The organism is Acinetobacter sp. ACNIH1 (genome assembly GCF_002934695.1).
Lineage (GTDB): Bacteria > Pseudomonadota > Gammaproteobacteria > Pseudomonadales > Moraxellaceae > Acinetobacter > Acinetobacter variabilis.
In genome coordinates this window covers 1,960,124-2,190,809 of the sequence record NZ_CP026420.1, presented here as the reverse complement: position 1 = coordinate 2,190,809, position 230,686 = coordinate 1,960,124, and the positions used below count along the sequence as shown (strand labels likewise).

The 230,686-nt window shown below is 40.7% G+C and carries 193 protein-coding genes, 2 tRNA genes and 7 pseudogenes (3 of these 202 running past the window's edge); 115 read left to right on the top strand and 87 right to left on the bottom strand.

The window, feature by feature from the left end:
- Positions 1-8: the end of a hypothetical protein gene (locus C3F22_RS10715; protein ID WP_213064456.1), read on the top strand. Its footprint begins 454 nt before the window's first position; only the last 8 of its 462 coding nucleotides appear in the window; the start codon falls outside the window, past its left edge; its stop codon occupies positions 6-8.
- Here C3F22_RS10715 and C3F22_RS10710 read toward each other — a convergent pair.
- Positions 1-787 (bottom strand): IS5 family transposase gene (locus C3F22_RS10710; protein ID WP_085064288.1). Its coding sequence is split into 2 segments (ribosomal slippage): positions 1-405 and positions 407-787, totalling 822 coding nucleotides (it extends 36 nt beyond the left edge of the window); the frame shifts between segments, so codons are not numbered across the junction. The genes C3F22_RS10715 and C3F22_RS10710 overlap by 44 nt on opposite strands.
- 41 nt (positions 788-828) lie before the next feature.
- Here C3F22_RS10710 and C3F22_RS10705 point away from each other — a divergent pair.
- Complete coding sequence (locus C3F22_RS10705; protein ID WP_158651689.1) at positions 829-1,596, top strand: AAA family ATPase; 768 nt, start codon at positions 829-831, stop codon at positions 1,594-1,596.
- 23 nt (positions 1,597-1,619) lie between these two features.
- Positions 1,620-4,745 carry a type I restriction endonuclease subunit R gene (locus tag C3F22_RS10700; RefSeq protein WP_104426539.1) on the top strand — a complete coding sequence of 1,042 codons (3,126 nt, stop codon included), beginning with the start codon at positions 1,620-1,622 and terminating at the stop codon, positions 4,743-4,745.
- A gap of 108 nt (positions 4,746-4,853) precedes the next feature.
- Here the strand turns inward: C3F22_RS10700 and C3F22_RS10695 are convergent, their stop codons facing one another.
- Positions 4,854-5,606: an IS5 family transposase gene (locus C3F22_RS10695; protein ID WP_104426538.1), complete on the bottom strand. Its 753-nt coding sequence runs from the start codon at positions 5,604-5,606 to the stop codon at positions 4,854-4,856.
- Between the two features lie 229 nt (positions 5,607-5,835).
- Between C3F22_RS10695 and C3F22_RS10690 the strand changes: the two genes are divergently transcribed.
- From C3F22_RS10690 to C3F22_RS10665, 6 genes are all read left to right on the top strand, one after another.
- The gene (locus C3F22_RS10690; RefSeq protein WP_228203545.1) at positions 5,836-6,591 is read left to right on the top strand and encodes a hypothetical protein; all 756 of its coding nucleotides are present in this window, start codon (positions 5,836-5,838) and stop codon (positions 6,589-6,591) included.
- 94 nt (positions 6,592-6,685) lie between these two features.
- The gene (locus tag C3F22_RS10685) at positions 6,686-7,654 is read left to right on the top strand and encodes an IS30 family transposase (protein WP_265735218.1); all 969 of its coding nucleotides are present in this window, start codon (positions 6,686-6,688) and stop codon (positions 7,652-7,654) included.
- Between the two features lie 39 nt (positions 7,655-7,693).
- Entirely contained in the window at positions 7,694-8,569 is an 876-nt protein-coding gene (locus tag C3F22_RS10680) for a PspC domain-containing protein (RefSeq protein WP_228203544.1), read from the top strand.
- 17 nt (positions 8,570-8,586) lie between these two features.
- Complete coding sequence (locus tag C3F22_RS10675) at positions 8,587-9,549, top strand: hypothetical protein (RefSeq protein WP_104426536.1); 963 nt, start codon at positions 8,587-8,589, stop codon at positions 9,547-9,549.
- Positions 9,550-9,559: 10 nt separating this feature from the next.
- Complete coding sequence (locus C3F22_RS10670) at positions 9,560-12,079, top strand: Hsp70 family protein (RefSeq protein WP_104426535.1); 2,520 nt, start codon at positions 9,560-9,562, stop codon at positions 12,077-12,079.
- Between the two features lie 7 nt (positions 12,080-12,086).
- The gene (locus tag C3F22_RS10665) at positions 12,087-13,799 is read left to right on the top strand and encodes an AAA family ATPase (RefSeq protein ID WP_104426534.1); all 1,713 of its coding nucleotides are present in this window, start codon (positions 12,087-12,089) and stop codon (positions 13,797-13,799) included.
- 292 nt (positions 13,800-14,091) lie between these two features.
- Here the strand turns inward: C3F22_RS10665 and C3F22_RS10655 are convergent, their stop codons facing one another.
- The 4 genes from C3F22_RS10655 to C3F22_RS10645 all read right to left on the bottom strand — a co-directional run bounded on the left by C3F22_RS10655 (position 14,092) and on the right by C3F22_RS10645 (position 17,774).
- The gene (locus C3F22_RS10655; protein WP_079255106.1) at positions 14,092-15,120 is read right to left on the bottom strand and encodes a transposase; all 1,029 of its coding nucleotides are present in this window, start codon (positions 15,118-15,120) and stop codon (positions 14,092-14,094) included.
- 39 nt (positions 15,121-15,159) lie between these two features.
- The gene (locus tag C3F22_RS18275; protein WP_158651678.1) at positions 15,160-15,300 is read right to left on the bottom strand and encodes a hypothetical protein; all 141 of its coding nucleotides are present in this window, start codon (positions 15,298-15,300) and stop codon (positions 15,160-15,162) included.
- Between the two features lie 165 nt (positions 15,301-15,465).
- The gene (locus tag C3F22_RS10650) at positions 15,466-16,893 is read right to left on the bottom strand and encodes a hypothetical protein (RefSeq protein ID WP_104426533.1); all 1,428 of its coding nucleotides are present in this window, start codon (positions 16,891-16,893) and stop codon (positions 15,466-15,468) included.
- A 26-nt stretch (positions 16,894-16,919) separates the two neighbouring features.
- The gene (locus tag C3F22_RS10645) at positions 16,920-17,774 is read right to left on the bottom strand and encodes a hypothetical protein (RefSeq protein ID WP_104426532.1); all 855 of its coding nucleotides are present in this window, start codon (positions 17,772-17,774) and stop codon (positions 16,920-16,922) included.
- 325 nt (positions 17,775-18,099) lie between these two features.
- On the opposite strand from C3F22_RS10645, the gene C3F22_RS18585 reads away from it, so the two are divergent.
- Positions 18,100-19,965, top strand: coding sequence for a hypothetical protein (locus tag C3F22_RS18585; RefSeq protein WP_228203543.1), 1,866 nt, complete (start codon positions 18,100-18,102; stop codon positions 19,963-19,965).
- A gap of 157 nt (positions 19,966-20,122) precedes the next feature.
- Here the strand turns inward: C3F22_RS18585 and C3F22_RS10630 are convergent, their stop codons facing one another.
- The 7 genes and pseudogenes from C3F22_RS10630 to C3F22_RS10595 form a co-directional block, all read right to left on the bottom strand.
- Positions 20,123-20,854, bottom strand: coding sequence for a Fic family protein (locus tag C3F22_RS10630; RefSeq protein WP_104426531.1), 732 nt, complete (start codon positions 20,852-20,854; stop codon positions 20,123-20,125).
- Positions 20,855-21,227: 373 nt separating this feature from the next.
- A pseudogene (locus C3F22_RS18580) lies at positions 21,228-21,699 on the bottom strand (tyrosine-type recombinase/integrase); the annotation flags it as partial.
- A 52-nt stretch (positions 21,700-21,751) separates the two neighbouring features.
- Positions 21,752-22,686, bottom strand: a pseudogene (locus C3F22_RS10615) (IS5-like element IS17 family transposase).
- A gap of 278 nt (positions 22,687-22,964) precedes the next feature.
- The gene (locus C3F22_RS10610) at positions 22,965-24,308 is read right to left on the bottom strand and encodes an OprD family outer membrane porin (protein WP_104426529.1); all 1,344 of its coding nucleotides are present in this window, start codon (positions 24,306-24,308) and stop codon (positions 22,965-22,967) included.
- Between the two features lie 183 nt (positions 24,309-24,491).
- Positions 24,492-26,069 (bottom strand): aldehyde dehydrogenase (NADP(+)), encoded by a 1,578-nt coding sequence (locus C3F22_RS10605; protein WP_104426528.1) that lies wholly within the window; start codon positions 26,067-26,069, stop codon positions 24,492-24,494.
- Between the two features lie 21 nt (positions 26,070-26,090).
- Entirely contained in the window at positions 26,091-27,878 is a 1,788-nt protein-coding gene (locus tag C3F22_RS10600; RefSeq protein WP_104426527.1) for an IlvD/Edd family dehydratase, read from the bottom strand.
- Positions 27,879-28,006: 128 nt separating this feature from the next.
- Positions 28,007-29,182, bottom strand: a complete 1,176-nt coding sequence (locus C3F22_RS10595; RefSeq protein ID WP_104426526.1) for a fumarylacetoacetate hydrolase family protein — start codon at positions 29,180-29,182, stop codon at positions 28,007-28,009.
- 111 nt (positions 29,183-29,293) lie between these two features.
- Between C3F22_RS10595 and C3F22_RS10590 the strand changes: the two genes are divergently transcribed.
- Positions 29,294-30,223 (top strand): LysR family transcriptional regulator, encoded by a 930-nt coding sequence (locus tag C3F22_RS10590; RefSeq protein WP_004782551.1) that lies wholly within the window; start codon positions 29,294-29,296, stop codon positions 30,221-30,223.
- Positions 30,224-30,277: 54 nt separating this feature from the next.
- Here C3F22_RS10590 and C3F22_RS10585 read toward each other — a convergent pair whose 3' ends face one another.
- Positions 30,278-31,156 (bottom strand): SMP-30/gluconolactonase/LRE family protein, encoded by an 879-nt coding sequence (locus C3F22_RS10585; protein WP_104426525.1) that lies wholly within the window; start codon positions 31,154-31,156, stop codon positions 30,278-30,280.
- A gap of 351 nt (positions 31,157-31,507) precedes the next feature.
- On the opposite strand from C3F22_RS10585, the gene denD reads away from it, so the two are divergent.
- The 4 genes from denD (at position 31,508) to C3F22_RS10565 (ending at position 36,401) form a co-directional block, all read left to right on the top strand.
- The gene (denD, locus tag C3F22_RS10580; protein ID WP_104426524.1) at positions 31,508-32,500 is read left to right on the top strand and encodes a D-erythronate dehydrogenase; all 993 of its coding nucleotides are present in this window, start codon (positions 31,508-31,510) and stop codon (positions 32,498-32,500) included.
- A 14-nt stretch (positions 32,501-32,514) separates the two neighbouring features.
- On the top strand, positions 32,515-33,888 hold the full coding sequence (locus C3F22_RS10575) for an MFS transporter (protein WP_104426523.1): 1,374 nt from the start codon (positions 32,515-32,517) through the stop codon (positions 33,886-33,888).
- Between the two features lie 3 nt (positions 33,889-33,891).
- Positions 33,892-34,770 carry an NAD(P)-dependent oxidoreductase gene (locus tag C3F22_RS10570; protein WP_104426522.1) on the top strand — a complete coding sequence of 293 codons (879 nt, stop codon included), beginning with the start codon at positions 33,892-33,894 and terminating at the stop codon, positions 34,768-34,770.
- Between the two features lie 311 nt (positions 34,771-35,081).
- Complete coding sequence (locus tag C3F22_RS10565; protein ID WP_104426521.1) at positions 35,082-36,401, top strand: MFS transporter; 1,320 nt, start codon at positions 35,082-35,084, stop codon at positions 36,399-36,401.
- A gap of 133 nt (positions 36,402-36,534) precedes the next feature.
- Here C3F22_RS10565 and C3F22_RS10560 read toward each other — a convergent pair whose 3' ends face one another.
- The 3 genes from C3F22_RS10560 to C3F22_RS10550 all read right to left on the bottom strand — a co-directional run bounded on the left by C3F22_RS10560 (position 36,535) and on the right by C3F22_RS10550 (position 40,053).
- A complete protein-coding gene (locus tag C3F22_RS10560) occupies positions 36,535-37,485 on the bottom strand; it encodes an NAD(P)-dependent oxidoreductase (protein WP_004782540.1) in 951 nt (316 codons plus the stop codon).
- Positions 37,486-37,522: 37 nt separating this feature from the next.
- Positions 37,523-38,239, bottom strand: a complete 717-nt coding sequence (locus C3F22_RS10555; RefSeq protein WP_104426520.1) for a FadR/GntR family transcriptional regulator — start codon at positions 38,237-38,239, stop codon at positions 37,523-37,525.
- Between the two features lie 80 nt (positions 38,240-38,319).
- Positions 38,320-40,053, bottom strand: a complete 1,734-nt coding sequence (locus C3F22_RS10550; RefSeq protein ID WP_104426519.1) for an IlvD/Edd family dehydratase — start codon at positions 40,051-40,053, stop codon at positions 38,320-38,322.
- 167 nt (positions 40,054-40,220) lie between these two features.
- Between C3F22_RS10550 and C3F22_RS10545 the strand changes: the two genes are divergently transcribed.
- From C3F22_RS10545 to C3F22_RS10535, 3 genes are read left to right on the top strand one after another with little or no spacing between them, the layout of a single operon-like run.
- Complete coding sequence (locus C3F22_RS10545; RefSeq protein ID WP_213064455.1) at positions 40,221-41,531, top strand: MFS transporter; 1,311 nt, start codon at positions 40,221-40,223, stop codon at positions 41,529-41,531.
- A gap of 4 nt (positions 41,532-41,535) precedes the next feature.
- Positions 41,536-42,534 carry an AraD1 family protein gene (araD1, locus tag C3F22_RS10540; RefSeq protein WP_104426518.1) on the top strand — a complete coding sequence of 333 codons (999 nt, stop codon included), beginning with the start codon at positions 41,536-41,538 and terminating at the stop codon, positions 42,532-42,534.
- 11 nt (positions 42,535-42,545) lie between these two features.
- Entirely contained in the window at positions 42,546-44,120 is a 1,575-nt protein-coding gene (locus tag C3F22_RS10535; protein WP_104426517.1) for an aldehyde dehydrogenase (NADP(+)), read from the top strand.
- A gap of 108 nt (positions 44,121-44,228) precedes the next feature.
- On the opposite strand, the pseudogene C3F22_RS10530 reads toward C3F22_RS10535, so the two are convergent.
- Positions 44,229-45,160: pseudogene (locus C3F22_RS10530) on the bottom strand (IS5 family transposase).
- Between the two features lie 400 nt (positions 45,161-45,560).
- On the opposite strand from C3F22_RS10530, the gene C3F22_RS10525 reads away from it, so the two are divergent.
- The 4 genes from C3F22_RS10525 to C3F22_RS10510 all read left to right on the top strand — a co-directional run bounded on the left by C3F22_RS10525 (position 45,561) and on the right by C3F22_RS10510 (position 48,651).
- Positions 45,561-46,790: a tyrosine-type recombinase/integrase gene (locus C3F22_RS10525; RefSeq protein WP_104426516.1), complete on the top strand. Its 1,230-nt coding sequence runs from the start codon at positions 45,561-45,563 to the stop codon at positions 46,788-46,790.
- 149 nt (positions 46,791-46,939) lie between these two features.
- The gene (locus C3F22_RS10520) at positions 46,940-47,899 is read left to right on the top strand and encodes a hypothetical protein (RefSeq protein WP_104426515.1); all 960 of its coding nucleotides are present in this window, start codon (positions 46,940-46,942) and stop codon (positions 47,897-47,899) included.
- 129 nt (positions 47,900-48,028) lie between these two features.
- On the top strand, positions 48,029-48,244 hold the full coding sequence (locus C3F22_RS10515) for a hypothetical protein (protein WP_004815244.1): 216 nt from the start codon (positions 48,029-48,031) through the stop codon (positions 48,242-48,244).
- 2 nt (positions 48,245-48,246) lie between these two features.
- Entirely contained in the window at positions 48,247-48,651 is a 405-nt protein-coding gene (locus tag C3F22_RS10510; protein WP_104426514.1) for a hypothetical protein, read from the top strand.
- Here C3F22_RS10510 and istB (C3F22_RS10505) read toward each other — a convergent pair.
- The gene (gene istB / locus C3F22_RS10505) at positions 48,648-49,421 is read right to left on the bottom strand and encodes an IS21-like element ISAba8 family helper ATPase IstB (protein WP_075167882.1); all 774 of its coding nucleotides are present in this window, start codon (positions 49,419-49,421) and stop codon (positions 48,648-48,650) included. The genes C3F22_RS10510 and istB (C3F22_RS10505) overlap by 4 nt on opposite strands.
- On the bottom strand, positions 49,421-50,440 hold the full coding sequence (gene istA, locus C3F22_RS10500) for an IS21 family transposase (RefSeq protein ID WP_104425964.1): 1,020 nt from the start codon (positions 50,438-50,440) through the stop codon (positions 49,421-49,423). Before istA (C3F22_RS10500) ends, istB (C3F22_RS10505) begins: the two co-directional genes overlap by 1 nt.
- 97 nt (positions 50,441-50,537) lie before the next feature.
- Here istA (C3F22_RS10500) and C3F22_RS10495 point away from each other — a divergent pair, with 97 nt between their 5' ends.
- The 11 genes from C3F22_RS10495 (at position 50,538) to C3F22_RS10445 (ending at position 56,838) form a co-directional block, all read left to right on the top strand.
- Entirely contained in the window at positions 50,538-50,801 is a 264-nt protein-coding gene (locus C3F22_RS10495; protein ID WP_228203542.1) for a hypothetical protein, read from the top strand.
- A gap of 4 nt (positions 50,802-50,805) precedes the next feature.
- Positions 50,806-51,021 (top strand): helix-turn-helix domain-containing protein, encoded by a 216-nt coding sequence (locus tag C3F22_RS10490; RefSeq protein ID WP_104426513.1) that lies wholly within the window; start codon positions 50,806-50,808, stop codon positions 51,019-51,021.
- Positions 51,018-51,527 carry a Bro-N domain-containing protein gene (locus C3F22_RS10485; RefSeq protein WP_104426512.1) on the top strand — a complete coding sequence of 170 codons (510 nt, stop codon included), beginning with the start codon at positions 51,018-51,020 and terminating at the stop codon, positions 51,525-51,527. Before C3F22_RS10490 ends, C3F22_RS10485 begins: the two co-directional genes overlap by 4 nt.
- Positions 51,517-51,885 (top strand): hypothetical protein, encoded by a 369-nt coding sequence (locus tag C3F22_RS10480; protein ID WP_104426511.1) that lies wholly within the window; start codon positions 51,517-51,519, stop codon positions 51,883-51,885. Before C3F22_RS10485 ends, C3F22_RS10480 begins: the two co-directional genes overlap by 11 nt.
- 9 nt (positions 51,886-51,894) lie before the next feature.
- Positions 51,895-52,203 (top strand): hypothetical protein, encoded by a 309-nt coding sequence (locus C3F22_RS18575; RefSeq protein WP_104426510.1) that lies wholly within the window; start codon positions 51,895-51,897, stop codon positions 52,201-52,203.
- Between the two features lie 121 nt (positions 52,204-52,324).
- Positions 52,325-52,606, top strand: a complete 282-nt coding sequence (locus tag C3F22_RS10470) for a hypothetical protein (protein ID WP_104426509.1) — start codon at positions 52,325-52,327, stop codon at positions 52,604-52,606.
- A gap of 2 nt (positions 52,607-52,608) precedes the next feature.
- A complete protein-coding gene (locus tag C3F22_RS10465) occupies positions 52,609-53,013 on the top strand; it encodes a hypothetical protein (RefSeq protein WP_104426508.1) in 405 nt (134 codons plus the stop codon).
- Positions 53,006-55,120: a DUF3987 domain-containing protein gene (locus C3F22_RS10460; protein ID WP_171284727.1), complete on the top strand. Its 2,115-nt coding sequence runs from the start codon at positions 53,006-53,008 to the stop codon at positions 55,118-55,120. The genes C3F22_RS10465 and C3F22_RS10460 overlap by 8 nt, the downstream gene beginning before the upstream one ends.
- A gap of 583 nt (positions 55,121-55,703) precedes the next feature.
- Positions 55,704-56,030, top strand: coding sequence for a single-stranded DNA-binding protein (ssb, locus tag C3F22_RS10455; RefSeq protein ID WP_104426507.1), 327 nt, complete (start codon positions 55,704-55,706; stop codon positions 56,028-56,030).
- 121 nt (positions 56,031-56,151) lie between these two features.
- Positions 56,152-56,406 (top strand): hypothetical protein, encoded by a 255-nt coding sequence (locus C3F22_RS10450; protein WP_104426506.1) that lies wholly within the window; start codon positions 56,152-56,154, stop codon positions 56,404-56,406.
- 126 nt (positions 56,407-56,532) lie between these two features.
- On the top strand, positions 56,533-56,838 hold the full coding sequence (locus C3F22_RS10445; RefSeq protein ID WP_104426505.1) for a hypothetical protein: 306 nt from the start codon (positions 56,533-56,535) through the stop codon (positions 56,836-56,838).
- Positions 56,839-56,956: 118 nt separating this feature from the next.
- Here C3F22_RS10445 and tnpC read toward each other — a convergent pair whose 3' ends face one another.
- The 3 genes from tnpC to tnpA form a co-directional block, all read right to left on the bottom strand.
- Entirely contained in the window at positions 56,957-58,582 is a 1,626-nt protein-coding gene (gene tnpC, locus C3F22_RS10440; protein WP_104426504.1) for an IS66 family transposase, read from the bottom strand.
- Positions 58,583-58,656: 74 nt separating this feature from the next.
- Positions 58,657-58,992 (bottom strand): IS66 family insertion sequence element accessory protein TnpB, encoded by a 336-nt coding sequence (gene tnpB / locus C3F22_RS10435; protein ID WP_004282310.1) that lies wholly within the window; start codon positions 58,990-58,992, stop codon positions 58,657-58,659.
- Entirely contained in the window at positions 58,989-59,372 is a 384-nt protein-coding gene (gene tnpA / locus C3F22_RS10430; protein ID WP_005094709.1) for an IS66-like element accessory protein TnpA, read from the bottom strand. Before tnpA ends, tnpB begins: the two co-directional genes overlap by 4 nt.
- A gap of 60 nt (positions 59,373-59,432) precedes the next feature.
- On the opposite strand from tnpA, the pseudogene C3F22_RS10425 reads away from it, so the two are divergent.
- Together C3F22_RS10425 and C3F22_RS10415 are read left to right on the top strand one after the other, a co-directional pair.
- Positions 59,433-59,615: pseudogene (locus C3F22_RS10425) on the top strand (terminase small subunit); the annotation flags it as partial.
- A gap of 1,097 nt (positions 59,616-60,712) precedes the next feature.
- Positions 60,713-61,381, top strand: coding sequence for a hypothetical protein (locus C3F22_RS10415; RefSeq protein WP_228203541.1), 669 nt, complete (start codon positions 60,713-60,715; stop codon positions 61,379-61,381).
- Between the two features lie 89 nt (positions 61,382-61,470).
- Here the strand turns inward: C3F22_RS10415 and C3F22_RS10410 are convergent, their stop codons facing one another.
- The gene (locus tag C3F22_RS10410) at positions 61,471-61,692 is read right to left on the bottom strand and encodes a kynureninase (RefSeq protein WP_104426503.1); all 222 of its coding nucleotides are present in this window, start codon (positions 61,690-61,692) and stop codon (positions 61,471-61,473) included.
- Positions 61,693-64,332: 2,640 nt separating this feature from the next.
- Here C3F22_RS10410 and C3F22_RS10395 point away from each other — a divergent pair.
- The 15 genes from C3F22_RS10395 to C3F22_RS10325 all read left to right on the top strand — a co-directional run bounded on the left by C3F22_RS10395 (position 64,333) and on the right by C3F22_RS10325 (position 81,326).
- Complete coding sequence (locus tag C3F22_RS10395) at positions 64,333-64,653, top strand: Arm DNA-binding domain-containing protein (protein ID WP_005234424.1); 321 nt, start codon at positions 64,333-64,335, stop codon at positions 64,651-64,653.
- A gap of 7 nt (positions 64,654-64,660) precedes the next feature.
- On the top strand, positions 64,661-65,593 hold the full coding sequence (locus C3F22_RS10390; RefSeq protein ID WP_104426403.1) for an IS5-like element IS17 family transposase: 933 nt from the start codon (positions 64,661-64,663) through the stop codon (positions 65,591-65,593).
- Positions 65,594-65,840: 247 nt separating this feature from the next.
- A complete protein-coding gene (locus tag C3F22_RS10385) occupies positions 65,841-67,181 on the top strand; it encodes an MFS transporter (RefSeq protein WP_005234426.1) in 1,341 nt (446 codons plus the stop codon).
- 40 nt (positions 67,182-67,221) lie between these two features.
- On the top strand, positions 67,222-69,768 hold the full coding sequence (nirB, locus tag C3F22_RS10380; protein ID WP_104426502.1) for a nitrite reductase large subunit NirB: 2,547 nt from the start codon (positions 67,222-67,224) through the stop codon (positions 69,766-69,768).
- 24 nt (positions 69,769-69,792) lie between these two features.
- Positions 69,793-71,403 carry a nitrite reductase small subunit NirD gene (gene nirD, locus C3F22_RS10375; protein WP_005234429.1) on the top strand — a complete coding sequence of 537 codons (1,611 nt, stop codon included), beginning with the start codon at positions 69,793-69,795 and terminating at the stop codon, positions 71,401-71,403.
- A gap of 185 nt (positions 71,404-71,588) precedes the next feature.
- Complete coding sequence (locus tag C3F22_RS10370) at positions 71,589-74,369, top strand: nitrate reductase (protein WP_005234430.1); 2,781 nt, start codon at positions 71,589-71,591, stop codon at positions 74,367-74,369.
- A complete protein-coding gene (mobA, locus tag C3F22_RS10365; protein ID WP_005234432.1) occupies positions 74,366-75,004 on the top strand; it encodes a molybdenum cofactor guanylyltransferase in 639 nt (212 codons plus the stop codon). Before C3F22_RS10370 ends, mobA begins: the two co-directional genes overlap by 4 nt.
- A 135-nt stretch (positions 75,005-75,139) precedes the next feature.
- On the top strand, positions 75,140-76,192 hold the full coding sequence (moaA, locus tag C3F22_RS10360) for a GTP 3',8-cyclase MoaA (RefSeq protein ID WP_005234435.1): 1,053 nt from the start codon (positions 75,140-75,142) through the stop codon (positions 76,190-76,192).
- Between the two features lies 1 nt (position 76,193).
- Positions 76,194-76,445, top strand: a complete 252-nt coding sequence (locus C3F22_RS10355; protein ID WP_005234437.1) for a MoaD/ThiS family protein — start codon at positions 76,194-76,196, stop codon at positions 76,443-76,445.
- Between the two features lies 1 nt (position 76,446).
- Entirely contained in the window at positions 76,447-76,995 is a 549-nt protein-coding gene (locus C3F22_RS10350) for a molybdenum cofactor biosynthesis protein MoaE (RefSeq protein WP_005234438.1), read from the top strand.
- Positions 76,996-77,044: 49 nt separating this feature from the next.
- The gene (gene moaCB / locus C3F22_RS10345) at positions 77,045-77,968 is read left to right on the top strand and encodes a bifunctional molybdenum cofactor biosynthesis protein MoaC/MoaB (protein WP_005234440.1); all 924 of its coding nucleotides are present in this window, start codon (positions 77,045-77,047) and stop codon (positions 77,966-77,968) included.
- Positions 77,968-79,197 carry a molybdopterin molybdotransferase MoeA gene (locus C3F22_RS10340; protein ID WP_005234442.1) on the top strand — a complete coding sequence of 410 codons (1,230 nt, stop codon included), beginning with the start codon at positions 77,968-77,970 and terminating at the stop codon, positions 79,195-79,197. Before moaCB ends, C3F22_RS10340 begins: the two co-directional genes overlap by 1 nt.
- A 14-nt stretch (positions 79,198-79,211) precedes the next feature.
- The gene (gene modA / locus C3F22_RS10335) at positions 79,212-79,973 is read left to right on the top strand and encodes a molybdate ABC transporter substrate-binding protein (RefSeq protein ID WP_005234443.1); all 762 of its coding nucleotides are present in this window, start codon (positions 79,212-79,214) and stop codon (positions 79,971-79,973) included.
- Between the two features lie 26 nt (positions 79,974-79,999).
- Positions 80,000-80,683: a molybdate ABC transporter permease subunit gene (gene modB, locus C3F22_RS10330; protein ID WP_005234445.1), complete on the top strand. Its 684-nt coding sequence runs from the start codon at positions 80,000-80,002 to the stop codon at positions 80,681-80,683.
- Position 80,684: 1 nt separating this feature from the next.
- On the top strand, positions 80,685-81,326 hold the full coding sequence (locus C3F22_RS10325; RefSeq protein ID WP_005234447.1) for an ATP-binding cassette domain-containing protein: 642 nt from the start codon (positions 80,685-80,687) through the stop codon (positions 81,324-81,326).
- Here the strand turns inward: C3F22_RS10325 and C3F22_RS10320 are convergent.
- Positions 81,316-83,868: an EAL domain-containing protein gene (locus C3F22_RS10320; protein ID WP_104426501.1), complete on the bottom strand. Its 2,553-nt coding sequence runs from the start codon at positions 83,866-83,868 to the stop codon at positions 81,316-81,318. The two genes, C3F22_RS10325 and C3F22_RS10320, sit on opposite strands and share 11 nt — an antisense overlap.
- Positions 83,869-84,018: 150 nt before the next feature.
- Positions 84,019-84,300 (bottom strand): GGDEF domain-containing protein, encoded by a 282-nt coding sequence (locus C3F22_RS10315; protein WP_228203540.1) that lies wholly within the window; start codon positions 84,298-84,300, stop codon positions 84,019-84,021.
- Between the two features lie 41 nt (positions 84,301-84,341).
- Between C3F22_RS10315 and C3F22_RS10310 the strand changes: the two genes are divergently transcribed.
- Positions 84,342-85,274 (top strand): IS5-like element IS17 family transposase, encoded by a 933-nt coding sequence (locus C3F22_RS10310; RefSeq protein ID WP_000743268.1) that lies wholly within the window; start codon positions 84,342-84,344, stop codon positions 85,272-85,274.
- Positions 85,275-85,303: 29 nt separating this feature from the next.
- Here C3F22_RS10310 and C3F22_RS10305 read toward each other — a convergent pair whose 3' ends face one another.
- Together C3F22_RS10305 and C3F22_RS10300 are read right to left on the bottom strand one after the other, a co-directional pair.
- Complete coding sequence (locus C3F22_RS10305; RefSeq protein WP_228203539.1) at positions 85,304-86,194, bottom strand: cache domain-containing protein; 891 nt, start codon at positions 86,192-86,194, stop codon at positions 85,304-85,306.
- A 504-nt stretch (positions 86,195-86,698) separates the two neighbouring features.
- Complete coding sequence (locus C3F22_RS10300) at positions 86,699-87,196, bottom strand: Dps family protein (protein WP_104426500.1); 498 nt, start codon at positions 87,194-87,196, stop codon at positions 86,699-86,701.
- Between the two features lie 665 nt (positions 87,197-87,861).
- On the opposite strand from C3F22_RS10300, the gene katE reads away from it, so the two are divergent.
- The 7 genes from katE to C3F22_RS10265 all read left to right on the top strand — a co-directional run bounded on the left by katE (position 87,862) and on the right by C3F22_RS10265 (position 94,826).
- On the top strand, positions 87,862-89,985 hold the full coding sequence (katE, locus tag C3F22_RS10295; RefSeq protein ID WP_104426499.1) for a catalase HPII: 2,124 nt from the start codon (positions 87,862-87,864) through the stop codon (positions 89,983-89,985).
- Between the two features lie 57 nt (positions 89,986-90,042).
- On the top strand, positions 90,043-90,252 hold the full coding sequence (locus tag C3F22_RS10290) for a hypothetical protein (protein ID WP_104426498.1): 210 nt from the start codon (positions 90,043-90,045) through the stop codon (positions 90,250-90,252).
- Positions 90,253-90,303: 51 nt separating this feature from the next.
- Positions 90,304-91,287: an acyl-CoA dehydrogenase gene (locus tag C3F22_RS10285; protein ID WP_104426497.1), complete on the top strand. Its 984-nt coding sequence runs from the start codon at positions 90,304-90,306 to the stop codon at positions 91,285-91,287.
- Complete coding sequence (locus C3F22_RS10280; RefSeq protein WP_104426496.1) at positions 91,275-92,060, top strand: PIG-L deacetylase family protein; 786 nt, start codon at positions 91,275-91,277, stop codon at positions 92,058-92,060. The genes C3F22_RS10285 and C3F22_RS10280 overlap by 13 nt, the downstream gene beginning before the upstream one ends.
- Positions 92,050-92,664 carry a class I SAM-dependent DNA methyltransferase gene (locus C3F22_RS10275; protein ID WP_104426495.1) on the top strand — a complete coding sequence of 205 codons (615 nt, stop codon included), beginning with the start codon at positions 92,050-92,052 and terminating at the stop codon, positions 92,662-92,664. The genes C3F22_RS10280 and C3F22_RS10275 overlap by 11 nt, the downstream gene beginning before the upstream one ends.
- On the top strand, positions 92,661-93,374 hold the full coding sequence (locus C3F22_RS10270) for a glycosyltransferase (protein ID WP_034170394.1): 714 nt from the start codon (positions 92,661-92,663) through the stop codon (positions 93,372-93,374). The genes C3F22_RS10275 and C3F22_RS10270 overlap by 4 nt, the downstream gene beginning before the upstream one ends.
- 204 nt (positions 93,375-93,578) lie before the next feature.
- A complete protein-coding gene (locus tag C3F22_RS10265) occupies positions 93,579-94,826 on the top strand; it encodes an MFS transporter (protein ID WP_104426494.1) in 1,248 nt (415 codons plus the stop codon).
- Between the two features lie 30 nt (positions 94,827-94,856).
- Here the strand turns inward: C3F22_RS10265 and C3F22_RS10260 are convergent, their stop codons facing one another.
- The 4 genes from C3F22_RS10260 to C3F22_RS10245 all read right to left on the bottom strand — a co-directional run bounded on the left by C3F22_RS10260 (position 94,857) and on the right by C3F22_RS10245 (position 99,211).
- Complete coding sequence (locus C3F22_RS10260) at positions 94,857-96,290, bottom strand: alpha,alpha-trehalose-phosphate synthase (UDP-forming) (protein WP_104426493.1); 1,434 nt, start codon at positions 96,288-96,290, stop codon at positions 94,857-94,859.
- The gene (otsB, locus tag C3F22_RS10255) at positions 96,283-97,125 is read right to left on the bottom strand and encodes a trehalose-phosphatase (protein ID WP_104426492.1); all 843 of its coding nucleotides are present in this window, start codon (positions 97,123-97,125) and stop codon (positions 96,283-96,285) included. The genes C3F22_RS10260 and otsB overlap by 8 nt, the downstream gene beginning before the upstream one ends.
- 609 nt (positions 97,126-97,734) lie before the next feature.
- Positions 97,735-98,943 carry an IS256 family transposase gene (locus C3F22_RS10250; RefSeq protein ID WP_004672268.1) on the bottom strand — a complete coding sequence of 403 codons (1,209 nt, stop codon included), beginning with the start codon at positions 98,941-98,943 and terminating at the stop codon, positions 97,735-97,737.
- 73 nt (positions 98,944-99,016) lie between these two features.
- Positions 99,017-99,211, bottom strand: a complete 195-nt coding sequence (locus tag C3F22_RS10245) for a hypothetical protein (protein ID WP_004783113.1) — start codon at positions 99,209-99,211, stop codon at positions 99,017-99,019.
- A 514-nt stretch (positions 99,212-99,725) separates the two neighbouring features.
- Between C3F22_RS10245 and sbmA the strand changes: the two genes are divergently transcribed.
- The 8 genes and pseudogenes from sbmA (at position 99,726) to C3F22_RS10205 (ending at position 111,069) form a co-directional block, all read left to right on the top strand.
- Positions 99,726-100,919, top strand: coding sequence for a peptide antibiotic transporter SbmA (gene sbmA, locus C3F22_RS10240; protein ID WP_034170398.1), 1,194 nt, complete (start codon positions 99,726-99,728; stop codon positions 100,917-100,919).
- A 319-nt stretch (positions 100,920-101,238) separates the two neighbouring features.
- Positions 101,239-101,985: an IS5 family transposase gene (locus C3F22_RS10235; RefSeq protein WP_005234608.1), complete on the top strand. Its 747-nt coding sequence runs from the start codon at positions 101,239-101,241 to the stop codon at positions 101,983-101,985.
- Positions 101,986-102,395: 410 nt separating this feature from the next.
- Complete coding sequence (locus C3F22_RS10230; RefSeq protein WP_228203537.1) at positions 102,396-102,959, top strand: hypothetical protein; 564 nt, start codon at positions 102,396-102,398, stop codon at positions 102,957-102,959.
- A gap of 554 nt (positions 102,960-103,513) precedes the next feature.
- A complete protein-coding gene (gene ltrA / locus C3F22_RS10225) occupies positions 103,514-105,175 on the top strand; it encodes a group II intron reverse transcriptase/maturase (RefSeq protein ID WP_005265392.1) in 1,662 nt (553 codons plus the stop codon).
- 101 nt (positions 105,176-105,276) lie between these two features.
- A pseudogene (locus C3F22_RS10220) lies at positions 105,277-105,723 on the top strand (hypothetical protein); the annotation flags it as partial.
- 412 nt (positions 105,724-106,135) lie between these two features.
- Positions 106,136-108,175 carry a M13 family metallopeptidase gene (locus tag C3F22_RS10215; RefSeq protein ID WP_104426491.1) on the top strand — a complete coding sequence of 680 codons (2,040 nt, stop codon included), beginning with the start codon at positions 106,136-106,138 and terminating at the stop codon, positions 108,173-108,175.
- A gap of 194 nt (positions 108,176-108,369) precedes the next feature.
- Entirely contained in the window at positions 108,370-110,418 is a 2,049-nt protein-coding gene (locus C3F22_RS10210) for a M13 family metallopeptidase (RefSeq protein WP_005234467.1), read from the top strand.
- A 156-nt stretch (positions 110,419-110,574) separates the two neighbouring features.
- The gene (locus tag C3F22_RS10205; protein ID WP_104426490.1) at positions 110,575-111,069 is read left to right on the top strand and encodes a hypothetical protein; all 495 of its coding nucleotides are present in this window, start codon (positions 110,575-110,577) and stop codon (positions 111,067-111,069) included.
- A gap of 42 nt (positions 111,070-111,111) precedes the next feature.
- Here the strand turns inward: C3F22_RS10205 and yddG are convergent, their stop codons facing one another.
- The 6 genes from yddG to gatC form a co-directional block, all read right to left on the bottom strand.
- A complete protein-coding gene (gene yddG, locus C3F22_RS10200; protein WP_104426489.1) occupies positions 111,112-112,047 on the bottom strand; it encodes an aromatic amino acid DMT transporter YddG in 936 nt (311 codons plus the stop codon).
- Between the two features lie 567 nt (positions 112,048-112,614).
- Positions 112,615-113,220: a hypothetical protein gene (locus C3F22_RS10190; protein WP_104426488.1), complete on the bottom strand. Its 606-nt coding sequence runs from the start codon at positions 113,218-113,220 to the stop codon at positions 112,615-112,617.
- 179 nt (positions 113,221-113,399) lie between these two features.
- On the bottom strand, positions 113,400-114,086 hold the full coding sequence (locus tag C3F22_RS10185; RefSeq protein ID WP_104426487.1) for a DUF2971 domain-containing protein: 687 nt from the start codon (positions 114,084-114,086) through the stop codon (positions 113,400-113,402).
- A gap of 74 nt (positions 114,087-114,160) precedes the next feature.
- Positions 114,161-115,636 carry an Asp-tRNA(Asn)/Glu-tRNA(Gln) amidotransferase subunit GatB gene (gatB, locus tag C3F22_RS10180; protein WP_034703392.1) on the bottom strand — a complete coding sequence of 492 codons (1,476 nt, stop codon included), beginning with the start codon at positions 115,634-115,636 and terminating at the stop codon, positions 114,161-114,163.
- Positions 115,636-117,114 carry an Asp-tRNA(Asn)/Glu-tRNA(Gln) amidotransferase subunit GatA gene (gene gatA, locus C3F22_RS10175; RefSeq protein WP_104426486.1) on the bottom strand — a complete coding sequence of 493 codons (1,479 nt, stop codon included), beginning with the start codon at positions 117,112-117,114 and terminating at the stop codon, positions 115,636-115,638. Before gatA ends, gatB begins: the two co-directional genes overlap by 1 nt.
- Positions 117,115-117,166: 52 nt before the next feature.
- Positions 117,167-117,481: an Asp-tRNA(Asn)/Glu-tRNA(Gln) amidotransferase subunit GatC gene (gene gatC / locus C3F22_RS10170; protein WP_104426485.1), complete on the bottom strand. Its 315-nt coding sequence runs from the start codon at positions 117,479-117,481 to the stop codon at positions 117,167-117,169.
- A 133-nt stretch (positions 117,482-117,614) separates the two neighbouring features.
- Here gatC and C3F22_RS10165 point away from each other — a divergent pair, with 133 nt between their 5' ends.
- The 6 genes from C3F22_RS10165 (at position 117,615) to C3F22_RS18365 (ending at position 122,367) form a co-directional block, all read left to right on the top strand.
- Positions 117,615-118,661, top strand: coding sequence for a rod shape-determining protein (locus C3F22_RS10165; protein WP_005234480.1), 1,047 nt, complete (start codon positions 117,615-117,617; stop codon positions 118,659-118,661).
- Positions 118,662-118,677: 16 nt separating this feature from the next.
- Positions 118,678-119,535, top strand: a complete 858-nt coding sequence (mreC, locus tag C3F22_RS10160; protein WP_104426484.1) for a rod shape-determining protein MreC — start codon at positions 118,678-118,680, stop codon at positions 119,533-119,535.
- Positions 119,522-120,013 (top strand): rod shape-determining protein MreD, encoded by a 492-nt coding sequence (mreD, locus tag C3F22_RS10155; protein WP_005234482.1) that lies wholly within the window; start codon positions 119,522-119,524, stop codon positions 120,011-120,013. The genes mreC and mreD overlap by 14 nt, the downstream gene beginning before the upstream one ends.
- Positions 120,001-120,567, top strand: a complete 567-nt coding sequence (locus tag C3F22_RS10150) for a Maf-like protein (protein ID WP_034581127.1) — start codon at positions 120,001-120,003, stop codon at positions 120,565-120,567. Before mreD ends, C3F22_RS10150 begins: the two co-directional genes overlap by 13 nt.
- A 39-nt stretch (positions 120,568-120,606) precedes the next feature.
- Positions 120,607-122,061 carry a ribonuclease G gene (rng, locus tag C3F22_RS10145; protein WP_005234484.1) on the top strand — a complete coding sequence of 485 codons (1,455 nt, stop codon included), beginning with the start codon at positions 120,607-120,609 and terminating at the stop codon, positions 122,059-122,061.
- Between the two features lie 132 nt (positions 122,062-122,193).
- The gene (locus tag C3F22_RS18365; protein ID WP_171284726.1) at positions 122,194-122,367 is read left to right on the top strand and encodes a PA1571 family protein; all 174 of its coding nucleotides are present in this window, start codon (positions 122,194-122,196) and stop codon (positions 122,365-122,367) included.
- Between the two features lie 157 nt (positions 122,368-122,524).
- Here C3F22_RS18365 and C3F22_RS10140 read toward each other — a convergent pair whose 3' ends face one another.
- A complete protein-coding gene (locus tag C3F22_RS10140) occupies positions 122,525-123,907 on the bottom strand; it encodes a WS/DGAT/MGAT family O-acyltransferase (RefSeq protein ID WP_104426483.1) in 1,383 nt (460 codons plus the stop codon).
- A 172-nt stretch (positions 123,908-124,079) separates the two neighbouring features.
- A complete protein-coding gene (locus tag C3F22_RS10135) occupies positions 124,080-124,814 on the bottom strand; it encodes a phosphoadenylyl-sulfate reductase (RefSeq protein ID WP_004783085.1) in 735 nt (244 codons plus the stop codon).
- Positions 124,815-125,022: 208 nt separating this feature from the next.
- Between C3F22_RS10135 and thrH the strand changes: the two genes are divergently transcribed.
- Positions 125,023-125,640: a bifunctional phosphoserine phosphatase/homoserine phosphotransferase ThrH gene (gene thrH / locus C3F22_RS10130; protein ID WP_004783083.1), complete on the top strand. Its 618-nt coding sequence runs from the start codon at positions 125,023-125,025 to the stop codon at positions 125,638-125,640.
- 70 nt (positions 125,641-125,710) lie between these two features.
- Here the strand turns inward: thrH and C3F22_RS10125 are convergent, their stop codons facing one another.
- The 4 genes from C3F22_RS10125 to C3F22_RS10110 form a co-directional block, all read right to left on the bottom strand.
- Complete coding sequence (locus C3F22_RS10125; protein ID WP_104426482.1) at positions 125,711-126,928, bottom strand: OmpP1/FadL family transporter; 1,218 nt, start codon at positions 126,926-126,928, stop codon at positions 125,711-125,713.
- Positions 126,929-127,249: 321 nt separating this feature from the next.
- The gene (locus C3F22_RS10120) at positions 127,250-128,578 is read right to left on the bottom strand and encodes an OmpP1/FadL family transporter (protein WP_004783080.1); all 1,329 of its coding nucleotides are present in this window, start codon (positions 128,576-128,578) and stop codon (positions 127,250-127,252) included.
- Positions 128,579-128,915: 337 nt separating this feature from the next.
- Positions 128,916-128,991: transfer RNA gene (locus C3F22_RS10115), tRNA-Arg, on the bottom strand.
- 90 nt (positions 128,992-129,081) lie between these two features.
- Positions 129,082-130,434, bottom strand: coding sequence for an amino acid permease (locus C3F22_RS10110; RefSeq protein ID WP_004783078.1), 1,353 nt, complete (start codon positions 130,432-130,434; stop codon positions 129,082-129,084).
- 332 nt (positions 130,435-130,766) lie between these two features.
- Here C3F22_RS10110 and prpF point away from each other — a divergent pair, with 332 nt between their 5' ends.
- Both prpF and C3F22_RS10100 read left to right on the top strand, forming a co-directional pair.
- Positions 130,767-131,957, top strand: a complete 1,191-nt coding sequence (gene prpF / locus C3F22_RS10105; protein ID WP_004783077.1) for a 2-methylaconitate cis-trans isomerase PrpF — start codon at positions 130,767-130,769, stop codon at positions 131,955-131,957.
- A 224-nt stretch (positions 131,958-132,181) separates the two neighbouring features.
- The gene (locus C3F22_RS10100; RefSeq protein ID WP_004783076.1) at positions 132,182-133,090 is read left to right on the top strand and encodes a polyprenyl synthetase family protein; all 909 of its coding nucleotides are present in this window, start codon (positions 132,182-132,184) and stop codon (positions 133,088-133,090) included.
- Between the two features lie 82 nt (positions 133,091-133,172).
- Here the strand turns inward: C3F22_RS10100 and putP are convergent, their stop codons facing one another.
- From putP to C3F22_RS10075, 5 genes are all read right to left on the bottom strand, one after another.
- Positions 133,173-134,684 (bottom strand): sodium/proline symporter PutP, encoded by a 1,512-nt coding sequence (putP, locus tag C3F22_RS10095; RefSeq protein WP_004783075.1) that lies wholly within the window; start codon positions 134,682-134,684, stop codon positions 133,173-133,175.
- Between the two features lie 213 nt (positions 134,685-134,897).
- Positions 134,898-135,749, bottom strand: coding sequence for an SPFH domain-containing protein (locus tag C3F22_RS10090; RefSeq protein ID WP_004783074.1), 852 nt, complete (start codon positions 135,747-135,749; stop codon positions 134,898-134,900).
- 3 nt (positions 135,750-135,752) lie between these two features.
- Positions 135,753-136,235 carry an NfeD family protein gene (locus tag C3F22_RS10085; RefSeq protein WP_004783073.1) on the bottom strand — a complete coding sequence of 161 codons (483 nt, stop codon included), beginning with the start codon at positions 136,233-136,235 and terminating at the stop codon, positions 135,753-135,755.
- Between the two features lie 101 nt (positions 136,236-136,336).
- A complete protein-coding gene (locus C3F22_RS10080; protein ID WP_004783071.1) occupies positions 136,337-137,254 on the bottom strand; it encodes a patatin-like phospholipase family protein in 918 nt (305 codons plus the stop codon).
- A 64-nt stretch (positions 137,255-137,318) separates the two neighbouring features.
- Positions 137,319-137,948: a 1-acyl-sn-glycerol-3-phosphate acyltransferase gene (locus tag C3F22_RS10075; protein WP_004783069.1), complete on the bottom strand. Its 630-nt coding sequence runs from the start codon at positions 137,946-137,948 to the stop codon at positions 137,319-137,321.
- A gap of 133 nt (positions 137,949-138,081) precedes the next feature.
- Between C3F22_RS10075 and C3F22_RS10070 the strand changes: the two genes are divergently transcribed.
- From C3F22_RS10070 to C3F22_RS10060, 3 genes are all read left to right on the top strand, one after another.
- A complete protein-coding gene (locus C3F22_RS10070; protein ID WP_104426481.1) occupies positions 138,082-139,323 on the top strand; it encodes an MFS transporter in 1,242 nt (413 codons plus the stop codon).
- Positions 139,324-139,459: 136 nt separating this feature from the next.
- Positions 139,460-140,587, top strand: coding sequence for a porin (locus C3F22_RS10065; RefSeq protein WP_005234516.1), 1,128 nt, complete (start codon positions 139,460-139,462; stop codon positions 140,585-140,587).
- A gap of 136 nt (positions 140,588-140,723) precedes the next feature.
- A complete protein-coding gene (locus tag C3F22_RS10060) occupies positions 140,724-141,425 on the top strand; it encodes an HAD family hydrolase (protein WP_104426480.1) in 702 nt (233 codons plus the stop codon).
- Here the strand turns inward: C3F22_RS10060 and C3F22_RS10055 are convergent.
- Positions 141,422-142,099: a DUF421 domain-containing protein gene (locus tag C3F22_RS10055; RefSeq protein ID WP_104426479.1), complete on the bottom strand. Its 678-nt coding sequence runs from the start codon at positions 142,097-142,099 to the stop codon at positions 141,422-141,424. The genes C3F22_RS10060 and C3F22_RS10055 overlap by 4 nt on opposite strands.
- Before the next feature lie 478 nt (positions 142,100-142,577).
- Between C3F22_RS10055 and C3F22_RS10050 the strand changes: the two genes are divergently transcribed.
- From C3F22_RS10050 to C3F22_RS10035, 4 genes are all read left to right on the top strand, one after another.
- Positions 142,578-143,264 carry a carbonic anhydrase gene (locus C3F22_RS10050; RefSeq protein WP_104426478.1) on the top strand — a complete coding sequence of 229 codons (687 nt, stop codon included), beginning with the start codon at positions 142,578-142,580 and terminating at the stop codon, positions 143,262-143,264.
- A gap of 142 nt (positions 143,265-143,406) precedes the next feature.
- Positions 143,407-144,450 (top strand): molecular chaperone DnaJ, encoded by a 1,044-nt coding sequence (locus C3F22_RS10045; RefSeq protein WP_104427013.1) that lies wholly within the window; start codon positions 143,407-143,409, stop codon positions 144,448-144,450.
- A 193-nt stretch (positions 144,451-144,643) separates the two neighbouring features.
- Positions 144,644-145,006, top strand: a complete 363-nt coding sequence (locus C3F22_RS10040) for an endonuclease domain-containing protein (RefSeq protein WP_034580853.1) — start codon at positions 144,644-144,646, stop codon at positions 145,004-145,006.
- Positions 145,007-145,544: 538 nt separating this feature from the next.
- Positions 145,545-146,735, top strand: coding sequence for a hypothetical protein (locus tag C3F22_RS10035; protein ID WP_005234524.1), 1,191 nt, complete (start codon positions 145,545-145,547; stop codon positions 146,733-146,735).
- 41 nt (positions 146,736-146,776) lie between these two features.
- Here the strand turns inward: C3F22_RS10035 and C3F22_RS10030 are convergent, their stop codons facing one another.
- Entirely contained in the window at positions 146,777-149,671 is a 2,895-nt protein-coding gene (locus tag C3F22_RS10030) for a valine--tRNA ligase (RefSeq protein ID WP_005234532.1), read from the bottom strand.
- A 175-nt stretch (positions 149,672-149,846) separates the two neighbouring features.
- Here C3F22_RS10030 and C3F22_RS10025 point away from each other — a divergent pair, with 175 nt between their 5' ends.
- From C3F22_RS10025 to C3F22_RS10015, 3 genes are all read left to right on the top strand, one after another.
- Entirely contained in the window at positions 149,847-150,542 is a 696-nt protein-coding gene (locus tag C3F22_RS10025; RefSeq protein WP_005234535.1) for a hypothetical protein, read from the top strand.
- A complete protein-coding gene (locus tag C3F22_RS10020; protein WP_104426477.1) occupies positions 150,542-151,348 on the top strand; it encodes an SDR family oxidoreductase in 807 nt (268 codons plus the stop codon). The genes C3F22_RS10025 and C3F22_RS10020 overlap by 1 nt, the downstream gene beginning before the upstream one ends.
- A 266-nt stretch (positions 151,349-151,614) precedes the next feature.
- Complete coding sequence (locus tag C3F22_RS10015) at positions 151,615-152,889, top strand: glutaminase (protein WP_104427012.1); 1,275 nt, start codon at positions 151,615-151,617, stop codon at positions 152,887-152,889.
- A 120-nt stretch (positions 152,890-153,009) separates the two neighbouring features.
- On the opposite strand, the gene dhaK is transcribed toward C3F22_RS10015, so the two are convergent.
- On the bottom strand, positions 153,010-154,740 hold the full coding sequence (dhaK, locus tag C3F22_RS10010) for a dihydroxyacetone kinase subunit DhaK (RefSeq protein WP_104427011.1): 1,731 nt from the start codon (positions 154,738-154,740) through the stop codon (positions 153,010-153,012).
- A gap of 274 nt (positions 154,741-155,014) precedes the next feature.
- On the opposite strand from dhaK, the gene C3F22_RS10005 reads away from it, so the two are divergent.
- On the top strand, positions 155,015-155,389 hold the full coding sequence (locus C3F22_RS10005) for an endonuclease domain-containing protein (RefSeq protein WP_104426476.1): 375 nt from the start codon (positions 155,015-155,017) through the stop codon (positions 155,387-155,389).
- A gap of 229 nt (positions 155,390-155,618) precedes the next feature.
- On the opposite strand, the gene C3F22_RS10000 is transcribed toward C3F22_RS10005, so the two are convergent.
- The 5 genes from C3F22_RS10000 to metH all read right to left on the bottom strand — a co-directional run bounded on the left by C3F22_RS10000 (position 155,619) and on the right by metH (position 164,411).
- Positions 155,619-156,647: an IS701-like element ISAba11 family transposase gene (locus C3F22_RS10000; protein WP_081402725.1), complete on the bottom strand. Its 1,029-nt coding sequence runs from the start codon at positions 156,645-156,647 to the stop codon at positions 155,619-155,621.
- Between the two features lie 39 nt (positions 156,648-156,686).
- On the bottom strand, positions 156,687-157,253 hold the full coding sequence (locus tag C3F22_RS18410; protein ID WP_213064454.1) for a hypothetical protein: 567 nt from the start codon (positions 157,251-157,253) through the stop codon (positions 156,687-156,689).
- A 329-nt stretch (positions 157,254-157,582) separates the two neighbouring features.
- Positions 157,583-158,791 carry an IS256 family transposase gene (locus tag C3F22_RS09990; protein WP_004672268.1) on the bottom strand — a complete coding sequence of 403 codons (1,209 nt, stop codon included), beginning with the start codon at positions 158,789-158,791 and terminating at the stop codon, positions 157,583-157,585.
- 259 nt (positions 158,792-159,050) lie between these two features.
- A protein-coding gene (locus tag C3F22_RS09980) for an IS3-like element ISAba22 family transposase (RefSeq protein WP_087748731.1) occupies positions 159,051-160,216 on the bottom strand; the annotation gives its coding sequence in 2 pieces (ribosomal slippage) (positions 159,051-159,958 and positions 159,958-160,216; 1,167 coding nt in all).
- A gap of 508 nt (positions 160,217-160,724) precedes the next feature.
- The gene (gene metH, locus C3F22_RS09970) at positions 160,725-164,411 is read right to left on the bottom strand and encodes a methionine synthase (RefSeq protein WP_104426474.1); all 3,687 of its coding nucleotides are present in this window, start codon (positions 164,409-164,411) and stop codon (positions 160,725-160,727) included.
- Positions 164,412-164,927: 516 nt separating this feature from the next.
- Between metH and C3F22_RS09965 the strand changes: the two genes are divergently transcribed.
- Positions 164,928-166,547, top strand: coding sequence for an inorganic phosphate transporter (locus C3F22_RS09965; RefSeq protein ID WP_104426473.1), 1,620 nt, complete (start codon positions 164,928-164,930; stop codon positions 166,545-166,547).
- A gap of 451 nt (positions 166,548-166,998) precedes the next feature.
- Here the strand turns inward: C3F22_RS09965 and C3F22_RS09960 are convergent, their stop codons facing one another.
- From C3F22_RS09960 to C3F22_RS09950, 3 genes are all read right to left on the bottom strand, one after another.
- The gene (locus C3F22_RS09960) at positions 166,999-168,540 is read right to left on the bottom strand and encodes a hypothetical protein (RefSeq protein ID WP_104426472.1); all 1,542 of its coding nucleotides are present in this window, start codon (positions 168,538-168,540) and stop codon (positions 166,999-167,001) included.
- Between the two features lie 167 nt (positions 168,541-168,707).
- Positions 168,708-169,652 (bottom strand): ABC transporter substrate-binding protein, encoded by a 945-nt coding sequence (locus C3F22_RS09955; protein WP_104426471.1) that lies wholly within the window; start codon positions 169,650-169,652, stop codon positions 168,708-168,710.
- A gap of 113 nt (positions 169,653-169,765) precedes the next feature.
- Positions 169,766-170,383 carry a rhomboid family intramembrane serine protease gene (locus tag C3F22_RS09950; RefSeq protein ID WP_104426470.1) on the bottom strand — a complete coding sequence of 206 codons (618 nt, stop codon included), beginning with the start codon at positions 170,381-170,383 and terminating at the stop codon, positions 169,766-169,768.
- Positions 170,384-170,541: 158 nt separating this feature from the next.
- Here C3F22_RS09950 and nfuA point away from each other — a divergent pair, with 158 nt between their 5' ends.
- The 5 genes from nfuA to C3F22_RS18565 all read left to right on the top strand — a co-directional run bounded on the left by nfuA (position 170,542) and on the right by C3F22_RS18565 (position 174,286).
- Complete coding sequence (gene nfuA / locus C3F22_RS09945) at positions 170,542-171,180, top strand: Fe-S biogenesis protein NfuA (RefSeq protein WP_004783039.1); 639 nt, start codon at positions 170,542-170,544, stop codon at positions 171,178-171,180.
- 178 nt (positions 171,181-171,358) lie between these two features.
- On the top strand, positions 171,359-171,697 hold the full coding sequence (locus C3F22_RS09940; RefSeq protein WP_104426469.1) for a hypothetical protein: 339 nt from the start codon (positions 171,359-171,361) through the stop codon (positions 171,695-171,697).
- Positions 171,679-172,425 carry an IS5 family transposase gene (locus C3F22_RS09935; RefSeq protein WP_104426455.1) on the top strand — a complete coding sequence of 249 codons (747 nt, stop codon included), beginning with the start codon at positions 171,679-171,681 and terminating at the stop codon, positions 172,423-172,425. Before C3F22_RS09940 ends, C3F22_RS09935 begins: the two co-directional genes overlap by 19 nt.
- Positions 172,410-173,237, top strand: coding sequence for a TonB-dependent receptor plug domain-containing protein (locus C3F22_RS18570; RefSeq protein ID WP_228203536.1), 828 nt, complete (start codon positions 172,410-172,412; stop codon positions 173,235-173,237). Before C3F22_RS09935 ends, C3F22_RS18570 begins: the two co-directional genes overlap by 16 nt.
- A 29-nt stretch (positions 173,238-173,266) precedes the next feature.
- The gene (locus C3F22_RS18565; RefSeq protein WP_228203535.1) at positions 173,267-174,286 is read left to right on the top strand and encodes a TonB-dependent receptor domain-containing protein; all 1,020 of its coding nucleotides are present in this window, start codon (positions 173,267-173,269) and stop codon (positions 174,284-174,286) included.
- Positions 174,287-174,324: 38 nt separating this feature from the next.
- Here C3F22_RS18565 and C3F22_RS09925 read toward each other — a convergent pair whose 3' ends face one another.
- Positions 174,325-175,332: a hypothetical protein gene (locus C3F22_RS09925; protein WP_104426468.1), complete on the bottom strand. Its 1,008-nt coding sequence runs from the start codon at positions 175,330-175,332 to the stop codon at positions 174,325-174,327.
- A gap of 14 nt (positions 175,333-175,346) precedes the next feature.
- Positions 175,347-176,384: an alpha/beta fold hydrolase gene (locus C3F22_RS09920; protein WP_104426467.1), complete on the bottom strand. Its 1,038-nt coding sequence runs from the start codon at positions 176,382-176,384 to the stop codon at positions 175,347-175,349.
- A 309-nt stretch (positions 176,385-176,693) separates the two neighbouring features.
- Between C3F22_RS09920 and C3F22_RS09915 the strand changes: the two genes are divergently transcribed.
- Positions 176,694-177,308, top strand: coding sequence for a carbonic anhydrase (locus C3F22_RS09915; protein ID WP_004783034.1), 615 nt, complete (start codon positions 176,694-176,696; stop codon positions 177,306-177,308).
- Positions 177,309-177,342: 34 nt separating this feature from the next.
- On the opposite strand, the gene C3F22_RS09910 is transcribed toward C3F22_RS09915, so the two are convergent.
- Complete coding sequence (locus tag C3F22_RS09910; RefSeq protein WP_104427010.1) at positions 177,343-177,972, bottom strand: arylesterase; 630 nt, start codon at positions 177,970-177,972, stop codon at positions 177,343-177,345.
- Positions 177,973-177,983: 11 nt separating this feature from the next.
- Here C3F22_RS09910 and C3F22_RS09905 point away from each other — a divergent pair, with 11 nt between their 5' ends.
- Both C3F22_RS09905 and C3F22_RS09900 read left to right on the top strand, forming a co-directional pair.
- Complete coding sequence (locus tag C3F22_RS09905; protein ID WP_104426466.1) at positions 177,984-178,709, top strand: ABC transporter ATP-binding protein; 726 nt, start codon at positions 177,984-177,986, stop codon at positions 178,707-178,709.
- A gap of 1 nt (position 178,710) precedes the next feature.
- On the top strand, positions 178,711-181,206 hold the full coding sequence (locus tag C3F22_RS09900; RefSeq protein WP_104426465.1) for an ABC transporter permease: 2,496 nt from the start codon (positions 178,711-178,713) through the stop codon (positions 181,204-181,206).
- A gap of 8 nt (positions 181,207-181,214) precedes the next feature.
- Here C3F22_RS09900 and C3F22_RS09895 read toward each other — a convergent pair whose 3' ends face one another.
- Complete coding sequence (locus C3F22_RS09895; RefSeq protein WP_104426464.1) at positions 181,215-182,042, bottom strand: rhomboid family intramembrane serine protease; 828 nt, start codon at positions 182,040-182,042, stop codon at positions 181,215-181,217.
- A 77-nt stretch (positions 182,043-182,119) separates the two neighbouring features.
- On the opposite strand from C3F22_RS09895, the gene mtgA reads away from it, so the two are divergent.
- A complete protein-coding gene (gene mtgA, locus C3F22_RS09890) occupies positions 182,120-182,794 on the top strand; it encodes a monofunctional biosynthetic peptidoglycan transglycosylase (protein WP_104426463.1) in 675 nt (224 codons plus the stop codon).
- Positions 182,795-182,843: 49 nt separating this feature from the next.
- Here the strand turns inward: mtgA and C3F22_RS09885 are convergent.
- Positions 182,844-184,066, bottom strand: a protein-coding gene (locus C3F22_RS09885) for an IS3 family transposase (RefSeq protein WP_104425744.1) whose coding sequence is annotated in 2 segments (ribosomal slippage) — positions 182,844-183,730 and positions 183,730-184,066 — 1,224 coding nt in all. Because the reading frame shifts where the segments join, the coding sequence is not laid out codon by codon here.
- A gap of 153 nt (positions 184,067-184,219) precedes the next feature.
- Here C3F22_RS09885 and ppk1 point away from each other — a divergent pair.
- Positions 184,220-186,301, top strand: coding sequence for a polyphosphate kinase 1 (ppk1, locus tag C3F22_RS09880; RefSeq protein WP_104426462.1), 2,082 nt, complete (start codon positions 184,220-184,222; stop codon positions 186,299-186,301).
- Between the two features lie 50 nt (positions 186,302-186,351).
- Here ppk1 and C3F22_RS09875 read toward each other — a convergent pair whose 3' ends face one another.
- From C3F22_RS09875 to rubA, 5 genes are all read right to left on the bottom strand, one after another.
- Entirely contained in the window at positions 186,352-186,948 is a 597-nt protein-coding gene (locus C3F22_RS09875) for a response regulator transcription factor (RefSeq protein WP_104426461.1), read from the bottom strand.
- A 231-nt stretch (positions 186,949-187,179) separates the two neighbouring features.
- Positions 187,180-188,088, bottom strand: coding sequence for a LysR family transcriptional regulator OxyR (gene oxyR / locus C3F22_RS09870; protein ID WP_104426460.1), 909 nt, complete (start codon positions 188,086-188,088; stop codon positions 187,180-187,182).
- Between the two features lie 13 nt (positions 188,089-188,101).
- Positions 188,102-189,040 carry an esterase EstB gene (gene estB / locus C3F22_RS09865; protein WP_104426459.1) on the bottom strand — a complete coding sequence of 313 codons (939 nt, stop codon included), beginning with the start codon at positions 189,038-189,040 and terminating at the stop codon, positions 188,102-188,104.
- Between the two features lie 57 nt (positions 189,041-189,097).
- Entirely contained in the window at positions 189,098-190,276 is a 1,179-nt protein-coding gene (gene rubB, locus C3F22_RS09860) for a rubredoxin reductase RubB (RefSeq protein WP_104426458.1), read from the bottom strand.
- 88 nt (positions 190,277-190,364) lie between these two features.
- Positions 190,365-190,529: a rubredoxin RubA gene (gene rubA / locus C3F22_RS09855; protein WP_004783011.1), complete on the bottom strand. Its 165-nt coding sequence runs from the start codon at positions 190,527-190,529 to the stop codon at positions 190,365-190,367.
- Between the two features lie 478 nt (positions 190,530-191,007).
- Between rubA and C3F22_RS09850 the strand changes: the two genes are divergently transcribed.
- The gene (locus tag C3F22_RS09850) at positions 191,008-191,550 is read left to right on the top strand and encodes an adenine phosphoribosyltransferase (RefSeq protein WP_104426457.1); all 543 of its coding nucleotides are present in this window, start codon (positions 191,008-191,010) and stop codon (positions 191,548-191,550) included.
- Positions 191,551-191,589: 39 nt separating this feature from the next.
- Here the strand turns inward: C3F22_RS09850 and C3F22_RS09845 are convergent, their stop codons facing one another.
- Positions 191,590-192,084 carry a YqiA/YcfP family alpha/beta fold hydrolase gene (locus C3F22_RS09845; RefSeq protein ID WP_005234593.1) on the bottom strand — a complete coding sequence of 165 codons (495 nt, stop codon included), beginning with the start codon at positions 192,082-192,084 and terminating at the stop codon, positions 191,590-191,592.
- A gap of 386 nt (positions 192,085-192,470) precedes the next feature.
- On the opposite strand from C3F22_RS09845, the gene lysS reads away from it, so the two are divergent.
- The 3 genes from lysS to C3F22_RS09830 all read left to right on the top strand — a co-directional run bounded on the left by lysS (position 192,471) and on the right by C3F22_RS09830 (position 196,685).
- Entirely contained in the window at positions 192,471-193,997 is a 1,527-nt protein-coding gene (gene lysS / locus C3F22_RS09840) for a lysine--tRNA ligase (protein ID WP_104427009.1), read from the top strand.
- Between the two features lie 156 nt (positions 193,998-194,153).
- A complete protein-coding gene (locus tag C3F22_RS09835; protein WP_004282326.1) occupies positions 194,154-195,035 on the top strand; it encodes an IS982-like element ISAba9 family transposase in 882 nt (293 codons plus the stop codon).
- 198 nt (positions 195,036-195,233) lie between these two features.
- Complete coding sequence (locus tag C3F22_RS09830; protein ID WP_104427008.1) at positions 195,234-196,685, top strand: capsule assembly Wzi family protein; 1,452 nt, start codon at positions 195,234-195,236, stop codon at positions 196,683-196,685.
- Between the two features lie 347 nt (positions 196,686-197,032).
- On the opposite strand, the gene trpS is transcribed toward C3F22_RS09830, so the two are convergent.
- A complete protein-coding gene (trpS, locus tag C3F22_RS09825) occupies positions 197,033-198,046 on the bottom strand; it encodes a tryptophan--tRNA ligase (protein WP_104426456.1) in 1,014 nt (337 codons plus the stop codon).
- A 192-nt stretch (positions 198,047-198,238) separates the two neighbouring features.
- On the opposite strand from trpS, the gene C3F22_RS09820 reads away from it, so the two are divergent.
- The 3 genes from C3F22_RS09820 (at position 198,239) to C3F22_RS09810 (ending at position 200,971) form a co-directional block, all read left to right on the top strand.
- The gene (locus tag C3F22_RS09820; protein ID WP_104426455.1) at positions 198,239-198,985 is read left to right on the top strand and encodes an IS5 family transposase; all 747 of its coding nucleotides are present in this window, start codon (positions 198,239-198,241) and stop codon (positions 198,983-198,985) included.
- Between the two features lie 108 nt (positions 198,986-199,093).
- Entirely contained in the window at positions 199,094-200,020 is a 927-nt protein-coding gene (locus C3F22_RS09815) for a DUF808 domain-containing protein (protein WP_104426454.1), read from the top strand.
- 48 nt (positions 200,021-200,068) lie between these two features.
- Complete coding sequence (locus C3F22_RS09810; RefSeq protein ID WP_104426453.1) at positions 200,069-200,971, top strand: neutral zinc metallopeptidase; 903 nt, start codon at positions 200,069-200,071, stop codon at positions 200,969-200,971.
- Between the two features lie 49 nt (positions 200,972-201,020).
- Here C3F22_RS09810 and C3F22_RS09805 read toward each other — a convergent pair whose 3' ends face one another.
- Positions 201,021-201,575, bottom strand: a complete 555-nt coding sequence (locus C3F22_RS09805; protein ID WP_104426452.1) for a hypothetical protein — start codon at positions 201,573-201,575, stop codon at positions 201,021-201,023.
- A 302-nt stretch (positions 201,576-201,877) separates the two neighbouring features.
- Entirely contained in the window at positions 201,878-203,086 is a 1,209-nt protein-coding gene (locus tag C3F22_RS09800) for an IS256 family transposase (protein WP_004672268.1), read from the bottom strand.
- 30 nt (positions 203,087-203,116) lie between these two features.
- Here C3F22_RS09800 and C3F22_RS09795 point away from each other — a divergent pair.
- Positions 203,117-203,656 (top strand): annotated as a pseudogene (locus C3F22_RS09795) (cation:proton antiporter); the annotation flags it as partial.
- Positions 203,657-204,087: 431 nt separating this feature from the next.
- Here C3F22_RS09795 and istB (C3F22_RS09790) read toward each other — a convergent pair.
- From istB (C3F22_RS09790) to C3F22_RS09755, 8 genes are all read right to left on the bottom strand, one after another.
- Positions 204,088-204,861 (bottom strand): IS21-like element ISAba8 family helper ATPase IstB, encoded by a 774-nt coding sequence (gene istB, locus C3F22_RS09790; protein WP_075167882.1) that lies wholly within the window; start codon positions 204,859-204,861, stop codon positions 204,088-204,090.
- A complete protein-coding gene (gene istA, locus C3F22_RS09785; protein ID WP_104426451.1) occupies positions 204,861-205,880 on the bottom strand; it encodes an IS21 family transposase in 1,020 nt (339 codons plus the stop codon). Before istA (C3F22_RS09785) ends, istB (C3F22_RS09790) begins: the two co-directional genes overlap by 1 nt.
- A gap of 71 nt (positions 205,881-205,951) precedes the next feature.
- A complete protein-coding gene (locus C3F22_RS09780) occupies positions 205,952-206,170 on the bottom strand; it encodes a hypothetical protein (RefSeq protein ID WP_158651677.1) in 219 nt (72 codons plus the stop codon).
- 121 nt (positions 206,171-206,291) lie between these two features.
- Positions 206,292-206,687 (bottom strand): hypothetical protein, encoded by a 396-nt coding sequence (locus tag C3F22_RS09775; RefSeq protein WP_104426449.1) that lies wholly within the window; start codon positions 206,685-206,687, stop codon positions 206,292-206,294.
- Positions 206,684-208,534: a hypothetical protein gene (locus C3F22_RS09770; protein WP_104426448.1), complete on the bottom strand. Its 1,851-nt coding sequence runs from the start codon at positions 208,532-208,534 to the stop codon at positions 206,684-206,686. The genes C3F22_RS09775 and C3F22_RS09770 overlap by 4 nt, the downstream gene beginning before the upstream one ends.
- The gene (locus C3F22_RS09765; protein ID WP_005804963.1) at positions 208,527-209,495 is read right to left on the bottom strand and encodes an IS30 family transposase; all 969 of its coding nucleotides are present in this window, start codon (positions 209,493-209,495) and stop codon (positions 208,527-208,529) included. Before C3F22_RS09765 ends, C3F22_RS09770 begins: the two co-directional genes overlap by 8 nt.
- A 212-nt stretch (positions 209,496-209,707) precedes the next feature.
- Positions 209,708-211,483: a hypothetical protein gene (locus C3F22_RS09760; RefSeq protein WP_104426447.1), complete on the bottom strand. Its 1,776-nt coding sequence runs from the start codon at positions 211,481-211,483 to the stop codon at positions 209,708-209,710.
- Positions 211,484-211,486: 3 nt separating this feature from the next.
- Positions 211,487-212,902: a site-specific integrase gene (locus C3F22_RS09755; RefSeq protein ID WP_104426446.1), complete on the bottom strand. Its 1,416-nt coding sequence runs from the start codon at positions 212,900-212,902 to the stop codon at positions 211,487-211,489.
- 72 nt (positions 212,903-212,974) lie between these two features.
- Between C3F22_RS09755 and C3F22_RS09750 the strand changes: the two are divergent.
- A pseudogene (locus tag C3F22_RS09750) lies at positions 212,975-213,949 on the top strand (cation:proton antiporter); the annotation flags it as partial.
- Positions 213,950-214,014: 65 nt separating this feature from the next.
- A complete protein-coding gene (locus C3F22_RS09745; RefSeq protein WP_104427007.1) occupies positions 214,015-214,311 on the top strand; it encodes an MGMT family protein in 297 nt (98 codons plus the stop codon).
- Between the two features lie 39 nt (positions 214,312-214,350).
- On the opposite strand, the gene C3F22_RS09740 is transcribed toward C3F22_RS09745, so the two are convergent.
- Together C3F22_RS09740 and C3F22_RS09735 are read right to left on the bottom strand one after the other, a co-directional pair.
- The gene (locus tag C3F22_RS09740; RefSeq protein WP_104426445.1) at positions 214,351-214,791 is read right to left on the bottom strand and encodes a universal stress protein; all 441 of its coding nucleotides are present in this window, start codon (positions 214,789-214,791) and stop codon (positions 214,351-214,353) included.
- Positions 214,792-215,208: 417 nt separating this feature from the next.
- Entirely contained in the window at positions 215,209-215,622 is a 414-nt protein-coding gene (locus C3F22_RS09735) for a hypothetical protein (protein ID WP_104426444.1), read from the bottom strand.
- Positions 215,623-215,947: 325 nt separating this feature from the next.
- Between C3F22_RS09735 and C3F22_RS09730 the strand changes: the two genes are divergently transcribed.
- Positions 215,948-216,024: transfer RNA gene (locus C3F22_RS09730), tRNA-Met, on the top strand.
- Between the two features lie 204 nt (positions 216,025-216,228).
- On the opposite strand, the gene C3F22_RS09725 is transcribed toward C3F22_RS09730, so the two are convergent.
- From C3F22_RS09725 to gltA, 3 genes are all read right to left on the bottom strand, one after another.
- Entirely contained in the window at positions 216,229-217,854 is a 1,626-nt protein-coding gene (locus tag C3F22_RS09725) for an NAD+ synthase (RefSeq protein ID WP_104426443.1), read from the bottom strand.
- Between the two features lie 373 nt (positions 217,855-218,227).
- On the bottom strand, positions 218,228-218,731 hold the full coding sequence (locus C3F22_RS09720) for a hypothetical protein (protein WP_034170521.1): 504 nt from the start codon (positions 218,729-218,731) through the stop codon (positions 218,228-218,230).
- A gap of 170 nt (positions 218,732-218,901) precedes the next feature.
- A complete protein-coding gene (gltA, locus tag C3F22_RS09715) occupies positions 218,902-220,176 on the bottom strand; it encodes a citrate synthase (RefSeq protein ID WP_104426442.1) in 1,275 nt (424 codons plus the stop codon).
- A gap of 1,002 nt (positions 220,177-221,178) precedes the next feature.
- Between gltA and sdhC the strand changes: the two genes are divergently transcribed.
- The 7 genes from sdhC to lpdA form a co-directional block, all read left to right on the top strand.
- Positions 221,179-221,577: a succinate dehydrogenase, cytochrome b556 subunit gene (gene sdhC / locus C3F22_RS09710; RefSeq protein WP_034705238.1), complete on the top strand. Its 399-nt coding sequence runs from the start codon at positions 221,179-221,181 to the stop codon at positions 221,575-221,577.
- The gene (sdhD, locus tag C3F22_RS09705) at positions 221,577-221,942 is read left to right on the top strand and encodes a succinate dehydrogenase, hydrophobic membrane anchor protein (RefSeq protein ID WP_004782980.1); all 366 of its coding nucleotides are present in this window, start codon (positions 221,577-221,579) and stop codon (positions 221,940-221,942) included. The genes sdhC and sdhD overlap by 1 nt, the downstream gene beginning before the upstream one ends.
- Positions 221,943-221,954: 12 nt before the next feature.
- Positions 221,955-223,853: an FAD-binding protein gene (locus C3F22_RS09700; protein WP_104426441.1), complete on the top strand. Its 1,899-nt coding sequence runs from the start codon at positions 221,955-221,957 to the stop codon at positions 223,851-223,853.
- 14 nt (positions 223,854-223,867) lie between these two features.
- Entirely contained in the window at positions 223,868-224,578 is a 711-nt protein-coding gene (locus C3F22_RS09695; protein WP_034170519.1) for a succinate dehydrogenase iron-sulfur subunit, read from the top strand.
- 822 nt (positions 224,579-225,400) lie between these two features.
- Entirely contained in the window at positions 225,401-228,223 is a 2,823-nt protein-coding gene (locus C3F22_RS09690) for a 2-oxoglutarate dehydrogenase E1 component (protein ID WP_005234618.1), read from the top strand.
- Positions 228,224-228,241: 18 nt separating this feature from the next.
- Positions 228,242-229,462, top strand: coding sequence for a 2-oxoglutarate dehydrogenase complex dihydrolipoyllysine-residue succinyltransferase (odhB, locus tag C3F22_RS09685; protein WP_005234619.1), 1,221 nt, complete (start codon positions 228,242-228,244; stop codon positions 229,460-229,462).
- Positions 229,463-229,522: 60 nt separating this feature from the next.
- Positions 229,523-230,686, top strand: the 5' portion of a protein-coding gene (lpdA, locus tag C3F22_RS09680) for a dihydrolipoyl dehydrogenase (RefSeq protein WP_104426440.1). The gene runs 270 nt beyond the window's last position; 1,164 of the gene's 1,434 nt are visible here — the first part of the coding sequence; its start codon is at positions 229,523-229,525; the stop codon falls past the right edge of the window.

Sequence of the window (230,686 nt, the reverse complement as noted above, 5' to 3'; positions counted from 1 at the left end):
TAAGTTAATGCGTAAACCGAATCTTTTCCGTCTATTTCGATAGCGTTCACTTAGTATTCTAAATCTTTTCAATTGACTGTTAATATGTTCGATTACAACTCGTATTTTTCCAATCATTTTATTGTAATTTTTCTCAGCATCAAATAAGGGTAAATTCTTCTTTTTCTTTATTGGCATCAATAATTTAAAGCCATCTTGCTCTAACCCATAGTACCCTAAATCGGTCATAACATAGTCACAATGTTTGAATTTCTTAACTGTTTTTCTTGCCAATTTAATATCATGCTGACTGCCAGACGATATATCTACTCCTATGATTTGTTTGCTCTTCGGATGATAGATCACTTGGGCTTTTAACGTATGTTTCTTCTTTTTACCACTGTAGAACTTACTCTGATTTTTTTTTCGGGCGTTCTATTAAACATTCTGTCGCATCAATAATTACCCAGTTAAATTGTTCGTCTGCTGTGGTAATGCTTCGTTTTGGCAGGGTAAAACGTCTTGATTTCATTAATGCATCTTCAACCTTTTTAATAGTTCGATTCACATTACTTTCAGCGATATGGTAATTTGCCGCCAATTCCAATTGGGTGTTGTAGCTCCGTAAGTAATTGAGTGTTAATAATAATTGATCCTCTATAGCTAAAGTATGAGGACGCCCTAATTTCTTTTTAAGTGATTCTGCTTCTTTTAAAACTTCGACCATTTCACTAAAAACTGCTCGAGGTACACCAACCAAGCGCTGGAATTCAGAATCTGAAAAACGATTTAATTTCTGATATTTCATGAAATCTATATTGAGGCAGTTTTTACTTTCGCAAGAGGTCTATTATAAAAGCTTTTTCTGAAGTTACTTTTACTCTAGAGCGCGGTGATGATGAAAACAAAGAACTGCTTAAAATATCTAAAGGTGAAGAAAGTAGTTTTATTTGGAGTGTATTTTATACACTGTTAGATCAAGTGGTCTCGATACTCAATGTTGCCGATCCAGCAGATCGAGAAACTAATCAATTTGATCAATTAGAATATGTTTTTATTGATGACCCAGTGAGTTCCTTGGATGAAAATCATTTGATTAAATTAGCGATTGATTTAGCGCGATTAATAAAGTCGAGTAATTCAGATCTTAAATTCGTGATTACTACACATAACCCATTATTTTATAATGTAATGTATAACGAGTTTAGTCGTGCAAACAAATATATATTGCGAAAATCTGAAAGTGATACGATAACCTATCAATTAATTAAACAGGATTATGATTCACCTTTTTCATATCATCTTTACTTGAAAAATGAACTACTAGAGGCTGCAAACTCTGGTGATATACATAAATATCACTTTAATTTTCTACGTAATGTTCTAGAAAAAACTTCTACATTTTTAGGTTATAACGAATGGGGGGAATTATTACCGGGTGTTGAAGGTAGTAATTCTGTGAATAGCCCGAACCCTTATGCGCGAATTATCAATTTGTATAACCATGATAAGCATTCGGCTGATGAAATTAAAGAAGTACATGATGATCACAAACGAGTATTCAAGTTTTTGGTTGGTGAGTTAGATAAAATTTATAAGGGAAATAGACAGTATTAAAATACTGCCTTTAAGGGGTGCGCATGAGTAATTATTCAACAGTTGCTGAATCTAACCATTTTATTGTTCTTGATAAATATGTTAAAGAATCTCAAGCAATAGATAGCTATCAAACGGAAGCTGACTTAGAGCGTGAACTCATTCAAGATTTGACTAATCAGGGCTATGATTTTTTATCTAATATCAAAAACGCTCAAGCTATGTTGAATAATGTGAGAGAGCAATTACAGTTACTCAATAATGTGCATTTTTTAGAGAGTGAATGGTCGCGTTTTGTTGAAACATATTTGGATAAATCAAGCGATAGTATCGTAGATAAAACTAGAAAAATTCATGATGACTATATTCATGATTTTGTTTTTGATGATGGTCGTATTCAAAACATCTATTTACTTGATAAAAAAAACATTGCTCGTAATAAAGTTCAAGTCATTAAACAGTTTGAACAAAAAGGTAATCATGCCAACCGTTATGATGTCACCATTTTGGTTAATGGTTTGCCATTGGTACAAGTTGAATTGAAAAAGCGTGGTATGGCGATCCGTGAAGCATTTAACCAAGTACATCGTTACAGCAAAGAAAGTTTCAATAGTGAAAACTCACTGTATAAATACTTACAACTATTCGTCATTTCCAATGGGACAGATACTCGCTATTTTGCCAATACCACAGCACGTAATAAAAACAGCTTTGATTTTACGATGAACTGGGCGAAGTCAGATAACAGTCTCATTAAAGACCTAAAAAACTTTACCGCAACTTTTTTCCAAAAAAATACCTTACTCAATGTGTTGTTGAATTACTCCGTATTTGATGTAAGCGATACTTTGCTGGTCATGCGTCCTTATCAAATTGCTGCAACAGAACGTATTTTATGGAAAGTTAAAAGCTCATTTGAAGCTAAGGGTTGGAGTCAAGCCTCAAGCGGTGGATTTATTTGGCATACCACTGGTTCAGGTAAAACCTTAACGAGTTTTAAAGCGGCTCGTTTAGCAACAGAACTTGATTTTATTGATAAGGTTTTTTTTGTAGTCGATCGTAAAGACCTTGATTATCAAACTATGAAGGAGTACCAACGTTTTTCTCCTGATAGTGTAAACGGGTCTGAAAGTACGGCTGGATTAAAGCGAAACTTGGATAAAGATGATAATAAAATTATCGTAACAACCATCCAAAAGCTAAATATCTTGATGAAAACTGAAAATGATTTGCCGATATACAATAAGCAAGTCATGTTTATATTTGATGAATGTCATCGTAGTCAGTTTGGTGAAGCACAGAAAAATTTAAAGAAAAAATTTAAAAAATTTTACCAATTTGGTTTTACTGGCACTCCGATTTTTCCAGAAAATACATTAGGTAATGAAACTACTGCTAGTGTATTTGGTACATACGACAAGGACAAGAATAGGGGAGCTTTGCATGCTTATGTCATCACTGATGCAATTCGTGATGAAAAAGTCCTCAAATTTAAAGTGGATTATAATGATGTACGTCCACAATTTAAAAATATAGAAAAAGAACAAGATGTCAAAAAACTAAGTGCTTATGAAAATAAACAAGCTTTATTGCATCCAGATCGCATACGTGAAATTAGTCACTACATCCTGACTAATTTCCGTCAGAAAACGCATCGTTTACAAATAGCCAGTAAAGGCTTTAATGCCATGTTTGCAGTGAGTAGCGTAGATGCTGCTAAGTTGTATTATGAATGCTTAAAAGAGTTACAAAAAAATAGTGATAAGCCTTTAAAGATAGCGACAATTTTTTCATTTTCAGCTAATGAAGAACAGGATGCCGTGGGTGATATTCAAGATGAAAGTTTTGATGTATCAGCTATGAATAGTAGTGCTAAAGAGTTTTTAAGTTCAGCAATTGCAGATTATAACTCAATATTTAAAACGAACTTTAGTGTTGAAACTAAGAGCTTCCAAAATTATTATCGTGATTTAGCAAAACAAGTCAAAGCTCGAGAAATTGATTTGCTGATTGTCGTTGGTATGTTCTTAACAGGTTTTGATGCACCAACTTTAAACACTTTATTTGTTGATAAAAATTTACGTTATCATGGTCTTATACAAGCATACTCACGAACTAACCGTATTTTTGATGCGACTAAAACATTTGGCAATATTGTAACTTTCCGTGATTTAGAACAGCCAACGATTGATGCTATACGATTATTTGGTGATCCAAATACGCAGAATATTGTTTTAGAGAAAAGCTATGAAGAATATATGGAAGGCTTCACCGATGTATTAACTGGAGAAGCAAGAAGAGGCTTTATAGAAGTAGTCAAAGAGTTGGAACAACGTTTCCCTAACCCCGATGAAATTTTTAAAGAGTCAGATAAAAAGGCGTTCGCTAAATTATTTGGTGAATACTTGCGAGTAGAAAACGTACTGCAAAATTATGATGAATATGCGAGTCTAAAAGAATTACAAACTGTTGATTTGAATGATGCTAGTGCCGTCGAAGAATTTAAAAATAAGCATTATTTAAGTGATGACGAGTTAGCACAGCTCACAGCGATTGATATGCCAGCTGAACGCAAAATCCAGGACTATCGCTCTAGTTATAATGATATACGTGATTGGTTGCGTAGGAAGAGATTAGCGGAGCAAAAAGAAGAGTCTACGATTGACTGGAACGATGTGGTTTTTGAAGTTGATCTATTAAAATCACAAGAAATCAATTTAGACTATATTTTAGAACTTATCTTTGAAAGCAATAAAAAGATCAGGGATAAAGTTGCTTTGGTTGATGATATGCGACGTGTGATTCGTTCAAGCTTGGAGAGTCGATCTAAAGAAGGTTTGATCGTCGATTTTATTAATCATACTGATTTAGATAAGATTGAAGATAAAGCTAGTGTAATGGATTCTTTTTACACTTTCGCTCAAATAGAACAGCAGCGTGAGGTTCAGGAACTGATTCAGGATGAAAACTTGAATGAGGGCGCCACTAAAAGATATATCATGGCTTCATTGAAGAGGGAATTTGCAAGTGAAAACGGCACTGAACTTAATGCAATTTTGCCTAAAATGAGTCCATTAAACCCACAATATTTAACTAAAAAACAAAATGTTTTCCAGAAAATTTCGATTTTAGTTGAGAAGTTTAAAGGTATTGGTGGTAATTTAAAATAAAAATCAGATCTCTTAGCTAACTACCTGTGGCAGGACAGGTAGTTAGCATTGGTGGGTTAAATTGGGTAAAGCTAGAAGTATTTAATATAGGAATATTAGGGCGTGTCCTCATTTGGCTTTACACCAAATAAACATGCAAACAATGTAAATCATAGACTGGTAATTTCGTGCAAGCTTATCAAATCGGGTTGCAATCGCTCGGAAATGCTTCAATCTCGCAAAAGCATTTTCAACTAAATGTCTTAATTTATATAGATATTTATCAAATTCCTTATTCGATTTCTTACTGTTTGATCTCAATGGAATAATGGGAATCATATCCTTGTTCTGGGCATATATTCTAATGTGCTCAGCATCATACCCCTTATCAGCAATGAGATAAGTTGCCTCGCCTACAGTATCAATCAGTTGTTTTGCAACTTGACTGTCGTGGACGCCACCCCCAGTGATTTTAAAATCAATCGGTAATCCATTCGCGTCGGTTGCAAGATGTATTTTTGTTGTTCGTCCACCACGTGATTGTCCAATTGCTCTTTCGAAACCATTCCGAGCTCCACTTGCATGTTGATGCACGCGTATGTAGCTTCCGTCAATGAATACCCATTCTTGATCCAAGACGCCTCGTAATCTAAAAAAAAATTTATTCCATAATCCCTTGCTTGCCCAACGATTAAAACGATTATAAGCAGTTTGCCAAGGACAAAATTCTTGAGGAATATCACGCCATGTGGCGCCTGTACGCAGTTTCCATAAGATCGCTTCCATGATATTTCTACTATTCTTTGAACGGTAGCAACCATGTAATCGCATAGTATCTTGAATTTGCTGCCAGATATCATCGGTAAGAAGAGTACGTGCCATTGAAAATATAGAAATAAAAATAACTTAAAGGAGGATTTTAAGTATTTAAAACCAATTCTTCAAATGAGGACACGCCCTAGACTATTACATGTTGGGTTAAACTGCCACCACCGCACCATCAAAGATCTTGTTCTTAATAATTTAAAGTGCAATTATCTACTAATAAATTGTTATTTTTATGTAAAAATGTGATTAAATTACTAAAAATTAAATATTAGTAGAGGGTAACTTGCAGTTCATAATTAATAATCCTTACCGTATTTTGGGACTCACTGCAAATGCTTCATCAAGAGAAGTGGCAAAAAGAGTAGCTGATTTAGAAACATTTGCTGAGTTTGGTAAGTCAAAAAAATACTCCCTTGATCTAACTGAAATAGCACCTCTTACAAGAACAGTGGATGCAATTCAGCAAGCTGCAAAAGATATAGAAAATGATACTGACAAATTGGTATATGCTTTCTTCTGGTTTGCAAAAGTTGATAGTGTTGATGAATTAGCAATTGAATGCATTGAAAACAATCAAGTTCAAAAAGCTTTCGAAATATGGGATCAGCAAATTAATAAAAATGGAAATGATGCTAAATTTTCATGGCGGCTTAATCGAGCAGTTATTTCATTATTTAGATGTCAGATTTCCAATTTTAGTACTGAAAATTTCGAATCAGCATTAGAGGATTTAGGATATCTAACCGATGACCATTTTCAGGATGTCCAAAGATTTGTATTTGGGGAAAATAATTTAAAAATTGATAGAGAACAAGTTAATAAAAAAATTAGTGATGAGATCATTAGCTTTGTAGGTATTTTAGAAGAACAACCTTATGGTGAATATTGCATTGGTCTTTTGAATGAGTTTTGGGCGTTTTCATCTAGTACAAAAGATTATGTAGAGACAAAATTATTTGCACCTTGTATTAATCAGATAGAGACTGCGATCCAAAAAAGTCAGCAGTTACGGGATGATGAAAGGCAGAGTAAAACTTGAAGTGCGACATAAACCACCTAATTAATTTAAAGGGTTTATGGAGTATATAAAATTGTCATACCATCATCTTAACTTTGAAGATCGTACTGCATTAATGCTTGAGTCAAGAAAAGAAGGCTTTTCACCCAGAAAATTTGCTGAACTTATTAAAAGACATCCTAGTACGATCTATCGTGAGCTTAAAAGAAATAGCATCAATGACGTTTATCAAGCTCAATATGCTTCTGATAACACCTTCGCTAGACGTAGACGTGGTCACAGAAAACTCAAAATCGATTCAATCCTCTGGAAATTTATTGTTGAAGCGATCCGTTGTTTATGGTCTCCTCAGCAAATATCGAAGCGTTTAAAGAGATTTCCTGATTTGGATCAAACAATGAATGTAAGCCATACAACGATTTATTCAACGATACGAGCATTACCAAAGGGTGAGTTGAAAAAAGACTTACTATCCTGTCTGCGTCATGAAAATAAAAAGCGAAAAGCTAACGGTGAACCTAAAAAAGATTCTATATTACAGGATATTAAAACTATTCATGAGCGCCCAGCTGAAGTTCAAGAAAGAAAAATACCGGGTCATTGGGAGGCCGATTTAATTAAAGGTAAAGACAATAAAAGTTCGATAGCAACACTTATTGAACGAAATACACGGCTCTGTATCTTGGCAACATTACCTGATGCAAAGGCAGAATCAGTGCGCAAGGCTTTAACTGAAGCTCTGAAATATTTACCCGCAGAACTGCGTAAAACATTGACCTATGACCGTGGACGTGAGATGTCAGAACATAAAATCCTCGAAGAAGATTTAGGCATAGATGTATATTTCTGTGACCCACATTCACCATGGCAGAAAGGCACATGCGAAAATATGAATGGTTTAATTAGGCAATATTTACCTAAAGGGATTGATTTAAACCAGGCAGATCAGCATTATTTAAATCAAGTTGCCATGTCACTGAATACTCGCCCTAGAAAAGCGTTAGATTGGCTTACACCATTAGAGAAGTTTGCTCAGCTTGTTGATTATCATAAGGCTTTTGAAACTGTCGCACCTCATGTTTGAATTCGCCAAAATTCAAGTTCTATAAATCAATATAATGGTTTGAAAGAAGTTGAAGATCTGATTTATGAAATAGATGAATTTTCGGAAAATTATAAAATACAGAATATTATCAATGAATATGCCAATGAGGTGAGAAGATGCTCACTATATGCATATAATCAGATTGATAACCGTGATTTGGCTTATGAATTGATTATATGGGCAGAGGAACTGCCATCCTATGGGCAGGTGGCTCAAGATATTGAGAAAAATAAAGAAGAATTAGTTGATTTAATAGAAAGCGATAAATTTGAAGAGATATATGCAACTATTACTGAGTATATAAAGCGAGATTTGCATTCCATAGATGATGCTAGAAAAGTTTTAAATGTCTTTAAAATTGAACTGGCAAAAGTAGATGTACATAACGAAATGTACTATACAGTCTCATCATACTGTGTAACCAAAATTTTGAATTTCTTAATTGATGAATTTAATGAAGCAAGTGATCGATTAGAACGAGATAAAAATTTAGAAAGTTTTTATAGAGTTGCTGTTTCGGTTCGTGATGTTATGGCACAACTTAGGAATTTTGAAAAAAATTCAGAAGTTAAAGAACAATTAGAAAATAATTATCAAAGTATCAGTTCACAGGCTGATGAAGCGAATAGATTTTTAGAATCCATAAATAGAAATGTAAGCTCAAGTCATTCCAATGATAACTCAACATATCCTTCAACTTATAGAGAGCCTGGGTTCTATAAGTCAGATAAAGATATTGTATTTAGTGGGGCGCTAGGTGGTTTAGCTGAACTTTGGGGGTGGAATGCTGGTTTTCTACGAATTTTGTTTGTTGTAGTTAGCTTGTTTATGTCTATTTGGCCAGGTGTAATTGCATACATCGTACTTAATATGATCATGCCTAAAAGAAATTAATAATTGAGTGTTTAAAAATGAAAAATTCAATGAAAAGAATTGCTGTATTTATTGTATTGGCTGGGATGTTAGGACATGTATCAGCGGCATCTAATGAGCAAATACCGCAAGACGTTGAAGTTAAACTGGTGGAACTTGAAAAAATAAACAGACAAACACTAGAGAAATTTGACCAGTTTAAAACAGATAGTCTTAAACAACAAAAAGCTTTAACAGTAAAAATTAGTGAACAAGACAAACAGCATCAACTGGAAATTAAAAAGTTAAATGAAAATATTGGCATTTTAGAAAATAGATTACAGGAAAGCATCAAAGCTCAACAACAAACTGTAGATCAGCTCAATCAGCTTGATAAAACAACAGCACAAACTACGGCAACAATTTATGACAGCATTACTGCACGCACGATAGCTGCTTTGATTGGACTTATTTTTGCTGTGGGTTTAATTGCGGCAAGTTATCTTTTACTTCGTAAGAAGCAATCACAATCGAATGAAGATCTATCATCTCAGGTGAAGTTAGCGTTGGATAATGTGCGGCAAACTGAAGAAAATATTGTGAAGTCTGATATCCAGCTTGTTGACCGTTTACATGAAGTATTAACTCAGTTAAAAGAACAAGCGAAGATAGTCCCAGTAGTCCAACAAAATAATGAACCGGATCATAGTTTACCTTTAAAACTCGCAGATGAAATTCATCGTATGCGTAAACGTCTTGCAGCACTTCCTGATGATACAAAGGGATTGAAACCACTCAGCAAGTCGTTAGAGCGCTTAGAAGATGAATTGTCAGAGCAAGGTTATGAAATTATTGATCATACTGGTACTAAATATATAGAAAATATGTCTATGAAAGCTCAGATTATACCAAGTGATGAACTAGAAAATGGTCAAAGTATTATAACCAAGGTTATTGTCCCACAAGTGAATTTCCAAGGGGTAATGATTCGTATGGCAGATGTAGAAGTAAGTGTGGGTTAAGGAAATAAAAATGCGTCAAAAAATTGATTATGGTATTGATTTAGGTACTACAAACTCAGCAATTGCCCGTATGGAAAATGGTGAGAGTGTAATTATTAAAAGTGATGATAATCAGATGGATACAACACCATCAATTGTTTCATTTAACAAAAAGCAAACTGTTTTTGTAGGGCTAAGCGCCAAGAATGCACTAGAGAGAGAAGCCGTCAGTTTTCATAAAAATCGAAAAAAAGCCGAGCCAAATGGTTATCAAGAATTTAAAAGGACAATGGGGACAGATCACCATTATAATTCTTCAAATATGCAGAGATCTTATACTTCGGAAGAGTTATCTGCTGAAGTATTAAAAAAGCTTAAAGGTTATTTCCGTGATGAGGATATAAACTCTGCTGTCATTACAGTTCCTGCAATGTTTAGGCAGAGTCAATTAGATGCAACACAGCGTGCTGCTGAACTTGCAGGATTTAGCTATTGTGAATTACTGCAAGAGCCAATTGCTGCTTCGATTGCTTACGGAATTAAAGCTAACTCTACTACTGGTTATTGGTTAGTATTTGACTTTGGTGGAGGAACTTTTGATGCTGCATTAATGCATGTTGAAGAAGGGATAATGAAAGTAGTAGATACCGAAGGGGATAACCATCTTGGTGGTAAAAATTTAGATAATGCTATTGTTGATCAGTTATTAATTCCAGAATTAGAAAAGCAATGCGAATTAAATGATACCCTCGAAAATGAAAGTACTAAAAAGCTACTTCAAGACGCATTAAAAAAATATGCTGAAGAAGCAAAAATCACTTTATCTTCTAAAGAGAAATGGGGGTATTTCCTTGAAGACCTAGGTGAAGATGATGAGGGAGAAGAAATTCAAGCTGATCTCGATATTAGTTTAGAGCAGTATGAAAAGGTAGTCAGTCCAATTTTCCAACGTGCAATTGATATAGTTAAGAATGTATTAGTGCGTAATAACTTAAGTGGAAGTGATTTAGAGTCACTGATTTTAGTTGGTGGTCCAACTTTCCAGCAGACATTACGTCGTATGCTTAAAGAGCAAGTGACTGATAAAGTAGATACTAGTATTGATCCAATGACAGCAGTTGCTAAAGGTGCTGCTTTATTTGCTTCAACAAAAGACATCCCTCGTGAATTACAAAAACGCGATAGTTCAAAAGCTCAGTTAAGTTTGAAATATCCAGAAACGACTGTAGAAACCCAGGAAAATTTAGGGATACGTATCGATCGTGAACAATCAACAGCGAATTTACCCGCTACCTTTACTTTAGAAATCATTCGCGGAGATAGTGGTTGGTCTTCTGGTAAGGTGTTAGTTGAAGGCGATGTAGAAATTATAGAATTAATGTTGAATGAAGGAAAAACCAACCAATTTAATATTAAGCTCTCTGGTCCAGATGGTTCGAATATTCCGTGTGAGCCAAACTCAATTACCATTATTCAGGGTATGAAAATTGCCAATGCAACACTGCCATATCACGTTGGTATTGAAGTTTACGATACGGTAGATAATAAGCAAGGTGTATATCCTTTATCCGGACTAGAAAAAAATAAGACACTGCCAGCAAAAGGTAAAGGTTCTTTCAAAACCATGAAAGATATACGTCCAGGTCTTAAGGAAGATCAGATTCTAATTCCAATATATGAGTTAAGTCGTGGAAATGATGGATCACGGGCAATTCTAAATACTTTTTTTGGTAAATTTGCTATAACAGGCCAAGATATTTCAGCTTTCCTTCCAGCAGGTAGCGATGTTGAAGTTACTTTAAATATTGATGCATCACGTCGTGGTAAGCTGTCGGTGTATCTACCTGCATTAGATGAAAGCTTTGATGTTGTGATTGAAACCACAATTGAAAAAGATATTAAAAAAGAAGAATTACAAAAAGAGATTGTGGTAGCAAAATCTACTGCACAACGTCTTGCTAATGAAGGGAGTTCAGAAGCTGAGAAGCAGCTTGTACAGTTGGATGAGGCTGAACAAGTGTTAAATGAACGAGGTCATGAGCGTTCTAGTAAAGAGGAAGTAAAAGCTAAACTTCAAGACTCCTTAATTGAATTGGATAAGCAAGAAGCAGAAGGCGAGTGGCCAAAAGTGAAGCAAGAGCTTCAAGAGGCACTGAACGATTTAATCATGCAAAATAAACGATATGGCAATGCTCAGACAAATCGCATCGTTGAAGAGTCAGAAGAGCATGTACGTCAAGTAATTGCTGCTAGAGATATTCAGTCTGCGAAGAAGTTAACGGACCAATTATCATCAATGGCTTTTGAGCTACAGGGGCAAGATATTAGTTTCTGGGTAGGCGCTGTATATTATTTAGATGAGTGTTTTGAGGATATTAAATGGACAAATCGCTCAGAAGCCTATCGTGGAGTACAGAATCTCAAACAACTACTCAATATGAACCCTAATAAAGATCGACTTGAGCAAGCTGTATGGGAAGTTGTGCAATTGATGAGTCCTGAAAGTAAAGCGGCTATGCAGAATGTAAATAGTGATCTGTTGAGACGTTGAGGTTAAGATGACACGAGTCGGTACATTTCCAAAAGAATCTATTATTGCTAATCGATATCAAGTACAAACATATCTTGGTGAGCATGATTGCTGTGAAGTGTACCGCGTCGTTGATATTGAAACTTGTGACCTGAAGTTACTTAAAATTATTCAAAATAAACAGCTCCCAAGTATAGATTTAGATTTATTAGAAAAAACCTTACTTAAATATTCGAAATTACGACATCAAAATTTGATAATTCAATCTGAATTGAAAAATTTTATTGATAATCAAATAACATATTACTATTTTCTTAATAATTATATTTCAGGTGAACCACTCGAAGATTTATTAAGACGAAAACTTAAATTAAGTATATTTGAGAGTTCAGAAATTTTATTTCCAATTTTGGACACATTAGATTATTTGCATTCACAGAAAATAATGCACAAAAATATTAATCCTAGTTATATATACTTAGATTATAGTTTAAATAAAATTAATAGTTTTTTATGTTTGGTTAAAGTTAGTGAATTTAGTTCAGAAGAAGCTAAAAAAATTTACTTGGCATACCAATCTAATAACCGTCTTCTTAAAAAGAATTATATTGGAAACGACGTTTTTTCATGGATGATTATATTTTATAAATCTATTACAGGTGTTCAACCATGGAATTATGATATTGATTGGGAAATTGACGATATTACTTCAATTAGGCAGCGTATAGAACTTCATAGAGCTAGCTATTCATCAACCCCTTTATCTTTTTATGAAATCACCTATGAAAAGGTAGATAGTGTTTTTAAAATAGTTTTCGATAAAAATTGCCAAAATTTATTTTTAAATTTTCAAGAATTAAAATCAGATTTAATATCTGGATTTAATTTGGATTCTAAGTATCAGTTTTTAAAAATGATAAATAAAAAAGAATCTAACGCTAATTTTCAAATCAAAAATAGTAAGATCGAGAATAAAAAAGGATTACAGAAAATTGCTGGTATGGATGATCTAAAACAACAGTTAGATATAGATGTTATTCAACCTTTAATCCAAAAGGATAAATATCAAAAATATGGAGTGGAACCATTAACCGGTATACTACTTTATGGGCCTCCAGGTTGTGGTAAAACATTTATTGCACAATGTCTAGCAGAGGAAATAGGTTATTCATATTTTGAAATTAAACCATCTGACTTAGCTAGTGTATATATACATGGTACACAAGAAAAGATAGCTAAGTTGTTTAGAAAAGCGGAAGAGAGTAATCCTTCGCTTATTTTTATTGATGAAATTGATGCATTATTACCTAACCGAAGTCAGGAAAATTTGACTCACCATTACGCAAGTGAAGTGAATGAGTTTTTATCACAAATAACAAATTGCGGTGAGAAGGGTATTCTTGTGATTGGAGCCACAAATCGCCCCAAAGCTATAGATCCTGCGATGTTAAGAACAGGACGATTAGAAAAGCATATTTATATAGATTTTCCAGACTTTAATGCTCGATTGGGAATGCTAAAACAGTATTTAGAAAATAGACCTTGTTCTGATGATTTGGATTTGTTCAACTTAGCTATATTAATGGTTGGTTATACTTCTAGCGATCTCAGATATATAGTAAATGAGACTGCTAAATTAGCATTAAAAGAAGATTGTCAGATTAACGATATATTCTTTAAAACGATCATTGAGAAGTATAAACCATCTGTAAGAAATGATGATAGGTTCAGTCAGTTTTAAAAATAATAGATAGTTTGATATTCCAAACTATCTATTATTACTATTAATTATTTTATCAGTTTATCAATACTGTCTCTGAGTCCATCTGCGCTGCGGCCTTCTTCGAGACTGATTTTTTCACGTAGTCTTGTGAGAGCCCGTTTTGCGTCTTCATCATTTCTTAATAGTTCACGAGCTTTATATTGATTTTGGTTATTTATGGCTGCTAAAGCTAAAGCTCGGTTACTTGCATTACTACGTTCTGAAGTATTATTTTGCTTATAGAAATCAATAAGTTAGGACTTACGCACTATTATTTATAGATTCTCTGTGGTAGCAGATGATTTTTATCGAGAATAAAGTCATCAATGAAGTTTTTGATAACTGGTCTAAATAATTTCTTCTGCCAACGATATACATTTTCAAAGATCCGCTCAAACTGGTTCTTTTGTATCTCAACGTAGGCCATCAAGGCTGAAAAAATATGATTCAAAATCAGTTTAGATCGTCTTACTTGAAACTTTTCAATATGACAAACCTGTTTAATCACCCGGTGATATTGCTCTATTTTCCAATGACTTGAATGTAATTCATGAAAACCCTCAAAGGACAATAAATCATCTTCATCTTGATGCACAATATAAAACCTCTGCTGTTCTTTTAACTGAGTCTTAAATAATTGTACAAAGCCAAAATCTTTGAGCCAGACCACTTGACCCTGATGGAAATCTGGCAATAAACGCAGTTGAAACCATTGTCCTTTTTCTGGGGAAACCTTACGGTTACAGTCGATACCAAACATAAATCGAATACCATATTTTCTTATGGTTTTTAGATTTCCAGTCGATGAATACCAACTATCACCTGTAATAAATTGAATCTTTGCACCCCAACTGAGTACTTCACTTAACATATCCATAAAGTAATCATTCTTGGTTTTACTTTCAGATTTGTCATAAATTCGGAAATTAATTGGAATATTTTGACCATTTTGATCTGTCGCATACAAGGTAATGAGATTAATACCCTTGACGGATCGGTGGTGTTTGCCTGACCAAAAATAGCTAACCAAGTCCATATGTTGACTATATGGTTTATCTAAAACAGTATCATCAATACTGACTATAAGTTTATTATTATCAATATGTTGAATTGATTCTTGATATAGGTCGTGAGGTGTGTAGTCTTCACGCTCTAGAAAGCGATTTACACTATCATGCGAGATATTATAAGTCTCGGCAAGTTGTGTGCAGCTAATAGAGTTCGGTTCTGTCATGAGAAAGCCCATATAAATGGGTAATGTACAAGTTGCTGTAGAAGCATGTTTAATTCGTCTAATCACAGATACTTTATAAAGTATTTTAATACTTTTTTGAATCCGTCAATGCGTAAGTCCTATAAGTCTACTTTCTGATGCGCGCTCCATTTTATCCCATTGCTCAAGCTGCTTTTTTGTTACAGCATCAGTCATTGCCTTTCCTGCAGCTTTTCCTGCACTTACTAAAGAATCAAAAAAACCCATAATTACTCCTTATTTCATAGTTAATTGAATTTTATTTTTTAATAAAATTATCAACTTAATTTAACTTTAGATCCCATTTCAATCAAGTAATTTTGTTGAAAAATATATATTAAAATTTGCGGTTTTTTTACCTTAGTTCATTTACTTTGCATATGTCTAATTGTTTTAGTCAAACAAAAAACTTTGTAAATCATTTTCATTTTTCAATATTTTTGATTCTTCGACTCCATAAGCACGAGCTAACATAATACTGGACTCTACAATTGAAATATTTGTACTCAAGTCAAAAGCTTTACTTCTTAAATCAGCAATTTTTTCAAATTCAGTATTAATTTTATTTATGACATTTATATAAACTTCATCAACCTTAGCTACAAAAAGTTGCATGGAAGCTTCCATCTTCTGTGCTAGCTTTTTATCTTCACCTAATAAAATTTCACATACAAACTTTCCTGCGATTGAACCAATGACAGCGCCTAAGACTGGTATAGGGATAAATGTTTGTCCTGCTAGGGCAGCAAGACCAACACCTGCGCTATCAGCACAAACAAAAATTGAATTCATTTGAAACTCTTCGAAAGTTAATTTCCCTTGGTAAAAGTCATGTACTAATGAGCTTACCCCTTTTGATGCGGTAACAAATGCACCGGCTAAGGGGGCAGCTAACCCCGCACAATTAGTCAAACTATAAACTGCAGCACCAGTTACACCTGCTAATGCGGATGCTTTAGCTGTATCTAATCCAACTTCTTTCCAGTCTTCTTTAGTTAGCTCGCCCTTAAATAAATTTTTTCCTTCATTTTTATATTTAAGATATAAAGAGGAACTCAAGGCAATAGCACCACCAACAGCTGCTGCAGCTCCAGCTGCTTTTAGCCCTTCTGTTAAGTTGGCTTGATGTTTATCGTGAATAATGTCTTTCAGTTTTTCATTTTGTTGTTCTAGGTCAACACTGTGCTTATTTAATGTTTCATGCACTTGTCCTTGTTGAACTTCAGCATAATCAGATACCCCAGGACGAACCACCTCATTAAATGGCTGTCCAGACTTGGTTTGGATTTCTTCAATTTTTGCTTGAACAGAATTGATAGTCTTTTGACTTAAACCTTCAATAGATTCACCGCGATGAATTTTAGAAATCAATTCATAATGATCTTTTGGAATATGATAATAAGATCCGTCACGACCAAAGTTTTCATACTTGTCCATGTGTTTGAGCACATGATCAAGGTTGTTACGCAAACCATTAATAAATTTTGATTGAACCTGAATCCCATCAATCAAATAATCTTCGGGCGCAGTGCGTCCCACTCCTTCAAAGGTAGCTCTGACTGTATCACCTGCAAGAGCATCTCTTGCATTACGAATACCTACTTCGACTTGTTCTGCAATTTCTCCATGTTTAGTAAGATCGCTACCTAAAATATTTTCAGGTGTTCCAATAAACTCTCGAACTTGATCAACATGCTTCATTGAATTAATAAAGCATTGATCCTGCAAATTAAGTTGAGTAATTTCGTCGTGCAGTCGAGCAACATTAATGCCATCGACTATGGCACTAGAAATCTGGTCTTGTACTGAAGTTGTTTGCATTAATATTGCCTGATGATTTAATTAAATTAGAGCTCAACTTTCTTTTTCATAAGTAGACATAAGCTCTCTACATGATTTTTCAATGAAATCATAAGTGCTTTTTGGCCGCCATCTAGTTGATTATAATCAAGTGTGGTGAGTGTTGAATCTAGCGTTCTTAATTGAGATTGCATCCCCACAATATGCTTCTGTGTCTCTTCCGTAAGTTTTTCCACTTCTAAGGACGCGGCTTTAAATTGTCTATTTAGAACTTCGATTTCCTTTCTTTTTTCATCAGCTTCTTTAGCAATTTTCTCATTTCTACTGCGTGCAAAAAGTGCACTTCCGACTAATGCTGTACCACCAATTGCCCAGCCTACTGGTCCTGCAAGTGCCAATAAAGCATTACCTGCAGCCATACCACCACCACCTGCAGCAAGAGCTCCTCCACCTAACCAAGCTAATGCAGCATTAGTAGCTGCAGCACCACCTAATGCAGAAATGGCCGTGCCCGTAGATGCTGTGCCAAAAGTAGTTGCAATGGCCATAGCTGCAGTAGGTGCAAATGCAGCAACTCCAGCGCCAGCAGCAACTCCAGCTCCCGCAGTGCTACCAGCTTGTAGGTCGACCAAGCGAGCATTTTCTCGAATCTTCTCTAAGATGTCGCTAAAGACTTTAAATTCAGCTTTGTATTCAGTAAATGTTTTATCAAATTCTTTAGGCTTATTCGCAATTGCACTAAATAGAGCCTCAATTTTTGAAATAATTTTGTGGGCATCATTTTTTCTGAGATTCATTAACTTTTCAGACTTTGAACCTACTTCTTGCCCTAGGTCTTCATAAATCTTTTTAGCATTTTCAAATTTATCGATAGCATTTTTTTTTAAATCACCGTTTAACATTTTGTACCCTTACATATTTATGTGATTTTTGTGAAGTCTGTTTTATATATATTATTATTTTTTATCAGAATTGTAATTCAATATTTTTTTAATATTCACATTTTGGCTTGTTGACAAAAAGTTTTAGTTTGCCTATGCTTCAAATGAGCAATCATGCTTAGGTTGAGTTTTAGCCTGCGGTTAAGAGTTCATACTCTCTTAAACAAAAAAACCTCATCTTATATTCTTAAATAAGACCAAATCCGTTATTTCGTAAGTATGTCTCTAAATCAAAAGATTTAGTTGAAGGCTTTTTATTTCCTGTCGAAATATAACGGATGTTAATATGTTAAAAGCATTTTCTAAAAGACATTTTTTTACCCAATTACCTGTTGTGGGTTATTTACCTCTTAAAAAATTTCATATTCTGCCAATATTTGGTTTAGAACCTAAATTAATTAAACAATCGGTTGACAGCGTAGCTCGCGATCGTGAAAAAATAGGTCATTGCACGCTCTTAAATGCTCTTGTTCATTCATTGGGTTTTAAAGGTGGTTTTTCAGGATTTTTGGATGCCTATGAGCAAATCCTAAAACCTTTTATGGAAGACCATAACTTAAGCCAATATGCGGATTTGATTGAGCCAAGGTTTCCATGTGATGGAGCAAGTCGTTTAAAACATCAACGTCAAGATGTATCTGATCGACTGTTTTATAGCGATAGCCCTATTCCAGACAAAATTTTTACAGGATATAACTTTCGTTATGATCAATACTTCGATGATGGTATAGGTATCTACAATTTTGAAATTGATCATTCTGATTATGGATTACATCAGAACCCCTATGATGAAAATGATTCATCAAATGTAGATGTAGCTCTTCAAAACCCTACATTAGAAGTACCTCTGAAGCGTAAACAGCCAAATACGAGATCACTGATTGATATCGTGATTGGTGGAGATTTATTTTATATCCAGGCTGGTTTCAACCTGCTTGGAGATCAGCTGATTCAACCTAGGGAAAAAGAGCTAGTTTTTCAAATTTATAATAACAATGAATCAGCTTTAGAAAAATGTCTGATACATTGTAATAAAAAGATGAACTTGTTTATTCAGCGCATTGAGGAAGTCAATCAAGGTTGGATTGAAGTAATCCCTTTTAATGAAAATCTTATTTTTTTAAAAGGTGAAAAAGGTGAATATGACTTCCTTTTTAAAAATCAACGTGATGAAGAATTTAAACATCAAATTTACGAACCGTACTTGAAAAGAGCTGACGTACCTAAATTTGATGATGAATATCATTTTAAGCGTTGGTTCTACTTTGAATTTAAGGGAAATAGGCAACAGCAGTCACATCAAGCAGAAACAGAGTATTATTTTTCTGGTGGTAAAGCATGTGACTATCCTGGCACAGAAGAGTTATTAAAACGCTCTTTGTATATTGATTATGCCAAAACACTCGTAGATTTGGGCTCTTCTATTGAATTGCCAAAATTTCAAAAGATTAGGTTAGAAAATGGCAAATGCTTGATGGTCTCAGATTTAATCCCAATTGAAGACTTTCAGGAATTTTTAATTTCAAACCCATTGTACTTAGAAGGTAGAGCGGATGTTTTTGAGCAAGAAGGTTTGCTTGATAATCTAGAATCAGTAAATGCTGATGAAGATACGTCGTTGCCTGTATCATTGACTTGGTATGATGTAATGGCATTTATCAGTTGGTTTAATCGGAAGAATAAAGTCGAGAGCCGCTTATTAACTTATGATGAGTTTATAGAGGTTTCCCCCTTTTCTGAAAAGATCGATGATGATTCGGGATTGAGTTTTTATTCGCCACCTTTAAACAGAACTTTTAATGGAGAAACATCTTTTATAGGTCAACCTAATGAAGAGTTCGAATACAACTGTCTGAGTTTTTATGATGAAAATGGAGACAAGATTTTTGGTCATCCACCTTATATGAAGGAAAAATCTTTCCAAAAAATTCAATTGAAATTTGAAGATGTGAAATACTTAGAAAAGCACGAACTTAGATTTATTGATTCCAAAAATTTTGGAGAATGGTTAAATAATAAAACTTGTGTTTGTTGTAAAACATTAACGGGATTTTATAACTATATTGCCAAACCAACTCCAGTATTGGATTCTACAGGTAAATATAAAGGTAGAAAAACTGGCTTTAGACTTTGCTATGAATTAAAAGATTAAAGCTATTAAATATGGGCAAGTAAGTAACTTGCCCATATTGTTATTAAGTCGTCAAAGGCTAAGTTTTTCAGTTGCTGAAGGAGCTATCGAACTCGGTGGCTATTCAGGCTTGCCTACACCCAAAATTTGATATTTTTTGTGTACAAGCTGAGCTTCTTTAAAGACCTAAAATAACTTGATACGGTTTAAATCCTTCTAATACAGCATCGGAAACTAGTTTGATAAAAGATTCTGTTTTTCCGAAAGCCATCCATTGATCCAATGCCTCATAATATGCCAATCGATTTTCAACTGTGATGACACAGGGTGGATAACCAGCTTTAAGCAATTCGAGGTTCATCAATAAGCGTGATGTACGACCATTCCCATCAATAAATGGATGAATGCCTACAAAGTCTGCATGTACTTTAGCTGCACGTTCAATAGGATGTAGCTTATGTGCCTCAGTATTGTACCAATCGACAAGCTGAGCCATTTTATCATTCAACAGTGTATAGTCGGGTGGGTTAGTCGTAGCACCTGAAATCAACACGTTTTGTTGGCGATAACGTCCTGCATTGTCATCATCGATATTTTTTAGAATGAGTTGATGGATATTACGAATCTGCCATTCAGAAAAAGGTTCTTCTTTACGAATAATATCTTCAACATAATAGATCGCATTTCTATGGTTAATTGCCTCGAAATGTTCTCGTAATGCTTTTCCACCAACGGTAATGCCTTCCAAAACCACTTTTGTTTCTAGCAATGTCAGTGTATTGCCTTCAATTGCATTTGAATGATATGTCCAGCGAACAATAAGATCTTCTTGTAGATTTTTTACAATTGCAGGAGAAAGAGGACGATGCTGATCTAATTTTGTTTTTAAAGCATCTATATTGTCAAACATAACTTTCACCCTGAAGTTGTACTCTTGAATGATACATGAAAAAAACAAATATAAAAAAGTAATGTTATAACATATCTTTTAATATTGAATGCGTACGTGTTAAAATCGGGACACCATTTCAAATCCTGTTAATGGATTTGAACAAAATAAATTTTGTGATTCAATGCACTAAATCTAATTTGGGTAAAAAATGGGTACAGGAAAAATGCTATTGGCTTTATGGTTCACTAAATCAATAGCTTAGGAGTTGAGTTCAATTGACGCCATCTCCACCAAAATTCTTGTTATAAATCAGCCACTTATATTAAGTGGCTTTTTTATTGCCACACATTTGCCACATTTTTCATTGCAAGAGCTTTTGATTTCGACGTATTTAGGCTGTACGAGTTACGCTAAGTTTCGCAATTTCTTGCTTATTTTTATCCCCATGCAACCATTTTGTATAGCGTTTGATCAGCATTTGTAGACTATGTCCAAGTTGATCGACTACAAACATTGGATTGACGCCATCCATCAGCAACATCGTCGCATAAGTATGCCTTGCATTGTATGCAGGGCGGTGACGTATAGAACACGCTTTCATCGCTTCTACAAGACGCTCTCTAGGTGGTTTTTCATTAAAGAAGGGTTTCCTTAGTCTTAGGACATAGCATCACATAGTCTGTTTGGTAGCCTTGATCCTTTTTAAATTGAAGCAAAGCTTTCAAAGCCAGAGTTGATCGTTCATTCAGATATACTTCTCGAGACGTATGTGTTTTTGTCACCTTTTTTTCTAAACCACGTACACGGCTTTTGTTAACTTTGAATGTGCCATTGAACCAATCGATATCACTTTCTCTAAGAGCGGCTTTGTTGCACAAAGATTTGAAATGCAAAGCGCCCCTAATTGAACCAAATTTAAGGCGTAACTTGGGTAAGTGGTCGACCTAATTCCGTAAATCTGTTGAGGACTGCTACACGTGCATGAATTTCATTCACCTGACTAGGAAAGCTTCTTGCCATTAATTTATCGCCTAATAATTTGATGCAATGCATCTTGGTTTCCACCAAACTGCGGCGATGATAGCCTGACCATTTTTTCCATAATATCCTGCCTAAACGTTTAACTGTTCGAAGTAATTCATTTCGCTCTAGCGAGCTACTCTTTGTATCTTTCCATGGTTTCGCATTTTTTCTAGGTGGAATCACCGCATGTGCTTGCCGATCTGCAATGACTTGACGGCATTGCTTGGTGTCATAAGCTCCATCGCGGTATAAACAGAGTCAATCTGCTCATCTTGTGGAATCTGATTAAGTAAATCACCAAGCACCTGTGAATCACTGACATTATTGGTTGTAAGCTGAATAGCGCGTATTTGTAGGGTTTTGGCATCTATACCAATATGTAGTTTACGCCATTGGCGACGATATTCAGGTCCATGTTTCTTGCGTTTCCATTCGCCCTCACCTAGAAACTTCATGCCTGTAGAGTCTACGAGTAGATGCAGCCCATCGCTACTTTTTTGGTAGCTGATTGCAATATCAATATGCTTTTGTCTTCTACAAAGCGTACTGTAATCTGGTGCGGTCCAATTTAATCCGCAAAGTTTAATCAGACTTTGCACAAAGCCAGTGACCATACGTAAAGACAAACGGAATAGAGATTTAATCATTAAGCAGCATTGGATAGCTGCGTCGGAGTAGATTTGATTTCGTCCTTGTTTGCCTTTTGATGGCGCATACCATTGCGTAGCAGGATCAAACCAAATGGCAATATTTCCGCGACTCATGAGTGCTCGGTTATATGCGGGCCAATTGGTTGTGCGGTAGATTTTGTGTGTAGGCTTCTTCATTTGAAAATTATATCGCTGAAAAAGCCTTTACAGATAGGTTTGTGCAACAAAGCCCATATTATTTATGATGTATTGGTTAATAAAGAACGCTAAGTTTTCTTATAAAATAAAGAGGCTTTGTTGCATAAACATTCTTCAAGATGCTGATTCTTAAAGATTTTTTTGATTTTTAATCCAAAAATGAATTAAAAAAATCATAGTCTTAGATATTTATGCAACAAAGCCTAATCAAATTGTGAATCACTAATTAATTGCTAGAACTTACAACATGCATATAATTAAAATGACAATGGATACTCAATAATTACGCGTACTTCATCAATATCATTATAACGATAACCTTTGGTGGCTCGATGGGTAGCTTGACGTAACTTTATATCCAAACCCTTAGCAAATCCACTTGGAACTTTGTAAGAAATTTGAAGATTACGTTCCCAATGCTTATTGTCTTTGGTTGGATCATAAACAAATCTCTGTCTATAAAAACTATTATCACTATTACTGTTGTCTACATCCCAACCATATATATAACGCCCCATTAAGCTTAGGCCTGGTAGTCCATATGAGCCAAGACTTGTTTCATATTTAAGCTGTAGTGACTTTTCTTTTGCTTCAGAAAAACTGGCAAACTGCGCTGCATTTAGAATTGAAACATTTCCGCCTATAGTTGAATATCCTACCCAGTCAAAAGGCTCATCCCCAAATACCTGCTGATATCCAAAAGAAATAATATGCTGATCTATTTGATATCCCACTAAACCTGACAGAATGTTTGCTTCAATATTGCCTGCAATTTTTTTACCCGTATCTTTATTACTATATCCAACAAAGGCAGCTTTTAGTTTGTGGTCATTTTCAAAAGCATGTTGGAAATCTGCGCCTAGAAAGAGCTGTGTCCATACGTCTTCTAATTCAGAAGCATAGGCGGTTACTGATGAGTTTGGTAATTTATATGTTCCTCCAGCAAAACTGACACTATCCGCTTTAATTCCAGCAGCTGGACCATAATCTGTGGTAAAAAAGTTTAAATCCTTCGTAGAATCTACCGGATTCATACTATAAAAATAACCGGCATTTATTTCCAAATGATCTATAGATTTATTCTGTAAAGTTATACCCGTACTTACAGATGGGAGTAAGCGAGAGGTATTGGTGGCTATAACTGGAACATTGGGAAATTGATTACCATAAGTCAATATAGTGTCCTTATATTTGACCTTTAGAGCACCTCCAATTTCTCCATTGAAGCTTTTAGTCTTACCTGTTGCAGAGTCAAATTCTAACAAGTTTGTGCCGGTTTTAAATTCGTCACTATATAGTTTTACTGCTGCCATGCCATAAGCATCAAATCCTACTTGCAAGGCAGTATCAGTATATCCTGAAGTATATTTTGCAATAACCCCATGTGCCCATTCACTACGATAGCCCTCTTTATCTTCTTCTGGCAACTGCGTGTTCGCACCGGAAGGATTGAAAGCTCCATTTCTAAAATCGCGATAAAAATAAAAATTACGATTAATTAAATCAAATTGACCATCTTCCAATAATTCATTTGCTAATAGTTCAGGTGAAAAAGACATACAGGTCCCTATTACTAATGAAAATTTCACAAGTGTTTTCATACATTCATCCTTAAATGTTTCTTAATTTATTTTTGAAATCATTGTTATTTGGGTTAAACAGATAAATTCATACTTCATCTATTCCAAGCATTTGATAATGTATTTGGCTATCTATCGTTTTTGAAAGCGGGCAACTCACTGAGATGAATAAAGCTCCCCGCATTCTTGTTCTTGTCGTCTCTTTTAAATTCTGTTTTGAGTCATTTCCCCATTGACGAGTCTCAGCAGGTTCAGTGGATTCTCATCTCTTAATGCTTCAGGCAACAGACTTTGCGGATAGTTCTGGTAGCAGACCGGACGTAGATAACGGTCAATTGCCAACGTTCCCACAGAAGTACCACGTGCGTCTGAAGTAGCCGGATAAGGTCCGCCATGTACCATGGCATCACAGACTTCTACACCGGTTGGATAGCCATTCAACAATAAGCGGCCTGCCTTTTCTTCCAATACCGGTACTACATCGGCAAACTCCACCAGATCCGATTCATCCGCAATCAGTGAAGCTGTTAACTGTCCATTCATGCTGCTTAAAGCCTGTAGTAACTGGGCTTTGTCTTCTACTTCAATCACAATCGTAGTGGGTCCAAAGATTTCTTCTTGCAGAAGTTGATCACCAGCAAGCAGCAGTTCAACCTCTGCTTTGAAGAGTTGCGGTAATGCCTGCTCCCCTTGTTGCTCCTGACCGGCCAGGTGCTGAATGCCGGAATGCTCGGATAAATGCGATAAGCCAGAAACATAGCTGTTTAATGTCCCTGCATTGAGCATGGTTTGAGCCGGCTTGTTTGCCATGATTTCACTGAGCTGTTCAATGAGCCGTGTATATTCAGGTGATTTAATTCCCAGGATCAATCCTGGATTGGTACAGAATTGGCCACAACCCAGTACTACTGAATCTGCCAGCTCCTGGGCAATCTGATCACCACGGTTTTTTAAAGCTTCAGGCAGCATCAGCATCGGGTTGATACTGCTCATTTCAGCAAAGACCGGAATCGGCTGTGGACGTGCTGCTGCCATATCGCATAGTGCACGGCCACCTTTGAGGGAACCGGTAAAACCGACGGCCTGAATTAATGGATGTTTCACCAGTAAGGCACCGACAGCATTACCATAGATCATGTTAAATACCCCTTTGGGCATGCCTGTTTTCTCAACGGCACGTTCAATGGCCTGAGCCACATAGTCTGCAGTGGCCATATGCCCGCTATGGGCTTTGACCACCACAGAACAACCTGCTGCCAATGCAGAAGCGGTATCACCACCGGCGGTCGAGAATGCTAAAGGGAAGTTACTTGCCCCAAAAACGGCAACTGGCCCTACACCGATTTTAATCTGACGTAAGTCTGGTCGTGGTAAAGGTTGACGGTCTGGTAGTGCGGTATCAATTCGTGCACCCAGGAAATCACCGCGACGTAATACTTTCGCGAACAGGCGCATTTGCCCGCTGGTACGGCCGCGTTCACCTTGCAGACGAGCAATAGGTAAAGCCGTTTCTTGAGAAATCGTATTGAGGAAGTCTTCACCCAAAGCATCGAGTTCATCTGCGATGGATTCTAAGAATAGAGCCCGCTGTTCAGGGGAAGTATGTCGGTAGGTTTTAAAGGCTGTATGGGCTGCTTCCACGGCCTGGTTGACTTCCTGTTCAGTGGCCTGAAAGAAGTCAAAAGTCAGGGCTTCACCGGTGCTGGCATTCAGGCTTTTCAGGACTTTATCACCTGCAGCGCTACGGGTGCCAGCTATAAAGTTGTGGCCGATATTATTCATCTAATTAGTCCTAGATTCGATTTAATGAGAATGTCGGGGCAAGTTTTTGTCATTAATGACACGCATATATAAGGTTGCTGGTTCCAGGCATCCGCCTGTAGAAAGTTGGCCTACTAACTTGCGATACATTTCTTGCCATGGTGTTTGAGATGCAGGGTAGTCAGGTTTCCATTGTTGACGGCGGCGTTCTAATTCCTCATCTGAAACGAGTACATTGACAGAACGCTTATTTAAATCAATTCTTAAAAGGTCATTGGTCTTAAGCAATGCAATCCCACCACCAACTGCTGCTTCAGGTGACATATTTAAAATAGAAGGGCTAGCTGAAGTCCCACTCTGACGACCATCCCCTAAGCAAGGGAGAGAGTCGATGCCTTTTTTGATCAACTCTGTAGGCGGTGCCATGTTCACGACTTCAGCACTGCCCGGATAACCGACCGTACCTGCACCACGAATAACTAAGATGCAGTTTTCATCGATGTTGAGTTCCGGATCATTAATTCGTGCGTGATAATCTTCTGGCCCTTCAAAGACAATAGCTCGTGCTTCAAAACTGTTTTCATCCTGTGGATTAGACAAATAGGTTTTTCTGAATGCCTCTCCCACAACAGACATTTTCATAATGGCACTGTCAAAGAAATTACCACTTAATACAATAAAGCCAGCACCATGCTTAAGTGGCTCTTGATATGGATAAATTACATCGGCATTTGAAGTTCTAGACCGCTTGGCAATTTCACCTATAGTCTTGCCGCTTACTGTTGCACAATCTTCATGAATGACACCAGCCTGTTGCAGTTCATGTAATACGGAAGGAACACCCCCAGCTCTGTGAAAGCCTTCACCCAGATATTTACCTGCAGGCATACAATTAACAATCAGGGGGATCGATTCGCCTACACGCTGCCAATCATCTAGAGTCAGTTCAATCCCCATATGGCGCGCAATAGCAATCAAATGAGGTGGGCAATTACTTGAGGCACCTAAAGCAGATGCAACAGCAATTGCATTCTCAAAGGATTTTTTGGTCATGATTTTTGATGGTCTTAAATCCTCTAGAACCATCTCACAGATGCGTTTTCCAGTCGCATAAGCCATTTGACCACGCTCACGATAAGGAGCAGGAATGCTGGCACACGTCGGTAAAGACATACCTAAAGCTTCAGCTAAGGCATTCATGGAAAGTGCAGTACCCATGGTATTGCAGTGACCCACTGATGGTGAGGCTGAAGTGGTCATTTCCATAAATCCTTCATAATCAATTTCACCAGAAGCCAATAAATTTCGTGCATGCCAGATCACTGTACCTGATCCGATTAAATTACCTTTATAGTGGCCATCCAGCATAGGTCCACCTGAGAGCACAATAGCGGGTAAATCAGTAGTAGCTGCTGCCATGAGACAGGCAGGTGTAGTTTTGTCGCAACCTGTGGTCAGAACTACCCCATCAAGCGGGTAGCCATGGAGAATTTCTACCAAGCCTAAATAGGCTAAATTGCGGTCAAGTGCGGCAGTAGGACGACGTGATTGTTCAGCAATTGGATGAACCGGAAATTCCATAGGAATACCACCCGCATCACGAATACCTGCTTTAACGCGTTCTGCTAATTCTTTGTGGTGACGGTTACAAGGAGTTAAATCACTGCCGGTCTGTGCAATACCAATAATTGGTCGGCCAGACTGGAGCTCATCGCGTGTCAAACCATAATTCATATATCGTTCAACATACAAAGCTGTCATATCTGCATGTTCTGGATCATCAAACCATTCCTGGCTACGTAAAAAAATCCGTTTACTTTGATCATTCATTTCCAGATCCTTACTTTAATATTATGCAAATAAGCAATATAGGAGGAGTTATTTGTTAGAAGAGTAGAGACCAACCCTAAAACTAATAATTCAGGAATACCATTCAACCTAGGGATAATCACTGACAACTAAAGTAACTCACGCTGTTTTAAATTTTGAATCAATGAGTTGATACCAAAATTCCAAGGTAATGCTCGGTCGCTGGTCGTTACAGTATTGTAAAGAGTACCTAGTTTAGGTGTATGAATCCGTACGACATCATCAACTTTATGGGTAAAGCCCGCTCCAGGCTTTTCTCGATCTTGGGTAGGAGCAAATAAAGTTCCTAAAAATAGTACAAATCCATCTGGATACTGATGATTTTCATTTAAAGTCTGTTGAATTAAATCTTCTGGATCACGACTAATTTGAGACATAGAGCTCAAACCGTTCAATATAAAATTATCTGTGCCTGCGATTTTGAGCTCTACTTCACATGAGCGGATATCATCTAAGCTAAATGTCTGATCAAATAAGCGGATAAAAGGACCAATTGCACATGAGGCATTGTTATCTTTAGCTTTGCTCAGTAAAAGGGCACTGCGTCCTTCAAAATCACGCAGATTGACATCATTACCTAAAGTTGCCCCTAAAATTTGACCTTGGCTATTTGCGACCAGAACTACTTCAGGTTCAGGATTATTCCATTCAGATTTTGGATGAATACCAATATTTTGACCTGTACCTACGGCAGCCAAAACAGGAGCTTTGGTAAATATTTCTGCATCAATGCCAATCCCAACTTCAAGATATTGGGACCACATATTCTGTTCAATTAAGTATTTTTTTAATTCCAGTGCTTTTACGGAACCCGGCTGTATAGATTTAAGACTGTCTCCAATTACGCTCTGTACGATTTCCCGAATATGTTGTGCTTTATCCGCATCTCCTGCAGCCTGTTCTTCAATTACTCGTTCCAGCATACTGGCAGCAAAAGTTACTCCAGCCGCTTTAATCACTTGCAGGTCAATGGGTGCTAAAAAATAAGCTTTACTTGGATCTGGCTCAGGCAAAGTATTTGCGAAAATTTCATCAATATTGCCAATTAATTGGCCTTCGATTTTAGCAAGAGCCGAAATAGGAGAATCAGCTTCTAGTAATTCAGAGATCGTATTGAAATGATTAGATATATCAAAAACCTGATTACCTCTCAGAATAACTGGTGATGGCCCAGCAATTTTATGCGGTACCCATGCCCGTCCAATTAAGCACCCTTGTGTGCCATCCATTGGCAATGAATTAGCTGAATTTAATGTAAATTTCATGTAAAGCAACTCTATTTATAATTGAAATCATCATAAAATTCCTTTCTAATAAACACCAATGGTAATAATTTAATAATTAATAACCTGTAGTTATTGGGAAAGGACTTCTGAATGGCAGACTTAAATTATTCAAGTTTTAATAATTGGTTTAAATATAGGCATTTGGTTCTATTAGAGACTTTAGCAAGAACTAAAAATATGCATTTAGCAGCTGAACAAATGAATTTAAGCCAGCCTGCGATAAGTAAGATGTTAAAAGAAATTGAAAGCATTTTAGGTTTTACTATTTTTGAACGCTTACCTAGAAGTATGCCGGTTACTGCATTAGGGCAGCACGTTATTCGTTACGCACAGCGTGTACTGAACGATGCCAAACATTTTGTTGAAGATATTGAAATGCTCAGGTTAGGTGGTCATGGATTTCTCAAAGTAGGTGGGATTTTTGCAGCAACAGCTTCTGTAATTCCAAATTCTGTGATTGAGATTAAAAAGAAATGGCCCTTACTTTCTATTGATGTTGTTGAACAGACTAGTGATCATTTGATGGAAATGCTCAGTGAACATACATTGGATTTAGCAGTAGGCCGATTCACCCAAGCAACCCAACAGCAGTTTTTCGATTTCAAACCCTTAGGACCAGAACCTTTCTGTATTGTAGTCAATCATGAGCATCCCTATGCCCAAAAGAAGTTTTGTCAATTAAACGAACTGCTAGATTGGCCTTGGGTTGTTTACCCTAAAGGCACACCGATTCGGAAACGTATGGAAGCGGCATTTATGCGCGCAAATGTTAAAGTTCCCTTGAATACGGTCAATACCATGTCTATGCAAACCTTTTTGCAGATTATACAAACTGCTCCCATGGTGGCTATGCTGCCTGAAGCAATGGTCACTCAACAGGTTGAAGAGGGGAAGCTTTGCATTTTAGAAACTGAATTAATCCTGGATGCTCAGGATTATGGAATTCTCACAAGAAAAGATGAACCAGTTTCAGAAATTGCGCAGACTTTTATAAAAATTTTATTAGAGAATACTAAATAGAATTAAATAAAATAGCACTTAGCTGGGTGAATCAGCTAAGTGCTTTAATAGCATTTAACCTTTGAAATATGTTTCGGCGACACCTTGGATACCTAATCCATAAATTGCAAATACACTGCCGCGCAACTGATTGTCTCCGGGAAAACGTGGTAAAGGAGGCTGAGACATAGAGGTAACAAATAGCACGTCTAAATTTTTTCCTCCAAAAGCCAGACTGGTCACTTTTTTAACTGGCATTTTAATAATTCGATCTATAGTGCCATCAGGTGCATAACGTACTAATTGGCCTGAATATACTTTTGCACTCCAGACATAACCTTCACTATCTACAGTTGATCCATCTGCTGAACCACCATCTTGCGTATCGATTTTGCTAAAAATCTGTTTATTGGTTAAAGCGGTATCTGAACTGGCATAATCATATGACCAGATTTCACCTTGCCAGGTATCAGTAAAATAGAACTTATCGCCTTTAGGGTTCCAGCATATTCCATTTGAAGTATTGATATTTTCTTCAAGTTTCTGAACCGTCATATCTGTATTTAAACGATATAAAGAGGCAGTTTTATCTTCCTCCATACGGTTCATTGATCCAAAAACGAAACGGCCTTGTCGATCTACACCTCCATCGTTTAAACGATTAAAAGGCATATCTGGTTCAGGATGATAAATAAAATCTAAATCGCCAGTATCAAAATCTAGACTATGCAGCCCATTTTCTAAGGCAACAATTGCTCCATTATGATTTTCTCGTAGTGCATAAGATCCAATCTTTTGAAGGGTTTCCCAAGCTTTCAGGTCTTTACCTTGTTCATCACAGGAAAATAATCGACCATCAAATATATCTACCCAGAATAATCGTTGACGAACAGGATCCCATGTCGGCACTTCACCTAAACGTGTCTTAACATCAACAAATACTTTAATTTCCATTTACATTATCCTGAAAGATTATCTCTATTTTATAGGCATTCAATTTATTGAAAAATCATATAGTTTCTAAGTAAATTATAATTTATTTAAAAAAATAACTAATGATTAAATATCAATCTTTGATAAACAGAAGTTATTAATACTAAAGTAGCCATATTTTGAAATAAAAAATAATAAGAATTAGGTATATAAGTCTTTTGCCAAAAACTTATATCGAATAACTTTTCAATATCGATATTAAAAAGTTATCAATATTGAGGAATAATTCATTGGTAATTATTAATCATCCTACTTAATTTGATGAATACACGATTTGAGTCGTCTAATTCAAAAATTAGGGAAGGATTACCTATGAATATACTCATTACTGGTGGTACGGGCTTTATTGGAAAACAGATAGCTAGAAAAATCTTGGAATTAGGTACTATCACACTAGATGGACAAGCTGCTCAATCAGTAGAAAAAATCATATTATTTGATGCTTTTACAGGAGAGGACATTCCTGAACACCCGAAAATTCAAGTCGTGATTGGTGATATTACTGACAAAGAACAAGTATCTAAAATTACCAAAAATGTAGATGTCATTTGGCATCTGGCTGCAGTAGTCAGTTCAGCGGCAGAAGCTGATTTTGACTTAGGTATGGAAGTCAATTTATACGGTTTGTTGACCTTGCTTGAATCAGTAAGACAACACGGATCCAAACCCCGATTTATTTTTGCCAGCGGTTGTGCTGTATTTGGAGGTGCCCTGCCAGAAGTAGTCACAGATGACACTGTTGTCACGCCTAAATCATCCTATGGCATGCAAAAGGCGGTAGGCGAATTACTTGTTTCAGATTATTCACGTAAAGGCTTTATTGATGGACGAGTATTACGTCTACCAACAATTGTTGTTCGTCCCGGTAAACCCAATAAAGCTGCTTCAACATTTTTTAGTTCAATTATCCGTGAACCGCTTAAAGGTGAAACTGCGATTTGTCCTGTTCAGGCGGATACGCCAGTTTTTATTACCTCTCCGCGTCGTTGTGTTGACTCAATGATTCATGCAGCAGTCATTTCTCCCGACCGGTTATCCGATCAGCGCATTATTCCATTACCCGGTTTAACGGTTACTGTTCAGCAAATGCTGGCAGCTCTAGAAAAAGTTGCAGGAAAATCTGCAGTAGATCTTGTGAAATGGCAAGAAGATAAAACGATCCAACGCATTGTGCAAAGTTGGCCAGTAAAGGTTAAAGCTGAATACGCTGAATCACTTGGGTTCAAAGCTGATAAGAATTTTGAAAGCATCATCCAGGCACATATTGAAGATACCCAAGAATTAATAGCTGAGATAGCTAATTAAAGTGAGACAGTATTATGGAAGATATTCAAGCTAAATCTGCTCTGGAAGAGCAAACCATTAAACGTATTTCAAAAAGAATTATTCCTTTTCTTATTATTCTATTTGTAATGGCATTTTTAGATAGAACAAATATCGGCTTTGCCGCCTTGCATATGAATGATGCAATTGGAATCACTCAAACTATCTTCGGTTTAGGCGCTGGAATTTTTTTCCTTGGTTATTTTATTGCAGAAGTTCCAAGTAATGTACTTCTGCATCGTTTCGGTGCCAGAATCTGGATCGCACGTATCATGATTACATGGGGAATCATTGCTGCTTTAATGGGCCTGATTCAGAATGGAACCCAGTTTATCGTTCTTCGTTTTTTACTTGGTATTGCTGAAGCTGGCTTTTTTCCAGGCGTAATTTTCTATCTTACTTTATGGTTTCCAGCACGATATCGTGCGCGTGTATTTGCTACATTTTATTTAGGGTTGCCGATAGCCCAGATTGTTGGTGCACCTATTTCAGTTGGACTCATGCAATGGGGTGATACTATCGGTTATGAAGGCTGGCGCATGATGTATGTGCTTGAGGGTATTCCATCCATCATTCTAGGTATCATTTGCCTTAAATACTTAACCAATACACCCAAAGAAGCTCAATGGCTCACTGCTGATCAACGTCAATGGTTAATGAATACATTAGAAAAAGAAGAGCGTGAAAAAACTGAACATGCAGATGCCCATTTAAGTAAATCAACCATTATCAAACAAGTCTTTAAAAATCCATTGGTATGGGTTATGGCAATTGTTTATTTTGGGATTACGTCTGGATCGAATGCAATGTTCTTCTTCTTGCCAAGTGTGCTGGAGTCATTCCGGAATACGTTTGGGATGGAAATCAGCTTAATTCAGAATGGTCTTTTAACTGCAATTCCTTATGCATTTGCTGCTGTAGGCATGATTTTATGGAGCCGTCGCTCGGATCGTAAACAGGAGCGACATAAGCATGGTGCATGTGCAGCACTTATGGCAGCGAGTGCTATTGCAATCGCATTACTTGTGAACCAGCCATGGGCTATTATCGTCGGATTTATTTTCCTGGCAATTGGAGTATTTAGTGCAATCAATATTTTCTGGACGCTCCCAGGCCAAACATTAACAGGCGTAGGTGCTGCTGCTGGTATTGGACTAATTAACTCTGTAGGTAATTTAAGTGGATTTACAGGTCCATATTTAACTGGCTATCTATATACCACTACGGGTACTTATACCATTGCATTTCTAGTTATCGCTGGGTTTGTTGCTATTGGTGGGATCGGATTACTGGTGCTTGCCCATTTAAATGGCAAGCAGGTAGCAAAAGAGAAATTAAACCTCAAAGCCCAACCCAATCAAGGAGTATAAAACATGGCAAGGATTGGATTCGTGGGAACCGGTATTATGGGCACACCTATGGTTATGAATTTAATCAAAGGTGGTCACCAGGTTCAGGTTTGGAACAGAACCTTCTCTAAATTGAAAGGATTAGAAGAGGTAGGTGCAAAAGCCTGTCATCAGCTATCGGAAGTAGGTAAAGATGTTGATCTTCTGGTTGTAATGCTGAGTGATGGAAAAACCTGTGATGAAGTTCTGTTCCAGCAAGATGGAGCAGTCTCTGAATTAAAGAAAAATAGTATTGTGATTGTCATGAGTTCAATCCCGGTAAAAACTGCAAAACATCAGAATGAACGATGTTTATCTTTAGGATTAAGGTATCTGGATGCTCCGGTTTCAGGCGGAGAAAAAGGTGCAAAAGATGCAACTCTTGCCATTATGGTGGGGGGCGAAGAAGATACTTTTACTGAAGCCCAAGCAGTTCTCAATTGTATGGGTAGAGCAGTTCTGGTGGGCGCTGCCGGATGTGGAGAGCTAGCTAAACTGGTTAACCAGATGATTGTTGCGAGTACGATTGCCACTGTTGCAGAAGGACTGCTTTTCGCTCAGCAAGGAGGAGCAGATCCACAGAAAGTCAAACAAGCATTGACTGGGGGATTTGCTGATTCTCCTATTTTGCAACAGCATGGTGAACGTATATTAAGGCAAAACTTTAAACCGGGAGGGGCTGCGACAACGCAGTTAAAAGATACTCATACCGCTATAAATTATGCGCAGGAATTAAACCTAAAGTTGCCAGTAGCAGAATTGGTAAATCAGCTCTTTTCAGATATGGTCCATAATGGCGATGGAGGATTAGACCATTCAGGATTAATTCGTGAAATAAAAAGGCTTAATAATATAGAGATATAGTTATACTTTTATAATATCTAAAACTGGCTCTTAAATAGCCAGTTTTTTATTTTAAATTTCTTTATTTTAACTATAAAAAATATATTTCATATTTTATATCTATTTCTAAATCATTGGTTTGATAAAAAATAATAATAGTGATAGTGCAGGGTTATCACGTACTGGGAAAATGTAATTGGAAATTAAAAATCTATAGAACTATATTTTTCTATATTTTATTTAATAGAGGGACTTTCTAATAAATAAAATTATTCAGAATAAAAATGGATGGAATTAACCATATTTAAATGGTTAATAAATAGGGAAATAGAATGAGTTTAAAAAAAGTTCATCGGCATTCATGGGTATCGCTTGTAGTCTGTTGGCTAATCTGGTTGGTGATTGCCTATGACCGTGAATTGATTTTTCGTGCAGCTAATATGATTTGTGAAGAGTTCTCTCTTACACCCACAGAGTGGGGCTATACCATCGCCGCCATTACTGTGTCCCTAGCCTTACTCAGTATTCCGGTAAGTGCCTATTGTGATTTAAAAGCACCGGGCTGGAAACGTGCTATGTTCCAGTGGCCTTTGATTGTCGGATTTACTTTTCTGTCCTTACTTTCTGGCATCATGTCATTTAGTAATACTTTCTATAAGTTTGTTCTCTTACGGATTCTGGTATCTATTGGTTGTGGTGTAGCTGAACCAATTGGGGTGAGTAATACTGCAGAATGGTGGCCTAAAGAGCACCGAGGTTTTGCAATCGGTGCCCATCATGCCGGTTATCCCGTTGGCGCAATGCTGAGTGGGGTAGTGATGGCGTCAATTATTTATTATTTCGGTCCTGAAAACTGGCGTTATGCATTTTATCTCGGCATCATGATCTCAGTGCCAGTATTAACATTCTGGGCTATTTACTCAAACAAGAAACGCTATGATGAATTTCATGATGCATGTATAGATCAAGGTTTTACTCCCCCTACAGAAAATCCATGTTTAGAAACTAAAGCTAAAAATCCAACTCAAGTGAAGAAGGGTGCTTTAAAAAAGACATTAAAGTCACGCGGTATTTTATTTACTGCTGGTAGTACATTGATTACTCATGTGGTTTATTTGGGCTTCCTGACTATTTTCCCAGCCTATCTCTACAATATTGTAGGAATGGATCTCGCCAAAGCTGCAGGTTTAAGTGCTGTATTTACGATTACAGGGATTATGGGGCAAATTTTCTGGCCATCTTTGTCCGATAAAATCGGGCGTCGTAAAACCCTCATTCTTTGTGGTATCTGGATGGCCGTTGGTATCGCCAGTTTCTGTTTAACCCAAGGAGTGGTTTCCGTCATTATTATTCAATTAATTTTTGGTTTTTCTGCTAATGCAATCTGGCCAATTTATTACGCTACGGCATCAGATTATGCGGAGCAGGATGCTATGGGGACGGCTAATAGTATTATTACTGTTGCACTGTATGTAGGTGGGGCTATTGCACCGATTCTGATGGGTTCATTGCTGACAAGTTTTGGTGGTTGGCATAATGCAACCGGTTATACCTTGTGCTTCATCTTAATGTCAGTCTGTGCACTGATTGGTGTGTTGCTGCAAGTTATCTTAGGTTATTTGGATAAGAAAGATCATTTAAAACCTGTTTAATTATTATAAATTTCAACTACGGAATATAAGAAAATTAAAGAAGAGATATATCATTAATGATATTTAGAGGGCTGTTCATTGGGATGAACAGCCTTTTTTGAAGAATAATTTATTTTCTTGACTAATCTTTGAACTAAACTAGATTCTGATCATGACCTAGAATATTCTGGTTTACATTATTCTCTAAAATAGAAAACAGTCGCTCTTGGGCTTCATCCGTGGCCCAAGCAATGTGCGCTGTGATCATAACATTTGGATGCTTGAGTTTTAACAAAGGATGATCTGCTGCAGGAGGTTCCTGATCCAGTACATCCGCGCCAAAACCTGCAATTTGTTGATTCGTTAATGCTTCTGCCACATCTTCACTATAAATCAAACCGCCACGGCCTACATTAATCAAGATACTGTCTTTTTTCATTTGACTGAGCACAGTACGATCAATCATATATCGTGTTTCGTCATTCAATTCACAGTGCAAGGACAGCACATCAGCAAGCTGTATTGCCTGTGAAAATGGAACATATCCTTCACGACAGGTCGTGGCATGCTTACGCTCACTAAAGATAACCTTCATTCCAAATGCTTGTGCTTTTTCTGCAAGCGACTGACCGATTTCGCCCTTACCTACAATGACCAGATTTTTATTTTTGAGTTCACGGATGGGCGCTGCAAGATAGAAAGATACTGGACTATTTGACCAGGTCCCATCTCGAACAGCCTTAACTTGGGAGTCGAAATTTTTGATCAGGTTCATCATCAGGACAAATGCATGTTCAGCCACTGCATCGCCAGCATAACCACGAATATTGCAGATTTTGATATTTCTAGACTTTAATAAATCGACATCTACATGATCGTAACCTGTGGAACAAAGTGCCAGTAATTTTAAGTTCGGATTATTGTTCAGAATCTGTTCATCAACTTTCAGGTCACTGATGATGAGCACATCCTGATCATGGATCTGATCATAAAACTGTTGCTGACTTAACTGCTCATATTCAGTGTATTCAACAGGGAAATTAAATTGAAATGCTTTATTCAGTAATACGCCTTTTTCAACACAGGTAACTTTTACGGTATTCATAAATCTTTAATATCTACATAGTGGTACTGCATATGACTTATTTTTTAATCAAATCATATGCCATTTTAGTATCCTCTAACTGCACCAGCGAGGCATGACGTGCAGAAAGAGGGTCTTTATTTTCAATTGCAGTTAAAATTGCTTTATGCCGAGGCAATGAATGGTTCTGTAAATTCGGTCTTAAACTGGTAACCTGGATTGACTGCTGCAAAGGTAAAACCAGCATTTTTGACATATATGCCAATAAATCATTATGAGTTGCTTTGGCAATTGAAAGATGAAAGTCAATATCCGGCTGGATAAACTCTTCAATACTTTCTGCCTGTTCCATCCCTGCATACGCTTTTTTAATGCGTGCTATATCTTCCTCTGTCGCCGTACTTGCTGCGATATAAGCCAATTCCGGTTCTAATACACGACGTACAGTAGATAAAGTTTTAAAAAATTCATTTTCAGGGGTAGATTGTATAAGCCAGTATAAAATATCCGGATCAAGTAAATGCCATTCATCTTTAGGGCGAACAACCGTACCAATTTTAGGTCGAGAATAGGTCAGACCTTTGGCATTCAGAACACGAATAGCTTCACGAAATACCGGTCGACTGACTTGAAATTCTTCACATAACTCTGCCTCTGAAGGCAATTTTGAATTTTCCGGTATTTCGCCAGATACTATTTTTAGACCTAATTGCTGAACAATAAGAGCATGTTGGCTTTTACTTGGAACAGGATTTTTATAGTCGGCATTACTCATATTTTACAATTGACCATTTATGATCTCATTATGGTATAGATGACCTTATGATTTCACAAGATCATCTAAATTTTAGGCACTTAATGTGAATGTCGGGGTACTTCAGAGCCTCGGCAACCTACCAGAAAATCAAAGTCACAGCCTTGATCTGCCTGAAGTACATGATCTACATAGAGCTGACGATAGCCCCCAATAAAGCTTGGTCTTGGTGGTTCTGGTAAATTAGCTAAACGTTGCTGCAATTCTTCATCAGAAATATCCAGGTGTAATTTTCCGGCATAAGCATCGAGTTCAATATAGTCACCATTTTGAACAGCGGCCAAAGGACCACAGGCCATAGCTTCTGGTGCAACATGCAAGACTACCGTGCCATATGCAGTACCACTCATTCGTGCATCAGAAATACGAACCATGTCGGTAATTCCTTTTGCCAGAATTTTTGGAGGTAATCCCATATTTCCGACTTCTGCCATGCCTGGATAACCTTTTGGACCGGCATTCTTGAGTACCAAGACACAGGTTTCGTCTACATCAAGATCTGGATCAACGATACGTGCCTTATAGTCATCAAAGTTTTCAAAGACTACAGCACGTCCACGATGTTTCATTAATTCCGGGGAGGCCGCAGACGGTTTCAATACAGCGCCTTTTGGTGCCAAATTACCTTTAAGAATACACATCCCACCATCATTACGAAGTGGGTTATCAATTTGACGAATCACTTCATCATTGTAGATAGGGGAGTTTTGGCAATTTTCCCAGATCGATTGACCATTGACGGTTAATGCTTGAGGATGGGGAAGTAGATTATTTTCACCCATACGACGTAATACTGCTGGCAATCCACCACTATAATAAAATTCTTCCATCAGGAAGCGCCCTGAGGGCTGCAAATCAACAATTGTGGGCATACCGCGACCCACACGGTTCCAGTCATCCAGTTCCAGATCAACCCCAATTCGGCCAGCAATTGCTTTCAGATGAATAACAGCATTGGTTGAACCGCCAATTGCAGCATTAACTTTGATAGCATTTTCGAAAGCTTCTTTAGTTAAAATTTTAGAAAGACGCAGATCTTCTTTCACCATATCTACAATACGCATACCAGATAAATGCGCCAATACATAACGGCGAGAATCTACCGCAGGGATTGCCGCATTATGGGGTAATGAGGTCCCTAAAGCTTCTGCCATACATGCCATTGTAGAAGCTGTGCCCATGGTATTACAGGTTCCTGCTGAACGTGACATACCAGATTCAGCTGATAAAAATTCATTTAAATCAATTTTTCCTGCTTTTAATTCCTCATGCATCTGCCAGACGATAGTACCCGCACCGATATCTTTACCCTTATGTTTGCCATTCAGCATAGGACCGCCTGTCACCACAATTGCAGGAACGTCACAACTTGCAGCACCCATGAGCAAAGCAGGAGTCGTTTTATCACAACCTGTTAACAAGACAACGCCGTCGATGGGATTACCACGAATTGCTTCCTCTACATCCATACTGGCTAAGTTACGGGTAAGCATCGCAGTAGGGCGTAAGTTAGATTCTCCATTGGAGAAAACCGGGAACTCAACCGGAAAGCCGCCAGCTTCTAAAACACCTTTTTTGACATGCTCAGCAATTTTACGGAAATGTGCATTACAAGGTGTGAGTTCTGACCAGGTATTACAAATACCAATAATTGGTCGTCCGTCAAACTCGTGATCTGGAATCCCCTGATTTTTCATCCAACTACGATACATAAATCCATTTTTATCGGTTGTCCCAAACCATGCAGCTGAGCGTAAAGGTTGTTTGTTAGACATTTCTATATCCCTATATAGTATTACTATTTAAAACATTAAAATTAAAATACAATAAAAAAAATAGTTTTAAAAGGGTTTACAACTTAAATAGTAATACTATATTTTGTCCTTACAGATTTCTCCCTAAGCATGAAGCTAAAACTAAAAATGGAAATATGGAGTCGAAGATGGATTTCGAGAAGGATGTCATCAGGAAGGTAACATTTAAGTTAATACCCGCTTTAGTGATCTTATATTTAGTTGCTTATATTGATCGTGCTGCAGTCGGTTTTGCCCATTTACATATGGGTGCTGATGTAGGAATAGGTGATGCGGCGTATGGATTAGGTGCAGGCTTATTCTTTATTGGTTATTTTCTATTCGAGGTGCCGAGTAATTTATTATTAGACAAATTTGGTGCCAGAAAGTGGTTCGCACGAATTCTGCTGACATGGGGTTTAATCACCATGGCCATGGCACTCATTCAAGGACCACACAGTTTTTATATTCTCAGGTTTTTACTTGGTGTAGCTGAAGCAGGTTTCTTCCCAGGAGTATTGTATCTGATTACCCAATGGTATCCAGTGCGTCATCGTGGAAAAATCATGGGGATGTTTATCCTGTCGCAACCGATTGCCATGATGGTAGCAGGGCCTTTAGCAGGTACATTATTGGGGATGGACGGTATCGCCAATATGCATGGCTGGCAGTGGTTGTTTGTAATGGTCGGGTTACCAGCAGTATTACTGTCTTTACCTACCTTGCTTTATCTTCCAGATAATATCAGCGCTGTAAAATGGCTGAGTAATGAACAAAAGAACTGGCTTAAAAATGAATTAGTTAAAGATGAAGCTGAATATGATCAAACACGTCATGGAAATCCACTTCATGCTTTAAAAGACAAGCGTGTATTAACTCTAGCTTTATATTACCTGCCGGTTACTTTAAGTATTTATGGACTAAACCTCTGGTTACCTACCATTATTAAACAGTTTAGTGGTGGTTCAGATCTACAAGTAGGCTTTCTCTCTAGTATTCCTTATGTCTTCGGGATTATTGGTCTGCTTATTATCCCTCTCAGTACAGATAAATTAAATGACCGTTATGGGCATCTTAGCTTCCTATATGCCTTAGGCGCCTGTGGCATGTTCTTTAGCGCTTGGTTGACTTCGCCTGTAATGCAGCTCATTGCACTTTCTGTTGTAGCGTTCGCTCTATTTTCAACCACGGCTGTGTTCTGGACACTTCCTGGGCGCTTCTTGACAGGTGCCAGTGCAGCAGCAGGGATTGCTCTTATTAACTCTGTTGGAAACCTAGGCGGTTATATCGGCCCGTTTGGTATCGGTTTATTAAAACAATATACCGGCAATATGGCTTCAGGTTTGTACTTTCTAACAATAGTCATGATTTTTGGTTTGATTTTGACATATTTCGTTTATACAAAATTTGAAACCAAGAAATCTAAAACAATGAACATTAATGAAAATGCTAAAGGATAGCAGCATGAATATTATTCAGTTTGAAGATCATTCTAATCAACGTGCGATAGGTATCGTAGAAAACAATCAGGTACTAAAGGTTAAGGAAATAACTACAGTTCGTGAGCTTGGACTCTTAGCTATTGAAAATGATCTTTCACTCGAAAAACAAGTTGAGGCATTAGGTTTTGCAGAACAACGTTATAACTATGTCGAGTTATTAAATAATTACAAAGTATTGCCTCCTTTAGATCATCCTGATGCTGCGCACTGTTTTATCTCAGGAACAGGTTTAACTCATTTAGGATCAGCATCTACGCGCGACAAAATGCATCAGCAGAATCTGAATGATCCAGCGTCTATGACGGATACTATGCGCATGTTCCACTGGGGAGTAGAAAAAGGTAAACCTGAAGCAGGTCAGGTAGGTGCACAACCAGAATGGTTCTATAAAGGAGATGGCTCAATCGTTGTACGTCCTGGTACAGAATTACCACTGCCTCCTTTTGCCGAGGATGGGGGTGAAGAGCCAGAAATAGCCGGTTTATATGTAATCGGTCCAGATTTAAAACCGTACCGTCTCGGTTTTGCACTAGGCAATGAATACTCAGACCATATTATGGAGCGCCGTAACTATTTATATCTTGCGCATTCAAAATTACGGTTCTGCAGTTATGGTCCGGAATTAAGAACAGGCGATCTGCCTAAGCACCTGGTAGGTAAAAGTCGTTTAAAACGTAATGGGGAAGTGATTTGGGAAAAAGAGTTTCTTTCAGGTGAAGACAATATGTGTCATAGCCTGAGTAATCTTGAATATCACCATTTCAAATACCATCAGTTCCTCAAACCAGGGGATGTTCATATTCATTATTTCGGAACAGCCACACTGTCTTTTGCAGACGGTATGAAAGCTGAAATTGGTGATGAATTTGAAATTGAAATGAAAGAATTTGGACAACCCTTAGTTAATAGATTGGCACCAACTCAACCTGAATTACCAATTGGCTCAGTTATAACTCTTTAAGGATCTTAGATATGAATTTTGGACACAACTTTATAGCAGGTAGTCGTAGTGCTGAAGGCGATAAAATCCTTAAAAGCCTGAATGCCACCACAGGTGAGGCACTGGGTTTCGATTTTCATCAGGCCACCGAACAGGAAGTCAACCGTGCAGTGGAAGCTGCCCATACTGCATTTAAAACCTACCGCCATACTTCTCCTGAACAGCGTGCTGTTTTTTTGGAGGCTATTGCAGATGAACTGGATGCACTCGGTGAAGATTTCTTAAATACCATTTCTCAAGAAACGGCTTTACCTATTGCTCGTCTGCAAGGTGAACGCGGCCGTACCAGCGGGCAAATGCGCCTGTTCGCGAAAGTATTACGTCGCGGTGATTTCCTGGGTGCACGAATTGATACCGCACTACCAGACCGTCAACCTTTACCACGACCAGACTTACGTCAGATTAAAATCGGTGTAGGGCCAGTTGCCGTTTTTGGGGCAAGTAACTTCCCTTTAGCATTCTCGACCGCCGGTGGTGATACCGCTTCTGCATTGGCAGCAGGTTGTTCTGTGGTGGTCAAAGCCCATAGCGGGCATATGGCCACTGCAGACTATGTGGCTCAGGCCATTGAACGTGCCGTTGAGAAAACAGGCATGCCCAAAGGGGTATTTAACATGATCTATGGTAATGCTGTCGGTGCCTTACTGGTGAAACATCCATTAATTCAGGCCGTCGGTTTTACCGGTTCCCTCAAAGGTGGCCGTGCACTATGCGATATGGCAGCAGCACGTCCACAGCCGATTCCGGTCTTTGCTGAAATGAGCAGTATCAACCCGATGCTGATGCTGCCTGAAGCTTTAAAAAACCGTGGTGATCAGATTGCCCAGGAGCTGGCAGATTCAGTAGTACTGGGTTGTGGCCAATTCTGTACCAATCCAGGATTGATCCTGGGAATTAAATCACCTGAATATACACGGCTCATTGAACAGCTCAGTGAAATCATGGCAAACAAGCCGGCTCAAACCATGCTCAATGCAGGGACATTAAACAGCTATGTTTCTGGCTTATCGCATTTATCCGAGCATTCCGGCATTCAGCACCTGGCCGGTCAGGAGCAACAAGGGGAGCAGGCATTACCGCAACTCTTCAAAGCAGAGGTTGAACTGCTGCTTGCTGGTGATCAACTTCTGCAAGAAGAAATCTTTGGACCCACTACGATTGTGATTGAAGTAGAAGACAAAGCCCAGTTACTACAGGCTTTAAGCAGCATGAATGGACAGTTAACAGCTTCACTGATTGCGGATGAATCGGATCTGGTGGAGTTTGCCGATGTAGTACCGGTATTGGAAGAAAAGGCAGGCCGCTTATTGTTGAATGGCTATCCAACCGGTGTAGAAGTCTGTGATGCCATGGTACATGGCGGACCTTATCCGGCTACTTCAGACGCACGTGGTACTTCTGTGGGAACGTTGGCAATTGACCGTTATCTACGTCCGGTCTGCTACCAGAACTATCCGCAAAGTCTGTTGCCTGAAGCATTAAGAGATGAGAATCCACTGAACCTGCTGAGACTCGTCAATGGGGAAATGACTCAAAACAGAATTTAAAAATAAACACTAGAATATGGGTAATAACATATAAGTGTTTAAATCTATTTGATAGGGGCTTTGTTGCACAAAGATTTGAAATGCAAAGCGCCCCTAATTGAACCAAATTTAAGGCATAACTTGGGTAAGTGATCGACCTAATTCCGTAAATCTGTTGAGGACTGCTACACGTGCATGAATCTCATTCACTTGGCTATCAAAACTCCTTGCACTGAGTTTATCTCCTAATAATTTGATGCAATGCATCTTAGTTTCAACCAAACTTCGCCGATGATATCCTGACCATTTTTCCATAGTGTCCTGCCTAAACGTTTAATTGTTCGAAGTAATTCATTTCGCTCTAGCGAGCTACTCTTTGTATCTTTCCATGGTTTCGCATTTTTTCTAGGTGGAATCACCGCATGCCCTTGCCGATCTGCAATGACCTGACGGCATTGCTTGGTGTCATAAGCTCCATCGGTATAAACAGAGTCAATCCGCTCATCTTGTGGAATCTGATTAAGTAAATCACCAAGCACCTGTGAATCACTGATATTATTGGTTGTAAGCTGAACTGCTCGTATTTGCAGGGTTTTGGCATCTATACCAATATGTAGTTTACGCCATTGGCGACGATATTCAGGTCCATGTTTCTTGCGTTTCCATTCGCCCTCACCTAGAAACTTCATGCCTGTAGAGTCCATGAGTAGATGCAGCCCATCTCTACTTTTTTGGTAGCTGATTACAATATCAATATGCTTTTGTCTTCTACAAAGCGTGGTGTAATCTGGAGCTATCCAATTTAATCCGCAAAGTTTAATCAGACTTTGCACAAAGCCAGTAACCATACGTAGAGACAGACGGAATAAGGATTTAATCATTAAGCAGCATTGGATGGCTGCGTCGGAGTAGGTTTGATTTCGCCCTTGTTTGCCTTTTGATGGCGCATACCATTGCGTAGCAGGATCAAACCAAATGGCAATATTTCCGCGACTCATGAGTGCTCGGTTATATGCGGGCCAATTGGTTGTGCGGTAGATTTTGTGTGTAGGCTTCTTCATTTGAAAATTATATCGCTGAAAAAGCCTTTACAGATAGGTTTGTGCAACAAAGCCGTTCTAAGCTAAATAAATCTTTGCCACATTTTTTGCCACACTTTTTTTAATGGCTATCACAAACTATCATATGCAAGTAATTGAATAATAGATAATTCAATAACTTATATTAGATAGAAATTGATAGGGTTGAGTTCTAGTGAGTTCAACTCCCGCCATCTCCACCAAATACCTAACAAAACATGGCGAAATATGCCAAGTTTTAAAACGAAAAGGCTTGATTCTAAAGGGATTAAGCCTTTTTTCTTGCCTAAACATAACCAAATATAACTAGCTACAGTGTACATGCACCGTGTACACTGTCTTGTACATTGCAAGATTTATTGAATCCGTTGGTGTACAAGCCATGAAAAGAACAGAAATCAAACGTAGACCGTTATCAGACACCGTACTGGCTAACCTAGAACCCGAATCAAAAGAATATCGGGAGCTGGACGGTGACGGCTTATATTTCCGTGTAAAGCCTGATGGCAAAAAGGCATGGTTATTCAGATATAAAAAAGCAGATGGTAAATGGTCGTGGCTGGGCATTGGTACTTATCCTGAATTGTCAGGCAAAGGCGCAAGAAAAAAAGCATCTGAGATAGTTCAAGACATTTCGCACGGCGATAATCCAATCATTACTAAGCAGGAACGCAAGCGCAAAGAGCTTGAGCAGAATAATGCCACTTTTGAAGTATTGGCGCGTGAATGGCTGGACACAAAAGCGAATACTTGGGTACAGGACACCATGACCCGAAATAAAGGCGCATTAGAAAAACATATATTCCCAGTTTTCGGTAAACGCTTGTACACCACCATAAAACCGATTGAATGGATGAATCATTTAAAAGGGATTCAACAAAAGCAGGGCATTTATGAACAAGTAAACCGAGTTCGGGCCATGTGCCGTGATATATACGATTTTGCAAAGGTGACAGGCCGTATTGATTACAACCCACTGGAGGGTTTGCAAAAGTTCCTACAGCAAGGCGTAAAACAAAATATGTCGCATGTGAGTGAACAGGAGTTCCCAGCACTACTTAGGGCAATCAATAATTATCCAACTATGGACGTTCGGATGGGATTGCAGCTTTTAGCTATGCTGTTCTGCCGACCTACCGAGCTAAGGGAAGCCAAATGGCAGGAGTTCGACCTAGAGCAAGGATTATGGAATATCCCAGCCGAGCGTATGAAGAAACGCCGTGAGCATGTCGTACCTTTATCCACTCAAGCATTAGCAATATTAAAAGAGTTGCAGACCTACCAAACCAATTCAGATTATTTATTTCCGAGCAGATCGGACAAGAGCAAGCCAAAATCAGACACTGTTTTTATTATGGCCCTACGGCGTATGGGCTATGAAGGCAGACAGACACCACACGGATTTAGACATATTGCGAGTACCTTGTTAAACAATCGTGGCTTTGATGAACGTCATATTGAAGCAGCACTGGCACACGTTAAAGACGGTGTAGCAGGGGTGTATAACAAGGCCCAGTACCTACAGGACAGGGCCAATATGATGCAATGGTACGCGAACCATTTAGAAGAAATTGCAGATCAGAGCATCATTCAGTTTAAAAAGGCTAAATGACAATATATGTCGCACTACTAGCCAATAAATGCACAAATATAGGGAAATATAGATTATATTCAGTTTGCTAGGTATAGGCAGGCCAGCCGACAAGCAAGTACCCAACTTGTTTACCTAGTTATCTTTGGGGATGCTTGGGAGGCATTAATATGAATAATTTACCACTGAAAATATTTTATACATTAAAAGAGGCATCGGCTGTTTTAAATGAGCGATTAAAATCTACAGAATTTAATGACGAGTATTTTTTACACTTAGGTATGAAAGGCGATATACGCTTAGGAGTGTTTGCAAAACCTAATTTTGAGGAAAGTGATATTGGTGTTTTATATTCGGATTGGTTTGAATTTGATGATTCGGAAGCGTTAGAAAACCTTAGGGCTATAAATTCGACAGCGATGACTTTGAATGAAATTGGGGCAATATTGATTTTAAATAATGGCTCAATAAAAGATATCTATTTTAATAAGTCTATAAAATTAAAAAATACTTATTTCGATAATACTTATTCAATAGATACACAAGAGTTCTCAGTAAAAGGAGATCTTGAAGAAACATTCTCATGCTGTAAGTTTTTTGACAAGTTACGAGCGTTAGATTTTTTTGATGTTGTCTTTTATTCAGAGAAATATAATACGATTCATAATTCAGGTATGCGTAGTGAATACCTTACATTCCCGAAAGTTGAAGATGAAAAGGAAGATGATTGGAAAGTAGCCTATTGGTTTAGGGAAGATTTTGACGTAAATAGAGATATGAGCGAGTTTCAATCAGAAAGAGAGATATGTAGAGATGACTTTCTTATTTTAGGAGAAGATATAGAGTTAATCCTTAATGGACAAAAGAGAGAGTTGCCAGTAAAACATCCTCGTAAGCGCTTAAATAAAGCAGCCTATTCCGAGCTTGATATAAAAACACACCCTAAAAGAGCTAACTCTATAAATCAAGTTATTTATGGCTTGGCTAAAATGGCTGATTTAGACTTATCCCAGCACCAGTCTGCATATACACAATTGGAAGCTTTTTGTAATTCGAATGGCATAGAGATACCTGGAAAAGATACGTGTGGAAACTTATTTAGGGAGGCTCATAGGAAATTTCACTCATAAAATTCTAATTAGAATCTAGATAGAACGAAAGTCATTCTAAATAGAACGATATTGATTCTATTTAGAACAATGCTTTAAAAATCATACTCATACTGAACCCACTATATTTTTGTATAAGTGGGTTTTTTTATGACTATCAAACCAATCCGCGTTCAATTCAAAACCGCTTGCGAACTACTGGACATAAGCCGTGAATCATTGCGCCATATCGTGCGTACTGATGCAGCATTTCCGCGACCAATTAAAACAGGGGATACCAAACAAGCCCCAGTCTATTTTGATTATGCCGAGCTTGTAGAGTGGCATAACAGCCAAAAGCAAAGCCTTGCTGTAATGGAGGCTTAATCATGGAAATTACCCTACAGGATGCAATCAGCATCACCCAGCAGGCACAAAGTAAACTTGAGCAAATCAACCATGCCGCAAATCAAGAACAGGTCCGAGACCTTTTTATTGATGTTTCGGACTTCACCTGTCTAGCACTGGAATGTTTCACTAATGAAGTAAAAGGCGAGACCAATACTAGGCAGATTGACCAGGCAATTGACCTACTCGACCATGTTTCTATCCGAGCATCCGAGTTAAGCCGAGAAGTATTTTTAAAGCCTTATTCAATTGATGACTACCTAAAGGCCGAGGCCAACAAGCTAAAGACCTTCACACAATTGGTACTTTGTCAACGGCATTCTAAAATTGACCCCTTTTACCTTACAAATGGCAAAGTAAAATTGACCCCTTTGATCTCGTATTAAGTTTCAACCTGGGGCTGAATCCCAATTCTTTTTTTACCCTTCAAACGATAACTCTCACCCGATATTTGTACCACATGACAGTGATGTAATAGCCGATCTAACATCGCAGCGGTCAACGTGACATCATCCGCAAATGACTTAGACCATTGGCTAAAGGGTAAGTTACTCGTCAATATCGTACTGCCTTTTTCATAACGCTTGGCAATCACGTTAAAGAACAGATTCGCTTCTTCACGTCCAAATGGTAAATAACCAATTTCATCGATAATCAGTAACTTTGGTCCCAGTACCGCACGCTGCATATAGGTTTTCAATTTACCTTGCTGATAGGCTGTACTCAGTTGCAGCATTAAATCCGCTGCGGTAATGAACTTGATCTTAATGTTGTTCATGATGGCCTTATAGCCTAATGCCATAGATAAGTGCGTTTTTCCTACTCCGCTAGCCCCCAGAAACACCACATTTTCTGCTCTAGCAATAAAGCTCAGATTGAACAGTTCAATCACCTGTGATTTAGGGGCCCCTAGGGCATAATTAAAATCATAGTCTTCCAGGGTTTTGACTTGAGGCAGGCCTGAGAGTTTCATCAGTACCTGCTGACTGCGCTGTTGCCTGGCAGCATATTCATGCGTCAAGATTGCTTCAACAAAGTCGGCATAACTTCCATCCTGACCTAATGTTTGTTGTGCATGATGTGACCATTGTGATGCGATGGCAGGCAGATTGAGCTTTTGGCAAAGCTGCTCTATACGGTCGTATTGCAGATTCATCAGGAAACTCCTAGCAACTGATCATATACCGATAAGGGATGCTGCAAACTCTCGTAGGGCATGACATGCTGTGCTGCTGCAACAGGTACAGTGCCAGAACCTGTATCTGATTGCGGTAATGGCGTAAATTTTTGCTGCTCCTGTTGCAGTCGAACAGCCGGTTTTTCTTGCGTGGTGGCATGAATCCGCTGATTGGCGGTTTCATGCAGCCACCGGCCAATGTGGGCATTGGCGACATCAACATTTAACAGTAAACCCGAAGTCTTCAGGCTTGCTTTCAATGGCACAATAAAGCTTGATTTGAGGTATCCATTAAAGCGTTCAACTTTGCCTTTGGTCTGTGCACGGTAGGGCTTACATACGCGAGGACGAAAGCTGTATTTCTTGGCGCAGTCGAGCAGTTTGGGGTTCCATTTATGCTGCCCCTCCTGATAGGCATCCCGTTCAATCATGATCGTTTTAGCGTTATCAAACAGGATTTCTTGAGGTACTCCTGCAAAGAACTGAAATGCATTTTCTAGACCATCGATCCATGCATCGGTACGTTCATGATCATAAAATTTCACGAAAGTCGCTCTGGAATACCCTAATGTTGCGACAAAGGCTTTCAAAGTCGTGTTGTTGCGTCGAATCGTGGTGAAATCCACCTGCATTTGTTGGCCAGGTTGGGTTTCAAAACGAATGATCGGTTCCGGTTTAGCAACTGGTTTTAATGTTGCGAGATATTCCCTCAAGATCCTGATCTTTCCTGGATATCCCAACCTTAAAATTTCCTGGTAGAGCACAACAGCAGGAATCCATTCAGGATGAGCTGCGTTTACACGTTTGAGTAAATAGGGTTTATATGGATCAAGAATACTTGTTCTAGGTTGTGTACGCCGATACTGAGGTGTTTCCTTCTGCCGTAAATATTTACGTACGGTATTTCGGGACACCCCCAGTTCACGACTAATGGCTTTAATGGATTTACCTTGCTGATGAAGTATTTGGATTGTCACTGCTTGCTCCAAAGTTAACATGTTGAGCAGTCCAAAATGACCGCTATATTAACCAAGGGGGTCAGTTTTTAAATGCCGTTAGGGGGTCATTTTTACACTGCCGCTAACACTTGATGTATTGAGTATTACAAGCCCAGCCGATCTATACGCCTATGCCCTTGCTTCATATTGTCCGACTGGCGAAGCGGATGAAGAAGCAGACTTGATCGTAAATGATGAGCCTATGAAGTTTTTAGGGGTTCGGGGCTTTAGTGGAACAGTCAAAGGGCTACGTGAAGAGCATGCCGACATGATGAAACATGCAGATGCTAAGGATGTTCTGATAATCCACATCGGAACGATTCACAAATTGTCTGACGCACTGGCAAAAACAGGAGCATAAGAACATGAATAACACCCAATTAAAACAGATTTTAGAACATCTCAAACAAGGCAAAACTATTTCACAAGCCGAGGCTATTCACCTTTATCGATGTTATCGCCTGAGCGCTGTCATTCAGCGTCTACGTACAACTGGGCACTACATCGTGACCCACAACGAACCAAACCAGGATGCCAGAGGCACTCATGCACGTTATGAGCTTAAGCAGGTGGCAGCATGAATCTAGCTATATTTAATTTCAATAAGCACGGCGTTCGAGTTGCTATGGATGCTAATGGTGAACCTTTGTTTTGTTTTCCCGATGTGTGTAAGGCGCTAGATATTAGAAACGCCCATACAAGTCGATTCAGCATGAATGAGAAGGGTATACATACTTTGTATACCCCTACCAATGGTGGTAATCAAAATATTACTTTTATTAGTGAAGAAAACCTTTACCGAATTGTATTCCGGTCTACCAAACCTGAAGCACTTAGCTTTCAAACATGGGTATTTGCTGAAGTATTGCCATCCATCCGCAAGACTGGCTCATATTCAGCCAGACAGACTGCTTATGAAGAACTAAACCGCTTGTGCATGCAAGAGAAGGTCTCAAAGGATAAAGGTACGTTCCACAGCCATGGCATGCATCGTCGTAAACGTGAAAAGCATTTAAATGCAATGCGTATCCAAACATGCAAAGCAAATTTACAGTTAAGTTTCGAGGGGGTACACAATGAACCATGATGTAAACCCCGAGTTTTTCAAGGCTTTCGACCACTATAAGGCGATGCTGGCACAGTATGGAGAGCATCACCCAATCACAGACCAGGCATTTCTACTGACGATGCACTACACGCCTGAGCATATCAAAGCAGAGATGCACCAAAAGGCGAAGGAATTAAACCTGCTGCCATCGCCTAGCGGTTATACGGATGACGGCGAACCTATGTACCAGTTAGAGGATATTGCAAAGCATTTCGGCATTACTTTTGAAGAAGCAGAACAGCGTTTATTGCAGATGATGGATAACCGCCAGCAAGTCGGATTATCAAATGACGGCGTTTTGATTAATTCAAATATCCATATCAACCGTGTGCAGTGAGGTGAAAGCATGAAAAATCGATTGAAGAATCTTGCTAACATACCAAAGTATGGTTATATTAATCAGGCTTTGAGCAAAATCTCAAAGTTAGCTTTGGTCGGCTATAAATATTCAGCGCATACAGTCCGCTTCGTGGGCTTTTTTTGTATGTGTAATCTCTCTATGCGTTCGCATATCTCTATGGCGAAGTTGGAGGGGGACACTCTCGAGTGTGCCAGTTACCTGAATTACTGGTCGACCAACCCCTTTCAGCTTTGCCACCATAATTACTTGGTCGTAATTGGCAAAGCTCCGTTAAATAATTCAGGAGCGCATTAATCATGCCTAAAAATATTCATCAAATTACACGCCAGCGTATCCAGTCAGCAGACTTTGCACAAAAGCAGGGATTAGTTCAGCGCATTTCCTCAATGCTTAAAAAAGTATGGGGAGTGTAATCATGTCGAATCAGATCAAAAAAACCCACAACCCATCTCTAGGCTATACCAGTGCCTTTTTTGCACCCCATGCCGAAGCAAATCATTTGAATGCCCAAGACGTTGCTTATGAATTAGTGGCCAGTGCAAAGGATATTTCAATTGCCACTTTTCAATGTTTTGATGGTGGCAACAAATTAATGATTAAAGCGGAAATTGTCGCCAATCTTATTGCTGAAATTCAAACAAAATTGGAAATGATCGAGCGGATCCTGCCTTTAGCTTTCGAAAGTGAGGAGGCGTAATCATGTCAAATCAAATCAATAAAACAGCTCAAGACCTTTTAGAAAATGCCCAAGTCATTCTTGAGTCGCTAGAAGGCTCATTATTTCGCTTGTATGTCAGTTATGACCAGTGTGACCTGTCTGATAATAAGGCTAAGGCCATGATGAGCGTTTGCGGAATGCTGGCAAATGGTGCTTTAGAAGATATTGAGGGCGCTAGTGCGAAAACTAAGTTAAATATTTCAATGTTTATTAATCAGGCTACTGGCATCTTGGTCACACTTGAAGAACTTGCAGATTTTTATTTATCCAAAGGCCACACAGCAGCAGCTATGCACGGCTTGTTCTTAGCAGTAGGACAATTAAAAGAATCATTAGAAACTGCGGTTTATGCGGTTGCGGATAAAGGGGGTAGCCACAATGCTTGATTATGACCACCCCGAAGAACTAATAACACCCGAAGCTATTTTAGCTGAATGTGAGCAGCTTGTATCGTTTAATGGTGCCTATTCATCACATCCATTAATACAGCGTTTTGGCAGTCCTGAGCAGCCGATCTATGCTGATGATGGCAATGTGGATATAAACGGCGTTACCTATGCACAGCCTTTGATTATGCCTATCTATGATGGGCAAATGGAGCTTGTACAGTGTGCTGTCATGCAAGATGGGCAGCGCGTGGCCGTCATACCTGATGGATTGGCTAGAGGCTTTGCAAGGTATGGTGATTTTGACCATGCTAAGCCTGTCATTATCACGTACAGCTTAGAGGCATTCTTTAAGATTGCCCAGACTGGCTACGCCGTTGTATTGGTGCTACTGCCTACCCTATGTAGCAACCATAAAACAGAACTCAAGCCGTTTGACTTTAAACAAATTGAGTTTGTGATTAACCAGCTGTCACAGGCAGGTTATAAACAGCTTTACCTACCTGTCAGAATTGAACAAATGCACCTTGAGCCATTTAAAAAGCTGGAGCAGAGTACGGCAGTTAGACTACTATGCCAGTATTTAAAAATTGGTGTAAGCGAGTTTCAGATTGAATTAAGCCAGGATGAAAGTGTAAGTGAAGTACTGGCATTCCTGGATGAGGCTATTGACCTATTAAGTAAGCCTACCGAGTGGGACGAGTTATTGCCATTATCTCAATCAGAAACCATTTTAAACCCTTATCCGATACACGCACTGCCACCACTGGCACAAGAGGCGGTAAGGGCTATTTCTGAGCATGTGCAATCACCAATTGCCATGACTGCTCAGTGTGTTATTGGGGCAATGTCACATATTGCTCAAGCTAAGGTAAATGCACCCCATCCCTTCAATTCTCAGGGGGAGCCATGTAGTTTATATCTTCTTACCGAAGGCCAAAGCGGAAGCCGTAAGAGTACGAGTCGAAACCTGGCAGATCAGGCAATCATCAAGTATGAACGCAAACAATATGAAGCATATCGGCAAGAGCTTGAGCAATGGAAAACAGCACAAGCTGGATTACCTAAAAAAGACCGGGAGGCATATTGTGCAGAGAATCCACCACCGAATGACCCTAGCACCCTATACAGTGATATAACCCTTGAATCTATTGCTGGGTTATATATTGATGGCATCTTGAGTAATGCCTCTATTGCCAGTGATGAGGCAGGGCAGTTTTTTGGTGGCCATACCATGAAAGGCGATACACGCAACCAAGCATTGGGAGGCTATGCAAAGTTATTTGATGATGGTTTTGTGGAGCGTACTCGATCTAAGTCAAACTTAAACGGCAGTGGCCGAGCTTATGATGTTCGATTGACGTTTAATTTGCAGGGACAACATGAAGTCTTAGCAGATGCGTTAAAAGACCCAGTATTAAGAGGACAGGGGTTTTTACCTAGATTTATTCTGACTATCCCTGAAAACCTAGCAGGTACACGCCTGCAGGATGCAATTTATCGAAATAAGAATGCAAGTACAGACCATAGGCTTATAGCCTACTGGACGCGCTGCGAGTATTTACTTGATGATTGCCCACACGTAAAAGCCGAGCATGAGCTACACAATGGGCGCTACGTCCTGCCTATGAATGACGAGGCAAAGGATATAGACCAAGAATTTTATAATATGTTTGAGGTGTTACAAGGCAAAGGGAAGCGTTATGAGTATCTACAAGCATTCGCCAGTCGTGCCAGTCAATTAGCGCGCCGTTTGGCTACTGTATTCGCTTATTTTGAAGGTCTACAGTGGATTGATGCCAAGACCCTCAAGGGAGCTTGTGAGGTCGTTAAGCATTCCTTGAATGAATGGGCAATGTATGCAGATATTGAGGTTAAGTCTGAAAGTGATGCAGAGCGTCTTTCACGTTATTTAATTAACAAATGCAATGCAGACCAGACAAACCAACTTGCTAAAACGCTTGCATTGAAGGGTGCGCCATCCAAGCTCAGAGCAGTTAAGGAATTTAACCGTTGTTTAGATGAACTGGTCGACCATAATTTTGTGAGATTAACCACTATTAACCGAACTCAATACATTGAGTTGAATCCATTATTACTGAAATAGCTGAGATTCTGCGATTTTTGACATGAAAGCCTTGCTAATAAAGGTTTTAAAAGTCGCAAATAAGTTGCGATTTGATTGCGACACGCTGCGATTTATTGCGATTAGTGAAGATAGGGCTATAAAAATCGCATCTAGAAATCGCAAAGTCGCAAGAAGTCGGAAACCCCAAGCGAAACGCCAAGCCAAGCTATATAGGGCATACAGCTAAAAATCGCAGAATCGCAAGGTTTTCTATAAGTCGGAAATATATAAATTGAGATTCAAATCATATCAAGATCGAATCCATAGGGTGTACAAGGTACGTTGTAATTCACCCTTGTTTAGTAGAATAGTGACTAAGTGACTAAATGAGCCTGAAAGCCTTACAGCTAAAGGGCTTTCGTTTAGAAGTCATGTTTTGACTAAGTGACTAAGTGACTAAGTGACTAAACGGAAAACTTAAATGATTAATTCTATTTAGTCGCTTAGTCAGATAGTTTTTAGGTGACTGCTAAATACAGAGCCTTATATATCAATAGTTGCAGGGCTATTTAGTCATTTAGTCAGACTTTTGAAGAAAATATATAAATTGAGATTTAAACCAATGCCAAACGTAAACAAAGTAACTGTGATGGGTGTACTAGGCCGTGACCCTGAAACTAAGCAATTTCCCAACGGCGGAAGCGTTACTACTTTCAGTGTAGCAACTACTGACTTCTGGAAGGACAAGACCACTGGCGAACGCAAAGAGGCCACAGAATGGCACAGAATCACCACCAGCAACCGTTTAGCCGAGATTGCCAGTAAGTACCTCAAGAAAGGCGGAAAGGTTTATGTTGAAGGCTCATTACGTACAAGGAAGTGGAAGGATGGTAAAGGAGTAGATCGGGAAGTGACAGAGATTCGAGCTGATGAGCTGCAATTGCTTTAATGAATGGCCTCCTTATCGAAAGGCAAGGCATTATACATAGCCTTACATTTAAGATATATGGCTTAATTTTTAATTTTCGGAGTCCATAAAAAGAGAGCTTGAAATAATAGGAGAATATGACATGGATAATACTGAATTATTAAAAACTATCCTTTCAAAAGTCGAGGGATTGGAGAAAGCTTTAGCCCATAAAGATGAACGCCGTGTTGGTGTAAGGGAATTTGCAGAGCGTCTAAATATTTCATCCCCAACTTTGTACGCTCGAATCAATGAAGGGTTAATCGAAAAACCATTGAAGGATGGAAAGCTGAGTTACTGGCTTAATTCTTACGTTAATTTAATTGTTGTAGGGAGGACAGGCAATCTTAAGTATTGATACTGTATGACTTTGCTGTGGTGAAGTTGGGTGTGCATTTAACTGTGCCGGATGATTTAAAATAGCTTGTACATTAACCAAGCAACCCGATATATTTATTTTAAATAATAGCTTATGGGGTAAAATATGGAATGGATTGGTGAAAAATTAGAATATCTGAGCACTATCTTTAGTGAGTATCCAAGAGTGTTAAGGCGGACCATTTTTTATATTGTTTTGGCACCTGTCCTTACTCTAGCTTACTACTTTCTTCTAAATGGGGCAGCCAATTTCAATATTATGGGTATGTATCCTTTCAATGCCTGGCTTATTGATAATTATAATTTGCTTCGATGGGGCCTGATTACCATACCTTTATTGATCTTATTGTGGGGCTGGGGTGATACCAGCGACCTATATCATGAATTAAAAGAAAAGAAATATGGCTATTAAGCCTTATCCACTAAGACCTTCTTCGGGAGGTTTTTTAATACCTGCAATCTGGAGAGTAAATATTTATGGCAGGCCTGACAGATAAACGTAAGCGTCCGCTGAATCCCATGCCTATTTTTTAATTTTGGTCGGATTTCCAGCGGTGTGGCAGTAATTCTTCTATTTGGGTCACTTTATGTGTCGGCAACCTTTTCAGCACATCACTGAGATAGGCATACGGATCCAACCCATTCAGCTTTGCTGACTGGATTAAAGTCATGATATTTGCCGCTCGCTGTCCACTGCGCAGCGAACCTGCAAACAACCAGTTCTTACGGCCCAATGCCCAGGGACGCATTGAGTTCTCTGCCCAGTTATTGTCAATGGGTAGATTGCCATCATCCAGATAGCGGCTTAAGGCTGGCCAACGCTTCAGACTGTAATTGATGGCCTTGGCGGTTGGAGAACTCGATGGCACCGTCAGATAATGTTGGTTGAGCCATTCATACAGTTGTTGCATCACCGGTTGGCTGTGCTGTTGTCGGTATTCGCGGCGGTCTTCCGCTGTACCATCGGTCTTTTTCCTGAGTTCTGCTTCTATCGCATACAGTTTCTGAATCAGCACTAAGGCCTGTTCAGCGACCTGACTTTTCCCGGTCACATGCAGTTCATGGAATTTACGACGTGCATGGGCCATGCAGCCCACCTCAATGACCTGGCCTGATTTAAAGCGTGCTTTATAACCACTGTAATCATCACAGACTAGATTGCCCTGCCAGCCTTTCAAGAACTCTGCAGCATGCTGGCCTGAACGACTATCCTGAAAGTCATAGATCACCGCCTGAACTGGATTGTACTGTGTAGTGGCATAGGCCCAGACATAACCTTTCTTCGGTTTTTTCTCATTCTCACCCATCCGCATGATGGTGACCGGTGTTTCATCTGCATGCAGCACCTGCTGTTGTAGTACCACCTCTTTTAAGGCATTGGCCAGAGGCTCCAGTTCTACACCGCAGCGACCTATCCAGTCAGATAACGTTGATCTAGAAAGCTCGATTCCCGCCCGCTGATAGATCAGGCGCTGACGGTACAGCGGCAAATGATCGGCATACTTCGATACCAGCACATGGCTGAGCAGTTCAGGTGAAGCAATGCCTTTATCAATCACATAGGCAGGCATCGCTTGCTGAGTCAGGGTGTCACACTGATCACAGACCCATTTGCCACGCACATGCTGTTCCTTATAGAACTGTGCCGGTCTGAAATGCAGTTTTTCACTGATATCTTCGCCGATACGACGTAACTGGCAGCCACAACTGCATTGGGTTGATGCAGGTTCATGCTCAATACGGATGGTGTGTAGATGATCCGGCAGCAGTCGACGTTTAGGTTTGTTGACTGTGGCTTTCTCTGTCGCTGCATCGGTTTTATCTGCATTCAGCCGTTCCAGTTCCAGATCAACGGCTGCAATATCTTCTTCGACCGCTTCATCCCAGAGATGGATTTGTTTTGCAGTGAGATGTTCGTTTTTACTGCCGAATTTGTGCTGTTTAAATAGTGCGAGTTCATGCTCGTATTTTTGATTGAGAATAGAAAGATGTTGAACTTTAGAATCTAATTGCTGATTGGTGACTTCAAGATGTTGAACTCTGGCATCTAATTGCTGGTTTGATTGTGCTAGAGACTGATGCTGCAGCGCCAACTGCCTGGTGAATTCCAGCAGTTGTTCATGGGTCAGTTGGCTTAAGTCAGGCAGCGTATTCATGACCTCAGTATGCCTGAGGTCATGACGCAGAGGAAATAGAACGTTTGGAGAATAGCAGAATGCACCAACCTGGTTTAGAGCATCGTCACTACCTGCTGTTGTCCAATGCGCTGCCAGGGCAAACCCTGGATCAGTGCCTGTAACTGTTCCGGGCTGAGGGCTACGCTTTCACCCTGGTGAACTTTAGCCCAGTGAAATTTGCCCTGTTCCAGCCGCCGGGCACACAGCCAGATCCCCAGTCCATCATGCACCAGTACTTTCATGCGATGGCCACGTTTATTACAGAACAGGTAAGCACAATGCGGTTTGATGTAGCCAAAGGCTCTCACCACCTGAGCCATGGCCGTATCCATTCCTGCTCGCATGTCCATGGGCTGGGTAGACAACCAGATTTCATCGATACGGATCATGTTGCCAGTGCCTTGAGTAATTCTGCTAAAGCAGATATTTTTGATACTTGCCATTTCAAGCCAATTTCTGCTTTTGAGTGGGGTAAAGTAATTTGAACCGTTAACATGTCAGTAGGAGTAGGATCTAATGGTGCAGAGCAGGATAAGGCAATAAATGCAGGTTTATTCGGTAGTGGTGAGCGATCATTCCCTGGCTTAGCATCAATTAAGCGAATCCATTTGGATACGAGATTTGTATTCAATCCATGTTGCAAAGCGACCGAAGCAATTGAAACGTCCGGTGCTTTACAAGCCTGAACGATCTGCTGTTTAAATTCAGCACTGTATGTTCTTCGTTTTTTCGCAAGAGATGCGATGGATGTCTGGTGATTTGTAGTCATAAATTTTAGTCCCCACTTGTTTTTAAGTGGGGACTAAATTAAGGCTTATAGGACGAATTCATAAGGTGTGTTCAGCGGACGCTTACAGATAAACAACAAAGGTTTGTCGATGAGTATTTGATAGACCTGAATGCTACACAGGCTGCTATTCGTGCGGGTTATAGCGAAAAGACCGCCTACTCTGTTGGGCATGAAAACCTGAAGAAACCTGAAATTCAAAAAGCCATTCAAGAAGCGCAAAATTTATCTAAACTTAACGTTCAAAAAGCTAAAAATTTGTCCTTGGTCGTCCTCTACGATTTTTTAATTTTGTCTTAAGAAACGGAATCACAATATTTGGGTCATAAAGCTTTTTCCTCCCAACTCCCATATTAAATATTTCCAACCTTTTAGAAAGTGCTTGTCTAGATATTGGAAATCTTTTCATAAGCCATGCTAGATCAACCAAATCAGGATACTGTTCTACTTCTACTGCAATAACTGTAGCGCCGTAGATAGAGTCTCCAAGACATATTTTTGGTGGACTCTCAGACTCTACAGTGATGATATACTTTTGTTTAAACATTCTAGCTCTCCAATTGATTAAAAACCTTATAAAACCTTATAAAACCTAATATTCAAAATGCCCAGGGTGTTGACATTCAAACGCTTTGAACCTGTTATTCAGGATATGCACAGAACCGCCCTGATTGCTCGATATAGCCATATTTTATAAATGATGTACCTTTCATCAAGTCTTAGCCTAAACCTGACAAAACCTGACATTTAGAACGCTGTGCTTGTTAGTAAATGTTAGTCCGAACCTGTCAAAACCTGTGGTTGCAGACTGCGTAAATCCTAAGTTCAAAACCTCACAAAACCTCACCTTAGAACTTGTCAAAACTTGACATTCAAAACGCTGTAGCTGTAAGCAATAGTAAGCACCTTTAACTTTATTTTAACTTTTAACTTAAACAGGATTTTTTTTGCTGGTGCGGTTTGGAGTGGTATCCACTTTGGGCCAGTCCATAAGATATGAAATCCCCCCACTGGTTAGCCCTCACTGGTAGATTGAACTTAATAAAACTTAACCTTGAACTTGATAAAACTTGAAATTAGAACCCAATTTTTTAATGAAAATATCGGTATAAAAACACATAGAAATCATGTCAAATTTGTACGTAAAAACTTACATAAATTATTGAATTAATAAATAAATTTAAATAATAGCATGGTAAAATTAAGAATAAATTTTGTGGGAGAAAATAGCAGTCTATTAAGGTTGATTTACTAAAAATTTTGAATAGCTAAAAGAGGCTATTAATCACTAAAAAAGTAATTTTAAAAACAGGAGAATGCTTATGCCAATCGCAGCAGCAGCAATAGGAACAAAACTTGCAGTAGGAATGGTAGGTGCCAGTGTGGTTGGTGGTGCTTTATCATCCAGGGCACAAAGAAAAGCAGCAAACACAGCAGCGAATGCCCAAATTGAAGCATCTGAAATGGGAGTAGAGGAACAGCGCCGACAGTTTGATGCAGTTCAGAAACTCTTAAAACCTTATGCGGATGCAGGCCTTAGCGGTTTAACTGGTCAGCAAGATTTGCTTGGAATCAATGGTAATACAGCCCAACAAGCAGCGATTAACAACATTAACAATAGCTCTGAAATGCAAACCTATTTGCAACAAGGTGAAAACGCCATTTTGCAGAATGCATCGGCTACTGGTGGGATACGTGGTGGCAACACTCAAGCAGCATTAGCACAGTTTAGACCGCACTTGCTTAACCAATTAATCAATCAGCGTTATCAAAACCTAGCAGGCATGACTGCGCTAGGTCAGAACGCAGCAGCAGGGACAGGTAATGCTGGCATGCAAACAGCTAGCAATATTTCAAACCTGTATCAACAGTCTGGTGCAGCACAAGCGGGTGCGGCTTTAGCAAAAGGTCAGGCAAGTGCCGATATGTGGAATGGTGTATCACAGGCAATCGGTCAAGTTAGCGGTATGAAGATGATGGGCCTATTTTGATTAAAGAGAGATGCCAATAAACCCCACTGTTGCCAAATACATGTGGGGTTTCTTCTATACATCAGGAAAGCACTTAATAGTGTTTTTTTTTAATTGTCCCAATTTTTTCCATTAGCACCACAGTTACGTTCGATAGAATTCATGGCTTCTTCAGTTGTATATTGCTTAGAACGCCATCCATCAATATTTGCTTGTATAAGTGCTCGACAATTCTTAGGTAATCCATAATCGCCATAGGTAGGCTTACTATTAGGATTTCCGCAACCAATCAAGATTAATGGCAACGCTGAAATTAATATTATATTTTTCATAATCATACTCTTATTTAAATAATTAAGTTAATGATACAGAAGTTTTGCTAATCGTAAAACTCGCTTAACTTATCAAACCTGATAAAACCTGAAATTAGGGCGGCATGTAATCACTACATTTCTTCAATTTGCGAAACAATCCTATGAAAGAAATGCTTTTGTGAAACAAACCCTATGGAAGAAGCATTTATTCAATAAAAAAAGCCCGCATATCGGGGGCGATATACAGGCCATTGCATGAACAAGCCTAACGACACGCCCAAAACTCGCTATGAGAAAAAGCGCAAGCAAAAGCCAGTCAGCTTCAATACTGAGAATTCACACGATGCCGATCTATTGGCCATGCTAATAAACTGGATGATTTTAGCGGATGGGTTAAAGAACAATTGAATGAAGATATGAAGAAAAAGAAAGGCTCACAATAGTGGGCTTTTTTAATGCCTGAAAATTAGATCAATAAATACTCATGTCTACCGTTACACAGCCGGAAACTGTCCGTTTCTGACATATTTGCTGTGCGTTTCTGACATTTTTCGCCGTCCGGTTCATCTTGGATAACTCACTAAGAATAGTGATAGTAAGTATTAGAACCTCACAAAACCTGACATTAATACGGCGTAGACCTTGGTATTACTATGTTTGAGTGTGGTTTTGATGGTCTTTTTTATGTGGTGCTGTAAAACAAGAAATAAGGTCAAAATTCTTTACGTAGCTATACAAAATAGGGGGTTTTACCTTGATGTACCTTGATGAAATCAAGCAACCGTCAAGAAACGGTAAACCTTGCCGTATATAGCTTTGAAGCTGTTTTAATGGTCTTTCTACTGGTGTCCTATCAAGGAAACTAAATAAACGCCGTAAAGAATAATTTTAGGATTCTTGCTTTACGTAGCTTTACGGAATCAAATTTATTAAATCCCCGTATGCCTTGCTGTAATTGGCATAGCATCAATTTCAATAATTACCCTGTAAAGCAAAATTTAGCAGGACGTAGCAGGACAAAACCATATTTCTTGTTGGACGTAGCATGACAAACAGCATATCTAAGTAAAACGCCGTATGCCTTGTATGGCTTGGTTTTGAGTACATTTTTATAGGTGTTTTTATCAGTACCTTGTCAAACAAGTGCAAAAGGTCCGTCATGCAAGATTTAAGGCCATTTACTGATACGTACTGATACGGATTTTGCTAGACGTACCTAGACAAAATGTAATTTTAATAGAATAGATGTAATGCTTATCTGATAAGGCTTTTACATGGTTTTTAGGGTGTTTTTGGTGAGGTGCTGTCAAGGTAAATCAACGATATACCGTAGAACTAATTTCTTCCTTTCTTGTACGACGTAGAACGACAAAACAGGGGGTAATTATTCCATTTATGTCTTTTGCGAAACAAACCCTATGAAAGAGAATTTTAAGCAATTCATATTTGCTTAATTTTGAATTTTCGGAGTCCATAAAAAAGGGATGGTCTGCATGGTGATAATGACCATTCAGTTACCGGGTTAGTGTAGGTCAGGTAGTATTCCTTTTCACTACACTTAAAGTGTAGTAGTGGAACGGGTATAACCGCCAATGGCGGACGGATCAGGACCATTTCCCCCATTGGGGGAAATAAGCAAAATTGCGTTGGTTAATGAACTACGAAACTTTCGTACAGTCACACAGTGTGGGTATGGTCAAAATGACCACCCCTAAAAGCCTAGACCGATAGTGAAATTCCGCTATCGCTATGCCCATGCTTAAAAGTGAGCAACGGTATTCACTGAGCGAAAAATTGCGTTGTGTTTCGTAACAACTACGCGCGCGCACGCGAGGGATGCTTCAAATATAGTTTTGACCTTTAAAATCCCAATAGAGTTACAGTGTGATTATTCGGGCGGGTCACTTCTACAAATGGCCTCAACATAGAATCACCCCCCCCACTGGGGGATATATCCAAAATTGGGTGTATATAAACAGCCGAGCTACTTAATCAGCCACTTGGACGGCTAAGTTAATTCAGCATCCTGAATGTGGATTTAAAATCTGAAATTCTACTGACCAGCTCAAAGATGGTTAGTGAGTACCTTAAAGTCACTCACAAATCACTGACAGTTAAAAGTGACGTACAGCATAAGCACCACAAAAAAGAGGAGCTTCACCACAAAGGATATGATTCTAAATCTGACCCTACCTGAGCCACCAAATAGAGGAGCAGCTTTAAATACTCTATTTCGCTTCAATTAAATGATGGGAGCGAAAAAACACAGCAAACCGCTATACCGTCAGACAATAACCAAGAAAATGCGCGGGCGCGCGAGGGGGAGTGTTTTTATATGAATGTAACTCCCGATATAGCAACTAAACTTAGAGAAAATGGCCTAGCAATATATAATTTGTACACTGTGGTGTACACTGGGATTTTTGTATAAATTTTAAATTATATAAAACAGTAACTTATTGGATTTGTTCAATTGACGCCATCACCAAAATTCAAATCCATATAGTCTCATATGGTCTGTAAGGGCATGAAAATTAATGATTTTCATGCCCTTTTTGTTTCTTGAAGTTCCTTTGAATCTCTTAAAGTCTCACGCATTGTGTTGGTATAAGTGTTGGTATAAAACTATTTCCAAGTTAAATTTTGGAATAGATAAAGATGTTAAAAGCTCAGGAAATTAAAGATGCAAAACACTCAGGGATTGGCAAAGCTCCTCTTAAATTAAGTGATGGAGGAGGTCTTCAACTTCATGTTTTTGCGAATGGTAGAAAGACATGGATATACTCCTATCGGTTTCAGGGAAAACAAAAAAATATAACCTTAGGAAAATACCCTCAAATGACTACTATTGTGGCAAGGAGCAGTGCTGCAAATTTGAAAAAACAATTAGCAGAAAATCCTGATAAAGAATTAGTATTAACTAATAGAAAACGGCTTTGTTGCACAAACCTATCTGTAAAGGCTTTTTCAGCGATATAATTTTCAAATGAAGAAGCCTACACACAAAATCTACCGCACAACCAATTGGCCCGCATATAACCGAGCACTCATGAGTCGCGGAAATATTGCCATTTGGTTTGATCCTGCTACGCAATGGTATGCTCTATCAAAAGGCAAACAAGGGCGAAATCAAACCTACTCCGACGCAGCTATCCAATGCTGCTTAATGATTAAATCCTTATTCCGTTTGTCTTTACGTATGGTCACTGGCTTTGTGCAAAGTCTGATTAAACTTTGCGGATTAAATTGGACAGCACCAGATTACAGTACGCTTTGTAGAAGACAAAAGCATATTGATATTGCAATCAGCTACCAAAAAAGTAGCGATGGGCTGCATCTACTCGTAGACTCTACAGGCATGAAGTTTCTAGGTGAGGGCGAATGGAAACGCAAGAAACATGGAGCTGAATATCGTCGCCAATGGCGTAAACTACATATTGGTATAGATGCCAAAACCCTACAAATACGCGCTATTCAGCTCACAACCAATAATGTCAGTGATTCACAGGTGCTTGGTGATTTACTTAATCAGATTCCACAAGATGAGCAGATTGACTCTGTTTATACCGATGGAGCTTATGACACCAAGCAATGCCGTCAGGTCATTGCAGATCGGCAAGCACATGCGGTGATTCCACCTAGAAAAAATGCGAAACCATGGAAAGATACAAAGAGTAGCTCGCTAGAGCGAAATGAATTACTTCGAACAGTTACACGTTTAGGCAGGACATTATGGAAAAAATGGTCAGGCTATCATCGCCGCAGTTTGGTGGAAACCAAGATGCATTGCATCAAATTATTAGGCGATAAATTAATGGCAAGAAGCTTTCCTAGTCAGGTGAATGAAATTCATGCACGTGTAGCAGTCCTCAACAGATTTACGGAATTAGGTCGACCACTTACCCAAGTTACGCCTTAAATTTGGCTCAATTAGGGGCGCTTTGCATTTCAAATCTTTGTGCAACAAAGCCGATAAATAATATAAATACAAATACTTATTCATAAAGTTATTTTGTTGGCACGCTTTGTGCTTAATAGAATTTGAGTCAAAGACGACTCTAAAGAAATTTGTAAGACGGCCAATGACGTCCGTTCTGATCGCATCTGGTGTGCAGCGATTCGCATAGCAGATAAGCCTATACGTTCAGTTCTGGAAGGAGATGGTGATGTCTTCAAATTTATATGAAAAGAAAGCAACAAAAATAAGTCTTTTGAATTTCAGCAGCGCAGCAATGAGAGCCTTCCATATGAGTTGGCTCGCGTTTTTTGTCTGCTTCTTTGCCTGGTTCGCCTGTGCACCGCTGATGCCTGTGATCGCGGGTGAATTCAGCTTAACCAAAGATCAAATCGCCAATATCAATATTGCAGCAGTCGCGATCACCATTCTGGTTCGACTGATTGTCGGTCCGCTATGTGACAAATATGGTCCACGGAAAACCTATACCGCCTTACTCGTACTCGGCAGTATCCCGGTCTTTGGTGTGGCCTCTGCGAATAGCTATGAATCCTTTCTGTTTTTCCGCTTACTGATTGGCGCCATTGGTGCCAGTTTCGTCATTACCCAATATCACACCAGCATCATGTTTGCGCCGAATGTCGTGGGTACTGCAAATGCTGCATCAGCAGGTTGGGGAAATGCCGGTGGCGGTGCGACTCAAGCCTTGATGCCATTACTTCTGGCTGCGCTGGTGCTGTTCGGTGTTGAACAGGCGATGGGCTGGAGAATTGCCTTAATTGTTCCAGGCCTGATGATGCTGATCGTCGGTGCATTGTACTGGAAATTTACCCAAGACTGTCCACAAGGCAACTTTAAAGAACTGCGTGCAGCAGGAATTCAGGTTGGTAGCGAGAAAAAAGGTGGCATGGCAATTCTGATGCATGCGGCCCGTAACTACCGTGTCTGGATTTTATTTGGCGCTTATGCGGCCTGTTTCGGTATCGAAATCTTCATTCATAACATCGTAGCCATGTACTACGTAGAAAACTTCAGCTTTGGTTTAAAAGAAGCAGGTATGACCGCCGGGATCTTCGGTCTGCTAGCACTGTTTGCCCGTGCACTGGGTGGCATTGTTTCAGATAAAGTCGCCATCAAAAAAGGCCTGGACGGACGTACCAAAGTGCTGTTTGCCATGATCTTGATGGAAGGCTTATTCCTGATTTTATTCTCGCAAATGAACAGTGCCATGCTGGCCATCATCACAATGACTGTCTTCGCATTATTTACCCACATGGCATGTGGTGCAACGTATGCGCTGGTGCCATTTATTGACCGGGATGCTTTAGGGGGTGTGGCTGGCATTATCGGTGCAGGCGGTAACGTGGGTGCGGTCGCAGCAGGATTCTTACTTAAAGGCATGCTGGATATTCAAACCTGTCTGATGGCACTTGGCGGCCTGGTCGTGATTGCAGCAAGTTTTGTTCTGATGATTCGCTTCTCGGTTGAGCATAAAGCCAAAGAGCAAAAGCTGTATGAAGAAGCTGTCCTTGAACGAAACAACCTAGCTTAAAACACAAGATACAAGATTTAGAAAATTTAGGAGAAGGAATATGAAACTGGTAATGATTGGCCATGGCATGGTAGGACACAAATTTATTGAATCTGTGCTTGAGCATGCAGGTGATGACGTTGAAATCACGATTCTGGCAGAAGAGCCGCGTCTGGCTTATGACCGTGTACATTTAACTGAATATTTCACTGGAAAATCAGCCAAGGATTTAACCCTTTGCCGTAATGACTTTGCAGATGCGTATGGAATTGATTTGCGTTTGAGTACCAAAGCGACTGCAATCGATACTGTTAATAAAACAGTCACCACTAATCATGGCGATGTGATTGCTTATGACAAACTGGTTTTAGCTACCGGCTCCTATGCTTTTGTTCCACCAATTCCAGGCAACGACCGTGAAAATTGCTTTGTTTATCGTACCATTGAAGATCTGGATGCAATCCGGGCAGCGAGCCTGAATGCCAAAAACGGTGTTGTGATCGGTGGTGGTTTGCTGGGTCTGGAAGCGGCAAAAGCGTTGCGTGACCTGAATCTGGAAACGCATGTGGTCGAATTCGCACCACGCCTGATGGCAGTACAGATTGATGATCTTGGGGGTAAAGTATTACGCAGCAAAATCGAAGATCTGGGCGTTAAAGTCCATACCCAAAAAGCCACCTCGTCTATTGAAGATGGTGTCAATGCCAAGCACGTGATGAAGTTTGGTGATGGCGCTGAACTAGAAACCGACATCATCCTGTTCTCTGCGGGGATCCGTCCACGTGACGAACTGGCACGTCAAAGCGGCCTGGCGATTGGTGAGCGCGGCGGGATCATGATCAATGATTATTGTCAGACTTCTCATCCAGATATTTACGCGATTGGTGAATGTGCACTCTGGAATAACAAGATTTTTGGTCTGGTGGCTCCAGGCTATGACATGGCACGTATCGCTGCAAAGCATATACTGCAAGAAGAATGTGCAGCATTTGCTGGCGCGGACATGAGCACCAAGTTGAAACTGATGGGAGTTGATGTTGCATCAGTTGGCGATGCACATGCCATGACACCAGGTTCAATGAGCTACTTCTATGCCGATGAAGCGGCACAGATCTACAAGAAAATTGTAGTCAATGCAGAAAAAACCAAACTGCTCGGTGCAGTGCTGGTGGGTTGTGCTAAAGAATATAACGACCTGCTGCAAATGATGCTGAATGGTCTGGAAATTCCAGAAAATCCGGAAAGCCTGATCATGCCAGGCTTTGACCAAGCAGCAGCGAAAACGGGTGGCACCGGTGTAGATCTGCTTCCAGACAGCGCGACGATTTGTTCATGTAATAACGTATCTAAAGCGGATATCTGTTCAGCGATTGCCGATGGTTCAACTTCTCTCGGTGCTCTTAAAAAATGCACCAAAGCCGCAACGGCTTGTGGTGGCTGTGCACTGCTGGTGACGCAAGTCCTGAAGTCTGAATTACAACGTCAAGGCGTTACCGTAAACAACCATCTCTGCGAACACTTCGCTTATTCACGCCAAGAGCTGTATCACCTGGTACGTGTTAACGAGATCAAAACTTTTGATGACCTGATCCATCAACATGGTCATGGTATGGGCTGTGATATCTGTAAACCGACTGTGGCAAATATATTGGCATCTTGCTGGAATGACTTTGTTCTGAAACCAAGCCATGCCGGCCTGCAAGACAGTAACGACTATTACTTGGGTAATATCCAGAAAGACGGTTCGTACTCAGTCGTGCCACGTATGGCGGGCGGTGAAGTGACACCAGAAGGCCTGATTGCAATTGGTCAAATTGCCAAAGAATATGGCTTGTACACCAAACTGACTGGTGGCCAACGTGTCGATATGTTTGGTGCACAAGTGCATCAATTGCCAGAAATCTGGGAAAAACTGATCAATGCCGGTTTTGAGTCTGGTCATGCCTACGGTAAATCACTACGTACAGTGAAATCTTGTGTCGGTAGCACTTGGTGCCGCTATGGTGTAGATGATTCTGTTGGTTTGGCAATCTTCCTGGAAAATCGTTACAAAGGTCTGCGTTCTCCACACAAACTAAAAATGGCCGTGTCTGGTTGTACCCGTGAATGTGCCGAAGCACAAAGCAAAGACGTCGGTGTGATTGCCACTGAAAAAGGCTGGAACCTGTATGTCTGCGGTAACGGTGGTATGAAACCGCGTCATGCTGAACTGCTGGCATCAGATCTGGATACACAAACTTTAGTCCGCTATATCGACCGTTTCTTCATGTTCTATATCCAGACGGCTGATCGTCTGCAACGTACTTCGGTATGGCGTGACAACCTCGAAGGCGGCCTGGATTACCTGAAAGATGTCGTTGTGAATGACTCATTGGGTCTGGCAACAGAACTCGAGCGTCGTATGGAGCATGTAGTGGGCACTTATCAGGATGAATGGCGTACTGCAGTTGAAGATCCAGAAGTCCGTAAACGTTTCAAAACCTTTATTAATGCCAAGGCTGAACAGCAAAACGATCCGTACGTTCAATTTACTGAAGTGCGTGGTCAGATCCGTCCAAAAACTGAAGCTGAACGCAATGCCAGCCGTATTCCGGTAGTTGAAGCTTGATTCAAAGAATAAAGGAGCAAGAATATGACAATGTTTAAAGATATGAATGAACTGAATTGGGTGGAAGTGTGTGCACTGGATGATATTACCCCGAATACCGGTGTAGGTGCATTAATTGAAAATCAGCAAATTGCTTTGTTCCGTGTAGGTCATGAAAAGCGTGTTTATGCTTTAAGTAACCAGGATCCATTTAGTAAAGCATTTGTAATGTCACGCGGGATTCTGGGTGATCTGCAAGGGGAACGCGTCGTCGCTTCACCGATTTACAAGCAGCATTTCAGTCTGGCAACCGGACGCTGTCTGGAAGATAAAGACCAAAAACTGCTGGTATTTCCAAGCAAGATTGAAAATGGCAAAGTCTGGATCAGTCCGACCCCTCAAAAAACCTATATCACCAATAATGGTACTTCTCAGGAAAAGATGAAGCTGGTTTTGGTGGGTAATGGCCTGGCTGGTATGCGTTGTCTGGAAGACCTGCTGGATATGGCACCTGACCGTTATGAAATTACTGTGATTGGTGAAGAGCCGTGGGGCAACTACAACCGCATTATGTTGTCACCAGTATTGTCTGGTGAGAAAACCATTGATGACATCATGCTGCATCCACATGCCTGGTATGCTGACAAAGGCATCCGTCTGATTGCCGGTGATCCGGCGGTTCGCATCGACCGTCCTCGTAAACACGTATATACCGAAAAGGGCGAAGTGATCAGTTATGACCGCCTGATTCTGGCAACGGGTTCCAAGCCGTTCGTTCCGCCAATTCCGGGGAGTGACTTAAAAGGTGTACTGAGCTTCCGCGACATTTATGACGTCAACAACATGCTGGACTACTGCAAAACCAAGAAAAATGCCGTAGTCATTGGCGGAGGACTTTTAGGTCTGGAAGCAGCGTATGGACTAAAACAGCAAGGCATGAATGTGACTGTATTGCACCTGATGGACCGCATCATGGATCGCCAGCTAGACAGTAAAGCCAGCCAGATGCTGAAAACAGCGATTGAGCAGAAAGGCATTACCATCCTGACTGCAGCGAATACCGAATGCATGATCGGTGAAGAGGGTCATGTGACTCAAGTCAAACTCAAAGACGGGACTGTGCTGGATGCTGATCTGGTGGTGTTTGCCGTGGGGATCCGTCCAAACATGGCTTTAGCACAAAGTGCAGGCTTACGTTGTAACCGTGGTGTATTAGTGAATGACACCATGCAGACTTTTGACCCAAGTATTTATGCGGTGGGTGAATGTATTGAACATCGAGGTCAAACTTTTGGGCTGGTTGAACCACTTTGGGGCCAGGCGTTTATTTGTGCATCACATCTGGCCGAGCATGGCAGTCTGACGTTCAAAGCGCCAACTGTTCCGACTCAGCTGAAAGTAAGTGGCTGTGATGTATTTTCGGCAGGTGACTTCGAGCCAAAAGAGGATTTTGAAGATATCGTGCTAAATGATGAGAAACGTCAGATCTATAAACGCATTATTATTCAAAAAGATAGAGTAATTGGTGCCGTGCTGTTTGGGGATACTGAGGATGGTGCCTGGTATGCTGAGCTAATTGCAGATCAGACACCGATCACTTCGATTCGAAATAAACTGCTGTTTGGTCGGGATTTTGCATTAAAGAAAGCAGGGTAATCCATCACATAAATCTTCCCTAACCCCTCTTTAAAAAGAGGGGAATCTCCCTCCTTTAACAAAGGAGGGTTGGGGAGGATTAAAGCTTTTGAGACCAAGAAAAAATTTAAATCAAACCTGTAAAAGCTAGACATTTTAGATTTGGCGAGATAAGTGAATTTAGATGATTAAGGAGCACAGCAGCAATGAATAGTATCCCAGTAGTGGAACTGCATAGCTCCACAGAATTAAAAACTAAAACCACACAGACCACTTGCCCATATTGTGGCGTGGGTTGTGGTGTGACTGCACATGTAACGCCGACCACATCAGGCCCGAAAGTGACTGTTGAAGGCGATGCCAACCATCCTTCTAATTACGGCAAGTTATGCATCAAAGGTAGTAATCTGGCAGATACTTTAGGACTGGGAACCCGTTTACTGCAGCCAATGCTGGGTCGTAAAGATCAGCGTGAAGTTACCAGTTGGGATACTGCAGTTTCTTCCATTGCCAATAAATTCCAGCAATGCATCGATCAATATGGCCGAGACAGTATTGCATTTTATGTCTCAGGTCAGTTGCTGACCGAAGATTATTATGTGGTGAATAAATTCGTCAAAGGCTATCTCGGTACGGCGAATATTGATACCAATTCACGCCTGTGTATGTCTTCAGCTGTTGCTGCACATAAACGAGCTTTTGGTGAAGATCTGGTTCCAGCCAGCTACGAAGATTTTGAACATACCGATATGGTGGTACTGGTCGGTTCCAATACCGCTTGGTGCCATCCAGTGCTGTATCAGCGCATTATGAAAGCCAAGGAACAACGTGACCTGTTTGTAGTGGTGATTGATCCGCGTTTTACCAGTACCTGTGAAGCAGCAGATCTGCATCTGCCTATTCTGCCAGGGCAAGACGTTGCACTATTTAATGGCCTATTACAGTACTTATATCAGCATGGTGATGTAGATCAGGAATTTGTTGCTGCACATACCCAAGGGCTGGAACAGGCCTTGGCCAGCAGTACTGCGGAAGCTTCGATTGAAGATGTTGCGGCACGCACCGGTATTTCAGCGGGTAAGCTGAGTCAATTCTTTGAAAAATTTGCCCAGACTGACAAAGTCATGACGTTGTTCTCCATGGGCGTAAATCAGTCATCCCGTGGCGTAGATAAAGCCAACAGTATTATTAACTGCCATTTGCTCACCGGAAAAATTGGTAAGCTCGGTGCAGCCCCATTCTCTATGACCGGCCAGCCAAATGCGATGGGCGGCCGTGATGTCGGTGGCTTGGCCAATATGCTGGCAGCCCATATGGATTTAGAGAACCCGGAGCATCAACAGCTGGTGCAAAACTTCTGGCAAAGTCCATATATTGCCAAGCAAGCGGGTTTTAAGGCAGTTGATCTATTCCAGGCAGTCGAAAGCGGCAAGATCAAAGCCATCTGGATCATGGCCACAAATCCGGTCGTCAGCTTGCCCGATGCCGATCAAGTGAAGCGTGCTCTGGATAAATGTGAATTCGTAGTGGTCTCTGATATCTGTCAGGATACGGATACTACTCAATATGCTGATATATTACTTCCAGCTTTAGGCTGGGGCGAAAAAGATGGAACCGTCACCAATTCGGAACGCCGTATTTCAAGGCAACATGCCTTTTTAGATGCGCCGGGTGAAGCCAAAGCTGACTGGTGGGCGATTGCACAGGTGGCGAAGCAAATGGGCTTCAGAGGGTTTGATTTTCACAATAGTCATGAAATTTTTAAAGAGCATGCCGAGCTCTCTGCCTATCAGAATGTAGAAATTTCCGAAGGTCTAGAAACCCCATATTTCCGTTATTTTAATCTGCAAGGCTTAAGCAATTTAACCGCAGAAGAATATGAGCAACTGGAACCAGTGCAATGGCCGGTTTGGGGTAAACAGCAACCTGCTCAATCTGTAGGAAGATTATTTGCCCAAGGCCAGTTCAGTCATGCTGATGGTAAAGCAAGATTTATTGCAACTACTGCAATTGATCCGGTCAATCAGGTTTCCAGTGAATATCCTTTAATTCTGAATACTGGTCGGATTCGTGACCAATGGCATACTATGAGCCGCACTGGATTATCTGCAAATCTCAGCACACATCGTGCTGAACCTTATTGTGAGATTCATCCACATGATGCTTTGAAATACGGGATTAAAGATGGCGAGCTGGTAGAAGTCAAATCGCAATGGGGCAATTGTGTCTTGCGTGCGACTATTAGTGACAATATCCGCCGTGGACAGGTCTTTGCCCCGATTCACTGGAATGATCAGGTCGCATCCGATGCCCGGATTGGCAAGGTGGTGAATCCGGTAGTGGATGCTATTTCGGGTGAGCCAGAATTCAAGCATACTCCGGTTATCATCCATCCATTTTATAGCCAGTGGCAAGGCGTATTTTATGTGCGTCAAGGCTTTGAAAAAATCGTACAGCCGTCGATTGAAGCCACCGTGTGGTGGACTAAAATCACTACCAGCAAGGCCATACGTTATGAACTGGCAGACCGGAAGAAATTTAGCTACACCACTGAGCATTTAAAAGAATTATTGCCATTTCAGGATGAAAGTTTTGAATGGCTGAATCTCGAAGATCAGACCGCCCACATTAGTCATAGTGTGATACTTCAGGATGGTCATGTGATTGCCAGCCTATATATTGCACCGAAGGCCTTATTGCCGGACCGCGACTGGGTAGCAAGTCTGTTTAAACGTGAACGTTTAAGTGCTATGCACCGTAAAGCCTTACTTGCCGGACAGCCGATGTCGATGGCAAATAATGAAGGTCCACTGGTGTGTAGCTGTTTTAAAGTCGGTAAAAACCGCATCATTGAAACTATTAAAACTAAAAATATTACGGATGAAAAACAGGTGACCGCATGTTTAAAAGCCGGAGGGAATTGTGGTTCGTGTTTACCTGAAATCCGTGGCCTGATTAAAACATGTCAATTGGAGACGGTAGAATGAAAAAAGGAGCCGAGAGAGAAAATAATAAAACAGCCTATCCACGTACTGATCTGGTAATTCTGGCGGGTGGACAGGCAAGACGCATGAATGGCATCAATAAACTGTTGCAGAAATTTGATGACCAGATTCAGCTGATCAAGATTCACCAACAGCTGAAATCGAATGTTGCACAGGTCTGGATTAACAGCCATCGCGACTATTCCATTTACCAGAAACTTATTCCTAGTGTTCATTATTATCAAGATGATGAGCCAGGATTCCAGGGGCCGTTAATGGGCATGAAAAGTGCCTGGTCGCATGTACAGTCGGATTATGTGCTGTTTGTTCCTTGTGACGTAACTTATATTCCTTCCAGAGTATTGCTCAAGTTGCACCAGGCTCTAGCCAAAAACAGCCTGGCTGAAGTGGCCTATGTGGAAATTAACGGCAAGCCACTTTATCCATTTTGTCTGGTCAAACGCAGTAGTCTGGCAACCTTGAATTTATATCTTGAACAGGAACAGCGCAGCCTTAAACACTGTTTTGCTGATTTGCACGCACAAGTGGCACGTTTTAAAAATCGTGCGCTATTTTTTCACAGTATTAACTCGCTGGATGAACTGCAACAGTATCAACAGCTCAAATTTCTGCACTAAAAACTGAATATTTTGCTTTTGGCACAAAGTTGGAACACTTATTGCAAATCTAATTATTACAAGATTGGGCGATTTGAGTTTCGCGCACTGTATATGTGCAACAACTCACCCAATGCCTGAAGATGGATGTTCAAAATGAATATGATGACACAGCTTAAAAATGATGCCTTGTTTGTCGATCAATTCGGTCGTGGCAAGCGCAAGCTAAGGATTTCAGTGACCGATCGCTGCAATTTTAAATGTGTTTATTGTATGCCGGAACATCCGGAATGGATGAAAAAACACGATCTGCTCAGTTTTGAAGAGCTGTATCAGTTTTGCGATTTTATGGTGCATCATGGCATCCAGTATATCCGCATTACTGGTGGTGAGCCTTTAATGCGTCAGGGAGTGGTTCATTTTGTTGAACAACTGCAAGCGTTGAAAAAGCTGGGATTACAACGTATTTCCATGACCACCAATGCGCATTACTTAAAACAATATGCACAAGCCTTAAAGCAGGCGGGACTTGATGATCTGAATATTAGTTTGGACAGTCTGGATGCTGATCAGTTTAAGCAGCTAACTCAAAAAGATTTGGCACCTGTGCTGGAAGGAATTCAGGCAGCACAAGCCGCTGGATTACCGATTAAGATCAATACCGTATTGATGCAGGGTATCAATGATAATCAGATCCTGCCATTAGCGCGCTGGTCAGTTCAGCAAAATATTGTCCTGCGCTTTATCGAATTTATGCCACTTGATGGTGATCACAATTGGTCTACTGAGTATGTAGTCAGTGAACAATACATTTTAGAAACTTTGGCGACTGAATTTACGCTCACTCAAAAAACTAATAATACTTCCCAATCAGCTTCGGAACCCGCACGCCAGTATCTGATTGATGGCCATCCGATTGGAATTATCTCAACTATTACCAATTCATTTTGTGGCAGCTGCGACCGCTTGCGATTGACTGCACAAGGTGAATTTTACAATTGCCTGTTTGCACCTCAAGGCTTGAATCTTAAAAATGAAATCAAATCACTAAATTCATCTACCGCTCTAAGTGAGTTGAATTTGTATGGCGCTTTATCCCGATATATCTGGAACAAAGAACAGGGCTTTCACGCCATAGAGCAGCGCTTAAAAAATCAAAGTATGAATCAAAACAGCCGCAAAATTAGTATGTACATGATAGGAGGCTAAGATGTCACAGATCAGAATCAGAATTGAAGCCTTCGGTGCGGTAGAACGACAGTTACCGCAAGATCTCGAAATTATTTGTAAATCTCAAAGTACCGTATCTGAAGTTTTGAATCAGGTAGGACAAGATTATCCAGATGCATTTGGCATGATTGAACGCTGTGCCTGTGCCATCGGTGAAGACATCATTTCACGTCAGACACCTCTTAATGCTGACAGTACTTTGGTGCTGTTGTCACCTGTAGCAGGAGGCTGAAATGAGCGAATTCAAGCAATTTTCTAGGATTCAGAATACTGCTTTAGATCTGGAAAGTTTTGATCCGATCCAGTCTTTTCCTGAATGTGGTGGAGTCGGCGTATTTATCGGAACGGTACGCAATCACCATGAAGGTAAAGCGGTCAAGGCACTGAAATATACGGCCTATGCACCTGTTGCAGAAAAAATGATTCGCCAGATTGAACAGGAAATCCAGGCCAAATACGGCGTATCCTATGTGCGGGTGATTCATCGAATTGGGGCATTAGATATTGGTGAAAAAGCCATTATCGCGATTGCTTATGCTGCACATCGACGTGAGGCTTTTGCCGCTTGTGAGGAAGCAGTGGAGCGGGTTAAACATGAAGTACCAGTCTGGAAAGAAGAGTTTTATATGGATGGCAGCAGTCAATATGTTGAGGGATGTTGTATCCGTAAAGATGTAGAAACTGCTCACATGCATCATCATCCAAAACATTCAGATGAGACGCATCAACATTGCCATCATGCCAAAGAGAATACGCCATTCATCTATCAATGGCCAATATAAGTCAGAACATACACACGTTTAAAGAAGAAATGAACTATAGGATCATGCAATGAAAAATGTCGGGATGAAAGCAGAAAGTTATCGGACTGCAGTAGCTACAGGGATTCTGCATGCACCGCCACATTGCATTGAATTATTACGGAATGGCAATACGGAAAAGGGTGATGCACTAAAGACAGCTCGCATCGCCGGGATTTTAGGGGCTAAACGAACCGATGAACTGATTCCACTTTGTCATCCCTTACCAATTTATCGTGCAGATGTGGAGTATGAGCTGTGTGATGCGCATGTCGAAATTATTGCCACAGTAGAGACTATTGGTCCAACTGGTGTGGAAATGGAAGCTTTGACTGCCGTTAGTCTGGCTGGATTGACCCTTTACGATATGCTCAAACCACATTGTGAACCGGAAGATCTATGTCTGGATCAATGTAAATTACAAAAGAAAAAAGGCGGTAAATCGCATTTTACCCGTGTCTTAAAAGAAGCCTTGCCAGCATCCATCATTGTGCTTTCAGATACAGTCGCTGCCGGTAAAAAACCGGATACAGCAGGGCAAAATGTCCTAAAAATATTACAAGAAGCCAATTTTGAAAATATTGCCTATCAGGTAATTCCAGACGACCCTGAACAGTTATTGGCACTAGTTGAACAGCAAAAAAATGACTATCCATTGATCCTGACTGTGGGTGGAACAGGCCTAGGTCCTAAAGATCTAACGGTTGAAACTTTACAGCCTTTACTGAAACGGAAAATTCCTGGACTCATGGAAGCTTCACGCAGTTTCGGGCAGAAACGCACGCCTTATGCGGCTTTAAGTCGTGGCGTTGCTGGCTATATTGATAACAGTTTGGTAATGACTTTACCGGGCAGCCGACAAGGGGCAAAAGAATCTTTAATTGCTGTACTACCAGCGTTGGTACATTTATTTGATGTGCAAAAAAATATTCCACATCAAGGCGGTTATCAATAATGTCTGGATGCGGAGCAGAACATGATCTGATTACAGTCGATCAGGCTTTAGAATTAATTTTGCAGCATACTCAAGTGTTAGCAACTGAACGATTGAAGTTGAATCAGGCCTTAAATCGTTATCTGGCAGAAGATATTTATTCTGGGATTAATCTACCGTTATTTTCGCAAAGTGCCGTAGATGGTTATGCGTTGTGTACCCAATCTGCAATTGAACCAGAAAGTGAGTTTCAGCTCATCGGTGAAATTCGGGCGGGACAACAGGATGAGATAGAACTCCAAGCCGGACAAGCGGTGCGGATTTTTACCGGTGCTAAAATTCCGCTTGGGGCTACTACGGTCGCACGACAGGAAATTGTTCAAGTGATTGATTCATCCAGAATCAAAATTACGGAACAGCTTAAAGTTCATGCCGATATTCGCGATGTGGGCGAAGAAATTTCAGCCGGGCAATTATTAGCCAATAAAGGTCAGCAACTGTCAGTCGGTGCAATTGCCTCTTTAAGTATGGCGGGGATCAATACTGTTGAGGTTCTTCAATATCCTAAAGTGGCTGTAGTTATTACAGGTGATGAAGTTGCTGAAAGTATAGAAGACTTTGTAGCGGGTAAAATCTTTGATGCCAACGGTCCCTTGATTGAAGCTTGGTTTCAGCAAGTCGGGCAGCAAGTTGAAATTTTTCATGTTGCAGATACTGAGGCGGCAGTACGGAATCTCATTCAAGAATTATCAGCAAGCCATGACCTGATTTTAACCACGGGTGGGGTATCTGTCGGAGATTATGATTTCATTCGGCCTGTAGCACTAAATTTAGGTTTCGAACAGATATTCTGGAAAGTAAAACAGAAGCCGGGCAAGCCGATGTTCTTTGCTCAGTTACAGCGCGATGATAGTTCACATTGTTATCTGCTGGGTTTACCGGGAAATCCCGCAGCAGTGTATGTGGGCATACAGATATACACCGCAACTTTATTAAATGCCTTACAAGGACACAAATCTCAGCCGAACTGGTTTAATGCTGTACTCACCCATGATCTAAAAATGGATGCCAGAGAGCGCTTTTTAAGAATGTCCGCCAGTTTTGAGCAGTCGGTTTTACGAGTTAAAAGTCTGCCCAAACAGCAATCACATATGCTGAGCAATCTCATGCAGGCCAATTGTCTGGTTCGAATTCCGGCAGGAAAAAGCCTAAAAGAAGGGGATATTGTTCAAGGTTTATTTATTCACTGATGGGGAAGATGCACATGAAAAAATCTCTGTTTTTAACCATGTGCATTGCCACGATGTTGTCCTCCGTCCATGCAGGAACAGTGAAAGTTTACGCCGCAGCGAGTCTAAATAATGCTGTGACCGAAATTTCCAGAACTTACCAAGCTCAACATCCACAAACTAAGATTATTTCCGTATTTGGTGCATCTTCTACTTTAGCCAAGCAGATCGAAGCAGGAGCCAGTAGTGATCTATACTTTTCAGCTGATCAGGATTGGATGAATTATCTGGTACAAAAGAAACTGATTAATTCCAGTTCAGTTCATCCCATCCTGTTAAATCAGTTGGTGGCCATTAGTCCCAAACATCTGACTATTCATTTTAAACCCCAATCCAATTTTGATTTTGCCCAATCTTTTAAAGGTTATGTATGTACCGGGCAAATGGAGTCAGTGCCTGCCGGGAAATATGCTAAGCAAAGTCTGACCAAACTGAACTGGTTAAATGGCTTGAAAGGACGAATTGTTGGAACAGATGATGTACGCTCGACTTTGGCTTTTGTCGAACGAGGTGAATGTAAAGTTGGGATTGTCTATAAAACTGATGCCTTGATCAGCCGAAAAGTGAAAATTATTGGTACCTTCCCGGCAGATTCGCATCATCCGATTATTTATCCGATTGCGTTGACCAAACAGGGCGAAAAAAATGCGGATGCCATTCAATTTGAACAATTTATACAAAAAAGTACACAGGCCAAAGTCATCTTTCAAAAATATGGATTTAGGCTGAATCCCTAGACAATGACTGGAGAAATAACTGCAAGATGTTAAGTCTAGAAGAACTAAGTGCGCTATATCTGTCTGCCAAAGTGGCCAGCTTTGCAACCTTATTCTGCTTACCTTTTGCAGTAGCATTGGCTTGGGTTTTGGCCAGATATGAATTTCGGCTTAAGTTTGTGGTCGAAGCATGTTTGCAATTGCCTATGGTGCTGCCACCTGTGGTCTTGGGTTATCTGCTTCTGGTGCTGTTTGGCAATCAAGGCATGATTGGCCAATATTTCAATACACTCGGACTGCAACTGGCATTTAACTGGAAAGGGGCAGTATTGGCCTCGATGATTGTGGCATTCCCATTGATGGTGCAACCGATTCGTCTGTCTTTTCAGCTTATGAATCAGCAACTCGAACATATCGCAGGTTCATTGGGCGCAGCACCGTGGAAAGTATTTTGGAATATCAATTTACCTCTGGCGATTCCCGGTATGCTGATTGGCAGCATCTTGTGTTTTAGCCGCAGTCTGGGTGAGTTTGGCGCCACCATTACTTTTGTGGGAAATATTCCGAATGAAACCCGCACTATTCCCATCGCAATTTATTCCTTACTGCAACAACCAAATGGTGAAGAAATGGCGATGCGTCTGGTGACATTGTCTATTTTCTTGGCATTTACTGCCTTAATTGCCAATTATTTTATTTTGCAAAACTATCAACGGAAATTGGGAGGCTGAAATGTTGAAATGTGATTTTCAATATCAACAAGCCGATTTCGGGTTGAATATTAAACTGGAAATGTCGCAGCAACTATTAGGGATTGTCGGTACATCTGGAAGTGGAAAAAGTACTTTACTCAAAAATATTGTCGGACTATTAAAACCTGACCAAGGATATATTCAGTTTAATCAGCAGGACTTAATCAATACAGAAAAGAAAATTAATATTCCAATGCATCAGCGCAAGATTGCATTAGTTTTCCAGAATGCTTTGCTGTTTCCACATATGAACGTGCAGCAGAACCTATGCTATGCAGAAAAACTGGTATCTAGAGAAAATCGAAAATTCCAGTTTGAAGACATCGTAGAATTATTAGAATTAAAACCTTTAATATATCGTAGAGCACACCAGCTCTCAGGTGGAGAAGCGCAGCGCGTTTCTATTGGCCGAGCATTACTGTCTTCACCGAATCTTTTATTGCTGGATGAACCTTTAACAGGCCTGGATCAGCAGTTAAAACAACAGATTTTACCTTTTCTAAAACGGATGAAAGATGAGTTAAATCTACCCATGATTTATGTGACCCATCATTTAGAAGAGTTAGCTTACTTAGAAGCTGAAACTGTACAGTTCAAACAGGGCATATTAATCAGGAACTGATTAACTCCAGCTGATTGAGCCGGGCAGGTTTTGCATAATAAAAACCTTGCAGATAATCACAATGATGCGATTTTAAACACTCAGCCTGTTCAGGATTTTCAATTCCTTCCGCAACAACTTCCAGATCCAGCTTATGTGCTAGGGTAATCATAGCTTCAATAATTGCCTCATCTCGTAGATTGCCGGGTAAATGCTGGACAAAGCTGCGATCCAATTTGATCTCATCAATCGGTAAGCTACGTAAATAACTTAAACTCGAATAACCAGTGCCAAAGTCATCTACCGACACTTTAATACCCAAAGCCCGGACATTTTTTAAGATCTCAATCGACTTATCACCGCTAGCAATCAACATACTTTCAGTTACTTCCAGTTTTAGTAACTCATGTGGGAATTCAATTTCTGCTAATAATTGCTGTAGATCGCTTAGGAATCCGCTTCTTTTAAACTGTAAAGGAGATAGATTGATGGCAACCGAAATTTGAGTCTCATGCTGCATATTCCAGGCTTTGACTTCCTCACAAGCCTGTCTGAGTACCCATTCGCCGATCGAGACGATTTGACCGGTCCTTTCTGCAAAAGGAATAAAATCGGCAGGAGAAATAAAGCCTTTTTCTGGATGTTGCCAGCGGATCAAAGCTTCCAGACATTTGACCTTACCCGTTTCACTGTCCAGAATTGGCTGATAAAACAGTTTAAATTGCTGTTCATGCAGCGCGACCATCAGTTCATGACGAAGCTGTACATAATCTACCTTCGGTAAAGGCTCTTTCGTGAAATTATACCAGTGCCAGGTATTACCCCCTTCGGCATTGGCGTCACGCATGGCATCTTTAGCAGCATTGATAAACTGCTTAACACATTTAATGTCTGGATCAGCATCAGCGACACCAATACTGGCACTCAGGTGAATATCATAGCCATCCACATGGAAAGGTTGAGATAATCCGGCGATGATTTCTTCGGCACGTACAGCGACTTGCTTGAGATCAGTCATTTGAGTTAATAAAATTGCAAACTCATCTCCTGAAAATCTGGAAATCACATCTTCAGGCTGCAGATTTTGACTCAGACGATTGCCCACCAGTTTAAAAATTTTATCGCCAATATCATGACCGAGGCTTTGATTCAAAGGTTCAAAATCATCCAGATCCAGATATAAAAGCACCAGATTTGCAGAACCTGTCTGAGCTAAATGCAGTTTTTCCTGTATCACTTTTTCAAACAGCTTATTGTTAATAAAGCCGGTTAAATGGTCATGTGATTCCTGATAAGCGATTAGTTTTTGCTGGGCAACATGCTGACTCACATCCTGTTGAATAGCAATAAAATGAGTGCATTTATGATTTTCATCAAAGACCGGGCCGAGATTCAGCTTGTTCCAGAACCAGTGTCCATCCTTACGATAATTTTTCAGGACAATCTTGATTTCAGATTTATTCTGAATGGCTTCGCTGATTTGCTGGACGCTTTCCGCTGAAGTATCGGGTCCCTGCAAGATGCGGCAATTTTTCCCTTTGAGTTCTTCCAGACTATAACCGGTAATCTGCTCAAAGGCCGGATTAACATATTCAATAGGCTGGTCATTTTCTGCCGAAGTTAAAATAATGCCATGCGGATTTGCATCGACACTACGTTTCATTAAGCGCAGCATTTCATTGTTTTGATAGCGTTCAGTAATGTCGCGTGCCACGCTAAAGATACCGACAATTTCCTCATTCACTTTAATTGGCAAAAAAGTTAAATCGAGCCAGTATTTCTGTCCTGCCGAGTTATGTGCCTGAACTTCAAGATGTCCAGTCAAGCCATGCTTGGCCTGCTCAAAGGCTTCTAAGGCAAGAGGGCGATGTTCAGGTTCAATAAAATGATCAATTTTAGTTCCGATATGCGATTTAACACCAACTTCGTTAAAAAACTTGGTGGCCAGATTGGCATCTACAATATTGCCATCCAGATTGTGCTCAAAAATTGCATCGGGATGAAAAGAGAAAAATGACTGATATTTATCTTTGAGTTGATTTCGTTTTTTGCGTTCTTCATACAGCTCAAAGGTTAAGGCGATCAGCGAAGCTGCATATTGCAGCAGGTCAATTTCATTGGGAGTAGGAGACTTGATCGAACGATAATACGTACCAAAAGAGCCAAAAAGTTTGCCACTCCCATGGGCAATTGGTAGGGACCAGCAGGCTCTTAAACCATTTTGTTTAACCAGATCTTTATATGCGACCCAGTTTGGATCATTGAGTAAATCCTCACAGACCACTAAACGACGATGATATGCAGCTGCACCACAAGCGCCTACATTCGGACCGATTTTTAGATCCTTTAAAGCGGCTATATATTCTCTGGAAAAATAGGCTGGTTCTTTTATTAAATTAAGCGTTTGTTCCTGTTCCGAATACAACATGACAGATACCAACGCATCCGGAATTTTATCCCCTAACCATGCGGTAATCGCATCTATGATATCCTCTAAGGCAGCAGCTTGACCAATCAGATTAAAAATCTCTTGGCTGGTGCCTCCATTATAAAAAGAAGTCATATTGTATCCTTAAGTATAAACCTCTATATAAACCTAGAAGTATTAGAGAAATTATACTGTTTTTTGGAATTAAAGATCTAAACGCTATAACACAATAACAAAATAATATATTTAAATTATCTACTTAATAACTGTATAAAAATATTATTACTAGGCACTTTTTTCACCTGTCACCACACGATTTCTCCCTAAATGTTTGGCTTGATATAAATTTGTATCTGCTTGTTTTAAAACTTCTTTAATATCAGAAGAAGTTAAAGGCCAGTGTGCAATACCAAGTGAGGCAGTCACTACACCAACTTCTAGTAAATAAGTCGATGCCAGTTTGTGCCTTAATCTTTCAGCAATTTTAGTGGCTTGTGAAATCTCTTTAACTGGCGCAAGAATAATAAACTCTTCACCGCCGACCCGACAGCAAAGGCTTTGTTGCACAAACCTATCTGTAAAGGCTTTTTCAGCGATATAATTTTCAAATGAAGAAGCCTACACACAAAATCTACCGCACAACCAATTGGCCCGCATATAACCGAGCACTCATGAGTCGCGGAAATATTGCCATTTGGTTTGATCCTGCTACGCAATGGTATGCGCCATCAAAAGGCAAACAAGGGCGAAATCAAACCTACTCCGACGCAGCTATCCAATGCTGCTTAATGATTAAATCCTTATTCCGTCTATCTTTACGTATAGTCACTGGCTTTGTGCAAAGTCTGATTAAACTTTGCGGATTAAATTGGACCGCACCAGATTACAGTACGCTTTGTAGAAGACAAAAGCATATTGATATTGCAATCAGCTACCAAAAAAGTAGCGATGGGCTGCATCTACTCGTAGACTCTACAGGCATGAAGTTTCTAGGTGAGGGCGAATGGAAACGCAAGAAACATGGAGCTGAATATCGTCGCCAATGGCGTAAACTACATATTGGTATAGATGCCAAAACCCTACAAATACGCGCTATTCAGCTCACAACCAATAATGTCAGTGATTCACAGGTGCTTGGTGATTTACTTAATCAGATTCCACAAGATGAGCAGATTGACTCTGTTTATACCGATGGAGCTTATGACACCAAGCAATGCCGTCAGGTCATTGCAGATCGGCAAGCACATGCGGTGATTCCACCTAGAAAAAATGCGAAACCATGGAAAGATACAAAGAGTAGCTCGCTAGAGCGAAATGAATTACTTCGAACAGTTAAACGTTTAGGCAGGACATTATGGAAAAAATGGTCAGGCTATCATCGCCGCAGTTTGGTGGAAACCAAGATGCATTGCATCAAATTATTAGGCGATAAATTAATGGCAAGAAGCTTTCCTAGTCAGGTGAATGAAATTCATGCACGTGTAGCAGTCCTCAACAGATTTACGGAATTAGGTCGACCACTTACCCAAGTTACGCCTTAAATTTGGCTCAATTAGGGGCACTTTGCATTTCAAATCTTTGTGCAACAAAGCCCTTTGTAGGCAAGAAGACGGGCTTGGGCGAATAAATCTTCTGTAGGCTGCTGAAACACCACGGTCCAGTTAGTCGTAGGAATTTTTGCAAAACTTACTAGTTCGCTAACTCCCATATCGTTGTTTAATTTTATTTTTCCTGAGCTATGAGACTCCATATAAGCTAAACCGGTATTGTGTTGGAATGTTTTTCCAATTTTCTCTCTTTCTGGATGATAAATAATTTTATCTTCTTTATCAAAAACATATAAATAGCTATTTTTATAACCATAATTTTCGCTTAAAATTGTCTTTAATAAGGATTCTTCATGTAAATAGATAAACCCTGCAATAAAGCCTTGGTATTTATTATTCTGATCAAAGATGGGAAAACTAACCAGGACGACTAGATTACCTTTTAATGAATAATATGGTGAGGAAATATAAGGCTTCTTTGATTCGAGTGATTTGCTAAAGCCCAAAGACCGGATAATCGCAACTTTATCTAATTTCAAGGTTTCAGGCGCATATTCGATGACATGACCATCTGCATCGCTGATCAAAACACTGCTAAAAGAATTAGATTGTTGAATCAATCTGTTTAATTCAGTTTTTAATAACTGCTCATTATGAAAGCCATTATTAATAATATTGGCACTGAGGCTTAAATCATTAAATATATTTTTAAAATATAAATCAGAAATAGAAGCAACTTTAGCTGCATACTCATAATTAGTTGCAAGAGAATTATTAATCAGTTGCTGTCGGTGAATTACATTGCTCACAATCAATGTAATTGAAAAAAGAATCACCAGACTCACAAGTAAAAGGATTAAAATCAATTTACGTAAATTAAGTTTGAGTGAAATGAGCAACTTTTGAACACTCATAACTTAATCCCTTAAATCTTTCAGAAATACAAAATGTATACAATATATTTCAATAATTATATTATGTGATGTGGTTCTCTATTTTAGATGAATAATATTCAGTTTGTAAGCATTTTTGAAGCTTAATCTGTTGCTTATTTTGTAAGCAGAAATGGTTTGGTCCATTTTTTCAATATATTTAAAAGATATGGAAAAAGACTAAGATCAAAAAAATAATAAAATACTGATTTAGTAAAAATTATATTTTTATAATATAAGAAAATTTTACTTAAAAGCTAAATTTTCTATCTAGCCTAATATAATTAAATAGATAATAAATAAAGATTTATTGATTAAAAATAATCTTTTAAAAGGTAAATATTTATTTTTCAAAGCCTTCACTATAGGGTGAAAATTGGGATAAATAAGTGCTCAAAAGGATATCAATTAAATTTGAACACTTATTTATTTTAGGAAAAGCTAATTTTCTGATTTTACAGTTGTTTTCTTAATGAGAAAAATTAATTACTCTAAAGTACTTCGTAACATCCAGGCTGTTTTTTCATGCACATCAAGACGTTGCGTGATTAAATCTGCAGTCGGTTGATCGTTGACTTCATCAACAACTTCAAAAAGATTGCGTGCGGTACGAGCTACCGTTTCATGAGCATTTACCAATAAACGCAACATTTCTTGGGCATCTGGTACAACTTCTACTTCTTTAATAGCAGTCAGCTTAACAAATTGCTGGTAAGTGCCGGGTGCGGCAAAGCCTAAGGCTCGGATACGTTCTGCAATCAGATCAAGAGCATTCCACTGTTCGGTATATTGGGTCATAAACATACTGTGCAGACTATTGAACTGTGGTCCGGTGACATTCCAGTGAAAGTTGTGGGTCATTAAATAGAGGGTATAGCTGTCTGCCAATAATTTAGATAGACCTTCGACGATTTTGGCACGGTCTTCGTAAGAAATACCAATATCAATTTTCATAGCTTTAGCATTTTTTTCTGAAGAGCCCATGTTTTACTCCTTAACAATTTTGTAGAGAGATATCTTTTAAAATAGAAGTTTGCCAGTCATGGCTGAAAAGATAAGAAATCTTGGCAGTATGACCTTTTATATGAAATAGATTTTTGCCACTATTTATATGTGGAAATAACTTAAGTACTTCTGAGTTATATAGTTTATAGGACGGGCAAAGATATAAGTTTAGGCGTTCTGTATAGCCTGGTGACAGGATTGTAACTGTATAAAGAAATTAATTTTACCTTATAAAACTCAAATGTCTGGATCAGTTTTTTTAAAAACTTGTTTTCACTTTTAGATGATTAAGCCTTTGTTTCATGATTTTATCTTTTAGTAAAAACTATCAGCTTTAAATTTTTCGAACTTTGTGATCTTTACTCGGTAAAAAAAAACTGTGTAGTTAAGAAAAATAACAGAACTGTGCCTTTATTAAACAAGCCACTACAAAGACTCAGCAATGTATTCGTCAAATCTTGTTATGTTAGGGATACAGACGAAATCAATAAAAAGATCTTCATACTCAGCAACAGCTCACCACATACAGATAAAAGTGGAACTTTATTTTTCTGTAAGAACGGCAAGATGTTGAATAAAACTCAAGCGAATTTGAGATAGGCAAAAAAGACTTCACTAAACTCAAGATCAGCAAGGAAAATGTCATGAAAATTAAGGCGAACAGTCCAGCCACAGGTAAAAATGGTTTAGATAAGCAGAATACCAATAAAAAAAGTGAGCAGCTTGATGCATATCGTAGCGACTCAACCGAACAGGCACTGACTACCAACCAAGGTGTCAAGATTTCGGATAACCAGAACAGTTTAAAAGCGGGCGTTCGTGGAGCAACTTTAATGGAGGATTTTATTCTCCGTGAAAAGATTACCCATTTTGACCATGAGCGTATTCCAGAGCGAATTGTGCATGCACGTGGTGTTGGGGCACATGGTTTTTTTGAAGCTTATCCAGGCAATGAAAAATGGACTAAAGCCGGGTTTTTAATCAATACCGGTGCTCAGACTCCAGTCTTTGTTCGATTCTCTACAGTACAAGGTCCTCGCGGTTCAGCAGATACGGTACGTGATATTCGTGGTTTTGCGACCAAGTTTTATACGGATGAAGGTAACTTCGACCTGGTGGCTAATGATGCGCCAGTGTTCTTTATTCAGGATGGCATCAAGTTTCCTGATTTTGTCCATGCGCTGAAACCTGAACCACAAACCGAGATTCCATCAGGTGCGTCAGCACATGATACTTTCTGGGACTTTGTCTCTCTTGTACCTGAATCTGCACATGCGGTGATGTGGGCAATGTCGGATCGTGCAATTCCACGTAATTTACGATCTATTCAAGGTTTTGGTGTGCATACCTTCCGTTTAATTAATGCTGAAAATAAAGCTGTTTTTGTGAAGTTCCACTGGACGCCTAAACAAGGTCTGACACAGCTGGTATGGGATGAAGCGCAAAAACTGGCAGGTAAGGATCCGGATTTCCATCGTCGTGATCTATATGAAGCAATTGCTTCAGGTAATTACCCGGAATGGGAATTAGGTGTACAGATCGTTCCTGAAGAAGATGAAATGAAATTTGATTTTGACTTGCTGGATGCAACCAAAATCATTCCGGAAGAACTGGTTCCAGTGACTCCAATTGGCCGTATGGTGTTGAACCGTAATGTTGATTATTTCTTTGGTGAAACTGAGCAGGTAGCCTTCTGTCCAGGGCATGTTGTACCAGGCATTGACTTTACCAACGACCCGCTACTACAGGCACGACTGTTCTCTTATACTGATACTCAGCTGAGCCGCTTGGGTGGTCCAAACTTCCATCAGATTCCAATTAATAAGCCGGTTTGCCCATTCCATAACAATCAGCGTGATGGTTTGCATCAACGTCTTATTCACACCGGACAGGCCAACTACGAACCAAACTCGATTGATGACAACTGGCCAGCTGAAGCACCAGGTGCGACTCAGGCAGGTGGTTTCGAAAGCTATCAGGAACGTATTGACGGTCATAAAATCCGCCAGCGTAGTGAGTCCTTTAACGATCACTTCACTCATGCCCGTTTATTCTATCAAAGCCAGGCACCGCATGAGCAGAAGCACATTATTGATGCCTATGTCTTCGAACTGAGTAAAGTACAACGCCAAAATATCCGTGAACGTGAAGTGCTTGAAGTGCTGTGCAATATTGACTTGACGCTGGCTCAACAAGTCGCGGATCAATTGGGTATTGAAATCCCAGCTGAGAAAAAAGCTGCAAAACTGCCTGATGTACTGATTTCTAAGCGTCTGTCTTTTGAAGCGTTTAAACCTGCCGATATTAAGGCACGTAAAATCGCGATTCTGGCACATGACAAAGCCAATGAAGCCAGTATTAAAGCTGTACAGGCTTGGGCTGAATCAGAGAGTGCTGTGGCTGATGTGTTAACACCTCGTCCAGGACCAGTTCTGAGCCAGCAAGGTACAGTAATCCCATCTGATGGCATGCAGAAGGCTGAACCTTCGATCGCCTATGATGCCGTAGTGATTGTGGATGGTGATAACTATGAGATGGTGCTGAAAGATGGTATCGCGACTCACTATCTGCTTGAAGCTTATAAGCACCTGAAACCGATTGTCTTCCTGGGAGATAAAGGTCAGCTGATTGAAGACTTAAAACTGATCAGCGATGAAGGTACCTTGGCAAATTCTCAATTCGATACCGTGCAAGACACCTTTAAGACCTTGATCATGAATCACCGTGTTTGGGCGCGTGAATTGATCTCAGAAACAATTCCTGCATAAATACCATGAGAATAGAAGCTTCGGCTTCTATTCTCTATTTCAAGGAATAAAACTTTTATGGCGAGACCAGATCCTAAAAAATTACTGGCACAGATACAAAATACGCAATGGAGTAGGGAGCAGGATATTTATCTGATCGAACATAACCATTTACCTATGAGTCAACTTAGAGAAAAATTGCCTTTTAGTGAAGAAGAAATTATGGCACGCCGTAAGGTACTAGGACTGATGACCCGTTTAAAACAGATGAAAAGACTTTTTCCTTAACTGGCTTTCATCAAATGACCACAATATCGATATTTTTGAGGAAGCACTTTTATGGACCTCAGTTCAATATTAGAAAGATTTAAAAATTCATCATTAGAACCTAAAGAAAATATTCAAACGACTTTGAAGGAACTGGTGCAACTTTCGGATCAGGTTCCTTTTCCTGCATCAGGGGAAACTTTAAAACGCTGGCAAATTTTAAGCCAGATCTCGGCAACCAATTTAAGTCTGGGCAAAATATTTGAGTCGCATCTGGATGCAATTGCGATTCTGCATGAATTAGATGTTCCGGCACATCCTCATCAGCTTTGGGCAGTCTGGGCAGCAGAAGGCGGGCCTCAACCATTGCAGCTGAATGAAGATAAGCTGACTGGCATTAAGACCTGGTGTTCCGCTTCTAGCTGGGTAGAGGCAGGCTTACTGACTTATCGGGATGAACAAAATCACTCTCAATTGCTAATTGTAGATATGCAGCAGCCTGGTATTCAGCATGACCATACTGTCTGGCAAGCTGTGGGAATGCAGCATACATCCACTGCACAACTAGAATTTAATCAGGTTCCTGTCAAAAAAGTCGCTGATCCACATGCATATCTGGATCGGGTAGGATTCTGGCATGGAGCAGCAGGCGTTGCTGCTTGCTGGTATGGTGCGACAGTAGCTCTTGCTGAATATCTGCAGCAGGAACAGTTAAGAAAACCGCATATGTATAAAGCCATGTATCTGGGTGAAATCAGCCGTGATCTTTTAGCTACTCAGGCTTTGTTTTATCGGGTTGCAGAATTGATTGACCAGCAACCCAAATTTCCTCATCAACTTCAGATTCAGGCTTTGCGCGCGCAGGTTGAAGCCACTGCATTAAATGTACTCAACCAGGTTGGAAAAGCGCTCGGCGCAGCGCCTTATTGTACCAATTCTTATTTTGCCCGGCTCGCAGCAGATTTACCGGTATTTATCCGTCAAAGCCATGCTGCCTTTGATCTTGAGCGTATTGGAGAGCTAAGCGCACAGGAGGAAGAACTATGGGCACTTTAAAACATGAGATTGTCGAAGATCGTGTGATCCATGGGGAAGGGACGCGGGTAGAAGAATGGCGTAACTGCGAAATATTACAGCAGATGCCAGAATTTGATATTTCCAGTGTAATTCCTGCAGATGGCAGAGTCTGTATTGTGGCACCGCATCCGGATGATGAAATTCTGGGATGTGGTGGACTGATGCAACGTTTGGATAAACTCGGCTATAAGATTGTACTGTTTGCAGTAACTAATGGTACGGCCAGCCATCCCGGTTCGAGTCTGTATACGCCAGAAGAACTGAACCAGATTCGTCCAGCAGAAACGCGTCAGGCTCTGGAAGAATTGTCCTTAGAACAGCCGGTTCTTCGGATTGCTTTGGATATTCAGGATGGAAAAGTGGCCGAGCAGCAAGGTTTGCTCAAACAGCAATTGCATTCGTATTTGCAGCCTAATGATATATTGGTCACGACTTTTGTTCATGATGGGCATCCAGACCATGAAATAACCGGTCAGGTCGTCCAGCAGCTCGCGACTGAGTTACAGTTACCGTATATTCAGGTTTTAATCTGGGCATGGCACTGGGCCACACCAGGAGACACTCGAATTCCGTGGGCTGTTGCGCACAAACTCAGGCTGACAGATGAAGAATTAAAATATAAAGCCCGAGCTGCACGATGTTTCAAGAGTCAGATTGAGAATGACCCGACGACAGAACAGGCACCGATTGTCCCTGAACATGCATTGGAGCGTGTTTTACAGCCATGGGAGGTTTATCTGTATGAACAGTAAATCAACTTATGATCATGCCTATTTTGATGCTTTATATGCGCTGAATCAAGGAGATCCATGGCATTATGAACAGCGCTGGTATGAACAGCGTAAACGTCAGATTTGTAAAGCGCTCTTGCCCAAACTGCATTTTGAATCTGCCATAGAAATCGGTTGTAGTAATGGCATGCTAAGTCAGGAACTAGCTCCTCATACCGGAGAACTCATCTGTCTGGATGCCAATACGACAGCGATCCAGCTAGCGCAACAACGTCTGCAAGATTATTCTCATGTCAATTTTGTCCAAGGCATTGTTCCGGAAGACTTGCCAGAGCGTAAGTTCCAGCTAATTGTACTGAGTGAGGTTTTATATTATCTGGATCAGGCCGCTTTAGAGAAATTGACCCACTGGTTGCAGCACGCCCTTGATGCAGAAGGCTGTATTCTGGCTTGTCACTGGCGCGCACCGATTTCAGGTTTTAGCTTTACTGGTGATGATACTCATGACCATCTAAATACTCACCTGCCTTATAAAAAATGTTCACAACTTCAGGAACCTGATTTTCTGGTTGATGTCTGGATAAATAGCCCACAGTCTGTGGCAGAGCAAGAGGGCCTTAAATGAATAAAATTGGTGTGGTCATTCCTGCCTGTAATGAAGAAGCCTATATAGAACGTTGCCTGCTGGCCTTAAAAAAAGCACAATTTGAATTTTATCAATACCTTGGTTCATCTGGAAATATTCCCGAGATTAAGATTTTAGTTGTCTTAGACAGTTGTACCGATCAAACCGCGATCAAAACCGTGCAACTGGGGGTAGAAGTCATTAGTTGTGACTTTCGTTCGGTGGGTAAGACCCGTCATTTAGGAATTCAAAAAGTAATTGAACAAGGATGCGACTGGATCTGTTGTACCGATGCGGATTCATATGTTCAGGAGGACTGGTTCAAGGTCATGTGGCAGCACCAACCCACTGACGCAATTTGTGGGGTCGTTGAAGTGGACGAATGGAAAAATTTTAGCCTGGAAGCCCGATTGAAATATTTAGGTCACTATCAGGACAAAATGGATCATCGGCATATTCATGGTGCAAACTTATGTTTTAAAACAAGTATATATAATAATTTTGATGGGTTTAACCAGTTAGATTGTCATGAAGATGTCGACTTTGTTCGCCGTTTACAACAGGCAGGAGTCAATATTACCTGGTCCAATCAATTAAGGGTAACAACCAGTAGTCGGCTACAGTCAAAAGTTGCTGAAGGTTTCGCCTGTTTTTTACAAAATCTTGAGTTACAGGAAGCAATGAAAAAACCGATCAGCATATACAAATAAAACTATAAAATTATAAATTTTATACAATCAATTACTTGTAAAAAATTTAAAAATTCATTTCTAAAAGCTATTTCATTTAGAAAAATTCTGTTTATAATTCACACAAATTAAGCCCTGCTACTTATATTTTTCAGCTATAAGTCCGCGGGGTTTTTCTATGGATGATCGGTAATGGATGCCTGAGCTCTTTCTTTTGGAATGACAATGTTAAATTCACAGCTAATTTCTCGTCTTCAGTCTCCATCACCGTATCTCTGGCAGAAAATCGCCACTGCACTGTGTTTTTTTAGTCTAGGTTTTAGTACAGCTGCCTGGGCACCATTAATTCCTTATGCGCAGCAGCGCTTATTGCTGAACCATGCTGACTTTGGTTTACTTTTGCTATGTGCCGGAGTTGGCTCAATGCTGGCCATGCCATTGGCAGGTCGTATGGCGAGCAAGTTTGGTTGCCGTACAGTACTGGCTGTTATTCTGGCTGCATTTCTGTTCATCTTGCCAGCGCTAGCGATTAGTCCTACCAGCTTGATGATGGCAATTACCCTGTTTTTCTTTGGCGCCAGTGCTGGTGCTTTGGGGGTAACCGTAAATATTCAGGCTGCCCAGATTGAAAAACTCATGGATAAAAGCTTGATGTCGGGTTTCCATGGCGTATGTAGCTTGGGTGGTCTGGTTGGTGTATTGGGCATGACCACGTTAATGGGATTTGGTCTGGCACCTTTAACTGGCGCACTGGTTGTAAGTGTAATGTTGCTTGCGATTGCGATGCTGGCAATTCCATTTTGCTTGGGTGGTCAGTCATCAACTACAGAAGAAACTAATACAACTACAGCAAAACCTGCGAAAAAAGCGCTACCAACATTCGCAATTTTAGGTATTGGCCTGATCTGTTTTGTATCCTTCCTGTCTGAAGGTGCAGCGATGGACTGGAGCGGTATTTATCTGGCAACCCAGTTTAACGTACCTGCAGCGCATACCGGTCTGGCTTATAGTTTCTTTGCTGGCTTGATGGTGCTTGGACGTTTTAGCGGTCATCTCATCATTCAAAGCTTGGGTGAAAAAACTACTATCTTACTAAGTGCTTTGCTGGCTGCAGCAGGCCTATTTATGGTGATCTTTGCACCAGTATGGCAAGTCGTTTTAACTGGTTATGCGATCTTGGGTCTAGGTAGCGCCAACATCGTTCCGTTAATGTTCTCTCGTGCAGGCCGCCAAAAATCTATGGCTTCTCATGTAGCATTATCTTATGTATCGGTATTTGCTTATACCGGTTCATTGATCGGGCCAGCGCTGGTAGGTTTCGGTAGTGAAATTATCGGCTTACGTTTAGTGTTTACAGTCATCGCATTTGCTTTAATGAGCATTGTAGTCCTGAACCATCTGACTGCCGGTCACAAAGAATCAGAAAAAGCAGAAGGTCTTATTGCCGGCCTAGACCACAAAACACCAGCATAAAGCTGGTGTTTTTTTATGGGCTTTCAGACCTTAGGCATGCATATTGAACTGGGTCGAAATGCCTTTGGCCACTGGTCGATAAATTCGCAAGCTTTGTGATTTTTTCAGATCAGACAGGAACTGATCACGCCAGCGAATGATATCGAAATTCTTCAAGCCTTGCTGTAAATAGCGGTAACGTTCCAAACGTTCCGACTTAGGCATACGCAAGGCTCTTTTCAAGGCTTTGGCCATACTGTCCTGATCATAAGGATCGACTAGTAAGGCTTCTTTCATTTGCTCGGCAGCCCCGGCATATTTAGACAGAATCAATACCCCTGGATCCAATGGATCTTGCGCAGCAATATATTCCTTAGCCACCAGATTCATCCCGTCACGGATTGAATTCACCCAGCAAATATCTGCCTTACGGTAAAGCTGCATCAGGGCTTCATGACCCAAAGTGTCATAGCTACAGTCAAAAGGTAGCCAGTTTGCATTGCCATGCTGATGATTTAAATTCTGCACTGCGGCCTGGAACTGTTCATAAAGTTTTTTATAGCTGTTCACATCCAGTCGGCATGGGCAGGCAATCTGTAATTGCTGGAACTGATTTTTAAATTCAGGCTGTTCATCCAGTAACTCCTGGAATGCATGAATTTTCTCCAGCAGCCCTTTACTGTAGTCAATCCGGTCAACCGAAATAATAGTCTTATGGGCATGTGCTTTATCCAGATCAAAGGGCAGGTCAGTGACTTGACTCTCAGCAGCCTGCTTCTGAAGCTGCGCCGGATGTACACCGATTGGATAAGCCTTCACATAAATCCGTTTAGACTGATAACTCAGGATTTCATCATTGCGATGCTGAATATTTAATACCTGTTCCAGGAAATCAATACAGTTGGCCTGATCGCGTGGAGTCTGCAGACCAATGACATCAAAATCTGCCAGATGTCGGGCCAGTTCCTGATAAGGAGGCAGCGTTTGCCAAAGTTTCAGTTCTGGGAAAGGAATGTGCAGGAAGAATCCAATCCGGTTGCGCATGCCTAATTTACGACAGTAATGCGCCACACTCAGGAAATGATAATCATGAATCCAGATGATGTCATGCGGTGAAGCCACCTGTTTCAGGTGTTTGGCAAAACGCAAATTGACATCTTTATAGGTTTTAAAATCCTGTGGCTGATATTCAACACGTTGATGCTGGTCATGCATTAATGGCCATAAGGCATTATTAGAAAAACCACAATAATAACCCTGGTACTGGGCTTCGCTCAGTGCACTGGTATGATATTCCACATTCTGATGTTTCAGAATCTGAAATTTCTGTTCCTTGTTCTGGTCAACTCTGGAGCCATTCCATCCAACCCAGATACCGCCTATATCATGCAATGCATCCTGCAATGCAACAGCCAATCCACCAGCCTTCATACTTTCTGGGTTAGGTAGATTCACACGGTTTGATAACACAATGAGTTTAGACATGTGATTTCTCCAATGGTTGTTGTTCTTGTACTTCAATTACATTTAAAAATTCTTTCAGGAAGGCCTGAACTTGAGAGACGTTCTCCAGTCTGTACCGTGCTAGGGTCTGGCCAAGGCCTACTTTGATTGAGCAGCCGTGAAGGGCATTGATGACCTTGAATCCGGCTTCATCGGTCAGGTCATCACCAATAAACATGTGATAATGATCAGTGAGATGGTATTGCTGAATAATCTGTTGAATCGCTGAACCTTTATTGGCGCCTTTGGGCACCAGTTCAAAAACATACTTGCCAGCTTTTAACTCAAAGTCGGAAAACTGGTTGAGACATTCCAGCGCAAAAGCATGTACGCGATCTTCTAGTTGAGGATGTTCACGAAAATGTAGCGCAACAGAATAATCTTTAACCTCGATCCGCAAATCAGGGATTTGAACTGCCTGTTCCTGAATATATTGTTTTAGGGCTTGTAGCTGCGGCTTATTTAAAGAGATTAATGTCTTTAAATCAGCTTGATAGATTAATTCCAGACCATGTGATCCAGCGATATTCCATTGCAGAGGGTGAATAAGTTTTTGTGCTTGTAAAATCGAACGACCAGTAACTAATATCAGCTGAATATATTGTTGTAAATTTTTCAATATATTTATAATTTCAGGATGAATTATACTTTTATCTGGATCTGGGTGAAATTCAGAGATTGTTCCGTCAATATCAAGAAATAAAACAACCTGATTTGAGTCCATATTCAGGTTGCAATCATTTAAAATCATCTTTGGCGATATATAAGATAAGCTAGATGAATCTTCTAAATTTTGTTCCCTATGTATGTCTGACATAAATCCACCTAAGTACATGATATAAAGTAGATTAAAAATTAGAGTTAAACTGTGTGATTTTTAATCTAATTATTTTTATAACATATTCTATTTTTCAAAATGGCGTTAGGCGCAGAAAAGAAACACTTTTGACATGTAAAGTTACTTTGTAAAATTTGGAAATATTCAGTAGGAAAGATTGATATTCTTTGTATATTTGTAAAATAATTTTTCAGTGATTTTTAATATATTAATAATGATATTTAAGGTTGTGCATATTAAGTGATTGAGTAATTTTGAGTGCTATAAATAAGACTCTTTTGATTATTTAATGTGAAAAATGGTTTTGATTTATATTTTTAGAAATTAATTCATCAGCTTTCTATTAAATAATAGGCATTAAATTAGAAATATTTGAAAACACATTTAATATAAAATAGAAATATAGCGCAGCCTATTAATTTTTTATTAAAGCCGGTTTTGAAAGGAAGTATAAATTATAAAATCTTGGTGCTACATAGAAGAGTTAGGGTTATATCGTTGAGAGACTAGGTGTAGACATAACCCCATAAAGAGGAGAGCAGAGTGCTTATAGCTCGAGGGTGTAAATAATTCTGTGTAAATACAGTTTTAAAAATACTTGGTTACACGCTCTTCAAACATGATACTAAAGCGATTCATGGCAGCTTTCCAATTCTGAATAGGCATCGTCCATTTTTTGCTTGCTGCCATAATTGCTAAATATACCACCTTTTTCACGGAATCATCAGTTGGGAAGATTTTTCTTTTCTTGGTTGCATGGCGGATAACGCTGTTCAATGATTCAATCGCATTCGTCGTGTAAATCGCTTTGCGAATATCCATAGAATAAGCGAAAAACGTGTTTAGATTCGACCAGTTGGCAAGCCATGACTTGCTGATTTGAGGATACTTCTCATCCCATTTTTGTCCAAATTCATCTAAAGCCTGTAAGGCTGCGTCTTCTGTAACAGCTTGATATATCTTTTTTAAATCGGCTGTGACAGCTTTGTAGTCTTTCCAACTCACATATTTAAGGTTGTTGCGTACCATGTGGATGATACACAACTGAATATGCGTATCAGGGTAAATTGTATTGATTGCATCAGGAAAGCCCTTCAGTCCATCTACGCAGGCAATCAGAATATCCTTTAACCCACGATTTTTCAGTTCTGTAAGGACTGAGAGCCAAAATTTAGAACCTTCGTTTTCTGACATCCACATACCTAATAAGTCTTTCTGTCCGTCTGTATTGACACCTAATGCCAGATACACCGCTTTGTTAATAATCGTACTATCTTGACGCACTTTCACGACGATACAATCCATATAGACAATAGGATAAAGGGCATCCAATGGTCGATTTTGCCATTCTATTACTTGTTCTTTAACTGCATCCGTCACTTTGGAAATAAGCGTTGGGGAGACGTCCGCATCGTACATTTCCTTGAATGTGGCAACGATATCTCGTGTCGTCATGCCTTTGGCGTATAGGGATAGGATTTGGCTATCCATTTGTGTGATACGGGTTTGACTCTTCTTGATCAGCTGGGGCTCAAAAGTGCCATCACGATCTCTAGGCGTGTCTAGTTCAAATTCACCATCATCAGTAAATAGCCGTTTGGTTGTATAGCCATTACGTGTATTTTTGCCTATACGAGGACTATTCTTCTCATAGCCTAAATGTTCAGTCAGTTCAGCATTGAGTGCAGTTTCAACGGTGAGTTTCTTTAAAGCTTTACTGAAATTATTCAGGTCAGCTTCTGTTTTTAAGTTCTTAGCAAATTCTTTTGCCAATGCCAGCATTGCTTCATCTTTCATGGTAAACACCTGTGTTGCCCCCCAACAGCGTTGAGGGATAGTTTAAGCGTTTACACAGTTTTATTTACAGTCTCTATAGCTCTCTCCAAACATCGTTCTCATCTTTCAATGGAATAGTAAAGTTAAAGTCATCATCATTACTAACTAAAAGGCTGGTAGGCGTTTGCATCACAACTTTTAAAACAGTACCAGCTTCAAAAATAATCGGGTGACAGTTTTCCTTTTCCAAGGTCACTGGCTTAAGTAATTCAATCACAGAACTTTCCATATTTTTATTCCCAAATATTGATACTTCGCTGTTTTTTAATCTTAACATGATTTTTGCAAATTTAACTAATTTTTGAAAAACCGAGACATAAGTCAACAAGTCGATCAGTTTTTTCTTAAAAAGCGCTTAATCCAGTAAATTAAAGAGCTAAAGATTAAGATTTAACTTTCAAACGATTTGTGTTTCTTAAACTCGAACATTTTTAGTCCATTTACCGACGAAAAGAAGAGAAAAAGACAAACGGCGTCAAATAGTCAATCTAGCGCAATATCTACTTGTCACTTTTTGACAGGCCAGTCATGATCTCCTTCATTCTATTGCATACGTTATGCGCTACTATTAAAGCAAGAATCATATAATCTGATATTAATTTGGCTTTAGCGATTTTGTGTTTGTATGTAATTTTTTACATTGAATTGCAAATTTATGCTGCAGTTCGTTGAAAGTCTGAAAATAAGAATAAACTGTGCGTCATTTGGATGACCCGTACATCTATAAGGAGAATTAAGCCCCAATGTTTAAGTCATTTTTTCCACAACCAGTGTGGTTTTTTAGTAGTCTGGTACTGTGGTTTCTGATCAATCTTGGCCTTTGGCATAGTGGTGGATCAGGCTGGGGTGTCTATTTAGGTATGACTGAAGGTTATCATGATCTTAAAATGCCGATAGGAATCAGCCGTTTCTGGGCGCCAAAATTTCTCTGGTTCTATCTCTGGTTTTTTGTAAGTACCGCGATATTCGCTACCTTCTGGTATTTTAAAGCGAAACATCCCTGGCAGCGCTGGTCCGTGTGGGGCTCGGCCTTTATCCTGTTCAATATCTGGTTTGGGGTGCAGGTTAATGTCGTCTTAAATGAATGGTATAGCCCGTTCTATGACCAGATCCAGAATATGCTTACCCAAGGGGGCGGAGATGTCAGCCTATTATATCAAGGTGCATTGACCTTTATTTATATTGCCATGGTCTATGTCACGCTGGCGGTGTTTAACCTGTTCTTTGTCAGTCATTATGTATTCCGCTGGCGTACAGCGATGAATGACTACTATACGGCGCATTGGGAAAAGTTACGTCATATTGAAGGGGCGTCACAGCGTATTCAGGAAGATACCATGCGTTTTTCCAAAACTACGGAACAGCTGAGTGTCTCACTTATTGAATCTCTGATGCTATTAATGGCTTTCCTGCCAATCCTGTATGAATTATCGAGTCATGTAAAAGTACTGCCGATTGTCGGTGAAATACCGCATGCATTAATGTGGGCGTCGATCGGTTGGGCAGTTATGGGAACTGTGATTTTAATGATTGTCGGAATGAAACTCCCTGGACTGGAATTCAATAATCAGAAAGTTGAAGCGGCTTATCGTAAAGAGCTGGTTTATGGTGAAGATTATGCTGATCGTGCTCACCCGCTTACCTTGCAAGAACTGTTTAGCCGGGTACGTAAGAATTATTTCCGTTTGTATTTCCACTATGCCTATTTCAATATGGTTCGTATCTGGTATCTACAACTGGACAATATTTACGGATTATTTATTTTGTTTCCAAGTATTGCCGCGGGTGCGATTACACTCGGTTTGATGATGCAGATCCTGAATGTTTTCGGTAAGGTTCGTGAGTCTTTCCAGTATCTGATTTTATCCTGGCCTACGATTATTGAATTGCTCTCCATCTATAAACGTTTGAAAGCATTTGAATCCCATCTCGATTAATTTTTTCTTATATTCATAGACAATTTTAAAAGCCAGACCAGCACAGGTTTGGCTTTTTTATTGATTAATTTTTATTCAACATCAAGTTGAAAATTACGATCTGCAGAAGTACAAAAAAATAGGATGAGTGGTACCCAAACATCCCAGTATTAGGGTATTCAAGCTATTTTTTTTGTCTAGAATTTTAAAGGCCAGCCAGGGTGGTATTTAATTTCCAATAATATGGCGTATAAAAACAATTAGGGTGTGTTGACACTTTTAGCTTAAAAAATAGCGAAGTAGTAAAATCAAATCGCCAAACACAATTTTACTATTCGCTATGCCTCGTACCATGCTGACAGATCAACACTGGCAAAAGTTGAAAGTTATTCTGCGTAATTTATCCATTCACCACAACTCAAATTTACGCAATTTTATTGAAGCTATTCTCTATAGAATTAGAACAGGCTGTCCGTGGCGAGATATTCCTTCCTATTTCGGTCAATCAAACTCTATTTTCAAACGTTTTAATCGTTGGTCAAGCAGCGGTAAGTTACTTAGATTATTCAAATTACTAGCCTCATGCCCCGATATGGAGTGGATTTTTATTGATGGCTCTCACGTACGTGCTCATCAACATTCTGCCGGTATAGCGAATCAATCCATTTCTAAAAGTGTAGGAGGAAACTCCTCAAAAATACATTTGATTGTTGATGCAAATGGCAATCCTGTTGATTTCATGATTACCGATGGAACCACACATGATGTCAAAGTTGCACCTGATTTAATATCAACATTAGACTTAAAAGAGACAAAAGTGGTCTGCGCAGATAAAGGCTATGATTCAGAACCACTGCGTGAACAGATCAGAAAAACAGGGACTAAAGCGAATATACCAAAGAAAATAAATAGCCAATCGAACAATGATCATATGGACTGGTATTTATATAAAATCAGGCATTTAGTTGAAAATATGTTTTGTAGATTAAAGCAATTTAGAGGAATAGCTACTCGATATGACAAGCTCAAAAGAAATTATCAAAGTGCTGTTGCCTTAGCCTGTATATTTTTATGGCTACCTTTATAGGTTTAATTATGAACAGTAAATGTCAACAGACCCTAGTGTACGTAAAGGAAATTATTCAAATTATAATCTCATTCAGACAGCGATAGAGAGCATAATTGCCGTTATCATACATGATAATAATATCTCTAATTTTTGTTGAATGAGTAACCGGAGAACTGATCCGTTTCTTCGGTTTTTTTAATATCTTTTTTCTACTGCTTCATCTTTCAATTGATGAGTAATCCAACGTATTTATTGATATTGAAGAATGTTAATTTGATCAATTTATTTGGTTTTAAGCTAGATGAATTAGGCACTCTATTCCTCATTTTTAGTGATAGGTCTCGCTATATTTTTATATTTATCAATCTGTTGAGATTGTTTTTTTAGCATATTTGCTATATGTTATAGAGGCCTGGGGGAGATAAGCAGTGAAGCTAAAATTAATAATTCCAACAATATGTGTAGCAAGTCTGGCTGGATGTAACAGTATTCAGCAAATGAAATCAGATATGCAGCATCCTTATGCAAGTCCTCAAGAACTGATCGTTAAAAGAAACCTGAATCAAGCTGACGGTTCGGCAAAAGAATATGTTTATTCATGGGAAAAATCCAAGCAGCATTTAGAGCCACAATCCCTCTATCCACGAACCACTTTAAGCCAGTACTGTCATGAACAGGGCGGCAAGTTTTCTCTGTTATACAAAAGCCAGTTAGCTTCAGTAAAAGATTCTGCCCAGAAGAACCGTTTAAGCAAAAACCGTTATGTCACCCAAGGCATTGGTGCCTATCAATGTACAATGCCTCAAGGGCAAAACTGGATTGTTTCTATTGAGCCGATTGCTGAACGTCAGCTAGATAAGAATAATACTACCCGTGTAGTCCGGATCCTGAGCAAACTTCAAAGCCCAGCTGAAGCGCGTCATTTCTATCAGGGCCATAAGACTACGACTAAGTCTAATAAAATTGTCGAGGTGCGACACGAAGTCGCTTAATGAAGTTGTTCCCCCTGCGGGAACCACCCGTGTCACCGGGTGAATCTAGAAGGCTGAATAAAGAGCGCCTTCGACAATGTAACGAGGCACCGCAAGGTGCGGGGTATCAATCGTGAGAGGCGTACCCTTCTGGCAGCCATAGCCGGACAAGGGCTAGATAATCGGTATGGTGAACACATGTGAATCTGCGTAACGATCGTTAAGTTGAACGAGCGGAAATGGCTGATACGCTCGAACCAAAACGGTAATGGAGGTGGGAATTGCGTCTTTCGACTACGCATTCGTGACCCATACGCCTCCCGGTCGATAGCAGGCACCTAAGCCGATGTACTTCAGTAAGCGGAACGTGGAAATCCCGTATTACTCCCATTGGGAAAGCAGTTTGCAAAAACTGCCCATGGTGATGCGGGCGAAGGAACGAGGAAAAAGCGAATGCCAGTCTGTAATGGGTTGGATAGAGGTTGAAACATTACCCCACGCGAAAGCGGGCTGACGTCCTTATGGTCTCTCATCACAAGAGAGTGTGTAGAACCCTTTTAATGGAGGGAGAGCAAATGAATGCAGCAGTATCAGCGTGTGCACCTTCCAGCACATCGTGGGACAGCATCGATTGGATTGCTGTACAGCGTCATGTCAGAGGGCTGCAAGCGCGTATTGTGAAGGCGGTACAAGACGGCAGGCATAACAAGGCGAAAGCTTTGCAATGGCTGCTGACTCACTCGTTTAGTGGCAAAGCATTGGCCGTCAAACGAGTGTCTGAAAACAAAGGCAAAAACACGGCTGGGGTCGACAAGGTGACTTGGAATACACCCAAGGCCAAGACCGGTGCGATGATGTCGTTGAAGAGGCGAGGTTACACGCCCCTTCCGCTTCGGAGAGTCCTTATTCCGAAGAAAAATGGCAAGATGAGACCTCTCGGGATACCCACGATGAAATGCCGGGCCATGCAGGCGCTCCATCTGCTGGCTTTGGAACCCATCGCGGAGACCATCGCTGATCGGAACTCTTATGGGTTCAGACCGCAACGCTCAACCGCGGATGCTGCAGCACAGTGCTTTGGTGTGCTGTCAAGAAAAGTAAGTGCGGAGTGGGTGCTAGAGGGTGACATTCAAGGCTGTTTCGACAATATCAGCCATGACTGGATGATCGCCAACCTCCCAATGGACAAGGTGATTCTACGGAAATGGCTCAAAGCCGGTTACGTCTACCAAAGCAAGCTGTTTCCCAGTCGTTCCGGAACACCGCAAGGAGGTATTATCTCCCCGGTGCTGGCCAACATGACCTTGGACGGACTGGAAACGATGCTGGCGAAGAGGTTCTCTAACGCCAAATGGACAGGCAAAAAGCTGCAACTGGTACGGTATGCGGATGATTTCATCATCACGGGGTATTCTAAAGAGTGGCTCGAAAATGAAGTTCGTCCTGCCGTGGTTGAATTTCTGGCGCAGCGCGGTCTCGTGCTCTCTCAGGAAAAGACCAAAATCACGCACATAGGGAACGGGTTCGATTTTCTTGGCTGGAACGTACGTAAGTACAACGGCAAGCTACTGATCAAGCCGTCAAAGGCAAACATCAGCGCTCATCTTGACAAGCTGCGAGCATTAATCAATGCAAACAAAGCGACACGACAGGCCACTTTGATCGGTTTGCTCAACCCGATTCTAAGGGGTTGGGCCAACTATCATAGTCATGTCGTTGCCAAGAAGGTTTTCAACCAGGTAGACAACGCAGTGTGGGAAATGCTCTGGCGATGGGCTGTACGTCGCCACCCTCGCAAGACACTCCGATGGGTCAAAGATCGGTATTTCAAAGTACAAGGAGCGCGTCGATGGGTGTTCTCATGTGATGAACAGTCCGCCGATGGTCGGAAGCGACAATACACATTAGTGTCTGCCTCGGACACGCCAATTGTGCGACATATCAAGATCAAGGCTGCTGCTAACCCTCATGACCCCGCATGGGATGAGTACTTCGAATCCCGATGGGGTAAAAGAATGCTGGTCTCCGCAAAGGGGCGAGCCAAGCTGTATCGGGTGTGGCTAAAACAAGGTGGTCGCTGCTGCGCCTGTCTTAAACCAGTCACCAAAGATACACCATGGCACAGCCGTCATATTGTGAAGCTAAGTCATGGTGGAACGGATGCAGTTGCTAATCTTGAGATTTACCATCTGTATTGTCCGAGGAGTGTTCAGTTTGCCAATGTCAACGATGTATAACCGGGTGCCGAATGGCGCCTTAGCAGAGGCTTGAGCCGTGTGCTGGGAAACTCGCATGCACGGTTCTTAGGGGGTTGGACGTAGGTAACTGCGTCTGACTACCCGACAAGAATGCAGCCAAAACCTCAGTCAAAGATGAGAAAAAGGAATTAGATAAAAAAGAAGCCGATAAGAAAGAAATAAAAATACCTGCTGTTGAACCGACAGTGGTTGCTGTCCCTGCTGCTCGTACAACTAGTATCGAAACGCCACAACAGCAACAGATGAAATTGTATGTAGCTGCACGTCGTGATATCAATAGCGGTAAGAACCTGAACAATGCCTGCAATAATGCCCAGCGTACCTATAACTATGGCAAATTACAGGGTACAGAAGGAACACGTGTCTATACTGAATCAGGTATGTTAGTGGCACGCTGTTTAAGCAGTATTCCAGTCTATGCTAACCGTATTCCAAATTCCAAGGTTCAGGCCAAACGAGTACTGCAGAATCTGGCCACCAACTATAACCATACTGGGGCGAAGAATAAGTTGAGACAGTTAAAATAAGTCTATTATTTTCACATGCAGTTTGATCATTTATTTAGCAGAGTAGATGCACATGAAAAGTCATCTACTTTAAGGATTGGTGATATTGAAAAAAGTATTTCTTAAGCATAGGCGAACTTAAAAGTAATATTTTTCTTTCGAATACCAATGATAGAAGATAAATAGTTATCCTATTGATAGGAATAACTATTAATTAGTATTAGGTTGCAAATCGAACCTTATTTCACAGTGAATCTCCCATCGCCATCTCAGATTTTCTCTTCTATATCTCCTGTTAAATACAAGCTAATTCAACGGCATATTCTAGAAATTATTGGTATATCTTTTGCTTAAAAATTATCAGTTTTGTGCTTATGGACTGAGCAAGAAAAACTAATTGATTTTTAACATACACAATAATGAGATTTATCGCTTGAGAAAACGTATTTTAAGTCATTTGATTCTTGTGGGTGCATTTCTACATTCGTCTGTGAGTTATGCAGTGAGTACAACTTCATTAAAATCGGCAATTGATCTGAATGCGATTGATCGGACGGTTGATCCAAAGCAGGATTTTTATCAATTCGTGAATGGAAACTGGCTGAAAACCGCAAAGATTCCAGAAGATCAGGCATTGTCGGGTGCATTTGCTGAAGTGAGTATGAAATCAACCCAGCAGTTATTTGACATTTTTAATGAGCTGGCTAAAAAACAGTATCCGCAAGGTAGCAATGAACAAAAGGTCGCAGATCTCTATGCCAGTTATATGGATACCGATCGGCTGGAACAACTTGGGCTTGAGGCATTGCAACAAGACCTGCAGCGGATTGAAAGTATCAAGACCAAAAAAGATCTGGCAGAGTTTTTTGCCTATGCGGAAAAAATCAATCTGAATTTGCCTTTCTCTACCCGTTTTTATCAGGACCGTAAAGCTTCTTCCAAGGCTATGATGTATGTAGGGCAAGGTGGCTTGGGGATGCCTGATCGTGATTTTTACCTGAGTGAGCAGCCTCGACAACAGGAAATTCGCAATACTTATCTGCTTTATATCGCCAATACCCTGAATTTTGCCGGTCAGCCTAAGCCGATTGAAGATGCTCGCACTATCTTGGCTTTGGAAAAGGCATTGGCAAAAATTAGCTGGTCCGCTGTAGAGCTACGTAATGATGAGGTGAGAACCTATCTCGTTGAGACTAAAAATATCATTAACTATATGCCTTCTTTTGACTGGATGAATTATTTCTCAGAACTGGGCTTAAAAGGTGCAAGAAAAGAGGTTGCGATCTCGCAGATTAATTATTTGCGTCAGCTGGATCAGTTATGGAAGGTCGTTCCAATTGAAACCTGGCAAACCTATTTGAAATTCAACCTGATCAATAGTTATTCACCATTTTTAACAGAAGTTTTTCAAAATCATCATTTTGAATTTTATGAAAAAACGCTAGAGGGTGTACAAGCACGTTCTCCACGGAAAGAGTCCGCTCTGGAACTCACTAACGGTATTTTAGGTAATGTGCTTGGCAAGCTCTATGTAGAAAAGCACTTTAATGAAAGCCAGCGCCCGGCCATGCAGGAAATGGTAGAAAACGTCCGTAAAGCCTTTCATCTGAAACTCGATCAGGCGGACTGGATGGGTTCGGATACCAAAAAACAAGTACGGCATAAACTTGACAGCATCAATATTAAAATCGGTTATCCGAAAACATGGCGGGATTATTCAGCCCTAGAGATTCGTAAGGATGATCTGATTGGTAATATCCAGCGGACCCGGCTATTCAATTACCAGCGTGAACTGGATCAGGTGGGAGAGCCGATTGATCCAGAAGCCTGGCACATGTCGCCACAAACAGCCAATGCTTACTATAACGTCAAGCTCAATGAAATCGTATTACCTGCGGCCATCTGGCAGGCGCCATTTTATTATGATGATAGTCATGATCCTGCAGTGAATTATGGTGCTATAGGGGCTGTTATCGCACATGAAATTAGCCACGGTTTTGACGATAGAGGAAGCCGCTTTGATGCCAAAGGCAAGGGTGAAGAAACCTGGAACGAGCACGACCGTAAAAAATTCAATGAACGCACCAAAGCCTTAGTCGAGCAATATAAACAATACGAAGCTCTCCCAGGGCATAAGGTGAATGCGGAATTAAATAAAAGTGAAAATATCTCTGACAACTTGGGCTTAGGGATCGCTCATATGGCTTACAAGTTATCGCTCAAGGGTCAGCCAGCACCTGTCATTGATGGCTTTAGTGGAGATCAGCGTTTTTATATAGGCTGGGCACAAGTCTGGCGTAGTAAAAGTAATCCTGAATATTTGTTAAATAGCCTAAACCTTGCTAGCCATGCACCTGGTCATGTGCGTGGCAATGGCGCTGTCCGCAATCAGCAAAGTTTCTATGAAGCTTTTGAGATTAAAGAAGGGGACAAGATGTATTTATCACCTGAAAAACGAATCTCCATCTGGTAACAGGATTTAAAAAAACAGCTCTGTTTATCTGAAAAGAGACAGGCCTATTTTTTTATCTAAACAACCAGCAGGCAGAGCCAAGACCAGTTTAAAAATTGGCATATATGCTGCTTATAAAGATTTAAGTGTTTGATTATTAGGTCAACACGTATTGATAAATTCAACTGCGCAGTGAAGCGCGAGGATAGCAAGCTTTGAAAATTTTTCTAAAAACCGCATTGGTAAGTGCTTTATTAGCGGTTTCCTCTGCAAATTATGCTTCAGATCAAACCGCTATTGCAGCACTTGGCTCGGGGATTCATCTTCAACATTTTGATAAAAAAATCGCACCACAACAGGACTTCTATCAGCATGTAAATGGGCACTGGTTAGAGCATGAGGAAATTCCAGCTGATATGCCAAACTGGGGTGCATTCACAATTTTGCGTGAAAATTCGACCCAGCAATTACATGACATTGTGGAAGAGCTGGCGAAAACTAAATCGGAATATGGCAGCAATGAGCAGAAAGTGGGGAGCTTGTATGCCAGCTTTATGGACACGGAAACTTTAAATGCAAAAGGCATCCAGCCGCTAAAAGCAGATATCGCCAAAATTGAGGCCATGAAAAGCAAGAAAGATTTTACTTTATTGCTTGCAGACTATGCAAAAAACCGTGTCAGTACGCCTTTTGAATTTGGCGTGATGCCTGACTTGAAAAAGTCTGATCAAATGGCGGTGTTTTTAGGTCAAAGTGGTTTGGGCTTACCAGATCGTGACTACTATTTAAAAGACGATGAAAAACTGAAAAGTGCCCGTGAAACCTATGTTAAACATATTGCTAAGCTGTTGACGCTCTCGGGTGAAACGGAAGCAGAAGCGGCTGCACATGCACAATCTATTCTGAAGTTAGAAACTGAAATTGCCAAAATTCAGTGGGATAACGTGCAGAACCGTAATCTCGAAAAAATGTATAACATCTATACATTGAAAGACGTCAAAAGCCTGGTGCCAGAATTTGACTGGAAAACCTACTTTAAAGCAACGGGTTTAGACAAAAAAACCAAAACCGTAATTGTGGCGCAAAAAAGTTATTTTGAAGATTTAAACAAGATTTTAAGTAGCACACCCCTCGATGTATGGCAAACCTATTTCAAATTCCATCTGATTGATGGTGCTGCACCTTACTTAAGTCAGGAATTTGCTGATGCAAACTTTGAAATGTACAGCAAAACCTTACGCGGTGTGACCGAGCAACGGGCACGCTGGAAACGTGGGGTTGATATGACCAATGCGGTACTCGGTGAAAGTCTGGCACAAGTCTATGTCGCAAAACATTTCCAGCCTGAACAGAAACAGCGCATGGAAAAACTGGTAGAAAACCTGCTGCTGGCATTTGAACAGAATCTGGAAAAACTGGACTGGATGGGTGCAGAAACCAAAGCACAGGCACACCGTAAGCTGAAAAGCTTTAGAGTGAAAATCGGCTATCCAAATAAATGGCGTGACTACAGCAAGCTGGAAATTAAAGATGGCGACCTGATTGGTAATCTGCGTCGTACCAACAGTTTCAATTATGACATCGCGCTGGATAAACTGGGCAAACCGGTCGATCGTGAAGAATGGCATATGCTGCCGCAAACGGTAAATGCTTACTACAACCCGATGGGCAATGAAATTGTTTTCCCTGCTGCGATTTTACAGCCGCCATTCTTTGATATGAATGCCGATGATGCCGTGAACTATGGGGCAATCGGGGCAGTAATTGGACATGAAATTAGTCATGGCTTTGATGATCAGGGCAGCCGCTTTGATGCAGATGGCAACATGAAGAACTGGTGGACAGAAGAAGACGATAAAAAGTTCAAGGAAAAAACCAAAGCTCTGGTCGAGCAATATAATGCTTATGAAGCGATACCGGGCTATCATGTCAATGGTGAACTGACCTTAGGTGAAAATATTGCCGATAACTCAGGTCTGGCGATTGCCTATGAAGCTTATAAATTGTCTCTTAATGGAAAGCCTGCTCCGGTGATTGATGGATATACTGGAGATCAGCGTTTCTATATTGGCTGGACGCAAGCATGGCGTGCCAAAGTTCGTCCAGAACTGGCATTGCAGCTATTAAAAACAGACCCGCATTCACCAGCAGCCATTCGTGGTCGTGCCACTTTACTTAACCAGAAACCTTTCTATGAAGCCTTTAGCGTCAAGCAAGAAGATCCGATGTATCTGGAAGAAGATAAACGGGTAAAAATCTGGTAAGTCTGATTTCCTCATTCGGTTCCAAAAGTCCTGACTGATGTCGGGACTTTTTTTTATCTCTCAGGTTACAGAGTTCTACAGGTTTTCTAATCTTTTACATGCTACAAAGAAACTGCATTGTTCAAGCAGTTTGAACGGGTGAAAAAGGAAAGGAATATGGGGTTCAAAGCTTTATCGGGTCTTCGGGCAGTCTTCATGACCACAGCATTGCTGGGTACAACTCAGATTGTGACAGCCGGTCCAACGGTTGATCAGCTTAGTGACTGTTTGATGAAATCGACGACAGCCACCGATAAAACCACAGTCTTGCAATGGACCTTTGTGGCATTGGGTAATCATCCTGATCTGAAAGCTTTTAGCAATGTAACCGCAACTCAAAAGGAAACGCTCGACAGAAATTTAGCGACGGTTTTACAGCAGATTCTGGTTGAGCAATGTCCAACCCAAACCAAAGCGGTCATTCAGGCTGAAGGAGTACAAGCAGTGGGTGAAAGTTTCCAGGAGCTTGGGCAGGTCACAGGTGAGGAAATACTGAAAAATCCGGAAATCAAAAGTCAGCTAAGTGGTGTACTCAAATATATCGATATGAGCAAACTGGTCACGACGTTTTTGACACCTGACGTGTGGAATAAACTAGGCATCACCCGTTAATGGATTGCAGATGCAGCCAAACTTAAACCGCAAAAATGTGGTTTAAGTTTTATAAAGCTTGCCTGGAAACAGTCGGTCCCGAATTTCATCCCAGTTGGTCGACAGCCAGCAAATAAATGAACCTAAGGTGACCATCATCGTGCCGATCCAAAAGGTGTGGGATAGACTGGTATTCAGTACCCACATGGAAATGACAGACGAAAAAATCGGGCTAAAATAAGACAATGCGACCAGCATCGCGATATTGCCCTGGTTAATCCCGATATTCCAGGCTGCATAACCCAAGCCAGTTACGACTGACACCAGCAACATATACAGCATGATATTCAAGTCAATATTAAGAAGTTGTGGCAGTTGTTCGTGATCTAACAGCAGGGTCTTGCTCCAGAGAACCACACTTACCATCGCGAAAAAGAACACGATCGGGTTATGTCCTTGGCTGTATTTTTTGGTAAATACACAATATAGCGACCATAAACTCGCCCCAATAAATGCCAATATATAACTGGTCGGATTGGCTTGTATGTTGTGAATGACGGTTGCTAAATGAATATCACCGTTGCCCGTCTGGATATAAAAAATACCTGCCACACTAATACTGAGCCCTACCACTACTAAGCTGTGAAATTTCAGTTCATGAAATAAAATCAGCATGGCAATGGTCATACTGGGCCACAGATAATTCACTAAACTAATTTCAATGGCTTGCTGTGCAGTTTGTGCGAGTGCTACGGCATAGGCAAAGCAGATTTCATACACCAGAAATAATGCAGCTGCACTCAGCAGATAAAATTTGGGTATGGTTTTGAGTTTGGGAACGCCAAAAACAGCCAGTAAGAGCAGGGTGCTTAAGCTATACATCATGAGTACAGCCAGGTCAGGTCCAATACTAAAACTGATTTTTTTGAGTAACCCCACGATAGACGACCACTGTAAAATGGCACTTAAGCCAATCAGCGTAGCGAGATTTTTCGACATGATAAGGGCGGGATGGGAGAATATGCAGATTGTATTCCTGTTGAGTGATTTTCAATATGGGACAGACACGATTTTATGATCAAATTCAAAAAAATCGTTAATAACCGCTTTATGATTTGAATATCCCGATCATGAGTTTAATGATCCAAAAAATGGGTGTGAAAATTAGCTCGATACCATCGGCAAGGTTGGCTAGTTTGCTTTCTCTGGCTGTGAGTGTACGTGGTTTGATAGATTTACGTCTTCTTGACTGATATGCGCCAATGATAAACACAAGAATGATCAGGATAATGCTAAGTAAGATAATGTAATTTGACATGTTTTTGTTTTTCTTCGGTTTGTTTTTTGATTTTATAGCATGTTTTAAATCCTCTCCCTAGCTCTCATCCTTTCTTACGCTTCGTTTTAAAAACAATGCTTTAAAACTCGCTCAGGAGAGGGAACACCGTGTATCATTTTAATCACATGACAAAGTCTCCCTTTCTTAAAGGGAGATTTAGAGGGATTTCAAATTTGTAATGAAAGCTCCTTCTCCCACTGGGAGAAGGCAGAGGATGAGAGGAACAATTAAATAAGATCAGGAGAAAACTTCTCAAACTCTTCATTCACCGCTTCATCCCGTAGCAAATAACCTTTCGGTTGAATATAGCTATAAATTTCCCGTGCAGGCTGTTCATGCCAGCCAACATTAAAAGCGCAAAGTTTTGGGAAAAATTGCAGATGGCTATAGTTCAGATTGTTATGAATCCAATAGGCAAGTTGTTGCCAGTTGGATTGGTCTTTTTCATACAGTTCTAGAAATGAAGGAATGACTATACACGCTGTTGCGCCGTAACCCTTTTCGTCGGGATAGTCCCAAATATGGCTGGCAAAGTTTTTTTCATTGCTAGCACAGTTATGTCCTTTTTCGTTGCCAAGTTGATTCACTTGTGGCGAACGATAAGCGGATCGAATGGCAATACGTCCGAATTTTTCTTGTAATGGTTCGAGCAGTTGCTTACACAGTTGTGTACCTGTGTAGATAGCTTTTTCTGGATGGTCTGGGAAGTTAGGTACACCGTACCAATTGGCAATTTCGCTATATAGGAAATCAAGCATAAAGAAGGACTTGGATAGCTGGATTCGTCCCAAGTCTTCAAGTTTGGCGATAGAGGATACTTTTTTGATGGTCATGTTGTTTTTGGTGTAAGTGTTTTGTTGATTGTATGATTAAATTTTTGAAATTTGAATGATTTACCACTCGTTTGTATTTTTAAAAACCTCTCCCTATGGGAGAGGGATAATTAAAATCAAACGTAAAACGTGGTTTCGATAGCCAGATGTATTTAAAAATCGCTATTATGAGTTAAAATTTAATTTAGGCGTGTGTATAGCTGAGATTTAATAATAGGGATATGTACTAAATCATATTTTTGTAGTATTGATTTTATGATTGATTCTAATAGGGGGGATGCATATGGAGAGATATGTAATTTCTTTATCAGAATAGAACAATCAATTGCCACATTGATACCTTTGGGGTGAGCCCATGTCATACTTTGATCTAATTTATCGCTATCAGGTACTTTCCAATAAATGGCTCTATATTCTTGTTCATGCATAAAGGATTTACGCTTATAAGCCAAAATATCTTGAACATTTAATCCATTATTTTTTTCTAAGCACATTCTTATAATAGAATTATTGTCATAGTCTATATAATGCACTTTCTGTATTTCTATACTAGTAGGAAGGCTTGTACGTAATCTAACTAAATCAGTTTCGATGGCAATAGCATCATCTATTCCACCGTAGAGTTTCCACATTGCAGCAGATTCGACTTCATTTTCATGCCAACAATTGATGAATGTGGAATCTCTTTGAATAATGATTTCTAGCTGAGGATTACTCTGTAAGATTTCTTTATCACCAGATGCAAGTTCACCCTCATAAATATCTTCATAATTGTCAGCACGATTAAAGTACAATTCTTTTTTTATAATTATGGCTAAGAATTTTGTTAAATCCATGTAACGCCATATTTTTGGATTACCAGTCATCTTATTTCCTACTAATAAAAACCCCGCATTAAGCGAGGTTTTTATAACACGAAATCAATTGATTAGCGAATAAATCAACCAATCAATTTCTTCATCAATTCATTCACTTGTGCAGGATTCGCTTTACCACGTGATGCTTTCATCACTTGACCTACTAGACCGTTGAAAGCTTTCTCTTTACCAGATTTATACTCTTCAACCATCTTCTCATTGGCAGCAAGCACTTCCTTAATAATTGCTTCAATCGCGCCTGTATCAGTTTCCTGTTTCAAGCCTTTTTCCGCAATAATCTCGTCCGCAGTTTTGCCTTCTTCCCACATAAAGCCGAACACTTGTTTCGCGATCTTACCGCTAATGGTGTTATCGACAATACGCGCGATCATACCACCCAATTTCTCACTCGACACAGGAGAATCAGCAAGGTCTAGGCCAGCTTTGTTTAAAGCACCTGAGAATTCACCCATCACCCAGTTTGCTGCAATCTTACCTTGTGCAGCACCGCCAGCAGCTTTCACCACTTCTTCGTAAAATTCTGACATTTCACGAGTCAGTGTCAGTACGTGAGCATCATACTCAGTCACACCAAAGTCCGCCACGAAACGCGCACGACGAGCAGCAGGAAGCTCAGGCATTTGCGCTTTAATCGCTTCGATTTGCGCATCTGGAATCACCACAGGCAACAAGTCTGGATCAGGGAAGTAGCGGTAATCATTCGCTTCTTCTTTAGAACGCATTGAACGGGTTTCCATCTTCACAGGGTCGAACAGACGAGTTTCTTGGTCGATAGTGCCGTCCCATTCCAGAATTTCCATTTGACGTTCAATTTCAACATTGATCGCCTGTTCAATGAAACGGAATGAGTTCAGGTTTTTCAACTCACAACGTGTACCGAACGGTTGACCCGGACGACGTAAAGATACGTTACAGTCGGCACGGAACGAACCTTCTGCCATGTTGCCGTCAGAAATACCTAACCAGCGTACCAGTGTATGAATCGCCTTGATGTAAGCCACGGCTTCTTCAACAGAACGCATATCCGGTTCAGATACGATTTCTAGAAGCGGCGTACCGGCACGGTTCAAGTCGATGCCTGACATGCCTTCAAACTGGTCATGAATCGATTTACCTGCATCTTCCTCAAGGTGCGCACGAGTCACGCCAATGCGTTTAACCGTGCCATCTTCAAGCTGGATGTCGATATGACCCAAGCCTACAATCGGGTTATCCATCTGGCTGATCTGGTAGCCTTTTGGAGAATCCGGGTAGAAGTAGTTTTTACGTGCAAATACAGAGGCTTGGTCGATGTAAGCATCGATACCCAGACCAAAGCGAATCGCAAGATCAACGACTTCTTTGTTCAGTACTGGCAATACGCCCGGCATCGCAAGGTCTACTAGGCTCGCCTGAGTGTTTGGATCATTACCAAATTCAGTTGATGAACCAGAGAAGATTTTAGATTTAGTCGCAAGCTGAGTGTGAATCTCGATACCAATAACGACTTCCCAACCATCAATCAGGTTAGATTTTGGTTTAGCAGCGTTTTTAGCCATTATGCATTCTCCTCAGCAATTGCAGCGCGTTTAGTATGCCAATCAGTTGCCTGTTGATACTGGTGTACCACAGACAACAATTGAGATTCTGACCAGTAGTTACCAATCAGCTGTAAGCCAACTGGCAAGTTGTCTTTGTCAAAACCAACAGGCGCATTAATCGCAGGAAGGCCTGCAAGGTTTACCGCGATGGTGTAGATGTCACCTAAGTACATTTCAACCGGAGACAGGTTTGCACCGATACGATATGCAGTAGTCGGTGCAGAAGGCGCAGCGATGACATCGACAGATTCAAAAGCTTTTAAGAAGTCTTGTTGAATTAAACGACGTACTTTCTGTGCTTTTACATAATAAGCATCGTAATAACCAGCAGACAGGGCATAGGTACCAATCAGGATACGACGCTGAACTTCAGCACCAAAACCTTCTGAACGAGAGCGTTTGTAAAGGTCGAGAAGATCTTTTGGCTCTTCACAACGGTAGCCATAACGCACGCCGTCATAACGAGACAGGTTCGAAGATGCTTCTGCAGGTGCGATCAGGTAGTAAGTTGGAACATAAGCTTCAGTCATGTTGAGATCAATCTCAACCAGAGTTGCGCCCATTTCTTCCAGTTTTTTTAAGGATTCTTCAACGCGTGCTTTCACGTCTGCATCCAGACCTTCAACATTGAAGTACTGTTTTGGAATACCAATGCGCAGACCTTTTACAGAAGTACCGTTCAGGTTAGCAACGTAGTCATCAACATCTTTGTCCATTGATGTTGAATCTTTAGCATCGTGACCGGCTATCACATTCATTAGGTAAGCACAGTCTTCAGCCGAACGTGCCATTGGGCCGCCTTGGTCTAGAGAAGATGCATACGCGATCATACCAAAACGTGATACACGGCCATAAGTCGGTTTCAGACCGGTCAAACCACAGAAAGACGCTGGCTGACGGATCGAACCACCGGTATCGGTACCGGTTGCGAAGGGTGCCAGATCAGCCGCTACCACCGCAGCAGAACCACCTGAAGAACCGCCCGGAACGTGATCCAGTGCCCACGGGTTTTTGGTCGCGCCAAAATAAGAAGACTCGGAAGTTGAACCCATGGCAAATTCATCCATGTTCACTTTACCAAGTGTGACTAAGCCCGCAGCTTTACCTTTCGCTACAACGGTCGCGTCGTAAGGAGAGATAAAATTGTCCAGCATTTTAGAACCGGCAGTGGTTTTAATGCCTTGGGTACAGAAGATATCTTTATGCGCAATGGGCACGCCAGTCAGGGCAGTGGCATTGCCGGCTTTGATTGCAGCATCGGCAGCATCAGCTTGAGCTAATGCCTGTTCAGCAGTCACGGTCACATAAGCCTTGACCTGTGCATCAATTTTTTCGATGCGTTTTAAATAGTGTTGAGTCAATTCGCGGGATGAAAATTGAGCATTTGCCAAACCTTCAGTCAGTTCACGAATGGATAAGCGGTGTAAATCTGTCATGGGAAATAATTCTTTACGTTTAATTTAATAAAAAGAATGAACTGGGTAGTAATTACTCAATCACGCGTGGGACGAGATACAAACCGTTCTGTACAGCAGGTGCAACTGCTTGGTATTCCTCACGATGATTGCTTTCCGACACGACATCTTCACGTAAAGGCTGTGGGTGGTCGAAAGGGCTTTTCAGTGGTTCAACACCGTCAGTATCGATGCCTTTCAGCGTTTCCATCATGCCTAAAATTTTATTTAAACTTTGAGCATATTCAGCAGATTGCGTATCATTAAGAGATAACCTTGCGAGGTTGGCAATAGCTGAAACTGTTTCTGCATTTAAATCTGCAGAAGACTGTGCATCCGATGTAGACATAATATTACCTAATCAGTATTAAAAAAAATTCAAATTATCATGCGTTATGATAAGCGATTGACTTGTCCAAATCATCACATTTAGTTAAAGTGGCCACCTTGCGTCCATATAAAGTTTAACTGAGAACGTCCCCGTGATTCTAAAACGACTAATAGGCTTGTTTTCGCCAGATCTCGCTATTGATTTAGGTACTGCAAATACACTTATTTATGCGCCAGGACGAGGCATTATATTAAATGAACCGACGGTTGTAGCCATCCGTCACAGTGGTTCACATAAAATTGTTGCTGCCGTAGGTCTTGACGCGAAACAAATGCTTGGTCGTACCCCAGCAAATATTTCTGCAATCCGTCCGATGAAAGACGGCGTGATTGCGGATTTCGAAGTGACCGAAACCATGTTAAATCAGTTCATTGGTAAGGTACACGAAAAACGTTTATTCCCGCCAGCGCCACGCGTAGTGGTTTGCGTGCCATGTAAATCGACACTGGTTGAACGCCGTGCGATCCGTGAAGCAGTTTATAATGCGGGTGCACGTGAAGTACGTCTGATTGAAGAACCGATGGCTGCTGCAATTGGTGCAGGCATGCCGGTTGAGCAGGCATGTGGTTCGATGGTTGTCGATGTGGGCGGCGGTACAACTGAGATTGCAGTCATTTCGTTGCAGGGTTGTGTATATGCAGACTCGCTGCGTATTGGCGGTGATGTATTTGATGAACAGATCATCAACTACGTACGTAAGGCACATGGTTGCGTGATCGGTGAAACCACAGCTGAAGTGATCAAAAAAGAAGTTGGCATGGCACTTCCAGATGAAGGTGCAAAACCGCTGGAAATTGAAGTTCGTGGCCGTAACCTGGCTGAAGGTGTGCCTCGCGCGATTGTGGTGAACTCGGATGAAGTCACTCAAGCGATCTCTGATCCACTACAAAACATCGTGTCTGCTGTGAAATCTGCATTGGAACAAACACCTCCTGAACTGTCTTCTGACATCGCTGAACGCGGGATCGTGTTGACCGGTGGTGGTGCATTGCTGCGTAACCTGGACAAGCTGCTTGCTAAAGAAACAGGTCTGCCTGTTGTGGTTGCTGAAGATCCACTGTCTTGCGTGACTCGTGGTGGTGGTAAGGTACTCGAATTCTTCGACAATCCAAATCATGACATGTTATTTGTAGGCTAAGACAAGGATTCGGCGGGTGCAAGCACATCTGTTTTCTCGACAACCGCCATCTTTTCGCTCTTTTATCATTGCACTGATAACATGTCTGGTGGTGCTGTTCTTTGACTGGCGCATGCCACATGTTGTTCAACCTGCAAGGGATGTCTTGTACGCGGCCTATAATCCCATTTATGCCGTGGCCAGCTATCCAGTACTGTCGCGAGAATGGCTGAATCAACAAACCAAATCTGAAGCACAACTGCGTCGTGAAAATACCGCGATGCGGGCTGAGCTATTGCAGGCGCAAGTTCGCCTACAAAAAATTGCAGAGCTTTCTGCAGAAAATACCCGTTTGCGCGGTCTTTTAGATACCTCTCTGATTCTTGATGGACGTATGGAAATTGCTGAGGTGATTGGTACCGATGCTGATCCGCTACGCCATATCATCGTGATCAACCGTGGTTCCAATAACAAGCTGAAAGTCGGTCAGACCGTACTGGATGACATGGGGATTATGGGACAGATTATTGATGTCTATGCGCATAGTAGCCGGGTTATGCTGCTCTCTGATAAAGAACACTCCTTGTCGGTACGTCTGGAACATACTGGCATGCGTGCCATTGTCTCGGGAACCGGGGATCTGGGACGCCTGAAAATGGAATATGTACCGACCAGTGCCAACATCAAAGTCGGTGAAAAAGTCTATAGCTCGGGTTTGGGACAGCATTTCCCGGCAGGCTATCTGGTCGGCACCGTCTCTAAAGTACAACGTCATAATTCAGGTGAATTTGCCCAGATTGATGTTACTCCAGCCGCGCAACTGGCTGGTGGTCATCATGTAGTGGTGTTATTTTCCGATTCTTTAGCGATGGAGCAGCCACATGTCGATCGCTAAACTGAAACCAAGAACCCATCGGGATCCCTTGTTGCCGATCATGATTTCGGTAATTTTTGCCTCGGTTCTGGTGGTCTATCCTTTATCTTATTCGCTCTCTGGCTGGCGCCCGCAGTTTATGCTGATGATCATGCTGTTCTGGGTGTTGTGTCAGCCGACCTGGTGTGGAATCTGGTTTGCATTTGCTACCGGGATATTCATTGATTTACTGCTTGATGCGCCTTTAGGTCTTAATGCACTTAGCTTTATCATCATTGCTTTTGTGGCACGTTTCCTGACCCGTGAGCGCCGTATTCTGACCTTTGCTAATTTATGGGTCATTACGGCAATTGCGATTCTGGCACATTTGATGATTATATTCTTTGCCCAGATTTCGACCGGCGTACAATTCTCATTTGCACGACATTGGATTCCCATGCTGACTAGTGTCATCATATGGCCAGTGCTTTATTACTTTTTGAGAAAATGGCGCATTTAATCCTCGCTTCCAGCTCACCCCGACGCCGTGAACTTTTGCAGCAACTCGGGCTGAACTTTGAGATCTCTAGCCCAGATGTAGACGAATCTGTACTGGAAAATGAGTCCATTGCAGCCTATGTCGAACGTCTGGCGCAAGTCAAAGCGGAAGCGGTGGCCAAGCTGTTTCCGGATGCCATTATTATTGCTGCGGATACCAGTTTAGGTGTGAATAATGAGATTTTGGGGAAACCTGAATCCAAACAGCATGCCTTTGAAATGTGGAAAAAAATTTCAGGGAGATGGCATGATGTGTTTACTGGAGTGTGCGTCCGCACAAAAGAAGAAAAATACAGTATAGTAGTTCGTACACAGGTTGAATTTCAGCCACTAAATAGCCATGATATGGAAAGTTACTGGGCAACAGGTGAGCCGCTTGGGAAAGCAGGCGCCTATGCAATACAGGGAATTGCAGCGCGTTATATTCCAAGAATAGAAGGTAGTTATTCGAATGTAGTGGGCTTGCCACTATATGAAACAGTACAGTTATTGCAGACGGTTAAGGCACTAAATTAACTGCTGAAAAAGAATTCTTATAATGTTTTGAGTGTTGTTATGTCTGACGAGTTGTTGATTAACGTCACACCGATGGAATGTCGGGTGGCGTTGATTGAAAACGGCACGGTGAATGAACTGTTTGTCGAGCGTACGGCCAAGCGCGGATTGGTCGGGAATATCTATAAAGGGAAAGTGGTCCGGGTCTTGCCGGGCATGCAGGCCGCTTTTGTTGATATTGGCCTGTCCAGAACGGCATTTTTGCATATCAATGACATGGTCTGGCCACGTAACCAGCCAACGCCGAATGTATTCGAGCTGTTGCAGCCGGGTCTGATTCTCACCGTTCAGGTGATGAAAGACATGCTCGGCACCAAGGGCGCACGTCTATCTACTGATCTTTCTATTCCTTCACGTTATTTGGTCCTGATGCCATATGGCAATCATATTGGTGTATCGCAGCGGATTGAATCCGAAGATGAACGCAATCGTTTACGCTCGATCATTGAGCGTATTCAGGCAGAACACAAGCTGCCAGGTTCCGTGATTGTCCGTACTGCTGCGGATGGCATTGAAGAGGAAGCCATTGCTCAGGATATGGCTTACTTAGCTAAACTATGGGAATACATCCAGCGCAAACAAAAAGTCATCGCAGTGCCTTCATTAATTTTTGAAGAGCTGCCTTTGCCACAGCGTGTCATTCGTGACTTGGCCAATGAAGAAACCGAAAAGATCTATATCGATTCACGTGAAATTCACGGCAAGCTGAAAGAGTTTGTGGATGAGTTCGTGCCGAACATGAAAGACCGTTTACTGCATTATCCGGGCGAGCGACCAATTTTCGATTTGTACAATGTCGAAGAAGATCTGCAAAAGGCTCTACAAACCCGTGTAGCACTGAAGTCCGGTGGTTATCTGATGATTGACCAGACTGAAGCCATGACCACAATTGACGTCAATACCGGTTCTTATGTGGGCGGTCGCTCGCTGGAAGATACGGTGTTTAAAACCAATATGGAAGCCACACAGGTCATTGCACGTCAGCTGCGTCTGCGTAATCTGGGCGGTATTATTATCATCGACTTCATTGACATGCAGGAAGCGCAGCATCGTGAAGAGGTGATGAACCAGTTTGTGAAAATGCTGGAACGTGATCATGCCAAAACCAAGATCACCCAGGTGTCTGAACTGGGGCTGGTGGAGATGACGCGTAAGCGTACCCGTGAGTCTTTGGAACACTTGTTATGCGAGTCCTGTCCGACCTGTCAGGGACGTGGATATGTGAAAACAGCAGAATCAGTGTGTTACGAAATCTTTCGAGAAATCCTGCGCTATGCTCGCGCTTATGAATCACAAAGTGGCTTTACTGTCGTTGCCCATCCGGCAGTGATTGATCGGCTGTTGACTGCAGAAGCCCCAGCTGTGGCGGATCTGGAACACTTTATTAATCGTGTAATTAAATTCCAGGTCGAAAATTTATACACGCAAGAGCAATACGATATCATTCTCAGCTGAAATTGTAACAGAATATCGTTAAACACTTGTTACATCTGAAATTTTACATCTCTACTGATATTTACAATACTAGAAACATCAAATTAGCCAAAGCCTTTCTCCCAGTTCTAGGCTTAGCAAAAGGAGTCTATGATGAGTATGAGTAAAGTTGTAATCAATAAAAGCTTGAAACACGTATTAGAACCAAAGTCTGTGCATGCAGGATATATTGTGGATGAACGCGGGAATGAAGTTCAGATTACAGCTTCTATGATTCGCTCTGTTTGCCATCAGTTATTAAAACAGTGTCGTACTATTAAAAGTTAATTAAACCAAAATAGATTGCAGTTATATGAATTTCATTCAAACTGTAAAAGGAATAAAATCAAGGGGCTTAAATTGCCCCTTTGTTTTTCAATAAATAATTGGCAAAAGTGCTCACACACTTTTTAGCAGTCCATTGCCAGATTTTATTCGTCCGCGGCTAACTGACCGCTTTCAACTTTGGGACGGGTTCACCATCCACAATCCGTTCGAAGCGCTGAATTTCTTCTTCAAGATGAGTCAACAGATTCTGCATTTTTGGTAGAGCATTACGGCAAGCGGTAAGACCTACTTCAAGCTTGTCCATATAACTGGTCATCGTGATATTCAGTGCTTGTCCATCCAGTACAATTGAAGCCGGATATAAGGCTTCTAAACGTGCGCCATTCCAGTATAGGGGTTCCTGAGGACCAGGGACATTTGAAATGATCACGTTAAATGCCTGACGTTTTGGCATTAAGCCAGATGCAATATTGAATCCTGCAAGACCATAGACAAAGGCACTATAGTTCAAAATTTGATTGGCATTCATGCGCTTAAAGCGCTCTTTAGCACTGAGTACACTGCGACGTACCGTTTTTAAGCGTTCTAAAGGATCATCCTTATGCGTGCCGAGATTCGCCAGAATCATGGTAATACGGTTGGAAACATCGGAATCATCGCTACGTACGGAAGCCGGCACCATCGCAATCAATGGTTTTTTCGGCAAAGCATTTTGTGTGAGTAAATATTCGCGTAAGGCACCTGAACAGATCGCCAGCACAATATCATTAATGGTTACACCTAAAGCTTTGGAAATATGACGCAGACGTGAGAACTCAAAAGATTGGGCTGCGAAACGACGTGAGGTACTAACACGCTGATTTAAAATCGAACTTGGCGCCTGAAAGCTGGATACATAATCTGGATTACGCCCCATATCTTTCAGTACGGTTTGCGATAATTCATAAGCCACTCGTGGTGTACATTCCAGCTGTCCTTTAATCGCCTGTAGCACATTCTTCATGCGGCTGACTTTCGGCGCTTTCAGACGTTTTGCTCGTGGGCCTTCTACACACCAAGGTGGCACAATACTTTTCGCATGTGGATCATGAGAAAGTGATTTTTCTACCAGACGCATGCCTGCAATACCATCTACCATCGCATGGTGAATCTTGAAGTACATGGCAAAACGGTTGCCTTCAATGCCTTCAATAATATGACAGGTCCAAAGCGGTTTAGCGCGGTCAATCAGTGCACTATGTTCTTGGGAAATATAAGTCAGCAGCTCGCGGATACGCCCAGGTTTCGGTAAGGCAATATGGCGAAAATGATGATCTAAATCAAATTCTTCATCTTCATCCCAAAATAAACCGTTTAAATAGTTATTAAATGGAGGAATCGGTGAGGATTTGGAATTGCGAATATCAGTCACCAGATCCCGGATAAAAGAGGCTGGTGCATTGTCAGGAATTTGAAACAAAAATAACCCGCCTACATGCATAGGCTGCTGCCGTTTCTCTAAAGACAAAAAAATAAAGTCAATCGGATGTAATGGACGCATAGCGTAGATTGCCTCACTGCATTTTCTTCAGCTGCTCATGTATAAGCAACCTTGTTAGAATTATTGGTATCACATTACAAAGTATAGCGATTTTGTCGCATAAAGGTACTGATTTTTCTGTAGCCGATTGGTTCACAAAAAAACCACCCGACGAACGGATGGTTTTTTAAGATTATTTTTTCAAGTTCCCGGCATGCAAGCCACATTCTTTATGGGTGGCTTCTTCCCACCACCAGCGTCCTTCACGTTCATGCTGATTTGGCAGCACAGGACGGGTACAAGGTTCACAGCCAATGGAGATAAAACCTTTTTCATGTAGTGGGTTGTATGGAATTTCCATCATTCGGATATAATTCCACACATCTGCACTAGACCAGTTGGCAAGGGGATTATATTTAATCAGCTGTTTGCCTGGACCAGAAAAACCTTCATCAGATTGAACCACCGGAATGTCATTCCGTGTTCCCGGGCTTTGGTCTTTACGCTGACCGGTAATCCAGCCATCTAAAGTTGCCAGTTTTTTGCGTAAAGGTTGCACCTTGCGGATTCCGCAACATTCCTGATGGCCGTCACGGTAAAAACTGAACAAACCTTTTTCAGTCGTCAGTTGTTGAATCTCCTCTGTTTCCGGGAAGCAGATTTCGATATCAATATTATAGTGCTGACGAACCTTTTCAATAAATTGATAAGTCTCAGCATGCAGACGCCCTGTATCCAGGCTAAATACCCGGAAAGGTTTACCTAAATTGGATGCCATATCAATCAGTACGACATCTTCTGCACCGGAAAATGAAATGGCAATTTCGCCTTCCTGGTCGAGAGCAAGCGCTAAAATTTCACTTGGTGATTTATCTGCATATTCAGATGCGAGCGCATCTACCATAGCAATAGTGGGGATTTTGGTCATATGAGTCCTGGCGACATAGGCTTGGAAATGACGTGGCCTATATGAATTTATTTCAGATTTATTCTATTTTAATAGAAATGCCCAAAGCTACTTATCACTAAAAAATAAATACTTATGAAAAAAACAGATTTAAAAAAGAACAGTGCAAAATCTTTTTCTTCAGCTATGATAGGGCAAAATTTTTTCAATACAACTGAGGGGATGCTTCATGGAAGTCGTATGTCTAGATCTAGAGGGCGTTTTGGTTCCAGAAATCTGGATCAATTTTGCTAAAAAAACAGGTATTAAAGAGCTCGAAGCAACGACACGTGATATTCCTGACTATGATGTGTTGATGACCCAGCGTTTGAATATTTTAAAACAGCATGGTTTGGGTCTAAATGATATCCAGGCTGTGATTGCGGATATGGGGCCATTTGAAGGCGCCAAGGAATTTGTAGAATGGGTAAGTACTCATTTTCAGCTGATTATTCTGTCTGACACTTTCTATGAATTTGCTCATCCTTTAATGAAGCAACTAGGCTGGCCAACGATTTTCTGTCATAAGCTGGAAACTGATGAAGAGGGCATGATCACTGCTTATAAACTTCGCCAGCCAGATCAGAAGCGTCAGGCAGTGAAAGCATTACACGGTCTGAATTTCCGTGTGATTGCAGCCGGTGATTCATATAACGATACCACAATGCTGGGTGAAGCAGATCATGGCTTCCTGTTCGACGCACCAGAGAATGTGATTGCAGAATTCCCGCAATTCCCGCCAATTTATGGTTATGACGCATTGAAAGAAGCAATCCGTAATGCATCGGTACGTAATATTCCAGCTTAATTTTTAAGTTTGAAATTAAAAAAAGGCACCAAAGGGTGCCTTTTTTTATTAGAGTAAAACTCTTTATTGCTTAGAAACGGTAGCCGATTTTTAGGCCATAACCCATGGCATGGTTGTCTTCAAAATCACCTACAATAGTACCGCCAGTTTGTGCTTGGGCATCGCCTAACCAGAAATATTTTACGCCAGCCTGAATAAAGTAATTCTCAGCAGGGCTATATTGAGCACCTAAGCCTACATTCCAGTAACCTTCAGTTGGACCTAAAGTCGTTACAGGGTTGCCTGCACCTGAGTCATAACCTACAGAAGCTGAACCTGACCATTTATTATTGAATTTGCGACCTACACCGACTGTTGCTGACCATTGATCATTAGAGTAATCGATCAGATTTTGTGCTTTTCCTTTTGCCAAGGCTGAAGCTTGAGCGAGTAAAGATGGTGTTACAGCAAATTGATCCCAATGAACCCAACGAAGATTTGCAAAAGCAATAGTATTTTGAGCGACACCTGATTGCAGATCAATATTTACCGACTGAGGTGTAACCGCCTCTACAGTACTTTCTCTTTCACCTAAAGTCGCCAATAATGGTTTTGCTGGACTTAAAGGATGACCTGCATCAGGAAGTTGTTGTCCTAAAAGAGCTAAATCAGACTGTTCAGAAGATTTTGCTTTATGCTTAATTTCTGAACGATAGGTAACAGAAGCTTTTAATGCAATTTCAGGAATTTGATAAGCAAATCCAGCAAGCCATCCAAAGGCTTCTTCTTGTTTAAGCTGAATGTTATAGCCACTTAATAAAGAATAAGCACCCCCCCGTAATTTAATATCAGCCTCAACAGTTTGCCACACTGGACCAGCATAGAAATTCCAGTTTTCTGTAGGTTGATAACCAATGAGGGCAGTTAAATTATGTGTGTCAACATCAACTGATGTACCTTCTACACCATTACCAAAAGAACCAGCAGTTTCAGCGTATGTTGCATCTGCTCCAAAAGGTTGATCATAGATCAAGCCTAAAGAAATTTTGTCTGTTGCTTGAACTTTAATTGCAGCAGAGGGGAAATAGTAATCTTCCCCCATGTCGTTAATTTTTTCACCTTCAAAAGCAGATACTTTAGATGTCCCTTTCACAGTTGGATCAAGAACAGAAATTCCTGCTTCTGTATAGTTACCAGGTTGTAAAAAAGCCTGAATAGACTGGCCTGAACGGTCTAAACCGGCAGCGAACACGAGAGAAGTAGGCAGGCTAGAAAGAAGAATAGCGATAGAGATTGGCTTAAGCTTCATGGCTCATCCTTGACAATGTTGCATAAATATTAATAAAAGTTGTGGAAAAGTAACACAAATTTAAAAAGAGTAAATGCTCCACTTCGTCCAAGAAATTAACTATGGCGGTTATAAAAAATGATTGCTTAGAGTATTTATACTATATTTTTTTGATTAACTTAATGAAAATAAACAAATAATAATTTTTATCAAAATATATTAAAAACAAAATTTAGGCAAAATTTGATTGGTGATAAAAGCATCGAATAGTATACGGGTGTATAAAAATATAAATGAGACAATAAAAACCACCCGAAGGTGGTTTTTATTAACTAACAGGAATTAGAAGCGATAGCCCATTTTTAAGCCATAACCTAAAGCATGGTTATCTTCAAATTGTGCCACAGAGTTTCCTGTACCAAACATTGATGCAGGTTGAGCTTTAGCATCACCTAACCAGAAGTACTTCACACCACCAGCGATAAAGTAGTTTGCAGCAGGTGAGAATTGTAGACCTAGGCCAACGTTCCAGTAACCTTCAGTTGGACCTAAAGTTGAAACAGGGTTGCCTGCACCTGAATCCCAACCTACAGAGACATTACCTGCCCATTTTTCATTAAATTTACGGCCTACACCTACAGTAGCTGACCATTGATCATCTGTATAACCCACTAAGTCAAAACCATTTGGATTATCTGGGGTTAAGCCTGCGGCACCTAAAGCTTCTGAAACTGTACCAAACTGTTCAGGACGAATTGAAAAATCTTCCCAGTTTACCCAGCGCACATTAGCAAAAGCGACTGTGTCAGCCATGATACCAGTTTGGAAATCAAGGTTTACAGATTGTGGAGTTGTAATTTTGGTAGTAGTGTTTTCGTTATATACCGCACCTGGTCCAGGAACTAAACCAGTTAAAATTAAGCTTGTACCATATTCATTCGTTGCTGCTTCGTGATCAATTTCAGAGCGATACGTTAAAGATGCTTTTAATGCGATTTCAGGAATTTGGTAAGCTAAACCTGCAATCCAGCCTACTGCAGAATCTTTCTTCATATCTGCATTATATTGGCCTAATGCAATAGTAGAACCGTATGCGGTACCACGTAGTTGAACATTCCCTTTAACGGTCTGGTATACCGCACCACCATATAGATTCCAGTTTTCAGTTGGTTGGAAACCTAATAGGAACGTTAAATTTTCGGTTGTAACTTCTACTTCAGTTGCTTCTTGGCCATCATGCAATAAGCCCTGTCCAGCAAATAATGCAGCTGGAAGCCCCAAGCCTGCTAATGCTGGGTTTGCTCCAGCATCACCAACTGAATAGGCTGCATCAGCACCAAAAGGTTGATCGTATAAAAGACCCACTGATAATTTATCAGCTACTTGAAACTTTAATGCTGCACTTGGGAAGTAATAATCTTCGCCCATGTCTGATAGAGAGGTATTCTCAAGACCAGCTAAAGCTGCAGGAATAGCAGCGTTAGGTGTATAACCTGCATTAGCTTTACCAGATACAGATGGATCTAAAACAGAAATACCTGCTTCAAAATAGTTACCAGGTTGTAGGAAGGCTGCAATAGATTGGCCTGAACGATCTAGTGCTGCTGCAAATGCGCCTGTCATAGGTACAGTTGCAAGAATCATTGCAGTAGTTAATGTTTTTAATTTCATTTACGTCTTTCCTTGAGGTACAAATTTATATCTAGCGTTGTTGTTTGCACTTATTGAATTCTTGGAGATTTCGGGTATTTATCCGCAATCATTTGTTACTCCATGTGACAAAAATAGCACAATTAAAATAAGAGTAAATGCTCTAGAAAAAACTAATTAGTCTAAAAAAGCACCAAAATAGAGTTTTTGCACCAAAAAATGGCCTTATTTTGAAATAAGTATTTGAAAGTAAAAGAAATAAAATAATGGAGAAAAAATGATTTTTTGTATAAAAAATATTCTAAAAATATGAAGATTAACGCTAATTTTTTGAAGTATAGATCACATTTTGAAAGGATGGTGCGCCCTGCGGGACTCGAACCCACGTCGGTCGCTTAGGAGGCAACTGCTCTATCCAGTTAAGCTAAGGGCGCGAAAAAAGGCTATTGTACTGTAAAAAATGCAAAAAAAAAGTTATTGCCGAAGCAATAACTTTAAAAATCATCGATTAAAAGATTTTTTGATTAATTCTTAGGGCGCAGTGCCTTAAACAGAATAAACATGATCACGACCCAAATCGGAAGCATCAGTACCGATTCTTTAAAGCCTTGTGTCCACATGATGTAAAGAATGGTCGCAATGAAAGCTAAAACCAGAATATTACTTGCAGGTGACCACAATGCAGGGAAACTGGTCTTTTGTCCTAACTGCTTCATGCTTTGCATAAACTTGAAGTGAGTCAGACTAATCATGGCCCAGTTCAGTACCAGTGCACCTACCACTACATAAATCAGGTGACTTAAGGCATCTTCAGGAACAAAGTAGTTTAGAAGTACACAGCCGAAAATCAGCAGGGCAGAGAACAGAACTGCAGGAATTGGAACGCCTTGTTTGTTCACAGTCTTAAAGATTTTAGGGGCATTACCTTGCTGTGCCAGACCATAGAGCATACGGCTATTAGCATACATACCACTGTTATAAACAGAAAGTGCAGCTGTCAGGATGATGAAGTTCAGCAGATGTGCTGCCCAGTCAATCCCCAATTGGCTAAAGATCATTACAAACGGGCTTTTATCCAGACCACCCAGTTCCAGCTGGTTCCAAGGCACTAAAGATAACAGAATGGTCAACGCACCTACATAGAACACCAGAATACGGAATACAACCTGATTAATCGCTTTTGGAATAGTTTTTTCTGGATTTTCAGCTTCTGCTGCCGCCATCCCGATCAGTTCAATACCACCGAAGGCAAACATCAGGAAGGCCAGCATATAGAATAAGCCTTCAAAGCCATTCGGGAAGAAACCGCCTGCTGTCCAAAGGTTGCTGAAAGAAGCTCCTGAAGAAGCATCAGCAGTCAGGATCAGATAGAGACCAAAGACAATCATGGAAATGACCGCAGTCACTTTTACAATGGATAGCCAGAATTCTGATTCACCGTAGAATTTTACATTGCCGAGATTGACCAGCGTAATTACGATGAAGAAAAACAGGACTGAGGTCCAAGCTGGAATATGAGGCCACCAGTAATTAATATATTTTGCAACGGCGGTGAGCTCGGTCATAGCCACCAGGATATATAAGATCCAGTAGTTCCAACCCGCAAGGAAACCAGGGAATTTGCCCCAGTATTTATAAGCAAAATGGCTGAATGAACCTGCTACAGGTTCATGAACAATCATCTCACCCAATTGACGCATGATTAAGAATGCAATTAAGCCACCAATGGCATAGCCAAGAATAATAGAAGGACCCGCAGATTGGATCACCTGTGCGGAACCTAAGAATAAGCCTGTGCCAATTGCACCGCCCATGGCGATCAACTGAATATGACGGTTCTTTAAGCCACGCTGAAGTTGTGAAGACTCGTTATTCAAAGTGTTCAGCCCGACAATGTAAGAAATAGGTATAAAGATTGTAATGGAACAAAGATAAGAAGCCTAGAGCACCCGTCTGGATGAAATATTATTATCGTATTTATAAAAAAAAATTATAAAAATAAATAGAATAAAAGATATGTGAATCAATATATTAATTTTATTGAAAATGTAACTGATGAGTTTGCTGTTTTTTTAACTCGACACAAATGCTGTTTTTTTATACTTAGGTCGGGCAAGGCGACTACTTGGCTTTAAACCGATTATACTCGTCTCACAAATATTCAATAATTTTGATCAGAATAAAGACAAGCCAGAGGAAGAAAGTATTCATGAGTTTCGCTGCCCAAATCAAAATCCCGGCCACTTACATGCGCGGAGGCACCAGTAAAGGGGTGTTCTTTAAACTGGACGATTTACCTGCTGCTGCACAACAGGCAGGCCGAATTCGGGACCAGTTATTATTAAGAGTGATCGGCAGCCCGGATCCATATGGCAAGCAGATTGATGGGATGGGCGGTGCCAGTTCAAGTACCAGCAAAACCGTGATTCTGACTAAAAGTCAGCAAGAAAATCATGATGTGGATTATCTTTTTGGTCAGGTATCGATTGATCGACCTTTTGTGGACTGGAGTGGTAATTGTGGCAATCTGACTGCAGCAGTTGGGGCATTTGCGATTTCCAATGGCCTGGTCGATCCTGCACGTATTCCTGAAAATGGGCTGTGTACGGTGCGAATCTGGCAGGCGAATATTCAGAAAACCATTATCGCCCATGTACCGATGCAGAATGGTCAGGTTCAGGAATTAGGTGATTTTGAGCTGGATGGCGTAACTTTCCCAGCAGCCGAAGTACAGATTGAATTTCTGGATCCTGCCGATGATGATGCCGAGGGCGGTTCAATGTTTCCGACCGGAAATTTAACCGATACGCTGGAAGTACCGAATATTGGCAGCTTTGAAGTAACGATGATTAATGCCGGGATCCCGACAGTTTTCTTAAAGGCAGAAGATCTAGGCTATAACGGTACCGAGTTACAGGACCATATCAATAATGATGCAGCTGCCTTGGTGAAGTTTGAAACCATCCGAGCCTATGCTGCTCAACAGATGGGGCTGATTCAGGATATTAGTGAAGCTGTTACACGTCAGCATACGCCAAAGATCGCTTTTGTGGCTCCGCCAAAGACTTATACGTCCTCTAGTGGTAAGGAAGTCACTGAAACAGATAGCGATATTCTGGTCCGTGCCTTATCGATGGGTAAGTTGCATCATGCCATGATGGGAACAGCCGCTGTAGCGATTGGAACAGCGGCAGCGATTCCGGGAACCTTGGTTAATCGTGTTGCAGGTGGCGGTGAACGTGAATCAGTCCGCTTTGGTCATCCTTCCGGTACCTTAAGAGTGGGTGCGCAAGCAGTGCAGGAAAATGGAGAATGGAAAGTAAAAAAAGCCATCATGAGTCGTAGTGCGCGTGTGCTAATGGAAGGTTGGGTGCGTGTTCCTGAAGATGTTCTTTCTTAAAATTATTTCTTGAGAAATTAGCCTAAGTAAAACCATCAGTTCTCTGGTGGTTCTTTTATTGATGCAGATTTTCTACCTCAAATTTTCAGTCTAAATACAGAATTATGAAACAACATTTGGATTTAAGACTGAAAATTCAAAGCAATTCTAGGTACAATGCCTGATAACAGACAGGCACTTATAAACTGTCATTTTATTATTCTGGCTACGTATTCGAGGCGAATGTGTCATCTATCACTGACGTATCAACCCATGCACTAACTCAAGCACAACAACGGATTCAACACGATTTAATGACTGCTTTGGAAGCCTTTTCCATTCCGGAACCGTTAAAGTCGGCAGTACATCATGCCGTAATGCTAGGAGGAAAGCGGGTACGTCCAGCACTCTGTTATGCCACTGCCGCTTTAAAACCGAATCAGAATAGTGCTGCGGTACGCCGTGCCGCAGTTGCGATCGAGTTTATTCATTGCTATTCACTGGCACATGATGATCTGCCATGTATGGACAATGACTTGTTACGTCGTGGTCAGCCAACCTGTCATGCTGCTTTTGGTGAAGATACGGCTCTTTTGGCGGGTGATATTTTGCAATCTATGGCGTTTGAAATTCTGGGTAGTCGTCTGTTTGATCAGGGGCCTGCAGTAGAACCTGCGATTGTCTTGAAGCAGATGCAGATTCTGGCGACTGCTTCCTCGAAAATGGTCAATGGTCAGGTACTGGATTTACAGGCCGAAGGCAAAAAAATTGATCAGGAAGCACTGGAGACGATTCACCGAAATAAAACCGGTGCCTTGATCAGTGCAGCGATTATGATGGCAGCGGTGACGATCTTTGAAGGGACTGATCTGGCCATTCCAAAATTGCGTGAATTCGGGCAAGCGATTGGTCTTGCTTTCCAGGTGCAGGACGATATTCTGGATATTATTTCTGATACAGAAGTGCTGGGTAAAACGGCGGGCAAGGATGAACAGGTGGAGAAGTCAACTTATCCAGCATTAATGGGTTTAGAGAAAGCCCAAGCCTATGCACAGCAATTACATGATCAGGCCATGACTGCACTGAATCATTTTGAAAGTCAAGCCGATGACCTGATGCAGATTACCCAGTTCCTGCTGACCCGTAAAAGCTGATTTTAAAACTAGTCTTCTTGAAATTAGCTTAAAACGAGCATAAAAAAGAGGACTTAAAGTCCTCTTTTTGTTTTATATTGAATTATTTGCTTTCGTTATACAGACGTTCTGCCTGTTCAAAGCGTGTCGTAATTTCAGCTGTTGGCGCTTTGCCTAAGAGACTCACAACCACAATCGCAATCCATGAACAGATAAAGCCTGGAATAATTTCATAGATGCCGGCTGGAATAAAGCCAAGACCTGTTCCGCCAATAGTATTCTTCCACAGAATCACCATACATGCACCAACGATCATGCCTGCCAAAGCGCCATTCAAGGTCATACGTTTCCAGAACAGAGACAGAATAATCAGTGGACCAAAAGCAGCACCAAAACCAGCCCAGGCATACGCCACCAGCCCCAGCACTTTAGATTCAGGATTACCAGCCATCCAGATTGCCAATAAAGCAATGAGAAGCACCATCAAACGACCGACCCAAACCAGTTCTTTTTGTGAGGCATTTTTACGTAGGAATGATTTATAGAAGTCTTCAGTCAGGGTACTTGAACACACCAGTAACTGACAGCTAAGCGTACTCATCACCGCGGCCAAAATTGCCGCCAGAACCACACCGGCAATCCATGGATTGAACAGAATTTTAGTCAGTTCCATAAATACGGTTTCAGGATTGGCATTCACCACAGCAGCGAGTTCCGGATGTTGCTGGAAATAGGCAATACCAAAGAAACCTGCGGCCACTGCACCACCCAAACAAAGCGTCATCCAGGTCATCCCGATACGGCGTGCATTTGGGATCGACTTCACTGAATCGGCGGCCATGAAACGCACTAAAATATGCGGCTGACCAAAATAACCCAAACCCCATGCCATTAATGACAGGATCGCGATGGTACTCAGATCACCGACCAAGTTCATGGCCTGTGGACGTGCGGCTTCCAAAGCGAGCGTAACTTGCGACATATCTGAAAAAGTCAGGATGGTTACGATTGGCGTAAGAAGCAGGGCGAAGATCATCAGGGTTGCCTGAATGGTATCGGTCCAGCTGACTGCCAGGAAGCCGCCAATAAACACATAACTGATGGTTGCAATCGCACTGATCCAGAGCGCTGTACTATAAGACATGTCGAACATGCTTTCGAACAGCCGTGCACCTGCCACCATGCCTGAAGCACAATAAATTGCAAAGAAAATCAGAATGACAAATGCCGAAACCACACGCAGCACTTTTTTCTGATCATTAAAACGGTTCGAGAAATAATCCGGCAGGGTCAGGGCATTGTGCTGGACTTCGGTATGGACCCGTAAACGGCCCGCAACCAGCAGCCAGTTCAGCCAGGCACCGATAATCAGACCAATCGCAATCCACATTTCGGACAAACCTGAAAGATAAATTGCGCCCGGCAAGCCCATCAGCAGCCAGCCACTCATGTCGGAAGCCCCTGCAGAAAGTGCAGTTACGAAACTACCTAAACGTCGGCCCCCTAAGATGTAATCAGAAAAGTTGTTTGTCGCGCGGTATGCCATCAGGCCAATTACGACCATGCCGACAATATAAAAAAGAAAGGTAATTAAGGTTGGATTTAGGGAGCTCATACGGTATCCATTTTTAAGTTGGACAGTAGATCGAAACAAGGATTATGACAGATGCGAAAGACTTTAATCCGAAAGCCAGGCAACATCGAATCCAGAGGATTTCAAAAATAAACGCGAAATTTAACCATAAATTCACAATCTTTGCTGAGATTTTCTTATTTTGAAAGAAAATAGGCAACCAATTGGCTGCCTATTGTGAAGTATCTCTGAAATTTAGTGACGTCCCATCACACCGCGAATGGTATTCAGCACATCGGCAGGCAAGACCACAGTCTTGGCATTTGGAGACTTGGCCATATCCTGCATGGCTTTGACATATTGTTCACCCAACAGATAAGCCACAGGAATTTCCTTATCGCCAATTGCCTGACTCACCATATCAATCGCACGCTGTGAAGATTCTGCCAGTACGACTTGCGCTTCTGCATCACGACGTGACGCTTCCAGACGACCATCAGCTTCCAGAATGGCGGCCTGTTTTTCACCATCCGCTTTAGTGACGGTTGCACGACGTTGACGCTCTGCCGCTGCCTGTTCTTCCATGGCTGTCTGCATGGTTACAGAAGGTTTGATATCCTGGATTTCAACCGTCTTTAAGGTGATTCCCCAGTCTGAAATATCATCAGAAATGCTGGACTTTAAACGTGCCTTGATATGATCACGCGAAGATAAGGCATCATCCAGATCCATTTCACCTACGATTGAACGTAGCGAAGTTTGTACCAGGTTCTGAATTGCCCATGAGTAGTTCTCAATCCCGTACACCGCTTTTTCAGGAGTTGTCAGGTTGATATAAGCCACCGCATTCATCAGCAAGACGGCGTTATCGCGGGTAATTACCTCTTGAGAAGGAATATCCAGAACGATATCTTTGGTGGTGACTTTATAAGCCACTTCATCTACGTAAGGAATGACAAAATTCAGGCCAGGATTAAGCGTGATGTGATATTTACCCAGACGTTGCACAATCCATTTATAGCCTTGTGGAACAATCCGTACACCTTTAAAAATGGTAATCGCAACAAAGGCCAAGAACGCAATAACAATGATAGTGCCAGCAGACATAATTTATTCACCTTTTTCGTTTTGATATTGAGTGCTGTGGGGCTGTACAACCAGGTCATTTCCCAGAATATCGACAACACGGACACGATCCCCAACCTGAACTTTATCCAGAGCACGGCAATCCCATTCATCCGAGCCTAGAACCGGTAGCGGAAAACGAACCCGAATCTGATCCTGTTCAAGATCGGTCTGAATCACCATGCCAATTTGGCCAATAGTGGCCTCACGCGACAAGCCGGCTTTGGTCTTGTCGATAGAAAGCGGCTTGATAAACTTGAACCAGAGCAAGGTACAAAGAACAGACAGGATGATCCAGGTCAGGATCTGGGTGGTCAGTCCCATCATCGGGAACATCCAGTACAGAATGCCGACCATAATGGCACCAATCCCGAACCAGAGGGCAGCAAAAGCGGGCAGGAGTAATTCTGACAGAATAAGAAGTATTCCCAATACAAACCAGTGCCAAGGTTCAAGAACTAATTCCATATCGTGACCTATATTGCTAAGTATTTAATTAATCATCATCTTTATATGATTTACTTCCAATGTAGCAGATGCTGCAGCAGATGAATATAAAAAATTTCTGATTAAAATTTTGCCGGTCGTGCAGGCTTGAATGCAGCCGGAGACTGCCTAAAATCACTGATGGCTTTTTCAATTGAACGGATTTTCAGTTGCGCGGCTTTTTCACCTTCAAGAATGGTCTCATTGCTGGCTTTTAAATCCAGCGTACCAATATGACCTACTTTAGGCTGGATCACGATATTAGCTTGCCTGAGTTCTTCATTGATACTTTGCTGACCCATAATATTAATAGTCTGGTCCAGTACGCCCCACATGTTGAGTGCTTTATTGCTGTCCGGACGTGCAGATATATCTACGGCAATAACAATATCTGCTCCCATATCTTTGGCCGTTTTTACTGGAATTGGACTAACCAGACCGCCATCGACATATTTTGTACCGCCAATTACAGCGGGCACAAAGACATTCGGAATACTGCAAGAGGCACGCACGGCTTGTCCGGCATTGCCTTTGATAAAGTCAGCTTTACGGCCATTGTCTAGGCGGGTTGCCACTGCCGCGAAGCGAATCGGGAACTGTTCAATCGGTTTATTCGCCACATTTTTATTGACGAAATCCTGCAGTTTCTGTCCGGCAATAATCCCTTGGCGGTTCAGGGTTAAATCACGAATATCGGATTCTTTAAAGTTCAAGGCGATTTGCTGCAACTGATAAGGAGATTTGCCGCTGGCATACAGGCTACCCACGAAGCTTCCGGCACTGGTTCCAGTAACAATCTTCGGTTTGATGCCGTGCGATTCGAGGACTTTGAGTACCCCGATATGGGCAAAGCCTTTGGCACCGCCACCACCAAGCGCAATAGCCACCACAGGTTCACGAGCCTGAAGAGGAGTAGAGGTTGTTGGGGTTTTAGTAGCTTTATCACATGCTGCAAGGCTTAAACCCAAGCAGCCAATCAGAGCATAACGGGTTAATTTCATTATAAAAAACTGGCGATTAAATCAACAAAATTCAGGCTATCACATCAAAAAAAGCCAGTTTTGCCTAGTCTTTTTTCAAAAGCTTTTGTAACGGCTTGGCGACCCAATCCGGATTTTTGGCCGAAAATTTACCTTCATAATACTTATAGATCTGTTCCAGATCATATTCATAATCACCTGTCAGGTGATATACACCGAGGATATGAACGGTCTTGATGTCATAGTCAAAGGAAAACATCACAATCGGCAAATGGGCTGCCTTGGCAATATGATAAAAACCACTGCGGATTTTTTCTGGCGCCTTGCGAGAACCTTCCGGTACCATACCTACCCAGATTCGGTCTGTCTTATTAATCACATCAACAATTTGTCGGGTGTGGCCTTGCGGTGTATCGCGTACTACAGGAACCACACCGATCCATTCCAGAATGGGTTTAAGCGGAGTACGAAACAGGCTGTCTTTACCAAAAATCGTAATCTGAATATCCAGACCAAGTAGGGCATTAAAACCTAGCCAGGCATCGATATTCGAGGTATGCGGGGAAATAATCGCTACTGCTTTAGGCAGGTTAGGGAACTCGCCTTTGAGCTGCCAGCCTTGAGCCAAAAATAGCTGTTTAAACAGGGTTTGGCTCAGTTTACCTCCGCGGGAGGGAACCAATGGAGGGAGTTTTGGGAAACGTGTTGTACTCATCGATGTCTCATCCTGAAACGTATTTTTCTTTATTTTTGATCATATTAGACTGTTGTAAAATCTGGATCATTGGCAAAATGTATAGCGATGATGGATGCTTTTAGCATTTTTACCTTAAGGACCTGCGCTGAATATGCGGAATACTTATATTTTATTGTTTTCCCTATATTGGGCACAGGGGCTTCCGGTCGGATTTATGACCCATGCCTTGCCGGTCATTCTGCGAGCTGAAGGCGTATCTCTGGCACATATTGGTGGCTTTGGCCTGCTCATGCTGCCATGGTCGATTAAAATCTTCTGGGCACCTTTAGTTGATCGCCATGGATCAAAAGCTAGAGGTCATTATCGAAGCTGGATTATTCCTTTGCAATGGCTTTCTGTCGCTGTACTGATTGGGCTGTCCTTCTTGCCGATCCAAGCCTTAAACCAGCCCCTGTTTCTGCTGACCTTTTTTATCACGTTGTTAGTGATGAATGGGATCGGCGCTACTCAGGATATTGCTACAGATGGACTGGCAGTCAATATTCTAAAAAATGAACAACAGCACTGGGGCAATACCTTTCAGGTGATTGGCTCCCGCTTGGGCTTTATTGTTGGAGGCGGGGCAATCCTGTGGTTACTCGATTTTTTGCATTGGCAGATGACCTTTTTGCTGCTGGCAGCTCTGGTCTTTCTGAATACTTTACCGGTGTTATGGTTTAAAGAGCCGGATCACCAAAAGATGATTTCTTCATCATCTGAAAAATTACCTGCTCGGACTAGAATCAAAGCTTATTTTCAATATTTTTTAGCTGATTATACCTTGGCGAAATGGCTGCTGGTTTTACTAACCTTTAAAGTGGCGGATGGTCTGTCTGGGCCATTATTAAAACCTTTGATGGTCGATTTGGGACTGAGTTTTAGCCAGATTGGTATTTATGTCACCATGCTCGGCGCTTTTGCAGCGTTGATTGGCGCAGGGCTAGCTGGCTGGTGTTTGAAATACTGGTCTCGTAGCTGGAGCTTAATGATTTTCTCTATTCTGAAAATACTCAGTCTAATCGCTTATGCCTGGCTGGCTGCACAATATGAAGTCCAAAACAAAGTAGCAAACTGGATCATTTATCTCATTAATGCTGTCGAGGATATGATATCGGCCATGCTCTTAGTCGTTATGTTGACCTTGGTGATGCAATACAGTCGCAAGCATCTGGCAGGGACTGATTTCACCTTTCAGGTCGCCTTGATGGCTACTATAAGCGGGGGACTTTATAGCCTGAGCGGGCTACTAGGGGACGCTTTGGGTTACCAAAACTATCTAAATTTGATCGTAATCATCGCGATTTTTTGCCTGATTCCTATTTTCCGATGGATGAAAGTAGCAAAAAATATTTAAAATCTCTTATGAATAAATAGGTTAATTGACTCCCCACCTAAAGTATTAAAAAGAATATGTAAATATTTTTTTAATAATTTTGTAATATAGGCGCCGTGTGTATTATTTGTAACAAAATAAGTTAAAGGATTTTTTAATGAAAACTAAGTTAGCAACAGCAATCGCACTCAGCCTTTTAGCGGGGACTACATTTGCAGCACCAACTTTCTATGGTGAAATTGACGTAACTGCAGATTACCTACCTGAAGACAATGTAGGTAAGAACCGTGACGTTGTAGAATTAAATAGCAATAATTCATTCATCGGTATTAAAGGTGATGAAAAACTGACTGACCGTTTAAGCGCACTTTATCAAGCTGAATTAACCTTCTATACAGATGATGGTCAGGGTGGCGAGGGTAATGATACTTTTGTACCGCGTAATATCTTTGTTGGTTTAAAAGATGAAAAACTGGGTGCTTTAAAAGTAGGTAAAATTGATACGCCTGTAAAACAGCTTTCTGCGGTTGTAGATACTTTTAATAACTATATTGATAATAAAGCCGATGTCGCAGGTATTTTTACTGGTGAAAACCGTATTGATAACGTTGTAGTTTATGAAGCTCCAGCTCTTGCGGTAGGTGAAGGTAAACTTAAAGCGACTGCACTATTAGCAACTGGTGAAGCGAGTGGTGTATCTAAATCCAATGGTGGTTCTAAAGTTGCAGGCCGTGGTTTAGGCGATGCATGGTCAGCATCTGTAGTCTATGACAGCAAACCTGTAGTTTTAGGTCTTGGTTATGACAAAGCGATTCCATCAAACTTTGCAGGTCGTGGTTTTGTAAATGCTTCTGCTCCGGAAGTAACAGGTGGGGTAGCAGGTAGTGCATTTGCTGCAGCGAACACTATTCGTGCGATTGGTCGTGTAAACCTTGATGGTGGTCTGTCTCTACGTGCTTTATACCAAACTTCAGAAGTTGAAGGTGTTGCAGGTAATGATGCTGCAGCTGCATCTATTGATGATGCACAAGGCTGGTTAATTGGTGCAGAATACAACCTGCCAAATGCAAAAAACTGGACAGTAAAAGGTCAATATAGCCAGAACACGACTGAATTTACTACGGCTAAAGCTGATTATGAAGCACAACAAATTATTGTTGGTGCAGACTATGCTTTCTCTAAACAAGTCAAAGCTTATGGCTATGCAGGTTATCTAACACTTGAACAAGGTTCATTAGAAACTAAACAACCAGTGGTTGGTACAGGCGTCGAATACAAGTTCTAATTTTAGAACAAAATAAAAGCGGTGCTTCGGCATCGCTTTTTTATGCCTGAAACAACAAAACTTAGCAATTTTAGGTCTAATCCTGAAAGTTCCCAGCTGTTACCATGACAGAAAATCCTCTATTCCTTTTTAAATTATGACCATTCAAGCTGTTTTATTCGATCTTGACAATACCTTGACGCATCGTGACCTGACGACACAGGCCTATAGCCGTTATCTGGCAGAATATTATGCTTCAGCATTTGCACAGGTTGAGCTTGAGAAAATTATCGAAATTGTACGACGCATTGATAATGGCGGTTATCCGAAAAAGGAATTGCTGACTCATGGCAGTATTGGCGCTTCAGCTGCATATGCATTGTTGCAGGAATTATCCTGGTTAACTCCACCAGATCTAGAGGAGCTAGCGCAGTTCTGGTTCAGCGAGTTTGGACGTTTCGCCGTAGAGATGCCGCAAGCAGGGCAAGTATTAAAACAGCTTAAAACTGAAGGTTATCGCTTGGCCATTGTATCCAATGGCGGACATGAGACCCGATTAAATACCATTCGCGGTTTAGGTATTGCAGAGTATTTTGATGAGATTATCAGTTCAGGTCTGGTCGGCTTTAATAAACCGCAACCGGAAATTTTCCAGATTACCGCAGAGCGTTTAGGCGTACAGCCAGAACAATGTCTTTATATTGGTGATCATCCTGTCAATGATGTTCAAGGCGCAACAGCCGCAGGTATGCATGCTTTGTGGATGCAAGGTTTCCATCCGGATGCCGGACATATTCAATATAAGATTCAGCAATTACCAGAAATCTTTGATCATTTGCAGCGGCTTAAGCAGCTTTAAGTAATCCGGTGGCTATTCATGGCTTTTGCCCATTGATGAGAATGACAGCGTGGACAAGTTTGTTCTGCTTCTTTTAAATGCTGGACTTGACCGCAATAAATACAGGCATAAAGCTCTTCTGGCTTGACTTCTTTGACAATGCAGCAGGATTTAGGGAAAAGCGGGAGCCCATGCCGAACATCATCTGGATGGAAATATAGAATACTGAATTTACCATCTGTTTCCAGTAAACCTAAGCGCACCTGACCCAAATGCTCAATGCCTTGCTGACGCATCTCAGCAAAGAATTCATCATGAGACATTTTGCCTTTTTTAATTTCATCAATGACCAGTAAACCATCTTCCACAATATGAATCGGTTTGCCTTCGAGCAGGTCTTCAAACCATTGAAATTTCATCATGAGCCAGGTGGTCAGACGATACAGGAAAATGATCACCGACATGATCAGTGCTGCCTGAATCAGGGGAAGATCTTCTGTAAACATCGGATCGCCGGCAATAGAACCTAAGGCAAGAATGATGGTGACTTCAAAGATCGAAAGTTGTCGTACCCCACGTTTACCTGTCAGCCGCAGAAACAGGATAATCATCGCGTACATGACTACACAGCGCAGCAAAATCTCTGTGGCAAATTCCCAGGTCGTATCATTTATAAATATGGTGGCCCAGTCCATTGTTATTATTCCAGATCACTCTTTGTTCTAAGTCTAGCAATCTCGGCTGTTAGTTTGCTGCTGTAATTGTGTAAGTTTTTGAATAAAAATAAATTATATTTTTTGAATGTGATCGCTATGAGTAAAAGATATAGCGATTTTAAGAAAATAAGATAGATATTTCATGTAAATATTGATTGATTATTCAACAGAATAAATTTGAACCAGTTCACATTTTTCTTTGTATGACTTTCAATCAGTACAAATAATATCCTACTGAAATATATCAAGATAAAATCTGAGCAATTTCCTAGGAATAATGAGAACTATTTAATGATTTGTAATCAAATAACTTGATACTTATAAATTTCTGTATGTTGTGGCCTGAAAAATATAGTGATTAGATCAAGCTAAAAATCTGTTTTTTAAATTAAAAATATTGATTTTGACTTCCAAGAAAGGATGTATTGTGAAAAAGATATTCACGCTTTTAACGGTTATGGGCTTAAGTACAGCGGTATTTGCAGATACAGACTGGAACTATACGCAGCCTGAGCAATGGTCGACTCTAAACCAGAAATATTCAGCCTGTAATGGACTGAACCAGTCACCAATCAATATCGAACGAACTGTCAAAGCCGAACTGGAACCGCTCAAGTTTAGCTATAACACCATGATTCACGCAATCGAAAATAAAGGTCATACCGTTCAGGTAGACTTTGCTCAAGGCGGAGAATTACAGCTGGATGGTGAAACTTTTGTGCTGAAACAGTTTCATCTGCATAGCCCAAGTGAGAACCTGATTAAAGGCAAGAGCTATCCTCTAGAGATTCATTTTGTCCATGCCAATGCTCAAGGTGAACTTGCTGTAGTGGCGATGATGTTTGAGCAAGGTACAGAAAATCCGATGCTAAAACGTATGTGGAACCGCTTGCCGAAAAAGCAAGGTGAAAAAGTCGTCTTGAAGAACCCGCAACCTGTAAATGAGATGTTGCCTAAGAATCTGGATTATTATCGCTTTAGCGGTTCACTGACCACACCACCATGTTCCGAAGGCGTGCGCTGGTTGATTCTGAAAGAAATCCAGCAGGCTTCTGCGACACAGATTTCAGAATTTTCCAAGTTAATGGGACATCCAAATAACCGTCCAGTGCAGTCCTTAAATGGCCGTGTGGTACTGGAATAACAAAAATCTGGATGAGAAAGCAGACTTAGTTCTGCTTTTTTTAATTCTGATACAAATTTCAATAGCCTAAGGTGAAAAGAACTTTGTGGCGAATGCTGAAAGAATTAATATAGATAAGATTTCCTTGGGTCTTTCTGCTGCCATGCTCTTTGACTTAAAAACCATGATCCAGCCATTCACAGCGCTTTCGCCACAGCAGAAGAAGCTGGATCGTCTGATTGATAAAATCGAACAGCAGAAGTTGGAGTTAAAACAATGGCAACAGGCTGAAGAAGACCTACAGCAATATACTCATAAAACTTTCATGCCGGTCTATCATGAATTGCATGGTGTGTTGTTTGAGCAGCTCGAACAGCTCTGGACGCATTTACAGGAAACAGATTTCACCAAGGCCGAGTTGATAGTGCTGGATGAGAAGATTCAATACCTGGCAGATTATCTGCAAGATTCTCAAGCGATGTCAGCGCAAGAAGCCAATAAGGTCAATGAAATCTTCATCTATTATCAGCAACGCGCTGAACATGCTCAATTCAGAAAAAGCCAAAAAAAGACCAATGAACTGGAAAGGTTTTTTAAGAATGAAAATGTCCCAGATCCGGCTGATGCTGAGGGATTTGAAGAATGGGCCTCTGATCATTTTCAGCAAATCCGCGAGCAGGCCAAACTAAAACGCCAGCAGGAAAAACAGGAACAGGCGGCTGCGATGGCAGAGCAGTCAGTGAAATCTGTATATTTAAAGATTGCTGCGGCGATTCATCCGGATCGTGAAGCGAATGATGTAAAGAAGATTAAAAAGACTGAATTGTTGCAACGTGCCAACGAGGCCTATGCAGAACAGGATCTGTTTGCTTTACTAAAAATGCAGCTTCAGATTGAGCAAGATCGAGATCCTTCGCAAAAGAGTTTAAGTGCAGAGCAAGTCAAGCTGTATCAACTGGCTTTGGATGTGCAGAGCCAGAAGTTACAAGAACAGATTGATACCTTAATTCATAGATTGGTCTGGTCATCGAAAACCAGAATTGCAGTAAAAAAAGCAAAGGGAAAAGTTCAAATTGCTGATCTGTATAAGCAAATTGATGAAGATACTTCTACTATAAAGCAGCAGATTAAAGTAGAAAAAGAACGCCTGATGTATATTAAAAAGGTGAGTGGATTAGAGATATTTTTAAGGCATGGGATGCTTTAACTTAATTAGAATTACCTCTCCCTAACCCTCTCCTAGGAGGAGAGCGGACGGATGTGGTGTTGGAGGATTTGTGGAATATGTGTAGTGAATTAAAGCAAACCTCTCCCTTGCGCAGCAGTGCTGCTCATCTCCTAAGAGGAGAGGGAATTCCATTATGTATCATATAATAAGAATTATATTAAGAAGAAATAAAATGAAAATAGAACCCCAATTATTAGAATTCGCAAAATCCATGCGCCACACCGCCACCGATGCAGAACACCTCATGTGGCAACTGCTTCGTGCCAAACGTTTTATGAATCTGAAATTCCGTCGTCAACATGTGATTACACCTTATATTGTAGATTTTTACTGTCATGAAATTAGTTTGGTTGTTGAGTCAGATGGCGGTCAGCATGGAACGGATGATGCAAAAGAATATGATGTTGAACGGACTAAGTTTTTAGAGGCTTTAGGTTTAACGGTCGTGCGCTATTGGAATCATGATGTGTTGGGGAGGACGGATGTGGTTTTAGAAGACTTATGGCAGGTGTGTTCACAACTGAAAAAAGGATGAGTAATGAAGGCTCCTTTTCCCTCAGGGAGAGGGCTAGGGTGAGGGTAGAATTTATAATGAAAGAAATTTAAAAGCACCTCTCCCTAACCCTCTCCTAAAAGGAGAGGGAACTCCATTTTGAAATCCATGTAGGCATTAAATCAAATGACGCTCCCTCTCCCTATGGGAGAAGGCGGGGAAGAGGGTTTCTAAAATAAAAGCACCTCTCCCTAACCCTCTCCTAAAAGGAGAGGGGAATCCATTTTGAAATCCATGTAGGCATTAAATCAAATGACGCTCCCTCTCCCTATGGGAGAAGGCGGGGAAGAGGGTTTCTAAAATAAAAGCACCTCTCCCTAACCCTCTCCTAAAAGGAGAGGGGAATCCATTGTGAAATTCATACAAGAATTAAATCAAATAACGCTCCCTCTCCCTATGGGAGAGGGCTGGGGTGAGGGTTTGAACTATGAAAAAAATTATCTTTAAGTGACGGTCTAGCCTTTTGATAAATAATAGAAAAATGTATTATCACAAGGAGTTATGTTATTTGGATAATTAAATGGAAAATTTTTTCTTGGAATTACAAGAATTTAATCCTTTAGACATTGTAGAATTATTAGATAAAAGAAAATTAAATGATAGTTCAAAAAAAGGCGAAATTTGGGAAATCACAAATGAGATCAAACCAATTGATTTATTTTGCTATTTATCAGCAAAATATGGTGATCCCAATGGAATTTTAACAATATTAAAAAATGATGATTCAGATAATTTAATTCATTGGGATTGGATGTTAGATTCCCCTAAAGGACTAGTTCATATTCAAGGACATAATTTCAGAACAGAAATACATGTTAGTGGTGAAGTTATCGAGTTAGGACTAAATAAGTTCGACTTCATTAGCCAAATCAAAGGAGATTTTAAAAATTATGGACAAGGTATATCTATAACTAAAAAGTCATTGGAAAAATGGACTGAATTTATTAATCCGTATTATCGTATTAAGTCTACGATTGAACAAAGTTTTATAAAGTTAAATGAGCTGAATTTAAACTTAGAGCAAGATCGTATAGATTTAAAGATCACTCAAAATCAATTGGAGTTTGAGGAAGTTAAAGAAAAATGGACACAAACACTTCAAAAATATGATTTTGCAGTTGGGCAAGTCTTTGGTTTAAGAGCTATGTTGCCTGTTATGGCAGAATCTTTTGTAAATTTCTTATTATTTATATTAGCTAAGCCTGAAATTAAATCAAATGACAGACTCTATCAAACTACTCTTAGACAGCCTATAGATATTAGAGTTCAATCATTGCATTTAAATTGTAATGGATTTTCATCTAATGTTGATTATACAACAGAGGAGTGTAAAAGGTTTCATACTTTGATGAATGAAAGGAATGATTTACTTCATGGGAATGTAATTGTTAATAAACAAGCATTTGGCAGCGTATATTTTGATAATAAAATGCCTATTTTTGAGGAATATGAAGATTTTTGGGAAAAGAGTATAGGTGTTTCAATTCGAACGATGAATATAGCGTCTATTTATGATGAATACGAAGTTGTGAAAAATTTTATAAACTATATTTTGAGTAAATTAGATGTAAAAATTAGACCGCAAATTGAACATCTTTTAAGTACTGCTAGATTAGGATTTAATGAAAAAAATAAACGTGTTGGAATACTATTTCCTCCTTATTTGGTAGATATGAGAGTCCCGTTAGCTAAAAAAGAAAGGGCTGAATAATCAGCCCTTTATACTACAAATTAGATCAAACTAACAACACATTAAAGCGCCGCAATTTGCTCCATATTCGCTTTAATCTTCGCTAACTGATCAGCAAACTCAGCAAGTTTTACTTTCTCGCCTTCAACCACAGCAGCAGGGGCTTTTGCCACAAAACCTTCATTTGCAAGTTTAGTTGCAATTTGGTCATGCTGCTTTTGAACCTTGTCTAAGTCTTTTTGTAGGCGTCCCAATTCCGCTTTCGGGTCAATCAGACCTTTCATTGGAACGAATACAGATACGTGACCAACAACAGAAGAAGAAGACAACGGTGGTTGTTCGCCATCAGCTAGGAAAGTGATGCTTTCAACTTTCGCCAATGCTTTAAATAACGCTTCGATGCGTGTGATCTGTGCTTTTTCCGCATCAGTCGTGTTTTGAAGAAGAACAGGCAACAAACGAGCATTACCTAAGCCCATCTCACCACGGATGTTACGTACAGCACCGATCAAACCTTGTAGCCATTGCATGTCTGCTTCAGCCTGTTCGTTGATCTTCGCTTCATCTGCAACAGGGTACTGAGCCAGCATGATAGTCTCGCCAGAGATCCCCAGTTTAGGAGCAAGCGTTTGCCAGATTTCTTCAGTCAGATACGGCATGATTGGGTGAGCAAGACGTAAAGACGCTTCCATCACAGCCAATAATACGCGACGAACTTCAGCTTTACGCTCTTCAGATACGCTTTCATCATTCAGAACCGGTTTGGTCAGCTCGACATACCAGTCACAGTATTCATTCCAGATAAATTCGTAGATCGCTTGAGCAGCAAGATCAAGACGGTAAGTCGCGAATGCTTGCTGAACCGCTTGTTCTGCTTTTTGCAGACGGCTTACGATCCATTGTTCAGGCAATTCCCACAGATCAGGACGTGCAGTTTGACCAACGGTTTGACCTTCCACGTTCATCATCACGAAACGTGTACCGTTCCAGATTTTGTTGGCGAAGTTACGGTAACCTTCAACACGTTTCATGTCGAACTTGATGTCACGGCCAGTGTTGGCAAGTGCACAGAATGTGAAACGAACTGCGTCAGTACCATAAGCCTGAATACCTTCAGGGAATTCTTTACGGGTAGATTTCTCAATCTTCGCAGCCTGTTTTGGATTCATCAGACCGAAAGTACGTTTTTGTACCAAGGTTTCCAGATCAACACCGTCAATCAGGTCTAATGGGTCAAGTACGTTACCCTTAGACTTAGACATCTTCTGACCTTCGCCATCACGTACCAGACCGTGTACATACACAGTTTTGAATGGTACTTGTGGTGTGCCATCTTCATTTTTCATGAAGTACATGGTCAGCATGATCATACGTGCAACCCAGAAGAAGATGATGTCAAAACCTGTCACCAATACATCTGTTGGGTGGAATGTATTTAAGAAGTAGTTTTCTTTGTCTTTTGCTTCATCGCCAGTCCAACCTAAAGTTGAGAATGTCCAAAGACCTGAAGAGAACCAGGTATCCAGTACATCTTCATCCTGTTTCAATTGAACATCGGCAGGGATGTTGTTTTTCGCACGAACTTCAGCTTCGTCACGACCAACATATACGTTGCCTTCAGCATCGTACCAAGCAGGGATACGGTGACCCCACCACAATTGACGCGAGATACACCAGTCTTGGATGTTGTTCATCCACGCCATGTACATATTGCTGTACTGTTCAGGAACGAATTTGATGCGACCGTCTTGAACCGCTTCAATCGCTGGTTTCGCCAGTGGCGCGATTTTCACATACCATTGGTCAGTCAGTAATGGCTCAACGATCACGCCTGAACGGTCCCCGCGAGGTGGTTTCAGGGTGTAAGGTTGGATTTGATCTAACCAGCCTTCAGCTTCAGCTTGAGCTACCAGCTTTTTACGCGCTTCAAAACGCTCTAAACCGATGTAGTCTGCAGGAGCAGGAATGGTTTTAGAAATCTGCTCGCCCGCTTTTTCGATATATTCAAACTCAGCCAGAACTTCGGCATTTTTGTTGAAGATGTTGATCAGTGCCAGACCACAGCGTTTACCCACTTCATAGTCATTGAAGTCGTGCGCAGGCGTAATTTTCACACAGCCTGTACCGAATTCTTTTTCAACATATTCGTCAGCAACGATGGCAACTGTACGGCCAGTAATTGGCAATACAATATTTTTGCCGACAAGATGTGCATAACGCTCATCTTCAGGGTTGACCGCAACCGCAGTATCACCAAGTAATGTTTCTGGACGAGTGGTGGCAACGACAATATGGTCTTTGCCATCTTGAGTGCGAAGCGATTTATCTTCAAAGAAATATTTGAAGTGCCACAATGAGCTTTGTTCTTCTTTATCAGATTCTACCTCAAGGTCGGACAGGGCAGTTTGCAATTTAGGATCCCAGTTCACCAGACGTTTACCGCGGTAAATCAGGCCTTCTTCATGCAGTTTCACGAACACTTCTTTAACGGCATTGGATAAACCTTCATCCATGGTAAAGCGTTCACGTGACCAGTCTACTGAAGATCCCAGACGACGGATTTGACGGGTAATGTTACCGCCAGACTGTTCTTTCCATTCCCAAACTTTTTCGATGAACTTTTCACGGCCCAGATCATGACGGCTTACGCCTTGAGCACCTAACTGACGCTCAACAACCATCTGGGTTGCAATACCCGCATGGTCAGTACCTGGCTGCCATAAGGTATTTTTGCCTGACATACGATTATAACGAGTCAAGGCATCCATGATGGCATTGTTAAAACCATGACCCATGTGCAAGCTACCAGTGACGTTTGGCGGCGGAATCATGATACAGAATGATTCACCTTTTTGAGACGGCTTGAAGTAACCGCGCTCTTCCCAGGTTTGGTACCATTTTTTCTCGATCTCGGTCGGATCGTAGGTCGTAGCAATATTTTGCGCTGAATCAGTCATAGTCTAAACAGATCAAAAGTGGATAAAAAATTGCATCTATTGTAGCAAAAAAATCAAGCCATGCGGCAGCTTAACCAAAAGCAAACTTTCGCCAATTGGCAGTTGCCTGAACTCAACGTATGATAGGTTGATAAAAACGCGACTCATCGCAGACGATTAAAAAAAGGATAACAAGATGAGCTATAGCATTTCTCTCAAGATTCACCCCGATACCCATCAACGCTTTAAAGACCTGCATTCCCGATTTAATGCTGGCGAACAGGAAAGTCTGGCCAAACTGCTTGGTGAAAATCTGGCCGATATTGCCTGTGAAATTATTGACCAGATTTTTGGTCGTGTGGTGCAGCTCTCTAGCTCCCCAGATCAGGAATCTGAAAAAGTCATTCAACAGATTTTAGAAACCACACGCAAATATATGCCGTGGTCGGTTTCGTTTTTTGGTAATGACCGACTGATTCCCATGGTGAACTATCTGTACAAGATGACCCATGAAAATGAGGACGGATATTTTGTTCGCTATTCGGTAGAGCGCATGCTGATCACGGAACTGCTGGGCTGCGTGGAGCAGATGAAAAGTGGCAATAATCAGTATGTCTCACCGGCCTTGAAGGCTTTTATCCAAGTGGTGGATCAAGGAGTGACGCATCTGGTGCGTGAACCAAAAAAGATGCTGAAATTTAATGTGGTGGTGGATAAAACATTGAATGGTGTGATTCACCTGACCACACAACTGGGTTATAAACGTTTTGATAAACTCGGTAGCCTCTATGATGCGGATACCATGAGTTATTATTTTGAGCAGTTGCTGGCATTTCTGGAAGATGAAATGCCGCCAGGCACATATTCATATAAAGAGGGTGACAGGATTTAATGGCAAAACTAGAAAATTTACAGGGAAAAGTCGTCTGGATTACCGGAGCATCTTCAGGAATTGGTAAGGCACTGGCCGAAGAATGTGCTGCACAAGGTGCGCAGATAGTATTGACCGCACGACGTTTGGAAGAACTGGAAAAAGTCCGTACGAGACTGGTGAATCCTGATCAGCACATCTCAATCGTAGCCGATATTACTGATGAAAATCAGGTACGCACAGCCTATGAACAGGTGCTGAGTGAGAAAGGCCGCATTGATTGGCTAATCAATAATGCCGGACTCAGTCAGCGTGCCCTGATTCAGGAAACCACCATGCAGACTGAACGCGCCATTATGGAAGTCGATTATTTCTCTCAGGTGTTTTTGACCAAAACCGTTTTACCGACATTTTTAAGACAAAAATCTGGTCGGATTGCCTTTATTTCCAGTGTGGCCGGTCTACTTGGAACTCAATATCGAGCGTCTTATTCAGCAGCCAAAGGCGCGATTCATATATGGGCCAACAGCCTGCGCGCTGAAATGGCAGATCAGGGTATTCAGGTATCCGTGATTTTCCCGGGCTTTATTAAAACCAATGTATCTTTTAACGCCTTAAATGGGGAAGGTAAACCTCAGGCCAAGCAGGATGAAGCAATTGAAAACGGTCTGGAACCGGCTGATTTTGCCCGTCAGACTGTAGAAGCATTGAAACGTGGCGAAGAATATATCGTGGTGGGTGGCTCTAAAGAAAAACTAGGTGTTTTAGTTTCACGTCTATCGCCAAAAGTGTTGTATAAGATGATTCGCAAAACTAAGGTGAAATAATCTGCTTGAAAGATCAAGCTGGTTGTCATCGGTTACAGGTTTATTGCTTGATAGAAATAGACCTGTAATCTGAAAATAATGTGCTCATCTTTATGATTTATCTATTTTAAGATTCCTTATTTAGTCTAGTTAAGTCTTCTATTTTTTCTATCTCTTTTGCCCATATCCCATTTTCACAACATAAAACTGCATAAAAGTAGCAAAACCGCCTTCAGTATTCAGTTTTAATAAAAATGATATAAAATATTGAGATGGGAGCATTTGCCGTGAAAACGCCGGTACCGGATTACTTGAACCATGTGCTTTCTGCTTGCCATGATAATAAAAAAGGCGCACTGGCAGATTACATTCCTGAACTCGCGTCGGTTAATCCTGACAAGCTCGGGCTTTCGCTATCGACCGTAGACGGGACTATCTATTCTGCCGGAGATGATGACCTTGAATTTACCATGCAGTCGCTTTCCAAGCCTTTCGCTTATGCGCTGGCAATCAAGGAGCTAGGGCTAAAACAGGTACTGGAAAAAGTGGGTGTGGAACCTTCGGGAGAGGCCTTTAACCAGATTTCGTTGGAAAAAGAACGCAATATTCCCAAAAACCCGATGATTAATTCTGGCGCGATTACTACACATTCCCTAATTCCTGCCAAGAAAACGGTATCACGTGCTGAACAGTTACGCCGTTTTCTTAGTGGACTGGCAGGACGGGAATTGTCTTTTGATGAGCAAGTTTATAATTCGGAAATTAAAACAGCTTTTCGTAACATGTCGATTGGTTACATGCTGCGTACTGTTGGTGTGCTGGATGAAGATCCTAAAGAAATCGTGCATGGCTATATCAAGCAGTGTGCGATTAAGGTCACCGTCAAAGATCTGGCCGTGATTACCAGCATATTGGCCAATGGTGGTGTGCATCCCAAGACAGGGAAGCGCATGCTGGATCGGGCTTTAGTCCGGCAATTACTCAGTGTCATGCTGACCTGCGGTATGTACGATGCTGCCGGTGACTGGTTGACTACAGTTGGTATTCCAGCCAAGAGTGGCGTGGCAGGTGGCATTATTGGAGTGCTGCCAGGGCAAGTGGGAATTGCGGTATTTTCTCCGAAAATTGATGAGCATGGTAATAGTGTGCGTGGGGTCAGAATCTTTGAAAATCTGTCGCACGATATGGGACTGCATCTAATGGAAGGTACGCCGTCAGCACAGACCATTTTGCAAAGTCGTTACACAGTGGGGAAAAAGAATAACGTCGTGGTTTATGAACTGCGTGGAGTGCTTCAATTTACTGAGTCTGAAATGCTGCTACGCATTTTGCAGGATGAACCTGAAGGTAAAAGTACCATTATTCTCGATTTGACCAATCTCACTTTGATACATGATGTGGGTGCCCGAATGCTGTTTGAAGGTGTCGATCGTTTAAAGCAGGATGGACATAAAGTGCTAGTTGTAGACTCAGAAGGTTTGCTGGATAAAGATCAATTAAAGGGTAGAAAAAGAGTCGTGATGACGGAGGAGTTGGAGAAGTTTTTGGAGAGATTTAAATAAAGGAATGGAATCCCCCCTAAATCCCCCTTTTACAAAGGGGGACCCCATATGGATCAAATAACAATATTAAATTCGCGTGGTTCCTCTCTTTTCTAAAGGGAGGTTAGGAGGGATTTTTAATTATTTAATATGCTCAGCAATATCAGTAAAGATCACACCTAAACCATGCGCACCAGCATCCGGATAGCCCAAGCTACGGTCACCGACCGTACCGGCACGACCCATACGCGCCACGATATATTTGGTCGATTCCGCACCTTTTACCGCAGCGGCTGCACCCAACACAAAGTTTTCTTTAAATGTTTTATCGGTATTAGCAGACCAGGAATCTGCACATGGCACTAAAGCATCAATCAGGGTCTTGTCACCAACAACTGCTCCACGACCAAATGAACGCTCACCGGTAACTTGAATACCTTTCACTGCTGCTTGCAGCATCTCGGCAAAATCTGCCACAGTTAATGTGGTTTTACCTTGAATGGCTTTACTCGCTGCACGAAATGCTGAACCCCAGATTGGACCTGATGCACCACCACAGTGTTCCATAATAATCATTGAACTATTTAGCAAGAATTCATCCATGTGCTGGGTTTGAATCAGGCTTTGCCATTCGCGTTTCAGCTGTTTAAAACCTTTAGCTACACTCATGCCAAAGTCACCATCACCTGCATGGGCATCCAGCTCGCAGAATGGCACTTCGTTTTTGATAATGCAGGCAGCCATCACATCGACCACATAACGCATATTTTCAATCGTGAACTGTTCATTTTGAATTTCAGCATGTTCGGGCTGAGTTTCGACTTCCGTATTTATTACATCTTCTGCTGCGGCATTTTTTGTTGAGAAGATTAAAGGCTGTGCTGCTGAACCATCCATTTTAAGAGCGGGCGTGTTCGCCTCTGCATCTAAATAGCCTTTTAGTTCATCATCCACAGCTAGCAATGACACCGAAGCACCGTTCATGTCGATACTGGTCATGTAGTTGCCGACAAAAGTACGGTAAATCTTGATGCCTTTGCGCGCCAAATGTTCGCACACATCATTATTAAAGACATACAGCTCTTGCATTGGCGTTGAACCAAAGCCATTCACTAGAACAGCAACTTCTTGCATGTCAGGGCGATCGAGGAACAGATCATCGATAATACGTTGCGCCAGTTCTTTAGACGGCAGGATTTTTTCACGACGGATCCCCGGTTCACCATGAATGCCAACACCGTACTCCATCTCATCATCAGCTAAAATGAACGTTGGTGTGCCTTTGGCTGGAACGGTACAAGAGGTAAAGGCAAAACCAAGGCTAATCACATTATTCGCAGCTTTTTGTGCCAGTTCTTTAACACGTGCTAGTTCATACCCTTTAGAGGCAGCAGCACCGGCAATCTTATGCACGAAGATTGTACCGGCAACACCACGACGACCGACAGTGTATAAGCTGTCTTTTACTGCGATGTCATCAGCGACTTTTACGTAATCAACTTTGATGCCATCTTCAGTCGCTAAGGCAGCACCATTCTGGAAGTTCATCATATCGCCAGAATAGCTTTTAATAATCATCAACACGCCTTTGTCAGTCGCCACTTGCTGCAAGGCTTTATAAACCTGAATTTGTGAAGGTGAGGCGAACACGTCCCCACATACAGCAGCATCCAGCATGCCTTGACCGACAAAGCCTACATGCGCTGGTTCGTGACCGCTACCACCACCACTGATCAGGGCGACATTTTGGTGTTTTTCTTTTCGAGAAATGATTTTATAAGATTCATTAAATGCCAGTTCTGGATGTGTCAGGACAAAGCCTTTGCACATTTCGACAACGATGTTTTCAGCACCGTTCATGAGTTTCTTCATTGGAATACCAATAGTCATTGATTTGGGAGATAAATTTATTGGTCTATTATTCATGAAAGTGATGAATTTTGCAGACTTAAAAGTGTAAAAGCGGATGATTTAGGAGTGATGGGTTAGAAAAGGGGCGCATATTTGATAAATTAAATCCCTCCCGACCTCCCTTTGAAAAAGGGAGGAGCTGTCACGTAATTTATTTGTTTACGTGGAGTCCCCCTCTTTGTCCTTGCGCCATATATGGCTCAGGATTAGGAGAGATTCTAAAAAGAGAATAACAATGAAACCCTATAATAAAAACCTAAAACAAGCCTCGCGTGACTTACGCAACAACCTGACCGATGCTGAAAAGCTGCTATGGTCAAAACTTCGAGGTAAGCAAATATTAGGTTTGCAGTTTTATAGACAGAATCCAATTTTAAATTACATTGTGGACTTCTACTGTCCTGCTGCCAATTTGGTGATTGAGTGTGATGGTAGTCAGCACTTTACAGATGAAGGTTTGGAAGTAGATCGGATGAGGGATGATGCTCTGGCTCAACTTGGATTGAAGGTGTTTAGGTTTGATAATGGGCAATTGGTGGAGCAATTGGATAGTGTGGTGGAAGTGATTTATCAGTATTGTTTGAATCAGTTAGCTACTGAATCCCCCTAAATCCCCCTTTTACAAAGGGGGACTTGCCATGAATTTGATCGCGGTTGCGGATTCGTGTGGTTCCTCCCTTTTTTAAAGCGAGGTTAGGAGGGATTTTTTATTGAGAATACGAATTCACATGCTGGTGTAGCTGAATGATCAAATTTTTCGTAACGAAATTCAATTTGTTTATCATGTAAGATGTCTACAAAATTTTCCAAGCTATAAATATTATAGGACTTACGCACTATTATTTATAGATTCTCTGTGGTAGCAGATGATTTTTATCGAGAATAAAGTCATCAATGAAGTTTTTGATAATTGGTCTAAATAATTTCTTCTGCCAACGATATACATTTTCAAAGATCCGCTCAAACTGGTTCTTTTGTATCTCAACGTAGGCCATCAAGGCTGAAAAAATATGATTCAAAATCAGTTTAGATCGTCTTACTTGAAACTTTTCAATATGACAAACCTGTTTAATCACCCGGTGATATTGCTCTATTTTCCAATGACTTGAATGTAATTCATGAAAACCCTCAAAGGACAATAAATCATCTTCATCTTGATGCACAATATAAAACCTCTGCTGTTCTTTTAACTGAGTCTTAAATAATTGTACAAAGCCAAAATCTTTGAGCCAGACCACTTGACCCTGATGGAAATCTGGCAATAAACGCAGTTGAAACCATTGTCCTTTTTCTGGGGAAACCTTACGGTTACAGTCGATACCAAACATAAATCGAATACCATATTTTCTTATGGTTTTTAGATTTCCAGTCGATGAATACCAACTATCACCTGTAATAAATTGAATCTTTGCACCCCAACTGAGTACTTCACTTAACATATCCATAAAGTAATCATTCTTGGTTTTACTTTCAGATTTGTCATAAATTCGGAAATTAATTGGAATATTTTGACCATTTTGATCTGTCGCATACAAGGTAATGAGATTAATACCCTTGACGGATCGGTGGTGTTTGCCTGACCAAAAATAGCTAACCAAGTCCATATGTTGACTATATGGTTTATCTAAAACAGTATCATCAATACTGACTATAAGTTTATTATTATCAATATGTTGAATTGATTCTTGATATAGGTCGTGAGGTGTGTAGTCTTCACGCTCTAGAAAGCGATTTACACTATCATGCGAGATATTATAAGTCTCGGCAAGTTGTGTGCAGCTAATAGAGTTCGGTTCTGTCATGAGAAAGCCCATATAAATGGGTAATGTACAAGTTGCTGTAGAAGCATGTTTAATTCGTCTAATCACAGATACTTTATAAAGTATTTTAATACTTTTTTGAATCCGTCAATGCGTAAGTCCTATATTATTAATTTGATCTTGACTTAAACTAACATTAAGTGACTTTTTGAGCAGGTAGTTTATCACTTCAATGAAGATGCTTAGATGTTTGTTCATAAGATTAAGGTCATAGATAAATACTTTAATTTTCAACTTTTTTACAATATCTTCAGTGCCTTGGATATAGTAGGTTAATGTAGAAGAATTAAACACTTCATCTAGTTTAATTAGTTTAGATCCAAACCAAATTTCATCGCCAATATCAGAATATTTAACTTGGAGTTCATAGGCACTTAAGAAATTTTCTGCTTGATATACATTCCAGCCACTTCCCAATGGGATAGGAATATCAACTAAATTTTTCCTTTTTACATTTCTGTGTTTGATGATAGTAAATGAATCGAATAGTTGTTTATAATTTGCGATTTTATGGATTTTGATATGATGAAACCATTCATCAATCAATTCTTCATGTGCTCTAAAATTTAAAACTAAAGAAAATTTTGTAATGGGAATGAGCTTTTTATCTTCGACAAAAAATTGAAGTCTTACGAATATTTCTTCATATTTCATATATAAAAGGAAAACCCATAGAAATGGTAAATAAAATATTGTCAAAATGATTGGGATAAAGAAGTCTTGTAATGTTTGGAGGTTTGCAAAATTTGAGAAATCTCTAAAAAGCTTAATTAAAAAATGAACCAAAAAAATGAAAAAAATAACAGTTAATAAGTAGTCAATAATTCTCTTAACTTTCTGCTGTTCTATACTGTCATTAGCAACAGTACTCAAAATAGCTAAAAAAGTAATAAAGGGAATAATTACTATTAATTCTATGAAAAAATTAAATGTATGAAAATTAACAATGAAGAGGGTGTAAATAATTCTGTGTAAATACAGTTTTAAAAATACTTGGTTACACGCTCTTCAAACATGATACTAAAGCGATTCATGGCAGCTTTCCAATTCTGAATAGGCATCGTCCATTTTTTGCTTGCTGCCATAATTGCTAAATATACCACCTTTTTCACGGAATCATCAGTTGGGAAGATTTTTCTTTTCTTGGTTGCATGGCGGATAACGCTGTTCAATGATTCAATCGCATTCGTCGTGTAAATCGCTTTGCGAATATCCATAGAATAAGCGAAAAACGTGTTTAGATTCGACCAGTTGGCAAGCCATGACTTGCTGATTTGAGGATACTTCTCATCCCATTTTTGTCCAAATTCATCTAAAGCCTGTAAGGCTGCGTCTTCTGTAACAGCTTGATATATCTTTTTTAAATCGGCTGTGACAGCTTTGTAGTCTTTCCAACTCACATATTTAAGGTTGTTGCGTACCATGTGGATGATACACAACTGAATATGCGTATCAGGGTAAATTGTATTGATTGCATCAGGAAAGCCCTTCAGTCCATCTACGCAGGCAATCAGAATATCCTTTAACCCACGATTTTTCAGTTCTGTAAGGACTGAGAGCCAAAATTTAGAACCTTCGTTTTCTGACATCCACATACCTAATAAGTCTTTCTGTCCGTCTGTATTGACACCTAATGCCAGATACACCGCTTTGTTAATAATCGTACTATCTTGACGCACTTTCACGACGATACAATCCATATAGACAATAGGATAAAGGGCATCCAATGGTCGATTTTGCCATTCTATTACTTGTTCTTTAACTGCATCCGTCACTTTGGAAATAAGCGTTGGGGAGACGTCCGCATCGTACATTTCCTTGAATGTGGCAACGATATCTCGTGTCGTCATGCCTTTGGCGTATAGGGATAGGATTTGGCTATCCATTTGTGTGATACGGGTTTGACTCTTCTTGATCAGCTGGGGCTCAAAAGTGCCATCACGATCTCTAGGCGTGTCTAGTTCAAATTCACCATCATCAGTAAATAGCCGTTTGGTTGTATAGCCATTACGTGTATTTTTGCCTATACGAGGACTATTCTTCTCATAGCCTAAATGTTCAGTCAGTTCAGCATTGAGTGCAGTTTCAACGGTGAGTTTCTTTAAAGCTTTACTGAAATTATTCAGGTCAGCTTCTGTTTTTAAGTTCTTAGCAAATTCTTTTGCCAATGCCAGCATTGCTTCATCTTTCATGGTAAACACCTGTGTTGCCCCCCAACAGCGTTGAGGGATAGTTTAAGCGTTTACACAGTTTTATTTACAGTCTCCAATGAATTGAAGAAGTATACTTAAGTTTATTGATGATTTTATTGTTTTTAGAAAGAAATTTTTTGAATTTTCTCTAATTGTATTTATATTGAATAAAGTACCTATCGCAAATGTTATATACCAAAAAAATGTGTTTTTAATCTGATATACGCTGAATTATCAGGAGACTTTCCCTTGGGAGATTTTAGGCAGCCAACTTATAAAAGTCTTCGGCCATTTGATTTGGTGTCTTAAAACCCAAACCCTTTTGAATTCTTCGATGATTATAAAATAACTCAATGTATTTTATAATATCTGCTTTGGCTTCTTCTCTGGTTTGATAGTTGTAATGATGCACTAACTCATTTTTCAGTATTCCCCAAAAGCTTTCAATCGGTGCATTATCGTAACAGTCTCCGCGCTTGCTCATTGAACCTTGAAAACCATATTGCTCAAGTATATTTCGATATTCATGGCTGCAATATTGACTTCCTCTGTCTGAATGCACAATCAGTTCTTTGGTTGGTTTTTGATTGTGAATAGCCATATTTAGCGCATTACAAACAAGCTGTGTTGTCATGCGCTCATTTAAGCTATAGCCAACCACTTGCTTCGTGTAAAGGTCTTTTACCGCTGCTAAGTACAGCCATCCTTCAACAGTCCATATGTACGTAATATCACTTGACCATGCTTGATTTGGTCTAGTCATTGAGAATTGTTGCTCCAGCAGGTTTTCATAGATCGCTCGATTATGGTCACTATTCGTAGTCCTTTTAAAACGCTTGTGTCGCTTACAATACAGGTGGTTCAGCGCTTTTATCTGACGTACAGCGTACATACTCATTTTTATGCCCTGAGCTTGTAAGTATTTGGTTAATCGAATATAACCATAGCTCTGCCTTGTCTCCTCATGGGCTATTTTCACCAATATCGTCTGTTGATTTCGTTGAATCGTTCTTTTGCTCACACCTCTCTTGAGCCAATCATAAAAACATGAAACTGAAACATGAAGTAATCGAGCCATTAAGGTAATTGGAAATGAATATCTTTTTTGTTTCATATAGGCGTACCTTACTGACTTTCTTTGGCAAAGTACGCTGCTGCCTTTTTTAAAAATTCACGTTCCATTTCAGCTATTTTGAGCTGTTGTTTAAGTTTTTTATTTTCTTCGAGTAGAGCGTTTAGATCAGGTGAATACTGTTTTGTACCTGCTAAAGTTCCAGCCTTTGCTTTGGTATTCCAATTTGAAAGAGTTTGCATTGAAATGCTAAGTTGTCTAGCTGTTTCCGAGACATTGCCTTGATTGGCTTCAATTAATTTGATGGCTTCAGCTTTAAATTCTGTGGTGTAAGTCTTGTATTTCTTGCTCATGGTAAACTCCTGATGAGTGTGTTTAGTTTACCAAGTTAAAACCTCCTGTTTTTTCAGCACACATCAATCTGGCTAAAATCCCAAATTTTAAGTTGGGAGAGAAGCAATATAATCAGTGCTAGATATGAAGTAGTGAATATAATTGAAGTAATGATTTTTGTTTGAAAAAAAGCTTTGATCAAAGCTATAAGAGAATTTCTGAGCTGAGGATTTTTTAAGGAAAAAAATATTAATGCAACGATAAATATAGTTCCCCAAGTGATAGAAGCTATTTCTCTTGTATTAAATTGATCCATATTAGAGATTGTCTTTAATTTTAATAACTTATCATAACTTAATTTTTAGAGCTGTTTAATCCCTCCCAACCTCCCTTTAAAAAAGGGAGGAGGTATAACGTAATCAATTTGATGCGTGAAATTCCCCTCTTTGTAAAAGAGGGGTTAGGGGAGATTCAAAATTAAAAATCCCCTCACTCGAGGGGATTTTTTATATCGAAACTAAATGACCCTTAAACCACAGAATCATCCAAATTCGGCGCTAACCAACGTTTCGCCTCATCCAAGATCCAACCTTTACGCTTCGCATAATCTTCTAGTTGATCGCCAGAGATTTTGCCCACGTTAAAGTATTCCGTTTCAGGGTTTGCATAATAGAAACCGCTCACTGATGAAGGTGGCCACATTGCAAAGCTAGAAGTCAGGTAAGTCCCCATCTTCTCAGTCGTACCTAACCAGTCGAACAATGGTGCTTTTTCAGAATGTTCAGGACAAGCAGGATAGCCCGGTGCAGGACGGATGCCGACATACTTCTCTTTGATCAATTCATCATTGTCCAGAGTTTCGTCAGCCTGATAGCCCCAGAACTCTTTACGGATCCGCTGGTGCAGATGCTCAGCAAAAGCTTCGGCAAAACGGTCACCTAAGGCTTGAACCATAATCGCATTATAGTCATCACCTTTGGCTTTATATTCCTGAGACAGCTCTTCCGCACCGAAGATCGAAACGGTAAAGCCGCCAAGGTAATCCTGAGCTACATCTTTCGGTGCAATAAAGTCAGCCAAAGAGTAATTCGCTTTACCAGTGACTTTGTCAGACTGCTGACGTAAGTGCTCGAAGGTATGCGTTACATTGCCAGCTTCATCAGTCACAGCAACCGTATCTGAACCGGTACGATTTGCAGGGTAGATGCTGAACGTTGCACGCGCATCGAAACGTTTATTGTCGATAATGTCTTTCAACATCGCTTGCGCTTGTGCATACAGGTCACGTGCTGCTTCACCAACGACTTCATCTTCAAGGATTTTCGGGAATTTGCCCGCAAGACTCCAAGAAATGAAGAACGGTGTCCAGTCAAAGTATTCCACCAAAGTTTCTAAAGGATAATTGATGAACGTCTGTGAACCAATGAAGTTTGGTTTAAATGGTGCATTCTTGTCGAAGTCAATTTTAAAACCATTTTCAACCGATTCAGCATAAGACAGCTTCGCAGCTTTTGGCTGTTTGTTGGCAAGACGGGTACGGATTTTTTCATAATCCGCTGTATAGTCTGCTGCCAGTTTTGGCTTCATTTCTGCAGATAGCAGTTGAGTTGCCACACCTACAGCACGAGATGCATCAGCTGTGTAGTACACGCCATCATTCTGGTATTGAGGGGCAATTTTCACAGCAGTATGTGCTTTAGAAGTCGTCGCGCCACCAATCATCAATGGAATGTTAAAGCCTTTACGCTGCATTTCTTTGGCAACAAACACCATCTCGTCTAGTGAAGGGGTGATCAGGCCAGACAAACCGATGATGTCAACTTTTTCATCAATCGCAGTTTGTAGAATTTTTTCACATGGCACCATGACACCAAGATCGACCACGTCATAACCGTTACAGCCCAGTACCACGCCAACGATATTCTTACCGATGTCATGTACGTCGCCTTTTACGGTCGCCATCAGGATTTTACCTTTGGCTTCGCCTTGAGTTTTTTCTGCTTCGATGTACGGGTTCAACCAAGCCACGGCCTGTTTCATCACACGTGCAGATTTCACTACCTGTGGCAGGAACATTTTACCGGCACCGAACAGGTCACCGACCACGTTCATACCGGCCATTAATGGGCCTTCGATCACGTCAAGTGGACGAACGGCTTTCAGGCGAGCTTCTTCAGTATCTTGGTCGATATAAGTGGTAATACCTTTAACCAACGCATATTCAAGACGCTTTTCAACCGGTTCATTACGCCATTCAAGGTTTTCTTCAGATTTTTGCGCGCCACCTTGACCACGGTATTTTTCAGCAATTTCAAGTAATTTTTCAGTTGCTTCATTTCCGCTTTCACCCTGGTTACGGTTCAGGATCACATCTTCAACCGCATCTTTCAGATCTTTGTCGATGTCATCATAAATCGCCAGCTGACCAGCATTCACGATACCCATGGTTAAGCCTTGCTGGATACCGTAGTACAGGAATACCGCATGGATCGCTTCACGTACCGGCTCATTCCCACGGAAGGAGAAGGATACGTTTGAGATACCACCAGAGATCATCGCATTTGGCAGGTTCTGTTTGATCCAGCCAGTCGCTTCGATGAAATCAACTGCGTAGTTGTTATGTTCTTCGATACCGGTTGCTACCGCAAACACGTTCGGGTCAAAGATGATATCTTCAGACGGGAAGCCAACCTCATTCACCAGCACGTCATAAGAACGCTTACAGATTTCTTTTTTGCGTTCCGCAGTATCAGCCTGACCATTTTCATCAAATGCCATCACGATCACCGCAGCACCGTACTGACGGCAGAGGCGGGCACGTTCTACAAACTCGTCATAACCTTCTTTCAGGGAAATCGAGTTAACAACCGCTTTACCTTGGACGCATTTCAGACCAGCTTCAATGATTTCCCATTTAGAGGAGTCAATCATGATTGGCACACGAGAAATATCAGGTTCAGATGCCACCAGATTCAGGAAGTGCACCATCGCACCTTCTGAATCGAGCATGCCTTCATCCATGTTGATGTCGATGATCTGTGCACCGGCTTCAACCTGTTGACGCGCAACATCTAAAGCTTCGGCAAAGTTCTCTTCTTTGATCAGACGCAGGAATTTTTTCGAACCAGTGACGTTGGTACGTTCACCGACGTTAACGAACAATGAATCTTTAGTGATGTTAAATGGTTCCAAACCACTTAAACGGCATGCTGGCTCAATTTCTGGCACTTTACGCGGCGCAATACCTTCAACGGCTTGAGCAATCGCACGGATGTGATCTGGTGTCGTACCACAACAACCACCAGTGATGTTGATCAGACCACTTTCCGCAAATTCTTTAATGAAAGCTGCAGTTTCTTCTGGAGTTTCATCATAACCACCGAAAGCATTTGGTAAGCCGGCATTCGGATGTGCTGAAACAAAGGTATCAGCAACGTCAGATACAGTTTTTACGTGTGGACGCATGGCATCTGCACCTAGAGCACAGTTAAAACCAATCGAAATTGGTTCTGCATGACGCATCGAGTTCCAGAACGCTTCTGCAGTTTGACCAGTCAGGGTACGACCAGACGCATCGGTAATCGTACCGGAAATCATGATTGGCAATTCAGTGCCAAGTTCTTTAAACACTTCCTGCACTGCAAAGATCGCAGCTTTGGCATTTAAAGTATCGAACACAGTTTCGATCAGGATGATATCGACACCACCCTCAATCAAGGCCTTGGTTGATTCGATGTAATTCACTTTCAATTCGTCAAAAGTGATATTACGGAAGGCAGGGTCATTTACATTTGGAGAAATAGAAGTGGTTCGTGATGTCGGTCCAATCACACCTGCCACAAAACGTGGTTTTTCCGGCGTTGAATATTTTGCACAAGCTTCTTTAGCCAGACGCGCCGCTTCACGGTTGATCTCAGGAACCAGATCTTCCATGTGATAGTCAGACATTGAAACACGGGTACCATTAAAGGTATTGGTTTCAATAATATCGGCACCAGCTTCAAGATATGCTTCATGAATGCCTTGAATAATCTGTGGCTGAGTCAGCACAAGTAAGTCGTTATTGCCTTTAAGGTCGTATGCCCAATCAGCAAAACGCTCACCACGATAATCGGCTTCTTCCAATTTATGGCGTTGGATCATGGTACCCATCGCACCATCGATAATTAAAATTCTCTTGGCAAGAAGTTCTTTTAGGGTGGCAAGTGTGGACATTCAAACTTTCTCAGTAAGCATCAAAAACGGCAATAATCTTAACAGATTAGTGCGCAGTTTTCTGTAACGCTTATACAGAATGCTGGATATGCTTGATATGAAAATTTGATAAAGAAACTCAAGCCGGTATAGAAAGTTGAAAACAGATGGAAATCTGGAAATTAAAGTTCTTGATAAAAGCGTGCGACTGGAAAATAAAATGTAAGCAGCTTTCATCAGAGTGTCATATAACAAAGCTAATCTTTAATCAAATATGACAGGCTCGGAAATATGACAGCCGGGTAGGAATGATCAGATATATTGCAAAACATGAATAAAGCTGGGCGATTCAAGCGTTTTATTTTTAATAAATAATTGATTATATTTGTATATTTTTAAAATTTAGAGCATGTGGTTACAGGATAAACGGCAACGAGAAAGTCTAAAAAACTGGTTTATATGACAGCACTTTGTCATATAATTGTCACAATTTAATTGAACAATATGGGGATTCTTGAATCCTCTATTCCTGCTTGCATGAATTCTAATCAAACTCCCTTAGGTTCAGCACAACAGTCGCCTTCTGATAAGCCGGCCAATGTTCATGTGCCAACACCGAAATTTTTTATGCCGGTGTTTCTGACTCTAATTATCTCCACGCTGATCTATATCGGCTTCCAATTGACCTCAGATTTAGCTCATATTCCACCGATCGGTCTGTATTCAATGATTCTTTTAGGCACGGCGTTATTCATTGCGCTGGGCTTTGAATTCGTCAACGGTTTCCACGACACGGCCAATGCGGTTGCCACCGTGATTTATACCAATGCATTATCTGCACCGGTTGCAGTCATGTGGGCAGGTTTCTGTAATTTCCTTGGGGTAATGGTGGCCAGTGGTGCTGTTGCATACGGAATCATTGCATTATTGCCTGTCGAACTGATCATGAATGTCGGCACAGGTGCCGGTTTTGCCATGGTCTTTGCCATGCTGATCGCTGCGATTCTCTGGAATCTGGGCACCTGGTTTCTTGGCATTCCTGCTTCCAGTTCACATACCCTGATCGGTTCGATTCTGGGTGTAGGCATCATGAACTACCTGCTAAATTCAGGTGGTGGTGCTTCCGGTGTGGATATGGAGCAGGTGCTGAAAGTCGGTAAAGCATTGCTGTTCTCACCTTTGATCGGTTTTGCTTTTGCTGGAGTGCTATTTCTGCTGGTGAAAAAGATCTTCAGAAAGCAGCTTGAACTGTTCAAGCCACCTGAAGGGAACAAGCCACCGCCACCGCTGATTCGTGCCATTCTGATCTTTACCTGTACAGGTGTAAGCTTCGCGCACGGTTCAAACGATGGTCAAAAAGGTATGGGTCTGATCATGTTGATCCTGATCGGCTGTGTACCTTTGGCATATTCACTGAACAAAAATCTGGATGCAGCTCATATCCAGTCTTTTGGCCAGTTGTCTGCGCAAACGGCTGATGCGATTTATCCGCAGCATGAAGATATTCCGGATGAGAAGGCTCGTGCCATCATTACCACATACATTCAAACTAAAGAATTGAATGCTGAGGTTGTTCCTGCACTGGCAAGCTTGACGGATCACTTGGGTGATAAAGTCGGTAGCTACAGCAATATTAAAGATGTCCCAGAAACGCAAGTTTCAGAATTCCGTAATGATATGTACCTGAGCACCACAGCGTTTAAACGTCTGGATAAAGCAGAAGCTTTACCGGCAATGAGCGAGGCTCAGGAAAAAACCGTCGACGAATACCGTGACAATCTGGATTCATTCCTGCAATACATTCCGACCTGGGTAAAAGTCGCAACAGCCTTGGCACTTGGTCTGGGAACGATGGTCGGCTGGAAACGAATTGTCGTGACGGTTGGTGAACGGATCGGTAAAGAACATATGACTTATGGTCAGGGCATGTCTGCTGAGTTGGTTGCCATGTCTACAATTGCAGCTGCTGATGGCTTTGGTATGCCGGTTTCTACTACTCACGTTCTGAACTCTGCGGTTGCAGGTACCATGGTGGCGAATAAGTCTGGCTTGAACTTCAAAATGGTGAAATCGATTCTGTCTGCTTGGGTATTCACCTTGCCAGCAACGATCTGTTTATCAGGTGGTTTGTACTGGATTCTATTGAAAGTGTTCTAAGAAATTCGATGTAAAAAACGCTGCTTAGGCAGCGTTTTTTTATGGGTGCTAGAAAAGTTTTAGCCTTAAGAAATAGCGATTTTCTTTCTGAAAATAAGAGACTTTTTATTATCTCATGGCTTTTAGAAATATAAGGGATGATGCTCCCTCTCCCTATGGGATGAGTAGCATTGCTGCGCAAGGGGGTGAGGGTAATCAGAAGGGTAAAAGTACTTTCAATAGAGAGATTAATAGCTAATTTCAACTAAATGTAAAAAATGAGTATTTCTTAGTCTTACTTTTGAAAGATGAGAAGTGCACTTCGCAAGGTAACAAAAATCTTTTGTTAGGCTGATGATACTTCCTGAGTATCTTTACAAGCACTGCTTGTGAAAGATACGCAAGACAGCCTAACGGCGACATCCATGTCACCTGACCAATAAAATTGATTTCATCTTTATTTCAGAAAAAATTACTTCTTCAACTTACCCAACAATCCCTTCGGCAGTTTATCCGTTGCAAAACCATAAAGCGCGGCAAATGGTAGAGCAGTACGTGCCAGATAAGCCACACGCCATAAACCGCCATGATTCGCGCCTGACATCATCAATTCAAGTGGGTGATTGAGTTGTACATCAGGATTTGCAACAGACTCAGAGTTGCGTAAGTCATGAATCCACAGGGCTGCCATAATCGCATTAGTGGTTTCAGGTGCAAACGCTTCTACATCAAACAGGCTGGCACCATTAAACGCAGCTTTCAGCAGTGGATTCTTGGTCACTGAATAAGTCGTTGTTGAAGGAGCGATATTGATGCTCACTTGCTGCCCGCTGGCACGAGCCAATGTTGCACGCCATTGCTGGATACGTTTAGCCAGTGCATAGTTTGGACCTTGCTCAACGACCAGACAGTCGCAAACACCATAGGACTTGTCGCCAACCTTAAACAGATCCTGCTTATTTTTCTGGAAAAAATGCTTGCGTGAAATCAGTGAAATGCCTTTGGTTAAAGTACTTTCCAGTTTCGACAACTGCTGGTATTTGCTTTGTGAAGCCTGAACCACTTCTTCTGGAACTGCATATACATCCGTCGGGGTGCACATATACATCAGGCTGGTATTGGCTTTCTGCTCACTGACATATTTCATAATGGCATCCATTGCCATAGAAACACGGACGTGCTTTTCACCGTCCAGATAAGCAATTGCCGCGAGATCCAGATCCTGTTTGAACTGAATCAGCCATTGGGCAATTTCAGGAATCTGGGTGAGCAGGTTAGCCCCTAGCTTTTCTTTTAAAACTTCCAGTGAAGTATCAGTTGGCAGCGCTTCAACTGATGGTGCATATAAAGTGGCGTTGCCTTGACTAACCGTATCTAAAATCTTGCCCCACACCCGGGTATTCGGTAGATCGATCGCGACGATATTGGCTTTCCATTTCGACAACCAGGTCAGTGGACCTGCTTCAGAAGCGGCACCAAATAGAACAGTGGTACGATCGGATAGGTCAAACCATTCCGGATGGGCAATACATTCACGTAGCGCATTGGCATGACTAGGTTCGACAATGCCACGCTCTTCCCAAGACTGGATCTGATCCAGTAATGCTTGTCCTTGCAGCTTTTTGCCATGGTAAGGCACATACCATTCTGGGGCTTTTTCAGACTGGCCTTTCAGCTGGAAAGTATTCAGGTTCTGCGCAGGCAGAGACATCACATCTTTTAGTAGATACTTCTGGCCATCACGATAAAACTCAAAGCTAGCATGTGCGGTTTTCAGGCCTTGCTTGGCAATACTCAATGCTGCACCCGCAGAGCGTAATCCACCTTCAACCAGATGTTTAAAGTGTAGTGGATATTGCTTACGCCAGTTCTTTTCCTGTTGTGCTGCAGTAGCATGTACAGGATCGACTGTGCCTAAGGCTTCAGAAATAATGTTACGGCCGATTTTCGATGTGCTTGGTTTTTGTTGTGAAGCAGAAATGGGAAATTGAAGACCGTCTAGGGAAGTGGACATGCAAAATATCTCGCGACTTACAGCAATTAATATACAGATGTATACATTATCGCTGCTAAGTTGCTTCCTGGGTTGGCATTAAATTCCAGTCTTGAGCGTTAATTTATTACGAGATGTTTCAAGGAAAAAGGAAGCTCGAAACTTCCTTTTTAGTAATGGATTAAAAATTAATTTGCTGTGCCTTTAATGAGTTCTTCCAACATGAAAGCGGTATTGTCCAAACCGGCACCGGTGATGTACCAAGCATCAGCATTCACATAGATCACTTTTTTCTCTGCCAAGGCTTTGGCATTTTTTAGGGCAGGGTGTTTCTGAATATTATCCTGAGCGGTATATTTCTGGGTATTCACCGCACCACGATCCAGAACAATGATGTAATCCGGATTCTTCTCAACGGCTGCTGTAATACGCTGAACATTTTTCTCCGCTGCTTTCAATGCTTCCTGAGAGCCTACTTCTGGACGGGGTGCATTTGACTGTTCAGAGGGGTCCAATACCGGTTTAAAACCTGCTAATTCATAAACAAAGCCAAAACGGTCATTTTCTGCATGTGGCATAAAATTTTCACCGACTGCAAACAGCATCAGTGCAGTTTTGCCTTCAGTCTGCTTTTTCAGTTGTTGCTGCAGCGTTGCGATTTTACTAAGCTTTTCAGTAGCAATTTTCTCTTTACCAAATGCACGAGCCAAGACATGGGTACGTTCCGTCAGATCGGCAATATATTGGCTAGTATCTGGAGAAAGGTCTAAAGTCGGAGCAATACCTTTAACAGCCTCTGCTTTAGAAGCCGAACGGCCACCGACAATAATCAGGTCAGGTTTAGCAGTTTTTAGTACATTGAGATCCGGTTCGAACAGTGAACCAGCTTTGGTGAATTTGCCCTGCTGGTATTTGCTTAAATTGCCTGCAAAGCTTGCTGCAGGCACCAGCTGAGCTTCAAGCCCTAGTGCATTCAAGGTATCCAGTGCAGATAGGTCATATACTGCGATCTTTTTCGGAGCTTTTTTAAGTTGAATATTTTGGTCTTTATAGTCGAAAGTGACCTGTGCAGAAACTGTAAAAGAAGTTGTCAGTCCTAATATTGTGGCAAGTGCTAAAGTCTTAAATTTCATGTTTATTCCTCTAAATTCGCGACAAGATTAGTATAATTTATAGAAATGAAAATCATTTTCATATGTGAATAATTAAAAAAGGGATAATGGCTATCCCTTAATCATTCAAAACTTTAGAAGGGGATTTGAGTCAGTTTATTCAGGAAATGCGGAATAAGTCGTGGTTCCAGAATAATCGTCATCACCACACCATAAGCCGCACCCCATAGATGGGCACTGTGATTGATATTGCTGTTGCCGCGCTTGCCCGACCAGATACTATAGGCCACATATAAAACAGCAAAAATAATCGCAGGGACTGGAATAAAGAACACGAAAATCAGCTTCCATGGTTCAAACAGAATATAAGCGAACAGAACCGCGGATACTGCACCAGAAGCACCCAAGCTGGCCCAGCGCGCATCATTTTTATGTTTCAGATAACTTGGCAAAATCGCTGCAACCAGACCACCAAGATAAAACAGAATAAAGCCCAGATCATATAAATACTGGCGATAAAAACTTTCAATAATGCTGCCGAAAAAGAACAGCGTGATCATATTGAACAGTAAATGCGTGCCATCTGCATGGATAAAACCATGGGTAATGAAACGGTCATATTGACCACGTTGCATGGCAGGCGGCCAGAAAATCAGACGATTCATTACCTTTTCTTTTGAAAAAGCAATAAAAGAAACAATACAGGTGATCAGAATAATAGTGACGGTATGATTAAAAGACAAATCAAGCATATAAGTAATTCTGGTTCTATCTATTTGACAATGATCATGCCATTAAAACAAATCTAAAGTGCGACTTTTATAATAAATCCGACAATTTTGGTTGAATTTTTATAATTACCCCGCATCTTCAGTTAAAATAGCAGCTTCAGCTTGAGGAAATTATTGTTATGTCGACTGAGAACAGCAACACTCCGGTTGCAGAAGAAATTCCAAATCTTTTGATTACACCGACAGCACAAGAGTATTTAAAGGATCTATTGGACAAACAGAATACACCAGGTATTGGCGTACGTGTGTTTGTAGAAAATCCGGGTACACCGCGCGCTGAATGTTGCATGGCTTATAGTGCACCTGATGAGGTTGTACCTACAGACTATAAGCAGGAATATCCAGATTTTCCGGCCTATATAGACTCTCCGTCAATTCCATACTTGCTAGATGCAGTTATTGACTACAATAAAGACCGTTTTGGTGGTCAGCTGACTTTCCGTGCACCAAATTCTAAAGTGCCACGTGTGGGTCCTGATGCCTCTGTAGAAGAACGTATTACTTATGTGCTTCAGTCAGAAATTAACCCAGGTCTGGCAGGTCATGGTGGTAACTGTGCACTGGTTGAAGTGGTTGAAGATCCTGAGCATGGCTTAACTGCGGTTCTTAAATTTGGTGGTGGTTGCCAAGGCTGTTCAGCAATTGATGTGACTTTAAAACAAGGCGTTGAAACAACCTTGAAACAGCACATTCCTGAGTTGGCACGTGTCGTTGACCAGACTGACCATACCCAAGCTGAAGGTGCTTATTTCAAATAAGTCTCTAATAAAATTTAGCTTGTAAGAAATACCTCGAATAATCGGGGTATTTTTTTTATTTGTATTTGATAGTGATAATAATTATCAATAGCGATTGTATTTGTAATTACTTTTGTTACAATGCGTCACAATTCCAGCAATATTTCTTCATAAATCAACTTTTGGGGCACCTTCGAATATGAGTAAGCCGTTTATGAAATCGACTTTGGCCTTTGCAGTGCTTTCAGCATTAGCTGTTTCAGTACAAGCACAAGACCAGGTAACTGAAGAACAAAAAGCAGCATTACAGACTGAAGCTACTAAATTGCAGACCATTGTGGTAACCACAGCGGGCGGTTTTGAACAAAATATTGCAGATGCACCTGCTTCTATTTCAGTCATTACCGCGGAAGAATTACAAAAAAAATCATATACAGATGTAGGGTGTGTTGACACTTTTAGCTTAAAAAATAGCGAAGTAGTAAAATCAAATCGCCAAACCCAATTTTACTATTCGCTATGCTTCGTACCATGCTGACAGATCAACACTGGCAAAAGTTGAAAACTATTTTGCGTAATTTATCTATTCATCACAACTCAAATTTACGTAATTTTATTGAAGCTATTCTCTATAGAATTAGAACAGGCTGTCCGTGGCGAGATATTCCTTCCTATTTCGGTCAATCAAACTCTATTTTCAAACCTTTTAATCGTTGGTCAAGCAGTGGTAAGTTGCTTAGATTATTCAAATTATTAGCATCATGCCCCGATATGGAGTGGATTTTTATTGATGGCTCTCACGTACGTGCTCATCAACATTCTGCCGGTATAGCGAATCAATCCATTTCTAAAAGTGTAGGAGGAAACTCCTCAAAAATACATTTGATTGTTGATGCAAATGGCAATCCTGTTGATTTCATGATTACCGATGGAACCACACATGATGTCAAAGTTGCACCTGATTTAATATCAACATTAGACTTAAAAGAGACAAAAGTGGTCTGCGCAGATAAAGGCTATGATTCAGAACCACTGCGTGAACAGATCAGAAAAACAGGGACAAAAGCGAATATACCAAAGAAAATAAATAGCCAATCGAACAATGATCATATGGACTGGTATTTATATAAAATCAAGCATTTAGTTGAAAATATGTTTTGTAGATTAAAGCAATTTAGAGGAATAGCTACTCGATATGACAAGCTCAAAAGAAATTATCAAAGTGCTGTTGCCTTAGCCTGTATATTTTTATGGCTACCTTTATAGGTTTAATTATGAACAGTAAATGTCAACAGACCCTAATTGATGCTGTAAAAAATATGCCAGGTGTTTCTGTACAAGGCGGTGGCAATAATAAAGAGATTACAATCCGAGGTATGGGTGCAACCTACACGAAATACCTTGTTGATGGCAGACCAATTAGTGCCGGTAGAGCAGTGAATGGTAATGGTACAGATGGTGGGAAAATTGGTGCATATTTACCACCAATTGACATGATTGAACGGATCGAAGTCGTACGTGGTCCAATGTCATCACTTTATGGTTCAGATGCTATGGGGGGGGTAATTAACATTATTACTAAAAAAGCGTCTGCTAGTAATTGGCATGGAAGTATTTCTCCTGAATATACGAAGTCTGATAATGATTATGCAAATGATAGTTATGGCGTCAGCATGTATGTCACAGGCCCATTAATTCAAAATAAATTATCTTTAAGTATAGATGGTAACTTCCAGGGGAATGACGAAAGTGACTTTGTCGGTGGAGAAGGGCAAAAATCTGGTTCAAGTGAGTCTGAGAAGAAAGTTAGAAAGCTCGGTACTGAACTGGTTTGGAATATCGATGAACATAACGATATTGGTTTGAGATATGATTTTACAGGGCAGCAGTACACCACGACACTGGGTAAAAGTGTGGATGTTGCCACTCAAGCCTCTATCAATGAAAATGAGAAAAATCTATATACCTTAACGCATAAAGCACGTTACGATAATTTTAGCCTTGATTCATACTATCAAGATGAAACAACTAAAAAAGTTTATAGTGGTGCCGTTGCTGACGAAAAAATGAAGAATTAAAAGTCTTTAATACACAAGGCTCATTCTTTTTGGGTAACCATGCATTAACAGTGGGTGGTCAATATCAAAAAGAAAAAATCACTGATACCACAAATGGTCTAGCCGATATTACTGGGGTCACTTCACTCGACCGTTGGTTATTTGCTTTATATGCAGAAAATGAGTGGAGCATTACCGATGATTTCGCTTTAACTGTGGGCGCCCGCTACAATAAAGATGAATACTTTGGTGGTGAAATTACACCGCGTGTCTATGGTGTTTATCATTTAACAGATGCTATAACTTTGAAAGGTGGTGTAAGTACAGGCTATAAGCAACCAACGATTAGCCAAATTTCAGAAGGTTTTGGTAGCAGAACAGGAAAAGGCAGTGCTGTCATCATTGGTAACCCTGATTTGTCTCCAGAAAAAAGCACGAGCTATGAATTCGGATTTAACTATTCGGCTCCTGAACTTGGCTTAACAAGCAGTTTAATGGTCTTTAAATCTGATTTTAAAGATAAAATTGTTGAAGATCGTTTATTTGACACGCCAGGAACAACAAATAGTTCTCCTGTAGAAGAATGGAAATGTTCGGCAAATGGCAAGCCATATCGATTTGTTAGCCAAATGAAAAACGTTTCCGATGCAGAAATGAAAGGTGCTGAATTTACATTAGACTATGATGTACTGGATAATCTTCACGCGAGTACAAGTTATACTTATACAAAAACTGAGCAAAAAAGTGGCGAATTTAAAGGCCAGCCTTTGAATAAAATGCCAAAACATATGCTGAATGTCGGTCTGAATTATGATGTTTCAGATACCTGGACGACCTGGATGGACTATAATTACCGTGGCAAAACCAGTGATTATTTAAGCCGTACTTCTATGGATAATGGGACACCGGGATATGGTACTTTTGATGCCGGTGCAGTCTTTAAAGCGACAGATAACTTAAGTTTGACTGCTGGTATTTATAACATTGCCAATAAAGAAATTACCAATGGCGATTATGACATTGTACTTGATGGTCGTAGATACACCGTAGGTATGAATATCAAATTCTAATTCATAGATATGAAAAAGCCGCTCTCGAGCGGCTTTTTTTAGTCTTCAATCTTTAAAATTTTTAAGGTATTTTCAGCATAATAGAATTTTTCTAGATAGGCACGGGCACGTTCACGCAAATAGCCCTGATGAATCATCTGCTGAATTATCGGTGTTAGCAATTCATTCAGCTCATATTGAATCAACGATTCATCAATATTCAGATCTCGTAATAACTGATCAAATGTATGTTTCTGATTGCGTACATACCAGGTATAAATCCCGTCATGCAGTTGCTGCTGCAGATAGTCTGTCTGACGTATGTGATTCCAGATGTCATGACCTAAGCCGACCGTCTGATTCAGGTCCTGGGTTTCAATATAGTTCTTGAGCACGGACAGCGGCATGTCTTTGATCTTATGCCAAAGATTGGCCTGAAAATGGTATAGCTTGTCATCATCAAAGTGCTGGTTCAGCACATGCTCACTCATTTGGCTAAGTTTTAAAATATTTTTTTGCAAATAACGGGCAACTGTATTGTCCAGACTGGAATCCGTAACATTTTCCAGAACAGATTTTCCCATTTTCATGAAGCGGGAAACGCCCGGAACACTCTTGGCAATCACAGAATTATCCAGATAATCCTGAATCGAATGTTGGATCAGTTGCGTAATCATGGCTGAAAAAGCAGGATTATTCACCACCGCTTTGATCAGGCGCTGACGATGACCACTTTTGCTGGCCACATATTGTGCAATTTTATCAATGGTCAGTACCGGAATGACATCTGCAATTTTGGTCGTATCATTGGCTGGATGAACCAGTGCGAACCGGATATGTTCGGCAATCTGCTCAATCAGAAAAGAACTGGCAGCAGTATCCAGAATCTGCTTTTGTAGTAGCTGATTGATCAGTTCACAGCTCCACAGATCTTTAAGCGTCTGCTTGCGCAACCAGAGATAAAACTCGTGAAACTCGCTTTGAATGGTTTCAGATTGAGAAAATACCTGATCAAGAAAATCAAGTTGAGCATCAATCAACTGCTCAATCATCGGATGTTTCTGCATAACTTCTCTGAAACTTAATTAAAAGGAATGAGTTTATCAGCTAGTGGATTTTTTAGGGTCTGTGTCTTGGCCAGGAAAGGTAAATAATGTTGGGCGACCTGTTTTTCTGCTTCCAGAATCGGCATATGACCAACATTATTTAAAATCACCGGAGTTTCAGCACGTTTTAATAAAGAATATAACTCTTTCACCACTTCGACATTAATAATCCGGTCCTGTTTTCCCCATAGAATCAAGGTAGGCGCTTCCACTGTACGGGTCAGACGGGCAAAGGTATCAGGCGTATACAACCGGTTAAGCATTACCACCTGATCAATCGATTTGCTGGTTTGTTCGGAACGGGCAATCAACAGTTTTTCCTGCGCATGTCTTAACTGGTAAGGCATCGCTGGCGGATTCTGCATTAGCTGTTTGGAGACATCTTCCAGATCACCAGGTTTACTGACAATCAGGTCTTTGAGTGCATGCGGGTCTTTGGTATAAGGCGTATTTCCCATTTTATAGATGCCGGCACTATTCACTAGAAACAGGCTTTGGGTATCGAAAGGGTATTGTGATGCATAGACTGTCGCAATTGAGCCGCCTAGAGAATGACCGGCGACATGCAGATTTTTTTCAATCTTCAGGGTTTCGACAAAGGTACGTAATTGCGAAGTGACATTGGGTACAGACAAATCAAAATCTGCTGGAACTCGGGTATCGCCATTACTCGGCAAATCTGGAATGATGACATGATAATAGGGCGTCAAAAACTGGGCGACGCGGTTCCAGTTGTCGCGTGTGCCTGCCAGACCATGAATCAGGATAATCGAGGGTTTGTTTTTTGCACCACCTTCGCTATAACTCCAGGTCACATCACTGACTTTCAATGTTTTGGATTGTAGGCCCGCCTGAATGCGTTGCTGGCTCAGATAAAGCTGTAAAACTTCAGCAGACTTGGCTTTCGGTGGCGTAAACAGATATTGGCTATGGCTCAGGCTGGATATGCTGAGACCCAGAGCGACTAAAGTGGAATAGATAATTTTTGAGCGCAATTTTATTATTTTCTTCATTAGCACTGTCCCTTGAAAAAAACTGAGCAAAAACGCTCAAAATACTTCCGTGTTATCGATTTGCAATTTATAGATGAATCAAATCGTAATGTTTCACTTATTTTAAAGCATTCCTTAATATTGTACATCTGTTAATTATTAGCTGAAGCAGAAAAACTGTCCAAAAACCGTGACGAACTTCACAGAAAAATTCCCAGAACAAGAAATCATCAAAGAGCTAAAAATTTTACAGCTAATTTTTTTTGCAAGTGACATTCAAAAAATCTAGCAGTAAGATATTCCCACTAAAAACATCGATGGTAAAAAAGAATGCTCACAGCTCAGGAAGCTATAGATCGTCTTAAAAAGGGTAACCAGCGCTTTGTCAATGGTGAAACGCAGCATTTAAAATTATTATCGCATCAGCAACGTGCTGAAATGGCAGAAAGTCAGGAACCATTTGCTATTGTTTTAGGATGTTCAGATTCACGTGTACCCGCAGAAATGGTCTTTGACCAAGGGTTAGGTGATCTGTTTGTCATTCGGGTAGCAGGTAATATTGTTGCACCGTCTCAAGTCGGCAGTGTCGAATTCGCAGCAGAAAGTTTTGGCTGTCCGATTGTAATTGTCTTGGGTCATACACATTGTGGCGCTATTCATTCAACAATTGAAGCATTAACCAATCCAGCAACGCCGCCATCTGCAAATCTGATGTCGATTGTGAACCGTGTACGTCCATCAGTTGAAATTCTAATGCAGACTGAACTGAAAGATGACCTGAATAAACTGTCTAAACATGCAGTCCGTTCCAATGTATTTGCTTCAGTAAATCAATTACGTCATGGTTCTGCAGTTCTGGAAAGCCTGATTGCTAAAGGTAAGTTACAGGTGATTGGTGCAGAATATTCACTTGAAACCGGTGAAGTGACTTTTTTTGACTTCTAAGAAAATTTTAAGATTTGATCCAGTTAAAGGCGTCTTAGAGGGCGCCTTTAATATAAGGATAAGCATTATTTAATAAAATAGTTTGGGCTTTGGCATTGGGGTGAATCTGATCCTGTTGCATTAGGCCTTTATTGCCAGCGACACCTTGCATAAAGAAGGGTAGTAATTTGACCTTATACTGCTGACTGACCACCTTATAGTTATTTTCAAAAGCCTTGCTATATGCCTGACCATAATTTGGTGGCATTTTCATTCCAAAAACAATGACATTCGCCCTGGCTTTCTGGCTCTGCTGTACCAGAGCTGCTAAATTTTTTTGAATCATTTGGGGTGGCTGCCCACGCAGGCCATCATTCCCGCCAAGCTCAATCACCACAACATCTGGACGGTGAGTCTGCAATAGTTTTGGTAATCTCGCCAGGGCACCACTGGTGGTTTCACCGCTCACACTTGCATTGACCACTTTATGCTGTTTCGGATAGTGTTGGTCCAAACGCTTTTGTAATAAATGTACCCAACCTTGCTGTGGTTGCATGCCATAACCAGCACTTATACTGTCACCCACAATCATAATGGTCTTTGCCGACAGACTAAAAGGAATCAGGCACAGTCCAAAGAATACCAGGCAAGGCAATACACGATTTTTCTGATATAGATCTTTCATATAGGACACGTATGATTCAAAGCAGCAACGATTCGACCATCATGCCACAAGCGATTATTTCTGCCCAGAAATTGACACAAAAGATACAACTTTCACAAAAACAACTGACTATTTTTGAAGATCTTTCGCTGGAAATTTTGACTGGAGAACAGGTCGCCATTACCGGACGTTCCGGTTCAGGAAAGTCGACTTTACTGGGTATTTTGGCCACTTTGGATCAGGCCAGTGCCGGGCAGTTAACGGTTTGTGGGGAGCTGGTATCGAGCTTGAATGAAGAACAGCGCGCTTTAGTCCGGCTAAAAAATATTGGCTTTGTATTTCAGTCTTTCCAGCTTTTGCCTCATCTTACTGCGCTTGAAAATGTCATGCTGCCTTTACGTTTACAGCCATATTTTAAATATAGCCATGCCGAACAAAAGGCGCTGGCATTGCTACAAAAGGTCGGATTAGACCGTCAGGCTCAGCAAACACCGAAAGTACTGTCGGGTGGGGAGCAGCAACGTGTCGCCATTGCCCGCGCACTGGTCAGTGAGCCTAAAATCATTTTTGCTGATGAACCGACAGGTAATCTGGACGGGGAAACTGCCCAAGAAATCGAACAACTGCTCTTTCAGTTGAATCGTGAATTAAGCACCACGCTGATTCTGGTTACCCATGATCCTGATCTGGCCCGGCAATGCCAGCGTCATTTTGAACTGGTCAATGGTCAGTTGATTGAACATGCGAGTGGAGGCTGATATGCAGCATCTGTTTCGTCCTTTACTCAGACAAAGTTTTAATACGACAGGAATTTATCTGCTAATCATCGCGCTGACCTTAGCGATTAGTGCCACAACGGCACTAAAGTTCAGTAATGAACAGATTCAGAACGCCGTTGCTTTACAGGCAGCTGAAATGCTGGCGGGAGATTTGGTACTTTCTGATAATGAGCCGCTAGCTCAGGAATGGCGTGATCAGGCCAGGCAGCTCGATTTACAGCAATCTGAAGTCACATTTTTTAGTACGATGGCTTATACCAATGATCAGTTTGTCATGGTCAATGTTAAGGCTATTGATCAGGCTTTTCCTTTACGAGGAGAGCTACGGGTTCAACCTGCAGCAGACAAAATCCAAGCGGGGGAAATCTGGCTGAGTTCACGGGCCATGGATCTACTTAAGGTCAAACTGGGTGATGAACTGAATATTGCCGATGCCAAATTTAAGGTTACTGCAAAAATCGAGCAGGATTCGAATCAGGAGCTCGGCTTTTCTGGCTTTTCGCCGACTGTAATTATTGCTCAGTCAGAAGTGGCGCGCACCAATGCGATTCAGGTCGGTAGCCGGATTGATTACCGTTTATTAATGGCGGGTAATCCAGCCGATACCCGGCAATATGAAGCCTGGTTCAAGCAGAAGATAAAATCTGAAAATGGAACTTCAGATGAAGCAGATGCTGGGGTTGAGGGACAAGAACTGGAACAGCAGGGCAGTCTGCGCTTACGTAATGCCAGCGAAGGCAATACCCGTTTAATGAAACCAATTGCCAATCTGGATACTTTTTTGCAACTGGCCAATATTCTCACCATTTTGTTATGCGGGATTGCCATTGCTTTAACTGCGCAGCGTTATGTGCAGCAGAATCAGGATCATATTGCCCTGATGCGCTGTATTGGCGCGACCAAAAATCAGATTCTGGCCGCTTATCTGGCTTTGCTAGGTTTAGTGCTTTTAATCGCCATGCTGGTTGGTAGCGTAATAGGTGTAGCATTGGGTTATGGCTTATTGCAACTTATGCTACAGCTGATTCCAAACTTGCAGCTTGAGTTTTCTGCTACGGCGATGCTGCTGAGACCATTGCCAATTGCCATGCTGACCAGTGCTGTGGTGTTATTGGGCTTTGTCATGCCAAGTCTGTTTCAGCTCTTGAATACCCCTCCGATTCGGGTCATTCGTCAGCAGGAAAAATCCGTCCATTCGATGTTGTGGATGTTACTGACCGGAACCTTAAGTCTGATTATTTTCAGTGTGATTTTAACGGAAAATATTCTGCTGACAGCTTGGGTGATCGGGGCCATTATCCTGCTCTGTGCCGTACTGTATTTCACGGTCTGGAGTATCTTAAAACTGCTGCGTAATCTGAAATCCAACCTGTCTGCGTATGTGCGGACACCGTATCAGACCGCTTTACAAATTACTGCTTTAGCCCTTGGACTCAGCTTGATCAGTGTGCTGGCTGTGCTACGTACCGACCTGCTTGATCGCTGGCAGCAACAGTTGCCGGAAGGGACACCCAACCAGTTTGTCTATGGTCTGCCGCCTTTTGACATGCCTGACTTAAAAGCTCAGTTAGAACAGAATGGCTGGAAAAGTACACCCTTGTATCCCAATATTCGCGGGCGTCTGGTGGCGAAAAATGATCATCCTTTTGCTGCTGAACTGGTCAAGCAGAGTAATACCTTAAGACGTGAACTGAATCTGACTCAATCGGATCGCTATCCTCAGGATAATGTCATTGTGCAGGGGGAGGCAGGATTGAAACAGCCGGGTGAGGTTTCGGTCGAAGCCAATACTGCACAAGAGCTGGGCATCAAACTGGGGGATAAGCTCAGTTTTAGCTTGCCTGAAGGCATACTCGAAGCCAAAGTGGTGAATCTCAGAACGGTAGAGTGGGAAAGTTTTAGTCCAAACTTCTTCTTTATCTTTGCACCAAATACCATGGATGCTAATGCTGGCAGTTATCTGGGCAGCTTCTATGTACCGGAAACAGATAAAGATAAACTGGTGAATCTGGTTCAGCGGTTTTCCAATACGGTATTTATTGATGTCAGCCTGATTCTGGAAGAAATCAAACGGATTGTGAATGTACTGGTGCAGATCATTACCATTCTGGCTGTGCTGGTCAGCGTATCCGGTTTTCTAGTACTGATGGCCTGTCTAAACCTGCTCATGGATGAACGTAAACGTGAAGTGGCTTTGCTCCGGTCTTTTGGTAGTTCCAAACAGAAGCTGAAAACCATGATGAGTCTGGAAATCGGTTTTATCGGACTATTCGCAGGTATTGTTTCATGTCTGTTTGCAGAAGTGATCAGCGCCATTGCCAGCTATAAGATAGATCTGATCATCGAGCCCCATTGGGAAATTTGGATTATCCTGCCTGTGTTTATGACAGTTTTGTGTACCCTGATCGGGCGTTATCGTCTGAGTTATCTTTCCGAGATTCCGCCCTTGCAAAGCCTGCGTGAGATGAATCAATAAGATTCATCTCACGCAGTTTGATCCGCTAACTGCTGTTGTAGCATCTGTAAAATCTCTTGCCAGAGTGGGCGGATCAGTTCAAGCAGGGCCAGATTATATTGATACAGCACGACACAGGCAGCGACGCCGAGCAGTAAGGCAACCAGACTGACCAAACGGCCACGCTGCATTTTCTGACCGAGATACCAGAGCGCTGTTAGTCCGGCCCCCATGATCATGCCGCCAATATGTGCGGCATTGTTAATTCCGCTAATCATAAAGCCCATCACCAGGTTAAGGCCCATGATCATTACCAGTGTCTTTTTATCCAGAATAAAAGGCTGACGGGGCAACATCGGCAGTAAAGACAGAACAGTCAGTGAGGCACCGAGACCCATGACTGCACCCGAAGCACCCGCACTAACACCCGGCAATAAGCCAGGATTGGCTACACCGCCTTCGATTAAGGCATAGCTGTCCTGGATGCTCATATAACCACTGAGCAAACTGCCCATCAGGCCGGCACAAATATAAAGACCTGTAAAATAGACCCGGCCAAAAATTTGTTCAGCGACACTACCAAAAATATACAGTGCCCACATATTCAACATCAGGTGAATTAAGCCAAAATGAAAAAACATGCTACTAAACAGGCGTATGGGTTCCGCTAAATACGTTAAAGGTGCATAATCTGCCCCCCAGCGAATGGCATCTGGAGAACTGGGCTGTGTGATATCCATACCATTCAGAACTTGCCAGCCAAACAGGCCGACATTGATGCAGATCAAGAGTGCGGTCATCCACCAGAGCTGCATTTCAAGTTTGCGATGTGTTGTTGGGGGAGAATTTTCAGACATGCTATTTTTTTGCTGTGATTGTATATTTCGAATAAGCTTAACACGAAAAATTGAATTTTCAGGAGTAACGCGCTGACATGAAAGCCTTTCTGACCCGCACCCTTCTCGTGATTGTCAGTGTGATTCTACTTGTTCAACTGTGGATTTTTGCAAGCTTAGCCTGGTGGCGAACCAATCCGGTGAATACCACCATGATGATGCGGATTGATTATTGGACTGAGCCCTCCAAGCCCATTCAACATCAGTGGCGCCCTTATGATGAAATCAGTACCAATCTGAAACGGGCGGTAGTGACAGCAGAAGATGGAAAATTCATGCACCATCATGGCTTTGACTGGGATGGTATTCAGACTGCGCTCAGCCGTAACAAGAATGAAGGCCGTGTCGTAGCCGGTGGGTCAACCATTTCCCAGCAGCTGGCCAAAAATCTGTTCCTCGTCAACAAGCGTTCATTCCTGCGTAAAGGTCAGGAAGCTGTTGCGACCTGGATGATGGAACGCATGTGGTCTAAAGAGCGTATTCTGGAAGTGTATCTTAACTCGATTGAGTTTGGAGACAATATCTACGGGGCAGAAGCTGCAGCCAAACATTATTTCGGTAAGACTGCAGAGAGCCTGACGCGTGATCAGGCCATTTTCCTGGCAGCGATTCTCACCAATCCAAAATATTTTGAAGATCATCTTAATGCATCAGCCCTAAAAGCACGTAAACGTATGATTCAGCGTTATATGCGCTATGCTGAAATCCCTTAAATAATGTCTTGTCCTGAAATAGATTGACAGTATTCCACTTCAAACCGAGTTAAGCAATTAGCTCGGTTTTAGTTTGCTCATACGTCTGATTCGGGGTGTTCATATTTAAACTTAAATGTGGTCTATAGCAATTATAAATCATGATAGATTCCGCAATTAAGTGATCTAACTCTTTCATGGTTTGACATCGTGTAGTTAAAAACTCCTGCTTTAATATTCCATTAATCCGCTCTGCTAATGCATTCTGGTAACAGTCTCCTCCATCTGTCATAGAAGGACATACCCCATAATGGCGTAATGCCGATTGATATAGTTCAGAGCAATACTGAGAGCCTCTGTCTGAATGGTGAATCATCCTGGCTGCCCGATCTGTCACATGCTGCATCGCCATATGTAGTGCCTGCACAACATTCTCTGCACGCATATCATTCGATAACTTATAACCTTTAATCTGGCGGGTATAAGCATCTGTCACTAAGGATAAATAATGTACGCCTTCAGCACTCTCAACATAGGTAATATCACTGACAAAGACTTCATTGGCTTGCACCGCTGAATAATCCTTTAATAAATTTGGATGCTTCTTCATCCAATGCTTGCTATCCGTAGTTTTTGTATAACGACGCTTGGGGCGAATCAATAAATTATTTTCTTTCAATATCTTAAATAACTGATCCCGTCCACACTTTAAACCACGCTGCAACAATTTGCCTTTAATAAGCCAATACAGCTTACGTGTTCCGATACTTGGCATGAGACAGCGATACTCCATAACCAACTCGAGTATTTGTTCTGTTACTTGTGCAGTCATTTGAGCACGTTTTTCTGCTTGATAATAAGCTTGTCGGGTGATTCCTAACCACTGACAATAACGTGAAACGCTTAGTCTTCTTTGGCTTTGCCAATCTTTGAAACGTGCTCGGTATACTTTTTTCCAAGATCAGTCCCACACTCTTTATCAATGTGATAAATCACATCCTGTATAAATTCAGTTTTGAGCTTTTCTGCGGCTAACTGTTTTTCTAATTGGCGGATTCGTTGTTGGGGTGTCAATTGGCGTTTAGAAGAAGTCGGCATATTCGAAGTCCAATCCTGTTGTCCGTGCTTGCGTAACCATACCAGCACAGTTGATCTTCCTTGAATACCATATTTTGCCTGAGCTTGTTTATAAGTAATTTGCCCTTTTTCTACTTCATGTACCACCATCATTTTAAAGGCGAAGCTATAATCACGTTGTGTGCGCTTAACTCGTTGTTCTCGTGCATGTTCCATAAAATAAGTCTCTTAAGGTGTAAACTTATTTCAGGACGGGACATAAAAATATCAAGATAAAGCCCAAATATTTGGGCTTTTTTTATGAAAATGTCATTAATTTGAAGCATACTAAAAGCAATAAGCAAGACTTGAAAATAGCGTAGGTTTGATATGAATACGGCAGCCAGTACGACTTCGGCACCAACCGAATATACTTATAATGATCGTTACATTAATCGTGAACTGTCTATTCTGGATTTCCATTTGCGAGTGCTGGAACAGGCGGTCGATCCTCTGCATCCTTTGCTGGAACGCATGAACTTTCTTTTGATTTTTTCACGTAATCTGGATGAGTTTTTTGAAATTCGTGTGGCTGGCGTCATGGAACAACTGGATTTGGGCAATGAAAGTCGCAGTCCGGATGGTTTGACGCCAAAACAAGTATTAGAACAGATTGCCGAAACTGCGCATGCCGCCATTGAACGTCAGTACCGTATTTTAAATGAAGAGATTTTGCCGAAACTGCGTGAGGAAGATATCTGTTTTCTGCGTCGTGGAGAGCTAACACCGGCACAATCGACCTGGGTGAAAAAATATTTTCAGGAGCAGGTTGCGCCAGTTTTAACGCCCATTAGCCTTGATCCGGCACATCCATTCCCACGATTGGTCAACAAATCTTTAAACTTTATTGTGACGCTAGAAGGGAAAGATGCCTTTGGCCGTCAGATTGATCTTGCGGTTGTTCCTGCGCCACGTTCATTGCCGCGTGTGGTGCGTTTACCGGATGAACTGACTGATGGTAAAGAACATCATGTGATGTTATCCGCCATCATTCATGAACATGTGTCTGACCTGTTCCCGGGCATGACCGCGACGGGATGTTACCAATTCCGTGTTACCCGGAATGCCGATCTGGCCTTAAATGAAGATGTTGAAGACCTGGCCAAAGCCTTAAAAGGCGAGCTAAGTTCGCGCCGTTTTGGTCGTGCAGTCCGTCTGGAAGTGACTGAAAATTGTCCGCAGCATATTTATGAATATTTGCTGGAAGAATTTGATCTGGATGAAGACCAGCTCTATAAAGTGGCAGGACCGGTTAATCTGGCGCGATTACTGTCCAACTTCAAACGTCCACATTTACGTTATGATTCACATACGCCAATTCTGCCTAAAGTACTAAAAAAATCTGAAAATGTTTTCAGTGCCATGCAGAAGCAGGATATTTTGCTACATCATCCATTTGAATCTTTTGCTCCAGTGATTACGCTGTTACGTGAAGCGGCACGAGACCCTCAGGTACTGGCGATCAAGCAGACACTGTACCGCAGTGGTCCAGATTCCGAGATCGTGCAGGTGCTAGCAGAAGCGGCCCGTAACGGTAAGGAAGTGACTGCAGTCATCGAGCTACGTGCACGTTTTGATGAAGAATCCAATATTGCAGTTGCCAACGTACTGCAAGAGGCGGGGGCTGTCGTGGTCTATGGCATTGTTGGCTATAAAACCCATGCTAAAATGATTCTGGTGGTACGCCGAGAAAATAACAAGCTGGTGCGTTATGTGCATTTAGGAACCGGAAATTATCATGCGGGCAATGCACGGATTTATACCGATTATGGCTTGTTAACCACAGACAAAGATCTGTGTGAAGATGTGCATCGTATCTTCCAGGAATTGACGGGAATGGGGAAAATGGCCAAGCTGAAAAAGCTGCTCCATGCTCCATTTACCTTGCATGCCCAGCTCATCAACTATATTGATAATGAAATTGCCAATGCCAAAGCGGGCAAGAAAGCTCAGATTATCGTGAAGGTGAATGCTTTAACTGAGCTGCAACTAATCAATAAACTTTATGAGGCTTCACAAGCGGGTGTACAGATTGACCTAATTATCCGCTCGATTTGCTGCCTGCGTCCAGGCTTGCCGGGACTTTCAGAGAATATCCGGGTACGTTCAATCGTCGGCCGTTTCCTTGAACATACGCGCGTGTTTTATTTTAGCAATAATGGCAATTCCCGCATTTATTGCTCAAGCGCGGACTGGATGGATCGCAACCTGTTTAATCGCGTAGAAGCCTGTTTCCCGATTGAAGATGAAACATTGAAGAAACGCATTTACCAGCAAGGTTTATTAAATTACCTGAAAGACAATCAGCAGGCTTGGTTGTTACAAGGAGATGGAACCTGGGTGCGTGCCCAAGTTGCAGAAGGTGAACAACCGCATAATGCACAGCGTACCTTGCTGGAAACCTTTAAATAACTCTATGCAAACTAAAAAAGGCTGATGATTCAGCCTTTTTTTATATTTTGTTAATTTTGAGAATGGATAAATGGATTCGCGAGTTTTTGATAGATTTTACGAATAGCAGCATAAATCTGGTAATCATGCAGACTTAATCTGTTTTGAATTTCGGCCAAAGTCAGGTCTTGGCTGAAATACTTTAAAATCTGTAATTCAGTCTGATTTAAAAAATGTATTTTTGTTTCCTGACTCACTAAATAACGGGCTAATTCAGGATGTAAATCGGAACCACCTCGTAGGATAATTTTCAGGCTCGCTACTATTTTTGAAACAGGATGCGATGCAATCAGATATCGATCCACTCCAGATGACAAGAATAAATTGATCATTTCAAGTGAATCATCAGCTAAAACTGCAATCAGATGAGGAATCTGGATGCGGGTTTGAACCGTATACAGATGATTGAGTTGGGCTTGCTCATGAATTTCATATAGCACTAGATTGGGGAGATACTGTTCAATATGGGATTGAGTAGACAGATGATCGGTATAGGACAGCATATCCGGTTGATAACCGAGCTGTAGCAATGCAAGATCAAGATTGGAAGAGAGCGGTGGTGGATAAGGTTGCACCAATAATACGGGTGCGGGCAAAAATGAGGTCAAAGAAATCTTATCCTGAGAGTAATTAATATACAGATGTATTTTGGCTTAAATTATTCTAACTGCCAATCCCAAGAAATAGGAATTTAATTTTTATATATTATAAATAGTTAAAGTTTAAAAATTAGTTTTTGGATCACTTTAATTGACTAAATGTATAAAAATTTACTGTATCAGAAGACGCAGGCAAGAAAAAAGGAGCAATCTAAGTGCTCCTTTTTTATTAGGACTTAATTAAGCTGCATCGTGGGCAGTGATTTTTTGCAAAATTTGTAATAACACATCGAATTCGCTTTGTAGCGGTGTGCTCTTACGAGTGACCAACGCCAGAGTACGGCTTGGTGCAGCATTGATTGGATTAATACGCAGATCCGGATTGGCTTTGATCATATTGGTATGCAGTGCAATTTCTGGCAACAGGGTAAAACCAAGATCAGCAGACACCATTTCAATCAACGTTGGTAATGAACTTGCTTTCAGGCGATGATCATTTTTGCGCTCACCAATTGGACAGGCACTCAATGCATGATCACGCAAGCAGTGGCCTTCTTCCAGAAGCATCAGGCGAGACAGGTCCAGATCTTCCAGAGATTTGGCTTGAGCCGCATTCTGGTCAGATTTGTGATGTACCAGATACAGATGCTCTTTGGCAATTTCAGCAACTTTCAGGCTACGGGTATCGAAAGGCAGCGCTAGCACCACCATATCCAGATTACCATGTTCCAGTTTCTCTACAATTTTCTCACTTTGAGCTTCATGTAAATGTAACTGGATTTTCGGTAGCTGCTGATGCACTTCATCCAGAAATTGTGACAGGATGAAAGGGGCAATCGTTGGAATAACGCCAAGATGCAGATCACCGGTTAATGGTTCACTCATTTCACGACTTAAACGCATTAAGTCCTGAGCATCAGCCAGTAGAACACGGGCACGTGCAACCACTTGTTCACCAAGCGGCGTTAAACGTACATTCTGGCGATCGCGTTCAACAAGAACGCCACCGAGTAAACGCTCCAGCTCCATAATACCGCCAGACAAAGTTGACTGGGTAACGAATGAGCGGCGAGCAGCTTCTGTAAAATGCAGCGTCTCAGACAGTGTTACGAGGTATGACAGCTGTCTTAGGGATGGTAATGCAGCCATAGTGTCCTAATGTTTATGATTTAAAATGATCAGCAAATAATTCGCTAAGATATGGAATAAAATGCGGAGGGATATCATGCCCCATTCCATCAATTAATTCAAATTTAGCCCCTGAAATTGCTTTTGCAACAGCCTTACCATGACTAGGAGGCAGCAATCTGTCACGAGCACCATGAACCACCAGGGTCTCTTGTTGGATTTGCTTGTCCAGTTGCAGCAATGAACCCGTACATAATATTGCTAAAAACTGTTGAAGTACACCCGCTGGATGGTAACTTCGCTTATATAGCTTACGGGCGGTCTGAATCGCTTCCAGATGATTCACATAACCCGGTGAGCCAATAATATTAAACAGCTTCAAGCTATGATCGACAATGCCATCTTCATCTGTGGAAGCGGGTTTGTCAATTAAACTAAAGAGTTGCTTTGGAAAAGGCGGGGGTAACAGTGGCTGGTTATTACTGGTAAACAGTAAGCCCATTTTTTTAACTTTATCAGGATAACGTGCGGCCAGAATCTGGGCAATCATGCCGCCCATAGAGGCACCGAGCACATAGACCTGACCCAGTCCCATTTTTTCAATCAGAAGATTTACATCATCTGCCATATCATACAGCGTATAAGGCGCGCCCTGATTGCCTAAACCCAGTACAAAACGGCTCATCATTTTTAAAGTGTTTAAGCGAGGCTCTTTATGGTGAATCTTGGAAGATAAACCAATATCCCGGTTGTCAAAACGCACCAGATGATAGCCCTGATCAATGAGAGATTTACAGAAGAAGTCCGGCCAGTACAGCATCTGTGCCCCAAGCCCCATAATTAGCAGAATAGTCGGGTGTTCAGGATTTCCTCCGACTTCTACGTGCAATTCGATGCCATTGCCAAGATCGACCTTGGTTTCACGCATGAAAGCGGTATACGGAGAATGATTGAACTGCAGGGCACTATGCATGATATATTTCCTGATTAAAGGACATTTTGCTTAAAAAATGTCCTTTGTATTAAACATCTAAACTGTAGCTGGAATCAAGTCAGGAACCTGCTTGGTCAATGCCAGGCGTTGTTTGGCAGCAGTGGCACCGAGCAGGACAAAACCACGTAAAGTACCACTAGCATCAAAGGCTTTGGCCAGCATACCGTCATCAAACTCTTCATTTTCCCAAGTTACTTCGACATCAACCGGAGCAGGAAGGACAGTCAATGGCGCAGCTGGTGTTTTGACCGCAACTGGCATCGCTGGATAATGAACTGCAGTATGTTCGCCATTCAATGTTTTAGACAGGGCACGGGCCTGCTGCATGATTGGCATGACATATGGTAAAAGCATTCCGTTTACTTCCGCACAGTCGCCTACTGCATAAATGTCGGGTTGATTGGTTTCTAGTTTTGTATTTGTCAGAATCCCGCGACTGGTGTGAATATCGGCTTCTTTTGCCACAGAAATATTCGGCTGTAAGCCCACAGCAGACAGCACCACATCAGCAACTACCGACTGGCCATTGGCAAGTGTGACCAGATAATCACCATTTTCAACTTTAGAGACTTTTTCGACTGTTGTCCCCAGTACAAAATGAATGCCCGTCTCTTCAAGATTTTGCTGGAAAGCATCTGCGACATAAGCTGGTAATAAGCGACCTAAAGGCTGGGGTGCTAGATCAATCACGGTGACCTGATGATTAGTATGCTGCAAGTCATTGGCAAATTCACAGCCGATCAGGCCTGCGCCTAGAATCACCACACGTTTATCTTCACGGGCTGCCAGATTATGACGGAAAGCTTTATAGTCAGTCAGGTTATTCACCATATGAATATCGTCGCTCGCATCACCAGCAATGGCCAGGCGTACTGGATTAGCACCCACAGCCAGCACCAATTTAGAATAATCCTGTGAGCTTTCCTGACCGTCTTTTTCTAAAGTGAGCTGATGCTGTTCAGGATGAATCACTTTGACCCAAGTGTTTTTTTCGATGCGCATTTTCAGCTGCGCTGACATTTTTTCTGCATCACCCAAAGGGATATGTTCTGGTGGTTTGTTTCCTGCTAAAGCATTAGAAAGCGTAGGTTTTGCATAATTAGTCGCATCATCAGCACAAATCATGACAAGTTCATGGTCTGGGTTGAGTTTGCGAAACTCACGAGCAACAGCATAACCCGCCATGCCCGAACCAATGATGACGATAGGATGCATACGATTCTCCATGCTTTTTTAAATTAGTTTTTTTTAGGTATAAAGGACATAAAAAAGACCATTCAATATGGTCTTTAAAAGAACATGATTAGATTTCAATCATTTCAAAATCGACTTTAGAAACACCACAATCTGGACAAGTCCAGTCATCAGGAATATCTTCCCATTTGGTTCCAGGAACGATTCCGTCCTGAGGCCAACCTTCTGCCTCGTCATAAATCCATCCACAAACGATGCATTGATATTTTTTCATATAACTCTCCATAACTGACCAACTGTAGCTGTCAGCTTAAAATCCACAAATGGCAAGACCCTAAAGAATATGACTTTTAATAGTAAACATATTTGGCTAAATTTTTACGCAGTTCTATTCATAAAGTAAAGCGAATAAAAGTTTAATCAGTGAAATTAACAGCATAAAGGGCAGTCCCTAGGTATTTCATTACTAGAAATATATTTAAGGTTAGGCAAAGAGTTGTATTTTTAGTTTTATAAAACACGCTTCTGGCTTAGATTTTAAGTTGTAGACCAAAGTCGGGCAGAAAATATGATTAAAATCAGATAACTTAGACTCAGCAAAGTCTTTATTAAATATTTTTTAAAATAAATTTAGTTATGTAAATCAATTTCTTATTATTATTTTCTGCTTTATTATTGCACAGTCGTTGTTGTTACACATTGTTAATTTAGTTTAAAATTCACCTATTCCCTTCCTTGTTTAAAGATCTCCCATGAGCAATTTGTCTACTACTCTGTGGTCTCACATTCGTACTGTCCAGAATTTCCCAAAAACAGGCATTTGTTTCTTCGATTTGACTCCATTATTCATGAATAATCTGGGTCCATTAACTGATGCTTTGATTGCCAGCATTCCTGAAGAAAAGCTAGCTGAAGTAGATAGCTTTGTGGCAGTAGAAGCACGTGGTTTTGTGCTGGCAAGCCTGTTGGCGCAGCGTACGGGCAAAGGCTTATTACTGGTTCGTAAAGCAGGTAAATTGCCGCCTCCAGTGGTAGGTGTAGGTTATAGCCTTGAATATGGTCTGGACCGTCTGGAAATGTCTGCAGAAGTTCAGGGACAAAAAGTGATTATTGTAGATGATGTTCTGGCAACTGGCGGTACATTAAAAGCAGTACATGAGTTGGTTGAAAAATGTCAGCATCAGGTTCTAGGTGCGAGCATCTTCCTTGATCTGCCAGATTTACATGGTGAATTAGACTTGGACATCTGGTCAGTACTTGATGATAAATCTCAGCCTGAAGCTGCAGTTGCTTAAGTTTGGATGATCAAAAAAGCCCCAACTATTGGGGCTTTTTTATTGCCGGATAAAATGATATTCAATTTCCTGAATCAGGTCGTTAATCTGTTCGGGATATTCCAGACGATGATGACCACCTTCAATGGCATGAATTTGCATATAATCTTCAAGCTGTGCCTGTGCTGCATGCATATCCAGAATTTCATCACCTAATTCCAGATAGGCCATTTGCGGAATATCATGCTGCAAATCACTGTCACAAATCGCAGGATAATCATCGCGGAAATTCGGTTGCAAGCTAGGATTCGCGATCACACAAGGGATCTGATGAGCTTGTGACATTTTTAGCGCCCAATAACCGCCCAGACTGTGTCCGACCAGAATATCCGGCTTAATGGTTTCAACCATTTCGTGGTAGAAATCGGCTACCGACTGGTAGCTCAGATTGCGATAATCCACATCTATACAATATTTATGCATTGAATCAATTGCATGAAATTTCGTGGCCTGTTTTGACGAATCCAAGCCATGAAAAAACAATATTTTAGACATATTTTTACTCATTTTTATCGGACATGGCAAAGTCGTGGTCAGGGTGTTAAAACACCACCTTCTAATATGGTCATTATTGTAAAACGTCTATTTTGAGGAAGCAGTTAGCTATTGGTCTAAGCTGATACTGGATATAAAGGCATAATTTGTGCAGAAGGTTGGGATCTTGGACTTTCATCTAATAAAAGTTTGGCAATATTTTTAAAAAACCAATCATAAAATTCGAAACTGAAAATAATGCAAATCATTTGCCTTTAAGAATTTCATATATCCAGAAATTTTTCTCAAGAAAAGCCGCGTGTGGGAAGTCTTTACGCTACGATTTGATGCAGATTTCTGCTATTCTATGCAACTTCTATTTTTTAACAATCTTATCCGAGGCAGAGATGACGCAAAATAACGCTCAATCGACTTCTGAACAAATCATTTCCGAAAACGATTTAATTGCACAGCGTCATGCCAAGTTAAAGCAGATTCAAGACCACGCAAAAGAAACTGGTGTTAGCCCATGGCCAAACACATTTAAACGTGAACATTATGCGCAAGACTTACAAGACCAGTTTGCTGATAAATCTAAAGAAGAAATTGAAGCTGGCGAACACGTTCATGTAAAAGTAGCAGGTCGTGTGATGTTGAACCGCGGTTCATTCATCGTGATTCAGGATATGACCGGTCGTATTCAGCTTTATGTTCCACGCAAAGAGCTTGAGCCAGAAGTACTTGCAACGATCAAAGGCCTGGATCTTGGCGATATCATTGCAGTTGAAGGTTATATCGGTCGTTCTGGTAAAGGTGACCTGTATGTTCATATCGAACATTTTGAATTACTGACAAAATCATTACGTCCACTTCCAGACAAGTTCCACGGTTTGACTGATACTGAAGTGAAGTATCGTAAACGTTATCTTGATCTGATCGTGAATGAAGAAACCCGTAAAACTTTTGAAGTTCGTGCCAAAGTTGTTGCCGGTATTCGTAGTTTCCTGAATGACAAACGTTTTATGGAAGTTGAAACCCCGATGATGCACGTGATTCCAGGTGGAGCATCTGCGCGTCCATTTGAAACGCATCATAATGCGCTGGATATGCCATTGTTCCTGCGTATTGCACCTGAGCTTTATTTGAAACGCCTGGTTGTGGGTGGTTTCGAGCGCGTATTCGAAATTAACCGTAACTTCCGTAACGAAGGTGTTTCTACTCGTCATAACCCTGAATTCACTATGATCGAATTCTACCAGGCGTATGCAGATTACAAAGACCTGATGGAATTGACTGAACAAATGCTGGAAAAACTGGCAATTGATATTCTAGGTACCACTGATGTGCCTTATGGCGATGAAGTCTTTAGCTTCAAAGGGCCATTCAAGAAAATTTCAATGTTTGATGCCATTCTTGAGCACAATCCACAGTTCACTCCAGAAAATGTCAATGACCGTGAGTTCCTGGCGAAATTTATTCAGGACGAACTGAAAGAACAGGTAAAACCAGGTTTTGGTCTGGGTAAACTGCAAACAATCGTATTTGAAGAAACGGTAGAAACTCGACTACGTCAGCCTACATTCGTGACTGAATATCCAGCAGAAACTTCACCATTAGCACGCCGTAATGATCAAAACCCGCATATTACCGATCGTTTTGAATTCTTTATCGGTGGTCGTGAACTGGCAAATGGTTTCTCGGAATTAAATGACCCGATTGATCAGGCTGAACGCTTCCAGGCGCAGGTCGCTGAGAAAGATGCGGGTGATGATGAAGCAATGCATTATGATGCTGACTTCATTGAAGCCTTGGAATATGGTCTGCCTCCTACAGCAGGTGAAGGAATCGGTATTGACCGTCTGGTGATGATCTTTGCGAATGCTCCAAGTATCCGTGATGTAATCTTATTCCCGCATATGCGTCATAAACACTGATGACTTCTTCGAAAAAAGGCAGTTTTTAAAACTGCCTTTTTTTATGTGTTCAGTATTTATTTTAAATAAAATTACCCCAATCTCAACTTTTTAAGTGATTGAAATAAAAAGGACATAACCCTATTTTAGTTTCCACCAAGAAATTAAAGCAAAGTTATGTCCATTGAAGAATTTATCATTTTTGTCTATGTAATCATAGAAGAACTTTATCCCATTGTTGTTACTCAGCCCCTGAGAACTCGTGGTTTTCCGCCTGCTGTTACTGATGCAGAAATCATCACTATGCAAATAGTAGGTGAATTTCTTGGTTTAGATACAGACAAAAATATTTGGATGTATTTCAAAAACAATTGGTTAGAATGGTTTCCAAAATTAGGATCTTATCCCAATTTCTGTAAACATTGTGCAAACCTGTGGCATGTCAGTCAATCCATTATGGCACAGCTCATTCAGCGTTATGGTTCAGATAACATTCACTTTATTGATGGCTTCCCACTCCCTGTCTGTAGTTATACCAGAGCTAGAAAGCATAAAAACTTTAAAGAATACGCAGGTTTTAGTTATTGTGCTGCAAAACAAGAAAAATATTATGGTTTCAAAGCTCATATCGTCATTAATCTTTCAGGCATGATTTCGGGTTATACCTTTGCACCTGCTCATTGTGATGAGCGAGATGTTGCACCTGAAATTACGAATGATATTTACGGTTTACTGGGAGCAGATAAGGGCTATTTAAGACCAGAATTGAAACGATATTATGAATATCAGGGTATTGATTTACAAACACCCTTTAGAAAAAACATGATAGATTTCAGACCTAAAGAGACACTGCAAATACTGATGAAAGCCAGAAGAAAGATTGAAACAGTGATTGGTCAATTAACAGATCGCTTTCACATTCAGAAAGTGAGGGCAAAAGATCTATGGCATTTAACCCACCGCATAACTCGTAAAATTCTGTCGCATACAATTTGTGTGGTGCTAAATAAAAAGCTTGGTCATTCACCAATTCAATTCGAAAATCTTATTTTAAGTTGAGATTGGCGTAATAAAATTATAACCCAGCATTATTTCATTCTATTTTTTACATTTGTGATTTCATTTCTTGAAGCGATTTATTATTTTAAAAGTCAATTAAATCTAGGGTTTCATATTATACTGATACAGTTTCGCCATTGAATATTGTTTTTGAAATATCTATGGTTAGGCAAAAATAAACTTGAGAATATTGATCCCATGTTTCTAAAAAAACCATTATTAAGTGCACTTCTTACGACACTTTCGCTTCCTGTTTTTGCTCAAGGGTTGGTTCTGAATGATGCAAATCTTCGTACTGACTTGAACTGGTTAAACCAGCAAGGGGTGATCCAGATCAGTACCTCGACCTGGCCGCTCAGTGGTGATGAAATTCAACGTGCTCTATCCAATGCACAAGTGAGTAACAAAGTACAACAACGTGTTATTGATTCAGTTCTGGCAAAATTAACAGCAGACAATCAGCAGCTCAAAGTAGGCTTATTTGCAGAAAGTGATCCAAAAGATATTCCTCAAGCCTTTGGCGATCAGCAAAAGGCACAATTTCAGGCAGCTTTAGAGTTTAATGCAGGTGGCGAAAACTGGGATGCCAAGCTCCGAGTTAATGCCGAAAAAGATAGACAAATTGAGAATGATCAGGATGTGAATCTGGAAGGATCTTATCTTGCAGGGAAACTCTGGAATCAATGGCTGATTGCTGGCCAAATTCCGACCTATTGGGGTCCAGGACATGATGGCAGCTTGATTCGTGGCGATGCTAGCCGCCCAGTATATGGTTTTATGGCACAGCGTACAGAACAAACCGCTTTTGAAACTAAATGGCTATCCTGGATTGGACCGTGGCAATATCAGGCTTTTGCAGGACAATTGGATGATTATACTGCCGTTCCAGATGCCAAACTTATTGGGCTTCGTGTAACTGCCCAACCTTTATCTTACTTGGAGCTAGGTGCTTCTCGTGCGATTCAGTGGGGTGGGGAAGGACGTCCTGAAAGCTTAAGTTCACTATGGGATGCTTTTGTCGGGAATAAAGATAATGGTGGTACGGATGAACCTGACCCATCGAACCAGATCGCTGGTTTTGATGCACGTCTGAATCTGTTTCCTTTGACACAGGTGCCTATGGGCTTCTATGGGCAATATGTTGGTGAAGATGAAGCAGGTGGTCTCCCTGCGAAGAAAATGTATCTGGCTGGGATAGACTATTCTGCAATTGTAAGAAATATGCCCTATCAACTTTATACAGAATGGGCAGATACACGGACTAACGGTAAGGTGCGCGGTATTTCTTATAACCATACCAATTATACTGATGGCTTTTATCAGCATGGTTATCCGCTGGCACATGCTTTAGGTGGTGATGCGCAGATGGTTTCAGTAGGTGGTGATATCCGTGTTGATCCGATGAACCGCTTATCAGGCCGGGTATTGTTTGCTGAAGTCAATCAGTCTGCACGTGCAAGTGCAAATAATGCTGCTTTTGCTTTTGATGATGAAATTAAAGCATTAGATGTCACCTGGTCGCATTATATTCGTCCAGAAATGCCACTTAAAATTAATGCTTGGATAAGTGACTCAGATGTAAATGGTCAAGATGGCGGTGCTTCTATTGGAATTGAAATTCCATTAGAAAAAGGCTTGTTCAAATATTAATATTCAAGAACCAACAACAAAATCCTGCTCATCTGGCAGGATTTTTTTATATTTTCAAAAATTACAGACAAAAAAAACGCAATGATTGGGGTTGTCATTGCGTAGAAAAAGGAAGTTTCTTTCAAAACAATCAAGATTAACTGTGGAGAGAGTTAAATTTGATTCCTTACTGTATGTAAGCATATTAGGACTCATTCTCATGTGACTCATCAGTATTCATGTTAATAGATGTTAAGTAAGGTTAAAACTATGAAGAATCTGTGTGGAAACATGCCTTATTTTTGCGCATTTTGAACTTACATAAAAAAGCCCCTCATATGAAGGGCTTTTTTTAAATATTGTCTATTTTAGAAATGGAAAACACCTAAGCCTGTTTTTACTTCATCTAAAGTGGTCTGTGTAATATCACGGCATTTATCTGTACCCGTTTTCAAAATATCCATGATGTAATCCGGGTCTTTAGCCAGTTCCATACGACGTTCACGAATCGGACCGATCAACTCTTTCAGAATACCTTCCAGACGTTTTTTTACTGTACCATCACCTAAACCACCACGGCGATAATGTGCTTTCAGTTCTTCCAGTTCTTCTTTATTGGTGTCGAAAGCATCCAGGTAAGTAAATACCACATTACCTTCAACTTGGCCTGGATCTTCGATGCGCAGGTGATTCGGATCGGTATACATCGCATTGACAGCTTTTTTGATATCTTTATCAGAAGCATCTAGAACAATGGTATTGCCTAATGATTTAGACATTTTCGCTTTGCCGTCAAAACCTGGTAAGCGTCCCACATTAGAAAGCAGCGCCTTACATTCAGGCAGTAATTCACGGCCAATCTGACGGTTAAGGCGACGTACAATCTCATTGGTCTGTTCGATCATTGGAATCTGGTCTTCGCCCACCGGAACTACAGTGGCTTTAAAGGCTGTGATATCTGCTGCTTGAGCCACTGGATAGCATAAGAAACCTGCCGGAATATCACGCTCGAAACCACGCATCTGAATTTCAGATTTAATGGTCGGGTTGCGCTCTAGACGTGAAACTGTCACAAAGTTCAGATAGAGCATAGTTAGTTCGTTTAAGGCTGGCAGGCAAGACTGAACACAGATTGTAGTTTTGGTTGGATCAATGCCAACAGCCAGATAATCTGTCGCCACTTCAATAATATTGCGACGTACTTTTTCAAAGTTATCTGCATTATCTGTCAGGGCTTGAGCATCAGCGAGTAACAAATGTTGATGGTGAGAATCTTGTAAACCTACGCGAGAGCGTAATGAACCGACAAAATGGCCAAGGTGAAGCTGTCCGGTAGGACGGTCGCCAGTCAAAATTACTGGACGATTATCTTGATTACTCATTATCTATTCCAAAAGTAGTCTGTACTACATCTATATTTTAACGAATGGCCACATTGTACGGCATTCTGTTTTTGAATGTCAGCCAGAAAAAAGTCGTAGTAAAAAAATCTTATTAGGGTGTGTTGACACTTTTAGCTTAAAAAATAGCGAAGTAGTAAAATCAAATCGCCAAACCCAATTTTACTATTCGCTATGCTTCGTACCATGCTGACAGATCAACACTGGCAAAAGTTGAAAACTATTTTGCGTAATTTATCTATTCATCACAACTCAAATTTACGTAATTTTATTGAAGCTATTCTCTATAGAATTAGAACAGGCTGTCCGTGGCGAGATATTCCTTCCTATTTCGGTCAATCAAACTCTATTTTCAAACCTTTTAATCGTTGGTCAAGCAGTGGTAAGTTGCTTAGATTATTCAAATTATTAGCATCATGCCCCGATATGGAGTGGATTTTTATTGATGGCTCTCACGTACGTGCTCATCAACATTCTGCCGGTATAGCGAATCAATCCATTTCTAAAAGTGTAGGAGGAAACTCCTCAAAAATACATTTGATTGTTGATGCAAATGGCAATCCTGTTGATTTCATGATTACCGATGGAACCACACATGATGTCAAAGTTGCACCTGATTTAATATCAACATTAGACTTAAAAGAGACAAAAGTGGTCTGCGCAGATAAAGGCTATGATTCAGAACCACTGCGTGAACAGATCAGAAAAACAGGGACAAAAGCGAATATACCAAAGAAAATAAATAGCCAATCGAACAATGATCATATGGACTGGTATTTATATAAAATCAAGCATTTAGTTGAAAATATGTTTTGTAGATTAAAGCAATTTAGAGGAATAGCTACTCGATATGACAAGCTCAAAAGAAATTATCAAAGTGCTGTTGCCTTAGCCTGTATATTTTTATGGCTACCTTTATAGGTTTAATTATGAACAGTAAATGTCAACAGACCCTAATTAAACAAGTGAATACAATATTTTTTAAATATTTTCATTAAAATATGTCTAAAGATGATAAGGATAGCAAGAATGGCGAGCAGCTTATTAATATTATTGGATGATATTGCGACTGTTTTAGACGATGTTGCCGTGATGAGCAAGATGGCTGCAAAAAAGACAGCAGGTGTCTTAGGAGATGACTTGGCATTAAATGCCCAGCAAGTCAGTGGTGTACGGGCAGAACGTGAACTTCCTGTAGTGTGGGGAGTAGCGAAAGGTTCTTTTATTAATAAGCTGATTCTTGTTCCTTTGGCTTTACTTATTAGTGTGGTTGCGCCCTGGTTAATCAATCCTTTACTGATGATTGGCGGTTTGTTTCTCTGTTATGAAGGCGTAGAAAAAGTTCTGCATAGCTTAAAGCATAAAAAAGCCAAGACTGAAGAAGACGCTGAGGCTGAATTCACTACGATCGAAACCGATTTGGCCACATTTGAAAAAGAGAAAATTAAGGGTGCGATCCGAACTGACTTTATTTTGTCTGCGGAAATTGTAGTGATTTCTTTGGGCACCGTGGCAGCCGCAGCTTTTACCACCAAGGTCATCGTACTGGCCGGGATCGCCATATTAATGACAGTCGGGGTGTACGGCTTCGTTGCCATAATTGTTAAAATTGATGATTTAGGTTTGTACCTGACTAAGCAGGTATCTAGCTTCAAGCAAAGTGTAGGCCGTGGATTGCTGGCTTTTGCCCCTAAATTGATGAAAACCCTGACGATTGTAGGTACGATTGCGATGTTCCTAGTCGGTGGCGGGATTATTGCCCATACCATTCCATGGTTTCATCATTTCACTGAAGATTCAGTTGAGTATGTAGAGCATATTCCCAGCCTAGGAAGTATTGTAGGGGCTGTTACGCCTACATTAATTAATCTGGTGATTGGTTTTGTGGCAGGGTTAATTGTATTTATCTTGATTGGCTTTATTCAAAAAATCAGATCGAAACCAAAGCAGGTATAAATTAGGCCCGTTAAAATAAGCTGACTTTAAACTATAAGGAATCTCACTATGCGCTGGAAAGGACGTCGTGTTAGTAGCAATGTAGAAGACCGTCGTGGCGGTGGTGCCAAAGCCGGTGGAATCAGTATTCTCGGGTTGATTATTGCTTTCGTGGCCTGGAAGTTTTTTGGTGTCGATCCACAGCAAGCCTATCAAACAACCAAGCAAGTTACGCAAGGTGTTTCTAGTGCAGAAACACGAGGTCTGGAAAATCCAACGCCAGAGCAGCAAGAAGCGATCGATTTTGTAGGAACTGTCCTTGCCGATACAGAAGATACCTGGTCTCAAGTATTTCAGCAGCAGCTGAACCAGCAATATACTCCGCCTAAACTGGTTCTATTTAGTGGGGTAGTAAATTCTGGTTGTGGTACGGCGCAATCGGCCATGGGACCTTTCTATTGTCCGGCAGACCAGAAAGTTTATATTGATACAGCATTCTTTAAAGATATGCGTACTCAGATGGGAATCAGCGGGGAACAGAACTCAACCGAGTTATCTCGCAATGATCAGGCAGGTGATTTTGCTCAAGCCTATGTGGTAGCGCATGAGGTAGGTCATCATATCCAGACCATTTTAGGTATTTCTTCACAGGTACAGCAGGCACGTCAACAAGCTACTCAAGCACAGGGCAATCAGCTTTCTGTACGACAAGAACTACAGGCCGATTGTCTGGCTGGGGTATGGGCTTATCATAACCATGAGCGTACTCAGTTCCTGGAGCAGGGGGATGTACAGGAAGCCATGGATGCGGCACACAAGATCGGTGATGACTATCTGCAGAAAAAAGCACAAGGCCATGTCGTACCGGATAGCTTTACGCATGGTACCAGTGCACAGCGGGTAAAATGGTTTAATACCGGTTTGAAATCGGGACAAATGTCTACTTGCGATACTTTTAATCAAAATATCTAAAATTAAAGATCAAAAAAGGGGAGCAAATGTTCCCCTAATGATTGAATAGTTATTTTTCCAGAAAACGACGGAAGTTTTTCAAAATCTTGATACTGACAAATAAGGCAGCCAAGGCAAATAGCGAAATCGCAAAGAGAATATATTTTAAATTGCTGATGTCATTATTATAAAATTGCTTCAATTCATTTTTGGAATAGCTAACTTTAGTGATCTGACCAGTTCGACTATCTTGGAACTGAATATTTTCAATATAAAAATAATTTCTCACTTTTACTAAATTAACATTCTGAATCTGCCGGGTATGTGACTGATTATAGTCATCAGTACATAGGGCCGCATAATGCTCACAGCTGATTTTTGCTACATAACCATTTCCCGCAATCAGGATAAACATCGCATTGTCTGGACGTTGATTATTAGACACCAGTACATATTGCGCTTTGGTATTGCTTTTTAAAGGAATGCTCACAGCTTGCTGATAATATTGATCTGCTTTCAGGATTTCCTGAATTTTGGCAAAACAGGTGAACATCAAGGAAAGTGTGACCAGAAAAATGACAGCAGCGAAACATAGACGGAATATGGTTTTGACAGTTTGATGCATAGGAGAAAATTTCTAAATAGAAAGAAGAGAGATGAGAGATGAGCAATAAAGTACTTTAAGACTGTATGTTAAATCATCAGTTGTGAATATTGAAAAGAAACTTAACTTAATTCGAAAAAAAATGGGACTAAACTTGATCCGCTAAAATATACTGTTTTTTTAAACTTATATTTCAAGTAAATCTTTCAGCTCACGGCTGCAAATTGCCAAATCTTAGGAAACCTAATGGGAAGTTTCTTTTTTTTACAACTGTTGACGGTGGTCTTGCTCGAGGGTGTAAATAATTCTGTGTAAATACAGTTTTAAAAATACTTGGTTACACGCTCTTCAAACATGATACTAAAGCGATTCATGGCAGCTTTCCAATTCTGAATAGGCATCGTCCATTTTTTGCTTGCTGCCATAATTGCTAAATATACCACCTTTTTCACGGAATCATCAGTTGGGAAGATTTTTCTTTTCTTGGTTGCATGGCGGATAACGCTGTTCAATGATTCAATCGCATTCGTCGTGTAAATCGCTTTGCGAATATCCATAGAATAAGCGAAAAACGTGTTTAGATTCGACCAGTTGGCAAGCCATGACTTGCTGATTTGAGGATACTTCTCATCCCATTTTTGTCCAAATTCATCTAAAGCCTGTAAGGCTGCGTCTTCTGTAACAGCTTGATATATCTTTTTTAAATCGGCTGTGACAGCTTTGTAGTCTTTCCAACTCACATATTTAAGGTTGTTGCGTACCATGTGGATGATACACAACTGAATATGCGTATCAGGGTAAATTGTATTGATTGCATCAGGAAAGCCCTTCAGTCCATCTACGCAGGCAATCAGAATATCCTTTAACCCACGATTTTTCAGTTCTGTAAGGACTGAGAGCCAAAATTTAGAACCTTCGTTTTCTGACATCCACATACCTAATAAGTCTTTCTGTCCGTCTGTATTGACACCTAATGCCAGATACACCGCTTTGTTAATAATCGTACTATCTTGACGCACTTTCACGACGATACAATCCATATAGACAATAGGATAAAGGGCATCCAATGGTCGATTTTGCCATTCTATTACTTGTTCTTTAACTGCATCCGTCACTTTGGAAATAAGCGTTGGGGAGACGTCCGCATCGTACATTTCCTTGAATGTGGCAACGATATCTCGTGTCGTCATGCCTTTGGCGTATAGGGATAGGATTTGGCTATCCATTTGTGTGATACGGGTTTGACTCTTCTTGATCAGCTGGGGCTCAAAAGTGCCATCACGATCTCTAGGCGTGTCTAGTTCAAATTCACCATCATCAGTAAATAGCCGTTTGGTTGTATAGCCATTACGTGTATTTTTGCCTATACGAGGACTATTCTTCTCATAGCCTAAATGTTCAGTCAGTTCAGCATTGAGTGCAGTTTCAACGGTGAGTTTCTTTAAAGCTTTACTGAAATTATTCAGGTCAGCTTCTGTTTTTAAGTTCTTAGCAAATTCTTTTGCCAATGCCAGCATTGCTTCATCTTTCATGGTAAACACCTGTGTTGCCCCCCAACAGCGTTGAGGGATAGTTTAAGCGTTTACACAGTTTTATTTACAGTCTCCTTTGCTCTGTCAATTGCCACTACCATGTTCAACAAACGTGTTCTAAGTTTTCCTCAAGCGATTGGTGTGCCGATTGTTTCCGCTATTTTTGTATTTATCCTGCAATGGTGTGCCAGCCTGTTACAGGGTAATCCATTTTTTAGCATCAATATTGATAATATTGAGAAAGCAGTTCGCCATGTCGATTTTTATGACTTCCTGATTAATGGTGTGATTTGTTTTATTCTGACTTCATCCGCATTGAAGTTTAAGGTTTCAGATTTACGCAATCACTGGCGGCCGATTGGTATTCTGGCCAGTCTGGCATTGGTTTTCTGTGCAGTTTTCTTTGGTATTGCGCTGTACGGTTATCAGTTTCTGATTGGTAACCACGTCGATATATTGGTTCTACTATTACTCGGTGCTGCGCTCGGAGCAACGGATCCCATTGGGATTAAAGGTGTCCTCAGTTCGGTACGCGCACCCCATCATTTGATCGTGAAGCTGGAAGGTGAGTACACTATAATTAGTAATATGGAATTATTGATAACTCGTTAAAATTACAGAAAATATTCTTTACCTAAAAAATTCCATGTTTTATTAATAATTCTCTAAAAAACATCATCTTTTCGATTGAAAAATTCTGTATATTTTTTGTGCATAGGGTTGAGTGAACGTATTACTCTTTAAATTTCTAGGAAAACCATAGTCACAAAAAGTATTTCTAATAAATTATTGGGTAATTCTGAGCTAGTTTTTCTCGATCGATGAAATTTATAATACATTTGTAATAAGGTTTTTTGCCTGCCCCCTGCAAAAATCCTCATAATTTTTGCTAAGAATTAAATCACAGGAGGCCGAGTTTGATTATAATGTCAACGGCATTCTAAAATTGACCCCTTTTACCTTACAAATGGCAAAGTAAAATTGACCCCTTTGATCTCGTATTAAGTTTCAACCTGGGGCTGAATCCCAATTCTTTTTTTACCCTTCAAACGATAACTCTCACCCGATATTTGTACCACATGACAGTGATGTAATAGCCGATCTAACATCGCAGCGGTCAACGTGACATCATCCGCAAATGACTTAGACCATTGGCTAAAGGGTAAGTTACTCGTCAATATCGTACTGCCTTTTTCATAACGCTTGGCAATCACGTTAAAGAACAGATTCGCTTCTTCACGTCCAAATGGTAAATAACCAATTTCATCGATAATCAGTAACTTTGGTCCCAGTACCGCACGCTGCATATAGGTTTTCAATTTACCTTGCTGATAGGCTGTACTCAGTTGCAGCATTAAATCCGCTGCGGTAATGAACTTGATCTTAATGTTGTTCATGATGGCCTTATAGCCTAATGCCATAGATAAGTGCGTTTTTCCTACTCCGCTAGCCCCCAGAAACACCACATTTTCTGCTCTAGCAATAAAGCTCAGATTGAACAGTTCAATCACCTGTGATTTAGGGGCCCCTAGGGCATAATTAAAATCATAGTCTTCCAGGGTTTTGACTTGAGGCAGGCCTGAGAGTTTCATCAGTACCTGCTGACTGCGCTGTTGCCTGGCAGCATATTCATGCGTCAAGATTGCTTCAACAAAGTCGGCATAACTTCCATCCTGACCTAATGTTTGTTGTGCATGATGTGACCATTGTGATGCGATGGCAGGCAGATTGAGCTTTTGGCAAAGCTGCTCTATACGGTCGTATTGCAGATTCATCAGGAAACTCCTAGCAACTGATCATATACCGATAAGGGATGCTGCAAACTCTCGTAGGGCATGACATGCTGTGCTGCTGCAACAGGTACAGTGCTGGAACCTGTATCTGATTGCGGTAATGGCGTAAATTTTTGCTGCTCCTGTTGCAGTCGAACAGCCGGTTTTTCTTGCGTGGTGGCATGAATCCGCTGATTGGCGGTTTCATGCAGCCACCGGCCAATGTGGGCATTGGCGACATCAACATTTAACAGTAAACCCGAAGTCTTCAGGCTTGCTTTCAATGGCACAATAAAGCTTGATTTGAGGTATCCATTAAAGCGTTCAACTTTGCCTTTGGTCTGTGCACGGTAGGGCTTACATACGCGAGGACGAAAGCTGTATTTCTTGGCGCAGTCGAGCAGTTTGGGGTTCCATTTATGCTGCCCCTCCTGATAGACATCCCGTTCAATCATGATCGTTTTAGCGTTATCAAACAGGATTTCTTGAGGTACTCCTGCAAAGAACTGAAATGCATTTTCTAGACCATCGATCCATGCATCGGTACGTTCATGATCATAAAATTTCACGAAAGTCGCTCTGGAATACCCTAATGTTGCGACAAAGGCTTTCAAAGTCGTGTTGTTGCGTCGAATCGTGGTGAAATCCACCTGCATTTGTTGGCCAGGTTGGGTTTCAAAACGAATGATCGGTTCCGGTTTAGCAACTGGTTTTAATGTTGCGAGATATTCCCTCAAGATCCTGATCTTTCCTGGATATCCCAACCTTAAAATTTCCTGGTAGAGCACAACAGCAGGAATCCATTCAGGATGAGCTGCGTTTACACGTTTGAGTAAATAGGGTTTATATGGATCAAGAATACTTGTTCTAGGTTGTGTACGCCGATACTGAGGTGTTTCCTTCTGCCGTAAATATTTACGTACGGTATTTCGGGACACCCCCAGTTCACGACTAATGGCTTTAATAGATTTACCTTGCTGATGAAGTATTTGGATTGTCACTGCTTGCTCCAAAGTTAACATGTTGAGCAGTCCAAAATGACCGCTATATTAACCAAGGGGGTCAGTTTTTAAATGCCGTTAGGGGGTCATTTTTACACTGCCGCTAACAATAAGCCTGTTATAAATCGTAAAGTGTCTTTTGCATAATATTGAACAGTAGAAAAATCTAAATCTTGAATTTTCGTATCAAATGATTCTGCATGATGATAAGTCTTTGAAAATTCATTTATTTTTTCAATGGTACTAAATTTCCCATGTTTATCGTAAAAGATACTTGATTGATTGGTTTCTTGACGGATTTTAGAAATCATTTCACCCAGCCACATTCCGTTACTAAAATCTTTTGGATATAAAAATCTTAAATAAGCTTAGTAGGTTCCTGTAACAAAGCCAGTCAAGACTACAATATTAATTCTGCTAAGCCAGATAATATCAATCTTTAACTATTGATAAAATAGAGTGATTACCTTTTTGATATTCGGATAACTTGTTTTTAATCTTATGGTTTTCATGGACTAGATTATTTATCTGACCTGCCTTAATTGCATTTTTCTCTTTTAACTCTTTAATTTTTGCCTTAAGTTCTTTAATTTCGTTTAATAAAGCAGAATTCTTTTGAGTATCTGTTGTACCACCATTTTTTATTTTTTGAAGATTTTTTGCTGCGGTGATCTTGTTTTTCAATTCAACAATTTCAGGGTCATTTCCTTTAATTGCTCCACGTTCACGACCAGCCTCTAAAGCAACAGCATCAAATGAAATTCTTTTGTCTTGCTCAATTAGGCGTTGTAACGCTTCTTCGTACAGTTTTACTCGTTTAGAACTCATGCGCTTACTTTCTCCAATAGTTTATCAATTGCTTTAATTTCAAGATCGGTTTGTTGGCGATACGGAGAGCCTTCATCAAATCGCTGAATGATTTTTGATAAAGAGGTTTTTAGTGTAGAAAGAGCTTTCACAGATCTATCATTGAAGATAGCTTTAGGGCATGTAACACAAGCACTAATATGAGCTAATGAGAGTTTGTCACAAGTGCCATTCATTGAGCATCCACCTAAAGGAGTTTGCTTATATGCAATGCGATTGTCTTTCATACTTTTCAGTGTTTTTTTACGATCCTCAAGGAAGTCAACTGTGCTTACATTCATTTTATTGACTTCAAGCCATGTTCCATGTCCACCAAACAAGGGGTTCGCTTGATTTCGTGTATCTGCTAGATACTGGTCACATTCAGCTTCGAGCAATTCATCTTGGAACTCAGTAATGAAGTCTTGTTTAGCAAGATCTTTTGCAAACATAGCCCCATCAGCGTAGTAGGCTGTCATATCAACTTCAATATGCTTCAATTGGTTTTTTAGTGTGGGAAGGCTAACAAGCCCACTTCTAGCACAATACACAGCAAGAGAGCGTCTAAATTGGTGGTGAGTGAAGGACCACATCTTACCTATAGCAATATCCTCATTGAAAGCGGCTGATGGCTGAACTCTTACAAGTTCATCGAAATCATCTTGGGTTACAACACAATTGGTTATTAATTTCTTAAAGTTATCACCGAAAACTATCTGTGTTAAACCGTAGTCAGGAAATAAATTCGATGAATTGGTATCTTTATGATAGAAAGAATAAAATAGCGGTACTTCCGATTCTATCAATGAATCTATAGAACACTGTTTCTTTAACCTTAATCCAATACGACAAATAGATTGAGCGACTTTATTTGCAGATTCTAGGTTTTTGGATGTTACCCATAGAGCAGAAACCCGTTTCATGCCTACAAGTTTAGTTGTATAGGCTCTAACGGTATAAACCTCATTGTTGTTGATGACTTTCTTTTGGAATGCATCGTATGCACAAGAGATTCCTTCGGTTTCTCTCATTCCTGTAAAACACAAAAAATAGAAATAAGCATAAAATTGAAGATTTTTAATATGGTAGATGAACTCTTGTTTATCGCTAATTGAGTATTTATTACAATATTTAACCAGAGCATATTCCTCAAGAGTTTCATAGAACTCTATTCCTTTTCTTGATCGACTCTTTGTATTTCCATAATTCTTTATTTCTGCCACATTCTTATGCCACGCTTCGATGTTTTCGTGGATTTCAAGATACTCCTTAAATAAATCCGCACCATTCTGAATGAAAGTTGAATATATATGGGTTGGGATAATAAGTGTTTGAGATTTATCATCAGGTAGTTTTTTTACTGCTGCATAAATGGTATCAATTACATCTACAGAAAATCCAAAAGTATGATCCGTTAAGAATTGGCGGACTTTATGCAGTTTATACATAACAAGCATTCTTTTCTTTTGAGTGCTTTTCTTTATTAATTTTAGGTCTTCTTTAAATTGATTTATCGCAAATGTATTGTTGCTAACTTCTGTAGCTCTTACATTAAGTTGTAGGCACATTAAGATGAAGTACCTAACATGAGTCATATCTCCCATTAGAGTGCTTACTTTGGTATATCCCTTAGCTGTTAGTTTAAAGTGCAATAGGGAATAACAAATTAATTTAAACTCTAATTTTAAATCTTCAACTAAATTCTTATCAGGATGGGCTTTAAACTCCTCCAAAAGAAAATAGACATTGCTAGAAAAAACGTCACCTGAGTATGTGGAGAAATTCCAAACATCATCACTAAACAGAGATAAGGGGGCGAATTCAAACATGAGGTGCGACAGTTTCAAAAGCCATATGATAATCAACAAGCTGAGCAAATTTCTCTAATGGTGTAAGCCAATCTAACGCCTTTCTAGGACGAGTATTCAGTGACATGGCAACTTGATTTAAATAATGCTGATCTGCCTGATTTAAATCAATCCCTTTAGGTAAATATTGCCTAATTAAACCATTCATATTTTCGCATGTGCCTTTTTGCCAAGGTGAATGTGGGTCACAGAAATATACATCTATGCCTAAATCTTCTTCGAGTATTTTATGTTCTGACATCTCGCGTCCACGGTCATAGGTCAACGTTTTACGCAGTTCTGCAGGTAAATATTTCAGAGCTTCAGTTAAAGCCTTGCGCACTGATTCTGCCTTTGCATCAGGTAATGTTGCCAAGATACAGAGCCGTGTATTTCGTTCAATAAGTGTTGCTATCGAACTTTTATTGTCTTTACCTTTAATTAAATCAGCTTCCCAATGACCCGGTATTTTTCTTTCTTGAACTTCGGCTGGGCGCTCATGAATAGTTTTAATATCCTGTAATATAGAATCTTTTTTAGGTTCACCGTTAGCTTTTCGCTTTTTATTTTCATGACGCAGACAGGATAATAAGTCTTTTTTCAACTCACCCTTGGGTAATGCTCGTATCGTTGAATAAATCGTTGTATGGCTTACATTCATTGTTTGATCCAAATCAGGAAATGTCTTTAAACGCTTTGCTATTTGCTGAGGAGACCATAAACAACGGATCGCTTCAACAATAAATTTCCAGAGGATTGAATCGATTTTGAGTTTTCTGTGACCACGTCTACGTCTAGCAAAAGTGTTATCAGAAGCATATCGAGCTTGATAAACGTCATTGATGCTATTTCTTTTAAGCTCACGATAGATCGTACTAGGATGTCTTTTAATAAGTTCAGCAAATTTTCTGGCTGAAAAGCCTTCTTTTCTTGACTCAAGCATTAATGCAGTACGATCTTCAAAGTTAAGATGATGGTATGACAATTTTATATACTCCATAAACCCTTTAAATTAATTAGGTGGTTTATGTCGCACTTCAAGTTTTACTCTGCCGGGTTTACCCTCAATGTCTGATGATATTACTGTTTTATTATTGGGGTAGTAATCGTTAGTTTCATCAAGCGATTTTCTATCATAAATCTCAGATAAATTCATTATACAGTTTCCAATAATTTTAAGGTCATTGAAATTTCAGCCCAGTATTCATCAATATCACCCTCATCAATTTCATCTTGAATTAGAGGGATTAATTCTTTTGTTTCAGGGAAAGAAGCTTGAAGATCATCTAGTATTTGAATGATTCTTTCTTGTATTAAAATACCTTGTTCATTATTTTTTTTCTTGGATGCCTTAAACATATCAAGAACAGATAATAATTTTCTAATATCTGTTCTATCAGGGTGTAATATGAAGTTTGAGCAGAATAAACACGATTCAGGTCTTCTACAATCAGGCGTAATAGCTATTTCAGGATTTATACTTTTCTTCTCGATATTTGAACAATTCCCCATAGGTATAGTTACTGTTTCTATCTCAGATGGCTTGTAAATATAAGAATTATTTAAAATATTACCGAAAATATTATCGAGAGCATCAGACATTTCATTTGCAGAATCATCGAAGGTTGTTTTTCCATAATTAGCTACAAAAGTTCTCCAATTATTTCCTAACTTTAATGATGCTAGCCTTACGGAATTTGTTGTTCTTAAAAATTCCGTTGAAATAATTTGGCGTATTCCACGAAGGGGAATCCAATTATCACTAAAATTAGTTGTGAACCATTTTTTATATGCGTTTAAAGCATTTGCTGTTATTGGAGTGATGTTGTTATAGCCACGACTTTCAGAACGGCTATTAGGGATATATATAAATAGATTATTCTCGTAAGAGCCTAAAAAATCTTCTGAATATTTGGTTAGCAACCATGAACGAAATTCAATATATTCTTTGAAGTAGGGAAGAAAATCTATTCCAAATTCAATAGGTACTTCATCACCTTTAGCTCGGTTTTTCCTAGCAAAAGTTCTTTTACCTTGTGAACTAGGAACTGTTTCAAACTTATCTGATTCGATTGAAAATAGACTTGAACGGTTGGCAGCAGTAACGCAAGTAAAGCAGAATAAAAAGGCTGCAATAGCCTTGTTTGCTAGGTCTTCATGTTTGTCATACCAACCTTTAGTTTTGCCTGACGTAACGACGGAACGCAACCCTTTGTAATTCAAATTACAATCAATTTTATAATCGTCATATTTGAAATTAAAGGAGATAGGGAAAGTACCACCTTCCATCAAGAAACTTTTAATTGTTAAGAAAATTGAAATGTTATGTAAAAAGAATGATTCAATATCATACTCAGTGTGATTCCATTGACTTTCATCAACTGAATCTTTGGGAATGGTTTTTGAGCGTATTAAAATATTATTAACATCAGTATCTAATGCAATTGAAATTATATAAGCAAGCATACATTGTAGGTTACTTGCATAAGAATTTGAGAGTGATTTTTTCTTATCTACAGAAACAACTCTTGAGATAAGATATTTGGTATAGTCTGTATATAGTTGATAAATTTCAGATTTATTTTTAAGGTCAATTGTTGGATTGTGCTTGTTTATATACTCAAATATTGCATTAGAACTAGCAATCATTTTCTTAATTGATTCGGCATTATTATTTTTAATAATGTAAGCTAATAATGCTTCTTTTAAAATACCGCATCTTGATTTCTGTAGGCTGCTTTCAATAACCAATGATGGTTTAGACCAACTAGGTTTTTTAAACATTGAGTAACAAAGATTACCATAATCTTTTTTAAGTGTTCTATTGTTTATTTGATAGCTTAAAACTAATTCTTCTATTTTACAGTCACGAATAGCACTAAGATCTTTTATATCTATAATCGTGATTTTTCTTTCAGTATATAAGTTCAAAAATTAATCCTTTTGAGCACTAATTGGGTTTAAAAGACGCTTCTCAAGTGACTTTTGAGCACCATTATATAAATCTATTTCATGGTAATAATTGAGATACCTTTCAGTTACTTGTGTTGATTTATGACCAAGTAACTTTTTAATGTGTAATAGTGATTGAGAATTATTCCATCCTAGATCAATACACTTTTTCAAACTATTTAGAGCAAACGTAGCACGTAAATCATGTAGGCTGAAATTAGGGAAATCAGGGTGCGTTGCTTTAATCATTTTAATTAAGGATATTAGTTGGGATTTGAGTGTTCCACCAACTGCAATATTCTGATCTAAACCATGATCGCTATTCTCTAATTCATAAATTTCTTGCTTACTCGTGTAATAGGGGGTTCCTCTTTTAGTTAAAAAAACATAGTTATTATCAGTTAAGTCGTAATAGCTTAGTCGAGCAGCATCTTTCCATGTTTGAGATTCAGTGAATTCAATCAAATCTAAGCAAAGTTGGTAGGGGATATAGATTGCCATTTCACTTGAAAACTTTGAATCTATAGAAGTGCCATTACCCACTGCAAGTTTTAATCTATTATCGAGAACAGTTTTTTGTATTAATATTTCTTTTATATGCTTTACTCGAATTGTTGAAATTGTTTGCGATCTAGCACCTGTTTCTAAGGCAAATTTAAAAAAAAGTTGAAATGCTCTACTAGGGTGATTTTCCAAAGTTTGCATAATAGTGCTTAGGTATTCAGGTTCAATTGGGTGTAGCACTCGACCATCCTTAATCCCATCAACAGTATCTTTCTTTTTAGCAATAGGTCTTGCTAAATTAGTAGTTTCAACTTCTCTGATTTGACTAAAACCCAATGAGTCAACAGTCCTAATGTTTCTTGCAATAATCTGAAAAGGCAATCCATTCTTAATAACGCCTTTATCAAATAATTTATGTTTGAAACTGAATTTATAGAAATTAACAACACTATTTATTTTCTTACTTCGAGTTGAACTTTTTATTAAGTTTCGATGGTATAGACGATCTAAATTAGAAACATATCGATTGATAACTCGGTCTTCTTCCTCAAGTGGTAAATATAACCAATCAAAATTCACATTGTCATGTTGACAGTCTTCAATGAAACGATAGAAATCTAACAAATCATATGCAATAGAAAGTAGTGTTTTATAATCTCTACTACCATTTATTGCCAAATATTTGATGAAATAAAGGCTTGCGATTTCCCAAACTTCCCCATTGCTTTGAATAATAGTAGGCATGATTGGTGTTAATACTTTTTGCTGACTTAAGAAAAAAGGAATCTTATTTCCTTGTGCATCTTCTTCTACATGAATCAACTCAGCCAGCTTAAAGTTTTTAATTTTAAGTAATTCAGCTTTGCTTCTATAACTATCTTCTTCTAGCAACATGAGTAACTAACTTTTTAGTAATAATTCCATATTTGCAAATATACTCTAAAATTCCATATATGTAAATATAGAGTAGGTGAGTCGCTGTTTAATGATGCCATGTGTATTGCATTATTTATGACCTTATTAAATGTACTGCAAGGTGAAAACTTTACCGTACTCGCCGTCCTGCAAACATTGCTTTATGAAATTGTCGTGGCAGTCTTGATCGGAATTGGGTTTGGTTTGGCGATTTTACGTATTCTGCGCGGTAAGCATGAAATGGAATCACTGATATTAACTACTGCACTGTTGGCTTGTGGTTCATATCTGGTTGCTTTACTGGCGCATGCTTCTGCACCAATTGCCTGTGTAATCGGCGGCTTGATTGTCGGTAATAAATGGAAAGAAATTCTGGCTGATGCAGATATCGGTGATGTAAACCATTTCTGGCATACGGTAGAGGGGATTATCAATTCCTTCCTGTTCACCTTGATCGGCCTGGAATTGTTCATTATTGATCTAAGCACCAGTCTGGTTCTAGGCGGAATTGTTGCTTTCATAATTCTGCATTTGGCGCGATTCCTGGCCAACCATCTGTCTTTTGCATTATTCCCTAGAATGCGCAAGAAGAGTTATAACGGCAGTTTAACCATTCTGTCTTGGGGCGGTGTACGTGGCGGGATTTCCTTAGCCCTGATTCTGGCAGTAGCCAATATTCCACAACTGGAAGCATATAGCAGTATTCTGATTGGATATACCTTTATTGTGGTGCTTCTTTCCGGGGTGGTTTGTGGCCTAGGTTTGCCAGCCGTAATGAATGCCTTTTATTACAACCCGAATGAAGAAACCCAAGGTTTTAAAGGCTGGTATCAGCGGATGTGCCACAAGATGAACCGTCGCGGTTTTCAGTATATTGTAGGGGAGGATGCAAATGGAAATGAAACCATCACCATCTTCCAGCCAGAAATGCTGATTGATAAGAAAGATGCAGATGGAGTAGCAACAGTGCATCATCCTGACAAAGTACAGGAAGTGAAACGCTTAGAAAATCCGGAGAATTTCTAATTATTAGAAGTTTCTATCAAGATTGAAAGCCTATGACATCAAGTGCAAGCCAGGAAATGGCACAAATGATTCTGAGTGTGGTTAGCCAAATTCCTTATGCGAAGGTAGCGACCTATGGACAGATCGCTAAGCTGGCTGGCTTGCCTAAACATGCACGTCTGGTAGGTAGGGTTTTAAGTCAGCTTGATACAAAAACCGATTTGCCTTGGCATCGTGTCCTGAATGCTCAAGGTAAGATCAGTCTCAATAAACTGGATGAATATGGACATAATATTCAACAGCAAAAGTTAGGCGCAGAAGGGATTCTATGTGCTGGAAATCGGGTCAGCTTAAAGCAGTATCAATGGGATGGATTTGTTTGAAAGAGAAATCCCCACTTAATTGAAGTGGGGATTTTTTTATTACTTATGGATGACCATTACAGGAACATTGGCTTGTCCCAAGATGCTTTGTGCAACACTTCCCAAGAACAGTTTCTTGAAGCCAGTGCGGCCATGTGAACCAATCACAATCAGATCAGTATTCAAAGATTCTGCCGCCTTGACAATTTCACTATAAATCACCTGACCTTCGAGTAATTGAGTTTCTGCATAAATACCTGCCGCAGCAAATTTCGCTTTTGCTTCGTCAAGTGTCTTCAGAATTGCAGTACGGGCACGTTCAACCAGATCATTGGTTTGAGCTGCTGTAATGTATTCAGCAGCGATATAGGGATCAAGTGCCAGCACCTGAACCACTGTCACTTTACTATTAAATGCTTTGGCAATTTCGACGGCTTTATCGACTGCAGCGTAGGAAGTTTCTGAACCGTCAACGGGTACTAAAATATGTTCAAATGACATTAGAATTCTCCTTATCGGAAATAAGTTTTATAAAAATATGACGCGTTAAAATCGTGTACGAATTGTTGTTTATACTTTGATCATAGCGCGTATTTTATAAAAATAAAACCAAGTAAATACCTCAGTATTATGTTTAACAGAGCAATAATTTTTAATGGTTGGTATATTTTATAAGTTTTTGATTTGTAATTATATTTTAAGATTAAAATAATATGATTTTAGAATATTAATGAACTAGGTTAAGAAAGCCATCTAATTTTAATAATGTATTATTACCTGTAATTTTAGATTCAAAAAATCCCTGTTATATAAAACTGTAGGGACAGGTTTAAAATTGAGATTTTAATAATAAAAAATCTATCAAACTGCATAAAGATAGCCTCCTATTTCTAATAGTAAGCTTCTATCAGCATAATTTTAGTGTTCTAAAATTTCCCTTTCCGAGGGTGGGGTAATACCGTTATTTTCTTGTTTAGATTGATCATGATCTGAAATGGATTTCTCACATTCATTATAGTGATCAATTGCAAAGTTTTTAATTAAGGCTGAGCGTTCAAACTGATCTTGTGATATTTCATATTTAAACGCTTTTTCAGTAAGTTTTATACCAATCAGAACATGGATATCATTCGCTGTACCGTAGTGCTGCTTTATTTGCTGAATCATCCATTTCTGAGGTGCACCTTTGAGTCTAAAGAGCATGACTTCTTGAGCCAGATCCTTTACATCTTCACATCCTAAAAATCTGCTGCTTGGATGAATAACAGTTGCAGTGGCTAAACTTGTAAAATTCAATAGGAGCAGGCTTAGGTATATTTTGAATTTCGTCATCTTCAGTTTTGCTTTAATCCAGAGATACTATTGGCCATATTTGGAAAAGCATTATAGCGATAGGAAAAGGTAGTAGATTCACTTTTTATTTTGTTTCTTCAGCAAGTTATTCTTAAAATTAAATATTATTTGATACGACTTCGATTCAGATTTGGCTTTAAAAAAAGATACTAATTTTCATATTATTTGCTAATAGGTTTCGAATTAAAGCATGATTTGTACAAAGTTTAAGAGTTTATGATTAATTTGCATAAAGACTGAACATTTGTGGTTTAAAATGCTTGACGATACAACCTGAAATTACGATAATGCGCACACAGTTTACGGCTATGTAGCTCAGTTGGTTAGAGCACCGCACTCATAATGCGGGGGTCACAGGTTCAAGTCCCGTCATAGCCACCATTTTTAAAGACCAAGCTCTCAGCTTGGTCTCTTTTTTTGTACCATAAAAATATTAATAAAAAATTAAGAGAAAGTTCTTCTAAATTTCTGTCTGTTTAAATTTTTGAATCTTCTTTTAATTTCTTAACCCTATTCATTGCTTAAAGATAAAAAAATGCCCAAGCATTTATTTGGGCATTATGGCTAATCTAGTTTAGTTAAAACTTAGATACCTGCTTTCCAACCATTAACGACTGGATAGCGACGTTCACGACCATAAGAACGCGAGCTGATACGTGGACCAATTGCCCCTTGACGACGTTTGTATTCGTTAATATCAACTAGACGAATCACTTTTTTCACGACTTCAGCTTCAAAGCCTTTGGCAATGATGTCATCTTGGCTCAGATCTTCTTCAATATAAGCATAAAGAATCGCATCAAGCACTTCATAAGCCGGTAATGAATCCTGATCGACCTGATCTGGACGAAGTTCTGCTGATGGTGGACGAGTAATGACACGCTCAGGAATTACTGGAGTTTCTGCGATGCTGTTACGGTATTTTGCCAGTTCAAACACAATGGTTTTATAAACATCTTTTAATACCGCGAAGCCGCCGACCATATCGCCATATAGTGTGCAGTAACCAACGGCAAGTTCGGATTTATTACCGGTTGCCAGAACCAGATTGCCGAATTTGTTAGAAAGCGCCATTAATAACGTACCGCGTGCGCGCGCTTGCAGGTTTTCTTCAGTAGCATCTACAGGGGCATTGCCAAAGAATGGATACAGGGTTTGCAAGAAGCCATTTACAATCGGGTTAATCTCAGCAATACCGAAAGTTACACCCATCGTTTTCGCCTGTTCAGTGGCATCTTCTACACTGATCTGAGCAGTATAGGTATAAGGCATCATCACTGCTTGGACTTTGTCAGGGCCAATCGCATCTGCTGCGATGGCAAGAGTCAGGGCAGAGTCAATACCACCAGACAGACCCAGAATCACGCCTGGGAAACCTGAACGCTGTACATAGTCACGAGTTGCCGTCACCAGACTTTGATAAATCTCAGCCATGGTTTCTAGGGCTGGAGTAATCGTGCCTTTGCTGAACTCTAATTTTTCTGCATCATATTCAGCGATATACAAGCCTTTTTCAAAGCTAGGCGCTTGTAGAGCCACTTCGCCTGATTTATTAAGTACAAAGCTGGTGCCGTCAAAAATGAGGTCATCTTGGCCACCTACCTGGTTACAGTACACCAAATTGATATTCAACTGTTTGACCAGTGCAGCCATGGTATCGATACGGTGTTGCGGTTTGCCTACTTCGTATGGAGAAGCATTTAGAACCAGCGCAGTATCAATATTTAATTGAGCCAGCTGTTGAACGGTAGATAATGACCAGACATCTTCACAGATCAGAACACCAAACTTGTGTCCCAGATATTCGAAGACCAGATGCTGATGTCCTTCACCAAAATAGCGTTTCTCATCAAATACACCATAGTTTGGCAGAGTTTGCTTATTATAAACCCCTAAAACTTCACCATCTTTCATGACGGCTGCTGAGTTATAGCGTTCACCATCTTCAGCCTGATTGACAAACCCGAAGACCATGACGATATCTTTTACTTCAGTCAGTTTCTCAAACGCCAGTTTTGTACGTTTAGCCAGACTTGGACGAATTAATAAATCTTCAGCCGGATAACCTAAAGTTGAAAGTTCAGGGAAAATAATAAGATCAGCATTATCTTTTTTGGCCTGATTTGCCAAATCTATCATTGTCTGCGTATTTGCATCTAAATTGCCCACATGTGGAGAGAATTGAGCAATCGCAATTTTAAAACTTTTCATTCCAATTAAGTCCTATTCCTATAGGTGAATACACTAAATCACTGATTTTTAAAATTCTAATTATCCAGCTGAGTGCAGTTTGATACGAACAAAATGCCAAATGGCCAAAATTAAAAAAGTCATGACCGCATGATCATTAAATCTTGATTTGCGAGCTACAAATATCATACTTGGCTTATTTTATCGAAATTTGAGGCAGATGCTAGAGCTGTTTCAGGAGAATTGAAACAGATATACAAAGTTATGATCAGAAATGATTTATTATGGTGCTTTTTTATTCTGGTAAATGCAAAAAAATACTCAATTGGATTTAAATGAGTTTATTTTCCAAAAATAGAAATCAACAGAATACTTGAGTGAAAAATATTCAATATCATCTGCTTAACTGATTTTTTAAAATAATATTAGGGATTTTTTTTAGAAAAATATCGCGTGCAATATCTCCCTGTTGTTCAATGTTATAGTCTAAAAAGGATTTGTTGGGATTAAATTGATATTTGTAAGGATTATATTTTCCCATACTTAAAAAATAAGCGGCTTGCAAAAAAGCACCCTTAAACAACACATTAATATTCTGCTGATATTGATAAATATGCGCCATTTCATGAATGAAAAGCGCCTGATAAGAACGGCTTTCTTTAGAATAATCGTCCCGATAATTCAGGTTACGCACATGAATATAACCACTTGGTGCCATAATCACATGCTTGGATTGCCAAGGCAGGAAAGGGTGATTCATGACACGGACTGCTGAATAGTCAATCAGGTCAGCAAAGACTTGCTGGCAAAGCTTGATTTCTCCTGAAGTCAGACTCCGGCTTTTAAACTGATCAAAACGAATCATTCTCAGGATGAAGGGAAGCAGGTAAAACAGCATTAAAACTCAATCCTTAACGATATAAGAGTAATTTCTAGAAATTTGCAGAAATTGAAAGTTCTTCAGGTTTGCTATTTTAAGTTTTTCACATCTTGGTTGTGTTGGTTTTTGTCAGTTATAAAAAAACCACCCAGAAGGGTGGTTTTTTACGTCTTTCAACGTTAACCGAATTAACGGTTGATGTCGCGTTGAACTTCGCCAGTGTAAAGCTGACGAGGACGACCGATCTTGTAAGGACCGCTGTGCATTTCTAACCAGTGGCTGATCCAACCAACTGTACGTGCAAGCGCAAAGATCACAGTAAACATTTCTGTTGGGATACCAATCGCTTTAAGGATGATACCTGAGTAGAAGTCTACGTTAGGGTAAAGGTTACGTTTGATGAAGTATTCGTCAGAAAGTGCGATACGTTCAAGTTCCATAGCAAGAGCAAGCTGTGGATCGTTGATGCCAAGAGCACCAAGAACTTCGTCACAAGTTTCTTTCATTACTTTCGCACGTGGATCGAAGTTTTTGTACACACGGTGACCAAAGCCCATGAGTTTAACTTCTTTAGTTTTCACTTTTTCCATGAAGCCAGCAACGTTTTCTACAGTGCCGATTTCATCAAGCATCTTAAGAACAGCTTCGTTCGCACCACCGTGAGCAGGACCCCAAAGTGCAGAGATACCAGCAGCGATACATGCATATGGGTTAGCGCCAGTAGAACCAGCTAAACGTACTGTAGACGTAGAAGCATTTTGTTCGTGGTCAGCGTGAAGTGTGAAGATACGGTCCATTGCTTTCGCAAGGATTGGATCTACTTTATAGTCACGGTCTGCTGGAGTAGCAAACATCATGTACAGGAAGTTTTCAGCGTAAGACAAATCGTTACGTGGGTAAACGAATGGTTGACCAACAGTGTATTTGTAGCTCCAAGCTGCCAAAGTAGGAATCTTGGCGATTAAACGAATCGCAGTGATTTCACGATGGTTAACATCTTCGATGTCCAGATTGTTATGATAGAACGCAGACAACGCACCAACAACACCAACCATGATTGCCATAGGGTGAGCATCACGGCGGAAACCGTTATAGAAGCGGCTTACTTGATCGTGAACCATAGTGTGGTTACGAACTTTAGCGTCGAATTCTTCTTTTTGCTCAGCTGTTGGAAGCTCGCCATTAAGAAGTAAGTAGCAAGTTTCTAGGTAATCAGCTTTAGTTGCTAACTGGTCAATTGGGTAGCCACGGTGTAAAAGAATACCTTTATTACCATCGATGAAAGTGATTTTAGACTCGCATGCAGCTGTTGCCATAAAACCAGGATCAAAAGTAAAGTGACCTGCAGCCAATACATCTTTAACGTCGATTACATCTGGGCCCAATGTGCCGCTGTAAATTGGTAATTCAATTTCTTTGCCATCAAGCTGTAAAACGGCTTTCTTGCCAGTTGCTTCAGACATTCAATAGATCTCCTGTCCTGGTGAATGTATATCCGAGTTGCCTATCAATCTTTTAATGCACAAAACGGACGGATCAAAAATTTGCTATAAGATTAGTGGCTACTGAAATTTTGTCAATTATACTTATGGATGAAAAATGACATTCTCACAGTGGTTTAGTCATTTATCTTGGTATAAAAAGTTTAATAAAATCACAGTACCAAACCTCTATAATAAGTCAAATTGAACAGAAGGTGCAGAAAAAAATATAGTCTTTGCCGTATTTGTAAGCGTTTTTTCCTAGCAAAAAATAAAGGAGAAATTGAGAAAATATTTTAAGGCTGCAACTTAAAATTATATAAATCTCGTAACTTACATCGATTTCCTTAAGTTTTTACTTCAAACTTGAATTATAAATAAAAGCAATAAATTTTCTTTTTAGCTGTCTTTAATCGGCTAAAAATAGCTCGCAAATTTGCTTCACTTTGTTTAATACAACTTAAACAAAAATAAATAAGTGTTTTTTGAATCTAAAATGTCTAAAAACATCAAAAAAACTATGATCTACAAAGAGATAAGTAGGTTTTGGTACAAAAAATCTAAATTGAGATGCCTCTATATAAATAGTCATTATTTATTTGTGAAATATATCCTTATGATTTTACTTGGGATTAATAAGGACTTAGGGACAAAATTACATTTTTACCGTTCATCTTTAGTCTAAATCTACTTAGTCGAAGCTTGGCTAGATAACAGATTAAATTAATCAAGTTAATTATTAAAAAACAAATATCTAGAATGAAAATATGAAGATAAAGCAAGTAGGGGAGAACTTAAAGTTGTTGTTAATGATTCTTATTTAAAGGTTTTTTGTTTAAAAAGCCAAATACAGTTGTTTGTATTTTAATAGTTCACGTTTTATAATTCAGTGTCGTTTTATGTTTAGGCATGTATTTGCCTGATAATGCCAGCTTTCCTTCGAATTAATTCCAACAAACTCCGGATGGAGTTTTTAACTACAGGATGCCCGCTGTGAAAAGCAACAGACCTGTCAATTTGTCCATGGGTCAAGTTTTAGAAGTAAACTTAAAATCACCCGTGGCTATTGCATCAATTCTACACCGTCTTTCAGGTGTCATCGTATTTTTACTCGTACCGGTCCTTTTGTGGCTGTTGGATAAATCATTGTCTTCAGCAGAAGGTTTTGCTGAAGTGCAGGAAATCTTTAACGGTTTCTTTGTTCGCTTTATCGTATGGGTATTTGTAGCCGGCTTAATTTATCATTTGTTCACTGGTATTAAGCACTTACTTGCAGATATCGGCGTTGCAGAAGAACTGCAAAGCGGTCGTACTGCAGCTACTATTTCATTAATCTTGTCTGCAATCGGTATTGTTGCAGCATTTGTATGGATCGTACTCTAATGAAAAGTGCTACTGGTTTAACAGGTTCAGGTTCTCGTGATTGGTTTGTCCAACGCATTAGTGCTGTAGTTCTAGCTGTTTATACCGTTGTGGTGTTTGGTTGGATCCTACTGAATGGTGGCTTCAACTACGAGCAATGGTACGGCTTTATGATGACAGTTCCAATGAAGATCATGTCTTTGTTGGCAGTCTTATCTCTTGTTGCGCATGCATGGATCGGTATGTGGCAGGTATTCACTGACTATGTGACTACTCGTCAAATGGGTCCATCAGCATCAGGTTTACGCCTTGTACTGACTTCAGCAGTGATTATTGCTGTATTTGCATATGCGATCTGGGCAATCCAGATTTTTTGGGCGAATTGATAGGAAACAATCATGGGCGCTATAACCCCTAAAGAAGATTACACAAATATTCCACACGAAACTTTCGATGCAGTTATCGTTGGTGGTGGTGGTTCTGGTATGCGCGCTTCTTACCAACTTGCTCAAGCAGGTTTGAAAGTTGCGGTACTGACTAAAGTATTCCCAACACGTTCTCATACTGTAGCAGCGCAGGGTGGTATCGGTGCATCTCTTGGTAACATGCAAGAAGATAACTGGCACTACCACTTCTACGACACAGTTAAAGGTTCTGACTGGTTAGGTGACCAGGACGCGATCGAGTTTATGACTCGCGAAGCACCGCAAGTGGTATACGAATTAGAACATTTAGGTATGCCATTTGACCGTAACGCAGACGGTACGATTTACCAACGTCCATTTGGTGGTCACTCTGCAAACTACGGTGAAAAAGCAGTTCCACGTGCATGTGCTGCAGCCGACCGTACAGGTCACGCGCTTCTTCATACGCTTTATCAAAGCAATGTGAAAATGGGTACTCAGTTTTTCGTTGAATGGATCGCGCTTGACCTGATCCGTAACGAAGCTGGTGATGTACTGGGTGTGACAGCAATCGATCAGGAAACTGGTAAAATTGCCGTATTCCAGGCGAAAGCTACATTGTTCGCTACAGGTGGTGCTGGTCGTGTTTACCGTGCATCTACTAACGCATATATCAACACTGGTGACGGTCTTGGTATGGCAGCTCGTGCAGGCATTCCATTACAAGATATGGAATTCTGGCAATTCCACCCTACAGGTGTTGCGGGCGCAGGCGTACTGTTGACTGAAGGTTGTCGTGGTGAAGGTGCAATCCTTCGTAACAAAGACGGCGAACCGTTCATGGAACGTTATGCACCGACTCTGAAAGACTTGGCTCCTCGTGACTTCGTATCACGTTCTATGGACCAGGAAATCAAAGAAGGTCGTGGTTGTGGTCCTAAAGGCGATTATATCCTTCTTGATATGACTCATTTGGGTGCTGACACCATCATGAAACGTCTGCCATCTGTATTCGAGATTGGCAAGAAATTCGCGAACGTTGACATTACTAAAGAGCCAATTCCTGTAGTACCAACAATCCATTACCAAATGGGTGGTATTCCTACGAATATTCATGGTCAGGTAGTTGTTCCTGAGTCTCCAGAATCTGAACCTCTAGTAACGAACTACGACAAGAATACTGATACCTATTCTACTAACCAAGAAGGCCGTAACTTCACTAAACCAGTGAAAGGTTTCTATGCGATTGGTGAATGTTCTTGTGTATCTGTACATGGTGCAAACCGTCTAGGTACAAACTCACTGCTTGACTTGGTTGTATTTGGTAAGGCTGCCGGTCAGCACATCATCGATTATGTGACTAAACACCACGGTGATGAATATGAACCGCTTCCTACAACTGTACTTGAGCAAACTGTTGCACGTATTCGTAAACTTGACGAATCAACTACAGGTGAAAATGCTCAAGAAGTTGCTGATGCGATTCGTGACATCGTTCAAGACCACGCTGGTGTATTCCGTACATCTGCACTTCTTGAAGAAGGTGTGAAACAGATTCTTGCAATTGAACCGCGCGTGCGCAACATTCACTTGAAAGACAAATCTAAAGTATTCAACACAGCACGTATTGAAGCACTTGAAGTTGAAAACTTGTATGAAGTTGCTAAAGCGACTCTAATTTCAGCTGCAGCGCGTAAAGAATGCCGTGGTGCGCATACGGTGGTAGACTTTGAAGAGTCTCCTGACCATCCTGCATACCCATACGGTCGTCGTGATGATGAGTGGATGAAGCACACATTATGGTTCTCTGCGGACAACCGTCTTGAGTATAAGCCAGTGCGTTACCGTCCATTGTCGGTTGATGCGATTCCACCTAAACCACGTACATTCTAATTCGGAGAAGTAAGATGAGTAGAGGTACTCGTACATTTAATATCTACCGCTACGATCCTGATAAGGATGCAGCACCGTACATGCAAACTTTTAAACTGGAATTGACTGACAAGCACCGTATGTTGCTTGATGCACTTCTGGCCTTAAAAGTACAAGACGAATCTTTAACGTTCCGTCGCTCATGTCGTGAAGGTATTTGTGGTTCTGATGGTGTAAACATCAATGGTAAAAACGGTCTTGCATGTCTGTGGAACCTGAATGATTTACCAGAAACAATCACAATCCGTCCACTACCAGGTCTTCCAGTAGTTAAAGACCTTGTAGTTGACATGAACCAGTTCTACGATCAGTACAACAAGATTCATCCGTTCTTGATCAACAACCAGCCTGCACCTCCTAAAGAGCGTCTGCAGTCTCCTGAAGAACGTGAACATCTTGATGGTCTGTATGAATGTATTCTTTGTGCATGTTGTTCAACTTCATGTCCATCATTCTGGTGGAACCCAGACAAGTTCTTGGGTCCTTCAGCATTGTTGAATGCATACCGTTTCATCATTGATTCGCGTGATACAGGTACTCAAGAGCGTCTGGCTCGTCTTGACGATCCGTTCTCTCTGTTCCGTTGTAAAGGTATCATGAACTGTGTATCTGTATGTCCTAAAGGCTTGAACCCTACTAAAGCAATCGGTCACATCCGTAACATGCTTCTAGATATGGCTGGCTAATTTAGACTGCAATCAACAGTTTTTCAAAAAGCACACCACTTGGTGTGCTTTTTGCTTTATAGGGCTCCATAAATGAACAGTGATAGTGAAAACTGCTGTTATTGGTGCTGTATCTCATATGATCAAATCGGGTAATGAATCATTGCAGAGCATTCTAGTTGGATTTATGCACTATTATGATGTTGTTTGAGGTATTTATGATTTTTAGATGTAATTCTGGACTGAAAAAGGTTTTCAATAATGTTATTATATAACGCAAAGTTGCAAAGGGAGTGGATTGGAAGATTTACTCTCTTTTTGTTTATCAAAAAGATGTAGGACTTTAGTCTACGCTGAATGTGTTTTTTATTTAAAGCTCCCTATGTTAGAGTAATTTCTGACGGAAGTATTTGACTAAAAAACATGCGTTCCTCGTCAAAAAAATCAATTGATTAGTCGAGATCGTGATAGCATTTAGCACAAGATTATATTTAAAAAATGTGTGGGCCGGTGTACATTTTTTAAACACGGAAAAAGTAGAGACTGGTATATAAATGTAAGTCAAAGTCGCTTTAGAAAAAATATAGTTTAAATCTTTGTTTTTTCTAAGTCGATTTGCAAAAAATTGCTCGGTCACGATCGGGTATTCAATGAGTGATGATGCCGCTGAGGGGCGTTATTGTTCATTAAACATATCAAGAATTTTCTTGGTGTGGTGATAACGCCTCATGGCTTATGCCTTATGGGGGACTAATGTTGAATTATCAATTTGACATTACTAATCCTGGGTTTTGCTTAAAAAGCATCCTGAAAATGTTTTTGCAATAGGAAATGGGTCCACAAATGCAAGAAGTTGCTGACGCTCTGCGTCTTGACACTGAACTTTCCGCTGATAGTGCAGCGTATATTGAAGAACTTTATGAGCAGTACCTCACTGCTCCAGACTCAGTGGGTGCTGACTGGAGAGCGTACTTCGATAAATTCCCAAAAGGTGATCAACCACACAGCAATGTACGTGAGCAATTCCTACTTTTAGGTCGCAATTCAAGCCGTATTCAGCCTGTTATCCAATCGACAGTAAGTTCAGAGCATGAACGTCGTCAAATTGGCGTTTTACAGCTGATTGCTGCGTACCGTAACCGTGGCCACCAAAAAGCAAAACTGGATCCATTAGGTCTGGCTAAACGAGAAGTTGTGCCAGATCTTGATCTTTCTGCGCACGGTTTAACTCAGTCTGATCTGGACACTATATTCAATACCGGTAACCTTGCGATTGGTAAGGAAGCAGCGACTTTGGGCGAAATGGTCCAAGCGATGGAAGCGACTTACTGTAGCTCTATCGGTGCTGAATACATGCATATCGTGGATACCAAAGAAAAACGCTGGATCCAGCAACGTCTTGAAAGCGCACGTGGTCAATATGGCCTGAGTGCTGATCAGAAAAAACATGTTCTTGAACGTTTAACTGCGGCTGAAGGTCTGGAAAAATACCTCGGTAATAAATTCGTGGGTGCAAAACGTTTTGGTGTTGAAGGTGGTGAGTCTTTCATTCCTATGGTGAATGAATTGATCCAGCGTGCCGGTTCTGTAGGCTGTAAAGAAGTCGTAATCGGTATGCCACATCGTGGTCGTCTGAACCTTCTGGTTAACATCATGGGTAAAAACCCGGCTGACCTGTTCGGTGAGTTCGAAGGCAAATCACTACACAAGAAAGGTTCTGGTGACGTTAAGTATCACCAAGGTTTCTCTTCTAACGTGATGACTCCAGGTGGTGAAGTTCACTTGGCATTGGCGTTTAACCCATCTCACCTTGAAATCGTTGGACCTGTAGTTGAAGGTTCTGTACGTGCACGTCAAGTCCGTCGTAAAGACATTGGCGGCGATGACGTGTTACCAGTGATTGTTCACGGTGATGCTGCATTTGCAGGTCAAGGCGTAAACCAAGAAACCTTCCAGATGTCACAGACTCGTGGTTACACAGTAGGTGGTACAGTTCATATCGTAGTGAACAACCAGGTTGGTTTCACCACATCTGATCCACGTGATGCGCGTTCTACAGAATACTGTACTGATATCGCGAAAATGATCCAGGCACCGATCTTCCATGTAAATGGTGATGATCCGGAAGCTGTATTATTTGTTGCCCAGCTTGCACATGACTTCCGTCATACTTTCCGTAAAGACGTCGTGATCGATATGTTCTGTTACCGTCGTCGTGGTCATAATGAAGCGGACGAACCAGCTGCAACTCAGCCAATGATGTACCAGGTGATCAACAAAAAAGCGACCACTCGTACGCTTTATGCTGACAAACTGGTTCAAGAAGGTGTACTTGATCGCGCAACTGCAGATCAAATGGTTGAACAATACCGTTCTGATCTTGAAGCCGGTAAACATGTAGCCAATGCACTGGTTCTAGAGCCGAACAAGAAAATGTTCGTAGACTGGACACCTTACCTGGGCCATGAATACACAGACGAGTGGGATACTACATGTGATCTAGAACGTCTTAAAGAGCTTGGTCGCAAAATGCGTGAGCTTCCAGAAGGCTTCGTGATGCAGCGTCAGGTATCTAAAGTGATTGACGACCGTCTGAAAATGCAAACTGGTGAAATGCCGCTGAACTGGGGTGCTGCTGAAACTCTAGCCTATGCATCACTGCTAGATGATGGTTATCTGGTCCGTTTAACTGGTGAAGACGTGGGTCGTGGTACATTCTCACACCGTCATGCAAAACTGCATAACCAGGTAGATGGCTCAACTTATATTCCACTTTGCCACATCAAAGAGAACCAACCGCGCGTTGCGATCTATGACTCTTTATTGTCTGAAATGGCAGTACTGGCATTTGAATATGGTTATGCGACGACTCTTCCTAAGAGTCTGATCATCTGGGAAGCTCAGTTCGGTGACTTTGCAAACTGTGCGCAGGTGGTGATTGACCAGTTCATCTCATCTGGTGAAACCAAATGGGAACGTGTATGTGGTCTGACTATGCTTCTGCCACACGGTTTCGAAGGCCAAGGCCCTGAGCACTCATCTGCACGTCTGGAACGTTTCTTGCAACTATGTGCTGAAGATAACATGCAAGTGATGACTCCAACTACACCTGCACAGATCTTCCACGCGTTACGTCGTCAGGCAATCCGCCCGATCCGTAAGCCAATGATCATCATGTCACCTAAATCATTGCTTCGTCATAAATTAGCGGTGTCTAATCTGGAAGAACTGGCTAACGGTACATTCCAGACTGTGATCGACGAAGTAGATAACATTAACAAAGCAGACGTAACCCGTCTGGTATTGTGTGGTGGTAAGGTTTACTACGATCTGGTTGAAAAACGTCGTGAAAAAGAATTGAACAACACTGCAATTGTACGTATTGAACAATTGTATCCGTACCCAGAAGCACGTCTTGCAGAAGTTCTTGCTCAGTATCCAAACGTGAAAGAACTGGTTTGGGCACAAGAAGAACCGAAAAACCAAGGTGCTTGGTTGTTCATCGCGCCTCGTTTATATGACGATGTGATGAAAGCGGGCAAACAAATCCGTATTAGTTACGCAGGCCGTGAAGCTTCAGCTGCACCGGCGTGTGGTTCACCATACTTGCATGCAAAACAACAAGCTCAGCTCGTTAACGACGCTCTAGCGATCGATGCTGAATAATCCAGGAGATTCTAAATAATGGCAACCGAAATTAAAGCACCGGTATTTCCAGAGTCAGTTGCGGACGGTACGATCGCAACTTGGCACAAACAACCAGGTGAAGCAGTATCACGTGATGAAGTGATCTGTGATATTGAAACTGATAAAGTTGTTTTAGAAGTTGTTGCTCCTGCAGACGGTACAATTGCATCAATCGTTAAAAATGAAGGCGATACAGTGCTTTCTGCTGAAGTGATTGCACAGTTTGAAGAAGGTGCTGTATCTGGCGCAACTCAAACTCAAGCAGTTCAATCTGAAACTGAAGCATCAGTAGAGCAAGCTGCTGCAAAAACTGAAGCGGGTAATGCACCGATCGTTGAGCGTCAACAGGTTCAAGACCAAGCTCCAGCAGTACGTAAAGCATTGACTGAATCTGGTATCAATGCTGCTGACGTATCTGGTACAGGTCGTGGCGGTCGCATCACTAAAGAAGATGTTGCGAACCATCAGTCTAAACCTGCAGCGCCTGCTGCTGCACCGTTAAGCGTTGCGGTTGGTGAACGTATTGAAAAACGCGTTCCAATGACTCGTCTGCGTAAACGTGTTGCTGAACGTCTGCTTGCTGCAACTCAAGAAACAGCAATGTTGACTACGTTCAACGAAGTTAACATGAAACCAATTATGGAAATGCGTAACCAGTACAAAGAAGCGTTTGAAAAACGTCATGGTGCGCGTCTAGGCTTCATGTCATTCTTCGTTAAAGCTGCGACTGAAGCACTGAAACGCTATCCAGCAGTGAATGCATCGATCGATGGCGACGACATTGTTTACCATGGTTACTATGACATTGGTGTAGCGGTTTCTTCTGACCGTGGTCTAGTGGTTCCTGTTCTTCGTGATACAGACCGCATGAACTATGCTGAAGTTGAAAACGGCATCCGTGCATACGCTGGGAAAGCGCGTGAAGGTAAACTTGCAATCGAAGACATGACTGGTGGTACTTTCACTATTACCAACGGTGGTACTTTCGGTTCATTACTTTCAACTCCAATCTTGAACACTCCACAAACTGCGATCTTGGGTATGCATAAAATCCAGGAACGTCCTATGGCAGTGAATGGTCAGGTTGAAATCTTGCCAATGATGTACCTAGCGCTTTCTTATGACCACCGTCTCATTGATGGTAAAGAAGCTGTAGGTTTTCTTGTAACAATCAAAGAATTGTTAGAAGAACCAGCTCGTCTGATCCTTGATCTTTAATTCTAAAGAATAAATCCATGGGCTTAGGGTGATCCTCTAAGTCCATTTTTGGAGAGAATAATGTCTCAACAATTCGATTTAGTTGTAATTGGTGGTGGCCCAGGTGGCTACGAAGCTGCAATTCGTGCTGCACAGCTTGGTTTTAAAGTTGCATGTATCGAAAAACGTATTCATAAAGGTAAACCTTCTTTAGGCGGTACTTGCTTAAACGTCGGTTGTATTCCTTCTAAAGCACTTCTAGATTCTTCTCACCGTTATGAAGATACTGTTAAGCATTTAGATGACCACGGTATTACAACGGGTGAAGTTACTTTCGATTTGTCTAAAATGCTGGCGCGTAAAGACAAAGTCGTTGAGCAATTGACTGGTGGCGTTGCACAGTTACTTAAAGGTAATGGCATCGAATGGTTACAGGGTACTGGTAAATTACTTGCTGGTAAAAAAGTTGAGTTCGTACCGCATGAAGGCGAAACTCAGGTTTTAGAGCCTAAATATGTCATTCTTGCATCTGGTTCTGTACCAGTAAATATTCCTGTTGCTCCTGTAGATCAAGACCTGATCGTGGACTCAACTGGTGCGCTTGAATTCCCAGAAGTGCCTAAACGTCTTGGTGTGATCGGTGCTGGTGTAATCGGTCTTGAACTTGGTTCAGTATGGCGTCGTCTAGGTGCGGAAGTTGTTGTATTTGAAGCAATGGACGCATTCTTGCCAATGGCTGACAAAGCATTAGCAAAAGACTACCAAAAACTGTTGACTAAACAAGGCCTTGATATCCGTATCGGTGCAAAAGTTTCTGGTACTGAAGTTAATGGTTGTGAAGTGACTGTTAAATACAGCCAAGGCGGCGAAGACAAAGAACAGACTTTCGATAAGCTGATCGTTTGTGTGGGTCGTCGTGCTTATGCTGAAGGCCTATTGGCTGAAGATTCAGGTATCAAACTGACTGAGCGTGGTCTGGTTGAAGTAAACGACTGGTGTGCAACTTCTGTTGAAGGCGTATACGCAATCGGTGACTTGGTACGTGGTCCAATGCTTGCACATAAAGCAATGGAAGAAGGCGTAATGGCTGTTGAACGTATCCACGGTCATGCTGCTCAAGTGAACTACGACACCATCATTTCTGTCATCTACACTCATCCGGAAGCGGCTTGGGTAGGTTTAACAGAAGAGCAAGCCAAAGAAAAAGGTCATGAAGTGAAAACTGGTCAATTCGGTTTTGCTGTA

Excerpts from the sequence above, each read along its gene's own strand:
- C3F22_RS18410 (WP_213064454.1), bottom strand. The coding sequence starts at position 157,253 with ATGAAATATGAAGAAATATTCGTAAGACTTCAATTTTTTGTCGAAGAT.
- sbmA (WP_034170398.1), top strand. The coding sequence starts at position 99,726 with ATGTTTAAGTCATTTTTTCCACAACCAGTGTGGTTTTTTAGTAGTCTG.
- C3F22_RS10035 (WP_005234524.1), top strand. The coding sequence starts at position 145,545 with ATGGAAAATTTTTTCTTGGAATTACAAGAATTTAATCCTTTAGACATT.
- C3F22_RS10575 (WP_104426523.1), top strand. The coding sequence starts at position 32,515 with ATGGAAGATATTCAAGCTAAATCTGCTCTGGAAGAGCAAACCATTAAA.
- C3F22_RS10450 (WP_104426506.1), top strand. The coding sequence starts at position 56,152 with ATGGATAATACTGAATTATTAAAAACTATCCTTTCAAAAGTCGAGGGA.
- C3F22_RS09700 (WP_104426441.1), top strand. The coding sequence starts at position 221,955 with ATGGGCGCTATAACCCCTAAAGAAGATTACACAAATATTCCACACGAA.
- C3F22_RS09950 (WP_104426470.1), bottom strand. The coding sequence starts at position 170,383 with ATGCTTGATTTGTCTTTTAATCATACCGTCACTATTATTCTGATCACC.
- C3F22_RS10550 (WP_104426519.1), bottom strand. The coding sequence starts at position 40,053 with ATGTCTAACAAACAACCTTTACGCTCAGCTGCATGGTTTGGGACAACC.
- C3F22_RS09695 (WP_034170519.1), top strand. The coding sequence starts at position 223,868 with ATGAGTAGAGGTACTCGTACATTTAATATCTACCGCTACGATCCTGAT.
- C3F22_RS18570 (WP_228203536.1), top strand. The coding sequence starts at position 172,410 with ATGGCTACCTTTATAGGTTTAATTATGAACAGTAAATGTCAACAGACC.
- C3F22_RS10310 (WP_000743268.1), top strand. The coding sequence starts at position 84,342 with ATGAAGAAGCCTACACACAAAATCTACCGCACAACCAATTGGCCCGCA.
- C3F22_RS09725 (WP_104426443.1), bottom strand. The coding sequence starts at position 217,854 with ATGAAAAGTTTTAAAATTGCGATTGCTCAATTCTCTCCACATGTGGGC.
- C3F22_RS09745 (WP_104427007.1), top strand. The coding sequence starts at position 214,015 with ATGATTCTGAGTGTGGTTAGCCAAATTCCTTATGCGAAGGTAGCGACC.
- C3F22_RS10120 (WP_004783080.1), bottom strand. The coding sequence starts at position 128,578 with ATGAAATTAAAAACATTAACTACTGCAATGATTCTTGCAACTGTACCT.
- C3F22_RS09780 (WP_158651677.1), bottom strand. The coding sequence starts at position 206,170 with ATGATTTCTAAAATCCGTCAAGAAACCAATCAATCAAGTATCTTTTAC.
- C3F22_RS09830 (WP_104427008.1), top strand. The coding sequence starts at position 195,234 with ATGTTTCTAAAAAAACCATTATTAAGTGCACTTCTTACGACACTTTCG.
- C3F22_RS10040 (WP_034580853.1), top strand. The coding sequence starts at position 144,644 with ATGAAAATAGAACCCCAATTATTAGAATTCGCAAAATCCATGCGCCAC.
- C3F22_RS09765 (WP_005804963.1), bottom strand. The coding sequence starts at position 209,495 with ATGCTTGAGTCAAGAAAAGAAGGCTTTTCAGCCAGAAAATTTGCTGAA.
- C3F22_RS10020 (WP_104426477.1), top strand. The coding sequence starts at position 150,542 with ATGGCAAAACTAGAAAATTTACAGGGAAAAGTCGTCTGGATTACCGGA.
- C3F22_RS10085 (WP_004783073.1), bottom strand. The coding sequence starts at position 136,235 with ATGGAATTAGTTCTTGAACCTTGGCACTGGTTTGTATTGGGAATACTT.
- C3F22_RS09915 (WP_004783034.1), top strand. The coding sequence starts at position 176,694 with ATGCTCACAGCTCAGGAAGCTATAGATCGTCTTAAAAAGGGTAACCAG.
- C3F22_RS10465 (WP_104426508.1), top strand. The coding sequence starts at position 52,609 with ATGTCAAATCAAATCAATAAAACAGCTCAAGACCTTTTAGAAAATGCC.
- C3F22_RS10390 (WP_104426403.1), top strand. The coding sequence starts at position 64,661 with ATGAAGAAGCCTACACACAAAATCTACCGCACAACCAATTGGCCCGCA.
- C3F22_RS10650 (WP_104426533.1), bottom strand. The coding sequence starts at position 16,893 with ATGCAAACAACTTCAGTACAAGACCAGATTTCTAGTGCCATAGTCGAT.
- C3F22_RS09775 (WP_104426449.1), bottom strand. The coding sequence starts at position 206,687 with ATGAGTTCTAAACGAGTAAAACTGTACGAAGAAGCGTTACAACGCCTA.
- C3F22_RS09940 (WP_104426469.1), top strand. The coding sequence starts at position 171,359 with ATGAGTAAGCCGTTTATGAAATCGACTTTGGCCTTTGCAGTGCTTTCA.
- C3F22_RS09835 (WP_004282326.1), top strand. The coding sequence starts at position 194,154 with ATGTCCATTGAAGAATTTATCATTTTTGTCTATGTAATCATAGAAGAA.
- C3F22_RS10535 (WP_104426517.1), top strand. The coding sequence starts at position 42,546 with ATGAATTTTGGACACAACTTTATAGCAGGTAGTCGTAGTGCTGAAGGC.
- C3F22_RS09910 (WP_104427010.1), bottom strand. The coding sequence starts at position 177,972 with ATGAAAGATCTATATCAGAAAAATCGTGTATTGCCTTGCCTGGTATTC.
- C3F22_RS10565 (WP_104426521.1), top strand. The coding sequence starts at position 35,082 with ATGAGTTTAAAAAAAGTTCATCGGCATTCATGGGTATCGCTTGTAGTC.
- ssb (WP_104426507.1), top strand. The coding sequence starts at position 55,704 with ATGCCAAACGTAAACAAAGTAACTGTGATGGGTGTACTAGGCCGTGAC.
- thrH (WP_004783083.1), top strand. The coding sequence starts at position 125,023 with ATGGAAGTCGTATGTCTAGATCTAGAGGGCGTTTTGGTTCCAGAAATC.
- C3F22_RS10560 (WP_004782540.1), bottom strand. The coding sequence starts at position 37,485 with ATGAATACCGTAAAAGTTACCTGTGTTGAAAAAGGCGTATTACTGAAT.
- C3F22_RS10325 (WP_005234447.1), top strand. The coding sequence starts at position 80,685 with ATGTTGAAATGTGATTTTCAATATCAACAAGCCGATTTCGGGTTGAAT.
- rng (WP_005234484.1), top strand. The coding sequence starts at position 120,607 with ATGTCTGACGAGTTGTTGATTAACGTCACACCGATGGAATGTCGGGTG.
- sdhD (WP_004782980.1), top strand. The coding sequence starts at position 221,577 with ATGAAAAGTGCTACTGGTTTAACAGGTTCAGGTTCTCGTGATTGGTTT.
- C3F22_RS09955 (WP_104426471.1), bottom strand. The coding sequence starts at position 169,652 with ATGAAATTTAAGACTTTAGCACTTGCCACAATATTAGGACTGACAACT.
- C3F22_RS10140 (WP_104426483.1), bottom strand. The coding sequence starts at position 123,907 with ATGCGTCCATTACATCCGATTGACTTTATTTTTTTGTCTTTAGAGAAA.
- C3F22_RS10695 (WP_104426538.1), bottom strand. The coding sequence starts at position 5,606 with ATGGCACGTACTCTTCTTACCGATGATATCTGGCAGCAAATTCAAGAT.
- odhB (WP_005234619.1), top strand. The coding sequence starts at position 228,242 with ATGGCAACCGAAATTAAAGCACCGGTATTTCCAGAGTCAGTTGCGGAC.
- C3F22_RS10030 (WP_005234532.1), bottom strand. The coding sequence starts at position 149,671 with ATGACTGATTCAGCGCAAAATATTGCTACGACCTACGATCCGACCGAG.
- nfuA (WP_004783039.1), top strand. The coding sequence starts at position 170,542 with ATGTCGACTGAGAACAGCAACACTCCGGTTGCAGAAGAAATTCCAAAT.
- C3F22_RS09935 (WP_104426455.1), top strand. The coding sequence starts at position 171,679 with ATGCTTCGTACCATGCTGACAGATCAACACTGGCAAAAGTTGAAAACT.
- C3F22_RS10260 (WP_104426493.1), bottom strand. The coding sequence starts at position 96,290 with ATGTCTAAACTCATTGTGTTATCAAACCGTGTGAATCTACCTAACCCA.
- C3F22_RS10595 (WP_104426526.1), bottom strand. The coding sequence starts at position 29,182 with ATGAAATTTACATTAAATTCAGCTAATTCATTGCCAATGGATGGCACA.
- rubA (WP_004783011.1), bottom strand. The coding sequence starts at position 190,529 with ATGAAAAAATATCAATGCATCGTTTGTGGATGGATTTATGACGAGGCA.
- C3F22_RS10515 (WP_004815244.1), top strand. The coding sequence starts at position 48,029 with ATGACTATCAAACCAATCCGCGTTCAATTCAAAACCGCTTGCGAACTA.
- C3F22_RS10250 (WP_004672268.1), bottom strand. The coding sequence starts at position 98,943 with ATGAAAGATGAAGCAATGCTGGCATTGGCAAAAGAATTTGCTAAGAAC.
- istB (WP_075167882.1), bottom strand. The coding sequence starts at position 204,861 with ATGAATCTGCAATACGACCGTATAGAGCAGCTTTGCCAAAAGCTCAAT.
- moaCB (WP_005234440.1), top strand. The coding sequence starts at position 77,045 with ATGAAAAATGTCGGGATGAAAGCAGAAAGTTATCGGACTGCAGTAGCT.
- dhaK (WP_104427011.1), bottom strand. The coding sequence starts at position 154,740 with ATGAAGAAACTCATGAACGGTGCTGAAAACATCGTTGTCGAAATGTGC.
- C3F22_RS09810 (WP_104426453.1), top strand. The coding sequence starts at position 200,069 with ATGCGCTGGAAAGGACGTCGTGTTAGTAGCAATGTAGAAGACCGTCGT.
- C3F22_RS10205 (WP_104426490.1), top strand. The coding sequence starts at position 110,575 with ATGGGGTTCAAAGCTTTATCGGGTCTTCGGGCAGTCTTCATGACCACA.
- C3F22_RS10055 (WP_104426479.1), bottom strand. The coding sequence starts at position 142,099 with ATGGACTGGGCCACCATATTTATAAATGATACGACCTGGGAATTTGCC.
- tnpC (WP_104426504.1), bottom strand. The coding sequence starts at position 58,582 with ATGAATACGCTGCCTGACTTAAGCCAACTGACCCATGAACAACTGCTG.
- C3F22_RS09690 (WP_005234618.1), top strand. The coding sequence starts at position 225,401 with ATGCAAGAAGTTGCTGACGCTCTGCGTCTTGACACTGAACTTTCCGCT.
- C3F22_RS10275 (WP_104426495.1), top strand. The coding sequence starts at position 92,050 with ATGAACAGTAAATCAACTTATGATCATGCCTATTTTGATGCTTTATAT.
- rubB (WP_104426458.1), bottom strand. The coding sequence starts at position 190,276 with ATGCATCCTATCGTCATCATTGGTTCGGGCATGGCGGGTTATGCTGTT.
- C3F22_RS10630 (WP_104426531.1), bottom strand. The coding sequence starts at position 20,854 with ATGTTTGACAATATAGATGCTTTAAAAACAAAATTAGATCAGCATCGT.
- C3F22_RS10675 (WP_104426536.1), top strand. The coding sequence starts at position 8,587 with ATGAAAAATTCAATGAAAAGAATTGCTGTATTTATTGTATTGGCTGGG.
- C3F22_RS18575 (WP_104426510.1), top strand. The coding sequence starts at position 51,895 with ATGAAAAATCGATTGAAGAATCTTGCTAACATACCAAAGTATGGTTAT.
- C3F22_RS10490 (WP_104426513.1), top strand. The coding sequence starts at position 50,806 with ATGAATAACACCCAATTAAAACAGATTTTAGAACATCTCAAACAAGGC.
- C3F22_RS10700 (WP_104426539.1), top strand. The coding sequence starts at position 1,620 with ATGAGTAATTATTCAACAGTTGCTGAATCTAACCATTTTATTGTTCTT.
- mreD (WP_005234482.1), top strand. The coding sequence starts at position 119,522 with ATGTCGATCGCTAAACTGAAACCAAGAACCCATCGGGATCCCTTGTTG.
- C3F22_RS10290 (WP_104426498.1), top strand. The coding sequence starts at position 90,043 with ATGGCGAGACCAGATCCTAAAAAATTACTGGCACAGATACAAAATACG.
- C3F22_RS10605 (WP_104426528.1), bottom strand. The coding sequence starts at position 26,069 with ATGAATAATATCGGCCACAACTTTATAGCTGGCACCCGTAGCGCTGCA.
- sdhC (WP_034705238.1), top strand. The coding sequence starts at position 221,179 with ATGCCCGCTGTGAAAAGCAACAGACCTGTCAATTTGTCCATGGGTCAA.
- moaA (WP_005234435.1), top strand. The coding sequence starts at position 75,140 with ATGAATATGATGACACAGCTTAAAAATGATGCCTTGTTTGTCGATCAA.
- C3F22_RS10610 (WP_104426529.1), bottom strand. The coding sequence starts at position 24,308 with ATGAAAACACTTGTGAAATTTTCATTAGTAATAGGGACCTGTATGTCT.
- oxyR (WP_104426460.1), bottom strand. The coding sequence starts at position 188,088 with ATGGCTGCATTACCATCCCTAAGACAGCTGTCATACCTCGTAACACTG.
- otsB (WP_104426492.1), bottom strand. The coding sequence starts at position 97,125 with ATGTCAGACATACATAGGGAACAAAATTTAGAAGATTCATCTAGCTTA.
- C3F22_RS10600 (WP_104426527.1), bottom strand. The coding sequence starts at position 27,878 with ATGAATGATCAAAGTAAACGGATTTTTTTACGTAGCCAGGAATGGTTT.
- C3F22_RS10480 (WP_104426511.1), top strand. The coding sequence starts at position 51,517 with ATGAACCATGATGTAAACCCCGAGTTTTTCAAGGCTTTCGACCACTAT.
- C3F22_RS10005 (WP_104426476.1), top strand. The coding sequence starts at position 155,015 with ATGAAACCCTATAATAAAAACCTAAAACAAGCCTCGCGTGACTTACGC.
- trpS (WP_104426456.1), bottom strand. The coding sequence starts at position 198,046 with ATGAGTAATCAAGATAATCGTCCAGTAATTTTGACTGGCGACCGTCCT.
- C3F22_RS10280 (WP_104426496.1), top strand. The coding sequence starts at position 91,275 with ATGGGCACTTTAAAACATGAGATTGTCGAAGATCGTGTGATCCATGGG.
- C3F22_RS10265 (WP_104426494.1), top strand. The coding sequence starts at position 93,579 with ATGTTAAATTCACAGCTAATTTCTCGTCTTCAGTCTCCATCACCGTAT.
- C3F22_RS09845 (WP_005234593.1), bottom strand. The coding sequence starts at position 192,084 with ATGTCTAAAATATTGTTTTTTCATGGCTTGGATTCGTCAAAACAGGCC.
- C3F22_RS10190 (WP_104426488.1), bottom strand. The coding sequence starts at position 113,220 with ATGACCATCAAAAAAGTATCCTCTATCGCCAAACTTGAAGACTTGGGA.
- C3F22_RS10485 (WP_104426512.1), top strand. The coding sequence starts at position 51,018 with ATGAATCTAGCTATATTTAATTTCAATAAGCACGGCGTTCGAGTTGCT.
- C3F22_RS09965 (WP_104426473.1), top strand. The coding sequence starts at position 164,928 with ATGAATTCTAATCAAACTCCCTTAGGTTCAGCACAACAGTCGCCTTCT.
- gltA (WP_104426442.1), bottom strand. The coding sequence starts at position 220,176 with ATGTCTGAAGCAACTGGCAAGAAAGCCGTTTTACAGCTTGATGGCAAA.
- C3F22_RS10555 (WP_104426520.1), bottom strand. The coding sequence starts at position 38,239 with ATGAGTAATGCCGACTATAAAAATCCTGTTCCAAGTAAAAGCCAACAT.
- C3F22_RS09820 (WP_104426455.1), top strand. The coding sequence starts at position 198,239 with ATGCTTCGTACCATGCTGACAGATCAACACTGGCAAAAGTTGAAAACT.
- C3F22_RS10125 (WP_104426482.1), bottom strand. The coding sequence starts at position 126,928 with ATGAAGCTTAAGCCAATCTCTATCGCTATTCTTCTTTCTAGCCTGCCT.
- C3F22_RS09800 (WP_004672268.1), bottom strand. The coding sequence starts at position 203,086 with ATGAAAGATGAAGCAATGCTGGCATTGGCAAAAGAATTTGCTAAGAAC.
- C3F22_RS10075 (WP_004783069.1), bottom strand. The coding sequence starts at position 137,948 with ATGAGTACAACACGTTTCCCAAAACTCCCTCCATTGGTTCCCTCCCGC.
- C3F22_RS09925 (WP_104426468.1), bottom strand. The coding sequence starts at position 175,332 with ATGCAGAAACATCCGATGATTGAGCAGTTGATTGATGCTCAACTTGAT.
- C3F22_RS18275 (WP_158651678.1), bottom strand. The coding sequence starts at position 15,300 with ATGGGTTTTTTTGATTCTTTAGTAAGTGCAGGAAAAGCTGCAGGAAAG.
- C3F22_RS10080 (WP_004783071.1), bottom strand. The coding sequence starts at position 137,254 with ATGAAATTAACCCGTTATGCTCTGATTGGCTGCTTGGGTTTAAGCCTT.
- nirD (WP_005234429.1), top strand. The coding sequence starts at position 69,793 with ATGACAATGTTTAAAGATATGAATGAACTGAATTGGGTGGAAGTGTGT.
- C3F22_RS10340 (WP_005234442.1), top strand. The coding sequence starts at position 77,968 with ATGTCTGGATGCGGAGCAGAACATGATCTGATTACAGTCGATCAGGCT.
- C3F22_RS09905 (WP_104426466.1), top strand. The coding sequence starts at position 177,984 with ATGATTCAAAGCAGCAACGATTCGACCATCATGCCACAAGCGATTATT.
- araD1 (WP_104426518.1), top strand. The coding sequence starts at position 41,536 with ATGAATATTATTCAGTTTGAAGATCATTCTAATCAACGTGCGATAGGT.
- C3F22_RS10525 (WP_104426516.1), top strand. The coding sequence starts at position 45,561 with ATGAAAAGAACAGAAATCAAACGTAGACCGTTATCAGACACCGTACTG.
- C3F22_RS10395 (WP_005234424.1), top strand. The coding sequence starts at position 64,333 with ATGTTAAAAGCTCAGGAAATTAAAGATGCAAAACACTCAGGGATTGGC.
- mtgA (WP_104426463.1), top strand. The coding sequence starts at position 182,120 with ATGAAAGCCTTTCTGACCCGCACCCTTCTCGTGATTGTCAGTGTGATT.
- C3F22_RS10685 (WP_265735218.1), top strand. The coding sequence starts at position 6,686 with ATGCTTGAGTCAAGAAAAGAAGGCTTTTCACCCAGAAAATTTGCTGAA.
- C3F22_RS10150 (WP_034581127.1), top strand. The coding sequence starts at position 120,001 with ATGGCGCATTTAATCCTCGCTTCCAGCTCACCCCGACGCCGTGAACTT.
- C3F22_RS10470 (WP_104426509.1), top strand. The coding sequence starts at position 52,325 with ATGTCGAATCAGATCAAAAAAACCCACAACCCATCTCTAGGCTATACC.
- C3F22_RS10065 (WP_005234516.1), top strand. The coding sequence starts at position 139,460 with ATGAAAACTAAGTTAGCAACAGCAATCGCACTCAGCCTTTTAGCGGGG.
- istB (WP_075167882.1), bottom strand. The coding sequence starts at position 49,421 with ATGAATCTGCAATACGACCGTATAGAGCAGCTTTGCCAAAAGCTCAAT.
- mobA (WP_005234432.1), top strand. The coding sequence starts at position 74,366 with ATGAAAAAAGGAGCCGAGAGAGAAAATAATAAAACAGCCTATCCACGT.
- C3F22_RS10025 (WP_005234535.1), top strand. The coding sequence starts at position 149,847 with ATGAGCTATAGCATTTCTCTCAAGATTCACCCCGATACCCATCAACGC.
- istA (WP_104425964.1), bottom strand. The coding sequence starts at position 50,440 with ATGTTAACTTTGGAGCAAGCAGTGACAATCCAAATACTTCATCAGCAA.
- C3F22_RS10090 (WP_004783074.1), bottom strand. The coding sequence starts at position 135,749 with ATGTCTGCTGGCACTATCATTGTTATTGCGTTCTTGGCCTTTGTTGCG.
- ltrA (WP_005265392.1), top strand. The coding sequence starts at position 103,514 with ATGAATGCAGCAGTATCAGCGTGTGCACCTTCCAGCACATCGTGGGAC.
- C3F22_RS10445 (WP_104426505.1), top strand. The coding sequence starts at position 56,533 with ATGGAATGGATTGGTGAAAAATTAGAATATCTGAGCACTATCTTTAGT.
- C3F22_RS10185 (WP_104426487.1), bottom strand. The coding sequence starts at position 114,086 with ATGACTGGTAATCCAAAAATATGGCGTTACATGGATTTAACAAAATTC.
- C3F22_RS18365 (WP_171284726.1), top strand. The coding sequence starts at position 122,194 with ATGAGTATGAGTAAAGTTGTAATCAATAAAAGCTTGAAACACGTATTA.
- C3F22_RS10060 (WP_104426480.1), top strand. The coding sequence starts at position 140,724 with ATGACCATTCAAGCTGTTTTATTCGATCTTGACAATACCTTGACGCAT.
- C3F22_RS09850 (WP_104426457.1), top strand. The coding sequence starts at position 191,008 with ATGAGCAATTTGTCTACTACTCTGTGGTCTCACATTCGTACTGTCCAG.
- yddG (WP_104426489.1), bottom strand. The coding sequence starts at position 112,047 with ATGTCGAAAAATCTCGCTACGCTGATTGGCTTAAGTGCCATTTTACAG.
- C3F22_RS10545 (WP_213064455.1), top strand. The coding sequence starts at position 40,221 with ATGGATTTCGAGAAGGATGTCATCAGGAAGGTAACATTTAAGTTAATA.
- C3F22_RS09735 (WP_104426444.1), bottom strand. The coding sequence starts at position 215,622 with ATGACGAAATTCAAAATATACCTAAGCCTGCTCCTATTGAATTTTACA.
- C3F22_RS10385 (WP_005234426.1), top strand. The coding sequence starts at position 65,841 with ATGTCTTCAAATTTATATGAAAAGAAAGCAACAAAAATAAGTCTTTTG.
- C3F22_RS10355 (WP_005234437.1), top strand. The coding sequence starts at position 76,194 with ATGTCACAGATCAGAATCAGAATTGAAGCCTTCGGTGCGGTAGAACGA.
- putP (WP_004783075.1), bottom strand. The coding sequence starts at position 134,684 with ATGAGCTCCCTAAATCCAACCTTAATTACCTTTCTTTTTTATATTGTC.
- C3F22_RS09815 (WP_104426454.1), top strand. The coding sequence starts at position 199,094 with ATGGCGAGCAGCTTATTAATATTATTGGATGATATTGCGACTGTTTTA.
- C3F22_RS10045 (WP_104427013.1), top strand. The coding sequence starts at position 143,407 with ATGCTCTTTGACTTAAAAACCATGATCCAGCCATTCACAGCGCTTTCG.
- C3F22_RS10135 (WP_004783085.1), bottom strand. The coding sequence starts at position 124,814 with ATGACCAAAATCCCCACTATTGCTATGGTAGATGCGCTCGCATCTGAA.
- estB (WP_104426459.1), bottom strand. The coding sequence starts at position 189,040 with ATGCATAGTGCCCTGCAGTTCAATCATTCTCCGTATACCGCTTTCATG.
- gatA (WP_104426486.1), bottom strand. The coding sequence starts at position 117,114 with ATGACAGATTTACACCGCTTATCCATTCGTGAACTGACTGAAGGTTTG.
- metH (WP_104426474.1), bottom strand. The coding sequence starts at position 164,411 with ATGTCCACACTTGCCACCCTAAAAGAACTTCTTGCCAAGAGAATTTTA.
- tnpA (WP_005094709.1), bottom strand. The coding sequence starts at position 59,372 with ATGACTACAAATCACCAGACATCCATCGCATCTCTTGCGAAAAAACGA.
- C3F22_RS10520 (WP_104426515.1), top strand. The coding sequence starts at position 46,940 with ATGAATAATTTACCACTGAAAATATTTTATACATTAAAAGAGGCATCG.
- modA (WP_005234443.1), top strand. The coding sequence starts at position 79,212 with ATGAAAAAATCTCTGTTTTTAACCATGTGCATTGCCACGATGTTGTCC.
- C3F22_RS09755 (WP_104426446.1), bottom strand. The coding sequence starts at position 212,902 with ATGTTGCTAGAAGAAGATAGTTATAGAAGCAAAGCTGAATTACTTAAA.
- C3F22_RS10235 (WP_005234608.1), top strand. The coding sequence starts at position 101,239 with ATGCCTCGTACCATGCTGACAGATCAACACTGGCAAAAGTTGAAAGTT.
- C3F22_RS10320 (WP_104426501.1), bottom strand. The coding sequence starts at position 83,868 with ATGACTTCTTTTTATAATGGAGGCACCAGCCAAGAGATTTTTAATCTG.
- denD (WP_104426524.1), top strand. The coding sequence starts at position 31,508 with ATGAATATACTCATTACTGGTGGTACGGGCTTTATTGGAAAACAGATA.
- C3F22_RS10070 (WP_104426481.1), top strand. The coding sequence starts at position 138,082 with ATGCGGAATACTTATATTTTATTGTTTTCCCTATATTGGGCACAGGGG.
- C3F22_RS09720 (WP_034170521.1), bottom strand. The coding sequence starts at position 218,731 with ATGCTGTTTTACCTGCTTCCCTTCATCCTGAGAATGATTCGTTTTGAT.
- C3F22_RS10285 (WP_104426497.1), top strand. The coding sequence starts at position 90,304 with ATGGACCTCAGTTCAATATTAGAAAGATTTAAAAATTCATCATTAGAA.
- C3F22_RS10370 (WP_005234430.1), top strand. The coding sequence starts at position 71,589 with ATGAATAGTATCCCAGTAGTGGAACTGCATAGCTCCACAGAATTAAAA.
- C3F22_RS10585 (WP_104426525.1), bottom strand. The coding sequence starts at position 31,156 with ATGGAAATTAAAGTATTTGTTGATGTTAAGACACGTTTAGGTGAAGTG.
- C3F22_RS09805 (WP_104426452.1), bottom strand. The coding sequence starts at position 201,575 with ATGCATCAAACTGTCAAAACCATATTCCGTCTATGTTTCGCTGCTGTC.
- gatB (WP_034703392.1), bottom strand. The coding sequence starts at position 115,636 with ATGGCTAAAAACGCTGCTAAACCAAAATCTAACCTGATTGATGGTTGG.
- C3F22_RS10665 (WP_104426534.1), top strand. The coding sequence starts at position 12,087 with ATGACACGAGTCGGTACATTTCCAAAAGAATCTATTATTGCTAATCGA.
- C3F22_RS10645 (WP_104426532.1), bottom strand. The coding sequence starts at position 17,774 with ATGTTAAACGGTGATTTAAAAAAAAATGCTATCGATAAATTTGAAAAT.
- ppk1 (WP_104426462.1), top strand. The coding sequence starts at position 184,220 with ATGAATACGGCAGCCAGTACGACTTCGGCACCAACCGAATATACTTAT.
- katE (WP_104426499.1), top strand. The coding sequence starts at position 87,862 with ATGAAAATTAAGGCGAACAGTCCAGCCACAGGTAAAAATGGTTTAGAT.
- C3F22_RS09900 (WP_104426465.1), top strand. The coding sequence starts at position 178,711 with ATGCAGCATCTGTTTCGTCCTTTACTCAGACAAAGTTTTAATACGACA.
- C3F22_RS10510 (WP_104426514.1), top strand. The coding sequence starts at position 48,247 with ATGGAAATTACCCTACAGGATGCAATCAGCATCACCCAGCAGGCACAA.
- C3F22_RS10415 (WP_228203541.1), top strand. The coding sequence starts at position 60,713 with ATGCCAATCGCAGCAGCAGCAATAGGAACAAAACTTGCAGTAGGAATG.
- nirB (WP_104426502.1), top strand. The coding sequence starts at position 67,222 with ATGAAACTGGTAATGATTGGCCATGGCATGGTAGGACACAAATTTATT.
- C3F22_RS10590 (WP_004782551.1), top strand. The coding sequence starts at position 29,294 with ATGGCAGACTTAAATTATTCAAGTTTTAATAATTGGTTTAAATATAGG.
- C3F22_RS10305 (WP_228203539.1), bottom strand. The coding sequence starts at position 86,194 with ATGAGTGTTCAAAAGTTGCTCATTTCACTCAAACTTAATTTACGTAAA.
- C3F22_RS10050 (WP_104426478.1), top strand. The coding sequence starts at position 142,578 with ATGGGCTTAAGTACAGCGGTATTTGCAGATACAGACTGGAACTATACG.
- C3F22_RS09920 (WP_104426467.1), bottom strand. The coding sequence starts at position 176,384 with ATGAAGAAAATAATAAAATTGCGCTCAAAAATTATCTATTCCACTTTA.
- C3F22_RS10670 (WP_104426535.1), top strand. The coding sequence starts at position 9,560 with ATGCGTCAAAAAATTGATTATGGTATTGATTTAGGTACTACAAACTCA.
- C3F22_RS09960 (WP_104426472.1), bottom strand. The coding sequence starts at position 168,540 with ATGTCCACTTCCCTAGACGGTCTTCAATTTCCCATTTCTGCTTCACAA.
- C3F22_RS10300 (WP_104426500.1), bottom strand. The coding sequence starts at position 87,196 with ATGGGCTCTTCAGAAAAAAATGCTAAAGCTATGAAAATTGATATTGGT.
- lysS (WP_104427009.1), top strand. The coding sequence starts at position 192,471 with ATGACGCAAAATAACGCTCAATCGACTTCTGAACAAATCATTTCCGAA.
- gatC (WP_104426485.1), bottom strand. The coding sequence starts at position 117,481 with ATGTCTACATCGGATGCACAGTCTTCTGCAGATTTAAATGCAGAAACA.
- C3F22_RS18585 (WP_228203543.1), top strand. The coding sequence starts at position 18,100 with ATGTTAAAAGCATTTTCTAAAAGACATTTTTTTACCCAATTACCTGTT.
- tnpB (WP_004282310.1), bottom strand. The coding sequence starts at position 58,992 with ATGATCCGTATCGATGAAATCTGGTTGTCTACCCAGCCCATGGACATG.
- istA (WP_104426451.1), bottom strand. The coding sequence starts at position 205,880 with ATGTTAACTTTGGAGCAAGCAGTGACAATCCAAATACTTCATCAGCAA.
- C3F22_RS10245 (WP_004783113.1), bottom strand. The coding sequence starts at position 99,211 with ATGGAAAGTTCTGTGATTGAATTACTTAAGCCAGTGACCTTGGAAAAG.
- modB (WP_005234445.1), top strand. The coding sequence starts at position 80,000 with ATGTTAAGTCTAGAAGAACTAAGTGCGCTATATCTGTCTGCCAAAGTG.
- C3F22_RS10350 (WP_005234438.1), top strand. The coding sequence starts at position 76,447 with ATGAGCGAATTCAAGCAATTTTCTAGGATTCAGAATACTGCTTTAGAT.
- C3F22_RS09770 (WP_104426448.1), bottom strand. The coding sequence starts at position 208,534 with ATGTTTGAATTCGCCCCCTTATCTCTGTTTAGTGATGATGTTTGGAAT.
- C3F22_RS09895 (WP_104426464.1), bottom strand. The coding sequence starts at position 182,042 with ATGTCTGAAAATTCTCCCCCAACAACACATCGCAAACTTGAAATGCAG.
- C3F22_RS10270 (WP_034170394.1), top strand. The coding sequence starts at position 92,661 with ATGAATAAAATTGGTGTGGTCATTCCTGCCTGTAATGAAGAAGCCTAT.
- C3F22_RS09740 (WP_104426445.1), bottom strand. The coding sequence starts at position 214,791 with ATGTCATTTGAACATATTTTAGTACCCGTTGACGGTTCAGAAACTTCC.
- C3F22_RS10410 (WP_104426503.1), bottom strand. The coding sequence starts at position 61,692 with ATGAAAAATATAATATTAATTTCAGCGTTGCCATTAATCTTGATTGGT.
- prpF (WP_004783077.1), top strand. The coding sequence starts at position 130,767 with ATGAGTTTCGCTGCCCAAATCAAAATCCCGGCCACTTACATGCGCGGA.
- C3F22_RS10570 (WP_104426522.1), top strand. The coding sequence starts at position 33,892 with ATGGCAAGGATTGGATTCGTGGGAACCGGTATTATGGGCACACCTATG.
- C3F22_RS10460 (WP_171284727.1), top strand. The coding sequence starts at position 53,006 with ATGCTTGATTATGACCACCCCGAAGAACTAATAACACCCGAAGCTATT.
- C3F22_RS09990 (WP_004672268.1), bottom strand. The coding sequence starts at position 158,791 with ATGAAAGATGAAGCAATGCTGGCATTGGCAAAAGAATTTGCTAAGAAC.